Raw genomic sequence first — 230686 nt, 5'->3', positions numbered from 1 at the left:
AGGGGTAATGCTGAATTCAGAAGTATAATGGCTTCCTTCACTATAACCGGCAGATTGTCCGTTCACCCAGAGCTCAAAAGCCGTATCGACTCCCTCGAATACAATATAAATTTCGCGTTCCTTCCACTCGTCCCGCAGCTGAAACTCCGTCCGGTAGCAGCCTGTCGGATTCAGCTTCGGCACATGCGGCGGATCCACAGGAAAAGGATAAGGACAGCTGCTGTATTGGGGCCGGCCAAAGCCATGGAGCTGCCAATTCGATGGAACCGGAATGGAGTGCCAGTCTTCCGATAAGGCATAGCCCTGCTGCTGATAGCCCTCAGGTGCAGCCGAGGGCGATTCCGCATAATAGAAATCCCATATGCCGTTTAACATCTGCACGTAAGAAGAGCCTGCCCGATCCCCCAGGTAAGCGCTCTCAATTGAGTCGAACAATCCCATATCCGCTCTAGGACTTTCTCGATTCTGCTCAAGGATGGATAAGTCCTCCCATATGGCAGGGGGCCTGTTTTCCCTCACCTTCATCATCCCAATCACCTCATTTCAGCTTGTGCTCGATAAAGAGAAAGATGCCCTGCAATCGTTTCAGCTAAGGCATCTTAGAGGTCGTTGTTATGTCCGTTGTGCAGCTCTGCCAATACAAGATTTGCGTTCTACAAATGTCGTATCCACTTTGATCTTCGTCTTGACGCTTAATTCCTGTTCCATCCAATCGGACAGCATATCCACGGCAAGGAATGCCATACGCTCCTTATCTACGTGAATCGTCGTTAATTCCGGCGAAACGATGACCGATTCCTTAATATTGTCGAAGCCGATGATCGACGTATCCTCCGGGACGCGGATGCCGAGCTCCGACATCGTCTTGATGGCACTGATGGCGATATAATCGCATTCACAGAACCAGGCGGTGGGCAAGGATTTACCGTTATCTAGAATACTTGACAGCTGCTGCTTCAAAGCTTCCTGCGACGTCAGAATCGTCGGCGCGACGGATAACCGGTGCTCAGGGGCAACTTGAATATCGAATTCGGCAAGCGCGCTGAGAAAACCGCGCTCCCGTTCTTCGAAATTATGAATTCGCACACTCGAGGCGATATAGCCGATCGACGTATGCCCTGATTCGCACAAAAAGGTTCCCGCTTGATAGGCGCCCATCATATTGTTAATGCCTACGAATTGAACCGGCATTTCTTCATAGCATGTATCCAGCACCACAACGTTCGTAAAATGCTGGTGAATGTAGTGAATCTGCTTGCGGGACAGATTCGTTCCGAGCACGATGACGCCCTGATGACGGCTGGCCCCTCCGTCTCCATGTATCTCTTCTTCAAAAGATTCCATATCCACTTTGGAGAAAAACAGCCTGTAGCCCTTCTGTCTGCACCGTTCTTCAATGCATTGGATCAGCTCCTGGAAAAAGGGCTGCTGATAATACTCCTCCAGAACGATTCCGGAATTCGTCACGACGAGGAAAACGAGAGAAGAGCTTGGCCCCGCTGCGCCGAATCCGATAATCGTTCCTTCTCCTTGCTCCTCTTCTTCTTTCCTGGCGCCTGCTGCTCTGATCTTCGGCGTATATCCCGCTTCTGCGGCGATTTGCAGAATACGGTCGCGCGTCTCCTGTCCAATGCCAGGCTTTCCGTTAAACGCTAATGAAACGGCTGCCTTGGAAACATTGGCCATTCTGGCAATGTCCTCCATTTTCATACAAGGTTGCTCTCCATTTCTTGGATATCTGTTAAGTTAACTGAAGTGTACTACGATTTTAAATTCACTTCAATAGTTAACTAAAATTTTTACTAAATTTATTTTATGTTTAGTTCTTTATAGCTAAATAATGTCATATTATGGATTGACCGGCCCTAATACCGGTGTTATTATGGCTGTAAGCGGTTTATTTTAACATATATCATTCACTAAACTAACTAAACTTTTTTGACTTAACTAAACTACACAAGAAACGATTTATAAAGGAGAATCGGCAATGAAAAAATTAAAACTCGGTTATGCGCCCACCCGGCGGTTTACCTTCAGCGCAGAAGACGCCTTTAAGTATAAAGTGCAGATCCGGAAGCAAATTGAAAGCTTCGGCATGGATATCGATATCGTCGATTTAGAGGGATTGAACCCTGAAGGCTTGCTGTATGACGATCACATCAACGCCGATCTCATTACGCAGCGTTTTAAGCAGGAAGAGGTCGATGCCGTCTTCTTCCCCCACTGCAACTTCGGAACGGAAGATACCGTGGCGCGCGTCGGCAAGGGGCTCGGCAAACCCGTCCTCCTCTGGGGTCCCCGCGACGAAGCACCGCTGGAGGACGGGATGCGCCTGCGCGATACGCAATGCGGCATTTTTGCCACCGGCAAGGTGCTCCGTCGTTTCGGCGTTCCCTTTACCTATGTCACAAACAGTTGGGTAAACGATCCCGTATTCGAGCGTGGATTTACCAACTTCATCGCGGCTGCAAATGTTGTGCGCCAGTTTAAGAGCCTCCGCATTCTTCAAATTGGTCCCCGCCCCGCTTCCTTTTGGACGATGATCTGTAATGAAGGCGAGCTTCTGGAGCGCTTCGGCATCGAAATCCACCCGATCACCCTCGTCGACATCCAGTCGAGGTCGAAGAAAATCGAGTCCAGCGGCAGCAGCGAGCTGCTGGAAGTGATCGAATACATTAAGGAAAAGCTCGATGTCAGTGAAGTCACCGAAGGGGATATCCGCAGAATCGCCGCACTTAAGGTCGCCATGAAATCTTACGCCCAAGAAACCCATAGCAGCGCCATCGCGATTCAATGCTGGTCCTCATTGCAGGAAGCGATGTCGATCATGCCGTGTCTCGCCAATGCGATTCTGACGGACGAACAAATTCCAGTTACGTGCGAGACCGATATCCATGGGGCGATTACCTCGATTATGGTGCAGGCCGCCGCGATGAATGAGCATCCGACCTTCTTCGCCGATATTACCGTCAGGCACCCCGAGAACGACAACGGCGAGCTGCTGTTCCATTGCGGTAATTTCCCGGTCTCGTTAAGCGTGGAGCAGAAGCCTAGGCTGCGTAAGCACTTCCTGTTCGATGACCATGCTCCCGGAACCCACGAAGGCGAAATCCGCGGCGGCAGCATGAGCATCGCCCGATTTGACGGAGACCACGGGGACTATTCGATTTTTTTAGGCCGCGCCAAAGGAATTCAAGGTCCATTTACGCGGGGTTCCTACGTCTGGGTCGAGGTGAATGACTGGCCGCTATGGGAAGAAAAGCTCGTGAAAGGTCCTTATGTGCATCATTCGGTTGGCATACATGCGAATGTCATCCCTGCCATCTATGAAGCCTGCAATTATATTCCTGGTCTTACGGCCGATCCCGTGGATCCGACAGAGCAGGAAATTCAGAGCTGGCTGCGCGGTTCGGATCTAGCCCGAAAGACATCGGCAAGCACCCACGCATAAGGAGGATTCGTTCATGGACACGAGAGCGTTAAAGATCAAGGCGGCCCAGATTCGCATGGATCTCCTCACCATCATCCACCGTGCCAAAACCGGACATACCGGGGGTTCGCTCAGCAATACCGACATTTTAACGGCATTATATTACGACGTCATGAAGCTTGATCCGGCGAACCCGAAATGGGAGCTGCGGGACCGGTTTATCGCAAGTAAAGGCCATTCCGTTGAATCGCTGTGGTGCATCCTTGCGGACAAAGGCTTTTTTCCGAAAGAAGAACTGAAAACGTACAGCCAGTTCGGTACGCGTCTCATCGGGCATCCCAACAACAAGGTGCCGGGAATTGAGATGAACACCGGAGCACTGGGCCATGGCCTCCCGATCTCCGCAGGCATGGCGCTGGCCGCGAAGCGCGACGGTCTGCCGTACCGCGTGTTCTGTCTGATGGGTGACGGCGAGCAGGCGGAAGGCTCCAACTGGGAAGCCGCGATGGCCGGCGCTCATTATAAGCTGGATAACTTGATCGGGATCGTCGATCGTAATCGCCTCCAGATCAGTGGCACCACCGAGGAAGTGATGGGACTGGATCCGCTCGATGAGAAATGGCGGGCATTCGGCTGGCATGTCGTCTCCATCGACGGCAACGACATGGACGCATTGGTTGAGGCGTTTCGCGCTGCTCCAAGCGTCATTGGGAAACCCACCTTGGTCATAGCGAACACCGTCAAGGGCAAAGGGGTTTCCTTTGCCGAAAACGTCGCTGCCTGGCACCATCATGTCCCCGATGATGAGCAGCTGAAGCTCGCGCTCTTTGAGCTGGAAGCCCAGATCGCGGAACTTTCTCGTGAAGGACAGGTGATCTAGCATGAATTCGATTCCAAACCGGCAGGTCATTTGCGAAACGCTGCTGGAACTGGCCAAAACAGACCGGGACATTATGGTGCTGGCAAGCGATTCGCGCGGGTCCGCGGCGATGGCACCCTTCGCTAACGCCTATCCCGAGCAATTCGTCGAGGTGGGCATTGCGGAGCAGAATATCGTAGGCATGTCGGCAGGACTTGCCCACAGCGGGAAAAAGCCTTTTGTCACTTCCCCTGCCTGCTTTTTAAGCATGCGCAGCATCGAACAGATCAAAGTCGACGTCGCTTACTCCAATACGAACGTAAAGCTTATTGGGATTAGCGGCGGTGTAAGCTATGGGGCGCTCGGCATGTCGCATCACTCCGTGCAGGATCTCGCCGTTGCCCGGGCCATCCCGGGGCTCACCGTCATGATGCCGGCCGACCGGCACGAAACGAAAAAAATGACCGAAGCGCTCGTTCAATATGAAGGCGGCGTTTATGTCCGCATCGGCAGGAACCCGGTCGAAGACGTCTACCCGTCCGATGATTATCCTTTTGAAATCGGTAAAGCCGTTACGATGCGGGAGGGGACGGATGTGACGATCATAGCGGCCGGCGAGACCGTTCGCGTCGCCCTGGATGCTGCAGACCGCCTCGCCGAAGACGGCGTATCCACTCGGGTCCTGAACATGCATACGATCAAGCCGCTGGACGAAGCGGCCATTGTGAAAGCCGCCCGGGAAACCGGACGTATGATCACGGTTGAAGAACACAGCATCTTCGGCGGCCTGGGCGCAGCCGTCGCAGAGGTTGTCGTGCAGCATCACCCCGTTCCGGTGAACATTGTGGGCATCCCCGACGAGCCTGCCATTGCCGGGAAGCCAGCGGAGGTATTCCGTCATTACGGGATAAGTGCCGCACATCTCCAAGAATTGGCTCATGATCTAATGCACAAGCAAAGGGCAAGAACATGATGCATAAGCAGCGCTACATTTTGGCCATCGATCAGAGCACCTCGGGGACAAAGGCGCTCCTCGTCGACCGTCAAGGGAACACCGTTGCCCGCAGCTCGAAAGAACACAAGCAGTATTACCCGCAGCCCGGTTGGGTCGAGCATGATCCGCTTGAAATCTACGGCAATGTCATTGCCGCAGCCCTTTCCTGCATGGAGGCGGCCGGCGTTGAACCGGCAGAATTGGCGGTGCTGACGCTGACCAATCAACGCGAAACGGCGTTGATCTGGGACAAAACCACCGGCCTTCCCGTCTATCCGGCCATCGTCTGGCAGTGCCAACGGACCGCCGACGTCTGCATGCAATTGCATGAAGGCGGAAATGAGCAGATCGTCGCAGACAAAACCGGCTTGATGTTGGACCCCTATTTCTCGGCAACGAAGCTGCAGTGGATCCTGGATCATGTGGACGGAGCGCGCAGGCTGTCATCCGAAGGCCGCCTGCTCGCCGGAACGATCGATAGCTGGCTGGTCTGGAAGCTGACGGGCGGCTCCGTCCACGCGACGGACTACACGAATGCCAGCCGGACTTCGCTCTTCAACATTCATACCCTGCAGTGGGACGAAGACCTGTGTTCCCTGTTTCGGGTCCCCGCTTCCCTGCTGCCGGCTGTCAAGCCGTCGGACACCTTCTTCGGGTTTACGAAGGAGCCCTTATTATTCCGAGAAGAAATTCCGATTTCAGGCGTGATCGGCGACTCCCAGGGGGCTTTATTCGGACAGTTCTGTCACGAGCCCGGCATGGCCAAAGCTACTTACGGTACAGGAACATCGGTGATGATGAATGTTGGAGAACGATCACTCCCCTGTGAAGAAGGGCTTGTCACGACTATCGCCTGGGGAGCCGGAGGCACGGTAATCTATGCGCTGGAATCGGTCCTGCGTACGACAGGAGACAGTATCCAGTGGATTCGCGACAATTTGGGATTGTTCTCCACTTATGAGGAAATGCAGGAGCTACTGGATAGCGTCACCTCAACGGAGGGCGTGTATTTAGTCCCTGCATTTGTCGGATTGGGTGCCCCTTATTGGGAGCCTTACGCACGGGCGGCCATTCTCGGGATGAGCCGCTCAACCGGACGCGGGCATCTTATTCGTGCGGCGCTGGAGAGCATTGCCTACCAGGTCAAAGATTCCGTGGCCATCCTGGAAGAGAAGTCCGGCATATCCCTCCGGGAGCTCCGGGCGGATGGCGGCGCTTCGGCAAACGATTGGCTCATGCAATTCCAGAGCGATCTGCTGAACCGGCCGCTGACCCGATCCGCATGCGCCGAATTGTCGGCCATGGGTTCGGTATACTTGGGCGGACTATGCGTTGGCTTCTGGTCCAGCCTAAATGACTTGCCGCGAAACTCCCTTTTATACGAAACCTTCACGCCTCAAATGGATGAAGAAGCCCGGCATCATTTATATGCGGGTTGGAAAAGCGCTGTCCGCACCATCATCGATGCAGACAAGAAAACTAAGATTCACGCCGAATCATGATGGTTTTCAACCATATCCCTAAGCAGGCATACCTCAGACTCCGTTTATTCGGAGTCTTTGTTTATTTTCGCCAACCCTTGCTTGGTATTTTGATGGGTCCAAGCATGAAAAAAGGAGTACCTCCCCAAATCTCGAAGTGCGCAACAAAACACCGAGATCAAGGAAGAACTCCAGATGAATATTTTTCAAAAAAATGGCTCTGATTTCTTTGATTGTTGATTTTCAACCAAAAGGAAACATTGAGATGCTGAGAATTAAAACTTACGTTTATGATAGGGGAGACCTTCCCCCTCTTCACAGTAGGATTTGAGACTCTAAAGGAAAATAGCCCAGTTGTAGTTACAAGAACGAAAGAATGGCGTTACTTCTCTCCAGTTCATGTGACGCAAAGTAACAAAAGACTTCCCGTTCTTTTCTTCAATTTCAAAGGAAATCATCGTACCCATCCACTCTGGATCTGAATCTATACACTTCCAAATGACTTTTTTATTCGTGATCAATTCCTCAATTCTCATCTTAGTGATATCATTGCTGCCGAATCGAAATTCATTAATACAGCCAATTTGATTATTGATCATGAGTTCATTGGTCCAAATTTCCGACAGTCCCTCAGCGGTGGTTAAAGCTTCATACACCTCCGACGCTGGAACATGTACGGTTTGCAGGTGCTCGATATTTGCCATGCCTTACCCCTTCCTATACCTTGGATACTGAAATTAGCAGTTGATATTTACCTGTCTGCAATCATTCATGTTTCGTGCTTATGATAACATGCAGTGAATATCATCGTTTCTTTTGGATTGCGATATCGGTATTCCTCATAAAAAACTCGGGAGAACGCCACTTGGAATCAAGTGACCGCCTCCCGGGTTTTGGTTATGCCTTATTGTTGGTTATGCCTTATTTTTGTGATTCCTCATCGGTCAAGTAAAGCGAAAACTCCTGCAAAATATGATCTACACGAACCGGCTGGCCCGTCTCCATGCTGCGTTCCATCGCGGCCATGACCGCCAGCGTCCGGATACCTTCGCGAAGGTCCGGCTTTGGGATCTCTCCCTGATCAAGGCATTCGGCAAAATATTCGATGTAGTTCTGGTACTCGCCCGCATGGTGGCTCTCCCCTTCGAAGCGGAAGTAATACGGCCGCTTTTCCTCAAAGGAGTGAACTACCGTCTTCTCCTTATGGAAGTGGGTGTAGTACTCCAGCTTGGAGTATACTGCGCGGCTCGTACCGTTTGTTCCGCGCAGCGTACAGCTGATTCCCGGGTCGACGCCGCGGAGCGCCGGGGTCGTATAGGAGCCGCTCACTTGAGCGATGCGCCCTTCACGGTCTCTCATCAGGAATCTCATCGTATCCGGTACGGAGAGACCATGCCCGCTATTGGTACTGCTTGAACGCCCGTATCCGAACACTTCCTCGATATCGGGCAAATACCAGACGGCCAGATCAACGGCATGAATCATGAAATTGTACATCCAGCTGAAGCCGGATTGCTTGCTCCAGGTACGCTCCAAAAACCATCTGGCGTCCGAAATGTAATATGCTTCAACGGCTTCCAGATTACCGTGCCGTCCGGCAACATAATCTTTCCGCTGATGAATCATCGGTTCAAAAAAGCGGCTGCTTTGTCCAACGAACAAATGCTTGCCGGAAGACTTCGCTGCTTGAAGCACATCATGAACGCCCTCCAGCGAATTCAGCATCGGCTTCGTGACGATGACATGCTTACCTGCCTCGAAAGCTTGCTTGATATGTCTCCCATGCCATTGATCCGGCGTATATATCGCAATCACGTCAATGGCGGGATCGTGGAGCAGCTCATCGTATTGAAGCGTGTAGCGGGTCAATCCGAATTCAAGCGCCCGTTCCTTGCAGATGTCTTCATTGATATCGCACATATTAACGATCTCCCAGCGTCCGCTGGCCTGTGCCGCCGAGAGAATACTCCTTCCTTCCCCCAAGCCGATCACGCCAAGCCTGTACGTGCTCTTTTCCATGTACAATTCAACTCCATTTCGTTGTTACTGGCTTAACGCTCAGCTATACAGCCAATCCAACGAGCGGGAGCTTTCACTGAACGGTGCTACGTCCCGCTCCATCATCTGCTGGTCGGCAGCAATGACGCCGAGCACGGCATAAGCTCCCTTGCCAAGGTTCAGCACATGCCGCCCAGGTTCATACAGGAACGCATGCACGTTAACGCTCGGGAAGAACGAAGTCTTGATCCCTTTCCGCAAAATAGGCGATAGCCCTCCCCGATCATCCGCATGCGTATTCTCATCCAAGGTCGGTACTTGAAGCCATTGCTGATCGGATGAATTGAAGTAGCCGACAAGCAGGCGCACCGGCGTATCCGTTTCGAACTCGATCGCCATGCCCCGGTTTGCGGCATCCCTGCGGCTGAACCGGATTCCGGTTAAGCCTTCCAGCTCTTCCGCGCAGCTCTGGATGTACACCTCGCCATCCGTGAACAGACTGCTGTCCTTCGTTACCTCATAAAGTTCTGCTCCTTGGGTCATTAACCGAAATTCCGCCTGACGGTATGGCTCAAATCTCTGTTCGTGGCCAACGTGGTCTGGAAGCTTACCAGACTGCAGCTGCTTTACGTTGGATTCGAAGCATCTAAGCTCCTCCTGGTAAACAGGGAGGCAGTCTTTCCAATGCTTGTATTGCTTGCCGTCAGGAATTGGTATTTTGCGATGAGGGGTTTGCATGCTGTTGGCATACAGGTAGGTGCGTTCCGTCAACGCTGTCAGCTTCCGGTACCAATCCAGGCTTTCGCGAAGATCGGAAACCGCCTCCGCTAATACGTCCGTATGATCCAGATAGCTGCCGTTCACCTTATGCTTGTATTGAAGCACCTTGACGGCTGCGCGCACCTTGGCACCATAAAACTTCATTAAATAGCGTATCGCTTCCACGTCTGTGACAATCCGTTCGTATTCTTCCCTGTTGCTCGTGACGTGGGAGCCGGCCTGCTGCACGGAGGCCCAGGCCTGATCGGCAAACATCTCGGCTGATTCGATGACATCGATCGGTGTCTCACCGACATGAGGTTCTCCGGCTGCTTCTCTCGCAGCAAATGTTTCCAGCCTCTCGCCTTGCGGCGCGTGATCTTCCCAAAGGGCTTTGTAAGGGGAATAGCGGTCGGGATTCGTCAGCTGACTCATTTTCATGCCGAGCGATAAGGTCTGCCTGTTTCCCTCCGTAATCCCGAAGCGGCGGAGAATCCGCGGCGCGCACTCCCCGAAAGCATCGTAAGCTTCAAGGAGCAGGGCGCCCGCTTCGCGCGATCCGAACCTTGCCGCAAACTGCTCTATCCAGTAGTACGTTTCCGTTTCCGGGTCTCGGTCTGGATTCCAGGCGTAACGGGCCCAGGCGGCATACCATATCCAATCGCGCTCGGCCTGCTTCAGCCTAGGCTCCGCCTTGTCACCGCTATAAGGCCAATCCCAGTAAAACAACGGATACACATGCAGGCCATTCGCCTTCTGCCGATGCTTTGCCGCCTGCATGCTCTTTTGTATAAAAGCAGGCGCCCCGTAACGGAAGGGCTCCAGGTTCGCCAGGATGTGAATGTTTACGATATGAACCGACTGCATGCTGCTTAAGTTCCGATGGGTCTGTACCCAGCCGCCCCTTGGCGTCCAGGTCGTCAGCGACTCGCCGTTGTACTTGGCTTCGGTATACAAATTCGGATACAGCGGGGCCGCCTTTTCGATGATCGGCTCCGCCTTCAGCGCGTGGGCACGCAGGATGATGGGCGGATAATCCTTCATGTTCAGATCGCGGAGCCCTTCGTTCACGCCGGCAAGAATGGTGTCAATAAACCATTCCGCTCCATAGACGCTCCCTTGCAGCGCTTCGCCGAGGCATAGCATCAGCCCGACGCTTGGATAGGATCGAACAAAGGCCGCGATCGATTTCCGGGTATAGTCTGCGGTAATCGGTAGCGGTTTCGGCTGATGAAGCTCCAGCCCGTGTTTCTCGGCAAACGGCAGCGGGATATGAATATTGTAAAAATTCAGCACAACCCAAATGCCGCGTTTGTCCGCCTCTTTCGTCAGCCAGCTGAACGTCTCGTAGTTGAGCTGGTACTCTTCTTCCGTCACTTCGAGCGCTTCGGGATAATCTTCGACTTTGACCAGGGATGCGAATGGGTGTCCCGTCCAGATATATACGACATTGCTGCGCTGCCGGCACAGCATATCCAGATAGTCGATCCACATCGATCGATCATAAAACCAAGGGAACCGCTCGGGCGTGATCGGATACTCGTATGTACGCCGGGGCGGCTCGATCTCCGTCTTCTGCAGTCCAAGCACAGGGCCGCGCAAAACAAAATCCGGGGTTTCCCCATGCGCGAGGAGATTCGGCACTTTGCCCGCCGAGCGGATCCTGCTGGCGAGCTCCATCGCCCCGTATAAGGCGCCCGTATCATTTCCTCCGGATATGACGATCAAATTCCCTGGCAGTGTGGCTAAATAAAAACCTTCCTTGCCCGGCTCCTGCGAATGGTAAATAAGCACCTCTTGCTGCTCCAAAGTCCGGATCAATTCCGACTCTTCGCGGTGACCGATGTAAATTTTCAAGTCCGGGGATTTTGCAGAAGAAAGCGCACTCCATTCTTCATCCGCCACCTTCGGTTCATAACCGCAGTCCTCCAGCGCGCCAATCAGCTGCTCTAATCCATGCTGCATTCGCGGTGTTGCTTCACGTTGAATACTGAGCCATACGCTTGGGTTCATTATTTGTAGCACCTCCGATTGCATCTTTCAATTTCTTGTCAGGCCGTACGCCAATTTTTCACTGTACGGCCGACTTGTTGCCGCGCCATGTCGAGAGAAGCCATGGATATGCAGCGCGTCCGCTCACTTCGTGCACACCCGGGAATATATCGTACTGAAGCACGGACGCCGCGTTTTCCTCAAGATAGACGTTTTGAACAATCTCAACCGCCTCCCGGACAGAAGCGGCTGGAAAGATCGGGTCGTTTTCTCCCGATTCGATGAATAGAGGACGCGGGGCGATGAGGCCAATAAGGTCGGGTAGCTCGGCATAATCGAGTACGCCGGGGATGAAGTTATCAATGCAGTGATTGATCGATAGAATGCTGCCTTTAAACGTATTTGTAAAAGCGCACAGCACCGCTGCCCGTATCCGCTCATCCAGCGCCGAAGCATAGGCTGCGACCAAACCGCCGCCGGAGAAGCCCATACAGCCGATTTGCCCAGGATTGACTTCAGGCCGGGTTGCCAAATAATCCAGCGCCCTTAGCGCTTCGAATACGCGAAGCCCCGCAAGGGACATGCCGAACATCATCAACTGGCCGGTCAGGGAAACGCAGGAGCTCCTTTCCTTGCCCGGTTTCGTGTCACGGATGAGCCTGCGGTCGCCCAAGCCGATCATTTCCGGCGCAGCGACAATATGACCCTGCTTCATGAGCTCGAGCGCGAAGCTGTTATGCCCGCCTTTCTTCTCTTGGATCGTGCCGTCTTCGGCCAGGCCCACGACCTCTCGGCTCCCATAGCCATGCCCGTGCAGCGCCAGCATGCCTGGAAGCTTGCCGGACGCTGCCGGCTTTTTCGGAATCAGGATATAGACCGGCATCCGCAGTCCGGTGACCGTTCCGATGTCGACGCGCTCCCGGATATAATCTTCATATTCGACGCGTTCCAGAATAACCGGCTCAAGCGGTGAGCGCATGTCATCGAACGATCCCAGCGTCAGCGAAGACCGGAGCCGCTCTTTCAACAGTTCTTTGCTGCCTGGGCGGCTTAGCTGGGAGTTTTCCTTTCGGGCCGGATCTGAATTTGCATACAGCATCTCCATAAAAGAATCAGGATTCCACAACGCTCTTCACTCCTCTCTCCGTAAGAATGCTCAATGAAAATTTGTACTCAACTTATCGTACATTCACCTTGACACATGCGGCCTCGAAGCTTCGAGGCTTTAATAATTTCAACATCAAGAACACAGATCAAAGACAAAGATAAGTGAAGCAAAAACAAACTATTCCGTCGGAAGGCTGATCTCCTCCGGGTTCCATCCATCCTCCCCTGCCAGCACCCTGCTGACGCTTAACGTGGACGCCGATTGTTCCGTCAGCACCTTGGCCCAACCGACCCGATCCGCCTGCTCAGCGCCCGGTCCCGTGCTTCCATATTCCGCATACCGCGACGTAATCTCTTTGCTCGGATCACGCCAGTTATCCCAACCTGCCGGGCGGATATGGCGATCCATCCACGTATTGACAAAAATCGTGCTTCCGTATGGCTTCCATGGCCGGCCCAGGCTTACCGTCTCCGCGGTGGTGGATGACGTCAGCCTGCACTGAAGCAGCACGTAACCGTAAGGTTGGTCGATACCCGTCGAAGCTGCCGTCACATAGCCGTTATGACGGTTCAAATTGTGCAGCTCGCATTCCTTGAACACGGCTGTCGCCGACCCGAACACAAAATCCACCGTTCCCTCAATGTAACAACGGTCGTACAATTGTCTGCCATTTCCAGGCGTGTACAAGGTATCCTGGTGCCCAAGGATTGCAACGTTCCGGAAGATGGCGCGGTCCCCTGCCGCTTCCAGGGCGACGGCCTGACCAGCACGCTCAAGCCTGCTGGCTGAATTCGCAAAGGTCAAATTTTCCGCGTAAAAATCGTTAGCCCGTACGGTAAAAGTAGCCGTTTCGTATGTCGTCATTTTCTCGCCGTTCGGTTTTAACTTCGACACCGAATCGTCATACACAATAACGGCGCCGTCCCTGCTTTCGCCTCTCATGCAGAGATTCGTTTTGCTTGCCGGGACGGTTATTTTTTCACAGTACTCCCCGTTCTTCAACATGATCAGCGTTCGTTCGGCGGCATGATCCGGCACAGCTGCAATCGCTTCCGCCACCGTAAGAACATCTCCGTTCCCGCTTTGATCCACCACAATGGTCCGCATATGGGCACCTCCTATTTCACTTTCGTCGTCGGCAGCAGTTTTCGATAGATCGTCTCCAGGTCTTCGAGAGAGAACCGCTTCGGATTGTTATCCATGAGGCGGGTCACCTGCGATGCCCCGAGAGCCATCCCCGGAAGGTCCTGCTCCGTCACGCCGTATTCCGTCAAATTCTGCGGGATGCCAATCCGATCCGTCCATTCAGCGATCTGACCTAGGGCCCATTCGGCTTCGGCGCGGGCATGACTGTCGCTGCTTGCTGCGTGGCCCATGCCCTGCCGCATCGCTGCTGCTGCCTGCGCAAGGCGGCCGGCAATCGCGTCTAGCTGCATCTCCATGACATGGGGCAGGAGCATTGCATTCGCAGTGCCATGCGGAATGCCAAACCGGCCGCCTAACGGATAAGCCATCGCGTGTACGGCAGCGGTTCCTGAGGAGGACAGAGCCGCTCCGCCGTACGCCGAGCCGTACAGCATCGCTGAGCGGGCGCGAATGGAGCTTCCGTCTTCGCATGCTTCCACGATGCTTCCGCTGATCAGCCGGATTGATTCAAGCGCAAACAAATCGCTGATCGGATTTGCCTTTTGTCCTATGAACGATTCAAGCGCATGGGTAAAAGCGTCCATGCCCGTCGACGCTGTCACTGCCTTCGGAAGCGTGAGTGTCAGCTCGGGATCCAGCACCGCCAACCTGGGATATAAGCGGCGGCTTACGACTCCGATTTTCAATTGGCGCTCAGGCAGCGTCACGATCGCATTTGGCGTAACCTCCGCCCCTGTTCCCGATGTCGTTGGAATAAGCACGGTCGGAATGCCTTCATGTTCGATGTTGTCCGTGCCAAGCATGTCTTCGATTGGCTTGTTGTTCGTCGCCAATACCGCGAGCAGCTTGGTCGCGTCTAGCACGCTGCCACCGCCGATTCCGATATAAGCCTCGTACGCTTCGCCCTGGATTGCCTCATGAATGGCTTCTATTGCCGCAGCCGTCGGTTCTGGAAAAATGTCTTCCCCGAGAATGTCAGCGGCGATGTCCGAATGGTACAGCTGTTCCCGGAGCTGATCCGTAGTCCTATTCTTTCGGAGGCTTTGCGTCGTGATGATCAGGACGCGCTGGATCGGACCGAGCTGCTTCCGGATTTGCTCTGCGACGGTATGAAACGTTCCGGCTCCGGCCAGAATGGATCCGGCCGTTTGAAAAAGAACCGCCATCACTTTACCTCCTCTTCACGAGGCCTGCCTCGCCCAACACTTGAGCAATGGTACTCCGCACCTCTGCGCTAACCCGCTGCACTGGCAGACGAGGCGTTCCCACCTCGATTCCGAGCTGGTTCATCACTTCCTTCAGGCCCGCTGGGATCGTCCCGTACTGCATCAGCTTGCGGACGACCGCGATATCGGCCTGGGCTTTTGCAGCCTCGGTATGCCACCCAGCCTGCCAATGGCTGTAGATGGAGACGACTTTTTCCGGCGCAATGTTCGCGGATGCGGCGATGGCGCCGGATCCGCCCGCCATCAGAACCGATAAAATGAAGGAGTCCGTGCCTGCAAGAACGGAAAAGTCGCGATCCGTCTGTTGAATAAGCTGAAGCATATGCTCGAAGTTGCCGCTCGAATCCTTCACCCCGACGATATTGGGGATTTGCGACAGCGATGCAACCGTACCCGCTTCCAGCATGACACCCGTTCGTGCCGGAATGTTATAGAGAACGATCGGCAGGTCCGTGGATCCCGCCGCCGCCTTAAAATGCTCTTGGATCTCCGATTGATTCACCGGAACAAAGTAAGGCGTGATCACGGATAATACGTCCGCACCCGCCTCCTCCAATTTGCGTGACAACGAGACGGTCTCCGCTGTCGTCACCGCGCCTGAACCGGCATAGAGCGGAACCTGGCCTGCAATTTCATCCGCCGCAATACGTATCAGTTCAACCTTCTCATCATCGTTCATCGCAAAAAACTCGCCATTGGTCCCAAGCACAAATATTCCGTGGACCCCTGCCTGCAGCAAACGGCGAATCATTTGACGAACAACCTTTTCATGAAGGCGCCCATTGTCATCGAATGGCGTCACCATGGCAGGAATAATCCCTTGCGGTTTAATCATTGGCATTTCACTCCCCTAAACACCGCCGATCCCGGCTTCTCCGAAATCGTCAGCGATAATTGACCCTTCCTTGAAGCGCTTCATCCTCCTGTGCCAGGGCCGCCCGAAAACGAAGGGCATGATGAAGCACCTCCGAAATGACCCATGACGGATTCCAAGTATTAGAGCGTCCCCGCCCCTGAAAATTGGATTGAAAAAATCCTTCGGCCTGTTCTCCAACGACGGTAAATCCCCACTCTCCCGGCTTGGTGCAAATACCTTGGCCAAGGGCGTCAAAGACCATCCGGCCTAGCTTTACGTACATTTCGTTGCCGGTGAGGAGTCCGAAACGCCACAGCTCATACGTCGGGAAGAAGACGTCGAGATGATGGTTCTGCACACTCACCCCGGGCCAGCCCACGGCATTGAATCCCCGCTCCCTGAACGGCGTCCCTTGGTCATAGGCCGGATTCCACATATACACATAAGTAAGAATCCAGTCTGCCGCCACTTCCGCCCATGTCCTGTATTCCTCTGCCTCGGTCAGACGAAACAGCTCGTAAGCCGCGATGAAGAAAAACATCCCCGCTTCCTTGTCCTCGCATCTTGCATCCAGAGTAGACCGCGCGAACGGCCGATCGAAGGTTTTGGCATGCAGCTCGTAATAGCGTTCCATGGAGGATCTGGAGACATTGAGGTAGCCTTCTTCGCCCAATACCTGGTAAGCCTTCAGTAATGCGATGACACACGGAATGCCGGCAGCCGTAATTTCCGTCTCTGCCGCATGCCCATCCAAGCGCCAGCTCGCTGGAAAAATGCCTGAGGGCATGGCTGCGCTGAGCAGGAAATCCGCGGATCGTTTAAGTTCATCCGTCCACTCCTCCGGCACCGCTTCGCCCCTGCTGCGGAATAACAGAATAATGTCCGCCAAGTCGCTCACCGTTTCTCCAAAGGCACGGCTAGAGACGACCGCCTCCTGCTGCCGATGGAAATGGTCCCACCTGCCGTCTGACAGATGGTATGCGCTGCTGCGAAGCCCGGGTACCGCGGTACCGCTGCCTTTCAGGTAAAAGTTCACCGCTTTTTTGCAGCGAAGAATGCGATCGGAATCCCGGCCTCCGAATCCGATAAAAGCGTCGCACCACGCCAGCTTCAAGCCCTGCCCTGTCCAGCCGTACATATAATGCAGCCCATGCTTTGAAACGAGGCCGAATGCATTCCGGTCATTGAACTTCACATAACCGGCAGCATGCTCCGTCTCCCGCCACCGGTCATCCATCGCCAGCGTCTTTAATCGGATCATCTCATCAATCGAATGCGGGGCTTCGCCTCTCGGATCATACAGCCGGACGGCGCGATGAACGACTTGTGAGAAGGCCCAACCCGGCACCTGCTGCGCCCCCCATTCCAATACATAATGTTTGGTTAGGGAGAACCCCGGGGGAAAATCGGTATAGCCGCCGTCATAAGGTCCCGTCAAGCTTTTGCTCACACAGACGATATCCTTTTCGCCGTTAAACATCAGCACGCCGCTCATGGCCGCCAGCGAAATATTTCCGTTTCGTCTGTAAGCACCGAGTGAGCCGTAATGGACCGTGCCGTCTTCCAATTCGAGATAAGAGGGCAGTGAGAACAAGGTGAATGACCTTTGATGTCCCATATCCTCTTCCCATTCCACGTTGATGCAAGGAATGGGCAGCCGGTGCTCTTCACAGATGAACCCCTGGAACTCGCCGACGCCAAGACGCGGCACAAGCCTTGAGGGATCGGCAGACGGATTGTTATTGTAGATCATATGCGGAATGGTCACGTTCTCTTTGCCGCGGGTGACAAGCTCCCATTCCAAGCCTACTGCAGCGTCTTTCCAAGTGACGTCTCCCGTGTTTTCCCATGTCGCATTCACGCGGAGCAGTTCTTCCGCATCGAAGCTCAGCTCGATCCCAAGGTGGAGCTCACCGCAATCTGCGGTCACGCGCAGTGTATCGTCATCGCACTTGATCCGCGAAGTTTTAAGCCTGATCCGATCGGCGCGCCATGGACGTCCCTGGGAGCTTACCGCCATACGGCTTAACGAATCGCTAAAATAAGGTTTGGCGTCTCCCCCGCAGGACAGCTGCCACTCAATATCGTTGTCCGACTGCCGCAGCTCAACGATTCGATTGCCGGCACGACTAACCAGCCGGTATGTCGTCATTCCGCCACGCTCCTTCCCTATCGTTTCTACATCCGAACGGGATCAATCCCCGTCTCCCACGGCCAGCAGCGGCTCTGTATCCTCCTCTGCGATCGTGCCGGTTACCAGACCACCGCTAACCTTTTGCAGACGAAGTGCATAATACAGCTTGCCCGGCAGCTTGATCACAAACCGTTCCTGAAAGGTCTGGTCCAGCCTCTCAAGCTTCATATTCCAGGTATCGATCAGATCCGCCGCGAATTCGCCGCCCGGCATTGCGAATAAGCGTGACGTGCAGCGATGCGCTCCGAAATACGACAGAGCGTATTCGCCTTGCCGCTCTATCGTTGATACGTCATGACGCATTCTGTTGTACGACAAGAAGTCCGGTGCATCGGAGAGCAGTTTGCGCAAATAAGCGATGCGCGGCCAGCTCTCCCCTTGCAGCTCTCCGCCATGAATGGACCAGCATGTTCCCCCGGAGCCGACGAGCGATTCTCCATGGGTTACATACCCGCCGCGGGCCATGCCTTCCCATATCCGGCAGACCAGTTCTTCCGGCGTCAAGGCGTTTTCCTTTCCCGGTCCGGTTCCTTCATAACCGCAGTGGTCAATCATGACCGGCTTCTCATACTGAAGTGTAAAGGTTGAGGCAATCGTCACCTCCTCATGCCGGAGACTGATATGGGTCAGCCAAGGAGCCCCCCAATCATAAGCTGCAGGCGCACCATGAACCGTAAGTAAATGCTGACCGTAATCGCATTCACGAACAGTTCGGCAGGCGCAGCGCCAATATTTATCCCGCCGCAGTGTGCCGTCTCCCAAATCGGCTATCGTCCACCAAACGTTGCGATATGCGGCCAAACGCGACACGACATAGCGGATGTATCGTTCTTCCTGCACCGGCGTCAGCTGAACATCCGCTTCATTTGCCGGTAAGAGCGTAAGCTCGGCCTCGATCCCATGCTGAGCCAGCACCTGCAGACATTCCTCCAACCTGGCGAAATAAGCGGGGTTATAGCGATCAAAGTCCAGCTTGCCGCCTTCACCGAACGCGAACGGCGAAAAGTTCGATTCGCCCGATCCAGTGTATTCCACATTCGGCATCAAGCTCATACGGGCTTTATTGAAAGCTGACGCTTGCAGCGTACGGATCGTCTTGGCACGGCTTGCACCGTTCTGGATATGCCATGCTGACAGTTCTGTACCAAACGGCGTATAAGCCGTTCCATCCGCATAGGCAAAATGCGTTGCGTCTGCCACGCGTACAGGCCCATGCACGCCGGGATCCGCCGGCAAGCACAAAAACTCACCCTTCATTCCGTCGACAGGGAGCGACGGACCATCCGCATGGAACGACCACTCCCCTTCTTCGTCAGGCATGAAGCGGACGATCAACGATCCGTTCCCGTCGTAAAAGCCGTCCGCATGAAGCTGCCGCATTCCCCTCTCAAATACAGCGCGGAGTCCCGCATCCGCGTACAATGCGTCATCCGGAGCAATTGGCAGCCGCAGTTCAAAAACGTCCCAACACTTTACCGTGTCTTCGAATTGCAACAATCGTTTTCCTCTCCTCTCTCATAATGCTCCTCTCATACGGCATGTAAGCGAAGGGCTGTATAAGGCTGCGCCGGCAGCATCACCTCGCTCTGTCCCGCATAGGTGCCTGTTACTTTTGATACCGACATGTTCCAAATATCAATGAGCTCGATACGGTATTGCCGGTCGGAAGGCATCGGCAGTTTATAGGAAGAGAAGCGATATTTGCCCAAATAAATCAGCGCATAGGAGCCTTCCTCACGCGCACCCATCCAGTCCTCAGGTCCTTCCTCCATCAGCCGGCGCAGGAAACGGATGCGTTCGGGACTGTCCCCGTACAGCCGCCCTCCGCGCGAAATCCAGGCACCGGTCGGCTGATTCTCGAAGCACTCGCCGTGCGCAACGAAACCGCCTCTCGTCATACCTTCCCAATACCGGTCCATCAGTTCGAGGCCCGTAATATTCCCCCAGCGTTTAGCGACATTGCCTTCATAGGATATCTCGTCAATGACGACCGGTTTATGCGCCTTGGCCAGCAGCTCTGTCGTCGCGCCCGCATCCCAATGCTGAATGCTTTGATGCGTAAGCCACGATTTGGTGAAGTCATACACGGTAGCATGCTCATACATCTTGGTTCCGTTATGAATCGAACGAAGATGCTGGTAAGGATCTCTGCGCTGCACATATTGGAGCAGCCGGTCCCAATCCTCCACCGTCTTCATCCGGTTAAAATCGTATTCGTTCGATAACGACCACCATACATTGCGAAACGCACCAAGCCGGGCAATCACATAGCGCAAATAATAGAAATCCTGCTCTATCGATAAGCTGTTAAAGCCCCATCCTCCCTGCTTATCGTAAGGATGGAACAGAATGAGGTCCGCTTCGACGCCGATCTGCATCAGCTCATATATGCATTTTTCCAAGTGGGCGAAGAAAGCCGGGTTAAACCGGGTTGTGTCCGCATCTTCTGGACAAGTACCCTCATATGCTACCGCGCCCGGACGCATATCCCGCGTGGGAAGCAGGCACATCCGCACCTTGTTGAACGGGGATTTCCGCAGCTCCTCAATCGTTAACCGCTCATGCTCCTCGTCCCCCGTATGGGTCCAGTGGTAGCATGTCGTACCGAATGGCAGGAAGGATGTTCCGTCCTCGTATTCGAATAAATAGCCTTTGCGTACGCGAACCGGTCCATGATTTTCAGATGAAGCTTCCGTGCATACAAAACCGCCCGATCGACCGTCAAGCTCCTTGGCGCTGCTCTTCGTGATAAAACGCCAAGCCCCCTCTCGGTCAGGCATGAACCGGATGCGGTATATCCCCGCTCCATCGTAGAAGCCGTCTACGGCAATCCGGTCGTTCCGGTATTGAAATTCCGCCGACAGTTCCACATCCTGAAACGGATTTCCTTCCGCAGGCCCCTCTAATGCGATTTCAAACATTCCCAAGCGTTCGACTTCTTGCATCTCCATGAATTTATAAGCTCCTCCATTCCATTGCTATTCGACCAGACCGGTCCGCTCAACGCCTTCAACGAACCAGCGCTGCGTGAAAATATACAAGACGAGCGGCGGCATCACGGATAAAAACGACTTTGCCATTTCGATCGACTGCGCGAATATTTTGCCTTCATTGGTGCCCGCGGCGGCGGTCGCTTTTGCCAGCGCGATGGACAGCGGCACATCCTGCATTTTGAACAGGAACATCATCGGAAAATAGCTGTCATTCCAGCTCCATACGAAGGAGAACAAGAACACGACGACAATCGCGGGCGTCGCGATCGGCAGCATCACCTTGAAGAAAACGCGGTATATGCTCGCACCGTCGATCTTCGCCGCTTCTTCCAGCTCCTTCGGGAGGACGGAGAAAAATTGACGGTAAATGATGACATACAGCGCGCCCTTCAGTCCATGCCCAAACAGCGTGGGGATGATCATCGGGAAATACGTGTCAACCCACCCTACTTCCCGGTACATCAAAATCAATGGAAGCACGGTGACCTGCGGCGGAATAATGAACGTGAAGATCAGGCATGCGAACCAAAATTTCTTGAACGGAAATTTTAATCTCGCGAAAGCATACCCCGCCATAGCGCAGGAGATCAGCTGAATGAGCGAAGATGCGAGCGACAGGCTGGCGCTGACGCCGAACGAAACCGGGTAATTCAGCGACGTCCATGCTTCTTTGAGATGCCCCCAATAGATCGACTTCGGTATCCAATTCACAGTTGGATCCAGCAAGTCGCTCAGTCCCTTGACCATGGTGGAGATCATATAAAATATAGGATTTAAATACAGGTACGCTGTTTCGATCAGCACAACGTAAATGAACAGCCGGAAGATCAGCCCCTTATCGGCTTCCCGCCCGAACAGCAGGACCCGAAGGCGCTCGCCAAGCCCGTATAAACCGGAGCGCATATGCTGCTTCCGCAGAACGTTTATCACTTTCTCCATCGTGGTTTCCCCCTACCTCGTAAATGTCGTGCCCCGAGCCGCTCTTCCCAGCACTAGGAATACAAGCCCCAGGAACAGCAGGATGATGATGAAATATACCCATATCAGCGCGCTCGTAGGGCCGTACTGCGTCGGGTTGACACTCGCGATGATCGGATTTCCGGGGAACGTAAACAAGTCTACGACCGTGTATACCGTATTCAGCAGCACAAACGGCATCATCGCTGGCAGTGTGATCTTCCAGAACACCTCCCATGGATTGGCTCCGTCAATGCGGGCGGCCTCGTACACCGATGACGAGATCGTCTGCCGTCCCGCGAGAAACAGTAAAATTTGAACGCCGGAATACCATAAAATCAGGATGAAGGAATTCAGGACGGTGACGATCGGTGTTGACCAAGAGGCAGGCAAGTATTGCGTAAGCGCCGTAGAAATGGAATATTTCTCAAGGAACCCAAGCTCCCCTCTGCCCTGGCTTAGAAAACGCTGGATGACGTTGCCCGATGAAAAGATGACCGGAAGAAAGAAGACCGCCCGGAATAAGCCCCTCCCGAAAAACTTTTGGTTCAGCATGATCGCAATCATAAACGAGAAGATGACGATGATTGGAATCATAAACAACACCTGCCGCAGAAACGGGAGCAACTGATCGTAAAAGACCCCGCCGTCCTGGAACAAAATATTCGAGTAATACTTCCAGCCGACGAATTCGGTAAAAATACCGTTCCCGGTAATGCGCACGCTGTGAAAGCTCATATACAGCGAGTAGAAGAGGGGAAACGAAACGAATAACAGGAACCCGACGATCCAGGGCAAGATGAGCAGTATCCCCTCATACCTCTGGGTAAAAACGTTCTTTATCCGTATCCAGCCGTTCATAACCCCTCTCCTCCTTTCAAGACGATAAAATCATTTCCTGGAATCTGCCGCCCTGCCACCGTGACTTGCGCATCGTTGTAGTTCACGATGATCTTCTTCCCATTCGCATAGACGGTCTCCTTCACATTGGGAGCGACCGTCCGGTTACTCGTGATGAACTGGTCCTGGACATCTCCGAGCGCTTCGCTAAATCGCTTGTACTCCTCCAGGATGGATGGCTCCCACTCGTCAAAGTTCAAACTGTACTGCCAAACCGAGTACGCCCGCTTCATTTCCTCTGTCTTTGCCTGCATTACGCCGAAGGCCGGAGCCGCCCCATATTCGATGCTGCGCAGGAAGTCTTTTTGATACTCGTCTCTTGCATTCCCCCAGTTCATCGTATAAGGGACCAGGCCATGCAGCACCATTTGCGCAAACGGCACGGCTTCGTCCAGAAACAAATCGTAAGAGTAATCTCCCGGAATGGACCGGACGGCATTGGTGTTCTGAAGAGCATAGGCGTTGCCGCCAATCGTGCTCACGGTGGAAAACTTGGACTTGACCGTATCAATAAATTCCTGCTGCAGTTTCGCGGCCTCGCTGCGGTTTGCAGCATATTTTCGATTGTAGTCGCTGTCGAGGCTCGAGCCCGTGCCGGCAAGCGCCAATCCATCGACTCCCAGCGCCTTAAACGAATCGATCCGGCTCTTGATCCTGCCCAGGGACACCGCCGCACTGACCAAAGCAATCTGATCGTTCGCCTCGCGGCGGTTAAACTTCAGAATTCCTCCCGCCTGATCCTGCATCGCTTCCCTTTTCGAGTTAAAATCGCCGCCATCTGTATTTATGGTGTAATTCGTCTCAAGTAAAAGCGTGTCTCCTTTGGACTTTGTGTACGCAGCCAGGCTTTTCATACCTGTATTGCCGCCCAAATGCTTATCAACCTGCGTTCCAAACCCGAAGCGGCTGACTCCTCCGGTCTGCCAACCTTGATAGGTGGCCACGATTTGCGGGATGCCCTTAGAATGCAGGCGATCCAGGATCGATTTAGCCTCATCCGTCGTCGTCCCGGTAATGAACTTGTTCTGGAGGAAACCTTTCTGCGAATCGCCGCCCACGATATCAAGAAATAATGGAAGGGGCGAACCGGCTGTCTCCAATCGCTTCATGTTCTGCTCTTCGGTTAAATATTGGCGGTACCTTGCAGCCATGCCGGAGTAGTCGCTCCTTGTTCCGGGAAGAACGTAATATCGGACCGCGCGGTCCTCACCGAACCTTGCTTTGCTGTACGTATTAAAACCCGTCTTTTGGTCGACCGAAGTTGGCTGGAAATACTGCATGCGGTATTCCTGTTCGATTGTAGCCCAGGCATACTTGCTGTATACGCCAGCTTGCGCCGCATAAATAGCGCCGTACTCCGCCCCTTGATCCGCTACGGCCAGAAAAGCGCTGCCCCCTGACTTGATGCCGTAGATCGGCATCGTAACCGGCTTACGATTCGTAAATATCGGGGCGTACGCGCTGTCCGTGCCGTAAATCGGCTCTCGGTACACGCTGCGGTCATTTGTGATGTTCTCCTTCAGGTTATAGATCGCGCCCGAACCGTCCGGCAGCAGAATGTAGCCCTCTTGCCCGCGGGGCTGCGCGGCGCCGAGAAACGGATAGGCTTTTAAGCTGAGCAGCTGGTCCTTCCCTTCGGTAATGCCCGAATCGATGACCTTGGTTTCCACGTAGTCGTCCTTAATCGTAACCTCGACCGGAATGATTAATTGAAGCGAAGGAAGCGCGAAAGTGACCGCGAATCCGTTCTCGACCGGTTTCCAGCTCATGATGCCGCCTTTTTGTGACAGCAAGCTGCTTACCAAGACTTCGGTTTGTTTTGCCGTGTCGACGGTCTCCATCATAATCGGGGAGAGCAGATTGCTGCGCCAGTTGCCGCTGATGGTCTCATATGGCCAATCTTCCGGATTTGGATACGACAGCAGCTCATGGCCATCCCTTTTGTCACGGACTTTGAAATGTCCGGTGTGCTTATCCGCATACAGGACCAGCGTGTCGGTTTCTGCTACCTGCTCAAAGTCGGCATCATTCGGTAAATCGCCGCTTGTGCTGACAGCCGGTTTCAAATCTGCAGGAATGGCAGCTTGTGCTGCCTGTGCCTGCTCGGTAACATTTGATGTGCCGCTGGCGGAATGCGTCCATATGTAGATGCCGGCCGCCGCTGCGACCAGGACGCAAACGGCTCCGGGAAGCAGCTTCGTCAGCTTGAAGTCTAGCTTTTTTGCTCTGGTCAACGCACCGACACCTCCTGAACGATCGAGTAGATGAAGCTGCGCAGCTCGGTGGACAGACCGAACAGGATGAAGCACAGCACTCCGATAATGACCATCGTACCGATGGTATACAGTAAATTAACTGCCGTCTCGCCAACGGTATAATTTTGAATCGACATCACCTTCCAGATGAGCAGCAGAAACACCCACACGTACATGCCTTGATGAAGAAATTGATAGATGGACTCCTCACTTAGCGACATGCCGTTCGATATGAGCGTTAATGGCAAACCTATGACGATGAACGGCGTAAGCGCATAGGAGCTGCCGATGAATACGTCCTTAAACCGGCCTTCACCGCGCATAATACTGCTGACCAGGTAGTTGGATATCACCCATCCGACCCATACCAGGAAAAACTGCAGAAATACGGTCGTGGCGCTCAGCGCCTTGATCGCCTCGGCGTTAAAGGAAAAGCTCGTATACGATCGAATGACGGCATAGGAGATATAGGCAAGCGCGAGAACGACGCACGCGCTTAGGTAACTGCCTTTATGCTCATACCGGAGCGCATAGAAACCGTCAACCGGATGCCGCAGAACATAGAAGGTGTGCCTTAATTGCCCTATAAAACGCGAGGTCAGCTGAATACGCGACGGCCTTAACCGGCTCACTGCGGGATAGCGTTTAGCAGCGATCCTGTACAGAATGTACAGGACAATGACGCTAATCAGGATGTTCATAAAGAGGCCGAATCGATCCTGCAGCCACTCGAGACGGATTTGCCAAAACGCATTGGAGTACCCTTTTTGGATGCCGGCCTGAAGGTACAGCTTCTTCGCTTCCGGGTAGTCTCCACGGGAATAAGCCGCTTGGGCAAGCCCGATGACAGCCGGCGTATAATACGCGTTCAGATGCAGCACTTCGCGCCAAACGGGCTCCGCTTCTTTATACCTTCCGTCGATGGTCAAATTGTTCGCTTTATAGACGAGTGCACCGAATTCTGTTTGACGGAACTTCTGAATCAGGTTTGCATTGTTGTCCAGAATGTAAATTTCGTTCCGGGAATTGATGTCGATGGCCGCCGGGCTCTTCACGATGCCGAGCTGCGTAGTGTTCGGGCTTGCGTCCCCCGACCAGAAAAACAGCAGGTTGCCGAACGTGTCATATTGGCTGACCACCTTCGAATCGCTGTCGATGACGGAGAAATTCCCGAGCCGGTCAACGGCGATATCGGTTAAGTTCGGGATTTGATTCGCAGCTGCAAACCGGATTTCGCCGAATGTATCGTTGCTCGTTCCCATCGAATTATCGGAAGCGAGAAAATCCTTACCTGCGTAATTCAGCTTCTTCACTTGCGAGCTCTTCAGCTGTTCACCAAACGAAACGGTGTATACAAAACCGCGCTCGTCAATGTTTACATTGTTGATCGCCGGAGGCAGCTTGCTGATCTGCTTCTCGTACATCGCTCTCGTATAAATTTTCCGCTTAATGGAATCCAGCAGCGTGAACGGCGCCTTGTTCGCGGCAAAGAATCGGACGAAATCGCCGTCAGGTTCAAGCTGTAGGAGCCCGTTATAGCTGCCCCGCGAGACGATGTATACATATCCCCGTTTATCCACCGCAACCTTGATCGGTTCAAAACGGTATCCTTCGGGAATGAACCGCGATTCCGGAAGCGTATATTCCTTCAGCAGCTTCCCATCCGGACCCAGCATCACGATCCGTGCATTGCCGGTATCGGCCACATAAATATTTCCTTTCCCGTCAACGTACAGACCCTGCGGACTCGACAGCGGCTTATCAGGGAGCGCCGGGAGCACCCGATCAAACGTCCCGTCCCGCTTAAAGACGACGATCCGGTTGTTACCCGTATCGGCGACGTAGATGACATCCTGCGTATCGACGAACAGGTCGCTGGGCTGCGCAAGCGGAGACAGCACCTGCTTGTGGGGATCCTCCGGATCCGGGATGAATACATCCCGGCCCAGCACCTGCTCAGGTGCGAAAGCAGCCTGCGTCCATACGAGCGAATCCGTATCACTTCTATAATTCGTTGCATAAGGATAATCGGCGGATGCAACCGCCGGATAACCGACCCATACGAGGCACACGGCCAACAAGCCCCACAGGAGACGGATTATTTTCAACTTTGCCGGCTTCATAAGTTCTCCTCCCGTGATTCATTTAATGCCGGAATGGGCCATCGTTGCGATCACCTTGCTTTGGAAAACAAGGAATATAATCAAGTTCGGTATAAACATGAACAGCGCCGCCGCCGCGACAGCCCCCTGTCTTGCCACGCTGTTGGCCATATTCGCCGTCAGCGTCGATACGAAATACGGGAATGTCTTCATCTCTTCGTTCTGCATAAATAACGTGGATGATTCGGTGTTGCCCCAGGCGGTTTGGAACGAAATAATGCCGATGGTGGCGACAGCCGGCATGATGACAGGCACAACGATACGCAGAAACACCGTAAACTCGCGGGCACCGTCCATCCGTGCCGACTCGAGCAAGTCGTCCGGAATTTGGTCGACGAACTGCTTCATGAGAAAGACGGCGACCGGTACGGCGACCATGGGCAGGACGTGACCCAAATACGTGTTCATAATGCCTAAATGGCTGACGACGAGATACCGCGGAATCGTTACCGTCTCCGGTGCGAACAGCATGGTAAGCATGATCGTCGCGAACACGAGCTGGGAACCGGGAAACTTATGCTTCGACAACGGGTATGCACATAATGCGCTGACCAGTGTGACCACAACCACGCTCAGTACGGCGACAACCAGGCTGTTGAAGATATAGCGTGTAACCGGCACCACTTGTTCCGATGTAATATTGAACAGCTCGATAAAGTTTTGCAGCGACGGTTGGCGAGCCCATATGGTCGGCGGATAAATGAATAATTCATCGTACGGCTTGAACGCGTGATTGAAAATATAAACGAGCGGCAGCAGCATGAAGGCACTCAGCAGTACCAGCAGCAAGGTAATCAGTACCTCAAACCGGCTCATCCTGAACAGCTTGGATCGCCTTTTGAAACGGAACCGCTTTCGAGCGAAAGGAATCGTCATGGTTATTCATCCCCCTTCGAACCGAACAGCCGCCAGCAGAACTTATTGGATAAGTACATCAGCAGCAGCAGGAATACGGACAATGCGCTTGCATAACCAAGCTCGAAGCGGATAAAGCCGTAATCGTCAATTTGGTTCATAATGAGGTGGCCTGAGTACTGCGGCGTCGGATTCATGCCGGACAGCTGCGTCCCGATTCCGCCGGCCTTGAACGTGCCGACAATCGCCATAACGGCGCCGAACAGCATCTGCGGCTTCATCGACGGAATCGTAATGTACCAGATTTCTTCCAATCTGGATTTAATGCCGTCCAGCTTTCCGGCTTCATACAGTTCCGGATTCACGTTTAATATCCCTGCCAGCATCGCTAGAAAGCCGATTCCCATACTGGACCACAGCGTCACCACAATCATGGATGTCATGAGATGGTCCTTGCTCGTGACCCACAAGACCGGCTCTTTAATGAATCCCCATTCCAGCAGGAAACTGTTTAAATAACCGATGCGGTCCCCGCTTAATAAAGGGAGCCAGACAATCGTCATCGCGATCCCGCCCATGAGTGAGGGCGAATACATCGCCAGCGCAAACCATTTGCGCCAGACGCCGGGAAGAATGGAAATGAGCCATGCCAGCAGGAAAGAAGCAATGTAACCGAGCGGGCCGGCAATAACGGCAAATTTGAATGTATTAGGCAATGCGTACTGCAAGAACAGCAAATCGCCCGAAATCATATACCGGAAATTCGCCCAGCCGATGAAGCGCGGCGGTTCGAGCGAATTATAGGACGTAAAGCTGAGCAGCAGCGCGCACACAACCGGGACTAGGATAAATAGGATAAAGCAAATCATAAACGGCGCAATGAATACGTATGACAGCCGATAGCGCCAAATCTCTTTCATCAGGAAAGCCAGCTTCCCCTTCGTGCGAACGGTGGCACCTGGGGCGTAACCGCGGTTCATCACCTGAGTATCACTTCTGGACATATGGATCCACCCCTTCCCACGGTTTGTTCACTTCAGGCAGCTCCTGCTTGCGAAGAATCTTTCCTTGGCTGTCCGTAATGCCGAATTCCTGCATCTTTCTCTGCATTTCCCTCTCGATTTCTCCGATAGCCGTTTCGAGCGAACTCCGGTAGTTCATTCCGTCGACGACGGTGCGGTTCCATGCGTTCTGCAGTTCCCGCTCCAGGAAATAACTGCCCGGTACGTTCGGAATTTCCTTATACCAACGCCACTGCTCGAGAATCGCGTTCAAGTCGTCCTGCCTCCATGGAAGGTGGACAAAAGCTTCGATATTGGATGTGTTCCAACGGAAAGTCAGGCCGTTCAGCGTTTCAAGATCGGAGCCGTACGCTTCCTGCGTATCGGCCGAGGTCCACCATTTAAGAAACTCCCAGCTTTCGCTGGCCTTCTTCGTACGTTTGAAAATGACGGCGGCCTGTTCCGTTCCGCCCATCCATCTGGCGACTTCTCCATCCTGCTGCGGAACGCCCGGAACCGGGGCAATTCCCCAATATCCGTTCAACTCGGGCGCAGCCACCATTAATTGAATGTACATGCTGAAATCGGCGATCCCGATCGGCACCGTGCCGCTGCGGAACGACTGGTAGAAGCTGGCGACCTGCTGCGGAACGGCGTACACGTTGTAGAGATCGGTCCACTCTTTAAATGCCTTGTAGCCGGCCTCCGTGCCTATGCCCGTATGCATGCCGTCCTTCGTGAAATATTCCGCTCCGTTCTGGTAAAAGAACGGCGTATGCGGGACCGTCATCATATTCAAATTGTTCTGCTGCAAAATCGGCAGCATGTTATAGACATCCTCCCACGTGTTTGGAACCTCAAGCCCCAGATTGGCGAGTATGTCCTTGCGGTAATACAGCATGGAGAAACTTTGGGTCTCGGGCACTCCATAATACCCATTGTCGTAGTAGAAAGGCAGCCATGTCCCCGGCGCAAAGCGCTGATACATCGTATTGAAATCAGGGAACTTCGAGAGATCGTACAATCCGTTGCGAATGGCGTAATCGTAGGGAAGCGTCTGCGGCAATCCGAGTGCGATATCCGGGGAGATGTCCGCCGCGTTCATCAGAACCAGCAGGTTCGTATCCGGCAGCAAGTTGATTTTTACCTTGATTCCCGTCTTCGGCGTGAAATCCGCATCCGCAAGCTCCTGCAATGCGTTGATGTAATCGCGCCCGCGCAGCACCCACACGTTCAGCACATCTTCATCCATATCGCCAAGCTTATCCTTGGATTGAAAGGAGTAGAAGAAATTGACGAACGAGCCTTCCACCTTTTCGAAGAACGTCGATTCCATCCGCGGGTACGGCTGGTCCGCCGGTACGATATAAAGGCGATCCAGTCCTAGCGGCTGGCTTTTTAACTGCTGCAGCAGGTCGGCTACTTTGCCCTGGATCGTAATGAAATTGTCGATTTGATAGGGGATTTGGTTCGGATCGGACAGCATAGACCGGATATCCTTCAGTGAAGTGAACAGCCCTTGCGTGACATCGCTCTTCCTGCCATTCACTTCAACCAGGCTTTGCTGGACGCGTTCCAACGTATCTGCGGTTTGATCCAAGTCTGCCGTGAAGCCCGGCAAGTCCTGATCCATTTTCCAGGTCCGGTTCTCATCATCCGATCCCCCGGTCAGCGCCTTGAGATCTTCCCCAAGTGCCATCAGCTTGCTTACGATGCTCTCGAGCTCATCGATCATCGGCTTGACGGGTGCCTGGGTCACCTGCATGGAAATCGTGTTGGTCCCTTTATTCAAATAAAATAAATAAGGCTGCTCCCGATCATCCGCCAGCTTCATCCCCTGCCAACCGGACGCGTACGGAAACCGGTACGTCTCCATTTCGGCGAACGGGATTTGGCCGTTGATACGAATCGTTCGGAAGGAGGAACGGTTGGACGAGAAATTTTGCTTGGCGCGAAGGCCGATTTTATAGTATCCGCTTTCAGGAACCTCGAATGTCCAGCTGAGTTCACCGTTGCCGGAGGACCAGCGGGCGCCGTCGATGGTGTTATAACGGATCTTGCCTCGTTTATAGGGCGTACTCTCGATCTCGCTGTCGTATTTAAAAGAAATCGAGGAATCGCTTTTCCAGTCGGCCTTCTCCGCCTCGATCACAATTGGCTTGGCCTTTGCGCTGCCAGCGTTTGGTTCGGCATAGGACTTGCTTACTGCTGCATAATCCTGGATTTGGTCGGGTGCACCCAGCTCAATCCCCGAAATGGACAACGGCTCATTGCTCGTCAAGCGAAGCGTATGCTTGCCGGGCTGCAGGTACCATTCCAACGGTTCGACGTAGGCACCGCCTGAATCGCGGAGCGATGTCGTCATCCAGCCGCTGATATCCTCAGCTACCGGCCGAATCTGGTCGCCGTGCGCATCCAGGGACAGCTTGTCGGGATCTTTCCATCTCCGGTCCAGCGAGATCGATTTGGATTCAATGAAATCGTTCTTGCCGTCCAGGGTGACATTTAGCAGAATCGGCCTTTTCCGGTTGTCATCCGTAACAGGTCGATAGGTCATATGAATTTCGTACAACCCGGCTTGCGTCACGTTCAGCTCGTATTCGATCCATTCGCTGCTTTGCACGCGCCAATCCAGAACGCCCGCTTTGCCGTCTACAGTGCCGATCTGAACATGGGCTTGCTCCGAGGTGCGCGCAACATTGGCAACCGGCACAATGATGCTTCCGTCATGATCGATGGACGCACCGGACTGCTTCCATTCCGCAAGTTTTTCATGAAAATAGGGTTCATCGGTATTGTCAGCGTTTACAGAAACCGGTTCCTGATTACCCGCTGCATATGAACTCTGCTCTTGGTCGGAGGGCTGCCCCCCGCCGCCATTCTCCGCAAGCCCCGCCGAGGCCGGCAGCAAGGCGAGAATCATGGCCAGACCGATCACTGAAAACCGTTTCTTAAATGCCCTTAACATGAACCGTCTCTCCCTTTCGCCAATATCATACGTACATCAGGTTTTCCGACGTATCCTTATCGAAGTAAAGCGCTTTCGACATATCCAGCGAGACGGTAACAGGCTCGTCGTCTTTATAATCCGATCCGGTCAGCGTTCGAACGATAAAGGAAGAATCGCTGCCGATATCAAGGTATAGATATGTATCTGCGCCCATGAGCTCCGAAAGCTTCACGGTACCCGGGATTTGGGATTGCGGATGACGGCCGATCCTCTCCGGATCCGCGTAAGTGTTCTCACAACGGATGCCAAGAACGACCTTGCGGTTCACTTTGCCATGCTTCCGCAGCATCTCGGCGTGATGGTCCGCGATCGTTAAATAGGTCCGTTTCGTCTTCAGCTGGAGCTTCTCGCCCTGTTCCTCAACGGTTCCTTCGATAAAGTTGATCGGCGGCGTCCCGATAAAACCCGCTACAAACATATTTTTCGGGTTGCTGTAAATCACGCGCGGGCTATCAACCTGCTGAATGACGCCATCCTTCATCACGACAATCCGGTTTCCCATCGTCATGGCTTCCACCTGATCGTGCGTCACATATACCGTTGTGACCCCGAGCTGCTTATGCAGCCGGATAATTTCCGTGCGCATCTGCACTCTAAGCTTGGCGTCCAGGTTGGATAACGGTTCATCCATCAGGAAAACGCTCGGTTTCCTCACGATTGCCCTGCCCAGGGCAACCCGCTGGCGCTGGCCGCCCGATAACGCCTTCGGCTTGCGTTCCAGATACTGCTCGATCTCCAGCGTGCGGGAAGCCGACTTTACGGACTGGTCGATCTCATGTTTCGGCTCCTTGCGCAGACGCAGACCGAACGCAATATTTTCATACACGTTCATGTTCGGGTACAGCGCGTAGTTCTGGAATACCATGGCGATATCCCGATCCTTCGGCGGCAGGTGATTTACGAGCTTATCCCCGATATACAGCTCTCCTGAAGTAATGTCCTCAAGCCCGGCGATCATGCGCAGCGTCGTTGATTTACCGCAGCCGGACTGGCCGACCATCACCAGAAATTCGCCGTCCTCAATCTCCAGGTTAAAATCCTTCACAGCGTACTGCTTTTCTTTGCCAAACCGTTTATCCACATTTTTGAGTACAATGCGCCCCATGACGGCACCTCCGAACCATAGTGTAAAGATCCCGCTCTATTGCCCATTCATTGCCTCAGGATCCAGCAAGCGTATCCGTAACGCCAAATACGGCTTAGCGGGAAGCGGAATGCTGCAAGCGCCGGAATACGTTCCTTCCAGCCGCTCGATCGTCATTTTCTGCGTGTCGATGACTTCTGCCGTGAACTCTTTCCCTTCTGGCAGTTCCAACGGAAAAATAGCAGGACGGTGAACACCAAAGTAGAGTAAGTAATAGTCACCCTCCATGCCTATTGCCGGCACGTCTTTCACCGTGTCCAGGACAACCGGCTTCCCCGGCGCGTCCTCAAGGATCTGACGAAGAAACCGGATGCGCTCCGGACTCGTCCCGCGCAGCTGCCCGCCATGCGACCACCAGATGATATTGTCCTGATGCAAGTAGGTTTCGCCGTGTCCGACATAGCCTCCGCGAGCCATGCCTTCCCAGAAGCGGTGCGTCATTTCTTCACCGGTAATGTTGCCCCATCGGCGGGGGATGTCCCCTTCATAACAGCATTCGTCGATGACGACCGGCTTGTTGTATTTGCGGCGGATCGCATCCGTGACGGTAAGATCCCAATGCTGCAGACTCACATGATCGACCCATGGCTTCGCATGATCGTACAGGTTAAGCGAGGACGGATCGTACATTTTCGTTCCGTTATGAATCGAGCGAAGATGCTGATAGGGATCAAGCTGTTGAACGATTTGAAAGAACCTGTCCCAGTCCTCCGTCCGCTTCTCCCGCATGAAGTCATATTCGTTCGCGAGGGACCACCATACGTTGCGGTAGGCCGACAGCCGGGCGATGACGTACCGGAGATAAGCTTCGTCATGTTCAGCGCTCATCCGGTCGAATCCCCAATGCCCCTTGTCGTACGGGTGAAACAGGATGATATCCGCCTCGATCCCCATATCCCCCAGCTGTTTGATTCTGCGCTCAAGCTTCCGGAAGAAGCGCGGCTCAAACCGCTCAAAATCAAAGCCCCGCTCTTTCGTGAACTGGAACGGGAACAGCTCCGGTTCGGCGGTATTAAACGCATACCTCTTTGGAAATACGCACATACGAATTTTATTAAAAGGTGACGCTTTGAGCACGGCAAGCGTTTCATCCTGTACCGGTTCGCTCTGGTGAATCCAGGCGTAACAAGTCGTGCCGAAGGGTATATACGGCGTGCCATCTTCATACTCGAAATGGTCCTGGGATACGGTCCGAACCATCCCGTGGTTGCCGCTGCCGGGATCCATGCACTCGAATTCCCCGGTTACACCGTCCATCGACGGCATGTTGCTTTTTGTCGAGAATACCCATCTTCCGACGGAATCCGGCATAAATCTGATTTTGTATACGCCGTCTCCGTCATAAAAACCATCTGTCTTAACGACCCGGTCGCCGTTCCGGAATACCGCCAGCAGCCAGACGTCGCGATATGGATTTCCGACTGCTTCGCTGGAGTGAATTGCGGTTTCATATACAGCCCAGCGTTCCACCGCATGATCTGTTGTCATGCTTCTCTCCTCCCAGATGACCGGCTGACCACGTCAAGAGAACTGCCGGAAGTAAATTTTCCTCATTATACAATGTGAATTTCACAGGTTTATAGGGGATTAAAGTCGATTCTATAGGGGGATGCACGCGCTAACATAGGGGATATCTCTTTTCAGGTCTCCTGAGCCGCAAAACAAAAAAAGATCGTCCCCTCGTTAAACATCAGGGAGGACGATCTTTCTTACGATCCTAATCAAATGACTCTTTGTTCCGAGTCTCCAAATGGATGCTCTTCGTTATCTTGTGAGCTTTTTCGGTACTGTCTCGGTGTCACGCCGGTTTTCCTGCGAAATAGTGCGTGGAAAAATTTCATATCCTGGTAACCCACTTGATTGGCGGCTTCCTGAATGGACAGCTCGGTCGATTTGAGCAGCTCGCAGCAGCGCTGTATCCGGATATTTTGCAGATACTGCATGAATGTTACGCCTGACGTTTTTTTGAATAACCGTTGAAAATGACTCGGACTCATAAACGATCGCTCTGCGACTTGCTGTACCGTGATGTTCATCGCAAAGTGATCATGAATATACAGCATGGCATCATCCATATTATTGGACGGTGTCGAAACAAGGCTGCCATCGCACTCATAACGCTGCAGCATCGCAAGCACCTGAATAAGCTGCCCCATCATGAGGTATTCGTAACAGGGACTCTTGTTAATAAACTCCCTGTACATGTTAAGGACGATGTTGAGAAACTTGTCAAACTTGTCTTGGTAATGAAGCCACTTGTCCGAAGGGGGCGGCGCTTCATATAAAAATCTGTACAGCATCGAGGCCTCGCTAATCACGGAGCGCAGTTGCTCCAATAATTCGACCTTAAAGATGCAGTTGTAAATGACAAGCTGCTTATCCCGGGAAGAAGGCCGAAACACATGCGACGTTCCTATGGGAATCACGAACAGATCGCCGCGTTTAATCGGAATCATCTGATCCTCGATATAATGAAACCCGCTCCCTTCTTCGACGAAACTAATTTCGATGAAATCGTGGGTATGCTGCGAGAGAGAAAAAGATTCAATTTCACGGTTGATAAAAATATCGAATTCAGGTTGAAAAAATTTGTCACCGCTCAGTTCGGTTACGCGCCAGTCCATATCATCACCCCGGTTAAGTGTGTAAATGGATTTGAGAAATTCCCCGTGTCACGCCGCATCCTGGGAATAAAGCGTTTACAATTTCTGTGGGACACCGACTAATCATCCATGATGGAATAGTCTAAGAGCGCCCTGCCGTTCTCCTTCACCCAATCTTCTGTAAAGCGAACGTACTTGATGGCCTTCCGCAGGTACGAATACGCCGCATGGATTGATCCGTCCTTGGTTTGTATGATGCTGGGGTACGAATAACCGATTTGCGATTCCCGATACTCAAGATCGGAAACCTGTATATTTTTCACATGAGGCCAAGTGGCTCCGCCGTCTTCCGAAACCGCGACGGTCAGCGGCGTCCGCAGCGGCTTCTTCCGCCATTCGCCCTTGCTTTGTACAAAGCGGCATTGGTCTCTCTCCATGGTAGAATCGTTGAATATGAGCGCTAGATGCCCGTTGGACAGCTTCGTCATCTGCACGGACGAATTATTGTTGGGCAGCGTCGTACGGGCGGCCGGGCTCCAGGTTCTGCCGAAATCGGACGAAACCGTGCTGTAGATCCGGTCGGCCTCGCGGCTGCGGTAAACGGCGAACAACGTTCCGTCTAGACGCTCAACGACGCTCATCTGAACGCGGTGCAGGCTGCCGTCGATTTCGTATTCCTGCCAAGTCGCTCCCTGATCACTGGAGATCAGAACGACGCTGTAATGCCCCCCTGCTTTGCAGTAATAGCACGGCAGCAGCCATTCCCCGTTGCTCATGGCCAGAATCGGATGGCGAAGGAACAGGCCTGGGCCTTCATGCAGAATATACGGGTTGCCCCAGGTATACCCCCGATCATCCGAAATCCGCACGACGACTCGGGAGGTGCGCTGATTATGCGGCTCGGTCGACGTATGCATGAGCCAGATTCTCCCATCGGGTGCCTGGAAAACCAGCGGATTCTGCTCGGAACGCTCTGGGTCTGAAGCGACTTCAATTGGTTCCTCCCAACGGTTTCCCCCGGCAGGAAGCCTCGACAGCAGCACATTCGTATCCGGATTCCCCTCGCCGCTTCCCGAGAACCAGACGCACAGCAAATCGCCGCCATTGTCCAGCTCGAGCAAATTGGCCGAATGGCTATCCGGCTCATACCGAATCGGCAGAAACGCTTCCGTGATCTGCGGATCCTGCGCAGACGGTGTCAGCATGCCGTTAAATCTTTCCGTTGCATTCATGAGACCTCTCCCCTTTTTTTATCATTTCTTATGGAATAGAAATGGTTTGGACAAATGCCAACCGATCCTGCTTACAGACAAGTTTGCCATTCACGTACAATCGGTAACCCTCTTCGATGCCGTCAGGGTACCTGCCGAGTCCCGGCTTACCATATGTAATCCGGATGTCTTGACCCGCTGCCTTCACCCGGTCCAGCTCGAAATAATCCAACCCGATATCAAGCGGCTCAAGGCTCAAGCTGTCAGCCGAAAGGGATAGCCCCGCAACATGGCTGATGATGAGGTCAATATAAAAAGAATGATTGTATTCCTGCTCATCGCTAAGCGGTTCGCCCGTCTGGCTGTTATAATGCTCAACAAGGCATGGCCGCGACAAATCACGGTTCTGGAAATGCAGGAAGGAATACTCCCTGAGCCCCTTCGCGAATTCGCCGTCGTACGCATGACCGCTACGCTTGCTCTCGCGGGCCAGCGCATCCAGGGCAATGGAGTTGGTATAGGGCCAGGTGGGCCCGTTCCACATGCACCCGTTGCGCCCTTTGACGAAACGGCCGAACCAGCCGCCTTCCTTGGCATAAGCAGTGCTGTCGGCCGACACGCTTGGATACCGGCATGCTGTAGCAAATTCACTCGGGTTCAGCAAATGCTTGATAAGCTGATCATGTCTGTTGTCCAGCAGCCCTGCCCACGCAGGGTAAACACCGACGATATTTTTAACGAAGGCCATCTCGTCCGTCTGATAATGCAGATCGTAGAAAAAGGCTGTAGCTTCATCCCACATTTTCGTCAGCACATCGTTCTTGACCCTCTCGGCCAGCTGCAGGTAAACGGCAGAATCTGGATCGCCTACCAGCTCACACAGCCGGGCGACGCCGATGATATTCATATAATGATAGACGGTCCGGTCCACTCGCTTCACATGGGTGTAGGTTTCCGGATCTTTCGGGTCCTGCGGATAGTTATGAAAATACCAATAGCTCGGCTGGTATTCCTTGCCCGTCCGGGTGTGGCGGTATTCTGTCATTAAGCTGTCGGTTTCATTGCCGTAAACTTCCTGCCAGCTTGACACCTGTGCCTTGAGCCCTGGAAGCGCCTCCAAAACCGCAGCTTCGTCCCGGTGCACGAGGAATAAATTGTAGGCCGCCCAGCCGATATAATTGGCAAAAGAATGCATGCGTTCATCCACCGTTAAACAGCAGTACATGCCGTTTTCCGCCGGAGTATCCTGCATATTGCGCAGTGCTCCCATGCTCGCGGCCGGATCGTGATGCCATTTGGCGTCGGTGATGTGAAGCGGGACAGACAGATTGATCAGCTTGCTGAACTCCCATCCTCCCTTTGAAAACGGGCGCTTGCTCTTCTTGTGCGACCGTCCTTCGTAAAACAGCGGATGCTGAAGCAATCCATAACGGGGGTCCGCCAGATTGTGACGGAGCAGAAACCAACGGTACGCCCAGGTTTTGTTCAGCAGCGGGTCATTGCACTTAAATCGCGGGGTGCCGTCGAACCATTTCTCAAAAACTTTTTCCTGCTCGGACGAAGCCATTGCTACGTCAGCCGTATACTTCCCGACCGCTTGGACGGCACGTTCCTCCAGGGTATCCATCGGATCCTGCGAGCGGATTCCCGCGCTTAGGGCTACAATAAATGTTTTCACTTCTCCAGGAGCTACCTTTATTCCTTCGTTTAATAGCTGAGAATCGCTCGACGCGATGCATGCATCGATATCGAAGGAGTAGAACGGAATATCAAATCCGCCCTGAAGGCATCCTGCACCGGCCGCAGCAAACCCGGATGGCGCCTCCAGATTCAGCGATATTTCTTGATCAGACCGGTTTGTCCAGGATTGGCAGGAGACGGCGCAGTCGTCCCACGTTATGAATTTCGTTTCCTCATAGGCGATCCAATCGTCGGTGTACGTCATCCGCAGCTGGCTGGGATACCAATCTGAGATGGCCGTGTCCATACTGCAGGGCCGCCCGTTGATTGAAATCCGGAACAACATCGGGATGTTAACTTTGTGAATGAAGTCGAACCGGCCGGCGAAACCTGGAGCAGGCTTCACATAATCCGCCCAGAGGCGCGCGCCCGTGGAGCCCAGCAGCAGGCCTCCGGGAACCGTACGCAGCGTCTTCATCCCCGCTCTCAGCTCATTGTCGATCATACGTAACACACCTCCTCTCATGTGCCTGCTGCCCCATGGCATTAGCATATTGCTGTAGTAAGGATTGTTCATTGGGTTTAGCGGGAGGATTTATAGGGCAATCGAATCATATTTCGATCCGTGGCCGTGATGTATTTACCGTAATCCCCTACTATCAATTCTTCCTTTCAGTAGAAAGTCCGCCCCCCGTCAACGAGGCAGGGGGAGGACTTTGGCTTTATTATTGCTTTGATATTTGTTCTTGAATTAATTTATCCGAATTCTCTTGGGCCTGCCTTAATGCTGTGTTGACATCGAGTTGATTTCTTACGATTTTTGGAATAGCATCCGTTTGAAAAGCATCCTCTATAACAAGTTCATCATATTGCGTCATAGTTCTTGAAGGAGCCGGTTTGCCATGATACAGGGCTTGAATATTTTTCGTTTTGGCAAATTCGTAATCGGTAAAGGCAGCATCACGTACCGATTGTGTAAGAAGCGGGGTAATGAATCCACGTTTTGACATGATGGTCTGATATTCCTCAGAGGTTAAATACTTCAATATTTCCGCGGCAGCATCCTGCTGTTTGGAAGTCGCCGAAATGCCGATGTAAGTAGCATATGTCTGCGTATTTAACCCGGGGTATTCCTTGAACTCTGGAACGGATGCGATATCCCAATCCGGTGGAAGCGTATCATCAGAATTCATCCAGCCGGATGTGTACACATACATGGCGATGACGGAGTCTTTCGTGAAGTCATCATGGGAATAAAATTTCTCAAGCGCACGCTGCTGTACTCCCGGGTCCCTGGAAAGTTTATAAAAGATGTTATCGAAAATGAATTTCCACTGGTCGTTATCGACCGTTGCCTTATTCGTCTCCGGATCAACAAACCCGGCAGAGTTTTGAGCAACGCGTAAATAATGCTTTGGAGATAACCATAATCCCATATATTGCTTGCCATCTTCATTCCGGGTTATTTTCTTGGAAAGATCAATCGCTTCGTCCCAAGTCATGCCGTCTTTCGGATAAGGAACACCAAATTTATCAAAGATGGCTTTGTTATAATACAAGACAAATTTACTGTCGCTGAGAGGTAATAAATACGTTTTTTGATCAATCGTCACCGGATCCAGGTAAGCCGGTTCGATCGTATCAACGGGAATATTGTGCGATTTAATCAACGGACCGAGATCAAGCGCCATATTGGCCGGAATATAATCTTCACGCAGCTCGCCTGCAGACGATAAATACATATCAATCTGTGTGCCTGACGCGATAACTTGCTCCAATCTGCGGTCATCCGTTTGATTAATGTAATTGATTTTGACGTTAGGGAATTTTTTCTTTATATATTGTCCGTAGCGGTCTTCAAAATCCTTAGACGATGCAAGACCAAACCAGGTCAGGTCGGCTGTAATATCATCCGGATTATTTGTACTGGCCGTCCCTTCGGTATTGGTATCCGTTGGTTTGGTAGTTTGCGGCTCTTTGGCATTGGAATCGGACCCTTTGCTCGTGCATGCTGCCAGAACGGATAACAGCATTACGGCGGATAGCACCGTCGTCATCATCTTACGTACCATAAGATTTATTTCCTCCCTTTGAATTGACCCTGAATTCCCTTCCTTGTAAGCGCTGTCTATTCTGATGAAAATACAGCTTTGCCCCCCTTTCCGCGTATCGTTTGAATTATCTTTGGCTGTTGCTAATTATAGTTAGGAATGAGAGAACAATCGTAGGGCGAAGCAACCTTACCTATAGGGGGATTCAGCATACTTCAAATCGTTATGGCGTGATCCGTTCCTCTGCTGCCTCGTACAGCCAATCGAGCAGAACCCGGTCATGATTTCGCGGATTAAATTCGCGATCCGACAGCTTTTGTTCGGTTTCGATAATACCCGCGATGAGGAAGGCCCCTCTGCCGAAACGGAGGGTATGCCTCCCAGCCGCATATGGCAATGCATGAATATTAACGGACGGATAGGCGAACAACCGTAAACCCTTTCGCAGTACGGGGCCTAGATCCGTCCGCTGGATTTCCTCGATTTCCCGCTCGGTTGGTTTCAGCCACGGATCGTCCTGGGAATAAAAGTATCCAAGCAGGACCAACGCGGGGCTCTCCAGCTCGATGTCCAAACTCACCTCTTCGTGCGCGGCCTGCATCTGGCTGAATCGGATTCCCGTCAAACCGGACAATTCTTCCGCGCAGTAAATAATCGGAATATTTCCATCCTTGAATACGCGGGCGCCCTTCTCGATCCGGAACAATTCGGCATGTTCACTGTGCAAAGTAAATTGGGACTGGCGATAGCGCTCATACGGAGGGGACGGATTCATCAATTCGGATGGCAGTTGTCCCGCACGCAGTTCGCTGATTCTCCGGCGGAAAACGTCCAGCTCGCGTTCATACAGCGGCAGACAATCCTTCCAGTGGTTAAAAGCTTTGCCGTCTCGGAAAGGCACTTTGCGCAGCCTCGTCTGCATGCCGCCGGCGTACCAATATTTACTTTCGGTAATTTCAGTCAGCCTTCGGTATTCCGCGACGCTCCGCTCCACCCAATCGGCCGCTTCTTCCAACAGCTCAACCTTCTGCGTATACCTTCCTCCAACCATATGCTTATACATCAAAACGAGCATGGCAGCTCTTACCTTAGAGGTGTATACGCCCGTCATCGCCCTAATCGCTTCGACATCGCTGGCGAATCGTTCGAACTCAGTTTTACTCTTCAGCACGGAATTTCTGGCCAAGTTCACAGCGTTAAACGCCTCGTCGGCAGACCGCTCCACCTCTTTAACAATATCAAGCGGAGTTTCCCCGACATGTGGAAGGCCGGCCAGTTCCTTCAAAACATATTCTTCCAAACGTTCCCCAGGCGGAGCATGCGACGTCCACAGCTCAGACCAAGGCACATACCGGTCCGGATTCGTCAGCTGGCTCATCGTCATTCCGAGACTCATCGTTTGCCGGTTGCCCTGTGTGATCCCGAAGCGCCGAAGCAGCATCGGAGCGCACTTCCCGGAGGCTTCATACGCATCAAGGATTCGTTCGCCGGCCTCCCTGCTGCCGTACTTGTGCTCCAGGCGGGCAATCCAATGCTGCCTCTCGGCTCTAGCATCCCTGTCCGGGTTCCAGGCATACCTGAGCCATGCTTCAAACCAGATCCAATCCCGCTCCATCTGCTTCAATCGGATATCCGTCCGGTCCGGCGAATACGGCCAGCCCCAATAAGACAACGGGTAAAATTGGAGCGATGACGCCTTCAGCCGGTAATGGACGGCTTGGACGCACCGCTGAATAAAGGATGGCGCTCCCCAGCGAAAAGGCTCCAGATTGGTTACCGAATGAATCGTTGCTACATGCTCGTTGTCCTGCGATCCTAGCCGCTGATGGACTTTCTGTGCGGCGCCTCGCGGCGTCCATGTCGTAAGCGATTCTCCGTTATACTTCATTTCGGAGTGCAGATTCGGATAGGTAGGAGCGGCGGCCTCCATCACCTTCTCGATCTCAATGCCGTGTGAGCGGACAATGACCGGCGGCGGTTCTGCGGCGGAAGACTGCCGCACACCGTCCATAATTCCAGGCAGAATCGTCCCGCACAGCCACTCCGCCCCGTACATTTCCCCCTTCAGTTGTTCACCGAGGCACACCATCAGCCCCACGGTCGGAAAGGCAGCCACAAATTCGGACAGCAGCCGCCGATAATATTGGCTCGTCACCGATGTGGGCTGAATCTGCTTGTAGGCGAGCCCATGCTTGTCAGCAAACTTACGGGGAATATGTATACTATAAAAAGACAAGAACACTTGAATACCGCGCTTATCGGCTTCTTCAGCCAACCAGCTCAGCATGCCGGCGTTCCGCTCCATCTGTAATCGGGTCACTTCGAGCGCCTCTAGTTCTTCCGGCAGATCGATTAACGAGGAGAACGGATTGGCGTTCCATAAAAAAAGCACATTGCCCCGATGCTCAAGCAGCAAGTCTAAGTAGTCCAGCCACATCGCTTTATCGTAGAGCCATGGAAAGCGATCCGGCGTCCACGGATATTCAAACGGCTCGCGCCCAGGCTCGACCTCCTGCTTCTGAATGCCAACCGCAGGCCCGCGCCAAACCAAGCGGGGCGCATCTCCGTATGCCAGCTCGCGCGGAAGCAAGCCTTGTTCCCTGATGATCCTCGACAGTTCCTGGCATCCGTATAGTGCGCCGCTGTCGTTTCCTCCCGACACGACCGTAAGCTGACCCGGACAGGAGAACAGATAGAACGCTTCCAAGTCCGGATCTTCTTTGTGGTACAGCAAAACTTCCTGCTCCTCAAGTCCCGCGAGCAACTCGGAGCGAGTGCGGCTCCCGACATAAATTCTGCTGCCTTCCGTTTCCCTGTAACGGTCCCACGTCCAGCCACCCGGACGTTCTACTACACTATACCCGCATGCCTCAAGCGCTGACTTCAGCATTCCCACACCGTGCCTTATGCGAGGCGATGAATCCATATCGTAGCCTATCGTGATCATTTCCAGCATGCGTTTTCCTCCCAGTCCATGTGGCGTCACAGTTATTCAGCTATGATGAACTTCTCTGCATCATCCACTGTAAATGCTTCTCCTTGCTCTGGTATGACTGTCGTGTTCCGGAACACAATATGTTCGACATTTTCGCAGGTTGCTCCCGTTTGGGCTGTCAGCAGCACATTCTCGAAAAGGACGTTTTGAACCGGCATTTCAGGCAGCCCTTTGATGAGCACAGCTCTGCCGGCGCCAATGCAGGTTGTATCGCGGATCGTAAAATCGCGGAACACGGGCGTCTCTTCCGAAACAGGGACCGCCTCTTCCGTGTTGTTCTTTCCCGAATAATACGAACTGAAAATAATCGCTTCCTTGCCAATATCCTTCATCCTGACGTTGCGAATAAAAATTTTCTCCACCGTCCCCCCGCGACCCCTGGTGCTTTTGAAGCGGAGTCCGGCATCCGTACCGATGAATACGCAATCCGTCAGGTAAACATGGCGGACGCCGCCCGACATTTCGCTGCCAATGACGAAGCCGCCATGCCCGTGGAACACTTGGCAGTTTCGGATCGTCACGTATTCCGTCGGCCTTCCGAGATCCCGGCCGTCCGCATCCTTGCCTGATTTGATGCAGATCGCATCATCCCCTACGTCGAAGACCGAATCGTAGATGCTTGCATAACGGCAGGAGTCGAGATCAAGTCCGTCGCCATTCTGTGAGTGAGTTCCACGGATTGCGGATCGAGACATTCCGAATCGTCACGTGTTCGCATAACCAAGGATGAACATTCCATGCTGCTGAATTCCGGAAGGTGGGACCGTCGAACAATACTTTCCGGCAGCGGTCCAGCTGCACGAGCGTTGGACGCAAATGATCGCGGGCGGCCTGAAAAGCCGCCGGATCCTGAATGTTCTTCGAAATCAAGCTTTTGACAAGACTTGAGGCCTTTAAAGACATCTCCGTCGGCCACCAGGTTCCCCCTTCGACATAACCTCCGGAGCTCAGCAGTTTCTGCCACTGGCCATCTGTTAATTTCATCCGTTTGACCGGACGCCAGGCTTCTCCTGATCCGTCAAAAACGCCATGTCCCGTGATCGCAACGTTTTCCAGATCGGCTCCGTAAATCGCCGGGATACAGCGCACCGTGCGCAGCCCTTCATAACTCGTAAGAATCAGCGGGTAATCATCACGGTTGCTGCTGAAGATCACGAGCGCACCGGATTCGGTATGCAGCCGTATACAGCTCTGAAGGCGAATGGGCCCGGTCTGCCAAATTCCCGCCGGAATGAGGACCGTCCCTCCCCCTTGCGATGCACAAGCTTCAATCGCTGCATGGATGGACTTCGTATTGTTAAACCGCCCGTCGCCTATCGCGCCGAAATCAACAATATTGAATTCCCTGTCCGGAATGACGGGCAATTCCACTGCAGGCATATCGAAAGGCAAATCTTTTTCTTCCGTCAGCTTTGTCGCTGCCATGGATCGGCATCTCCTTTCAACGGGTTGATATGCATTTCATTAATATAATAATGAACGGCAGGGACCGGTTCGTCCGGATGCGCAACATCCCCCGTAACCAGCGGCGTCTCAATGTTCGGTTCCCGCCGGGCCGGACCGGTTCTGAGCGTGATCCTTTCGAGCGTGTAAGCCGGCATGGAAAATGAATACGCTTTTGAAGTGTCGTCATCGTTCACTTTGACGGCGAAGCGCTGGCTGGACGTATCAAAAGAAATGAATATGTCGTACCAATTTCCGGGCTCATACGGCTGCAGTGTTGTCCATGTGCCGGCTTGAAGCATCTGCAGCAAACCGCCTGAGTCCAACCGCAAACGTATCGCTGCAGACCCTTTGGCATCACACAGTTCGATATATAACTGTCCTCGGTCAGACTGCTTCGCCATCAGTCGGATCCTCACCTCGCCCGCAGTACATTCAGGAAATACGCGCTCCGCCTTCGCATAATCGTAAGGATCCGAATCGCACAGCTCCAGGCTTCGGTTTGTTTCGGACGGAACGGGGGAAACGGAAACACTGGCCCACAGCGGGCTGTACAAATTCCAATCCGGCACCCTGTCTTCCTCCTTCAAGCCGTTAAACGTATCGTGGACAGGCTCACTAACCGTGGAACGCATCGGAACAGGAATTTCACTCACCCATATGTCCTCTTTGTTCGAGCTGTAGGTTACCCACATGCCGCCTGGAGGCGCATCCCCAGCTTCAATGCCACGGGTGTAACTCATGCCATAATTTTTGTGGTTACCGTAAAATCGCCGCGGCGGGACCTCCCCGTTGACGACAAGCATGTCATCGAAATTGAGGCCGTCATCACTCGTTACCGCCGCAAGCGGCCAGCGGTGATTTCCGACAGGCGAAGGGTTGTATAGAAGCGCGTACTTGCCGTCCGAGGTGCGTTCGCCCCATACTTTGCCGCCGGCCATGATCAGGGATTCCGCACGACTCTGCGGCGTCCATGAACGCCCTTCGTCCTCCGATATCGCATGGACCGAATGCTTCCACAGTCCCATGATACTTCCGTCAGGCAGCCTGTATGAATTAAAGGCGGTTCCGCCTTTCACGGCGTAGAAATCATCGGGACTGCGGTCTTCCTCCCACCATTGCAGCGTAGCTATACGGTCTGCGAGCAGTTCCTCGCAGGCCTCAATCAAACCTTGATCGCCGGAAGCGGTGAACAAGGGATACTGAACCTTTTGCTCCGTCCACCCGGCATGCCGGTTCAAACGGATAAAATATATCGGTCCGAAGCTGCCATCCTCCATGATCTCTCTGACCACGCGGCCAATGCCCCTGCCGTTGTTCGGACTGATGCTCGGCTGAGGACAAAATCCATAAAAGGCCAATGCCAGCAATCGTCCATTGGATGAAGCATAGAAGCCCATTCTTTGATGCATGACGCTGTACGTCCCTTCCGGAGTCCACTCTCCGTCAGGATAAACAAACTCCTCGTCCAGCCGGTAAGGCGGAAACAGGACGACGGGGGGCGACCAATGCCAGCCCTCCTTGGAAACCGACAACAGTGTTTGCCCCGGCGGCACATGCTCATGTACTGGGCAGCTTAAATATTCGAGATAAAATTGTCCCTTCCAATAAGCCAGCATCGGGGCATGGTTATACGTCCACCCCGTTCCGTCCGAAAGCTCGGGCCTTGTACGGTTGGCCCTGACAGCCTGCCTGCTGCGGACACCGACAACCGGGCGCAGCTGCCCGTGATGATAATCCGTATTCGCGGTCACACCGCCAACATATCGAATATGATTTTCCAACTGCTTCATGCCTGCTCTCCTTTGTCGTTCACCTGACAATAACTTTACACGTTCCCGCCGTTTCGTTTATAGGTTAAACCGGCTGTTTTTATAGGGGGAAAAACAGCATTCGGCAATTCATGAACGGTGAAACGCCTCGATCTCCAGCGTCCGGCCGGTGGGGTCCCCCTTATAGAAACGAACTTCATGTTCTCCAAAGCGGAGTCTCCAGCAGTCATCGGACCCCAAGTGAGGGGCGGCCGCTTCGCATGCCTCTCCGCTCAAGAAGTCGTCCGTCACGACCCAAGCTCCCCCGCTCGGGTAGAGCTTGATTTCTCGCCAGGCCTTCGGCGCAAGCCATGACATGATGACGACGACGGAGCCCTCCTCCGCCAGGCGTCTAATCGCCGCAGCCGTCTCTTCGGATAATCGCGATCCGGCCGCAAGAATCAGCTTAGGCTGTCCGAGCTGCTCGTACCGCACCGTTTCATCGAAAACGATTACGTTATTTACAGGGTTGAACAGCGTATGCATCGCCGTCTGCGGCAGATCCGGACAACCCGAAGGCAGAGGGAAGCTGCCGGCGGCGGCATGCCGCTTCAGCTTATGCCGCGGGAAGTCATAACCCGGAATATGCATGCAGCTGCCGTGCGCAGGAATGGTTCCGTGACTGAGCAAATGCCATGCCGCGAATACGCTCTTCGTCGATTCCGAAGCTTCACCGGTCCGGCTGCCGAACAGTCTTGCATTCTGGCCGTAATTGCTGTCATCCGCATGAATCAGGACCGTATCGGGAGTAATATCGGCATGCGACCAATTCAGGGGGTGTGATGGCACATATTCGTGGATGAACTGCTGCCATACCTCTCCGAATTCCGTCTGCACGAATCGGTGATCCCGGTAGTGTAGCAGCGCATCCACGTTCTCCGCAAATAAATGCGTAGGGGCCATCAAATAGCCCATCCGCAAGGCCGATGCGAATTCTTCGGGCGAGTGGCCGGGGAACCCGGAGAGTCTGGTAAACCAATGGCCGATGTCCGGTCCCCACAGATCTGCGCATATCCACATCGGCCGCTTGTACTGCTTGGCAGCCCCAAGCGCCGTGCCCAGCTGCAGCGCCTGAAACGACTCCTTCATAATCTTGGGGCACACCGCCATGCCGCCGCTTGCATGCACATGGAACATAACCGGAAACACCTGCTCGGCAATTAGAGGTATATCCGCTTGGACGGATACGCTGCTTTTCGCCAGCTCCAAGACGCGGCTGACCCGGTCTTGAACGGTATTCGCAACCGCGGCGGCCGCTTCCTTCAGCTCAAGCCCGTCGGTTGCACCCCAGTGCGGATGCCAACCGTCTTTCCGGTACTGCGCCGCATTGATTTGCAAATGCTCCGGCTCATCATACAGCAGTCCGATCAGCCTTCCGCTCCCTGCCGCCTCCGTAAAGGCCTCATCCGGCACGTCCCACCGGTTTGTTCCATCCACCCAAGGGCCGTTAATGTTGCCGTACTCGTTCCCTAGGCAGACGTCCATGCCGGACCGTTTCATTTCCTCCAGCATGTCTTTGAAGCCTTCCATGCCTGGCAGCACATGATGAACGAAGAAATCCGCACCCAGGCTTTGCAGCGCGGATACAAAAGACTCGCCGGAAGGCGTGTCGTCCTGGGAGGGGTACACCGCACCCGTTCCCGTCCGCATCACACGGTCAGACGCTTCACCCGCCCAAGGATCCTGCCAGGCCACCACAGGTCCCTGAATGCCGAATCTCGTGCTGCTTGCTGAAGATCGGTTACTCATTTACTGGTTTTCCTCCATTCTCCGCGTTTTCAAGGATAAGGGATTCGCCGCGCCGGAGCTCCAGGACAATGACGTCCTCCTCCGTCCAGGACAGCGAACCCTCCTTGCGAATAACTGCCCTTCCTCCAAAAGGATTGGCGAGCCGAAGCGTTTCGTCCCGCTCGCTGAGTACCGTAACCGTCCGCACCTTTCCGGAATACTTAACGCCCGAGAGGAGAAAGGCGCCCTCCGTCCGGATCCCCGAGAAAGACGCATCCTTGAAGCGCCCCGGCAGACCGCTGAACACGCGGACGGTCCCCCTGACGCAGCTCACATACATTTCCAGGATCGCAGCGGCCGCGGCGATCGAAGCCTCGACCTGCATGACGTCACCGCCCGTAAATTCGCTGAAGCCTCTGTAATTGGCATTATGCCTTGTCGCATAACTTGGCATCATGTACACATCCTTCAGAAGCCGAAGAGACAAGAGAGCCATGTCGGGGGATCCCAGCCGGTTGTGCAGGATCGATGCCCAAGGCATCGACCATCCCGACCAGCGTCCCATCCCTTTATCGACCCATGACCTGTAAGCATTCATTGCCGCCTCTTTCTGGGCGGGATCGGCCATATCCATCGTGTCAAAAGGAAAGATGCCGGCTAAATGCGAATGGTGCCTGTGCGATTCGGACAGCGGCTGATCTTCCCACAGGTACAGCTCGAGCCCAGGCTTGGTGCTGAACTCCTGAAATTGCCTTGGGCCGGCCGTGTAAGGCGGAAGCTTCTCATAGATATCCGCAACCATGGCTGCAGCTTCCGGATCGACGGCGTACTTCTCTTCAAGTTCGAGCAGCTTCTCGCACAAAAATCGTACATTGACGAGGAAAAAGGTCGAGTTCCGGGCGAGCCCTTTCGGCGACGAACCACCGAATTCAGGCGAAACGCTCACCGGGAGCGAATATAGATCACTATCCCGCTCCATCATCTCGCGAAACACGCGAAGCGTCTTTACCATGAAGGGATGTACTTCATCCAGCATGAAGGCCTCATCACCGGCATACCGGGCGTACTGCCACATCATCTGGGCGATCCACGAGGTGTTCGCTTGATCGATCGTTCCGGTCCACATCCCGCCGACAGGATGACCCCGGTCGTCTACCGAATGCCCCAGCATGTACCCGTCTTCTATGCCGACAAATCGCTTGGCGTTCCTGGCTAATATCGGTTTCCAGCCGTCGATCATCTTGAATAGCGGCATGAGGCAGTCCATCAAATTCGCACCGTAGGCGGGCCACAAGCACTGCTGAACGTTAATATTAAAATGATAATCGCAGCTCCACGGCGGATTCCGGAATTCTTCCACCCACGGGCCCTGCAGCGTCGGTGCGACCCGGCCGGGCATGGAGCTCCCCAGCATCCGATAGATGCCCAAATAATACATCCGCTCTATGTCGTCATCGGGGAGATGGATATCCGCAGCTTCTCTCCATAATGACCGCCAATGCTCCCGTGTCCCTTCCGCGATGCTGTCGTAACCCGCAGCAGGCCTTAAGTATGCATCCAAGACCGCGCGCGTCCTGCCTACCGCTTCTTCCGGACCGGCCCCGTATTCCGCTGCGATGGCAAACAACCCCTCCTGCTGGCGCAGCAGCACCGCGCAAGACGGATCCTCCGGCAGCTCCTGCACCCATCCGTCTTCCACGGAGGATGGCGCAGCGATTCCGAAGTCATCGAAGTAAGCTTTCGTCCGGGCAAACGAATAGGACGGTACGGGCTTCACGGCTGTCACGAGGCTGTCCGGGTCCGAGAGCAGCAGGACGGGCTCATCGATCGCTATGGTTAGGCGTATCAGATGCTCCCTTCCCTCATCATGACAGAGCAGCCGGGCTTCCCCTTCATTTAACAGCAGGGAGGCGGATTGAATCCGGGCTCCCGGTTTCAGCTTCACTTCAAAACGGCCCATCGCAAGCCGCGTCGGCCGTTTCTCCTTGCCATTCATGATCGAAGTCGGAAACAGTCCGCGCGCGCTTTCGAAGTCGCCGCTCGTCAGCAGTTCTTTTAAATGATCGTAAGTACAATCTTCCCGCCATACGGTGCCACCGCGGTGGTCCCAGTAATCGGCACGGTTGACCGTCAGCATCAACGTCTGGTCTTGAAACCAGACCAGCGCCCCGAACACGCCGTTCGAGAGCGGAATTCCATCATGGCAATATGCGGTGTCCAATGTCCACGGCACTTCGTAGGATATGTTGACCTTACCGGCTTTCACAGGACCTCCCCCTTTCTTCGCGGGATATTAAGCAAAAGCTCCCGGTTTCATAAACAGCTCGATGACCGGGACGGCCGCATTCGGCTTCTTCACCGGGATGCTCAGCGTTACAGTGTCCGCATCCCTACCTTCGCTTAACGCTCCGGCAGCCATCGAGCTTGCCTTCGCACCCTGCTTCATCTTGATCTCCGATGCGTCGTTCAGCAGCTGTGCGTATTCGATCTTCCCTGCTAATCCGCTCACGTGGATCGACTTGAACGGCCAGCTGAATATGTGCAAATACAGGCGATTCGTCTTCGGATTGTACGTAAAACGGCAGTCGTCCGGTGCCTTCACACCTTCAGGTGCGGCGGTGCAGCCATAGATCGAACGGTCATGCCGCTTCATCCATTCGCCAATGCCCTGCAGGCGCTCCAGCGCGCGTTCATCAATCTCTCCGCGTCCCGTCGGTCCAACGTTCAGCAGCAAATTGCCGCCTTTGCTTACGCTGTCGATCAGCATTTTAATCAGCATGTCGACGCTCTTCCAAGATTCCTCGTCGCGGTAATATCCCCACGAGCCGCTGAATGTATGGCAAGCCTCCCAGACCACGGGGCGGCCGCCGACCTTGACCCACTCTTTCGGCATATACTGCTCCGGCGTCGTAATATCCCCGGCGACTTCCAGCCGGTCGTTTAGCAGGATATTCGGCTGCAGCTCGCGGACCATGTTCACGAATTTTTCGCTCTGCCATTCGTTTTTCCCTTTGCCGGGGAATCCTTCTTCCGGTGGAATGGAAAAGTCCAGGAACATCAGGTCGATTGGTCCATAACCCGTAAGCAGCTCTCTCGTTTGTCCAAACATGTAATCGACATAACGCTGAAACTGGCGGTTGCGGTCCTGCTGGATAAATTCCGGATGGTAGCGCAGCGGATGCTTCACATCGACGGTGTAATCCGGATGATGCCAATCGAGCAGCGAATAATACAGGCCTGTTTTCATATCACGCTTCCGGAACGCATCCACCATGGGCCGGAGCAAATCACGCCCTGCCGGGGAGTGAACCGCCGTATAGTCCGTCAGCTTGGAGTCCCATAAGCAGAAGCCTTCATGATGCTTCGTCGTAATGACGAAATACTTCATTCCGGCATTGGAAGCTGCCTCCGCCCACAATTCAGGATCGTACAGATCCGGATCGAACCGTTTGAAATATTTATCGTACTGCTCGGTTGTCATAAATTCGCGGGATTTCAGCCACTCGTGGCGGGCACCCAGCGAATACAATCCCCAGTGAATAAACAGGCCGAACCGGTCATGCGTAAACCATTCTGTTCGCTCGTTCTGATGCATCAACGGATTAGTCAATTTCATTTCCTCCTAATACAGCTCTTTGATTGGACTCGGCAGCGCTTATCGATTGTGGCTGTCATTCGTACTTTTTGCACGGACTGCCCCCTACCCAAGGACAAGATCCTGCATGAGTAAATCCAGCGGCGGATTGAAGCCGATTCTCCCTTCCAGCCGCAATCCCAGCATGATGTACTCTCCGGCGCCGAGACGTACGGAGCCTACGACGGGCACCCGCCTTTTGCGCGTTCCCTCAGAATCCGAGCCCTGCTTCGGCTTCTCGTAGGTATACAGAAGCGGCACGACCGATTCCGACTGCCATGCGCAGCGTGTAAGCGCGTCCATCCGATCCGACGTTTGGTTATAGAAATATTGAAAATCGCTCAGTCTGTACGACTTGAGCCGCTGTTCATTTTTATCAAAAGCGAGCGTGTATAAGCTGCTCACCTTCGTCTGCTGCACCACATCTCCGCCAATGGGCCAGTCCGTCCCCCCCTCTTCATCCGGAAGAATGACTGCTCTTGCTCCAGCACGAATCAAACTTGCGATTTGCGGTTCATATTGAAGGTAGTTTTCGAGAGATGACATCACAATGACATCAAACGGGCGTCCGGCCTCGTATTTTTTGCACTCTGCCCCCATGGCCGTGATCAAAGCTTCCGCGTTCTGCCCAAGGGTGACAATCGTGGAAGAGGCCGCTGCTTTCACTGCCTGCTCGTTCCTTGCAAATACCTCCATACTGAAGCGTTCGCAGTTCAGATGCTCACCGCTTCGGTTATACATCGAAATATCGGCATGGATCTTTCTTCGTCCTTCATTTTTCGGGATGCGGAGCTGCACAGTTCCGACACAAGCGGATGCGGCGCTCCCGATTTCCGCATTCAGCTCATAAGAAGCAAAGTCACGGTCGTCATCCCGAAGGGTCACAACGAGCCGCAGCCCTTCGTAGTCGCAAGGCGTATCGTTAAGCAGCCAAGCTTCCAGCTCAATGAGCTCGCCGGCATATGCGCGCCAGCGGTCTCCCCGCAGGTGGGCACGCAGCGGCGTGAGGCTGTCGCGGTAAGCGAAGTAGCCGGGCTTGGGCACCCTGTCTGCTCCTACGAGAGATTTCATCCACCCCGACGGCCAGGCATCGATAAGAAGGTGAATGGCGGACTGCACAATGAGATCTGAGCGCCTGCGGATCGCGTCCGTCATCAAGGTGGTGACAAAGGCTTGATATTTTTGACTGTTCTCAATCCAATCTTCAATCCGTTCTGATTCCGGATACCAATCCCCATGCAGCGAGTAGGTCTGGCTGTCCACAATCGCATCCGGCATCCAAACTTCATCCAGCCGCTTTGGCAGCCATTCCTTAGGATAACGCTGCTGCATCAGGGCAAGATGATCCAGCCCTTCCGAGCCATACTCACCGAACCCGGTCTTCCAGCCTTTCTTGATCGGCGGGAGTCCGCCCTTGTACAGCTCTCCGAACGAAATCATATGATTCGTGTACCACATCGTATAGCAGTGAACATCGGACAAACCGGCTTCGGTCGGCGGATCGTAGTCCCCCTCGGCATTTTTCACGACACGGTCAGGGTTTTCAAGAGATATGGCATTCCTTGCGGAGACGAAAAAAGCTTCAAGCTCATCCCGGTACAAATGCCGGTGCCCTTTCCCACGTTTGGCCGGGCGGGACGGCTCATTGATCAGCGATACCATAATGACGCTCGGATGGCTTCTGACCATACGTTCCATTTCACCGGCTTGACGCACCGCCTCACTGAATTTGCTTCTGCGTATGTAGCTGAACGCCGGCAAATCGCACTGGTTCATCATGCCGAGCCGATCCATGGCCTCATAGATTTCCTCCTGCACGGGGCGCTGCGTGATCCGGTAGAAGTTCATATTCGCAAGCTTGGCGATCAGAATGTCGTCGATCAGCTGTTCTTCGTTTCCCTGCATGACACACTGCTGCAGATGCCCCATTTCATTCGCTCCGCGCAGCATCACCTTCCGGCCGTTCAGCCACAGTGACCCTTTAAGCTCTTCCGTTTCATCCATCCGGAAGGATCTCATGCCAAAACAGCGGTCCTTTACGTCCAGCAGCTCTCCTCCGCGCCTCAGACTTACCCGGATCCGGTACAAGCAGGGGTCATCCGGCTCCCATAAACGGGCTGACTCGAAGTCAATCTTGTACCGGTAATTGTTGCTGCCTGGACCTGCGTAATGAATCGGAAAGCAAATGTCCGAGAGTCCCTTGCCTTCAAAATTATCCGCATAAACGTCAATGGACAGCTCTGCCCCTTCAATCAATCCGGCCGTTGTATTCGTTACATCGATCCAAGCCTCGAAAGAGCCGTTTTCGGGGTCCGGCCTGACAAAAATATCATCGACAAACAGCCCGGACCGTTCCTCCAAATAGACGCGGTTGTAAATTCCCGCACCCGGCGGGCAGTGATGCCAGCCGTACACCGGGTCGTCCCAGCCGGGACCCGTGGCGGCATACATTTTGTCACCGTCCAGGCGCGTACCGTTCACACCCATCATCGGGTAATCATTTTTCACTTCAACCACAAGCACGTTTGTCTCTTCGAGCAAGGAAGTAATATCGAACTCAAACGGCGCAAACAGCCCCTCATGCATCCCGACGCATTTGCCGTTCACGTAAACGGTCGCCTCATAGTCAACGCCCTTAAACACAAGGAATACCCTGTGTCCGGCTTGCGGCTTCGGATCGTTGAACGTTGTGCGGTAGTAGCCGGTCCACCTTCCCTTTTCCTTGGTCGGTCCGCGAAAATCAGGAATAGATACATGCTCCCATTCTCCCTCCCCCAGCAGCACCTGCGAAAATTCGCCGCGCCGTTCATCGGCGTACCGAAAGTCAAAGCGGGTCAGCTCCTGGCTGGGTCGTATATAGACAGAGGACGGCGACAGGCTTCGTAAATAAGGGCGATATTGCATACGAAGCCTGTTCAGCTCCTCTTCAAACCATTTCAAATGCTCGTCAAAGCCCTTCACCACATAGGGCTCAGCAGCCGACTCACTGCTGCGGAACAACTTCCGTTCCCACACTCTCGGCTTTATTTCTTCCATGCCCTCTTTGGCCAAAGGATGCTCGCGGAAGGCAATTTCTGCAAAAGGGTTCATGGCCTGCAGCCTGCCCGTTTCCGTTTCTGTAGAAGACAATCGGGAATCCTCCTTTTTTCCATAATGCAACTTTTTTTGATAATCGTAGCACCCCCAATATGGGTGCACAATCCGGCAACCCTGCATATTCATAGGTCATTTCAACCATACGGCGACCGAATGGATATGGAATACAAAAAAACCCACAAAAGGAACACTTTTCATCAAAGTGTCTCTCTTGTGGGTTTCTGTACGTTCCGAAAGGGAGGGTATGTGTCCCTATCAAAAAGGCGTCAATTTCACGCGAGTTCCTTCTACTCCTCCTGGTCCGGCCCGGCATCCTCCTCAGGTGCCGTCGTTCCGAGCCAGCTGCGGATCATCGACAACAGCTGCGCGCTGTTCACCGGCTTGGTAATGTAGTCGGATGCTCCGGCTTCCAGGCATTCCTCCCGGTCGCCTTTCATCGCCTTGGCGGTCAGAGCAATGATCGGGAGATCTTTGAACTGCGGCTTGCTGCGGATCGCCCGCGTCGTTTCGTAGCCGTCCATTACCGGCATCATGATGTCCATCAGCACGATCTCGATATCCGGCGTCTGCTCCAGGATTTGAATGGCCTCATGTCCGTTTTCGGCAGGAACGACCATCATCTGATGACGCTCCAGGATGGTAGTCAAGGCAAAAATGTTGCGGATGTCGTCGTCCACTACCAGAACCTTTTTATACTGAATCATCTCGTCGGATTGATACAGCTTGCGCACAAGCTCTCCCGCCTGGTCTGGCAGGTCATCCGGCTTGCGGTGCAGGAACAGGGTCGTCTCGTCGATCATCTGGGCCGGCGTCTTGACCTCTTTGATGACCGCGGATTTGGTCAGCTCTTCCAGTTCCTCCTCCTGGTCATGGTTCCATTTGACGCTCCGGTTCAAGACCAATGGCATGTGCTTGTTCTTTGGATTTTTCTGCATTTCCCGGACGAACTGCAGAACGTTCATATCCTCCAAATCGTTATCCGCGAGCACGCAGTCAAAATGCTCATTCTTCAAGGTCTCGAGCGCTTCCCGGGCGGTATGCGCCATGACGATCCGCACATCCTCGCTGCCCAGAAGAGCCGCCCATTCCTGGCAGCGCTCATCTTCCGTTGCGGCCAGCAGCAGGCTGCGGCTATGTTCAGCGGCAAACCGGCTCAGCTGATCCAGCGCCTTCTCGAGGTCTTCGTTGGTGACCGGCTTGCAGACATACTCATAGACTCCCTTGCGGAGCAGTTCAACTTCATCCTCTTCGACGGTGATGACGCAGACCGGAATATGCCGGGTTGCCAAGTCGTTCTTCAAGTGCTCAATGACCATCCAGCCGTCCATATCGCCGAGGCGCAGATCGAGCGTAATCGCCTCAGGCTGGTATTTTCTCGCCAGCTCGAGTGCGCCGGATCCTTTTGTCGTGATGACCGCCTTGATATTCTTCCGGTGCAGCAGCTCCAGCAGGATTTCGTTAAACTTGACGTCGTCTTCAATGATGAGAAAGACGCGATCTCCCGGCTCGATCCGTTCGCGGTCGTCGTTCACGTCATCCGCCTTACGGCTGAAGGTCAGCTTCTGCTCCGGCGGCGTGACGTCGATGATTTCCGGCACGTATTTCGGCGTTTCCTCCAGCGGCCCCATTTCCGTGTCGACCGGCAGGTAGAGGTTGAAAATGCTGCCTTTGTCGACGACGCTGTAAAGCGTCAATTCCCCACCAAGCAATTGGGCGATCTCGCGGGAAATGGCCAATCCGAGCCCCGTGCCGCCATACACCCGGTTCGTGCTGCCGTCCGCCTGCTGGAATGCCTCGAAAATGATCTGCTGCTTGTCCTCCGGAATACCGATTCCGGTGTCGCTGACCGAGAAGCACAGCACGTTCGGCGCTTGGTTCAGCGATTCGTTATCCTTGCTCCATCCTTCGCTGGCCTGCCGCAGGGCCAAAGTAACCTGACCCTTCTCCGTAAACTTAAAAGCGTTCGACAGGAGGTTTTTGAGCACCTGCTGCAGCCGCTTCTGATCGGTAACCACCGTATCCGGAACGTTCGGATCCACCTTGATGCTGAACTCAAGCAGGCTGTTATCCACCATTGGGCGGAACGACCGTTCAAGGCTGTCCGTCAGCGCTTTGAGGGACACTTCGCTGAAGTCCGGCGTTACGGTGCCCGATTCAATTTTGGACAGATCCAAAATTTCATTGATCAGGTTCAGCAGCTCCAGACCAGAATCCTGGATCGTTTTGGCGAATTTGACCTGATGTTCGCTCAAGTTCTCATCCGGGTTATCCGCAAGCTGTTCGGCAAGAAGGAGGAGGGAATTGAGCGGCGTTCTTAATTCATGCGACATATTGGCCAAAAACTCCGATTTGTAGCGTGAGGTCAGCGCAAGCTGCTCCGCCTTCTCCTCGAGGAACTGCTTCGCAACCTCGACCTCCTGGTTTTTGCTCTCGACCTCGGCCTTTTGCAGGACGAGCAGCTTCGCCTTGTCCTCCAGCTCCTCATTCGTATGCTGAAGCTCCATCTGCTGCTTCTGCAGCTCCTCCGTCAGGGACTGCGACTGCATGAGCAGCTCCTCCGTCCGGCGGTTGGCCTGCATCGTGTTCACGACGATGCCGATCGATTCGGTCAGCTGATCCAGGAAAGCCAGATCGATCTCGGTAAACGCCCGGAAGGACGCCAGCTCCAGCACGCCAAGCACATGCTCCTCGAATATAATCGGCAGCAGCACGATATTGAGCGGCACGGCTTCGCCGAGTCCCGAAGATATCATGACATAATCATGCGGCACATTCGTCAGCAGGATACGCTGCTTCTCCACGAGGCACTGGCCGACCAGCCCTTCGCCGGCACGGAAGCGGTTCGACAGATGCTTCCGGTTCTGGTAGGCGTAGCTGGCAAACAGCGTCAGCACCGGTTCGTCGTTCTCCGGCTCGTTGATATAGAAGACGCCGTGCTGAATCGACACGAGCGGCGCCAGCTCCGACAGGATCATGCGGCTGATGGCATACAGGTCGCGCTGTCCCTGCAGCAATCTCGAAAACTTGGCGAGATTGGTCTTCAGCCAGTCCTGCTCGGTATTGATGCGGGTCGTCTCTTTCAAGTTCCGGATCATTTCGTTCACATTGTCCTTCAGCGCGGCAACCTCGCCGGCCGCAGCGACATCGATCGTCCGGGACAGATCCCCTTTGGCTACCGCCGTGGCCACATTGGTGATTGCACGGACCTGCGTGGTCAACGTGCTCGCCATATAGTTGACATTGTCAGTCAAATCCCGCCAGGTGCCTGCGGCTCCCGGAACGCTGGCCTGACCGCCCAGCTTTCCTTCTGCGCCGACCTCACGGGCGACGGTAATGACCTGATCGGCGAACGTATCCAGCGTCTCGGTCATATTGTTGATCGTATCGGCCAATTCGGCAATTTCGCCCTTCGCATCCACGTTCAGCTTCTGCTTCAGGTTCCCGTTCGCCACGGCGGTCACGACCTTGGCGATGCCGCGGACCTGATCCGTCAGATTGTTCGCCATAATGTTAACGTTGTCGGTCAAATCCTTCCAGATGCCGCCGACCCCGCTCACCTGTGCCTGTCCGCCCAGCTTGCCGTCCGTACCGACTTCGCGGGCGACGCGCGTGACCTCGGAAGCAAACGAATTCAGCTGGTCGACCATCGTATTGACTGTATTTTTCAGCTCCAGCAGCTCGCCGCTGACGTCGACCGTAATTTTCTTGGACAGATCTCCGTTGGCGACCGCTGTGGTCACACCAGCAATGTTCCGCATCTGGATCGTCAGGTTGCGCGTCATGTTGTTCACCGTATCGGTCAGGTCCTTCCAGGTACCCGACACATCCTTGACGTTCGCCTGGGCGCCGAGCTTGCCTTCTGTTCCGACCTCGCTGGCCACCCGCGTTACTTCCGACGCGAAATTGCTGAGCTGGTCCACCATCGTGTTCATCGTGTTTTTCAGCTCGAGCAGTTCGCCCTTGACGTCGACCGTAATCTTCTTGGACAAATCGCCCTTCGCTACCGCCGTCGTCACTTCGGCGATGTTACGCACCTGGTTCGTCAGGTTGCGGGCCATGTTGTTGACGCCTTCGGTCAAATCCTTCCACGTGCCGCCGACGCCCCGGACCTCGGCCTGTCCGCCGAGCTTCCCTTCGGTGCCGACCTCGCGGGCGACGCGGGTGACCTCGGACGCAAACGTGCTGAGCTGATCCACCATCGTATTGATCGTGTTTTTCAGCTCAAGGATTTCGCCCTGCACGTCCGCGGTGATCTTCTTCGACAAGTCCCCGTTCGCTACCGCCGTCGTCACGACGGCGATATTGCGCACCTGGTTCGTCAGGTTCGAGGCCATATAATTGACGTTCTCGGTCAAATCGCGCCACGTGCCGGCCACGCCCTTCACCTGCGCCTGACCGCCAAGCATGCCGAGCGTTCCGACCTCGCGGGCCACGCGGGTCACTTCGGACGCAAACGTGCTGAGCTGATCCACCATCGTGTTGATCGTATTTTTCAGCTCGAGAATTTCACCCTTGGCGTTAACCGTAATGTGCTTGGACAGGTCGCCCTTCGCCACCGCCGTCGTCACTTCGGCGATGTTGCGTACCTGGTTGGTCAGATTGCTGGCCATGGAGTTGACGCTTTCGGTCAAATCACGCCATGTTCCCGCAACGCCGCTGACCTCCGCCTGTCCGCCCAGTATGCCCTCGGTGCCGACTTCGCGGGCGATCTTCGTCACTTCGGAAGCGAACATGGACAGCTGGTCCACCATCGTGTTGATCGTATTTTTAAGTTCCAGGATTTCACCCTGAACGTTGGCAGTAATTTTTTTCGATAAATCCCCGTTGGCAACAGCCGTCGTAACGACCGCAATATTGCGGACCTGATCCGTCAAATTCGTGGCCATGTCGTTGACGCTCTCCGTCAAATCTCTCCACGTGCCGGACACACCCTTGACGTTCGCCTGCCCGCCGAGCTTTCCTTCCGTGCCGACCTCGCGGGCCATTCGGGTGACCTCGGACGCAAAGGTCGACAGCTGTTCCACCATCGTATTAATCGTATTTTTCAATTCCAAAATTTCGCCGCTGGCATTGACCGTGATCTGCTTGGTGAGATCGCCCTTGGCCACTGCCGTCGTCACTTCGGCGATGCTGCGGACCTGGCTCGTCAGATTAGCCGCCATGCCGTTCACGCTGTCGGTCAGATCCTTCCATGTCCCCGAGACGCCTTCAACATCGGCTTGACCGCCCAAAATGCCTTCGGTCCCCACCTCTTTGGCTACGCGGGTCACTTCGGAAGCAAACTTGCTCAGCTGGTTGACCATCTTGTTGATGTTGTTGGCGGATTTTTTGAATTCGCCGGTCAGCGGCCGCCCTTCAAACTCCAGATCCACCTTTTGCCGCAAATCGCCCTGGGCAACCGCGTTGATCACGCGCACCATCTCGCTGGTCGGCTGGATCAGGTCACTGACAAGACCGTTTAACGATTCTACGGCCGCCTCCCAAGACCCTCCGGTATTTTTATGGGAAAACCTGCGCGACAGCTTGCCCTCTTTACCGACAACCCTGGCAACGGTATCGATTTCGGACACAAGGCTCTCCTGCATTTCCATGATCTCATTAAAGGTGTCTGCGATTTTTCCGGCGATGCCTGTCTGATCGTATGGCATGCGGTATGTAAAATCTCCCTTTTTAAAAGCCATCAGCGCATCGAGCAGTTCCTTGGACTGAACCTGGCTCTCTTGCGAATCCGGTTTCAAATGCTGATCCGACATGGTCAAATCCCTCTCTCGACATAATTTTACACCGTTCATTACTGATAAACATGATTTCTCTATTATTCTACTATGCCGATTAAAATCTGTCATTTTTCTGCCAGTTAAAAGTTAAAAATTACACTTTAGCGAAAGCACAAAAAACCGTCCAAATAGCTGGACGGCCGTGAAGGTATCAAGTTACTTTTGCATAGGACACTTGTTCTCCGCAACTAACTCGAGAAAGAAATCTACATCCACCCCAATAAACTTGAAATCGGGAGACTAGCAGTTTTTAAACTTTATACTCTTCGAGAGCACGGACCAGCTTTGTTCTGACAGCTTCTCTTAGCTCTTCCGGTTGGAGCACGACCGCTTCAGCACCGAACGAAAAAAAATAATCAGCAAAGAATGGTATTTCGGACGGGAAGATACCCATTTCTAGTGTGCCTGTGCCGTCCTTGGAACGATGTACTTCTCCCCAAGGGAAAATCCAGCTCTTTTCTCGGAATAACTCAATCCCTTTTGCCGTTAGTTTCACTTTAACATCTACGCTTTCCCGTGTGCTGTAGAAATGAGGCCCCCAGTTCGTTAAATCCACCTCTGAAACATCCACTGTAGGTGTTGACGCTTCGGCATCCGCTAAGACGGCTGACCCTATCCGATCTACCCGGAATAATCGGAAAGCTTTTCGAAAATAGCAGTAAGCTGGGCAAAACCAATATCCCTCATGGGCATATATACCGATGGGTTGAATCGTTCTTTCATTGGTACCATTCTTTCGAATTCCATAATTGATTGTTACGGGCAACCTTCTAATGGACGCTTGGAGCAATAACTCAAGGTAGTCAGCACGCTCCGAGCGTGTATGCGTAAAGAAGTCAATTCGGTTTCGCATCTCGTCGATCTGACTTTTCACATCTTCCGGTAAATACCTGTAAAATTTTCGAAGTGCGGATTTTGCAGATGCCTCGAATGGCAGCGAGCTGAAGTGTCGAAGGGCATGGGAAGCAAAAAACATGGAGAATGCCTCATTTTCCGTAAATGAGATCGGTGGGAGGCTTCGCTCCGTCAGAACATGGTATCCGCCTCCTGCACCAACTTGAGAGTATAAAGGCACTCCCATACCACTCAGCTCCTGCAAATCGCGCAGCATGGTTCGGGTAGACACACCAAATTCTTCGGCAAGCTCTTTGACGGTGAATTTCCGCTTTCGATTTACCGCCATCATCAATTCAATCAGCCGCCTCGACTTCCCCATAATATTTACCCCCAAAAGATTATAGTGACAAGTTCTGTCACATTCATATTATACACTATGAATACGCCGGACCGTTGGGAGAGATTTACGGTAGAAAGCGATATAAAAAAAGAGAAGGAGATTATTTCATATGTCTAGAGAACAACGTAAGAAATTGGATGAAATGCTGCGGCGTCCTAAGCCCGCCAAGCAGCAAACCGTCGAGGAGATGCGCGCGAACTTCGCTGCCATGATGGCAGCTATGTTAGTACCTGCGGGCGTGCGGACCACGCCGACGACCATTGGTAATCGACCCGGTGTGATCGTTGACCCTGCACAGGATACCCGCCCAGGAATCATTCTTTATTTCCATGGCGGCTCGTATATTATGGGCTCCCCCTACACGGCTATGTCCCTTACCGCGAACCTGGTCGACAAGACCGGTATCCGGTCCGTCTCACTCGATTATCGCCTCGCCCCGGAGCATCCGTTCCCTGCGGCTCTTGAGGATGCTCTCGCAGCCTATCGTGAGCTTCTGGACAATGGAGCCCAGGCGTCGTCTATTGCGTTTGCCGGCGACTCCGCCGGCGGCGGTATTGCTGTCTCGACTTGCCTGATGGCACGGGACGCAGGCCTGCCGATGCCAGCAGCGGTAGTGACGTTCTCGCCGGGGCTCGATAAGACGCATTCCGGGGCAAGTATGGATAGCAAAATGGGGCTCGATCCGTTCTTCACCCGTAAGGGCTTTGCATGGACGGATGAGATGTACCTCGCAGGACAGGATCCGAATCATGAACTCGTAAGCCCCGCCAGGTTCGCCGATCTTACCGGATTCCCCCCAATCCTGCTGCAGGTCGGAACCAACGAGCTGCTTCTTGACGATTCCACGCAGTTAGCCGATCGTGCACGTGCAGCAGGCGTTGATGTCATCCTCGACGTTACCGCCGACGTCCCGCATGTGTTCCAGGCGTTCACAGGTATGCTTGATGAAGCCGATCAAGCCCTAGACCGTGCTGCACTGTTCATCACACAGCATCTCAGATGTTGAATACAATTGTTTAAAGATTCGCTAATAAAAATGCTCCCTTATACGATAAGGAGAGCATTTTTTTCGTTATTGCATTTCTTTTGTTGGACCGCTTGCAGCGGTCCAGGTCGGCCGAAATCAGGTAATTAACGATTACGCATCAGCCCGAATGGTGGGTTCTAGCCAAAGTCAACCCGGCAAGGACGATGCTGACCAGCCCCACTACAATGGCAATGATGGCTCCGGCTCGCCCGCTGCCGGTTCCGAAATCTCCGGTAAAAATGGTCAAATGCAGCAGGGCGTAGGCTATAACAATCAGCCCCACCACCGCGGACACGATGGCCCCTCGCCTTCCACTGCCCTTACCGAATCGGCCTGCGGAGCGAGCCAAAGAAAGCCCGCCGAGGATCGCGCCGATCAAGCCCAACACCGCATCTAACGAAGCCCAGATTCGCCCAGGGGTAGCTTCTCCGTATCCGACATTACCATTGGCCGCTGCAGCGGAAGCAAATGACGGAACAAGTAGAAAAACACAAAATATAGCGAACATCACCATCTTTATTTTCATGCCAAAGCTCCTTTTTGTTTTTGATTCGTTCCTCACCACTGCCTTGTACACGACACGCGTTCTAACTGCGAGCGGTGACAGATCGGCTGCTTCCACCGTACGATCCAGGGCTTCAGGTTCACTGCGGTTTACGGGTAGATTGCTCATCTTTGAATCCTCGCCTTCGTTAATCTAAGATTTTTGGTTTATGCGACTATCGCTCTCATTGCACAGTCAGTGTAAACAATAAATGTCGAGAACTTATGCAGATTCGCCTCCTTTTGTATGGATTTATTCATGATCATGTTAAAACACAGTATAATTTGGGGTAAGTGATGGAGCTCCCGCACTGGAAGCCGACTAAACTGGAAAGATGGGATTCGAATGGAACCGAAGTTGTTGCTTGTGGAGGACGAACCGGGCATGCTTGAGGAGATGCAGACCTATTTGCATCGTGAGGGGTTTCGAGTATTGGCCGCCCGTACCGGGAAAGAAGCGCTCATGATTGCCCGGTCTGAACGGCCAGATCTCATTGTACTTGATTGGATGCTTCCGGAGAAAAGCGGCATCGACGTGTGCCGTGAAATCAGACAAACCTCGAATTGCGGCATTATTATGGTCACAGCCCGTTCGGATGAAACGGATAAAATCGTCGGTCTTGAAATCGGTGCGGACGATTATTTGACGAAACCGTTCAGCTTGCGCGAGCTGTCTTCACGTATCCGGGCATTGCTTCGCCGCTTGCGTGGACCTGAAGACAAGCCAATACTGCTTGAAAGAGACAACCTGACCATTTCCGAGACCAAATGTCAGGTATTCAAGGATGGCCAGGAGATCCAACTGACACCGACCGAATTCAAAATTTTGCTCACATTGGCTGCGCGTCCCGGAATGGTTTTCAGCCGCCTGCAATTGTTAAAAGCCGCCCTCGCGGATGAATATATGGGATACGAGCGAACGATGGATTCCCACATCCGGAATCTTCGCCGCAAGCTGGGAGACGATTCGGCCAATCCTCGTTATATTCAAACGGTCTACGGTTTCGGTTACCGATTCGGTGAACAATCATGAGGCTCACGGTTCGCCAAAAAATATTTGTATGCATGGGACTGCTCGTTTTTATTATCGGAGGTGTTCATGCCGTTACCAAGCAGGCTTATATGGAGTCGTTGTTCGATCAATATCGCAAGGAAGAAATCAGTACAGCTTATTTGAACCAATCAGCCGGGGAACAAATTGAGCACTTGAAGACTTACGTTTCAGGAAAAATGCGGAAATTCGAGCTTGGGAATTGGTTCTTTTTCATCGCAACCGGGCTGTTCGCCAGTTTATGGATTTCGGGGTTGCTCACGATCCCGCTTCGAAAGCTTGTTACTGCTATCGAACGCGTTGCGCAGGGAGATCTGGACGTGAACGTTCCTGTAAAATCAAAGGACGAATACGGCAAAGTCATCCGGACATTCAATGACATGACGCTCCGTCTCCGGGAAGCCGAGGACGCCCGCAGGCGGTTAGTAGCGGATGTCGCTCATGAGCTGCGGACCCCGCTGTCGATCATGCAGCTCAAACTAGAAAACGCTCAGCAGGCCGGTCAATCCGTCCCCCTGGAAATGCTGCTTAGACTCCATGACGAAGTGATCCGCTTAGGACTGCTTGTGGAAGATCTTCATGTCTTGTCGCTGGCTGAGGCGGGCCGATTGGCGCTGGACTGCAAACCGCTCGATCTCTCGGCAAGACTTGAACAAATCGTGGACGATATGAACGTGGAGGCTGAGGAGAACGGGCTGGAAATGTGCTTCTCTTCAAACACAAGGCCGGTAACGGTGATGGCAGACGCGAGACGAATGACGCAGGTGTTCATCAATTTGTTGACGAATGCAGTTCGTTACACATCGGAAGGCGGAAAGGTTTCGGTTGTCATTGAAGATCAAGTTTGGGATCAGAATGCACTTCATGTATGCGTCTCGGTGATAGACTCCGGTATCGGTATTCCAGCCGATGAATTGGCTCACCTGTTCGATCGTTTTTATCGTGTGGAAAAGGCCCGTTCGCGGCACACAGGCGGAACGGGCCTCGGATTATCGATTGCTCATCATTTAGTCCGGGCCCACGGCGGTTTTATCCGCGTTGTGAGTGAACCCGGTCAAGGTACGACATTTAGCGTTTTTTTGCCTGTGCATACTAGATAAATATATCGCGCTTGTCCAATTTAAAAATAGTGTCCACATTCGTGTTGTTATTAAAAAGTTTGCCTTCAATCAGCAAGGGCTGCCCGTGGGAACGGGCAGCCCTTGCATTTTTCAACCGGTTTATACCGTCTTCTGCTGTTTTGCCGAAGCGGCCTTTTGTTCCTTGCCGACGGTGACTCTGGCATTTCCCATGCTGGCCACCACGACCGCGGCGATAGCGATCGGAATCAGCGCAAACAGAAATACGCGGGAAATGGAATGGGACATGGCGTCCACGATGTTGTTGAGCACTTCAGCCGGAATTTTGGCGCGGTTGGCCGATTGGAAAATTTCCTGCGGACTGCCGACGTTGGCCATGGCCGAATTGGCCCCGCCGCCCATGCCCTTGAAATTTTCAGCAAGCCGGTTCGTGAACAAATTGTTCTGGATGGTGCCGAAAATCGTGATCCCCATCGTCATGCCGAGCGACCGCAAAAACTGGTTGGTCGAGTTTGCGGTACCGCGGAAGCGAGGCTCCAGGTTATGCTGGGATGCCGTCGGCAGCAGCGAGAACGAGAAGCCCATGCCGAAGCCGACGATGATCATGAAGATCGTCAGATAAATCCGGGCGGTATCGGGGGTCAGCGTGCTGAGCAGATACATGCCTCCCAAATAGAAAATGACCGACATGATCATAAGGTTCCGGTAGCTTGTCTTGGTGGAGAATATCCCGCCGATGGCGCTCCCGGCCACCGATCCCAGCATCATCGGCGTCAGGATCAATCCGGCGTTCGTAGCCGAGCCGCCATACACCGCCTGCACAAAGATCGGGATATATACCGTCATGATGATAAAGGTTCCGCCGTACAAAAACGCGAGTAGCTGCGATGTCGCAAACAGCCGGCGTTTAAACAGGAAAAACGGCAATATCGGCTCCTTCGCTTTCAGCTCCACGAAGAAGAAGATGATGAAGAATACCGCAAAGCTGGCAAACAGAGCAATAATCGGTGCGGAGTCCCACGCGTACTCCTTGCCGCCAAGCTCCAGTGCGAACATCAGGCTGATGACGGCGATAACGAGCGTCGATGCGCCCCACCAGTCGATTTTTTGCTTGTTATGGGATGGGGACTCTTTGTAACTGCGCAAAATGAAAATCAGAGACACGATGCCGATAGGCACGTTGATGTAGAATACCCACTCCCAGCCGGCATATTCGGTGATATACGCGCCGAGCAGCGGTCCCACCACGCTGGCCGATCCGAACACCGCTCCGAGAAGACCGGTCATTTTGCCCCGGTTCTCCGGCGGAAAAATGTCGAAAATAATCGTAAACGCAATCGGCAGGAGCGCTCCTCCCCCGATCCCCTGAATCGCCCGGTACAAGCTCAGCTGTTCAATCGTCTGAGCCAGACCGCACAGCGCGGACCCCAGCAAAAACACAGTTAAGCCGAAAATGAAAAAACGCTTCCTCCCGTACATGTCCGACAGTTTACCGAAGATCGGCATGCCGGCCATCGTCGTCACCATGTATGCCGAGGTGACCCAGACGAATTTGTCCAGTCCCCCAAGATCGGATACGATCGTACCCATGGCCGTGGCGACAATGGTATTGTCAATGGCAGACATAAAAATGGCCAGCAGCAGCCCTGCTACGACCATTTTAATGTTGCTTTTCGTCGCTTCCATTGGTTATCTCCTTTACAATGTATTGTCCCTTCCGATAAAATGAAACCAAGTCATTATCTCGGAATTCAAGTATCTCGATCATCAAGATATTCAGATTCTAAGAGGAGGTCTTGCTTTTGTCAAGTCAAAATGCTGAGGGCAACACATCACCTGAAGAACGGTTGGCTTCGCAAATGAGAAAGCTGGGAACCAGGACCGTCCTGTACCAACAGCATGTCGCCAGTTCCCTCGGTTTATCCAACACCGATTTGAAATCCGTAGATATATTGTGGGAAACCGGTCCGATTACGGCCGGCGAGCTCTCCAAAATTACCGGTCTCTCCACCGGCACCGTCACCGCCCTGATCGACCGTCTGGAGAAAGCGGGTTTCGTGCGGAGAGAGCAGGACCCGTCCGACAGACGCCGGGTCATAATCGTCCCCGACTATTTTGCCAGGGACGAAGTTCGCGAGACCTTCAAGCCGCTGCACGATTCCGTGGTCCGGCTCGGCTCGTCCTATACGGCGGAGCAGATCGAGCTGCTCATTGACTTTGCAGCCAAGGTCAGCGGCATTATGGAGGAGCAGATTCGCACGCTTGGCGGCGGACGCTCCAAATCGGCTGCAGAATAGCATGGCACGCAAAAAAGCACCCCGCGCATAATACGTGAGGTGCTTCTCTTTGATTAAGTATAAAAATTCCGTACTGCTTATTTGAATACTTTAACGCGGTCTTCAAGCGGCTTGAATTCTTTCTCGCCTGGCTGAACTGTCGGTTTGCCGAAAGGCATTTGGGCGATCAGTTTCCAGCTCGCAGGAATGTTCCACTCTGCGGCAACCTTCTGGTCGATCAGCGGGTTGTAGTGCTGCAGGCTGGCGCCAAGGCCTTCGGCTTCAAGCGCGGTCCAGATGACCAATTGGTGCATCGCCGAAGTATGGTGGGACCATACTGGGAAGTTGTCTGCATAAGAAGGGAAGCTTGCTTGCAGTCCTTCAATGACTTCATAATCTTCGAAGAACAGGATCGTGCCGTATCCGGCGCGGAAAGCAGCCATTTTCTCAGCAGTCGGTGCAAAGCTGTCAGCCGGAACAACGGCTTTCAGCACGTTCTCCGTTACATTCCACAGCTTGTCATGCTGCTCGCCAAGCAGAACGACAACGCGTGTGCTTTGCGAGTTGAAAGAAGACGGCGTGTATTTCACCGCGTCGTTGACGATCTCCTGAATTTTCTCGTCGGAGATCACCTGCTCCTTGCTGATTCCATATATGGAACGTCTGTTCTTGAGTGCATCAATAAACTGTTTAGACATTTTTATATCTTCCTCCTTTTTGTTACTTACTTACTTTTTTAGTATACATACACGCTCGTCCAATTACAATACCTTAATTTAAAGATTTTTAACTTGATTGTCACCCCGGTCACGAACGTGATACAAATAACCCGCCAATCGCGGGTGAAGGCGGGTTACGGTCACATAATGTTCACATATTCGGATTTGAAACAGACTACTCCACGACGACGACCTCGGGTTCAGGAACGAAGCCGAATGCCTTGTCGACACCCTCCATAATCACATCCATCAAATATTTAATGTGCTCGGCGGTCGCATGGTCCGTGTTGATGATCATGTTCCCGTGGAAAGGGGAAATCATGGCGCCGCCGTATGCCTTCCCTTTCAATTCAAGCCGGTCGACCAAAGCACCGACGGGAACGCCGTAATCGTAATTGTTTTTAAAGACGGATCCGCAGGAAGGATACTCGAAATGGCGCTTGCCGTTCCGGTATTCCTCAATCTGGGTCATCGGGGCGGGCAGATGGATTCCCCGGCTTTGGAGCGCCTTCGCCTCTTCAGCCATATACGAATAGAACGAAGACAGGGACGACATCCCCTCTTTGTCCTTCCAGCGGCTCAGCAGGCGGTTTGCCTGCTGCGGATCCAATTGCTCCGGTACGGCCAGCATATCCGCACCCAAAATGAGCCACGGATTCATCTGGAATATGGACTGCTTATAGCCATATTTGCACTGGCTGACATCAATCGATTGAACGGACAGGGATTGATCCTCCAAGTCCACATAATACACCGTTTTGATAATGTCGCTGATCTGCCGGTGGTTGTACTTGGCGTTCATGTAAATGCCGGCCCCTAGGCCGCCCGGCAGCAAGTAGGTAAACTCGTAACCCGGGATGTTATACATCAAGCCTGCGATCGACAGCATGGACATCGGCGTCCCCGAGGAAATAAACCATTTGGTTGGCGTGATGTCCCAATAAACGAATCTTTTCAGGGAAATGTACAGCGTATCTTTGCGCGGAGTGTCGGGAAACAGCAAATTGGACCCCATCCCGCAGAAAAAATAGTCCAGCCCGTGGGTTCTGCATCCCTGCAGCAGCGTGATCAGCTCCTCAGCCGTTTCGGGCATGGCGAAGAAATTTGCTTCCCCGCCGATCTGATAAGACGAGTGGTTCGCAAGCGGTTCATTCCGCAAGCATAAGTTTTCAAATGTCATCCGGTTATTAATCATCATGGCAAATTCTCGCTTTCAACTTTCTTGTCTTCGCACGTTCCCTGTGCATCGGGAAATAAAGCGCCTCAAAGGAAACCTTCCTAAAAGATACAGACCTATCTATTCTAATATATCGTCACCCTTCGCGCCACGTGTCATTTTACGGAAGAAAGTATTGGCGGGAAGAACCCGGTTAATAATGGATCTAGAATGAAGCCATAAACCGGAGGTAACTGTATGAAAGTACTTAAAGCCCGCTTGTCGCAAGGCTTCATGATGATCCTGCTGTCCATCGGGATGATGAACCATGTGTTTATCATTCCGTTTCTGCTGCAAAGCTCAGGCCGGGATGCGTGGATTTCGGTCGCCTTGTCCACCCTGCCGCTGTTAGCAGTGACTGGAATGACTTATTTTGTGGCCAAACGAATGGGGGACCGCTCCATTCACGAATGGCTGAGCCAGGAGTATGGCCTGGGTTCCGCTGTTCTTCTGCGCATCGTTATGACCTTATTTTTATACATGCTTTGCTTCTACACGTTGTTTGATACGACCACTTGGGCCAAAATCACCTTTTTGACCGAAACGCCGGTATCCGTAACCACCATTGTCCTGCTGCTTCTATGCCTATATGCGGCAATCAAGGGATTTAAGCCCATTGCCGTTTCCGCCGGCCTTCTCCTGCCGTTCGTCGTTCTTCTGGGATTTTTTATCATGACGGTCAATTTTCAAACCAAGGATTACAGCCAGCTTCTGCCTATGCTGTCCCATGGCTGGGAGCCCGTATTTCACGGTTTGCCCAATTCATGTGCGGGCCCCTTTGAAATCATCATGTACCTGTTCATCCAGCCCAAATTGGCGAAGCCTGCAAAGGCCTGGCAGTTATACGTTCTGGCCCTGGCCCTGATCGGGCTGACCATGGGGCCGCTGATCGGAGCCATCACGATTTTTGATCCGTATGAGGCGTCCAGGCAAATGTATCCGGCGTATGAGGAGTGGCGCGTGGCCACGATCGGGAGATATATCGCTCAAACGGATTTCTTCTCTATATATCAATGGCTGTCGGGGGCCTTTATTCGAATTGCTCTCGCCCTGTATTTTATGGTTGATATTTGGAATATTAAGCAAAAGATACTGCGAATTGTATCGTACGTTGCGGCTTCTGGCCTGATTCTGCTCATCTGCCTATTCGGGCCAAACGATATTAATTTCATAAGATTTCTAAAAAACTTGTATTTCCCGATTTCTGCCGTCTTTTTGGGAGCCTTGGCCCTCGTCTTGTTTGGTTTGGCTCTCATATCCTCCCGAAAGAAAGGACGAGAACACCATGACATCTAGCACAGAGCAGCCTCAGGCCAGACGGGAAGACATCGATATCCCGTTCCTTCAAAAGTATTACGAACAATGCGGCGACGTCGTCCTTCATCCCTTTGTGGTGGGGGAAGGGGATTTGAAGCAGTCCATTCTCCTGATCTATTGTGAAGGAATGACGGACGCGATGCAAATCAACCAGTTTGTCCTTCCAAGGCTGGAACAGATGTACAAAGAAACGGGATTCGTTAGCAAAGACGCCATCCAAGCTTATCAAACGCTGCCTCTACAGGAAATGAAAACCCAAAATATACTGTACGAGCTCGATACCCAGGTGTTTCAGGGAATGCTGATCCTGTACTTCCAGCACATGAACGCCTTTTACCAGTTGAATGTCAGCAGCAAGCCATCGCGGTCACCGGAGGAGTCATCCACGGAGTCTTCCATCAAGGGGCCCCAGGACGGATTTACCGAGAACTTAAGCATGAACCTGGCGCTCGTTCGCAATCGGCTTCGGACGCAGTCGTTTTGCGTGGAAAAATTCGTGCTCTCCGAGCGGGGCCACACCCAAATCGCGCTGATGTACATCCGGGATATCATTAACCCGGAAATCGTTGACGAAATCAAGAAGAAGATCCAAAATTTCAACGGGGACGCGATCATAGGCACCACACAAATCGAAGACCTCGTTCAAGGGCCTCTTAAAAGCATATTTCCGCTTACCGATTATGTCGGCCGGCCCGATTATGTCGCTTCCAGCCTCCTGGCCGGCCGGTTCGTGATTATGTTCGACGGGTCCCCGATGGGAATTATCGCACCCATCACACTCTTCAGCCTGATCAAATCGCCGGAAGACTCCAACATGCCCTTTCACATCGTCTCGGTGCAAAGGTTTTTGCGGATTTCGGGCCTCTTCATCGCTCTGTTCCTGCCTGGGTTTTACGTGGCGCTGACCACCTTCAACCTCGAGCAGGTTCCGACTCCACTGCTGGCAACCATTATGAATTCCCGAATCGGACTTCCGTTCTCGATTCCGCTGGAAGCCTTTCTGATCCTGTTCCTGTTCCAGGTATTTCATGAAGCGGGCACTCGCCTCCCCAAGCCAGTCGGCCAGACCGTTACAGTTGTCGGAGGACTCATTGTCGGTGATGCCGCGATCCGGGCAGGAATTACGTCTCCCACGATGGTTGTGTCGGTGGCCGTGACAATTATCGCCACCTATACGCTGGTCAATCAAATTCTATCGGGAACGACGGCAATTATTAGGCTGTACGTGCTTCTCCTATCTTCTTCCCTCGGCATGTTCGGGTTTTTTATCGCGATGTTCTCCGTCCTGCTTCACCTGGCCACGCTGGAAAGCTACGGGGTCTCCTATCTGGCTCCCGCTTCCCCCTATATCGCCAGGGATTTCTGGGAAGGGCTGTTCCGAAAGCCGGTCAAGCTGTTCAAATACCGTCCGCGGGCACTGCGGACGCAGGACGATACCCGCAAGGGAGATTAACGGATGAAAGCCATCATCGTTATTCTGTTCTGTTCCCTGCTGTTGACCGGCTGCTGGGACTTGAAGGCGGTACAAGATATGAATATCGTGACGGCGCTCGGCATCGATTACGAGAAGGACCATTATGTCGTATACGTCAAGCTAACCGATTTCTCCGCCGTTGGTACCAAAGAAGGCAGCGGGGAAACCAAGCCTGCATCCACCTGGATCGGGATCGGCAAAGGTCCCACCGTGTTATTGGCCATCAACGATATCTACAGGTCCGCCCAGCATCATACGCTATGGACGCACGTTAAAGCGATCGTCATCACAAAATCCGCGCTAGGGAAGCTGGAAGATATTTTCGACAGCCTGCTGCGTTCCAGAGAGCTGCGGTATACATCCTGGGTGTACGGAACCGAAAAACCGATCACGTCGATATTCATGGCGGATACGACGCTGAATCAGTCTCCTTTGCTGCTGGAAATGTTCGAGCCGAAGGAGACCTATAAGCAGCGATCCTCGGTGATGCCGATTCAGCTGAAAAAATTAGTCAACAGCATCCGGGAGCCCGCAACCAGCGTGCTGCTGCCCGTGCTGTCTGTAACGGACCGGAAATGGGTGGCCAACCAAAAGGACAAAACCCCATCCATGATGGAGCTCACCGGCGTGTACGTCATCAACAAAGGAGCAAACGAGGGATGGGTCGCGGAGGAGGACATGATGGGCGCCAGACTGATCCAGTACAGCTATATGCCGAGGTATCCACTCAGCCTGCCTGAGAAGAATGGCCGGAACAACACGTTGAATTTGACGTCGCCAACTACGAAAATCTCGTTAAATCCGGATACGTCAGACAGCATAAACTTGAATATCAACCTTACGGTTTATGCCACGGTATTAGAGACGCATACCGACGCGACGGATCATATGATGGAACAACAGGCCCAGTCGATCCTGAAAAAGGACATCATGAAGGAATTTAACGACGCAAAGAGTAATCATATCGACTTGTTCGGGTTCGAGGAATGGTTATACCGTCATCACCATGACCTTTGGAAACAAACCGTCTCCCGGGGTCCGGTCCTGTCCAGAATAAAGATTGATGATGTGAAGGTTAAAGTCAGCATTAAGCATGCCAACACCTATAACATCGAATGAAAATATGGTATATCATACCCCTGCGGCCAAAATTGGCCCAGGGGTATTCTTCGTTATCAACACACGGCGATCCGTCTTCACGACCGCCTGCACTTTACACACGGCTCCGATCAGGATAAGGTTATATATTGAAGCTGCATATACGGCCTTTAAACTATACGATAAGAAGGTACGCACATGAATTTACCAACAACCAATCACTCCCGGGTGCTGATTATGACGGCCGTCGAGGCCGAGCGGGAGGCGGTTCTTCGCGGACTCGGCAGCCCGGATTTTATCGACGTCGAGCTGGCCGGCGTCGGACCGGCCTCCGCCGCCGCCCGTACGGCTCGCGTTCTGGCCGGTAACGAATATGGCCTGGTCATCAGCGCCGGCATCGGCGGCGGATTTACGGATCGGGCCGGCATCGGCTCGATCGTCATTGCCGATCAGCTGATCGCGGCTGATCTTGGCGCGGAGACGCCGGACGGCTTTCTCAGCGTGGACGAGCTTGGGTTTGGCTCATCCCGCCTCGAGCCGGATCTTCCGCTCGTACGCCGCCTCGAGGAAGCCATGGCTACCGCCGGACTGGCGGTTCGCAGCGATGCCGTCCTGACGGTCACGACCGGGACCGGCTCGGCGCAAACCGCCGCCGCGTTAAGGCAGCGGTACGAGGACGCTGCCGCGGAAGCGATGGAAGGCTTCGGCGTGGCTGAAGCAGCCCGTCTGTTCGGACTCCCCTGCCTGGAAATCCGTACGATATCGAATGCCATCGGTCCCCGGGACCGTTCCGCCTGGCGGATGAAAGAAGCTTTCGAAGCACTTGAAGCAGCAAGCTCAATCTTAGTGGAGGTATTAAAACGATGAAAATTGCATTTTCCCCTTGTCCCAACGACACTTTTGTCTTCCATGCTGCGGCGCACGGCCTCATTCCCGCCGCACCGGAGCTGGAAGTCACCTATGCGGATATTGATATTACGAATAACCTGGCATCGAACCCGGGCAGCGACCTGGACGTGCTTAAAATTTCTTATGCCGCCCTGCCATGGGTTCTGGACGAATACGCCCTCATTCCATGCGGCGGAGCCTTGGGCCGCGGATGCGGACCGCTTGTACTGACCAAAGGCGGCCAAGCCGACCCTTCGGAACTTAGCGGACGCCGGGTTGCCGTCCCGAGCGAAAAATCGACGGCCTACCTGCTCTTCCGCCTGTGGGCCGCCCAGAACGTACCCGGCGGGATTGGCGAAATCGTGGTCATGCCGTTCGACCAAATCATGCCTGCCGTCCGCGACGGCTTGATTGACGCAGGACTGGTCATTCACGAAGCTAGATTCACGTATCCGTCCTACGGATTATCCTTGATGACGGATCTTGGAAGCTGGTGGGAAAGCGATACCGGCCTGCCGATTCCGCTCGGCGCGATCATTGCCAAGCGGTCCCTCGACTTGGACGCGATCGAAGACTGGATCCGTCAGTCCGTCGAATACGCCTGGGCCCATCCCGAAGCTTCCCGCGAATACGTGCTGAGCCATGCCCAGGAGCTGGATCCTGACGTTGCCCAGCAGCATATTGACCTGTATGTCAACGACTTTACTCGTAACCTCGGGGACGACGGATACGCCGCGATCACTTCGCTGCTGACCCGGGCGGCCGGCGAAGGCCTCGTCCCACCGATCGATCCGGAAGCGCTGCGTAAATAAGCGGATCTGAGATGGTACGTATCCAATCAATACAGCATAAAAACCCGCCTCCTGGAAGGCGGGTTTTATCTATGTCAGTCATTTTGAAAACAACGAATTGGTTTTTTAAGGAACGATCAATAATTCCGTTCCGGCTGTATCCACGGAACTTCCCCCAACCATGATCCGCACCCGGCAGGACTGTGCCTTAAACTGCATGTCCTGATTCCAAAAAGCCAGCTCCTCGTGGCCAAGTTTGAAGACAACGCTCTGCTGTTCCCCTGACGCCAATTCGATCTTCCGGAATCCCTTAAGTTCGGCGATCCTCCGGCTAATTCCAGATTCCCGCACCCGAATATATAATTGGACCGTTTCGGCGCCGCTGAGCGGACCGGCATTAACAATCCCGACCGTTACGGTCACCTGTTCTCCAGCTTCCAACTCGCTCACTTTGATCCGATCAGTTGAAAGGGAAACATCCCCGTATTCAAAATTCGTGTAGCTAAGCCCATAACCGAAAGGATATAGAGGAGATGAAGGCATATCAACGTAATGACGAGGTCTTCCCGGGTCCTTCTGATTATAGTAAACGGGCAGCTGTGCCGCGGAACGGGGCATCGAAACCGGCAGTTTTCCGCTTGGATTCACCTTCCCGAACAGATTCTCCGCAATAGCCTGTCCCCCTTCCGTTCCAGGATACCACCCGCATAATATCGCATCGCAGTGCGCCTCAATACCGGTTAATGCATGAGGGCGGCCTTGAATCATGACGGCAACGATCGGTACGCCCGTGGCGGCGATACGCTCAACCAACTGTTCCTGAACACCACCAAGAGAAAGACTGGCCAAATCAACGCCTTCGCCGCAGTCCATTTCGGAGGGACTTCCTTCTCCCACGATGGCTTCACCATTGCTGTCAAAGGCCCCGTTAAACTGACGGGCGCTGCTTCCACCGAGCACCAACACGGCCACATCCGCCTCCCGGGCGGCGGTGACAGCTTCCTTAAAGCCTGCTGTTGACCCGTCCCGGATTCCACAGCCAAGCGCAAAGACCACTTCGGTCCCTTCCGGTGCGCACGTTCGAATGCCTTGTAGAACGGTCGTCCCTTTCCCTTCCCGCTGCACGCTCGTATAATCGCCCAATTGGTTGTACAAGCGATCGGCGTTTGGACCGATGACTGCGATTTTCCGCTTCTCCCCTTTCGGAATGTCCAGCGGCAGCAGCTGATTCGTATTTTTAAGCAGGACGATGGACTCCCTTGCCAGCTGAAGATTGGTTTCCCGCGCTGCCGGCGCGCCTACAGCCGAAATGGCCCGGGTCTCATCTGCATATGGGCGGTCAAACAGTCCGAGCCGGAACTTGAGGCGAAGTACCCGGCTAACTGCACGATCGATGATTTGCTCAGAGATCAACCCCTGGCTCACCGCCTTTTCCAGAGTGGAAAACGCAGTGTCCCATAAGCTCAGATCAACGCCTGCAGACAATGCGAGGGCGGCAGCGGACTCATGGCTCCCCGTCAGCGCTATAAGCCTGTCTACGGCGACGCCGTCGGCCATGACGATCCCTTCGAATCCCCATTCCTCCCGGATGATGCCTGTTAATAGGGCATGATTGGCATGACAGGGAATTCCGTCGATTTCATTATAGGCAGCCATAAAGCCCGCTGCTCCCGCCTTTGCCCCAGCACTGGCGCCAGGCAGATGAATCTCTCTCAGCTCCCGTTCGCCGATCGCCGCAGGCCCGGCGTTCCGCCCGCCTTGCGCAGTCCCTTGGGCACAGAGATGCTTGAGCACAACAGCCACTTTGTCTGAACCCGCCAGCATTTCGGGCGTAGTCCCCTGCATTCCCCGTACGGCCGCTTCCGTAAACCGCGCAGCCAGAAAAGGATCTTCACTGAAGCATTCTTCGGAACGCCCCCAGCGCGGGTCATGCAATATATCAAGAGCCGATACAAGTCCAATATGGGCTCCCCTGCTCCGGATCTCCGCCGCGATGTATGAACTGGCGCGCTGCATCAGATCCGGATTCCAGGTGGCGCCTACGCCCAGGTTGACCGGAAACAGCGTTCCGTCCAACGCCTGGTGCCCATGAGGGCACTCCTCTGTCAGCAGTACCGGTATCCCGAGGCGCGTATTTTCGACGACATAACGCTGAACCTTGTTGGCAGCTTCCGCGCTTTTCTCTGTCGGGATTCCGTTACCATAATGAACGCCGGACCAAGGATCGCTGCGGAACAATCCGTACAGCGCACCCATTCCTCCGCCGCGGGCGACCTCCTCTTTAAAGGCTTCGGTCAGCGTGATCTCTTCGCCTGTCCGGACATAAGCGTCCCATCCATACATCCGCTGATTCAACTGCCCTACTTTTTCCTGCAGCGTCATCCGCTCGATTAAATCTTGGACCCTTTCCTCGATTGAATAACCGGGCTGCCTATATTTCTCCATCCTTAAGTCTCCTTCCGATATCTCCTTCGCTACTCTCCCTCAGCCTTTTTACCGGCCATCAACCCGCGGTATTCCTTCGGAGTCATTCCCGTATACGTCTTGAAAACCGACACAAAATATTTATACTCCTTGTACCCCGCCTGGTCTGCAATCTCGAATACTTTATCATGGGTCGTCGCAAGGAGCTTCTTGGCATGGTTAATCCGTTTCTCGTTCATATATTCGGTGAAGCCCTTGCCCGTACTCTGCTTAAATATATAACTGAAATGGCTTGGCGTGATTTTCAGCCAGGAGGCAACCTCCGAAGCCTTTAAATCCATCCTGAATTGATCATCCATGTACCTCTTTGCTTTCTCGATAATCCAGTAAGACTTATCAAGTCCGCTTACGTTGACTTGGTGCTGCAGTTCCAGCATCTCGTCCAGCACCAGCGTTTGAAGGGAATGATAAGAATTGTAAATGCTCAAGTCGGCAGCCGCCTTGAATCCTGCATCCATATCCGGCATCCCGCTTCGGCGCAGCTGCTGGCGCAGCAGTACCCATAATTCTTCATAAATATGAAGGATATCCTCCAGTAAAAGTCCATTTTCCCGAAAAACGGCAAACATATCGGCGATAAATGCACCCAGTTCTTCAGGAACCTGTTTAAAAAGCCTGCTGACCAGCTCCCGGACAGCCGTCACCGTGTCATAGTTTGGAGTCACCCTCTGCATCTCCATGGCTTCCCGGTATTCAGGAAGCAGCAATTGCTGTCCTTCCAGAACATAATACGGCAGCAGGCTGACCGCTTCCGTGCATGCGGATGCAGCAAGCTCAAGCGTATTGAAAGGTGCCGATACGCCGAGGTAAACGGTACCTATGTCTTCAAGGCGTGCAATCATTCCGCTTAGCAGTTCATCCCAGACCGGACGCTCCTGAGGGGGTTTCACCACGATCAACGAAATCATCAGATTTTTGTTCTTCAGGACGGAAACCGATTCCAGGCAATGATTGTCGTTAAACAGATGGTTAATCGCCTTACTCCATCGATTTTGGAGCGCTTCCAATTCATCTGACGCCGTTCCGCCAAACCAGGTATGATAATCGGCGATCTGCGAAGCCACAATACGGTACTCCGTCCCCAGCAGGCAGGCGGGAACTTTGCCGGATGCAAAACCGCTTCTGACAAGACCTGCAAACCAAAGTCTCGCTTCCTGCAGTCCCACATGCTCCTGTCGGTCGACCCGGCTGACAACTCCCTTCACGACGGCTGTCAGTTCATCGACGTCCACCGGCTTAAGCAAGTAATCCGTCACACCAAGCCGCATTGCCTGGCGCGCGTAATCAAAATCCTCATAGCCGCTGACCAGAATCATGCACACCTCCGGAAAGAGGACCTTCAACCGCTCAGCAAGCTGAAGCCCATCCATGCCGTCCATGCGGATATCTGAGAGAACGAGATCTACTCCGCCCAATTCGGCGATTCGCTGCAGCGCCTCTCTGCCATCTTCCGCTTCTCCGACAACTTCGACGCCATAATCTGCCCAATCGATCGTATGATGAAGTCCTTTGCGGATCACGGCTTCATCATCAACGATGAGCATCCTGATTTTTCTGGACTGTTCCGGGTTAACCGTCATTTTCATCCACCGCCAGGCTAAGCTGTATGTCAGCATCGGGAATCCGCAGCCGCACCCAAGTCCCGTCCGTAGAAGTCTGAACGACTTGCAGCCCGAACCCTTCACCGAAATAGATCGAAAGTCTATCGTGTATGTTCATCATGGCGCCCTCCCTGTTGACGTCCGCCCCCGCATGTTCCAGCGCGGCCTGAACTTCTTCTTTACGCTCCGGCTCCATTCCCGACCCATTGTCAACCACATCGATCCAGATTTCGCCGGTGTTTTTGTAGCATTTCACATGTACGATATACCGCGGCTTATTTTTGTCCAAACCGTGTTTGATAAAGTTCTCCACCAAGGGCTGAATGGTCGCTTTCAGAATCGGCACCTGCTCGATCCCAGCCTCCATGAACAGCGCATACTGAAGCTTGTCACCAAGGCGATTCTGCTGCAAAAACAAATACGACCGCACGAACTCCATTTCTTTGTACAGAGTCGTCTCGTAGTTCCCGTTGTCGATGCTGCTGCGGAAAAACTTCGAGAGCATCTCAATCAGCTGACTCGATTTGGACGCTTTCTCCAGCCTAGCCGTCCAGCGGATCATATCAAGCGTATTATACAAAAAATGGGGATCCATCTGGTTCTGCATTAGCTTTAGTTCCGATTCCCGCTGACGAAGCTCGAGCTTATATTTATGCTCAATCAATTCCTTAATCGTGACCACCATTTCATTAAATTTACGGTTGAGCTCGGCAATTTCGTCATGGGAATTGACCGGAACCCGAGCGTTATAATCGCCGTAGGTCACGCGGTTCGTCTCCTTTTTCAGCCGGAGAATCGGGCGGATAATCGTATAATGGAACCCGATGAGCGCCGTGAGTCCGAGAAGCTGTATCACGGCGATAATGAAGATCATCAATATTTTGACGCTCCGGAATTCCTGATTAACCTTCACTTCCGGAATCATCGAGATGATCGTCCAGTCCGTATTTTCGATCCGGTTATAAAGCGTCAGATACCGCTTGTCCTCTATTTTCGCCGTAATAAAGCCATCTTTGCTGTTCTCAAGCTCATTCATCAGCGCGTTGTCCGGCACATATGCCTCCGGCAAATGATGCTTCGATTCCATAATCATCTGCCCCTGATCCCCAACGATGAACACGCTCCCGCTGCCCTCCTCGAAAATCCCTTTTTCCAGAAGCTCCACGATGCTCGCTTCATCCAGACGAATGATCAAGCTGCCCAGAGGTTTAGTAATTTCGCTGTACGAATTAAGCAAACGAAACAAGGACAGCACGCGGACACGTCCGTTCCATCCGCTGTTCAGCTCATACCCTTCCGTCCAGACGATCCCCCCCTTCCGCTGCCTTGCCAGCTCCATCCACCGTGACTCGTCCCCGTAGAACGGTTCTCCCATCCCGATAAAACTTCCGTTCAATCCGGAAATTTCAATCGAACGGATGTAACTCTTCGACATCAGCTGGAACGTCAGAAAGTCTTCGATCTTCCGCTTGAGATCCGTCTTTTGATCGTTCGTGAGCGGAGGGCTGCTTCTTAGAAAAGTTCTCATATCCGGGCTGAGAATCAAATAATTGGCAATGTCCTTCACCATCGCGGTCTGTTCTTCCAGTTGGTTCGTTACATTGTCCAAATTGCGTTTGGTCGAGTTGATAAAGCGCTCTTCCAGGATCTGATTAAATTTATGCTGAACAACGACGCCAACGCCGAGAGTCGGCAAAAGGACGAACAGCAAAAATATGACAAGCGCCTTCTTTTTCAAGCTGAAATTGCCTAGATGCCTTCTGAAGCTTGTCTTCATGCGATCTTCTCCTTCAGGCTGCCCTGCGCATCACCCTTTGACCGCTCCTGCCGTCATACCGCTTACCAGCTGCTTCTGCAGCAGCAGATAGAAGATAATAATCGGAATCAGGGCAATCGTAAGCGCGGCCATCTGTAGTGTCATACTGGCCGTTTCGATGCCGGCAAAGTTAGAAAGGCCCAGAGGCAGCGTCTTTAGGGAACCCGAAGTAATGAGTACAAGGGCGAACAAATATTCATTCCAGTTATAAATGAAATTTAGTATAACGACCGTAGCCAGGGCTGGTCTTGTGATCGGCAGGAGGATCGACCAGAAAATACGATAAATTCCTGCACCGTCCATGACCCCCGATTCTTCCAGATCCTTCGGAAATCCCCGCATGAAGCCTTCCAGGATAAACACGGTCAAGGAAAGATGGAACGCCGTATAGGGCAGAATCAATGCTAACCGCGTATCCAGCAAATGTACCTTTTGCATGATCAGGAAGATCGGAATGAGTGTCGCGTGAATAGGCACCAGCATGCCTAACAGAAACAACCCATACACGGTACCCCGCAGCTTAAACGTAAACCGCGACAAAAAATAGGCGGCAAGCGAACCGAGCAGTACCGTGACGGCCAACGACACGAATGTAATGATGATGCTGTTCAAAAAGTACGTGTTCATATTGGCAACTTTCCAGGCACCGGCATAGTTGGAAAACTGCAAATGCGACGGGAGCGAAAACGGACTTCTGGAATATTCCTGCTCTTCCTTAAACGAATTGACGACCATCCAAAATAACGGAACTATATTTATAATAGCGAACAGGCTCAAAAAAGTGTATGCAATTATATGGAACAGTTTGGACTTTCTGACCAAGGGATAACCTCCTTCCTTTAAGCGTTCTTTTCTCTTCCGAGTCGGTTTAACAGACTTATGACAATCAAACTGAATAGTAGAATCAGTATCGATACCGCACTCCCATATCCGTAGCGCATATTCATAAAGGCGCTATTGTACATGTAAATCGTCATGACCTCGGTCTGATGGGCAGGGCCGCCTCCGGTCATGATCTGAATAAGATCAAATACACGGAAAGAGTTGCTGATGCTGTAAACAACGCCCACCATAATCGTCCCGCGGATCATCGGAATCGTTATGCGCAGCGTACGCTTTAGACCGGTCGCCCCGTCCAGTGCGGCCGCTTCGTTAACCTCGTCCGGAATGTTCTGCAATGCAGCCAGAAAGATAACCATATAGAGTCCGCAGTTTTGCCAAATGTAGGCGATGCTGATGGACAGCATAGACCATTTGGAATCGCCCAGCCAATTCTGCTTCCAGCTCTCTGCGCCGAATAAACCAAGTACATTGTTCAGCATTCCATATTCCGTGTTGTACACCATACCCCAGATCATGGACACCATGACCGAAGAAATGACCACGGGCATGAAACCTATTGTCCGGAAGAATCCGGATCCTTTCATCTTGCGGTTAAGCAAAAGGGCGAGCACAAGCCCGAGCGGGATCTGGCCTGCCAGCCCTGTTACCATAATGATGAGATTGTTTTTGACCGACAGCCAAAAAATGTCGTCTTTCAAAATATCCAAGTAGTTATCCAAGCCGACAAAGCTCATGGAGCCGATGCCGTTCCAATCCATTAGCGAGTAGTACAGCGACAGTCCGATCGGAACGATGGCGATTCCCAGGTAGATGAGAAGCGCAGGAAATAAGCCAAGAAAGATGGCTAGCTTCGTCCCTTTTAAGGTGTGCATATATGGTCCCTCCTTTTCTTCACCCCACTCATGCGATCTGATAAAAGGAAGAAAACCCGGTAGCCCAGGTTTCCTTCACGTTTTTCATTTCAGACACGAACAGGCTCGCAGTGCCATTCTATTTCATGTTATCGAAAGCTTCCTGAACATCCTTGGCTACCTGCTCCGGAGTCCCATGGCCAACAGTTAGCGCCTGCAGGCCGTTTTGCATGACGTCAACCACCTGTGTCGGAATCACGCTGTCGAATACCGGAGCGGTTCCCTTACTGGTGAGTTCCATCATTTCTTTCAAATACTTGCTTGCATCTGCGGGAATGTCCACCTTTGCAGGAACAACGACCCCGCTGCTAATCAGTTGTTTATACAAATCCTCGTTCACAAAAAACTTCAGAAACTCCTCGGCGGCCTGCTGCTTTTTCTCGTCCAGTCCGCTCTTAATCCCGATGCCGTATTGTACGACTCCGGCGCTCTTGGCAGGATCACCTTTTCCGCCATCCACTTTCGGGAACAGCGCGATTCCGAACTTGTCCCCTTCATCGTTTTGGATACGAATGCGGCCGTCAACGGTCGAAGAGGAAATATGCATTGCCGCTTTTCCCTGGATAAAGTAATCCTGGGCCTGCACCGTATCCATATTGTTAGCGTCGGTATTAAACGCCTTCAGTTTGCTGAGCTCATCAATGACGGAGATCGCCTTGACGAAATCCGGGTCGGTAAATTTGGCTTCCTTGTTCATCACTTTCGTCAAGAAGTCGCTGCCCGTAAACCGGTCACCGACGATGGACAGGTAGGAGGATTGCAGCGGCCACTGCTCTTTATTTCCTAAAGAAATCGGCGTCATTCCCGCGTCCTTCAGCTTTTTCACTGCATCGATGAATTTCTCATAGGTATCCGGGAATTGGTCGTAGCCCACTTTGGCCAACATCTCTTTGTTATAGTAGATAATATCCACGAATGTCTGCTTGGTAGGGATGGCGTATTGCTGGTCGCCGACTTTAAAGCCGGCCAGCGCGCTTTCTGGAAGAATGCTGTTCCACTGGTCCATCATGTCATTAATCGGTGCAAGCAGTTTACCGTCTACAAGCGGGGCCAGATCCGCTCCCGGCCATAACACGTCGATGTCGGCCAAATTGTTGCCTGCAGCGAGGGTACGCAGCTTGGTCTTGTATTGGGCAGAAGGCACGCCGTCCTGCTTAATGATGATATCCGGATGCTGTTTTTCGAACTCTTCGATCCGTTTCTTATACACATCATTGTCCACGTTTGGCGATGTCCAAGGATGCATCATGGTCAGCGTCACTTTCCCGTTCTTGGCATCAGCTCCTCCGTCCGCCTGATTACTGCCGCATGCGGCAGTAATCACCATAATGACGGCAACCAATCCTGTCATCAGCCATTTCAATCGATTCTGTGATTTTTTCATACCTTTCCCCTTCTTTTCATATAAAGTAGTATTCTCGAATACCGGAGCTGTCCTACACCAAAGATTCGTTCAAAATATGCTGGACCAGGTCATCCAGCGGAACGGTAGCCAGCGCAATCGCCGTATCCGTCACGCCGTAATAAATATAGAGAAGTCCGTCTTTTACCACGTTGCCCGTCGGGAAAATGACATTTGGTATTTGGTAGCCAAATTTCTCGTAATAAGTTTCCGGCTCCATAATAAAATTTTTCGTCCGGGCGATGACTTTCTCCGGTTGTTCCAAATCCAGCAGCATCGCTCCAACGCGGTACACCGTGTCCTCGTCCACTCCATGGTAAAGGACCAGCCAGCCGTGATCCGTTCGTACCGGAGGAGTGGAACCGCCGATTTTTTTAGATTCCCACTCCGGATTTTCGGCTTTGGCGAGAAGCACAGGCTCGTCCCAGTGGATGAGGTCTTCCGAGCTTGTGATCCACATCGCGGCTTTCTCCGTGCCGTAAGCTTCCCCGACATATTCTTCAGGACGCCGAAGAAGGTAGTATTTCCCGTTTATTTTTTCGGGGAATAGAATATTGTCGCGATCATTGATATCCAGCGGCGTCGTGTCCGATACAAACTCCCAGTCCAAGAGATTGTCCGACTTGAGTATAGAGGAACGGGTTAGCCAGTGTCCCTCCTCTTCGCCCCATCCGTCCGGATAGGAAGGTATGGAACGCTCAGGTACACCCGAACCGGTCGGATAGTAGCTCATTGCGCATGGGCGCAGCGCGTAATTCAAATAGTACGTGCCCTCAATCTTGACAATCCGCGGGTCCTGAACACTTCCGTAAGGAAAACCGAGCATGTCCGGTGTGATAATCGGTTCATCCTTGACATGGGTGAAATGGACGCCGTCCTCACTTTCGAGAAGCCCCAGCACGTTTTTGCACGGAGTCAGTGATTCCGCCGTCCGCTCAATCATGTAGAATTTGCCGTTATCCATGATTACCGCCGGATTGAATACGGTTACTTTTCTCCAACTATATATGCCCGGAACGACGATCGGATTTTCCGGATGTCTTGTGATCTTCATGGGGAAAGCCTCCTTGTAAGCCCTTTATTTTCTCGTCACGGTTATTATAGCTCCCTACCAAAACACAAAATATCCCATAAACTTTCGAAAACATCCGAATAATGCAGATCGTTTTACTAATGTCAGTTATAAATAACGAAGAGCAAACAAAAACCGCCCCCTGCTGCGATGTCCGGGAGACATCGCTTTACAAGGGACGGTTTTGCTATTGTTGTATGCACTGAGAACAAGTCAGCTGCTCTAATCCGGGAAACTCCCCGTTTTATCTGAAGTCCTTCGGAATTCTGCGCGCCACCCCGGTCAGGATCGCCGCCTGGACTACGGCTTTGCGGATTTCGATCACAACCTGCTCGTTAAAAATACTCGGGATGATGTACAGCTCGTTCAGCTCCCCGCCCGAGACGACCGAAGCGATCGCCCGCGCCGCCGCCAGCTTCATCGGTTCGTTGATGCAGCGGGCCCGGCAGTCAAGCGCTCCGCGGAACAGGCCTGGAAAGACGAGCACGTTGTTGATCTGGTTCGGATAATCGCTGCGCCCGGTCGCGTAGACCCGGGAATGCGGAATCGCCTCTTCCGGCGACACCTCCGGCTCTGGATTCGCCATCGCAAAGACGATCGGATCCGGCCCCATGCTGCGGATATCCTCCCCGTTCAGCAGATTGCCGCGCGATACGCCGATGAAGACGTCGGCCCCTTTAATGACCTCTTTAAGCGAGCCTTCGTTCGCTTCGACCTGCGGCTGGTCTGCCAGCCACTGCCACATCGGATGGCTGTATGTACCTCCCCTGACGATTGCGCCTTCCCGGTCAACCGGAACCAGCTTCGTTACGCCGGCGCTGAGGAGCATTTTGCAAATGGATACGCCCGCCGCACCGATGCCGTTCACGACGACCCGGATATTCTCCATCCGTTTGTTGACCACCTTCAGGGCGTTCAAGAGACCGGCGATGACGACCACGGCCGTACCATGCTGGTCATCATGGAATATCGGCATATCCAGCTCCTGGGCCAGCCGCGTCTCGATTTCGAAGCAGCGCGGAGAACTGATGTCCTCCAGGTTGATGCCGCCGAAAATCGGGCTGATCGCCTTGATCGTCCGGATAATTTCCTCCGTGTCCGTCGTGTCCAGGCAGATCGGAAACGCATCGACGCCGGCAAGCTGCTTGAACAGCATCGCCTTGCCTTCCATCACGGGAGCCGCCGCATGCGGACCGATATCCCCAAGTCCGAGAACGGCTGTACCGTCGGTAATAACCGCTACCGTATTGCGTTTAATCGTGAGCGAATAAGCCTTATCCTGGTCTTCGTGGATCGCAGTGCACACCTTGGCCACGCCCGGCGTATACACACGCGACAAGTCGTCCCGGTTTTTGATCGGCAGCGTCGGCTGAACCTTGATTTTGCCGCCCAAGTGAACGAGAAAGGTCCGGTCGGACACGTTGATCAGCTTGATACCGTCATGCCGCTTCAGCGATTCTACGACGCGGTCCTCCTGTGTGTCGGCCACCTCAACCGTAATATCCCGCACAGAAGAATCCTTCCCGGGGCGGATGACGTCGATGGAGGTGATGTCCCCTCCCGATTTACTGATCGCGGCTGCGACATCCCCAAAAGTCACCTTCCCGTGATCCAGCTCAACCCTAAGAATAATACTCGTATTCGCCATGATGCATCCTCCTGATTCAAGGTTTAAAAATAGCCACCCGTACTTTTAAAGCCATTTGTCATTTGTCCGAAGTCTGACGACCCGGCTTTGTAACCGATTGCAATTCTATCATAAGCTGATCCATATTCAGGCCACAAGCTCGTCCGGTTTTGACTTTTCGGATCGAAACCGCCCGCAACATATCTTAACAATAACCGCGAAACTGCACAAGCGTCAGTCGTATTCATGAGGATCGGGAGTAACTCAGCGCTCCCACCGGCAGCTTCGGCCCGTGTATAGTTTATAAACGCTTGGGCCGTTACACGCCGCGTTTCATATGTACCTGGCTGACCGATATGCCAAAACCGGCTTCCTTCAGCACGCCCGTCAGCATCGTTTCGGACCCGGGAATATTGACGGTACGCAGGGTCAGTCCTAGGCTGGACTGCCCAAACACTTCGCTTAGGAGGCCCTTCATCAGCGCCAAAGCGTCTTCGCTTTGCCCGCCCAGAACCTTGCATTGAAACAGTGACGTGGAGGTATGCGTCCCCTGATCATCGAAGCCCCTTTTATACAGTGCGTAACCGGCAGGCTGACCTTCCGGATCGAACGCGATCAGCGATTCGCCGTTCACGACGCTCTCCCATTGCGTCTGCCAAGGCTGGTTATTGACCGGCACGTGCAGCCTTTGGATATCCTGCGGAATGCCCCTGCGGAATTCGTACTTCCCGGAACCGCCGCCGGTCAGCGCTTCATCTTTCAGGCTTTTGCATTCATAGAAGAAGAGATCGTCAATGACCTCATATCCCATCCGCTCGTACAGCGATATCGCCGGCTTGTTATCGCTCAGCGCTTCGAGCAGGGCGACATCCGCACCCTCCGCTTTGTACAGCTCAAGGCTGGCCTTGATCAGCAGCTTGCCGATGCCTTTGCCCCGATACGCCGGGATGATCCCCGTTCCCCCGTTCCATGCTGTCTTCACGCCGTCGTTATTCCGCAGACCGTTCATGACAAAACCGACGGGAATACCGTCCACACAGCCGACGATCGATTTGGCGAGCGACAATCCTTGATCTGCACTTCTCTTGAGGAGCATGTCCATACTCATCGTGATGGGGACCGAATACCCCTTAAACCCTTCGTTCCAAAGATCCGTAAGCTCGGCAGGCGAAAATTCACTCATCCTTCTCATGATTACATTCATTTTCATTCATTCCCCACTTTCTGCAGATCTAACGGAAGTTCATCAAAGCTTTAGTTCAATCTATATACATAATGAATAAAATGTGAAATGAACGCAATCATTTTGTAACTTTCCCTCCGGTGCCCTATGATAAAGTATGACATGGTAAACTTATGTTTCACCGATCATCAATGTCTGGAGGCAGCTAAAGAATGCGCACATACATCCCGAGAGGCTTATACATAACCGTTGACAACAGCGCCGCTCACCTGCCTGGAAAGCCAGGTAAGCCGCTATGATTCATCTCTCGCCGAATGAAAAAAGATATATGCCGGGACTGGACGGACTCCGGACCCTGGCTGTTTTCGCTGTCATTTTGTACCATCTGAACGTCGGCTGGGCGCCGGGGGGACTGCTTGGTGTCAGCATATTTTTCGTCCTGTCCGGATATTTGATCACCGATCTTCTTACCGCCGAGTGGCGAAGGAGCGGAACACTTGATCTGAAGCAGTTTTGGATCAGACGGTGCCGTAGGCTGCTTCCCGCCATGATCGTCATGCTCGCTGCCGTGACCGCCTGGGTGACATTAGCGCGGCCGTCTACGATGCCGGTTTTAAAGGGCGACGCGATCTCGTCCCTCTTTTATGTCAACAATTGGTATCTGATCTACCACCAGGTTTCGTACTTTGAAAAATTCGGGCCCGTCTCGCCGCTCGGACATCTGTGGTCGTTATCGGTTGAGGAGCAGTTTTACGTGCTGTGGCCGCTGCTTATGCTGATCGGTCTGAAGCTCGCCCCGCGGCGGGGAAAAATGTTTCTGTTCATGCTCTCGTCCGCGGCGGTGTCCGCCCTGGCGATGCTGGTCATCTACGATCCGGGGACGGATCCCAGCCGGGTTTATTACGGGACGGATACACGGGCGTTTTCGCTCCTGATCGGTGCCGCGCTCAGCATCATTTGGCCTAGCCGCAAGCTGTCTCCCCGGATCGACCGGTCCTCCAGGCGCTTGCTGGACGGCATCGGCATACTCAGCTTAGCAGCAATTCTGGTCATGATCTGGACCACCAACGAATACGACGCATTCCTGTATCCCGGCGGCTTGGTCCTTCTGTCGCTGGCCGCAGCCGCCGCCGTGGCCGTGCTCGCCCATCCGGCAAGCCGGATCGGCCGATGGATTGGCTGCAAGCCGCTGCGATGGCTCGGCGTTCGCTCCTACGGCATATACATATGGCATTATCCAGTAATCATTTTATCCACAACAAACGGAGCCGAAGACGTGAGCGTCTTGAAAGCCGTATTTCAGGTGGCTGCCAGCATTGCGCTGGCTGCGCTGTCGTATACATTGATCGAAGAACCGATCCGCAAAGGGTTATTGGGAAAAGGGTGGAAGAAGCTGCGTTCAGGCAAACTGGGCGTAGATCAGATTCCGCTGAAGGGCTGGATTACCGGGGCTACCTTACTGCTGCTGGTCATTATCTCCTTCACAGGCATCGCCCGGACACCGGCGGTGGCATCCACCGTCCAGGCGCTCGGCCCCGGCGCTTCCGGAGCTGACGGCTCCAGCCCGGTGTCACAGGAGGTTTCCGCTGCCGGGGACGGCACAGGAAATGCGGATGCCCCTGCTTCCGGCCAGCAAACCGCAAAAGGCGGCGATCATCACGACGCCGGCCCGGCGGAAACCTCTGCCGGCAGTCCAGCCGAGGCGCAAACGCCTCCTGCAGCCCAGGGCCAGCAGGCTGCGGATGATGCAGCTTCGGGCACTACAGGCCAGGCCGAAGACCCGCCTTCCACCGGCGGCAAAGCAACATCGTCCGCGAATCCCGTAGGCGTGGCTGGCACGCCTCCCGCCAAATCCGGCGAGCCGGGAGGGAGTTCGGGCAAGGCGTCCGGGCAAGGGGCCGGCGCAGCGGGAACGAACGCCCCTCCATCGGTCAAGCGGAATCTGGCGGTGAGCGCCATCGGCGATTCCATCCTGCTGGACGCCGCCCCATATTTGCAGCAGTACCTTCCCGGCATCGTCGTCGATGCCGAGATCGGCCGGCAAATGTCGGAAGCGCCGGACATCGTGGAGCGGCTCCGGACGGAAGGCAAGCTCGGCGACTACGTGGTGATCGAGCTCGGAACCAACGGCGCCTTCAGCTCCAAGCAGCTTTCCCGGCTTCTCGACTCGCTGGAGGACGTCCGGCAGGTCGTGCTCGTGAACACCCGGGTGCCGAGAAACTGGGAAAGCACGGTCAATACGGCGCTCCGAAAGGCAGCCGATACCCATGACAATGCGACGCTGCTCGATTGGTACGAAGCGAGCAGCGGACAGTCCTTCTTTACACCCGACGGGGTCCATCTCAAGAAGGATGGAGCCAAACTGCTGGCATCGCTGATCACAAATGCCGTCGGAACCAAGAAATGACCAGGCTCACGAAACGTTTGTGTTTAAAGCCTTTGAGATATACACGTGTTGGAACTCATACATGACGGTTATCCTTTTAGTGGTTCGACAGGCACTGCCGCACAGCCGGGCATGGAAATTATCCGTGCCCGGTTTTTTTCGATTCATTTTCAGTGGAGCCGTCTCTCTCACGTCCCCCGCCTAACTGTACATATTGTATAAACAGTTCGCAATCTGATATGATAATTAAGGATTACCATCAATGAATGTAGAGAAGGAGAGATCACCATGGCTACGATTCGTTTAGGCAAAAGCGATCTGCACATTAATCCGATTGGGCTCGGTGCCAATGCTGTCGGCGGGCATAATCTGTATCCGAATCTGAATGAAGAGACAGGCAGGGACGTGGTCCGGACCGCCCTCGACCTCGGGGTGAATTTCCTGGATACCGCGTTCATCTACGGTCCCGGCCGCTCCGAAGAGCTGATCGGCGAGGTGCTGAAGGAGAAAGGCAGAGCGAAAGCCGTCCTCGCGACCAAAGGCGCGCACAAGTTTGTGGATGGCAAAGTCGTGATGGACAATTCGCCCGCCTTTTTGCAGCAGTCGGTCGAAGACAGTCTAAGACGACTGCAGACGGATTACATCGACCTGTTCTACATCCATTTTCCCGATGAGCAGACGCCAAAGGCTGAAGCCGTCGGAGCGCTGCAGAGGCTGAAGGAACAGGGAAAAATCCGGGCCATCGGCGTATCGAATTTCAGCATCGACCAGCTGAAAGAGGCAAACGTGAACGGCTATGTGGATGTGCTCCAATCGGAATACAACCTTTTTGCCCGGGACGCGGAAAAGGAGCTACTTCCATACTGCGAAGCCAATGGCATCTCGTTTGTCCCTTATTTCCCGCTGGCTTCCGGCCTGCTAGGCGGCAAATATACGAAGGACACCACGTTCAGCGATTTCCGCGCGAACAATCCGCGCTTTCAAGGCGAAGCCTTCGCCCGGAACTTGGACAAGGTGGATCGACTGCGGCCGATCGCTTCGCAAAAGAACGTCGAAGTGGCCCATGTGGTGCTGGCCTGGTACCTGAAGCAGCCGGCCATTGACGCCCTGATTCCGGGAGCGAAAAAACCGGAGCAGGTGAAGGAAAACCTGAAGACGCTGGACGTTCAATTAACGGATGCTGAAGTCGAAGAGATCAGCGGCATCTTTAAATAATCCGCGGGGACCATCGGCGGATGAGCCGGTTCTGCGAGAAAGATGCGGCTTATCTGGCCTCGGATGTTTATATTTTTTGATATCTTCAACAAAAGGAGCTGCTTTCAGGGTGATCCGCCCTAAAAGCAGCTCCTTTGCTGTCAACCATCAATTACACAACGAGCCCGTATTCCCGCCGCCGTTCAGCCAATGACCCCTCGATGATCCGGTCCAGCAGGGCGGAGAAGGACAGCCCAGCGGCCTGCGCGCTCTTGGGCAGCAGACTGGTCCGGGTCATACCAGGCAGCGTGTTGACCTCCATCACGTAAGGAATGCCCTGGTGGAGCATAACATCCACCCTCGCGTACACGCTGCATTTGAGCACGCGGCAGCTGAGCTCGGCGGCCCGGCGGACCCGTTCGGCGGTATCCGTATCCAGGCTCGCGACGACTTCTTCGCACTCCCCTTCTTCGTATTTGGAAGTGTAATCGAAAAACTCCCCGTTCGGCTTGATCGCCAGAACCGGAAGGTATTCGCCGTTCAGCAGGCTGCACGTGATTTCCTCACCCGCGATGTACTGCTCGAGAATCACTTCATCGTCCCAGTGAAAAGCTCGCTCCACCGCTTCCCGCAAGTTCTGCTCATCCCGCGCCAGCGTAACGCCGACGCTGGAACCGCCGCTGTTCGGTTTGACGACAAGCGGATAGAGCGGTTCCGAGGCGAGCACTTTCTCCAGCTCATCCGGACTCGTCAGCAGCGTCCAGTCGGGTGTCTCTACACCCTCGTAACGGAGCAGCTTCTTTGCCGTATTTTTGTCCATGCACAGACTGCTCGCCAAAACGCCGCTGCCGGTGTATGGAACACCGAGCGTCTCGAGCGTACCCTGAATCGTTCCGTCTTCCCCGTATTTGCCGTGCAGGGCGATCACGGCCATGTCGATACCGGCCAGCTGCTGCGGCAAATCCCGTTTCCTCGTGATTTCGATCGGCCGGACTTCGTATTTGGCGGGATCCAAATGCGAGATGATCTCCCGTCCCGTCATCAGCGACACCTCCCGTTCGGAGGAATCTCCGCCCATAATTACGCCTACTCTTAACATCCGTTCTCCTCCATTCGTCTTTGGACCGCCTTTCCGATCACCTGGATGCCGTGCACAAGGTCTTCATCGCTCACCCGTGAAAAACCGATCCGCAGCGTTCCCTCGCCCCGGCCGTCCGTATAGAACACATCTCCTGCAGTAAACACCACGCCTTGTTCGTAACAATCCCGCAGAATATCCCTTGAGCGGATGCCGTCCTGCAGCTCCAGGAACAGATGGAGCCCGCCGGTTCCGGTTAACCTTTCGTGCGGTATATACTTGCGGCAGCACTCTACCGCCAGCTCGTGCTTATGCTTATATTCAGATTTCGCCCGCTTCAAATACTTTTCAAAATTGCCGTTATGAAAATATTGATACAGCACCGCCTGATCTAACGTGGAGGTGTGAATGTTTCTCGCCCGCTTGACGCTGACCAGCGCATCGATCAGCTCCCTGTCCGCCGCGATCCAGCCGATGCGGATGCCTGGGAACAATATTTTGGAAAAGCTCCCGAGGTAAATGACGCTGTTTCCATCCCCGCCGAAAGCCGCCAGCGGGGCCATATGCGAGCCCGAATAGCGCAGCTCCTCATTGAAACCGTCCTCGATCAATGGAATGTGGTGCTTTGCCAGCAGGCGCAGCACTTCGACCCGCTTCTCGGCCGACATCACGATCCCGGTTGGATTGTGATACGACGGGGTGAGGAACGCCAGACCGAAGGAGTTTTCGGTCAGCGCCCGCTCCATCTCGCCGATATCGATCCCGTCCTGCTCCATCCCGATCCCGGTAATGTCATATCCTTGAAGCCGGGAAATCTTGATGGCTGTATGATGAGTCGGGTTTTCGCACAAAATATGCTTTTCTTTCACGTTCAGCGAGGACAGGATGATATCATAAGCTTCCGTGAACCCGTTCGTGATCAGAATATCTTTACCGTCCATGTCGACGCCTTTCGTTTCCATATAACCCGTCAAATACTCGATCAACGGTTTGTATCCTTTGGCGTAGCCGTAGTTGAGCAAAATCTCCCCTTCGATCGCCATCCGGTCCAGAAAAGCGCGCTTCACGTTGGCCAGGTCGAAGAGCTTCTCGTCGGGGGCGATGCTCGCGAAGTTAATCATCCCCTTCTCCCCGCGCAGGTCGCGCTTCATCAGATCCAGATCCGTGGCCGCTTGTGCCACCGGGCTCAAATGCTGCTGCCAATCCACATGCCAGGAAGGTACCGAAGCGATGCCCACTTTGGAGACGAAGGTTCCTTTGGAGCGGACGGTATAAATGTACCCTTCCTCCTCGAGCTCGGTGTACACCGCCACCAGTGTGTTGCGGCTGATATTCAGCATCGTGCTGAGCTCCCGCGTCGACGGCAGCTTCTGGTCCACCCTTCCCTTGCCCTTGGTGATCCACTGCTTCAAGTATTCTTTGACCTGCACCGTCAGCGGCCGGCCTTCTGTAATTTTAAAATCCGTAAACATAACGTTATTCCCCCCGTACCTATCTTCACACAATCCGCTGCCTGATAAAAGATCCACCGGACGGCGTTTTCCGGCCCGGCGTGGTTTAGTTTGTCCGCAGGCCATGATACCGGCTCTCGCCGAACCGCTTCGGCTGTCCTCCTTCTCAGGATGCCCGAAAGCCGGAGGCCGACTCACCCGCTTTCATTCATTTGTGATCTGGGCGCTTTCCTGAGTTTGTCCAAGCAAACAGAAAGACCGCCGGGCAGCCTGCCCAAGCGGTCTGTTCATACATTCAGCGGTTTGGCGCACGCCTCTCACCAAGGCTTTAACGCCGCTATTCCGTAACGGTTTCGATCTTCGGCACGGTCGCGAGGGCGACATTCCCGGATACCGCCCGGGAAATCATGCAGGAGCCTTCCGCTTTATGCGCCAGCCTGTCCGCCGTCTCCACATCTTTGGCTGTTGCTTCACGGGCCAGCACGATATGCGGCTTGTGCGTAATGCTGACGTACGTAAAAATGTTGTCCGTCACGTCCACGATGCCTTCGGACTCCAGCGAAAGCTCGTGAACCGGAAGGTGCGAACGCTCCATCATGGCCGCCAGTGTGATCAAGTAGCAGGTAGCGGCGGCGCCGAGCAGCATTTCGTCGGGATTCGTCCCGACGCCCGGACCTCCCATCTCTTTCGGGATGGAAATTTGCGTACGGAGATTGCCTGCTTCGATCTGACCATCGCTGTTGCGTCCGCCGTTCCAGCCGGCCTTTAACACAAATGAATGTTTCACAGTCCAGTCGCCTCCTGTAATTCAGAGCGGGCAGGCTGCGGTTCGTCAGAAGCGATGCCGTTCGCTTTATAGTTAAAGCGCTGGCGGTAGCCGCATTTTCTGCACAGCTCCTCCACGACCTCGCGCCGGGAAAAACCGTCGACGATCCGGTTTGCCCGCTCGCTTTCGATAATTTCGGAAAATGGGGTCTTGTGGATGTTGCCGAGATTAATGACACCTTCCCCGTCAAGGCAGCAGGGGATCACCGTTCCATCCACCAGGACGCCCGCCTGATTGCGGAGTCCATGGCAGAAGCCCCGGCTGAGGTCCTCCTCCTCAGTCAGGTCCGGCCATTTAAATTCATGGTCCATATTGATGTAGATCCGGTCCGCAATTTTGATGCCTTTGCCGGGAACGATTTTTTCCTCGATTTTGTAATCCAGGTTAAACTCCTTCTCAATGTACTCCAGCATCTCCCGATTTCGGCTCCGCTCCAAGTTCGTTGCGTTGTCCGGGTCGAGATTCCACAGCCGCAGCGATACGATCATGCCCGATTGGGACACCGCCTCTTTGACAAAGGAGAGCACTTTGGAGATATAACCGTTCTTGTCCTGGGAACCGACATGCCCGTCAAAGCTGTGCAGGGAGAAATTCATCTGCCGCAGCGCCGGCTTGTTCAGCAGCTTCCGTCCTGCTTTATGCAGCAGCGTGCCGTTGGACGTGATGTTCACTTTAAACCCTTTCTCATTGGCGATATCCAGCAGCTGGTCGATATGCGGATGAAGCAGCGGTTCGCCTTTGACGTGAAAATAAATATATTCCGTGTGGGGTTTGATCTCATCCAGAATATGCGTAAATTGCTCGGTCGTAATATAGTTGGTCGCCCGGTGCGTCGGCGGACAAAACGTACAGGCCAGATTGCATTTGCTCGTCAGTTCGACGTAAAACTTTTTGAATTTTTTCATGATGGAAGCTCCAGTCTGATCCTTAAAAGTTACCTTCTCAACCTATTATATTAGAACATCCTTCCGAAGCAAACGTAAACCGTATTTTTGACAAAGGACAGCCTTAATCGCTTGGATCTGACAATCGGGGTTATTTCCGGGCCCGGCCTGCTCATATGCTGATATATGCCGCGGGCTTTTTCGATCATCAATAAACGGTAAGGAGGGATGAACGGGGTGATTACGATTGGAAGCGGCGGGGAAACGGTGAACCCGTCAGGATGGCCGGATTTGTGGAGGGAAATTTACGACAGGAAGATGAGGAGCACGACCGCATATCATTACGAATCGCCGGCCCACTTGGTCTTTGAGCTTAGGCTCCGTGAAGCGATCGTCAGAGCGGCAGCCGACTTAAACCGGAGCGGGGTGCAGTTTGAAACCTTCAAAAATTCTCACTGCAACGAAGCGTACTGGTACTTGAACCGGCGCGGCGGCTTCGAGCTCAAGCCCCATGTTACGCCTGCCCAAGGAATCCAGGACATCTTCGTGAACGGCTGGGCGTATGGCTTCGAATGCGCGACGGGGATCGTGATCGTGTTGTACAAGGGTGTGCTCGATTGTATTCGGGAAGACGACTTCAACCGTCTGTTCGCGAATCTGCTCCTGTACGACTGGCATTACGACAGCGACCTGGGGTTGATTGAAAAAACAGGTTCCCGGGATTCCTATCCGGGCGACGTCCGGTATTTTAAAAATCCGGATGTCAACCCCCATCGGATCGAATGGCAGGGTGAAAATACGATCCAAATGGACGACGACCTGTACTACGGTCACGGAGTCGGTATTGTCACTTCAGGCGAAATCATCAGTACGCTCAACCGGTACCGGATTCCAGGCAGCAGCCGTTCCGCCTATTTGACCGACCAGATCATCCATCCGGATTTTCTGTATTTGTCGGGATTCGCCGCCGGCGGGCCACCGGCCCCCACCAACTGGCAGCAGCAGCCCTACAGGGAGAACGGCATCACCGCTTCCCGGATCGGCAGCCGGGTCTATCTTCGCTATTAAGTCTGCAGCGCAACGGCTCTTGGATTATACTGGGGCAGAATCAAGTCTAGACATTTACATGATGATTTAAGGTTAGTATGGGTAACCGCCTTCCGTAGAAGGCGGTTTTTTCACTTTCACAATCATTCGCTTTTTAGTATAGACTAATCATTTTTCAGCGCATATAATAACAAAAGTATCTCTAAATAACGAACATTAAGGCGGTAACTATGAGTAAATATAAGCAATTATTCCGAGGAACGGCATTTTCCAGTAAATCATCCAAAGAAATTGAGATCCTAAAAGACCATCTCTTTTGTATCCATGATGACGGGAAAATCGAAAAAATCGTGGCTCCTGAGGATGCCGAGTATCAGGTTCTGCTGGACGCTTATCAAGGAAAAGACAACTTTTATTCGTTAGCCGAAGGCCAGTACATTCTGCCCGGATTCGTCGATCTGCATGTTCACGCTCCGCAATGGGCCCAATCCGGAACGGCATTGGACATTCCGCTCTATGATTGGCTCAATACCTATACATTCCCGCTGGAGTCCAAGTTCTCGGATCTCGATTTTGCCCAGGAGGTCTACGACGATTTGGTCCGCACCCTGCTCGCCAACGGCACGACGACGGCTCTATATTTTGCCACCATACATAAGGATTCCAGTTTATTGCTAGCCCGGATTTGCGCCGAAAGGGGTCAGCGCGGACTCGTCGGAAAAGTCGTCATGGATGACCCGGAGCAAAATCCGGAAAATTACCGCGACGCGGACACCAAGGCGGCACTTGCTGACACGGAAGAGTTTATTCTCGCCGTCAAAGCATTGTCCAACTCTGTGAAACAAGGCGTATTTCCCGTCGTGACGCCAAGGTTTATTCCAAGCTGCACGGATGAGGCGCTGCAAGGCTTGGGAGAGCTGGCGGAAAAATACGACGCGTACGTGCAATCGCACTGCAGCGAAAGCGACTGGGCGCATGGCTACGTCCGGGATCGGTTCCGGAAAAATGATGCCTTCGCCCTGCATGAGTTTGGGCTGCTGCGAGACAAATCTGTCATGGCTCACTGCAATTTCCTGAGCGACGATGATGCGGACTTATTTGCCGAAACCGGAACGGCTGTCGCCCACTGCCCGATATCTAACGCCTATTTTGCCAACAGCGTTATCCCCGTCGCACATCTCCACGAAAAAGGGGTAGAGATCGGCCTCGGGACCGACATTTCGGGAGGTTTTTCTCCAAGCCTGTTCGATAATATCAGACAAGCCGTCATGTCCTCCAGAATGCTGGAAGATGGCGTGAACCCCGCCCTTCCTGCCGAAGACCGCGGTGTGCCGGGATCGCGCATTACGGTCAACGAGGCGTTTTACCTCGCTACAGCCGGGGGAGGCGAAAGCTTAAGCTTGCCGGTCGGCCGCATCCAGGAAAACTATGCCTGGGATGTGCAGATCATCGATACGAAGCTGCCATCCGCCAAACTGCCGATCTTTGATCCTAATGAAGATTTGAACGACGTGTTCCAAAAAATGTTGTACCTGACCCGGCCCGAAAACATCCGCGAAGTTTGGGTGCAGGGCGAAAAAGTCCATTCGCGTTAAAAGTAGACGCCCAGTGCAATGATTGGCATTCTTTTTCTATTTTAAATAATTCGATATTCCTAGAAAAAATCCAAAAAAATTCGAGGTGTACTCCTGAGTGAACACACAAACAGCGGCACAAACAGCTATGCATTCCGAGATTCAAGAACAAGCTCCACAATTGACTGTTTCACCTGACGATAAAATTCCGGTCTACAAATCGATCATTCTGGGCTTACAGCACGTCATCGCCATGGACGTCTACGTCGTGCCATTTCTGATCGCGATGCTGATCGGCTTATCGTCCGGCCAGTCCAGCGCTTTGATTCAAGCGACCTTTATTGCGGCCGGTTTGGCTACGATCGTACAAACGTATTTTTGCATGAAGCTGCCTGTCGCCCAAGGCCCTTCCTACGTTCCGCTTGGCGCCATCGTCAGCATTTATGCCGCCAGCGGCGGCGGGCAGTTAGGCTGGAACTCCGTTTTAGGCGCGGGCTTGATTGGCGCGGTTTTGGTCATTGTTTTGGGCTTTACCGGCATTTTCAATAAAATCGTAAAATCGTTTATTCCGCCGATCGTTGGCGGCACGATCATTTTCATCGTCGGTCTTTCTTTACTGCCTGTGGCCATCCGGGATAATATCTACGGTGCGACAGATGCGACCATCAACCAAAACGTGCTGCTTGCCCTCATATCGGGCGCTGTACTCATCATTTTTGTCATCCTGGGTTCCTTGTTCCGCGGTAAAGGCTCCATCTTCCGCATCGTTTCGGTCATGGTCGCGTTGGTCGTCGGGTGTATTTCGGCGAATTTTATGGGTGTGCTTCATTTCTCTGCGGTGAACGATGCCAAATGGTTCAGTATGCCGCAGCTCCCGTTTGCCGATTTCGGCTTTTCGTTCAACATTTCGGCGATCATTACCATGGTCATTATTTATTTCGTCCTGTTGGCCGAAACGACAGGCACATGGTTTGCCGTCAGCAACGTCATCGATAAACCGTTAACCGATAAAAACTTAAACCGGGGTGTCATCGGGGAAGGCATCAGCTGTCTTATCGCTTCTTTGCTCGGTTCGACGCCGGTTACGGGTTATTCCACCAATGCAGGCATCATTTCCATCACGGGCATCGCGAGCCGCCGCGTCTTCCTGGCCGTAGGTGTATGGTTTGTCATCTTCGGCTGCTCGGGTAAACTGGCCGCGTTGATCTCTTCCATCCCCACGGCTGTCATCGGCGGCGTTTTCACCATCGTCTGCGGCATCATCGCCATTAACGGCGTGCAGGTGATGAAAAATGTCAGCATCGCCGAAAAAGAAATGTACATCATCGCAATCCCGATGATCCTGACTTTGGCATTAGTCATGATCCCGCAGGATTTCCTGCACTCGCTGCCTACGTTCGTGCAATATTTGCTGGGGTCGCCGATTTTGGCTGCCTCGATAGCAGCGATCGTATTAAATAAGGTGCTGCCCGGCAGAAAATAAAGTAAGTGGATGCGGGTTGCAATAAAATAAATAATGCAAGGAATCCGTGACAGGGCTGACCCGGAAGGACGCAAATAGCGTACCTTTCAGTCAGCCCTGTTCCTTTACCGGATGCTGCTGAACAGGCTGCGCCCTGACCTGCGTACGTAAAACCAGCCGGACTCGTCAAAGACAAGCCGAATATAGATAATGTTGACAGCGGACGATGGTGAAGCTATTATTTATTTATCAATAAATAAGGGAGCAACGAAGATGGTCATCCGGCAGGATCGCAAAGAACAGATTTTAGCCAAAGCAGTCGACGTATTTGCCGAACTCGGGTATTACAAAGCAACAACGGCGCGGGTAGCCAAGGAAGCTGGCGTTACGCAGCCGTATGTGTTTCATTTTTTCAGCAACAAGGAAGAGTTGTTTATCGCTGTCATCGATCGGGCTATCGGGCGGATCGCCGATGCCTTTTCACGAGTAGAAGCGCCCGCCGATCAGCTTATGGAAACGATGGGGCAAGTATTTGATGACGTTATGAGCAGCTACCGGGCAGAAACGCTGCTCGTCATGCAGGCGCATACGATCCCGGAACCGGCGATTCGTGAGCATGTGCGCGGGCTTTTTTCCAATATATTCAGTTCGGTGCTAGAGAAATATACCGCCGCCGGTTTGCCGGAGCCTGAAGCCGCGGCAAGCCAGTTTATGGGCATGGGGTACCTGATCACGGTGGCTGAAGTGCTGGATTTACCGCAGATGCTCTGCTTCAAGGATTGTTAGAGTGGACTTATTTGAGCATGGAGACTAAAAGCTAGACGCTTCTAGATAGTTCAAATTCCAGCCGGTATGGAGCAAAACAGAGAATACAAAAAGGCAGTTACAGACTGCCTTTTTTGTAGCCTATAAATTTATTTATCAATAAATAAAAAACAGGAGGTTTGAGGATTGATGGAAAACTATATTCGTTTGGCTTTGCGGGGCGCCGGACGCCTCTTTGCGGAGGAGAAGCTGCTTGCTTGGCTCGGTGTTGTGGGGTTTGTCCTTGCCGCGGGCATCGCTGCATATATCGGCATGTTCGGCCCGGTTGTACCGCCGGAGGGCAATGTCGCCAGTGCCTTTTCGTTCAATGCGGCGATCGGCGTATTTATGTTGTCGATTGCCATGCTGCTGCCGCTGTCCGGCTTTAAGGCAAGGGCGCGGACGGCTATCCGCCGGGTGTTTGTTCCGATCGTCGTCTATGCATACGCCGTGGAGACGATCCAGCATTTTCGGGGCGTGAACCCGCGGTTCTCGCAATCCGGTTCAATCATCGATACGATCGCCGGAACTGCTTTTGGCCTTGCGTCCTTCATCCTTATTATCGTGACGACGGTTGTTGCCGTTGCCTTTTTCCGCCGCAAGCTCTTGGCCGCACGGCCGCTTCTGATCCTAGGCATCCGCTATTCATTTGTGTCGGTGACGCTTAGCTTTGCGGCCGGCTTGTGGATGATCGCCCTGAACGGGCGCTTTACAGGAGCAGGCGGCAATATCATCGTCCTGCACGGCCTTGGTTTTCATGCGCTGCAGGTTCTGCCGCTGCTCGGCTGGTTGTTGGAGCGCTCACGGGCCGAAGCCCGGCGCGCACAGCTGCTTCTGCATACAGGCAGCGCCGCTTGGATCATATCCGTTGCCGCAGTCGCTATTCAGACCGCTGCGGGCCGCACCATTTTCGAGTGGTCAGCGCTGCCCGTCGTGGCGGCCGCCGGATTGCTTCTATGCCTGGCGTCCATTGCAGCCGCGGCGGGCACCGAGTTGTTAAAGCCGCGCTTCGCCCCTGCTGTTCCGTCCTTCACTGATCTGGAGTGGTAAATAATGAGTTTTAATGGACCGTGCCTTGGTGTTTCACCGCTTCCATGGCATGGTATACCGTATGACTGAGGGAGGCGAGGTCTCCTTCCGCCTGAAAATGAAGGTACAGCACCTCCGGCTCCTGCTGCATCCAATGGTTATGCACAGCCGAGATGTTGATCCTGCCTTTGCGGAGCGCATCAATGACCGGATTGACTTCGTCCTCCAGCAGCGCGAATTCACCGGTCACCGCTCCCTTTGCCCCTTGGGGGTCTGTGTGCTCGAAAGTGAGTGGCACCCAGGGCAAGATCCATCAGCTCCGGCGACAGGGGACGACCCATGAGCGACACGTTCAGGTCGCTTCGTTTGATATGAACGTTGCAGACGTTTCCTTCCTGCTGGACGTTTGATTTAAACAGACTCTTCTCGATTTTGCAAACATCGGCTGGCTTTGCTGATACAGCTCCTGCCGGAGCAGCCGCTGCCGCCAGAACCATCATCCAAATCATCAACACTATACGCATCGGGTAACACCCTCCTGACAACTCACTTTTTTGGTTTATTATGGCTTTATGGAATCACTTTCATGTAGTGAATCGACAAAAATATTCATATATAGACCTTTTGCTCATATCGATGTTATAATATGGTAAAATTTGCTCAATTGAAGGAGGTCTATTTTCCTATGTCTTGGCTGAAGAATCTTCCTCTGTCCCAGCGGGTCATGGCCGGATGTTACTTGGTGGCCGCATTGTTCGCACTCCCAGCCCTGATTATTTTCATTCTGATCGGGGAAATCCTGATCGGGGCGGCGTTCGTCATCATCTTTGCCGCACTGACTTACCCTTTAGCCCGCTACATCGAGAAAACGCTTACATCCTCGTTTGACAGCATCGCTAACGCTACCGCCAGCATTGCCAAAGGCGATTTTACGAACCGTGTCGATGAATCGGGTTCCATGGGCGACGTAAGCCGATCATTTAACAGCATGGTGGACAAGCTGAAGAAAATTTTGAATGACGCGTCAAGCATCACCCGCCAGGTGATGGATTCGAGCCGCGGTATCGCGGATAAAAATCAGGAGCTTAAAACCGTCATGGCGACAGTCGCCACCTCGGCCAACGAGCTGGCCGTCGGTGCCAACGAAATTTCCTCGGATGTCGCCGGCATGACCGAATCCATCCAGGCCATCGAGCTCAAAGTCGGCAACTATGCGGCCTCTACCAAGGAAATGAAGCAGCAGTCCGAAATTACCTTCAGCCTCGTAGAGAAAGGACGCCAGTCCGTGGAGAAGCAGGCGGAAGGGATGCGACAGAACGTCGAAGCAACGGAGAATGTGGCCAAGACCATTGACACGCTGTCCAAAAATGCCCAAGGCATCACGAAGATCACCAAGACGATTTCCGAACTTGCCGAACAGACCAACCTCTTGTCCTTAAACGCTTCGATCGAGGCGGCGCGGGCAGGCGAGCATGGGCTTGGCTTTGCCGTAGTTGCCCAGGAAGTCCGCAAGCTTGCGGAGGAATCAACCGCGTCTACGCAGGAAGTATTCAGCCTAGTTAAAAGCATTGAGCAGAGCATTCACCAGGCGATTGACAACATCAAGATCAACGAGGATGTGGTGCAGCAGCAAAATGAACGGATCCGCGAGGCCGAGCAGATCTTTGCCCACATCGTCGAAAGCGTACAATACATAACCGAGCAAATCACTTCGTTCTCAAATGAAAGTGACCTGATGCTGGACAGTGCACGTAAAATATCGGCGGCCATCCAGAATATTTCGGCCATCACCGAGCAGTCCTCTGCCGGAACGGAGCAGGTGTCCGCCGCCATGAATGAGCAGATGAAGTCGATCGAGGCGGTCGTCGATGAGACCGAAGCGATGAGACAGGCCGTGTTCCAGCTGCAGAAGACGATCCAGATTTTTAAATTCTAATCGGTATATATGAATAAAGCAGGCATACAGTGGGGTTCATCCCGCGGCATGCCTGCTTTTATTATTAAGCAACAGATTATGTCCTACGCATCACCAACGTTTCATACTTGAGCACGAGCTTCGCTTTTGCAGTCTTTCGTCATGCCTGTTCCAGCCATACATCCTTAAAGTCAATCCACCCGAGGGGGTTCAGGCTGACACCACGTACCGACGGATGTAAAAAGGTGCTAAGCCTCCGGTGGTGCAGAAAAATGACCGTCGCCTCATCGCGGAGATGTTCCTCGATCTCCTTCAGGAACATCCGCCGCTGGTCCGTGGATTCGGCCGCCACGGCCGCATCGATCCGGCCGGTAATCCATTCCTTCCGTTCACGGTCAAAATAAGCCTGCATGACGCAATCCCGGTGTTCATAAGCTTCAATTTCGCATACCTCGTCTTCGGGAAATACCAGGCCGGAGATGACGAAATCCGATTCCGGCCACTGGTCATAATCCAGGGTCTCGATTTGGATTCCCCAGGCAGCCAGCCGGTTTACGACCCACATGCCGTCTTCCCCATATTTTTGGTGGCATGCAAAGCGGAGGACCTCTCCGTTATAACCCGATTCTTCCAGCGCCCTCCGGACGCGATCGGGACGCGTCGGTTCCACCGCGTGGGAACGGCTCGCGTCAGGACGGAACCCAAAAGCCGGCAGCGCCCGCTCGCCGCCCAGCTCCGCCACCATATCACCGGGATGCAGGATCATCCGCACGGCCCGCCGGAACGCCTCCGACTGCTGAACACCTTCACGTGACACGTTCCAGGTAAGCAGCGTACAGCCCTGGCACAGTTTCTCGATCTCCTGCCAGGTTTCCTCCGGCGTACTCCGGTCCATACGCATCGTATCCAGGCTGTGGTGAACCTTGGCGATTCCGTCCATTTCCGTGCTGCAGTCTTCCGGCATGATCACGATGTCTACGCCGTCCAGATACGGCCTCCCCTGAAAATAGGCGTCAAACGCCGACATCCCGATCCGGCCGCTGGTCCAAGTGACCAGACGGAACGGCCCCGTTCCAAGCGGATGGCTCCAATAGCTGTCCTCTTCCATGCCTGCGAAGCCGAAGGGCAGAATCGAAGCCGCCGCCGAGCACATGAACCGGTCAAACATCCAGTTAGGCCGGTTCAGCTTGACCCGCAGAACCCGGGGTCCGATCGTCTCAACACGCTCCACGCCTCGCATCAGCCACCCGTTGGCCGTCCCGTCCTTAAGGCGTTCGAGCGTAAACTGCACATCGCGTGAGGTCAGCTCCTGTCCGTTATGGAAGCGAACCCCCTTGCGCAAATAAAACGTCCATTCCGTGGCGCTGTCGTTCGATGACCAGGTATGAGCGATCATCGGCGCAATCGTGCCGGTCTGTTCATCAAACCTCAGCAGCCGGTCAAAAATTTGCCGAATCAAATGCGAATCGAACGAGTACAGCAAATCAGCGGGATCCAGCGTATGCGGAGATTTCAGCACGGGAAAGATCAGCGTATCATCGGGGCCGCCTTCTTCCCCTTTTTTGTAGCCGAAGTGGTTATCCAGCCAATCGAGAAATTTCGGCTTGGCGTACGTTCCGTTTCCAAATCCCCCGATCAGGTCGAAGGCGCGTTTGTAATCGCCGTTCTCCACGAGATGCTGGGAATACTCGATCAAATAGGTTTCCTTGTCAGCTTTGAACACGATCCTCGACCGGTTCCCCCGGCCCAGCCCGGGCAGCCACTCGATCAAATGCTCGCTTTCAAGTTTTCTTAAAATCAGCTTGGCGTTACGGCTGGTGCAATACAGCGCATCGGCCAGCTCATCCAGCGTCACTTCAATAGGTATCCCCAGCTCCGTGCCGCCGCCAAAGCGCTCATGCAGCAGCAAATACCTTTCATCCAACAGCATTCTCAGCCCTCCTTGCTTGACGTCCCAAATAAAAGAGGAAATCCTTTTGCGCAAGTATACACTTTTTATCCCCTTTTGAATAGATCATAATGGCATTAGACAGAGAAAAGACAGATTCATCCAATACCGGAACATTTATTCGAGGAGGAGAACACATGCTGGAACATCATTATGTACAAGAAAAGTTGATGGAATACCGCCAAGCTGAGCATCACCGCAAGCATGCCGGCGTATCAGAAACTACGGAATCGGCCGATCGTTATAAGTCCGTCAAATCCCAAAAAAACACGCGTTGGATGCTCGCCATTACTTCAAGCCTGTTAAGACGAAAAAAGGGGAAGCATCCTTTCGCATAAACATCGTTTAGGGGATCTCATTCACCGTTTGGTTGTGAGACCCGCCGCCAACAAAACAAAAGACAGGATGAACGCATCCTGTCTTTGCCGGTGCCTTATGGACGCTTTCCGTTCATTGCCCCGATTCACGCTTATGCATGTCCGTCCGAACCGTAAACGTAATGCAGGCCCCGCCCTCCGGCCGGTTGGAAGCCTGAATGCCTCCCCCATGCTTATCGCAAATGACGCGGGCAGTATACAGGCCAAGCCCGGTTTGTCCCTTGTCGCCTTTGTAAAATTTTCGGAACAGATTCGGAATGTCCGCTTCGTTGAAACCGGGCCCCGTATCACAGATTTCGTACCGGATGTCCTTCTCGCGAATGGTGAGGGATACGCTGAGCCTCCCCTTCTCCGGAACATACCGGAGGCTGTTCGTGATGACGTTATCCAGAACCTGCCCGACCCGCTGAACGTCCATATAGACGGGATACGGCTCCGGCCGCTCATCGGTCACCGTATATTCCAGCCGGATCTGCTTGCCCGCACACAGATAGCGGATCTCCCGTTCTTTGGCGCCAGCAAACTCCGCGACATCCGTTTCCTTCACATACAGCGGAAAATACTCCATGTCCTTCTCGGAAGCCACCTGAATATCCTGAATCAGCCGGTTGACCCGTTGAATGTTGCCCTCCACCACGCGCAGGCGTTCTTCCAGCTTGTCACGCGGAATCACTCCCGCGGTATCCGTCAGCATTTCTACGTTGCCCTGAATAATCGTCATCGGTGTCCGGAGGTCGTGGGCGATGGCGTCCATCATATCCCGGCGCTCCTGCTCAAGCTTCCATTCCCGAAGCAGGGAGTCTTTTAGAGCAGCCCGCATCTTTTCAAAAGAATCGGTGAGCAGCCCCAGCTCATTGTCCGCCTCGTAAGTGATCGTAAAATCAAGATCCTGCCTGCGGATTCGCTCGGATGCATCGATGAGTTCGTGAACGGGACGGCTGATCCGCCTTCCGAACCGGGCTGCAAATATATAAGTAAAGAGCGCAATGTAAATAAAAGGGGACGCAAGAAAACAAATATTCATGGCGAACTTGAGAATATCCGCTGACCCTGGTCCGCCGTTGGAAGTCACCTCAAGCTTATACTCCAGCGCGATGGCGCCGCGCAGCTCTCCTGAGGAAGACGTCACCGGGACGATCTTCGTAATGACGCCGCCGAACCCGATGCTGGGCTGCCGCGAAAAAGAGGTATTTAAGCGTTGGACCAAATCCCCTTTTTGCTTAAAAACCGGTCCGGTCAGCGTTCCGTATAACGCCTTGCCCCCGGCGTCCATCACTTGATACTTGATCCCTTCTCCGGGAATCTTCTCCTCCAGTTTCGGCCGGCAGGCCGGATCCAGCACCGCTTCTCCCAAGCTGCGAGAGTATGCGGCAATCGCCGGAATCTTCTGTTCGTAATGATTGGCCGGATTGAACCAGCTGCTGCTCGTGAGCCACCAGAAGCCAACAATATAAGTTACCGCCGTCAGCACCAGACTGAGCAGCATGATCAGGATGAACGTAGAGATCAGCTGCTTTTTAATGGAAAGCCGCTCTATAAAGCCGATTTTTCCCATTTATAGCCGACCCCCCAAACCGTCGAGATGTAGGGGGTAACCGGATCCGTACCGGTCAGCTTCGCACGGATTTTCTTCACATGCTCCGTTACCGTGCTGGCATCGCCCATCGCCTCAAGCCCCCACACTTTGTCATAGATCTGCTCCTTGGAAAAAACCTGGCCGGGATGCAGCGCCAGCAGCTCGATAATGTCGAATTCCTTCGCAGTCAGCGGAATCTCGGTCTGCTTGTAGGCGACGCTCCGCCCCTTCAGATCGATGTGGAGCAGCCCGTACCGCAAGGTGGACCTTTCCGCCTGCTGGCCGGCAGCCCGCCGGCTCCCCCGGAGATGGGCCGCGACGCGGGCCTTCAGCTCCCGAATGCTGAACGGCTTCGTAATATAGTCATCGCCGCCGATGGACAGCCCCTGGATCCGGTCTGCTTCGGCCTGCCTCGCGCTTACGAACAATATCGGGCAGCCTACTTCCTCGCGGATCATTTGGCACAGCTCAAAGCCGTTGACGTGCGGCATCATGACGTCCAGAATAATCAAATCCGGCCGGTCGTGGATCCGTTCCAGCGCCTCACGCCCGTCTCCGGCGGTAATCACTTCGTAACCCTCCATCGTCAGCGCCTGCTCCAGCAGGGCGGCAATTTCGGCTTCGTCATCCACGATCAGTATTTTGTCGCTCATTCCATGTACCTCTTTCTTCTCTCTCTATTTGGTCCAGCCTCTCCGCTGCCATAATCCCATTGTAACGGCAAAACCGAATCCAAGACACACCAGAAGCGGCAAATAAAAAGGATGATGATATAATCCCGCCGTCAATTTAAAGATCGTACTCATTCCCATCAGAAGAAACCCGAGTGAATCAGAGACATACAAGGACCCGGCTGCGACCGCAATCCACCCCAAATAACTGAGCACAACGCCCGGCAGCAGCGTGCAGATCAGGCTGGTCAGACTCAGCTGCGCCAGCAGGATCAGATAAAAAAGGCCATAAGACTTCAAGCAGTAGATGAACGCCCCGGCCGGGCCGTATTGCTGTTCCGGATTCAAAAACACCACGGTATCCGCGCCGGGCAGAAAAGCATAGCCGAAGGCTTCGCCGACGGCAAACGTTACAGCCGTGAACAGCAGCAGCATTCCCGCCAGGTTCATCCATTTAGCCAGGAACAGCTTGGCGAAGGATACCGGGCGAATCAGCACCATCCGCAGCTGTCCTGATGTGTACTCCCCGTTCATGCTGTCGATGATCAGCATCGGTCCGATAATGAGCACGAGGAAGAACGACACCTCTTTCAACAAAAACAAAGCGAAATTTTCCGACACAAGCGGAACGGTCGATACGTTATCGAACGCCCCCAACTTCTGCAGGTTCAAAAACAAGCAGTCAAATCCCACGATGAAAACAAAGATCAGCAGACTGACGAACGTCTTTTTCCGTTTCCACATCCGTTCCCAGTCGCTTAACATCATAGCAAGCATCACTTATCCCCCTTACATCCACCGGTCCATTTTTGAAAATACAAGCAGCGATCCCACGCCGAAAACCGCGGCATATCCTAAGCCCACAAGCAGCGCGGTCAGGGCTGCGGCTTCCGAACTCACCGCCTGGGCTTGACCCAGCATAACCGCGATTCCGCTGTACTGGATTTCGGTCAACGACAAATACTTGAGCATCCCCGGCAGACCCAGGCCGCCAACCCGGTTGGCCAGCTCATAAATCAGTGGAAACCCGAGTGAGCACAGCAGAAATCCGAGCCCCAAACCGACGGCGCCCGTCGTCGTTCGCGAAATGACGGCCGCCGCCATGAAGACGCTCCCGATCGCCAGCACGCTCAAAAACGCAAGTCCATAATACAACAAAGTGTAGCCGATCATCCCTTCTAAGGGAACGGTATGGTCATGGTAAAACAGCTGAATGTGTTCATGAGGCTCGAAGAACAGCAGGCCGGCTGCCACCGACAACAGCAGGTATACGGTAAAATACAGCGCCATAACCGCCATATGGGCCAGCCATTTGGCGCGCAGCAGCTGCCCTGCCGTAAACGAACGGAGCATGACCATCCGGATCTGCCCGCTGCGGTATTCCTCCGTGACGGAAAGCGTGAGCAGGATCAGAGACATCACATTGAACACAACGATCAGCTGCTCGATCAAGGCCATCACCGGAAAATTTCCCGCCCAGGTATACTCCGCACTCGCGGGTGAAATTCCCTGATTGTGGCTGGCATAATATTTGGCGGTAGCCGCGACGACGGCAGGCATGGCGATCAGGAACAGCCAGGTGATTTTCCGCTTCCACATCCGTTCCCACTCGCTTAGAAATAAGGATTTGTTCATGAGGTCATCATCTCCACAAAGTGCTCTTCGATCCCCTTCGCCCCAGCCGCTTCCTGCCACTCGCGGCTTGTGCCCTCCCAGACCAGCTTGCCTTCCTTGATGATGACAAAGCGGCTGCAAATCCGCTGCAGCTCATCCAGCAGGTGGCTCGAAACCAGAAACGTAATTCCCCGCTCCTGGTTCAGCCGCTGGATCAGCTGGCGCAGCTCGCGGATGCCCATCGGGTCAAGGCCGTTCGCCGGTTCGTCCAGAATGATCAGCCGCGGATCCCCAAGCAAAGCCTGGGCGATGCCGAGCCGCTGCTTCATGCCGAGCGAGTAGGTTTTTACTTTGTCCGAGCCCCGTTCGCTCAGCCCAACAATCGACAGAGCCTCCTCCACACGTGCTTTCCTCTCTGTCCCCGGCACATTCGGATGCAGCCTTGCCAGGTTCAGCAGGTTGTCCCTGCCTGACATATAAGGAAAAAAGATCGGCGATTCCACAATCGCCCCGACCCGGGACAGCGCCTTGACCCGCTCGCGCCCCACATCGGTTCCGTCAATACGGATGCTCCCGCCCCCCGGCTTGATCAGTCCTGTCATCATACGGATCAGCGTCGTTTTCCCCGCTCCGTTCGGACCGACAAAACCGCATACATCCCCCGCCTGTATGGAAAAGGACACGTGGTCCACCAAGGTACGCGCCCCCGCTTTTTTCGATACGTTCAATACTTCCAGTACGTTAGTCTCGTTCATTTCGTTCATATGATCTCCTCCTGCCAAGAAGTATAGGAGGCAATTCTAAAGAATTTATAACGTCGGCAAAAAAACTTGAAAGTAGGGGTGTTTCCTCACTGCAAGAGCCAGAAGCTGTACAGGATACGAAAAAAAGGAGGGCGGCAGGATCATTCCTGCACACCGCTCCTTTTTGGACGCGTGATTCGATGATTCGCTTATATCGCGGCATGTGCTTCTGAACCCGCTTGATATCTTCCTAGGGCTTCAGCACGACCTTGATGCAGCTCTCATCCTTGTTATCGAAAATTTCGTAAGCACGCGGCGCATCGCTAATATGCAGCCGATGCGTAATAATGTCGGTCGGGTCGGTTTTCCCGGTTTGGATCTGCCGGAACAGCTCAGGCATGTAATGAATGACGGGGGCCTGTCCCATTTTCACCTGTACGTTGCGCTCGAACAGATGACCGAATGGAAACATGTTGTATTTCAGGCCGTACACCCCGATCACCTGAATCGTTCCGAACTTGCGGACGACATTGGCGGCCGTATTAAAGGCACCAAGCGATCCTCCCTGCAGCATCAGGGCCGTTTCCACCTTCTCCATGGCCGTACGTTTGGCATCCAGCCCCACGCAGTCGATGACAACGTCCGCTCCGCCCTTTGTCGCCTCCAGCAGCGTTTGGTCGATGTCATGAGTCTTCTCGAAGTTGTACGTCTCCACGTTGTTTGTTCTTTTGGCATGCTCCAGCCGATAGTCCACATGGTCGACCGCGATGACGCGCTTAGCCCCTTTTTGCCAGGCGAATTTCTGCGCCAGCAGACCGACCGGGCCGCAGCCGAGAATAATGACCGTGTCGCCGGGCTTCACGCCGGCATTGTCCACGCCCCAATAGGCAGTCGGAAGAATATCGGAGAGGAACAGAATTTTCTCGTCCTCCACCTCCGCATCCTCCGGTACCTTGAACGGTACAAAATTGCCGAAGGGGACCCGGAGCAGCTCCGCCTGCCCGCCCATGTAACCGCCGTACGTCTCCGAGTAGCCGAAATAACCGCCCGTATCCTTGGCGTCATTGGCGTTGTCGCACTGGCTTTCCATCTGGTTTTGGCAAAAAAAGCACTCTCCGCACGCAACATTGAACGGAATGATGACCCTGTCGCCTTTTTTGACGCGGGTAACATCCGGTCCGGTCTCTTCGACGATCCCCATCGGCTCATGACCGATCACATAATCGTCGTACATCCCCGGAATCAGCCCGTGGTAAATGTGAAGATCCGAACCGCAGATCGCGGTGCTCGTCACCCGGACGAGAATGTCATCCCGCTTGACAAGCTTCGCGTCGCCGACCTCCTTCACTTCCACCTTCTTTTTGCCCTGATAGGTTACAGCTTTCATGCCAGCATCGTCCCTCCTTGGATTTGACCGTAGTGTCTCCCCGAACCTGCGTTTTCACGCATGGGCGGCGGGTGAAGTCCCTTATCTTTACACGCAATCCGGCAAATTCAAACGCGAGACGGGCATGTGATGCTCCATAGAGCCTCGGAAGGCGTAACTTGGCGATTTACGAAAAAAAGCCGCCCGAATGAACCCTTTTTCGGACGGCCAAGCTCTCTATGGAACGTATGTTACTGGATTTCGATCCAAGGCAGCGGATTACGAAACTCCGCCCAGTTCATTTCCATCTCTCCGCTGGTCAGCAGGCACTTATCAAGGCGGCGGGTAATGCCTTCCCGGTCCATACCGATCCCGATCAGCACAATCTCGTTCATCCGGTCACCCCAGGTTTCGTCCCATCGGCGCCGGAGATCAGGCTCCTGTGCCAGCCATTCGCGCTGCTCCGCCTCCGGAAGCGAAGCGACCCAATAGCCTGCCGGGCCGAATTGGATCGACGGCCCGGCCTGGCTGATGCTCGCCGCCATGTCGCCGCGGACAGCAAGCCAGACCAATCCCTTGGCGCGGACGATCTCCTCCGGCCAGTCCGACAGCAGCGCGGCAAGCCGCTCCGGATGAAACGGGACCCGCCGGCGGTACACGAAGGAGCCGATGCCGTATTCCTCCGTTTCGGGCGTATGATGTTCGCGCTGCAGCTCCTGAATCCAGCCGGAAGACTGGCTCGCCGCATCAAAATTGAACAGGCCCGTGTTCATGATTTCACCCGGTGCGACCTCCCCGTTCACGGTCCGGATGATTTTGGCTGATGGCTGCAGCTTCCGGATCAATCCCTCCAGCTGGTTTAACGCCTCTTCTTCCACCAGGTCGCATTTGTTCAGGAGCAGCACGTCACAGGTTTCGATCTGATCGATGAGCAGATCGGCCACATCGCGGTCATCCTCCTCCCCGGCGCCTTCCTTCCGGTCGAGCAGCGTCTCCCCGGAGGCGAAATCATGCCAGAAGCGGTACGCATCGACTACGGTAACCATGCAGTCCAGCCGGGCGTATTGCGTCAGGTCGATCCCGGAGGCCTCGTCCTGGTAATGAAACGTTTGCGCGACGGGGATCGGCTCGGAGATGCCTGTCGATTCGATCAGAATGTAGTCAAATCTCCGCTCCTCCGCCAGCTTGCGGACTTCCTGCAGCAGGTCGTCCCGCAGCGTGCAGCAGATGCAGCCGTTGGACATTTCGACCAGCTTCTCGTCTGTGCGCGACAAGGAAGTCTCCGATTGGACGAGCCGCGCGTCCACGTTAATTTCGCTCATATCGTTCACGATGACGGCGACCTTGACGCCTTCGCGGTTGTTCAGCACATGGTTTAAAACCGTCGTTTTGCCAGATCCGAGATAACCGCTCAAGACGGTGACCGGAATGACGGATGATTGGTTCATAAGAGCAAGTCCTCCTGTAATGGGATTATTCATTCAGCGCCTTCACCAGCGCCGTTAAGTTTGCCTGCATAATCTGGAGATAGTCGAGGTTATTGGCTTCGTCTTCGGCGGTCAGTCCCTCGATCGGATTCAGCACGGCCGACTTCGCCCCGACCTCTTTGGCGATCGTATCCGCTACACTGGAGGATACCAGCGTCTCGAAGAAAATCGTCTTCACCTGATGAGCCTTGGCGAACTTCACGACCTCCGCCATCGCCTGCGCCGACGGTTCCTGTTCGGGAGAGAGACCGGCAATCGGTACCTGCGTCAGTCCATACGTGTGAGCCAGGTATCCGAAAGCTGCATGCTGCGTAATAAAATCTTTGCGCTTCGTGCCCGACAGCTCTTTCGTGTACTGCTCGTCCAGCTGCTGCAGCTTGGCTATGTAGGCAGCGGCATTTTTTTCAAACTGTGCCTTGTGCTCCGGCGCCTTTGCGGACAGCGCTGCTTCGATCGTACGGACTTCTCCGATGGCAAGCTTCGGAGACAGCCAAACATGGGGATCGAAAGCGCCGTGATCGTGCTCGTGTTCATGTTCATGCTCAAGGGCAGGCTCCTCTTCGTGCCCGGTTTCCGCTTCAGTCGCATGCGCGTCTCCATCTGCAGCGTCATGGTCATGGTCATGATCGTGGTCTTCTTCTTCCGTTCCCGGGATCAGTTCAAGGCCCTTGCTCGCTTCTACCGCCGTCGTCCCCTTGCTGTCCGAGCCGGAGACCACCTGATCCACCCAGCTTTCCAAGCCGGCTCCGTTATAGACCAGCATGTCCGCCTGCTCGATCGCGGCCATATCCTTCGGAGTCGGTTCCCAGTCGTGGGGCTCGGTGCCTGCAGGAACGAGCAGATGTACGTCCGCCAAATCGCCGGCAACTTGGCGGGTAAATTCATACATCGGGTAGAAGCTCGTTTCGATTTTGAGTTTGTCCTTGCCGGCCACGGTCGCAGCAGCCGGCTCCGCGCTATCATTCTTCGCTGCCGATCCGCATCCGGCCAGGACCAGGATCATCGAACTTACGATAAGTGCAGATAGAAAGGGTGTTCTTTTATTCATGATACGTTTGTCTCCTCTTCTTGATATGATGTGCTCATTACCTGCCGGGATGCGGACGGAACGGTCCTGACCGCTTCTCCCAAGTGGCGCTGTCTGCGGCGCTGGCCGACCTTCTGGACGGCAATACCCGCAAGTAGGATCAGCAGCAACGTTAGCGCAATCGTGCCGCCTGGCGGAGTATCCGTGTAATAGGAAGCCGTCAGGCCGCCGAACACGCCGGTCAGGCCGGCACAAACCGCCAGGATGCACGCCTGCAGAAAGCCGCCGGCAAAGCGCAGCGCAAATGCGGAAGGCAGCACGATCAGTGCCGAAACCAGCAGGACGCCGACGATAGGCATCGCCGCAGCCACGATCAGTCCCGACATGACCGCGAATGCGAACGTCAGCAGCTTGACCTGTACGCCGCCCACGGCAGCCGTCTCCTCATCGAATGTCAGCGTATAGAGGTGGCGCCGAAGGATGGCGAAGAAGATCAGTCCACCCGCTGTCACCGCGGCGATGATCATCAGCTGCAGCGGATTCACGGCCACGATGGAGCCGAACAGGTAGCTGCTGAAGCTTTTGCTCAGGCTGCTCTTCATGCTCATCAGCACCATCGCCAGCGCCAGCCCGGACGTCATAATGATCGCAACAGGAACCTCGCTGTATGCACGGTAGGACCTCCTGAGCTGTTCAATCGCAATCCCGCCGATCACCGCGAACAGGAATCCCGCCAGTACAGGGCTCATATGCAGGACGCTCCCAAGCGCCACGCCCGCCATAGATACATGCGACAGGGTGTCCGCCATCAGCGACTGCCGCCGCAGGACGAGAAACACGCCGAGGATCGGGGCGATTAATGCAATAAGACCTCCTGCCCAAAAGGCGCGCTGCATGAATTCGAAGTGAAGCATTGGCAGTCCTCCTCCTTTCCTTCCAACCGGATGACCCGGTCTAAATAGGGGCGGGCTTCATCCAGTCCATGCGTCACCATGAGCACGGTGCGTCTGGCATCCGCGGATACATAGTCCCTCATCCATTGGTAAAATTGCAGCCTGCTGCCTGCATCCATGCCAGTTACCGGCTCGTCCAGGACGACCAGATCGGGCTGCTGGGCCATGACGCGGGCGATGCATGCCTTCTGCTTCTGGCCGCCGGATAACCCGCCGATTTTTCTGCTGCGGTATTCCCACATTCCCGCCCGCCGGAGGCTCCATTCCACGAGTGCATGCTGCTCGGCGCCGAAGCGGCGGAACAATCCAAGCTTCGGATAGCAGCCGGAACGGACCAGTTCAATCACTTTGCTCGGAAATCCGCTGTTGAACGAGGCTGCCTGCTGCGGCAAATATCCGATGGCCTTCCGGTTAAAATCCGGGGCGTAGCTGACCTCGCCGCTCCACGGCTTCACCAAGCCCAGCAGCAGTCTCAGCAGCGTCGACTTGGCTGCACCATTCGGCCCGCTGACTGCGATAAACTCGCCGGATTCAATCCGAAGCGAGACGTTATGTATAACGGGGACCCCATCATAACCGTATACAACGTTGTTCATTGCTGCGATATTCATCCCGTTTTCTCCCTCCTCATCGTCAAGGGATGAATCATTCCCTCTCGGATTTATTCGTAATTATTACGATTAATTTCAGACAAAAAATTTTTGCCCTTTCTGCAGCTTATGGAGTTTCAAAGCGACTGCCGTTCCTGTGACTTGCTTATCATCTTGTTTATCATCCATTCAGTCCGATCTTTTCGGGGAATAGGATGGCAAATATTCAAATCGGTACATTATATGGGTTATTAATCGTAATTATTACGCTTTACCGATTAAACCATAAAACATCCAAGCTGGCAAGTAAATCGTAATAATTACTATTAATTTTTCTCTGCATAAAGTGTTTTCATCGCAAAAAAAGCCGCTCCAACCATAGGTCGGAGCCGCTTCGCTGTTGGTCAAGTCATGGGGCCGGATGGGCCGGCTCGGCGGGAATATCGCTTTTCGGCCGGGTTTTGAACTTTCCGGCGTTCAGAAATACGATCAGGCCGGCAATCGCCAGCAGTCCCCCCGCCAGCTGAAACAGCGTGATCGCTTCACCAAGGATCAGGAACGCGAGCAGGCTCGCACCAACCGGCTCTCCCAGGATGCTCATCGAAATCGTCGATGCGGGCACGTACTGCAGCAGCCAGTTAAACAGCAGATGGCCGAACACCGTCGGCACGACGGCCAGCAGCAGGAATATTCCCCAGTCCTGTCCCGGATATGCCGTAAAAGACACCCCGGCTGCCGCGTTATATACGGCAAACACGACCGCAGCCGAAAGAAACACGACAAAGCTGTACACAAAGGAAGGCACGCGGGCGACCATTTTTTGTCCGATCAGCATGTGCACGGACACCGCGAGCGTGCCGAGGACGGACAACAGATCGCCAAGCAGATTGTCGCGGGAAACGCCGATATCGCCGAGTCCGATCAGAACGGCTCCGGCAATGGCGACCACCATGCCCGAAATGGCGGCAGCCGACGTTTTTTCCTTATAAAAGAAGAACGCCCCGATGACGATAAAAACTGGTTCCAGCGCTAATATAATCGTTGAGCTGGAGACGCTCGTCAGCTTGAGTGACCCCATCCAGAGCAGGAAGTGAAGCGCGAGGAAAAAGCCGGACGTCCCGAGGAGAAGCCAATTTTTTATAGAAAGCGCGCGTAGTTCCTTCCAATGAGACTTCAGGAAGGGAAGCATCAAAATCGCGGTGAACAACAGACGGTACATGCCCTGAATCGATGCAGGCGCGGACGACCATTTTACGAAGATGGAAGAGAACGATATCGCCGTAATGCCGATCAGTAATGGAATGAATGTAGGTAGGGGTGCGGATGTTTTTCTCATGAATGTTCCTTTCAACTGACATTGGGTGCGTTACAACATGTTATTGTAGCACGCCTTCTCCGCCCCGTCATGCCGAAAGTTTAGTACGGACGTCTGGATACGACCCACCATCCGCATAGCATGGCCGCCGATACACAAAATAACAAAATATGGGCATTGTAATAGAGCGAATTATTATACGGATTTAGAGCGCCAAGGAAAAGCGGCGAGCCGGCATTCTCGGTCATCTGGCGGTAGGTATCCAGCCACTGCATGATTTTGCGGTACTGGAAATAAACGGAGAGGAGCAGGGCTAGCAGGGAAAAAAGCGGTAACCAGATCCGGTAAGCCTTCTTTACGATGTGGTCGCTGAGATCGTCAAAATATTTGACGGCCATAATAAAGGTCGCGATCATCAGCATCAGCGCGGCCGTCCAGGCCGGAAACAAAAACAGCAGTCCGGGATTGCCGTTGCCGGATATCGTCCTCCCGTTGTAACGAAAGGTCGTCAGGTCGACGAGATACACGAGGAGTACGCACAGCAGCACAAGCACGGCATACCATTTCACCGATTTTACGGACAAGAGTGCGGTTCACTTCCTTTCTTCAAACGTCATATTTTGATAAAAAAAGCCGTATTCCAGGAGTATGGCCCCCGTTGTACGGCTGATCGTTCTAAGCTGCGATTAATGTTCGTACCGTTTCACGTAGATCCCGTGATCTGGAATGGCCAGGCTGTCGAATTGTTCCGCCAGTCTCTTCAATCCCGCCGCCAGCTCCTCGCCGGTTACGGGCTCCCCGTGCCCTGTGACGGCTGCATCCGGGTGCAGAGCCTCCAGCCGTTTGACCGACTGCCAGGCCGCCAACCAATCCGGCGTAAAATACCGCGGCGGTCCGCTAATTTCCACCTTCTGGGTCAGCACTTTGTAGAGCTCATCCTGCCGGACGGTCGTAAAGGCGTCCCCAGCAATCAATGTCCGGTCCCTTTCGCGGAACAGGGATACATGCCCGGGCGAATGTCCCGGCGTAGGAATCCACCTGTATTCCGGCATGCCCGGTACGCTTCCGTTATCCGGCAGCGGCTTGACCCATGGTCCTACGTTGACCGGTTCGTTCGGAAACGCAAAGGACAGCTTCGCGAGCATTCCGCCCTCCACGGTCGGGTCGGGCTTCGGATAGCTCTCCTGTCCCGTCAGGTATGGCATCTCCAGTTTATGGGCATATACCGGGACTTCCCAGTGCTTCACCAAATCGATCAGTGCGCCCACGTGGTCAAAATGGGCATGGGTCAATATAATCGCTTCCGGACGGCGGCCGGACCCGAAGCGCTCTTCCACCGTCCGGATGATGTCATCCGCCGAACCCGGCATCCCTGCATCGATCAATACGAACGATCCAGCCTGCGGCGCACCGGCCAGCACGATATTGACGATTTGCACTGTGTAGCAGTATACGTCCGGGCGAACCTCCACGCCCTCACCGCTGGCCGCCGAGGTGGCAGGAATATAATGATAGTCTGATCCGTAAGACAGCTCTTGATCGGTACCTTTCTCCATAGTCAACCTCTTTTCCTTCATGTGGTATGTAAAACGGTTGTTTTCCTATGGATATTTTCTCAAATCACCCGCCGGATTATGTCTGAAAATCATCGTCCAGGCCACACCGGTTCCCGTCACAGCCATAATCAGCAGTCCGACCGTCAGGAACAGCCGGGGAATTCCGTACGCCGCGGCGCAAAAAGTACCGTAGAGGATACCAAGCGGCCCAGCAGATTTGACGAGCAGCAGTCGCATCGATAAAACCTGCCCAAGGACCTGCTCGGGGACCAGCCTGTAGAAAACATTACTGCTGAAGACATTCCAGAACGGCATCGCGATCCCCGCGGCCAGCTCGATCACCAAGGCAGCAGGCAGGCTCCGAACGAGCGACAGCCCAACGTAAGTCGCCCCGCCGGTCAGGAGAGCGGCGAGCATGGTGCCAAGCATCGGAGAAGTTCCCCTTATTCTGCCGGCTGCCCAGCTGCCTAGCACATACCCGCAGGGAAATGCGGCCGTAAACCAGCCATATTCCGCCGCTCCGCCGCCAAGCACCTCCGAGACGTACGGGATATACATCGCCTGCGTAGCCGCTTCACCAAAGCTGGTAACGGAGACGAACAAAGCGAGTGCCAGCAGCAGGCGGCTGCCCGAAAATACCCTCCATCCGGCCCGGATCTGACCGAACCAAGCCGCTCCCGCGCCTGATCGGCCTTGTCTAGGAGAAGCAGCGTAGGCAGGTGGCCCCTCCCGAATGCAGCAGATGCACAGGAAGGAGCCGGCAAACAGCAAGGAAAGGATCAGAAGGAGTGTTCCCGATTCAAGGACCTGCACGCCAAGACCCGCCAGCGGGAAGGCTAAGGTCCGCATCAGCTGCACGCTTCCCGACATCCATGCATTTTTGCGGGTCAATTCTTCCGGCCTTACCAGCTTCGGAAGCAGGGCACCGGAAGCAAGGTCGTACATGACAAACGAGCTGAGCCAAGATGCCGTATACAATATATATGACTGTCTTTCCCCGGCTATCCACATCAGACCCGCGGCAAGATATACCGCAGCCCGGACGGCTTCCGACAGCTTCATGACCGCCGTTCTTTTCCACCGGTCGATCAGGGGACCGGCAAGCAGCTGAACGCCCCATTGAGAAGCGAAGCTGATCAGCCACAGCTCTCCCATCGCCACTTTGGAGCCTGTCACTTCATACAGCAGCCAGGAGAGGATAAACGTACCGCAGGTGCCGGCGAACATGGACAGCAGCTGGTCCGCATACAGCCATGCGAAATTTTGCGGCCACCGCCTCGGCTGTGCGTAATCTCCCTCCGCTTGTTCCGGGCTCTGCCTATTGATCATGGCTGCCGGTCAGAAATTCGTTCAGCTCCCGTTCATGATGGTGAAGTGACTGCGGGTTCCAGGCATAGCTTCCGCCCTTCACCCGGATGAGCCCGGCTGCGCGCAGAACGGCCAGATGATGATGCACCGTCGTTTTCCCCAGCCCCAAGGCGTCGGTCAGCTCCTTCAGCGTCCGGTCCTTCCCGGCGATCAGCTTCAAGGCGCGGAGCCTTTTGTCATCTCCCAGCGCCTTATAGATCTGCACCAGCCTGGCTGGCGGCTCGTAAGGATCCTGGAGACCCGGCAGGCTGGTCTCGCTGACAGGATAATAGAATACCTTCGTTTGCGGCAGCGAAGCCTCGACCGTAAACGGCCTATAAATGATATGAGGAATGAGCAGCACCTGCTGAACCCCCGGCTCGGGGGCATACTCCACACCGGTTGCCCTCAGGACAGCCTCCTCAGGTGAAAGCGTCCGAAGCCAGGCGTCCTTCTCCTCCGCATCCCGCTTCAGCACGGCCGCTGTTATCTCCCGCTCGCGTTCCATAAATTCCACGTCCCACAGCTGCAGCAGAGCAATCAGATGGTCCCTTAGCGTATCGGCATCCGTCGTCATCACATCATGAATCAATTGTGGAAAAAAACGGTGTCCGCGGCAGGCATCCATCATCTCTTCCGCACCAGCCGCGTCTCCTTCCGCCGCCCGTCTGCGTGCTGGCTCCAAAGCTGTCTCCAGGTACGGGAGCACAAGATAGCGGAACTCCTCCCTGCTTAGAGCATGAGCCTCCATTGCAAAGCTTTCAATCGTCTCGCAGCTCAAGGAATGCAGCAGCTGGAGCAGCATTTTCCAGGTGTTATGCTCCTGGCAAAACTGAAGCTCGGCTTCGAGCCGGCTGCTGGCTCTTTGGCGCAGCTGGGCATAATATTCGCCGGGCTTGTCCAGCGACCCGTGAAGCTTCGGATAGGTCAGCACGGCTGCACCCAGTGCGCACTCATACCAGATGGAGGTCTGCACTTTGGCCTCATAGCTCGTTCTTTTAAAGGAAAGATCCAGCAAGTTCATCCCTATTCTCCTTCCAAAATTCCATGGTATCGATACCGGTAGATTCCAAAATCTGGACTAATATGTTTTATTCTAATCGATCAGCTTCATAAATTCAATAATTATAGAACAATAAATTCTATTTTTATTGAATAAAACTATAAAAATAGAGCCTGATCTATCCCAAGATCAGACTCCACCTATAATCTTACGAGTTATGATTAGTAGGAAGCATACCTTTCCGCATTGGACATCGCCGTCCATACGTCAGGCGTCTCCGCCCCCATATACCAGAAAGCGTAACCGGCTACTCCCCGGTCGGCTGCCATGACATATTTTTTCGTGATGGACCTGCTGTCCTCAATCCATATTTTATGGGTATATCCCTGTTTTTGATATTTGAAAACGTACTGCCCTAGGCTCTCGTCCCAGCTGCGGTTATAGGCCACGGAACGCGTGCGGACACCCTGCTGTGCCAGGTTCAATTCTTCCGAAGTGGCTCCTCCTTCTTTCAGCGTCCAGTCCCGGGTATAGAATGGCAGGGCCAGGATCGTCTTGGACGATGGCACGGAGCGAAGAAGCTTGTCCAGCGCGCTTTCCACCCAAGGGTATGAAGATACGGACCCGGCGATCGGGTCGCCGCCCCAATGCTCATCGTAACCCATCAGAATGATATAATCCGCCGCCTGTCCCAGCGCCTTGTAATCAAAGGCTTCCGTCCAGTCGGTTCCGAGGTCCGGCGACACGTCGATCGATACGACGCCGCCCACGGTACGCAGGCTTTGGTCCAACTCCGTCACGAACGCCGTCAGCGCTTCGCGGTCCTGAGGGCTGACATTTTCAAAATCGACGTTGACGCCGCTCAGCCCGTACGATTTGACATAAGCGGTCAGCTGCTTGATTACGCTGCTTTTTTTCGCAGGATCGGTCAAAATATCGTCCGTCAGCTCGGGATCCGAGTGATTGCCGAGGAGCGCCCACACTTTTTTATGATTCTGCTTCGCCCAGTTCAGCAGGCTGGCGTCCACGTGGTTGGACAAGGAGCCGGTCCCCTCCTCCAGAAAAAACCAGCGGGGTACGATCGTATTCACGTTGGATGCCTTCACCTTGGCGATAAACTGGGAGATCGTCAATCCGTTCTGCCATCCGACCTGCAGAGAGGACGCCGGCGTGGAATGGATCGCCTGATCCCATGACGAAATTTGCAGCACGCGGTCAAGCACCGCCGCGGTTTCTTCGCGGGTCATGTTGGCTTTGGGGCGGAATTTTCCGTCCGCTCCTTCCATCAGGCCTAGTGAAGCCGCGACTTTGACATAAGGTCGGGCCCATGCGGAAATGCTCGCGGCATCCTGATAAGGCAGCTGCCCAGCGCTGACCGCTGCGGGTTCCTTTTTCAGCGCGCGAACGATCAGGACTGCGGCTTCCTCCCGGGTAATATTCGCCTTCGGCTCAAAGGTGCTGGCGCTTTTCCCCTGAACGATGCCAAGGTTCAGTCCGGCCTGCACCCAGCCGTAATACCAGGATGTACGCGGAACATCGCTAAAAGCCGGGATGTCCCCGTCCACTTCCTTCAATTTAAGCAATCGGTCCGTCATGGCGGTAAACTCGGCACGCGTCACCGTTTTGCGCGGCTCAAACGCTCCCCCTCCCGTTCCTTCAACAACGCCCTCGTGAACGAGGTCGACGATTTCATCCCGGGCGAAGCTCCCCGAAATGTCATGAAAAGGCAGACTCGAGCTGCCGGATGCGGCATATACCGGTTCAGTACTTGCGGCCAGCATGAATGCTGCAAATAAGGTTACTAACTTTTGCGGTTTAATCAAGGGAGGGTGCCTCACTTTTCATAGAATAGATTTTCTTTCATAGAATGCTTACTCTTATCCTATCAAAAAGATGCGGACGATTTGATCGCTAAATATTGGTAGATATGGTATAAAAAATATCAAAACAAGCGGGATGAAAACGGGAAAAAAACGACAGCATTTGCCATGGACAGGCCTGGAAATTAGACTTATATTACTGTAAGCAGGCATCCAGACTGCCGATATGAAGCGGCCGGAAATATAGTTGGAATGCCATCGACCGATATTATATTTAAGGAGGGATTGTAATGCTGCTGGATCATCACGAGGCCATTTATTTAAGAGAGCTGGTGGAAGAGGATGCAGAGGCGCTTTTTACGCTGCGCCGAAATAACCGCGACTTTCTTCAGCCCTTCGAACCGATTCGTCCCGAGTCGTTCTGGACGCTGGAAGGACAGGTCAAGGACGTGTGGAACGGCATCACGGGCGCTGAGCTGGACCAGGCTTGTATACTGGGCATCTTTTTAAAGGAATCGGATCAGCTGATCGGCCGGGTTGCCTTGACGGCATTTGCACGGGGGGTATTTCAAAACGCCAACATCGGCTACTTTATGGCCCAGGATCAGAACGGAAAAGGTTATATGACCGCGGCCGTCCGCATGAGCGTGGATCATGCGTTCCGAAGCCTCGGGCTGCACCGGGTGCAGGCCGGCGTCATGCCGCGAAACCTGCGGTCGCTGCGCGTGCTGGAAAAAGCAGGCTTCCGCCGGGAAGGCCTTGCGGAGCGGTATTTGCAAATCAACGGCGTGTGGGAGGATCATGTTCTGCTTGCCGTGACGGCGGAAGAATGGCCGGGACTCGAGCAGGCGGCGGAATAGCGGAGAGCTATCTTAAAAGGAAGGTTTGCGATTTGCCGGACGATCTTGAGTCCTTAGGAAGGCTCTAAATAAGGTTATCCTGAGAGTTTTGCAAGGTATTTGTGAGGCATTTATGAGGCATTTATGAGGCATTTATGAGGCATTTATGAGGCATTTATGAGGGATTCGTGAAGCTCTCGGGGGCTTTCGTGAGGCTTTTTCGCGCTTCTTTTGTGTGGCTGTTTGGGCGGAGACCCTTCCCGTGCTACAATGTTACCAGTTATATAGAATAACTACTATACTTTCTGATCTCATAAAAAACGCAAGCACACCAACGGCTGAAAGGTAAACGATATGGAATACTTGTATGAAACAAAAGCGGGCAGCTACGAGGACTACGCCAGCGGCAGGGTACTCTATAATGCCCCCGGCGTGACCTCCTTCCCAGTGCGGCTCGGAAGCGAAATCGTCCAGCGGTGCTTCGGCATCCTGGAGGAGCGGGGAATTTCCGGCCCTTATACCCTTTACGATCCCTGCTGCGGCGGAGCCTACCTGCTGACCATAACCGGTCTTCTTCACGGATCTAGGGTCCGGCGGATGTATGCCTCGGATGTCGATCCGAACGCCCTGTCCGTCGCGGGCAAAAATTTGGCGCTCCTGACGAAGCAGGGGCTCAGCGAGCGGGAGCTCCAGCTGCGGGAGCTGTACGAAAACTACGGCAAACCTTCGCATAAGGAAGCGCTGGAGAGCTTGGCCCGGCTTGAATCTGCAGTCTCGGGCCTGACTTTGGACACAAGCGTCGTTTTTCAGGACAATATTACGGAGCCGCATCACCTGGATCACGTCGATCAGCCGATTCATCTGGTGCTGACCGACCTTCCATACGGGGATCTCGTCAGCTGGGAAAGCGGCGACGCCGACCCGGTGTCCGCTTTATTCGAGCATATCTATCCGCTGCTCAGCAGCGAAAGTGCGGTCGTCGCGATGATCGCGGACAAAAGCCAGAAGCTAGGGCATGCCCGTTATAAGCGGCTTCAGCATTTCAAGGTCGGCAAGCGGCAGGTGGCGATTTTTGAACCGATCCGGGAGACGAAGGCTTGATGTGCTGGAAATGATCGCTGCCAGTATATAAATGCAGCAAAGGACAGCCCGCCGGCTGTCCTTTTTCTGTTCATTTTTCGCGGGCTGCCTTCAGCCCAAATGCTTGACCATATGATAATACACATGGCCGTTAATCATAATGTTTTTGTCGGTTTGGTATCCGAGCTTCAGGTACAGCGAATGGGCCTTCGTGTTATCCGTTACAACCGCCATGGCGATTTTAGCGTATCCGTATGCACTTGCCCGTTCCTCGGCTGCCCGAATCAGGGACGTGCCGATCCCCCGTCCGCCATACTCCGGCGAGACCGAAAGCGTGTCGATGTAATATTCGTCCAGGTCCGCTTCCTTATCCAGCTGCAAATCCGCGTTCTGCTTCATGGTACGCAGCCTCGCAAGGATGGGCCGGTCCAGCTCCGCTGCCTGGTCGCCTCCATATGCCACCACAAGGCCTACCGGGCGTTCATCCAGTTCCTTCACCAGCGTCTGCTTATAGCTAAGGCGGCCTTCCTCGGCGGCAAAATAGGCTTCAAGCGCGGCCAGCACGGCCTCCTCGCTGTCCTCTCCGGTTAATTGATGCGCAACATCGTGCAGCGCATCGTACAGCAGCCGGGCGGTATGATGCGCGTCTTCTCGTTTTGCGGGTCTGATTGTCATAGCTTCCTCCATCATAGCATTACATAGGGTTAATCTGCCCAGGAAATTCCATTCCCGTGTGCAGGCACAATCCCTTCTATTATAGAGTTTCCCACGACGCGGAACAAATTTCCGCAGCCAGCCGGGCAGCCTCCTGCCACGCTACCTCAGTCCGTCCACCGGCCCTGCGGTCTGTCCACTCAACGATGCCCTCCCCGGCCCGTTTGCCTACTACAATGCGAAGCGGCAGGCCGATCAAGTCGGCATCCTTGAACTTCACGCCCGGTCGCTCCTCCCGGTCATCGACGAGGCATTCCACGCCCTGCCGTGCAAGCTCCTTGGCAATCTGGTCCACAACCGCAGCCTGATCCGGATCCTGGGCGGAGACGGGAATCAGATGCACGGGATACGGAGCAATGCCGAGCGGCCAGCACATCCCTTGTTCCGCGGGCGATTGCTCGGCCACTGCCGAAAGCAGACGGGAAATGCCGATGCCATAACAGCCCATGATCATCGTCTGCTCCCGGCCAGCTTCGTCCGTATAACTGGCATCAAGAACGCTGCTGTATTTGGTGCCCAGTTTGAAGACGTGGCCTATTTCAATGCCTTTGGCAAAATGCAGCGTCTCCCCGCAGTTCGGACAGCGGTCCCCCTCCTGCACGCTGCGGTAATCGCCGATATGCGCCGGCTGAAAATCCCGGAACGGCACCACGTTCCGCAGATGCATATGTTCCTCTCCCGCTCCGGTTACCGCGCCGCCGTGCAGCACGGCATCGCGGTCCAAATATACAGGGATATCAAGGCCGACAGGTCCAGCATAACCGTGAGGCGCTCCCGTCACCTTCAGCACCTCCTGCGGGTCGGCGAGTTCAAGCGTCACACACCCAATCGCCACAGCCAGCTTATTCTCGTTGACTTCATGATCTCCCCGTACGACGGCAGCGACTGGCTTATCGTCAGCCATATAAATCATTGTCTTCAAAATATGTGATGCCGGCACCCCGAGGAAGGCGCTCACTTCTTCGATCGTCCTTGTGTTCGGCGTGGCGACTTTTTCGATGGCGGGAGCTTGGCGTTCCGCTTCATCCGCCGAACGTTCTCCGGCAGCAGCAGCAGTGGCCTTCTCCAGATTGGCCGCATACCCGCAGGCCAGGCAGCTGACGATCGTATCCTCGCCGATTTCCGCGGGCGCCATGAACTCATGCGTTTCCCCTTCACCGCCGATGGCTCCCGCCTCCGCTTCCACCATGCTGAACTTCAGGCCGCAGCGGGTGAAGATGCGGCGGTAAGCATCCCGGACCGCCTGATAGGTCCGGTCCAGCTCCTCCCAGCTGCGGTCAAACGAATACGCATCCTTCATCAGGAACTCGCGCCCCCGGAGCAATCCGAAGCGCGGACGCCGCTCATCCCGGAACTTCGTCTGGATTTGGTACAGGTGAAGCGGGAGCTTGCGGTACGTATTCACCTCGCTCGCGGCAAGCGCCGTGATGACCTCCTCATGCGTCGGTCCGAGCACAAACTCGCGCTCATGCCTGTCTTGCAGGCGGATCAGCTCCGCCCCGTAGGCCCCGTACCGTCCGGAGCGCTCCCACAGCTCGGCCGGCTGCATGGCCGGCAGGTGCAGCTCCTGGAACCCGGCCTGGTCCATTTCTTCGCGGACGATTGTCTGAATCCGGCGCAGCACGCGCCAGCCAAGCGGCAGATAGCTGTAAATCCCTGCAGCCAGCTGCCGGATAAAGCCCGCCCGGAGCAGCAGCTGGTGGCTTCGCGCTTCCGCTTCGGCAGGAGCCTCGCGCAGCGTTGGGATCAGCAGGGACGTTTGCTTGATAATATAACGGCTCATCGCCGATCAGCCTCCTCGTATCTTTTAATGCAGCACATATTCGCGACAAACACAAACTCAATCTCAAACAACAAAAAACACATCCGTCCTGAAGGGACGAATGTGTTCGTGGTACCACCCTGTATTCAACCGCCGCATGTATGGCAGTCCTTAATTGGCAATATAACGGGATCACCCGGCCATGAATACTCGAACCTGCAGATTCTTTCATCACGGCAGCTACAAGACGGGAAGCTCATGTCCGTGCGCGGAAACCTTTCAGCCAGGGGTTTCTTCTCTGGAAAACGCCGGTCCTCATGAACTGTTACTCTTGATCATCGCTTTGGAAATTTGACAAACCATGGTTTGTTTTTTCCATACTTTACAGGATGATCAAGACCTATGTCAAGAGCCGGATATCACTTCATTTTCTGCAGGAGCTGCACCCGGTAGGCTTCGCTTTCGAGCGATTGAATCTCTTTGTACTCGGCGTCGGTCAGCACTTTCGGCTCGCCCACCGCCTTGGCGGCGAGGTATACCTTCGCGCTTTCCTCCACCACCTCGGTCCGGTAGTACGCTTCGCGCAGATTTTTCCCGGTCGTCACGAGTCCATGATTTTCAAGCAAAATCGAGTTGTGATCCCCGACTTTCTCCGCGACCGCATTAGCCAGCAGATCGGTCGTCGGCAGCACGTAGGGCACAAAGGCGATGTCGCCGACGAGCGCGGCCTGGTCCGGGAACAGCATCGGCAGCTCCTTCGAGACCAGCGTCAACGCGATGCAGTGGGCCGGATGGGTATGCACGATCGCCTGGATATCCGGATTCACCCGGTAGGCAAACAGATGCATCAGTACCTCTGATGACGGCCGCACCTCTTGATCCAGCACTTTGCCGGAGTCGATCTCCACCCGGATCCACTGCTCCGGCTCAATGTCTTCGAGTGCAAACCCGCTCGGAGACAGCAGCATGATGTTACCCGCTTTCGCGCTAATGTTCCCGCCCGGTCCCACTACCAGCCCTTTGGCTACCGTTTTCCGGGCATACCGGGTCAACTCTTCCCTGACTTGCTGTTCAAGCTGCACAGTCATTTCTCTCCACTCTCCTTTATAGAGGTTGTTCAAAAAGTCCGCTTTTGATCACGAAGTAAATCGGGAAGCTGATTCGGCATCGAATCTTGAATTCAGCCGGGCCTTCCGGTGCTCACGTACCCACACGTACGCTCTGCTCCTCAGTCCCTAGCTTCATCCAATCTTCTCGGTGCTGAAAACCGACCTTTTTGAACACGTACTTTATACCGTCTCTTGACGTTTAAAAAGCTTCACGTACTGCTGATAGCGTTCCTCCCACATCGCCGCCTCCTCCGGCAGGTAGGTTTCCGGCGGAAAGGACTCAAGAACGACCTGCCGGATCTCGGCAAGGTTCTTTACTTCGCCGTGGGCCAGCGCCTGCATCATCAGATTGCCGATGGCCGTGGCTTCCACCGGCCCGGCAATCACCGGACGGCCGGTAACGTTGGCCGTCAGCTGGCACAGCAGCCGGTTCTGGATGCCGCCGCCGACGATATGAATATGCTCCATCCGCTCTCCGGCGAGCTTCTCGATTTCGTCCAGCGTCTGGCGGTATTGAAGCGCCAGGCTTTCGACAATGCAGCGGACGATGGCCGCGCGGGATTCCGGAACCTTCTGCCCGCTGTCCCGGCAGTATTCGTGGATCCGCTGCGGCATGCCGCCCGGCGGCAGGAAGACGGCGTCGGCAGCGTCGATATAGCTGCCGTTCTCCGGCGCCGACAGCGCCAGCTCGGTCAGCTCGTCGTACGTGAGCGGAGTACCTTCCAGCGCCCACGTGCGCCGGCACTCCTGCAGCAGCCACAGCCCCATGATGTTCTTGAGCAGCCGGATTTTGCCGCCCGCTCCCCCTTCATTGCTGAAGAGGCTGTCCCGGCTGTAACCGCTGAGCGCCGGCTGATCGAGCTCGATGCCCATCAGCGACCAGGTCCCGGAGCTGATGAAGGCATACGGGGCAGCCCCCGCCGGAACGGACGCCACCGCGGCCGCCGTGTCGTGGCCCGCCGCGGCGATTACCGCCATGTCCGGCACCTGCAGCTCCTCGCGGATGTCCTGCCGCAGCTGTCCCAGCATCGTTCCCGGCATCACGATCTCCGAGAACAGCGATTCCGGAATGGACAGCGTGTTCAGAATGCCGCTATGCCATGAACGGCTGCGCGGATCGAGCAGTCCGCTCGTGCTGGCGATCGTATATTCATTGGCCATGACGCCAGACAAATAGTAATGAAACAGATCCGGCATCATCAGCATTTTTAGCCCGCCCGCTCCATAGCCGGAGCGGACCTTCTCCTCGGCATACAGCTGATAAATCGTGTTGATCGAGGAGGAGCGGATGCCGGTCATCCGGAACAATTCATTTTCCGGAATCGCTGAGAACACTTCCGGCATGACCTGCTCTGTCCGCAGGTCCCGATAATGATAAGGGTTGCCGGCCAGTCTCCCCTTGGCATCCACCAAGCCGTAATCAACGCCCCAGGTGTCCACCGCCACCGATACCGGGGCACCGCCCGCCATCCGCCGGGAAGCGTGAATGCCCTGCCTCAGCTCATGGAACAGCCGCAGAAAATCCCAGTGGAAATGGTTCCCGAGACGAACCGGTTCGTTACTGAAACGATGCACCTCATTTACGGTCAGCGTTCGGCCATTGAATGCACCCGTCACGGCGCGTCCGCTGCTTGCCCCGAAATCCACCGCCAGCATGTGTAAGGATTGCGAACCCATTAGCCTCACCTCGCCCGTAGAAAATGCTTACTTGTACAGCGGTCCGAAGTTTTGGCAGGCCCGGAAGTCCGCTCCCTCCGGATCGCTTGTTCCGAACAGCCCCCAGGCTCTCGGACGGAAAACCTGCTCCTCTGCAACGTTGTGCATGCTCACCGGAATGCGGAGGATCGAAGCCAGTGTGATCAGGTCCGCGCCGATATGGCCGTAGCTGATTGCACCGTGGTTGGCTCCCCAGTGATCCATCACGGAATACACGTCCTTGAACGCTCCCTCGCCCGTCAGGTTCGGGGCAAACCAGGTGGTCGGCCACGTCGGGTCGGTCCGCTGATCCAGCTTGTCATGCACTTCCTCAGGCAGGTCGACCGTATATCCTTCGGCAATTTGCAGGACAGGACCAAGCCCTTTGACCAGGTTCAGCCTGGACATCGTCACCGGCATGCCGCCGCGCGTCAGGAAGTCGGACGAGAACCCGCCGCCGCGGAAATATTCCACTGCTGCCGGGCGCCAGGACGTGGCTTTGAGGCAGTTGTCCGCGTCCTCCTGCGTAATTTCCCAGAACGGCTTCAAGGCAGGCTCGCCGTCCTTCATCTGCTCCCCGGTACCATCCAGCGCCGCCGGTCCGGAGTTAATCAAATGCAAGAGGCCGTTCGCCGCGGCTCCGCCGAGCTCATGACCGGTCACCCGCTTCACCGCGTCGGGACTCCAGTATGTACGGACGTCGGCAAAGATTTGGGCGGTATTCGTCAGCAGGTATCCGAAGAGCATCGATACGCCGTTCAGGCTGTCATTTTCGGTGGCCACCAAATAAGGCGCCCGGATGCCGTTCCAGTCGAACGAGGAATTCAGAATCGCTTCATGGAAGTCACCGTTCGGGAAGTGGTCCGTCCACTGCCGCTGTCCCTGGAAGCCGGACACGATCGCGTGATGGCCCATGGCCTCTTCTTCAAAGCCAAGCTCCGCCAGACGCGGATTGCCCACCATCAGGTCGCGTACGATCTGCGTCATTTTGACAACCGTCTCCCAGTCCTTATCCTTCTTCTCGCGCGAAGTTCGGATCGCTTCAGGATTGTTGTCCGGCCCCTCATTGCAGTTCTCCTTCACCCAAGTCATGGCCAGCTTGAACTCTTCCGGATCGTAAATCTCCTCTTCGATCCGCCGCGTAATTTCCGACATGTCCACATACTCGTTGCGCATGCCCAAATATTCCTGGAAGAAGTCCGGATCGATCATCGAGCCGGCGATGCCCATCGACACCGAGCCGATGGCCAGGTAGGATTTGCCCTTCATCGTTGCAGCGGCCAGACCGGCTCTGGCAAAACGCAGCAGCTTCTCCTGCACGTCGGCAGGAATCGAAGGATCGTTCAGATCCTGCACGTCACGCCCGTAGATGCCGAACGCCGGAAGTCCCTTCTGCGCATGGGCAGACAATACGGCGGCCAAATAGACCGCTCCCGGTCTTTCCGTACCGTTGAATCCCCATACCGCCTTCGGAATCGAAGGATCCATGTCCATCGTTTCAGTACCGTAGCACCAGCACGGCGTCACGGTGATGGATACGCCTACGCCGGCTTTGGCAAATTTGTCGGCGCAAGCCGCCGCTTCCGCCACGCCTCCGATGCAGGTGTCGGCAATGACGCATTCTACCGGGGAACCGTCAGGGTAGCGAAGCTGTTCGCCCAGAAAAGCAGCCACCGACTTCGCCAGATTCATGGTCATATCCTCCAGGGACTCCCGAACCCCCTTCCGTCTGCCGTCGATCGTCGGCCGGATGCCGATCTTGGGGAACCCGTGCTTCCATCTTTCGTTCTGGTTGGACATCGTTTGTTTCCTCCTCAGCTCTTCTTATGATTTTTCATTGCTTACGTTTGGGGTTACCGGTAACCCTAAAATAAAAAAATATACAGCCTTCCAATCCGTCGTTCCTATGAAAAACGTCAATCGGCATGCAATACATGCCGGTCCCGCTGCCTCGTCCGCTCTTTAGATCGTTCTAAGCTCCAGGTACAAAACGCCTTGCATGATTGCTTGAATTGGATCTGCTGCATTGATGCTGGGTCAAATGCTCAAAAAAATGTATAATGAGTTATCGGTAACTTTAAAATAACAATGAAAGCGATTACTGTCAATCCGTATTTTCTTTTATCCGGGCGGTTCTGATAGAATATACAGCAAAGAGGGGTTTACATTGGTAACGATTTACGATATAGCGCAAAAGGCCAACGTCTCGGCCATGACGGTCTCCAAGGTCATCAACAACACCGGGCGGATCAGTGAGGAGACACGCCGCAAAGTCAAAAAAGTGATGGAAGAGCTTAATTACATACCGAATTCAAATGCCCGGAGCCTTGTCCTGCAGCAGACCCAAATTCTGTCCCTGCTCATCACGGACATCACCAACCCGTTCTATACGAGCCTGGCCCGCGGTGCCGAAGACGGTGCCAAACAGTACGGCTACCGCCTTCTGTTCGGCAACAGCGACGAGGATTACGCGAAGGAAAAGGATTATGTGGACATGATCCTGTCCACGCGGGTCGACGGCGTGCTGTTTGCTCCGGCCGGGGACCTGTCGCTGAAAAATCTCGAGAAGTTGCGGGCTCACAACATCCCGTTCGTCATTATGGACCGGGCGGTGCCCGGAATCGAGTCGGATATGATCTGCGGGGACAGCAAGGAAGGCGCCCGGAAGCTTGTCGATTACCTGATCGGGCTGGGCCATCGCCGCATCGCGCTTGTCAACGGCTCCCTCGACGTCTCCACGGCCCGGCTCCGTTATGAGGGATACGCGGAGGCGTTGGCCCTTCATGGCATCCCGTTGGATGAGACGCTCATCATCCACCAGAACTACCGCGATTACCATGCGGATGATCATCTGGAGCAGCTGCTCGAGCAGCCTTCCCCTCCGACCGCGATTTTTGCGGCCAACAACGTATTGGCGGTCGGTGTCATCCGGGATCTGCGCGAGCGCGGCATCCGGGTGCCGGAGGACATCTCCGTCGTTTGCTTCGACGACCTCGATCTCTCGTCGGCGCTGGACCCGTTTCTGACGGTTGCGGCACAGCCGGCTTACCAGTTTGGCGCCATGGGCATCCAGCTGCTGGTGGAGCGGATTCGGGGCAGCTCGGTTCCGGAGTCCCGCAAGGTGATCCTGCCGTCGGAGCTGGTAATCCGCTCGTCTGCCAAACCTATCTAAGTCACAGCAAGAGGTGAGTTTCATTTTACAAAAAAGCATGACCCGGGGGCATTGGTCCAAACGGCTGCTCACGCCCCCTAAAATTCTGGTGTTCGGGTTTCTGATAATGATCGCTGCCGGGACCCTGCTTCTGACGCTGCCGGCAGCCTCGGCTACCGGCATCTCGATCGGGCCCCTGAACGCGCTGTTCACGGCAACTTCAGCCGCCTGCGTGACCGGCCTTACGGTCGTCGATACGGGAACGGCTTTTTCTGTGTTCGGACAAACCGTCATTCTGCTATTGGTCCAAGTCGGCGGCATCGGCTTCATGACGATGGCAACGCTGATCGCGCTCGTGCTGAATAAACGGATTTCGCTGAGAGAGCGGCTTGTTTTGCAGGAAGCGCTGAACCACGGCACCATCGATGGCGTAATCCGTCTGGTCAAGAAGGTTATTCTGTATTCCCTGCTGATCGAAGTAGCGGGGGCACTGCTGCTTGCGGTCCATTACGTCTTCTCCCTTTCTCTGCCGCTGGGCAAGGCCGTCTATTTCGGTGTCTATCACAGCATCTCGCTGTTTAACAACGCCGGATTCGATTTGATGGGAAGCGTGCAGGGACCGTTCAGCGGTATGGCCTCCTTCGTGAGCGACCCGTATATGAATATCGTCCTGATGGCGCTTATTTTTCTGGGCGGGATCGGCTTTATCGTGCTGTCAGACCTGCTGGAATACCCGAAGGTCCGCAAGATCTCACTGCACAGCAAGGTTGTGCTCAGCGCGACCGCGGTGCTCGTCTTCGTCGGCGGCCTCGTCATTTTCCTGATGGAGGTCAACAATCCGCATACGTTGGGTCCGCTTAGTACAGGCGGCAAGATTTGGGCTTCGCTGTTCCAATCGGTGACGACCCGCTCCGGCGGTGTCAATACGGTCGATATCGGCAGCCTTCACCAGTCAACGCAGTTCTTCATGATCCTGTTGATGTTCATCGGCGCGGCTCCCGGCTCGACCGGTGGCGGTATCAAGATTACGACGTTTGTGCTGCTCCTCGGTGCCGTGCATGCGATGATCCGCGGCCGGGAGGATGTCGTCCTGTTCCGCAAACGGATCGCCAAGGATGTGGTGTACAAAGCCATCACGCTGACGCTCCTTTCCATTCTGCTGATCATCCTGTTTGCCATGCTGCTGTCGGTGACGGAAGACCATGATTTTATGTCAATCCTGTTTGAATCGGCTTCGGCCTTCGGCACGACAGGCATCTCCATGGGACTGACAACCGAGCTCAGCCCCTTCGGCAAGGTATGGGTGATCTGCCTGATGTACCTGGGCCGATTGGGTCCGCTTACCCTTGCGTACGCGCTGACCCGGGACAACAAGAAGGAGCCGTACAATCATCCGGAAGGGAAAATCATTATCGGTTAAACCCGTTGTGGGTCTCAACTTATGCGGGGATCGCAATTTTTTGAAATGAGGCTGTCGATATGAGCATTGAGCAACAAATGTATGATGAAGTTATTGAACTGATCAGGAAAAGGTATCCGACAGGCTGGGGCGGCGCTGCAGCCGTCCGGCTTATAGACGGAACGATCCTCACCAGCGTGGCTCCTGAAGTCATCAACGACTCTACTCATCTATGTATGGAGACGGGGGCTATATTGGAGGCCCACAAGCTGAACAAGAAGGTAACGCATTCCATCTGCTTGGCACGGGATGATGAGATGTCGCCGTACAAGGTGCTCTCTCCTTGCGGGGTGTGCCAGGAACGTTTATTTTATTGGGGTCCAGACGTGAATTGCGCCGTCACGGTTCCGGGCGGCGAGCTCGTTTTCAAAACGTTGGCGGAAATTCAGCCGTATCACTGGAGCACTGCTTATGACGATCTGAAAGAAAAATGGACGACGTCCTGATGCACTGCCGAATGCCAAAAGAGGCTCCCCTTCATGGGGAGCCTCTTTGTCATACCGCCGGCGTCATTACATCAGCTTCTGGATTTCATCCTTCAGCACCTCGGACTGCGGTCCGAACACCACCTGGACGGCGCCTTTGCCGAGCCGCATGACGCCGGAAGCGCCGAGCTGCTTCAGTCCTTGATCGTTGACGACCGACTCGTCTTTGACGACAAGACGCAGACGGGTAATGCATGCATCGATACTCTCGATGTTGTCCGTGCCCCCGATATTTGCGAGCACTCTGGCTGCCTTGCTGTCCGATGCCGCAACGCCCGCATCTGCTGCGCCGCCTTCTATTGCTTCGTCCGCCACCTGAACATCATCCTCCCGACCCGGCGTTTTCAGGTTGAGCTTCACGATCAGCACCCGGAACAGGACGTAGTACACGACCGCGAAGACCAGACCTACCGGAATGAGCAGCAGTGGCTTGGTGGACAGCGGATAGTTCAGCGCATAGTCGATAAAACCGGCCGAGAATCCGAAGCCGAGCTTCACGCCCAGCGCATACATCACGTAACCGGCCACCCCCGCCAGCACTGCATGTATACCATATAGTACAGGAGCGACGAACATGAATGCAAATTCAAGCGGTTCCGTGATCCCTGTCAGGAATGAAGCGACTGCGGCACCGATAAAGATCGAGGCCACCGCCTTGCGCTTCTCCTTCTTGGCGGTATGGATAATAGCTAGTGCCGCTGCCGGCAGGCCAAACATCATAATCGGGAAGAAACCGGTCATGAACATGCCCGCGGATTTATCTCCCGCAAAGAACCGGTACAGGTCGCCGTGAACGACCTTACCTGCCGCGTCGGTATAATCACCGATCTGGAACCAGACGATCGAGTTAATAATATGGTGCAGGCCGAACGGAACGAGCAGTCGGTTTGCGATCAAGTATACCGCACTGCCGATTCCTCCGAGGCTGACGATCCAGCGGCCGAACGTATCCAGCACATCCTGGACAGGCCCCCAGATGAGGCCGAGAACGATGCCGACGAATACCATCGTGACGGACGTAATAATCGGCACAAAGCGTTTGCCGCCGAAAAATCCGAGCCAGTCCGGCAGCTTGATTTTATGAAAACGGTTGTATAAAAAGGCGGAAATCAGACCGACGATGATGCCTCCGAGAACCCCTGTGTTAAGCTCCGCGCCTTTATCCATAACGGTCGTAAACGCAAGCGGCACCTTAACCAGCACCTTTAAGAGAATAATGTGACCGATGACGGCAGAGAGCGCGGCGACGGCGTCTCCCGTCAGACCGATAGCCACCCCGACGGCGAAGATGAGCGGCAGGTTATCGAAGATCGTCGACCCGCCGGCATCCAGAAACGGTGCAATGTAGTGGTTCAGGAACCATCCCACCTGGTTGCCCAGGTGGAAGTCCTTAATATAGTCGATGTTGCCAAAACGCATCAGAATCGCCGCCGCCGGCAGCGTTGCTACCGGAAGCATCAGCGACTTCCCGATTTTTTGCAGAAATGCTAGCATGTTCTGTCATCCCTTTCTCGTCGAAAGTAGCTTTAGGATTTAAGCGTAACGCTCAGGATTTCGGTCTGTCCGGCGGTTACGGCCCCCAGCTTCGTTTCCATCTGCTCCACTTTGTCTTCGCTGTTCGTGATAATGACTGGCGTGACGGTCGGCAGACCTGCCGTGCGAATCGCCTCGATGTCGAATTCGATCAGCGTTTGTCCCGCCTTCACCTTGTCTCCCGTGTTGACATGGCTTGTAAATCCGCTGCCTTTCAGCCCTACTGTGTTAATGCCGATATGAAACAGGAACTGCAGGCCGTTCTCATGCTCTACAATGACCGCATGCTTGGACTTGATCACGTGAGCCACGACGCCGTCAAATGGAGCGATCAGCTTGCCGTCGGCAGGCTCAATGGCGAGTCCTTTGCCCATATGTCCGCCTGCAAAAGCTTCATCCGGGACCTGATCAAGCGGTACAGCCGTACCTGTAAGCGGGGACGTAATCTCTAGCGTTTGCTGTTTTTTGGATTTCCATTTTGAAAACATGAATATTCCTCCTTGACGAAATCTGCGTGAATCTCCGATCGGTTGTCATCATCCGGGCTATGAAAAAAGGATCTTTTCCATTATGTCCAGGAACAGATGAACTATGTGGGAACCTGGTATATGCTTGCGGTTGGAAGCTGCCTGAGAACACAACCTTTGAAACGGAAGCGATTTCAAAACGTTGGGAGCTCCCTTCAATGCCACACACTCCTCCCCAAAAGACCAACAAAAAAAGCCAAGAATAGACTCCACGCAGGAATCGATTCTTGGCTCATGCCCAATGTTAAGGTAACACGCCAATTTCAAGTATTCACTTATGTGCCTATATTAAAATAAGATACAGCGATACGTCAATAGCCAATCTATTCAATTTTGTATCCTGGTCGATAAGCTCTTACTCTGGAATGTTACTCAGGCTGTGATTGTGGTTGTAAATGCGGCTGTGACTGCGGCTGCGAAGGCGGCTGTGGCTGTGGCTGCGTCTCCGAAGCTTGCTTATTACGGCTGCGAAAATTCCCTACGATCAGCAGCACTGCCGGTATAACGAACCCCGGGAACACCGCCATCATCGGGTAGACGATTCCGGACCATTCCAGCTCCGCCGTGTTGCGAAGAACCCAAAGGGACAATGGCAGCAGCAAAAAGGAAAAGGGAATCACCAAGTTCTTGTAGCTAATCACATCAAAGCACTGCACGGTTGCAATCACGGTACCGTAGAAGCAGATCAGAAGCTTCATGAACGATGTAATCAGCCAAATAATACCCACAATGACCTCTGCACGTTCAAGCACCCGCTCAACCCGGATCTCACGTGCCACGTCATAGACAGCATAAGGGGATCGGGCCGTCATGTCCACGCCAAGCACCATGATCGTGATCAAGCTGAGCAGTGTACCTGAAACCAGGGTACCCACGCTGGTGATATAAAAATATTTTTTTATTTTTTGCTGGTTTTGTACAAACGGGATCAGCATGAGACAGATAACGATTTCTAGCGAGGGAAACCCCAGCAGTGGGTAACCTGCCTTAATCGACGGCATTATCCCTTCAGGAAACATCGGAAACAACTCTCCAGGATGCATTTTAGGAATCAAGAGCAGCGCTGTAATAATAAAAACAGACATCGCCCACGGAAACAAAATTTCCCCTGTTCTTCCAATAACTTCAATCCCTAAAAAGCAGCCGTAAATCGCGGGGATCAAGATCACTACCATATTAACAATCAATGGCGTTTGGGGGAGCACAACAGAGCCGATAAAATTACCGATGTTCCGTATCACATATGCAGTCAAAATCAAAAAATAGAACATGTATACAACGGCTATAGCTGATCCGAACCACTTTCCCGTCAGTAAGCGGCCGTACTGGATAATCGTCTGCTGCGGATACCGAAAGCCAAGTTTCATATAGAGCGTGATGAGACCAAGCTGAATGATTCCGACGATAATGACGCTGAACCAGGCGTCTTGTCCAGCAATGGACACAAGCGTATGCGGCTGAACGAGCGCGGCCGTGCCGATAATATACAAATACATCATCAAAGCAAACTGTTGAGCCGAAATTTTACCCTTATCCATGGATCACCCTGCCCTCCGTCACCCAATTCATGACTGGCTTGGCGAGAGGCCCGAAAACATGGCTCATCACGATCACGAAAGACGGCAGGGGGATGTCTGTGACCAGCAACATATACAGAAACCCTCCGAACAGCAAGATTGTCGTCGAACTCCATAGATCCTTTTTGGACGCCTGCCGGCGGAGCGCAATAAAATTCAGGATCACAGCCACAAAGATTGCTGCAGTAATGATATAATCGGGACCCACGAAAAACACCTCACTTCATATTTTGCAGATAGGATTGATTGCGTACTCCCGTCGAATAGATCTCCACGTCGCTACTTACGACCGTTCGGATTTCAGGGAATAGCGTTTCCCATTCTTTCTTATGAGCCTTCCAGTATGAAGGACTGGCCTTATATACCAGGTTCCCGTAACCCAGCGCATCGCTGTCCAGTTCATGCTGAAGGGTCGAAATGGTGCCGTTCACCATCTTGATGACCTGCTGCTCGGCTTCTTTTTCCAGCCAGCTGATCGTTTCCTTTTTGTCTACCCTGATTTTGCGGCTGTCCACGTCAAACACGTTCGCCCTTTGTTTGATCCGAACAACGACTTCCGGCTTTCCATGGCTGAACCGGGCTTTCACCGAAGCCTTACTGTGCAGGACCGCGATATGTACCTCTCCTTTCTCAACGGGAATCGGCACGACAAGCCGCTGCACTTTATTTTTGATGATGGCAAGCCCCTTGGAATCGAATTGGTTTAAATAACCCGTTAGCTTCCCATTTTTGAACACGGCCATATTTCCGATTCGCAAATAGCCGTCAGGCGAAATCTTCTCGACATTTTCCTTAGTTCCCGCCTTTTCCGAATCACCGATGAATTCAACGCTCCCGGTAACGGCCATTTCCCCGGGGTCATTCAATTTAAGAATAAAATCCTTCATACTAACGGGATAGGCTGCGCTCGCCCGCTTGTTGTAGCTTTCTAGCGTTTTGTACATCTGTTTGACCGGTAATTTTTCCATATTGGTCAAGGTTTCCAATACTTGGGCCGCTGTTCCGTGTTTCGCGACAAGCAAAGAAAAATCGATCCGGATCTCCGGGTCCCGGTCAATTAAATCGAATAAGCCATCAACCCCTTTCTTCGCCAAATCCTCACCAATAATCATCATTTGGTTGTGGGCGAAGTAAAAGCGGCGCGGCGCGACATTGTCCATATTCTGCAATGCGTCCAGTATAGTCTTGCCCCTTCCGATATATTTCGTCACCGGAATTCCGCTGGTGCCCCCTCCGCCTCCCGGACTGCTCTCCGAAGCCTGGCTTGGCACCACAACCTGCAGAGACACGAGAATGTTATCCGGATTGTCCGGATCTACGTCCAGCCCCATGCCCAAAACGATGGAGAGCTGGTCCAAAAACTTGATATCCCAGCAGCCTGACAGGGGCAGCAAGAGCATCAGACATAAAGTGATATGACAGATTCGTTGAAACATATCATCGCTCTCTCCCTTCATGACTGAATCTCGAATACAGTTTTTTGAATCTCACATGACATCCGGTTATACTTCGTTCGGATCCTGCGTTTGATGCGGCTCATTCTCGTCCCTGTCCGCCTGTTGATTGCCCATTGTGCCTTCCCGGAACCGGACCGGATCATTTCTGCTGATCAGCTTTGGCCGTTTCTTCATATGATCCAGAGGCGCCCGGATCATTGAATCCTTCAGCTCAGAAAGAATAATCGGCGAATAGGGCGTCATATAAGGCACGTTTAGGGACTTTAGGCTGCACAAATGCAGTACCATCATAAGCAGCGTACAGGCAATCCCGTAAATGCCGAATAGCGATGCCGCGATCAGCATAATAAAACGGAGAATCCGTGCGGCAATTCCGATGTTATAAGCCGGGGACACGAAACTCGCAATGGCCGTCAGCGACACGACGATGACGACGACAGGGGATACGATCCCCGCTTCGACCGCAGCCTGCCCCAGAACCAGACCACCGACGATCGAAATGGTGTTCCCGACCGACCGGGGCATCCGCACGCCGGCTTCCCGCAAAACTTCAAATACCGTTTCCATAATAAAGGCCTCGACAAAGGCGGGAAAAGGAACTCCCTCCCGCTGTACCGCCAGCTTCAGCAGCCAAGAGGTCGGAATCATTTCCTGGTGAAATCCGATGATCGCCACATAAAAAGAAGGAAGCAGCAGGCCAATAAGGAACGAGGAGAAGCGCAGGACCCGGATCAAACTGCCGACATCAAACCGGTTGTAGTAATCCTCCGAGGCCTGGAAAAACATGTTGAAGGTGGTCGGAAGGATCAGCACAAATGGGGTTCCATCCACCAAGATAGCAATGCGGCCTTCCAGAAGGCTGGCGGCGATCACATCAGGACGTTCACTGTGATAGATGGTAGGAAAAATCGTCTTGTTCGTATTTTCGATGAGCTCCTCAATATACCCTGACTCCAGGACACCGTCGATATCAATGACCGAGAGACGCTTCCGGACCTCATCCACATTTTTTTCGTCAACGATGCCGTGAATATACATGATGCCTACGTCGGTCTGCGTGACTCTTCCCAGCTGCATTTCTTCCAGCCACAGATTCGGACTTTTGATCTTCCTTCTGAGCAGCGCCGTGTTGGTGCGAATCGATTCCGTAAAGCCTTCCCGCGGGCCGCGGATGACCGTCTGGGACTCCGGCTCGCTGACGCTCCGCCGTTCTCCCCCTTTGGTGCTGGCGATAACCGCAATGCCAATCCGGTCAATAAAAAGAATCGTATCCCCGGACATCAGATGAATATACAGCTTACTCCACTCGGAGATTTCGTAGATTTCGCCGATGGCTAGCGCCTTTTCCTTGAACAGACGCAAAAATCTCTCGTCCTCTTCCGGCGCTGCACCCGGCTCATCCTCATTGATATCTTCTCTGAACCTGCCCTTTTCCGGGTCTTCGCCTTCTATTCCTTCCCCGGCATTCTGTTCCCGTTCCATCGACTCTTCAAGCTCCGCTTCCGAAGCGAACTGCTTGATCTCATTTAAGACGGATTGGATCGCAAACTCCGAGACCGATGTCGTGTCTACGAGTCCGCCGATATAAACAAAGGCGACTTTCCGGCCTAAATTCCGGGCAACAATTTCGCGGATGACCAGGTCGCTGCTGCCGCCCATGTCCTTGTTTAGCCGGTCCAGATTACTTTTCAAATCGCGGTACAGCCTGTCCGGGTGCAGCTCTGCCGGATCTGTCCCCACGGATTCCTGATACGGTGAGCCGTTCTTCCCAGCCCGGTTTGAAGGCTGCTGTTGTGTTGAAGCATTGCGGGATTTCTTTTTGCCAACCATCCGGGTCTCCACCTTGTCTATTTATGATGCTTATACTTTCCAAGTCAGGGTAATTTCATCCAAGTCGGTCTCCATGCAAGCACAAAAAAACGCAGGGTTTACACCCTGCGCTGCTTAAAAACGGTAACTACTCTTTTTTCAATTTCTGGAACAAACCCTGCCGCCGGCTTACTAAGCCTTTCTCCAAGGCATAACGCGTCAGCTGGACCCGGTTCTCCAAATGAAGCTTCTGCAATATGTTTTTCAGGTGGTTTTTAACCGTCTGGTCAGAAATCTTGAGCTCGGCGGCAATTTCCTTATTGGTAAGCCCCGAAGCCACCCAATTTAAAATTTCGCGCTCCCGCGCGGTCAACGTCTCATGATGTTCCGGACTCTTGGGGGCAAGCGGAAATTCCCTTAAAATTTGCGTGGCAAGTTCCCGGCTGAGCGGCGCTTCGTCGCTCATGATGCCCCGTAAATACTCAAGCCATGTCGACGGGGATAAATTTTTGAGCAGATAGCCCTGCGCTCCCTGCTTTAACGCCTCGAACAAATGCGTCACATCGTCCGACACCGTGATCATAACGATTTTGACGTAAGGATACTGCAGCTTGATCTGCCTTGTAGCCTCCAACCCGCCAATGCCCTGCATTTGGATGTCCATCAGGATCAGGTCGGGCATCAATAACTCGGTCATACTTACGGCTTCCTCGCCGCTGTGGGCCATGCCGACCACTTCAAACGCCGGGTCAGCTGACAGGATTTCGGTCACCGCTTCGCGCGCATGAGCGGAGTCATCGGCAACCAGCACTCTGAACGTATTCAATGGTTATGGGCCTCCTTTCTGATCTCCACCCGGCTGCCCCGCTGCATCGGCAGAATCAGCATTTTCCAGCCAAGCTCCTCGGCGCGCTCCTTCATGATCCGAAGGCCGTACCGGTCCTTCAAATGAAATGGATCCGTATGAATCCCCCGCCCGTTGTCATCGACGAAAACCGTCCAGCCCCGGCCGTCCAGCGTGCCTTTGATCGTCACCTTGGTGGCATGGGCATGCTTGTGAATGTTCAGCAGCGCTTCCCGGATGCAGGCCAGAAGCTCCACTTTTTCCTTGGCGCTCAAGGCCGCATCCGGAATGGACCATTCGATCCAGGGCTGGATCAGCGTTTCCTTGGCTGTATGTTCGATCCTTGAACGCATCGAAGCCTGATATTCCCGCTCCTCCGGCGATTCCGGATAGCGAAGATTGGCGATCGCCTGCCGCACGTACCGGTTCACCTCATGAACCGATTTGCGCAGCTCCTGGAAGTCCGCCGATTCCCGGGCTCCCCGGCCGCGCGACTCCGCCCGGTCCATCTTGACCGACAGCAGAAACAGGGACTGCGCGATGCCGTCGTGCAGTTCCCTGGCAAGCAGATCCCGTTCTTCCAGGGCTGCTTTTTCCGCCCGCTCCCGGTTCAGCTCCTCCTGCACCTGTTCCAGCCTCCGGAACAGCATGCTGAGCAGGGTCATGCTGATAAAGAACAGAAACACCGGCGTAAGAAAATTACCCACCTTCATCGATATATAAGGCATCAGAAACGCATGCCTCGCATATTCCCATATCCCTACGGCCAGTGTAGGAATAATCAATATCATCCATTTGATTTGTTTATAGGACATGCCTTGATCCGCACCTTCCCCGGGCACTCCCGGCATATTCAGACTTGTCTCTATTGTATCACGGCCCGCCCGGCGTATGTTAGAACGGTTCGTGTCACATACTACGAAGCGAACTTGTCTTTGTTTGGACGTTTGGATGGAAGCATCGACAACGAACAACCGGGAGGACCTTATGCGCACAAGGCTTTATGCAACGCTATCCATGCTGCTTTTGACGATTTCGGTGACGGCTGCTCCGGCGGCGGGGGCTTCTCCCGTAAACCAAGGCAGAGAGTACTATGAACAAAGGGGAGACGTCATCTGGGAGATTCCGAACCGGGAAAAGATTATAGCACTGACCTTTGATGACGGGCCGGATCCTGAGGATACGCCGCAGATTCTCGACCTGCTGAAGCAGTATCACGCAAAGGCAACGTTTTTTGTCGTCGGCAAACAGGTTCAGGAGCACCCGGAGCTGGCCAAGCGGCAGGTGGCCGAAGGCCATGAGCTTGCCAACCACACCTTCGACCATATGTATTTTAACCGCCGGAGCTCACCGGAGGTCATCGTGCGGGAGCTGCGGGAAACCCAGGAAGCCATATACCAGGTTACCGGTAAAAAAACCTACCTGTTTCGCCCACCCGGAGGATATTATAACGACCGTATGATCCAAATTTGCAAGAAGGAGGGTTATCTCGTCGTCATGTGGTCCTGGCATCAGGACACCTGGGACTGGAACCGGCCGGGCGTCGCCAAGATCGTGAACAAGGTGCTGAACAACGCGCGCAACGGCGACATCGTCTTGATGCACGACCACGTGGAGGGCAAGTCCCAAACGGTCGACGCGTTAAAACAAATCCTGCCTGAACTGCAGAAGCGCGGATATCGCTTCGTTACCGTATCGGAGCTGGTAGAGTACAACATTCCTTGAGGGGCGTTTAATCGCGCCCCTTTTTTGGCGCTTCCTCCCCGTGCCATTCACGTTGGAATTGCGCAAGAAACTGCTCCATAAATGCGTGTCGGGCAGCAGCCTCCCGCTGGGCCGCCGGCGTATTCATCAGATCTTTCAGTTTCAGCAGCTTCTCGTAAAAATGGTTCACCGTCGTCCCCTGCCGGCTGCGGTACTCCTCCTGGGTCATATTGTTCCGCGGCGGCTCGGCGGGGTCATACATGAGTCTTCCCCGTGACCCGCCAAAGGCAAACGTGCGGGCAATACCGATCGCTCCGATGGCGTCCAGACGGTCTGCGTCCTGCACGACCCGCCCCTCCAAAGTCGTCATGGGCCTGCCGCCTCCGCCGCCATAAGACATTGTCCCGATGATCTCCAGCACATGATCCACGAGCGCAGCATCCGTCCCATGTTCCGTGAGCCAATAGGAAATAGCTGCCATGCCCTCCTCTTTCGAAGCTACGATTTTCTCGTCGGCCAGGTCATGAAAAAGGGCAGCCAGCTCGCAGACGACCGGGTCGGCCCCTTCCTGCTCCGCCAGCCTCTTCGCCCACTCCGCCACCCGGTAAATATGCCACCAGTCGTGGCCGGACGGCTCAGACTTTAAACGATCCTTCACGTATTCCCTTGCTTCCATAATCATTCGGTCGGTCTCCATATGCTTTCCTCCAAACAGCTTTATTTTTCTGAACAATCGCGGTTGAATCCGAACATATATTCGCCTATAATACAATGCATAGCTCTTTTAATAAATGAGGTGAAATGATGATCAACCGAACCTGTGAACCGTCGGCGAGTTTCAATTCTACCATGAAAGAGGCTGCTTGGACACAGACCAGCCACTTGCTGGAGGAATCCCTCCGCCGTCACCTGAAAGTAACCCTGCACCTTGCCGGTGCCGGACCTGAACAAGAAATCCGGGGCTTCGTCACCGTGATTAACACCTATCTGGAAGAGATCAAGTTTAGAGCTGAAGACGAATGGCTGTGGATCAAATTCAGCGAGATCATTTCCGCGCATACATAAAGCCGGCTTGGAGGAAGACAAGGAACCCTTAACGAAAATGTTACAAGGGAAACCGGCTTATATCATATTGGAATGCAACGGTTTCCCGTACACATATTACTGAGCAAACGGAGGAGTTAGCTATGACCGATGATTTGAAATATCCTATCGGACTTTGCGTAACGAAAAAAGAACTGAGCGGAGATGAGCGGACAGCATTGATCGGCGAAATCCGCAGCCTGCCTTCGAAGCTGCGGCAAGCCGTCAGCGGATTGTCCAAAGAGCAGCTGGACACGCCTTATCGGCCGGGCGGCTGGACCGTCCGCCAAGTCGTGCACCATGTCGGAGACAGCCACATGAACAGCCTGATTCGGCTTAAACTTGCTTTAACCGAGGATAATCCGGTGATAAAACCTTATGAGGAGCAATTATGGGCTGAACTTGCGGATTCCACGCTGCCTGTTCCGGAGCTTTCCCTGGACCTGCTGGAGGCGCTGCATGTACGGTTTGTGCTTGTTCTGGAAAGCTTGAACAGCGACCAGTGGCTCAGAACATACATCCATCCGGCGAACGGAGAAACCAATTTGAACGAGCATCTATGCACTTATGCTTGGCATGGCAACCACCATCTTGCGCACATCACGACCCTCAAAGAACGAATGGGCTGGTAAGGCGGGATTCAGGTTCTTCGGTATGACGCCCTTCCTCAAATGAAATACTAACCAAAATGGTATGATTGAGGCAGGTGTTCTCATGAGTAAAATCTTGTCCATCTACGGCAGAGATGTGAAAAACATTGTCACGAACTGGGCCGCGCTCGTCATCATCGCCGGTCTTGTTATGCTTCCTTCCCTGTACGCCTGGTTCAACATCAAGGCATCCTGGGATCCCTACGGAAATACCGGTGATATTGCGATTGCCGTCGCGAACAACGACAAAGGGACGACGATGAAGGGACAGTCGCTGAATCTCGGCAAGGAGGTCGTCGCCTCGCTGAAGGACAATCATAAGCTGGGCTGGAGGTTCGTCTCCGAGGCGGACGCCATGAGAGGCGTCCGGCACGGGGATTACTATGCGAGCATCATCATCCCGGACAATTTTTCGGCCTCGATTGCCACGGTGCTGTCGGACAACCCGACCCACGCCGAAATTTTGTATTATGTGAACGAAAAGATCAATGCGGTATCCCCGAAGATTACGTCTTCCGGAGCCAGCGGCATCATCCAGGAAGTCAGCAAAAATTTCGTCAAAACCGCCAACGGTACGATTTTTAAAATTTTCAACGAGCTTGGTATCGAGCTGCAAAATCAGCTGCCGACCATTGAGAAGGTCCGCTCGCTGGTGTTTGAGCTGGAGAAAAATTTCCCGGAAATCAACCAAGCCGTAAACACGGCGGCGCAGGACATCCATACGACCAACGAGCTGGTATCCAAAGCTCAAGGGGCGCTGCCCATAGTGACCGACCTGGCCAAGAACGGGCAGCAGTTGGCGGCTGGTCTGGACGATTTTATGGGCAAGGCTTCCACGGCTGCCAAGGATATCGCGCCGAACGTAAAGCAGGATCTGCTGCTTCTGCAGCAGACTTCCATGGCTACGGAGCAGCTGACCGCGCTGCTGAAGGATCCCGACGTCGATCCGAAGACTGCGCTTGATGCGCTGGACCGGATATCCTCCAGGTTAACTACCGGCCTGGAAGTGCAGGAAGCGCTGATCAGCTGGTTCGACCGGCTGAACCAGACCGCAGGCGGCCGACTGGATTTCGTCAGCTCCAAACTGAAGCAGGTCCGGGACAAAATGCAGTCTCAGCTGACGCTTGTCAATCAAATCCGCAGCGGGGTAAAGAAAGGCGAGAAACCGGCCATGGATCTGGTGAATAAGCTGAACACAATCTCCAGCGACGTATCCGATCTATTAGGGGACATCCTCGGACGGTATGACAGCGAAATTCAGCCGGCGATCGCAAGCGGCCTGCAGAAGGCGGTCAAGTCCGCCGCCGAAGCGAAGAAGGTGATGGATTCTGCGGTTCAGAGCCTGCCGGACGTCAAGAAGGTGCTGTCCGACGCTTCCAAGGGATTGGCGATCGGCACGCAGGGCATTTCCGTCATCCAGAAGGAGCTTCCGGGCGTGGAAGCCAAAGTCAAGGAGCTGGCGGACCGGATGCGCAAATTCGAATCGGAGGGCAACCTGCAGGAAGTCATCGACCTGCTGAAAAACAACTTCCAGCAGGAAGGCCAGTTTTTCGCCGAGCCTGTCGTGCTGAAGGAGAATCAGCTGTTTCCGATACCGAATTACGGATCCGCCATGTCCCCCTTCTTCTCAACGCTGGCCCTCTGGGTCGGAGCGACGCTGCTCGTATCCCTGGTGACGACGGAAGTGCATTCGCCTGCAGCTGGAACGGATTATAACAGCGTCCAGATTTATTTCGGCCGGTTCCTGACCTTCCTGACGCTGGCGCTGCTGCAATCGGTCCTCGTCACAGCTGGTGATATCTTCCTATTGGGAACCTATGTGGTGGACAAAGGCTGGTTCATCCTATTCGGATTGGTCAACAGCGCTGTCTTTATGCTGATCGTCTACACGCTCGTTTCCGTGTTCGGCAATGTCGGCAAGGCGCTTGCCATCGTTCTGCTGGTGCTGCAGCTGGCCGGATCGGGCGGAACCTTTCCGATCCAGACGACCCCGCCTTTCTTCCGGGCGATCCATCCGTTCCTTCCGTTCACCTACGGCATCAGCATGATGCGCGAAGCGGTGGGAGGCATGATCTGGAGCGTCGTCCGCAGCGATCTGCTCATCATGTGCGTGTATGTCGTGATCACGCTCGTGATCGGTCTTGCGCTGAAAGGGATCATCAACCAGCTTGCCGCTGGCCTCGTTAAGAAGGCTAAGGAAAGCAAGCTTATCCATTGATCATGGTATAAACCAAACAAGCCTCCCCAGCAGTCCAGGCTGCTGACGGGAGGCTTTATGATTCATGCCTATTTCATTATTGATCCAATGTATAAGGTGCAAGGCCGGTAGGCATCGGTGCAGGAGGCGTGCAGGTGCTTTGCATCTCGTAATGCTTTTTCTCATCCGAAGCATCATGGAACGCCCACATCGCTTCCAGCACATGGTACGCCAGCTCACCGGAAGCCCGGTGAGGACGACCGCTCTGCAGCGCGTAAGCCATGTCAGCTGCGGCGATGCCGCGTGTGTTCTCCGCGTAGCCGAACAGCAGCGGCTGTTCCTTCCACTCGGCTTCGCCGGCAAGCCGGTACTGCACCTTGCCGCCAAAGTTGTTCGGATCGGGTACGCGCAGCGTTCCTTTCGTGCCGTAAATTTCGATGTTCGGCAGATTGCTGCCGCCGAATACGTCAAAGCTGGTGATGATCGTTCCAATCGCGCCTTCGGCGAACTGGATCAGCCCGGCGACGTGGGTAGGGATTTCCACCGGGATCTTTTGGCCGTATTTTTTGGAACTGGTGATCGTTCTTTCTTCCAGCGCCTTGCCGGTCATACCCGTGATGGTCTTGATCGGACCGAGCAGCTGCACGAGTGCGGTTAGGTAGTACGGCCCCATGTCGAACATCGGTCCGCCACCGGCCTGATAATAAAATTCGGGATCCGGATGCCAGGTCTCGTGTCCGCCGCCGAGCATGAATGCCGTCGCAGCGACTGGTCGGCCGATCAGCCCATCCTGGATCACTTTGAGGCAGGTCTGAATTCCGGCACCGTAGAACGTTTCGGGCGCACAGCCCACGCGCAGGCCTTTTTCCTTGGCGAGCTGGAGTACCTTCTGCCCATCTTCACGGGTGACGGCCAGCGGCTTTTCAACGTATACATGCTTGCCGGCCTCTAGAGCCTGCAGGCAGACCGACGCGTGCGCAGCCGGGATCGTCAGGTTGATCACGATTTGAATTTCGGGATCCGCGAGCAGTTCTTCAGGGGAATACACTCTGGGTATGCCGAATTCGGCTGCTTTTTCTGCGGCACGCTCCTTATCGATGTCTGCGCAAGCTACCAAATCCAGCACATCGAATTTTTTGCAGTTTTCCATATAAATGCTGCTGATTTTCCCGCAGCCGATAATGCCTACTTTGATCTGCTCCAAGAATAACCCTCCCCTTAATATTGGCTGTCTGCCATGCCGTTATATGCTGTCTCCGGCTTCCAGTCGGAGCCGGCTTCTTTGCCTTCGGCGGCCCATACGAAGCCGCGTCTCATCATTTCCTTCACCTGTGGCATGTCGACGATATCCGCATGGTGCCCGAGCGAATTGTAGAAGACGCGTCCGCCGCCCCAGTACTTCGTCCAGACTACCGGCATGTCAACCGGTTTGTTGGCCGAATGCGGGCCATGAACGACCGGGAAGCGGGTCGTGGCGTGAACCTCCACCGCTGGATCCACATGCAGGTAATACTGCTCGCTCGCGACCTCGAAGTCCGCGATCCCCTGCAGCAGAGAGCCTTCCTCTTCGTCTATCACGTTAACCATGTATCGAACCCCGTCATTCCCCGGGTGGGCGACCCACTGTCCGCCAGTCATGAACTGCCAATCGACCTGCGTCCGGAAGGAGTCGCACATGCCGCCGTGGCAGCCGGCAAGGCCCACGCCGCTCTGCACGGCCTCCGACACGTTGCTCACCAGCTCATTCCGGATTTCTCCCATCGTCCAGCAAGGGACGATCAGATCAAGACCGAGGAGCTTCTCCTTGTCGGCAAACGCTTCCAGCGTATCCGATACTTCTACTTCAAACTGCTCGGCTTCCAGCACGTTTTTGAAAATCTCTGCCACCTGCTTGGGCTCATGGCCATCCCATCCGCCCCATACGATCAGTGCTTTTTTCATGCGGCACGCTCCTTGTCTATGCTTGATATGCTCGCTACTCGTTACTCAATACCTTCGCCTGATTGGCCTACATTTCCGAAATTTCCACCCAGCGCCGCTCCTCGACGGAACGCTCCACCGCCTCAAGCACAGCTTGGCATTTCACACCGTCGTGGAAGTTCGGGGAAGGCTGTCTGTCCTCGTGAATCGCTTCCATCAGCTCCAGCATTTCATGAGTAAACGTGTGTTCGAAGCCGATGGTGTGACCAGCCGGCCACCAGGCATGCGAATACGCATGAGCGGCGTCGGTCGCAAGCACCCGGCGGAAGCCCTGCACATCCTCCTGGTCGTCGGTAAAGTACACTTCCAGCTCGTTCATCCGCTCAAAATCAAACTTGACACTGCCTTTGCTGCCGTTGATCTCGAACGAGTTCGTGCTGCGGTGTCCCGCCGCAAACCGGGTCGCCTCAAAGCTACCGAGCGCGCCTCCTGTGAACCGGGCCATAAACAGGGTTGCATCATCGACGGTCACTTTGCCCATCGGTCCGCCCAGACTGCCTTTGGCGCTAAGTCCGGTCATATTTTCTGCGAGCGGTCTCTCCTTGATAAACGTTTCGCTCATGCCGATGACTTCCTGGATATCGCCGACGAGGTAGTGGGCCAAGTCGATCAGATGGGCCCCAAGATCGCCGTGAGAACCCGAACCCGCGATATCTTTCTGCAGCCGCCATACTAACGGGAAGGCAGGGTCCAGAATCCAGTCTTGTAGAAACCAGGCGCGGAAATGATAGATCTGTCCCAGCCGGCCGCTCTCGATCAGATTTTTGGCCAGCCGGACCGCAGGCGAGAACCGGTAGTTAAAGCCGACCATGTGCTTCACTCCCGCCTCCTCTGCAGCCTTCAGCATTTCACGCGAGTCAGCAAGCGTCAGGGCCAGCGGCTTCTCGCAGAAAATATGCTTCCCTGCCTTGGCCGCAGCCAGCGCGATGTCCTTATGCGCATCACTCGGCGCGTTGATGTCGATCAGGTCGATGTCATCCCGCGCCACCAGGTTTCGCCAATCCGTCTCCGTTTCGGCCCAGCCGTACTGCCCGGCCGCCTGCTGAACCGCATCGGCATCACGGCCGCAAATCGCCGCCATCTGCGGCTGAATCGGCGCCTCCGGGAAAAACATGGGCAGCGCCCGGTACGCATTGCTGTGGGCCTTCCCCATAAATTTGTAGCCTACCATGCCAATTCGCAGCGCTTTCATTTCCATCCGAATTCCTCCATCTCTTTGGTATATTGGACTTTCAGGCTCATCAGAGCCGCAGATTCTGGGACGATGCCCGGATGACCAGCTCCGTCGGAAGCATGATCCGAAAGGGTTGACCAGGAGCCGATGCTCCCTCCAGCCGCTTCAGCACTTCAGCGACCGCAATTTCCCCCATTTCGTAAAAAGGAACCTTTACGCTGCTCAGCTCAGGGGTCGTTACCTGTGAAGCATCCGAATTATCGTAGCCGAACATGGCCGGAAAACGCTCTTCAGACAGCCCAAGATCCCGGAGACCCTGCATCAAGCCGATGGCCATCCGGTCGTTTGCGGCAAAGACGGCATCCACCTGATCGATGACCTTCATTAATTCGGAAGCAGCGGTGATGCCGCTGCTGCGGCTGAAGTTTCCGCGGAAGATCAGTTCCTCCTCCAGCACCAAACCCGCCTCGGCCAGCGCTTTCTCGCAGCCTTGAACGCGATCCCGGCTGTTGGAGTAGGTCAGCGGCCCGTTCATGAACGCGATCCGGCGATATCCCTGTTCGATCAGATGGCGGACCGCCATATAGCTGCCCTGTACATGGTCCGCATCGACCTCACTGAAGGGCTCGCCTTCAAAGTGCTGATTGATCAGGCAGAAAGGCAGTCCTTCCTCTGCGAGACGGCGAAGGGCCAGCAGTTCTTCCGGATCATCCTTCGCCCCCAGGATGATGCATGTATCGATTTTATGCGCATGAAACCAGCGGACATAATCCATGGACTCGCCGGGCGTCTGAAACAGCAGCAGGATATCATGACCCAGCTCTCGGGCTTTGCTGCCGATTCCGCTTAAAATTTCCGAGAAGAAAAAGCTCGAAAACATATGCACCTTCGGCACATATGGAAGAACGACACCAATGTTGCCGCTGCGGCTGGTTGCAAAATTACGGGCCAGTGCACTGGGCACGTAATTCAGCTTCTTGGCAGCTTCCATGACGCGTTGTCTCGTTTCTTCTTTCATGGGGCCGACTCCGTTGAGCACCCGCGACACCGTCGCTTCCGATACCCCGGCTAGTTCGGCCACCTCTTTGCGGGATGCGATGGCAACTCCCCCTTTTCCGAATGATGTACGCGCGTACATTTTCTCACCTAACCATCCTATTGTCAAGGCAAGTTTTTCAAAAAACGCTCCGATGTCGACGGTTCAACCAAATAAAAAGCGACCGAACCGGATACTTCCCGATGGGTCGCATTTTATTTAATCGATTTCTATATCATATTTCCGATCTCGTCAGCCAAATTTTAATTCTGGCAATCACTTCATTGATGTTCAGCGGTTTGCTCAAATAGTCGGACGCGCCGGCCGCCAAGCACTTATCCCGATCCTCTTTCATCGCCTTGGCGGTCAACGCAACAATCGGCAGATCGGTCATCTCCAGCGTCTGGCGGATATTCCGCATCGTCTGGTAACCGTCCATTTCCGGCATCATAATGTCCATAAGAATCATATCGATATCCGGTTCGGCCTGAAGCAAATCCAGGCACTCGTATCCGTTCTGTGCGGTGAGCACCTGCATATTATATCTCTCCAAAGCATTGGCCAGCGCATATACGTTTCGAATGTCGTCGTCAACAACGAGGATTTTCTTCCCATCGAACAAGGCCGAGTCTTTCAGGAACATATCCTCTGCGGCCGGCGGATCGGCGGCAGGCTCCTCCGCATGAATCCGAATCCCCAAAGGACGCTCAGCCTGCGCCGAAGCCGTACTTAACGGACCGGAGATGGCTGCCGCTGCCTCGGCTTGCATCACAAGCATCGGTGACTCATCGACATACTCGGTCTGGTAAGGGAGGTAAAGGGTGAACGTGCTTCCTTTGCCGGGTTCGCTCTCCACGACCAGCTCTCCTCCCAGCAGTTTGGCGAATTGAAGCGAGATGGACAGTCCGAGTCCTGTGCCGCCATATTTCCGCGCCGTTGCTCCATCCGCCTGTTTAAAGGCCTCGAAGATCACCTGCTGCTGCTCCTCGGTAATTCCGATTCCGGTATCGCGAACAGCGAAGGCCAATGTCTCATAAGGCATGGAAAACTGCGGGGTCGAAACCGAGTCAAGCTTGTATATGCTTAAAGACACTTCCCCGCGTTCGGTAAACTTGAACGCATTGGACAACAGGTTCCGCAATATTTGATGGAGTCTTAACTCGTCGCTGAAAAAGACGTCGCCTACGTTCGGCGCGATTTCCACTTTGAAGTCCAGCGACTTGGCCTCGGCCGTTTTGGCAAAGTAGCGGTACATGATCTCCGGCAGCTCACTCGCGTTGATCGAGCTGATATCCAGCTGGATCTGTCCCGATTCCACCTTGGATAAATCCAAAATATCATTGATCAGCCGCAATAGGTCCGTACCGGAGGAATGGATGACGTTGGCGTAATTAACCTCTTCCTCCTGCAGCGTTCCGTTCTTGTTCTCCGACAAAATTTGGGACAGAATAAGCATGCTGTTCAGTGGAGTGCGTAACTCGTGCGACATATTAGCCAAAAACTCGGATTTATAATTGGAACTGAGCTTCGCCTGTTCCGCGTATTTTTCCATCTCGGCCGCCGCTTCCTCCGCCTGAGCCTTCTGATATTCAAGTTTGTCATTCAAGCTTTGGAGCTCGTCGGTTTGCATCTGCAGCTCTTCGGACTGAACCTGCAGTTCTTCCGTCTGCACCTGCAGTTCCTCAGACTGGGCCTGAAGCTCTTCATTCATCGTCTGGGCTTCCATATACAAGCGCTGGATTTGCGCTCGGTTGATCACGCTGTGCATCGTGACGCCAACCGTATCCAAGAGCTGCCGCAGCATGTCCAATTGGTGCTTGCTGAACGTCACCAGCGCGGCAATTTCGATCACAGCCAGCGTCCTGCCCTCGAACACGATCGGAGCAACAGCAATATAGGTCGGAACGGCGCTCCCCAATCCCGAGGATATGTGTATGTAGTTGTTCGGTACCCGGTCCAGCGTGATCATGCTCTGATCGGCGGCACACTGGCCGACAAGTCCCTGACCCCAGGCGATGACCGATTTGCCTGCCTCACCCTCGTGTTCTCCTGCATAGGAAGCGAGCCGCACCAGCTCCTCCTCCTCCTTGGCTTCGTACAATACGATATAAGGCACCTGGAAAATGGAAGCGAGCCGATTGACAAACACGCGGCTTAGACTGGCCAGGCCCGCTTCGTTCTGAAGCAGTGTAGCGGTGGCGGCAATCTGTTCCTTCATTTCATTTTGCTGCTGAACTTCCCGAAGCAGGTCGTTCGTTGCACTGCCGAGTTCCGCGATTTCATCGCGGGTTCGGGTATGGATGCGCTTGTTCAAATTGCCGCCTGAGGCGATGTCACGAATTGTGCCCGTAACTTCCTTGATTGTCGTAACGATATTTCTGGAGATCAGCACGGCTGCTGAGATGGATACGGCCGCGAGCACAACCCAAAGAAGATAGATGATCGTGATCAGTCTGCGGTTATTGTCCTCAAGCGTCTGCACCCGCTCGCTCGTCAGCCCTTTCTCCGTGTCCAAAAACGCCGTTAATTTTTCCCGCATGGCGTCCATTTCCGGCTTGCCCGGGTCACGTTGGAAAAATGTCCGAACTTCAGCATCCTGACCGCTGCGCTTCATCTCAATGGACGGCTTGCCTGCGATCTCAATCCATCGGTCGATATTGGCCTTGATGTCCTCCAGATTTTTCTGCTGCTCAGGGTTGTCCGCCAGCAAACGATACAGCTGGTTGTACTCGCTCTCCCATTTCGAGCTGGCCGCAGTGTACGGCTCCAGATAGCTCGAGTCTCCCGTGATCATATATCCGCGCTGGCCTGTCTCCATGTCCAGCAAGGACTTTTCAATGCTGTGGGCTAGGTCATGGACCTCGATGTCATGCTGGCTGATAAAATCGGTTTCCCGCTGCAGCGAAGCAACCCGGCTCGAAATCACTCCCAGGAACACCACAACGCACACGAGCACAAAAATATATCCAAGAATAATCTTGGACCGAATGCTGAGCCTCATCTTTCCTAACAAAATCGAAACCTCCATCCAACGGGTGTTCTCTTTCTTCTAATGACTATAGAGTGACCAGTTCATTCAATTAAGTATTTTAGAACTTGTTGGAACGAATTTCAATAACTAGAGTTATCTTCGAGGCAGGATGAACCGTTGACGGGCCGCATCACTTAAGCCCCTGCAGGTGGTTTCCAGTGGATAAGCCCAAGCAGTTCTCTTGCTCGGATTCAATAGATTCCCCACGTTGCTGCAGCAAAAAAGAGGGCCTCCGCCGGCTTTAACCGCGAAGGCCCTCTTCCCTTCATTCTTCAAGATATTATCCCAAGACAACCCGGTCGTCGGCAAGCTTGTGTCCGCTGATCTGTTCGAATTCAGCCAGAAGCTCTTCGACGGTCAGCGTTTTTTTTCGCTGTTCATTGATGTCCAGAATGATTCTGCCCTTGTCCATCATGATCAAACGATTGCCGAGCCGGATCGCCTGCTCCATATTGTGCGTGACCATCAGGGTCGTCAGGTTCAGCTCCCGGACAATCCGGTCGGTGAGCCGCGTGATCAACTCCGCCCTTGCAGGGTCCAGCGCCGCGGTATGCTCATCCAGCAGCAAAATTTGCGGCTTGGTGAATGTGGCCATCAACAAGCTGAGTGCCTGACGCTCTCCTCCGGACAGCAAACCGACCTTCGCCCGCAGCCGCCCTTCCAGGCCGATGCCGAGCTTGGACAGCTCTTCCTTGAACATCGCCCGCCGGCCGGACTTGATGCTCAGCCCCAATCCTCTCTGCTTGCCTCTCGTATAAGCCATTGCCAGGTTTTCCTCGATCGTCATGTGGGGAGCAGTGCCAGCCATCGGATCCTGGAATACGCGACCGATCCAGCGGCTCCGGCGGAATTCCGGAAGCTGGCTGATCACCGCACCCTCGATCCGCACATCCCCTGCATCGGGCTTCATGACGCCGGAAATGATGTTCATCAGCGTGGACTTGCCCGCCCCGTTACTTCCGATCACCGTGACGAAGTCGCCGGGATTCAGCTTCAACGAAATGTCGTGCAGCGCAATTTTTTCATCCGGCGTGCCCGGGTTAAACAGCTTCGATACTCTGCTCAGCTCCAGCATCAGAAATCACCTCCGACCGTCCGGCTTGTTCTGCTGCCCAGCTGGCTGGACAGCTCTTCGGTTCGGCGCTTGGCCAGCTGCTTCTGCCGAAGGGCGCGCCTTGCGGTTGGAAGCACCAAAGCGATGATCACGATGATGGCCGTGATGAGCTTCAGGTCGGACGTATCGAGCCATTCCACCCGGAGCGCGAGCGCCACGACGATCCGGTACACGATCGCTCCGAGCACGACGGAAATGGTCGTATGGATCACATTCGTCGCTCCGAATATCGCCTCACCGATAATGACGGAAGCCAGCCCGATGACGATCATGCCGATCCCCATGGAAATATCCGCGAATCCTGACTCCTGAGCAACCAGTGCGCCGGAGAGGGCGACCAGTCCATTGGCCAGGCTGACGCCGAGAACCGTTGTCGTGTCTGTATTGGCGCCGAAACTGCGGATCATCCGTGCGTTATCTCCCGTCGCGCGTAATGCAAGCCCCAAATCGGTCCGTAGGAACAGATTCAGCAGAAGCAAAATCAGAATCACCGCGATCGGCATCGTAATGAAAGCGTTCACTGATGAAAAAACGGTGCTTTCCCCAAGCAGGGACGTGTTCGGTTTTCCCATAATCCGCATGTTGATCGAATACAGCGCAATCATCATGATAATACCGGATAACAGGGCATTGATTTTCCCCTTGGTATGAAGAAGTCCGGTACAAATTCCCGCGAGAAGCCCGCCGCCGAACGCCGCCAGGCTTGCCAGCCACGGGTTGTAGCCGTGGGTAATCATCACGGCGGCAATCCCGCCGCCGGTGGTGAAGCTGCCATCCACCGTCAGATCCGGAAAATCAAGAATACGATACGTGATATATACGCCGAGCGCCATCAGCGAGTACAGCAGCCCGAGCTCAAGTGCTCCCAGTAGTGAATCCAGCATGGTGTCAGCCTCCCTTATGACGAAGGGAGTGGACGAAGATTCCGGCCACTCCCCATCGCTCGATTACTGAATAATATCGTTTTCTTTGTCCGTTACTTTGTCTTTCATGGCGTCGGTTACTGTGATTCCCTGCGCTTCAGCCGCCTTCAGGTTCAGAATCAGGTCCAGCTTCTCCTGCACCGATACCTTCATGTCGCCCGGCTTCTTGCCGTTCTTCAAAATATCGACCGCCATCTGGCCTACCTGGTAGCCATGGTCGTAGTATTTAAAACCGACCGTAGCGAAGGCGCCCTTCTCGACCGTATCCCGGTCGCTGGAGAAGAACGGAATGTGCTTCTCGTTCGCCAGCTGGATAATGGAATCGACGCCGTCAACAACGGTATTGTCCAGCGTAATGAACAGCGCATCCACCCGTCCCACCAAGGACTCGGCGGCCTGTTTCACTTCCGATGTGTTGGTTACCGCCGCGCGCACCAGCTTGATGTTATGCTTTTTCAGCGTTTCCTCGGCATTTTTAGCCATCACGATCGCGTTAGGCTCGCCTTCGTTAATGACAATGCCGACGTTCTTCACGTTCGGGAAGCTCTCAGCAATGAAGTCCATCAGACGTTGAACCGCTACCGGATTCGTGTCCGAGCCCCCGGTTACGTTGCCCCCTGGTTGATCCAGGTTTGAGACGATCTTGGCATCCACCGGATCGGTAACCGCCGCGAACAGCACCGGCGTATCTTTCACCTGCTGAACGAGCGCTTGCGCCGAGCCGGTAGAAATGCCGAGCACGAGATCATTTTTACCGGAGGCGATCTTTTGGGCAATAGAAAGGTTGTTAGCCGGATCTCCCTGCGCGTTGTTGAAATCGATCTTCAGGTTATCGCCTTCCGTAATCCCCGCATCCTTCAATGCGGCGATGAAGCCCTCGCGCGTGGCATCCAGGGAAGGATGCTCGACGATTTGCGAAATGGCTACGGTGTAGGTTTTTTTGTCTGTGCTACCTGCATCGGTCCCGGTTCCGCTACCTGACCCGGCTTCACTGGACTTGGTGCCCGAGTTTCCGCAGCCGGCCGCCATGGTTACGAGGAGTGCGGACATCACGACGGATAATAGCAAATTTCTCTTTTTCATGTTCATAACCCCTTCCGATTCTCTTCTTTAACGCTGTCATATACGAAAGCATTAAAGTAAATAAGTGCGAAAAATACCGTATCAAGCGGAGCACACGGGTACATGAACTACCCGCCCGGATATTTTTCATAGAATTAAATAACCACTGGATTATTCATTATCATAAGGGGCACTGCCAATATACGTCAATCAATAAGTTGCAAAAAAGTACAGGTTTTTCCGGGCTTTTGCAGCCTTACGCTTCCAGCTCCCGGACAAGATCCTGCAGCTTCATCTCCGACATGCTGGAAATCATCATATCATAGCCTTCAAAAGGGAAGGTCTGGGTCATCGAATTAGGCACGATCACCGTATGTACGCCTGCTCCTTTGGCTGCAATAAAGCCGTTAAGCGAATCCTCAAAAGACACCGCCTGATCCGGATTTACCTCCAGCTTCTGCAATGCCAGCAGGTACAGCTCGGGATCCGGTTTGACCTTGGACACGAGGTCCGCAGTACAAATAACGTCGAAGTAAGATTCCAGTTCGAATTTGTTGAAATATGGCTCAATCCAGTTGTAATAAGAGCTTGATGCCAGCGCGATCTTCAGCCCGAGCCGCTTGGCCTCAGTTAAATAGTCCTCAACCCCCGGTCTGACTTCAACATCCTTAAGCAGCTCCCGGTAGATGACATTGACCTGTTCCTTGACAAGGGCCGGATCCACTTCCCTGCCCAGGCACTCGGACAAATACGTATACGGATTAAATACGTCGAAATTGGTGCCGACGCACTTCGCGTACGTCTCCAGCGGTAGCTCGGTGCCATGCTCCCGGTAAATCTCACAGAAAGCGTGATAGGCCGGCGTTTCGGTATCGACGATGAGACCGTCAAAATCAAAAATCAATGCTTGAATCAAGCCGTTCACCCCTTCTTTATCTTGTCAATGGGCTGTAAAGCCGCATTAATAGATTCGCCTTGCGGCAGGGCTATTCCTCCCTGATATCACCATGTAGTCAAACAGGCCGCGATTCAGGAACCGCAGCCTGTGCACAAATATAATGCTGTCATTCGGATCTTAAATTCTGCTGATCTCCACTTGGTCAAGCAGTCGGCGGAAGGTGTCCGGATCTACGCTGCCGGCCATGGCCGATAAGGCGTTCGCCGTTCCCGCGGCAGCGGCCATAGCGATGCCTTCCTCGGCGGGGAGCTGCTTCAGCAGCGACACGGCCATGCCCGCCACAAAGGAATCGCCGCAGCCTACCGTATTGACCACCTGAATCGGAGGGGTTACGGCGCGATAACGTCCCTGCGATGTGACGGTCAGCGATCCGGCACCCCCGAGCGACACGCAGACGCGCTCCATCCTGTACTCGCGGAGCAAGTCTTCCATCGCCCGGAGCAGCTCCTGCTCATCCCGGATGCCCGTGCCAAGCAGAGCAGCAACCTCTTCTTCGTTGGGCTTGATCATATCCGGATTCGCCTGCAGTCCGAAGCGGAGCGCGTCACCGCTGGCGTCAAGAATCACAAATGCCCCTTCCTTCTTAGCCGCGCCGACAAGACGGATGTAATAATCGGCCGGGGCCCCGGCCGGCAGGCTGCCGCTGATGCAGACGACTTTCGATGTGCGTGCCAGAGCGGCTATCGTCTGCTCCATCGCGTCAAGTGCCCGGTTATCCACCACCGGACCGGGCTCCAGAAGCTCTGTCGACGACCCGGTCTCTTCATCGATGATGTTGAGGCATAGTCTCGACTCCCCTTCCACGGCGACAAATTGATGCGCAATGCTCATACCATCCAGCTGCTTCTTGATGATTTCCCCGTTCATGCCGCCGACGATGCCCGATGCGGTAACCTCCGCCCCGAGCTGTGCGGCGACTTTCGCCACATTAATGCCTTTCCCCCCGGGGGCCGCCAGATATTGTCTGACTCGGGATACCTTCCCGTGCGGAAATGCCGGCAAGTAGTATGTTTTGTCAATGGCTGCGTTCATCGTTACGGTCGTTATCATAAGATCCCATCCCATCTATGGCTTGATTTCGCAAGGCAGCTCCGATGCCTGTTTCTCCGCCGTGTGGTACCATCTGCCTTCATGTTGCAATGTTTGGAAAGCTTTGTCCCAGCTTGGGGTTGACGAATACAGGCTTCCGGACAAGCCCGAAACCACGAGCACGATTCCACTATGTAGCACGACCCTGCCGATTTCATTGCGGATAAACCATGGCTGCATTCCTCATAGACCTGCAAAACATGGGAATTCTATGTATGCCGGCACTTCTCGCATCACGTGAACGGTCAGATTTATATTCAGGAGGCTATAGAGCTATGAAGTGGATGTCCGCCGTATTCGTCAAATCCGTCGCCTTGTCCCTCGCGCTGTCTCTCTCGCTGCTCGTTGCCGAGCCGGACCCTTCCGTTGATCCTCCCTACGCCAAGTGGGGCCTGATCGCCGTGAAGGAAGCCCAGAAAAAATACAACTCGGAAATTACGGATTACCTGCATATCGGACGCATCAATCTGTCGCCGACGGAAGCGGAGGAAACGTTCAAGCTGCTGCTGAGCCGGCAGGGTATGCCGGCAGCTGTGCTGGCTACCGTCCGGTTTAACACGGTGACCGAAAGACTGATATCCATTAAGTTCAGAGACACACAGCCTTAAAATACAAGCCTTAACAGCAAACTTGTTCAGATCGTCACAGCAGGCTCGTTCAGATCGCCAGCTGCTCCAAATGCTTGACGCAGTTGAAAAGCCCGCATTCCCAGCTCTCCTCGATCTTTCGGATGACGGTGATGGATGTGTTATGCAGATGCTCGGACGTGTCCGTGTGCGGAATCAGAACAGGAAGCAGCGTGCCGATCAGCGCCCCGTGGCTCACCACGAGGACGCGATCTTCAGGATGGCTGGCGCAAATGTCCATGACCGCCTCCATTCCTCTGGCAATCATCGAGTCGTCGGTCTCGATCCCGAGATCCAGCGAAGCCCAATCATAACCCCATCGAAGCACCCGGTCTTCCTCGACCGTTCCTTCGATCTGACCGCAGTGGATTTCCCGCAGCCGCGGATCGACCCGGACGGTGAGCCCCAGCGCGACTGCAATCGTTTCGGCGGTTTCCCGCGCCCGCGACAAATCGCTGGCATAGACGGCGTCCCACTGCTCTTTCTTCAGCCGTGCAGCCAAGGCTCTTGCCTGGGCCCGCCCGGTTTCGTTCAAAGGGATATCCGTCTGGCCTTGCGCCCTGCGCTCAATGTTCCAATCCGTGATGCCGTGCCTTACAAATCCGATCGTAGTCATTTGCCAACATCCTCCTTGTCGTAAAACTTCATATGGCCCTTCGTCTCCCGATAATAGGCGAGCCGATCCGCAAGCGTGCCGGTATGAAGCTCAAACCGGTGCCCGTCCGGGTCCAGGAAATATACCGAGAACTTGTCCCGCTCATCCCGCAGCCTGCCCTCAAGTACGCGAACGCCGTAACTCTGTAGTCGGGACAGCCAGGCTTCGAAATCCTGATCTTTCACCGTAAATGCGATATGAGTATAAGTCGATGGTGTATCCCCCCGCTCCGCATCCTCCTGATTCAGTGCAATCCAGAGTCCGGCAAGATCAAAGTAAGCCAGCTTCCGGCCCTGCACAAGCAGCTGGGCGCCCAGAACGTCTCTGTAAAAAGCGATGGACCGATCCAGATCCGAAACGGAAAAACAAAAATGATTCACACCCTGTATGTTCATGATTCCTCCTGCATTCAGCCTTTTCGTACCCCACCGCTGGCCGTTAACAAGGCTAATCCCACACCTGATCCAGCTTATCGGCATAAAAGGCAATCGCCTTCCGGTACGCTTGGATCCCGCTGTCCGCGCTGGTTTCCGCAAGCTGTCCGAGGAGCTCCTCCATTGCAGCGGCATGCTCCCCCAAATTGTACAGAGCCATGGCGTAAAAAACAGAAAACTCCCTGCGTTCGGGAAACTTCTCCATCGCCTGCTTCAACAGCGACTTTGCGTCCTCATATCGTCCCAGCGTACGGTATGTACTGCCGAGCCCAAGCATCGCCCCTGCCAGCTCATCGTCCTGCAGTCCGAGCGAAATCGCCTTTTCATAATAAGGCACGGCTTCCTTCTCCAAGCCTAGTACGTCGTGGGTCCATGCGGTCTGATACAAGATCACTGGATGCTCAGGATGTTCCGCCAGCAGGGAAAGCCAAATTCCCTTGGACTGCTCGGCATTCCCTGACTGCCGGAGCGTTACGGCGTTCCTGAAGGTGCGGCGCCCGGAAAAATCCTCTCTTCCGGCCCTGAAAACGATCAAATGGCCGTCCCGCAGGTGGTTTTCCCGAAAACCGAGCCTTCTCAGAACCTTTTGCGATCGAGGATGATCCCGCTCCACATGGGCCTCGATCTCATCCAGCTTCATCACTTCAAAGCCGACCTTCATCAATTCTTCGAGCGCCTCAGGCATATAACCGCTGCCCCAATACTCCGGACACAGATCATAGCCCATTTCCGCCCTTTCCCTTTCGCCGTCCTTGACCCAGCAGTGGAATCCGCAGGTGCCCATAAACGTATCGTTGTCACGGTCAAATATGGCATACCTGCAGCCGGAACTGCGGGTAAGCGCAATAATTTCGTCCGCTTCCTCCAGGCTCACCAAAGGCTCGATATCCATGAACCGGGTTACTTCCGGGTTGGAGAACAGCCGAAAGACGTCTTCCCGGTCCTCCGGCTCAAGCGGCCTCAACCTCAGCCTCTCCGTATGCAGGACAGGGTACTGTACATCGCGCATCGCTGGGCCCCCTTCATGTTGAAATTTTTGCAAAAAACGCCGGATTACCATATTGCATATAGTACCAAAAATAAATATTGACAAGATAACAGTTTTGTGGTATAATAAAATATTTATTTTGACATCCGACTTTCCTGTCCGTAATATAGACTCTGTCTTAAAATCCATGAGTTGGAATTAGGGAGGAATCGAAGGATGAGTACGAACCAAACTGCCGCAAACGTGTTTATGCTGGACGTATCCGCCGTCATGATGGGCAGCGTTAACACCGTTCACCCTGCGGTCATTACGGACGGAAACGATACGCTCCTGATTGACACCGGCTACCCCGGTCAGTATCCCCTCTTGCGGGAAGCGATGAAGTCCCATGGCCTATCGATCGATTCGATTACCCATGTCATCATTACGCATCAGGATCTGGATCATATCGGCAGCCTGCCAGCCATACGCCAGCACGCCCCTCGTCCGGTCGAAGTCATGTCCAGTCAAGAAGAAAGGCCCTATATTCAGGGTGAAAAGCGTTTGATCAAGGTAACCCCGGAGGCGATCGAACGGGCCAAAGCGTCTCTGCCTCCGGAAGTACCTGCAGAATGGCGTAATGCCTTTATTTCTACGCTGGAGAATCCACCCCGGTCGCCTGTCGATACAATCATCCATGAAGGGGAAGAGCTCCCCATCTGTGGCGGCATCGTCGTGATTGGCACACCGGGGCACACTCCCGGGCATATAAGTTTATACCATCGGCCGACCCGGACTCTGATTGCGGCCGACGCCCTCCGGGTCGTTGACGGAGAGCTGCATGGGCCGGATCCCGACACGACCGTCGATATGCCGCTTGCGACGCAGTCCATCGCCCAACTGGCCGCCTACGACATATCATTCGTTATTTGCTACCACGGCGGAAAACTTGAAGGATCCGTTGTACAGCGGCTACTAGAGCTAAGCGGAACGCAGCGTTCCCTTTAGAAAGAAGGATCAACGGCCCGTTCGCAGCCCGCAACCTGAGTGCTGTAGTAGTCGTAAGCTCTATGCATTTTTGCCATATATTCCGGATCCCCGCTGGAACAGGCAAAGCGGATATCTCCTCCGCGCTGCGTTCCGGACGTTGCCGTTTTCTTAAGAATATAGTCCAGCCTCCGCACCGTCCCGGCGCTCCCGTCAATAATCTCAATATGCGGCGGCAGAATTTGCCTCAAGATCCGGGTATAGAAGGGATAATGCGTGCATCCGAGCACCAGGGTTCCGTATTCTTCCAGCCGGTAATCGGCAAATTTATCCAGAAAATACCGTGTCATCCGGTCCGGGTCGAACTCCAGCGATTCGCAGTATCCGACCAGCTCGGGGAGCGGCAGGGAGTCTACGATGCTGTGGTCATCCACCCTGGAAACGAGCTGGGTGTATTTAGACTGGTGCAGGGTCAGCGGGGTTGCCGCCACCAGCACCCTTTTCCCGGTCAGCCGGTTCATTTCAACTGCGGGCTTAACCGCAGGCTCCATCCCGATGATCGGAATGTCGTATTCCCGGCGAAGCTCCTCCGCCGCGGCGCTTGTCGCCGTATTGCAGGCAATGACAAGCGCTTTGATCTCGTCCTGCAGAATCATGTCCACGGACTGGCGGACATAATCCAGAACCTGATCCTTTGTCTTGGTTCCGTAAGGAACGTGAAGCGTGTCTGCAAAAAATAAAAAGTCTTCGTTGGGCAGCTGCTTTACGGCTTCAGACAGCACGGTCAGTCCGCCGAGGCCTGAATCAAAAAGCGCAATTCGCATGTTGTTCACCTGATTTTTCTTAATAATTGCTCCGGGCGCATATGAATGGCTGCCCGGCGATGTTCCATCCGGGGCCGTCAGCCCCGGAGTTATTATATCATGTTGTCCGGGCATCTTCGGGAAATCTGTAAACCATGCCGATAAAGAGCACGTTCCGCCCCCCTACCATCGAGGAGAACTCGCAGGTCTCCCTGAATCCTGCCCTGCTGTATACCTTTGCGGCACGCTGATTGAATTTGGCCACCGCTAGGCGGATTCCCTTCCCGGGAAACTTATCGGAAACATAAGCCATGCCTGCTTTTACAAAATCCAGGCCGGCGCCCCGCCCCGTCAGCTCGGGATTCATGCCCAATCCGTAATCAACGCAGGTATCATCTTCGTATAGACCGGCCCCATAACCTCCGGCAACACGGGCTGAATTGCCCGTGCAGTAAAAACCGACCAAATTTCCGGCGGAGTCCGACGCTGCTGCATAATCCCCGTTCATCAGCTCCAATATATCTTCTTCATCTGCTGCCATACTATAGAAGTCGTACGGCGCCGGATAGCGCCATGTCGATATCCGGGCGGCAGCTTCCCGGGTCATCGGTTGAATCTGTATTTCCATGCCTAATGGTTACCTTCCTTCAAGTTTTACTGCTCACCAAGTCCACGGCCGATAAAATTGGCCGAAACCCTTGGCACATGAAGCTCTTTGGCCCAAACGGACAGCTGACCCATATGATGAATTTCATGGGCGATGACGTGCTTTGCGACCTCCCCGTAACGCAAGGGTCCGGCATGCCAGGCGGCCTTGACGATTTCCCCGTCCCGCTCAGGACTTCGGCTCAGAATCAGCGGACGAAGCTCTGTCACGTAGCTGTCGGACAAGGCTCTGACTTTGCTCAGGGTCGCGAAATCCTCGAATTTTGGTTCTGCAGCCTCCTTGCCTTCGGCAGCCAGCATCCAACTGTACTCGACGTCAGCGATGTGGAACAAGGTTTTCAGGATGGAGCCAACTCCGCCCGTTCGCTCCTTCAGTAATTCTTCATGACTTAACTGTGCGCAGACATCAAACCATTCATCGCGTACCTGCCAATTATATAGAAAAAGGGATTTCATCATTTCCTCCTGGCGCAGTGTTCCTGCGCTCATTGTTCATGTTATGAACCCGACGCTTGCCCCGACCGGGCGGGCCCCCGGGAAAATTGTTCGGCAGTTTCAATTTCCTTAAATTATTTTTCCTGCGGTACGGTCTTCAAGGGCTCGGCAACCATCCAGACATGGCCGAACGGATCCTTGATCTTCCCAACCAAGTCCCCGTGTGGCTGTGCGGCAACCTTCCTAAGTATGGCCGCTCCAGCCGCAACGGCGTTGTTCACTGTTTCCAATGCATCCTCAACGGTGATATACAAAATCACCGGCGTCCCACCGAGTGTTTCCGCTGCGGTATTATGCTCCGGAAATTCGTCCGCGACCATGAACCGCGCATCACCGACCCGGATTTCAGCATGCGATGTTTTCCCGTCTTCCGTAACCATCCGGTTCGCTTCCGTCGCGCCAAACACCGATTGGTAAAAAGAAATTGCAGCGGCAGCATCATGAACGGCCAACATCGGAATGATACTCAAAGCCAGCGCCCCCTATTAAAGATCATATCAGTTCTATTAATATAATCGCTTTTCGTAGCTTTCCGCCAGCGACCGTGCGACCTGCTCCTCCGTAACCTTTAATCCGCGCACATGATCCGCAATGATGGCGGCAGGATTTGGCAGGTTCTCCCGCTTCGGCCATTGTTCCGGATCCCACAGCTTGGAGCGCTTGAAGGCTTTGGCACAGTGAATATAGCACTCCTCGACCTCCACGCCGATGCCTATTTGCGGGATTTTCCCCTGGGCGGATAGTTTCTCCATCAGCTCAGGATCCGCAGTAATGCAGGCCTTTCCGTTAATCCGGAGCGTCTCCTCCAGACCTGGAATGATAAAGATCAGCCCGGCACTCGGGTTCTGCAAAATATTTAGCAGCGAATCATACCTCCGATTACCTGGTCTTTCCGGAATGACCAGCCGCGTATCATCCAATATGTATACAAAGCCCGGTGCATCCCCGCGGGGTGATACGTCGCAGCTGCCCTCCGCGTCACTCGTGGAAAGGAGCAGCAGCGGAGACTTGGAAATAAATTCGCGGCAGTGGGAATCCAAACGCGTAATAACCTTGTTCCTGACCAGTTCGCTGGGAGGACTGCTCAGTAATCGAAGCTCCTCCTCCGATTGAATGATTGCCTTAAAAGGACTTGCCGTCATCGCTCATCCCCCTGTTTCTCATTCATTTTGTATATAATATAATCCAGCTTCTCCTCAACTCTCCTCAAGGCGGCATCAGAATTTCTGACATGCCTGCTGCCGTTGGATACGTATTTGAACAAGCCGAAGAAAAACAAAAGGATCAAGCCGATCACGACAAGCGAAAATACAAGGCTGAACACGTTAACCGACACTTCCAACGCACCTCCATGAACCTATTATAATCGTTTTGGACAGGGAAGACAGCCGGACGGGCGCTTATCACTTCGGCTTTTCGGATCAAGCTTGTGAATTTGCCCCTTGCCCATGATATCATATCAAGTAGTACACCATTTACATAAAGGGAGATGAAGGATGTTGAAACAGGAACTCACGGAACGGTTAATCACTTACGCCAGGGTGGAGACCCAATCGAATGAAGAAAGCAGCACCACACCTTCGACCCCGGGACAGCTTACACTCGCGCGCATGCTGGTGGAAGAGCTGAATTCCATCGGCATGAAGGACGTCACGATGGATGAGAACGGCTATGTCATGGCCACGCTTCCTTCCAATACGGACAAGGATGGCGTGCCGACGATCGGCTTCCTAGCCCATGTGGATACCGCAACGGATTTTACCGGCAAAGGCGTCAATCCGCAAATCGTCGACAACTATGACGGAGGCGATATCGTTCTGAACGCAGGACTAGGCGTCGTCCTTTCCCAAAAGCTGTTTCCTGAGCTGCCTCAGTACAAAGGGCACACGCTGATCACGACGGACGGAACGACCCTGCTTGGCGCAGATAACAAAGCCGGCATTGCCGAAATCATGACGGCGATGGCTTACCTGATCGGCCATCCGGAAATCAAGCACGGGACGGTAAGAGTCGCGTTTACTCCCGACGAGGAAATCGGCCGCGGCCCCGAGAAATTCGATGTTGCGGCTTTCAACGCCGATTTTGCCTACACCGTGGACGGCGGTCCTCTTGGCGAGCTGGAATACGAGAGCTTTAATGCAGCCAAGGCAAGCATCACGATCCAAGGCACCAACGTTCATCCGGGCACGGCGAAGAACAAGATGGTAAACTCGATCAAAATCGCCATGGAGCTCAATTCCATGCTTCCACCGGAGCAGGCGCCCGAGCATACGGAAGGCTATGAAGGATTCTATCATCTGCTCTCGCAGAACGGAGATACCGAACGCACAAAAATGGAGTACATCATCCGCGATTTTGACCGGACGGAATTTGCCGCCAAGAAGGAGCATCTGACCCAGGTCGTGAAGCAGCTTCAGGCAAAATACGGCGAGGAGCGCGTCATCCTGGAAATGCGCGATCAGTACTACAACATGAGGGAAAAAATCGAGCCGGTAAAAGAGATCGTCGACGTAGCCTACGAAGCGATGGAAAGCCTGGGCATCACGCCGATTGTCAAGCCGATCCGCGGCGGAACGGACGGTTCCCAGCTCTCCTATATGGGGCTGCCGACGCCGAATATTTTTACGGGTGGTGAAAACTTCCACGGCAAGTTCGAATACATTTCCGTCGACAATATGCTGAAGTCGGTACAGGTCATCATCGAAATTCTGAAGCGCTTTGAAGCAAGAGGCGTATGAGCGTCGTTCCGGAGGGAAACAACCAGCGCAATATCGAACGTTTCTCCGGATACGGGGATACCTACGACCGCTACCGGCCCGCAGCGCCTCCTCTGGTGACGTCCCTCCTGACTGGGTACCTTCAGCGCAAGCCGGAACTGGTGCTCGATCTGGGCTGCGGCACCGGGCTGTCCACGCTTGCCTGGAAAAAGCACGCGGACCAGGTTATCGGCATCGAGCCGAATGACGACATGCGCAGCGTCGCGGAGTCCAAGCTGGAGCAGATGACGGATGCAGCCCACATCCGCTTTATGGCAGGCTACTCCAACCAGCTTGCCGTCAGCAGCGAAACCGCCGATATTATTACGTGCTCGCAGTCTTTTCACTGGATGGAGCCGGCAAGCACGCTGCTGGAGGCTGCCCGGGTGCTGAAGCCCGACGGCATCTTCGCCGTCTACGATTGCGACTGGCCGCCGACGCTGCATTGGCAGGTGGAGCAAGCCTACGAAGAAGTGATCAACCGGGCCGACGGCATCATCCGCGAACAGCTCAGCCAAGAGAAGCAGGCTGTCAAAAGGGATAAGGAAAAGCATCTCGCGGCCATTAAGGACAGCGGCCATTTCAGGTTCGCCAAGGAAATTGTGTTCCATCATGCGGAGGATTGCGATGCTGACAGGTATTTCGGCATCGCAATGAGCCAGGGCGGAGTTCAAACGGTCCTCCGGCTAAACCCGAAGGAGCTGGATGAAGACATTAAGCGTTTCAAACAGGTCGTCGTTGACTTCTTCCAGGAAAGGACGCTGCAGGTTTTGTTCAGCTACCGGATGAGGCTCGGCGTAAGAAAAACTTGAAGATGACAAAAAAATCAGGCCAAGCAGCCGGTTCGACATTCCTCCTCAGTGAAGGAGAAGCAAATCGAATTGCTGACGCCTGATTTTTTTGCCTGCTTCTTCAGCCCTGATCCCCTTAAAAGTAAATCTTCATCGCTAAATATCCCCCACTTGATTCACTTTGGCAATTGACAAGTAGACACTGACCAAGCCAATCAGGCCCAGCACTACGTATAACATGTTCGTGTTCAACGGAATATGAAGCAGTCCTGCGAAATTCGGGAACTGCATGAGAAAAACGGAGCAAATCACGGTCGGAATGACCGCCCTCTTCCAGATCCCGAACAAAAACAGCGGAACAAAGCTGATCACCGAGACAACCGCGGAATGAACGATCGACTTGACCGTAAACGAAATGATGTCCGCGAGGGTTGGCAGTCCGTGAATGACGTCGATGAACAAATCGAACACATAGGTGGTAATTCCGGATAGAACAAAAGATATAAGCGTACACAGGAAAACCGCCAGGAAGATAAACCAAACTTTGGCCATAACCAGTTTCTTGCGGCTAATGGGATATCCGAATGAAAGGGACATCGTTTTATTCTTATATTCCTCGATAAATACGTGATTAATCATGGAGGCGCCGAACAGAACAAACCCCATTTGGATCGCCGACATCAGCTCCATCGCGCTTGAATAACTCTCCTCAAAATCCGTGAACACTAAATCAGCCATGACCACTTTTAAAAAGAAAACGGGAAGAAACATAAGGATCACCCAATAGATCATCACTTCACCGATAACCTTTTTCTGCTCTAATTTTCTCCACTCGAGCTCAATCAGTTTATTCAAACTTATCGCCCCCCTGGATTTGGTGGTAAAAATAGTCTTCCAGCGTACTCGTATGCTTCTGAATTTCCTCAATTTCAATATCGTTCGATATCAATGTTTTCGAAATATCACTTGTGGATCGGGCCGTGTCGTATACACGAATCCTTGTGTCCTTCACAATTTTGATGTTGGAAATTTGGAGCTTATGTTCAAGCAAATAGACCGTTTTCTGCACATTCGAAGTGACCAGTTCGATATAATCGGTCCGCAACTTCTGAATGTCGGCCAGTGCGACTTCATTCACCAGTTTCCCGTGCTGAATCATCCCGATTCGGTCAGCCATCTGCTCGATTTCACCCAGGATGTGACTAGACAGGAGAAACGTTATGCCATATTCCTTGTTTAACATCCGGATTAATTCCCGCATATCTTTAATCCCGATGGGATCCAGCCCATTGGTGGGTTCATCCAGGACAATCAGCTCAGGCTTCGTAATCATGGCACGGACGATTCCCAGACGCTGTTTCATGCCAAGCGAGAAGTCCTTCACTTTCTTGTCATCAATCCCATGCAAATTGACCATATCCAGCGCTTGGGTGATGGCCTTTCCGTCATAAAAGCCCAGATATTCACAGTGAATCCGCAAGTTCTCCATGGCTGTTAGATGTTCGAAAAATATCGGATATTCAATGATGCTCCCGACTCGCTTTAACCCGTCTTTTGCAGATTCCGTAAACTTCTTGCCAAATAGCATGATTTCTCCCGATGTGGGGATGATGAGTCCCGTGAGCATTTTCATGATCGTCGTTTTACCGGCACCGTTCGGTCCAAGCAAGCCGTAAGTTTCTCCTTTTTTTACCGTGAGATTAACATTCGAAGTAATCGTTTTTCCCTTTACCGTTTTGGTAAGCTCATAGGTTCGAATGACGTCGCTCATTTGAGTTATGATCCTCCCGTCTATATTCATCCTTTGAATTACTTCTATCGTAAAGCAAGGAATGGATCATTTTTCTTACTCAATCCTTACAAGTTTCTTAAGTTCGTAAAAAGAGGCGTTCAGACAGAACACCTCTTACGGGAGATCTAATATGGCACCTGTTTAAAAATGCATGTAAACGTCGTTTTCTCAAACGGTGTGCTCGTAAGCCGAATCGATCCTTTCATCGCCTCCGTTAAACGTTTCGAAATGCTAAGGCCTAGTCCGCTACCCTGAAATTGCGGGTTTCGGGCGTCATCTAATGTGTAAAGTCTTTCAAACACGCGGTCCTGGTGAACTTCTGTAATGCCTTTTCCGCGATCCCAGACGTCGACAGCAACCGATTCGCCTTCTTCCCGAAGCGTTAAACCAAACACGCCTCCGTCGCTTCCATACCGGATTGAATTTGATATTAAATTGTTTAATATTCGTTGCAGCGCATGCTCATTAGCGAGTATGTAAAGGGGACGCTCCGGAATTTCAAGCTCCACCCGAAGACCTCGGGATGTCAGAAGCTCATAAAATTCAAGCACGCTTTGGCGGCAAATCTCATTGAGGGAAATTTTGCTGAGCGGGATTTCGTAGTCTTCCGACTCGATTTTAACGAGATCAAAAAACTGGTTAAGCAATGCGACCAGACTGTTCACTTTATCGTTTAGCCGCAGAATCACCTGCTTCCTTTCTTCTTCGGTAATCGATTCTTCCTGGTTCAGCTTTTCGGCATATCCCAGAATGACCGTCAGGGGCGTTTTCAAATCGTGGGACATGTTGGATATCATTTTCTTCAGACTATCCTTGGTTCTGGCATAATCCGCAATCACTCTTTGGTTATAATCCAGCAGACGGTTGATTTGGATCAGCAACTGCTGCACGGCTTGCTGGTCGGTTTGGAAAAGCACCTTCTCGGCGGTTTGATGTTCGATGATCTCCATGATTTTATTCGATATTTCCTGTACATTCCGATTCCATGTTCTGCGGGAAACAAACTGCCAAATATTCATTAGGAGCAAAACAGCAATGGCCGCGCTTAGAAAAATAACCATGGCTACCCTCCCAGTTTATATCCGATGCCCCAAACGGTACGAATAAACTGGGGATTTGAAGGATCTTCCTCGATTTTTTCTCGAAGCCTGCGGATATGAACGTTAATCACGTTTTCATTCCCATAATAATCGTCTTGCCAGACGAATTGATAGATTTGCTCCTTGGTGAACACCCTGCTCTGATAAGTTAAGAATAATTTCAGAATATGAAACTCCTTGGAGGTAAGCGTAACACTCTGGCCTCGGACCTGCACAGAAAACGTGCTTAAATCAAGAGTGAGGTCCTTATAATGAATCCGATCCTCTGTCGGCTGATTATCCGTCCGGATATATTGCGTTGCCCTGCGTATGGCAGCTTGCACTCTGGCGGTTAGTTCAATCATGGAGAACGGCTTGCTTAGATAATCATCTGCGCCAAAACCAAGTCCTAGAGCCTTGTCAAGGTCGCTGCCTTTTGCGGAAATAATAACGACGGGAACGACGCTTCTTTCCCTGATCTGCTTGAGCACATCCATGCCATTTACTTTAGGAAGCATTAAATCCAGCAAAACCAGATCAAACTCCTGCTTATCAATAAATGATTCCGCTTCTTCCCCATCCAGCGCGACTAACACTTCATAGTTTTCCTGTTTTAAATGACTCTCAATCAGCTGGCTGATTTCCTTATCGTCTTCGATTAGCAGAATGCGCTTTGGCACGCAGATCCCCCCGAGCTCCTCGTATTTTGACCGGTGAAATTTCCAACACCTACACTCTCCACTTCCGGATGAGCTGATTGGTCACTTCCGACAACAGCAGGCCAAGGGCGATCGCGCCCGAAATCATAAACGCTTCGGCTCCCAGCTGGACTGCCTGGTCATATTGATTCTCGACCGCGTTGCGCATCGCGTCATAAGCCGTTCCGCCCGGGACCAGCGGAATGATGCCCGATACGCTGAACACAATGATCGGCGTGCGGTACCTTTTGGCGAACAAATGGCTGATCATCGTGACGCAGTAACTGGCGACAACGGTGGCTGTAATCCGCAGCACGTGCATATCCTGAAGCCATATATACAGCAGCCAGCCGACCATCCCGGCAAATCCGCACTGCAACAGCGCCTTTTTCGGGGTGTTGAAGAGCATGCCAAACGCAGCCGATGCGACGAAGCTCGTGACGAGTTGTTCAATGTACATACGGCATCCTCCTCATTGAAATGACAGCATAAACGCGATGCCCGCCCCGATCGCAAAAGAGGTGATGAACGCCTCGGCCCCCTTCGACAAGCCGGAAACCAGGTGGCCTGCCATCAAATCGCGGATCGCGTTAGTAATCAGCAGCCCCGGTACGAGCGGCATGACCGAGCTGATGACGATAATGTCCAGGTCCCGCCCGAAGCCGAATTTGACGAACAGGATCGAGCAGAGGCCGATCGCCAGCGCTCCCGAAAACTCGGCGAAGAACTTGACCGGAATCATCCGCTGCAGCATTAGCGTGCCGTAATATCCGAGTCCTCCGGCCACAGCCGCGGGCAGGAAATCGGGCCAAATGCCGCGGAACATGATCAAGAAACAGCCACTGGCCAGCGCCGCCATCAGCAAGCGCAGCCACAGCGGGTAAATATCACCTGTCCGCTGGATGTTTTCCAGCTCCCGGCGCGCTTCAGCGATGGTCAGCTCCCCTTTGCTGATGCGGCGGGATATGCTGTTCACGCGGTCGATTTTATGCAAATTCGTCGTCCGGTCCGAAATTCGGTTCAGCCTCGTGATCGGCTGCGGATCCTCCATAGAAAAAATGAGTCCCGTAGGGGTCATGTAGCTATGCGTTTTATCCACGCCAAAAGAAGCGGCAATCCGTACCATGGTATCTTCCACCCGGTACGTCTCCGCTCCGCTCTGCAGCATGATTTGCCCGGCCAGCAGGCATACCTTCATGATTTCGTGCTCCCTCTGCACCAAGTCTTCCAAAGCTCTTCCTCCCGTATGCGCAAAGCCCTATGTTAGTTACAGTATAATCGGTTTGCCGGACAAAAACACGGACAAGCGTCACTTCCTCGTAATAGTGCAGTATCCTCCGGAGTAAGAAGTACCCTTCTGTTATTGTGGCTTAACTCCGATATACAGCAGATGAGAGGAAGCACCTAGGATATATGGGTCTTCTGCAGCCTCCATGACACGGTTCAGAAACCGCTGATATTGCTCTGGACCGCGGCCCCGCCAGTATGCCCACTGTTCCTCGTTCATAGACTGCACCACGCTGCCGGATGCGATTAACTTCACGCTGTCGAAGCCATGCTGCTCCATGAAGGGACGAATTTCATCAATCGGAAAATAATAAGCTCCCGTAAACCGGCCATCATCGCTGTGGTTGAATACACCCGATCTCATAAACTCATCAATGCCGTCCATCGTATCATTCGGCTTCCAGGACTGCGGATGCAGCAGCGAATTTATTAAATGCTTCGTCCGGGACATAAAGGCGACAAATACATGTCCGCCGGGTTTGACCACCCGGAAGAGTTCCCGGGCCGCCTGGTTCCGGTCTTCCTCCTGCTGAAGATGGTACAGCGGCCCAAGCATCAAAACAGCGTCAAACCGCCCGTCTTCAAATCTTCCAAGATCTCTTGCATCGGCCACGTGGATCCCCTGGAACCGTTCCTCCAGCTTGCATTCCTTCACCTTGCCGGCCGCGAGGCCGACGAGGCGCGGAGACAGGTCGGTCAAGGTTACGTCATAGCCTTCCTGCGCCAACGCAACCGCATATTTGCCCGGCCCCGCCCCGTTGTCGAGGACATGTGTTCCCGGCTTCAAATACCGTTTAATGAAATGGAGGTTGACCATAAATTCGACCGGCTCCCGTTCCAGTCTCCCCCATTCATCAAACTGATTATAGTAATCGATTATGCTGCCCATCTTTCCGCTTCCTTTCCATAGACGGATTCCCGTCCTTCAGATTTCAGAGCTTATCCCAAGCCAAACCGGTTTCCAGAACCGACTGGCCGGCGATATCCAGCGTTTTTTCAGAGACAGGACTTCCGCCCATTTTTATATAAAATTGACGCGCTGGATTATCCTTGAGCACCCACACGTACAATGAACCGAAGCCGTTCTCACGGAAGGCTTGGATCAGCGTGTTCACCAGCAATCTCCCCTGTCCCTTTCCCTGATGTTCCTGAAGCAAATACAAGGCGTAGATTTCCGCATCATACCCGGCCACTTCCTCCCGGCATTTTCCCCCTTGTATAAACCCGGCCACCCGTCCGGCTTCATCCTCGGAAACGAATGTCCACAAGTCCTTATCCCCCCGGCTTAGAAGCTGCTTCCACCGCTCCATCCGGCTCTCCACCGTCAGCTGGTCCAGATAGGCGTCTGCGATCATGCCTCTGTAGGTCGTTTTCCAGCTTTCCACGTGGACCTTGGCCAGCACCGGGTAATCATCATAAGCAGCCTGTCTGATGCTCATACGGAAAATCTCCTTTCGGATAGTACACATTCCAATGCATTCATTCTCACTAGCGTTGATCAGCCTCGAAAAAACTTGATCACCGTCTGACATGCCATTATAATAAAAAAAGAACAAATGTTCTCGTTCGAGATACGTCGATCTTAACTATGTAAATACATACCTGTAAAGATGGAGGAGATAAAAACATGAATCCCTGCTGCCAAAGCGCCCTGCATCATATAGACGTGGCAATCCGTTCCGTTCTCGAGATCATGGACGGTCTGGATGAATGCGATCTGCCGAAGCGGCCGACCCCCGGCAAATTTTCCGTAGGCGAGCTGCTGGAGCATCTCGCCATGCTGCCGCTCGCCGATTCGATCATTTCGGACGGTGCCTCTCAGGAAGAGATGGCTACATTTTACAGCAGGACATCGTATTCGACGAGCGCGCGCATCCGCCAAGCCTTTCAAGATAACTATGAATCCCTTGTTCAAAAATACGGCTCGCTGACGGAAGCCCAGCTTCAGGAAGAGGTTTCCTCCTACTGGGGGGCATCATATACTCGGTTCGGCTGGCTGCTGGAAATTTTGGCGCATGTATATCATCACCGGGGTCAGCTTCATTCCATGCTCGTGCATGATTTGGGACTTGACTCACGCGTTTCTTTATTTGAGTAGTACATAACTTTTCATTCGGCTGCCGCGTTGGAACAAGGGCCTCCTCCCTTTACGTTCAAGGACGGTCCCTTCAAGATATGCCCGGTAAGGTTACTTTCTCAAAATGTTCAACGACCGGGAAAGGGTCGTAATAGTGATGCAGCAGCCCTTTCCACCGAGCATAAGATTCGGACTGCCTGAATCCATCCGTATGGTCCTCAAGGGTTTCCCACTTCACGAGGAGGAGGTATTTGTTTGGAACCTCCATACAGCGCTGAAGCTCGTGTCCGATGTAGCCTTTCATGGAAGATATAATACCCGAAGCCTCCCGGAAGGCTTGCTCAAATGCTTCGCCCTGCCCCGGCTTCACCTGCAGCATCGCGGCTTCCAAAATCATATCATTTTCCTCCTGACTCTTTGCCAACTTCACCACGCGTCCTGAGCCGCGCCTATACTTCGAGGTCAAGCACAAGCTCCCCATTTATGAATTGACCGGTCTCTTTAAAACCCAGCCCTTTGTACAGTCGGTTTGCGGCTGTATTGTCGGGAACATGCGAGATTCTGATAACAGTACAGGCCGGATGCTCTTTTTGCTTGCGAAGGACGGCGGATAATCCCGCTTTGCCGTAACCTCTGCCTTGATAATTCCGGTCGATCATGAACCTGACGATCCAGAAGCAGCCGTCTTCCGGATACGGCTCCTCATCGAACAGCGCAAATCCTACCATAATATCATCTGCATAAATCGCGTAGGGATAGCAGGTTTTCTCCTCGGCCGCCTTTTGCAATGAATTTAGATTTGAAGCCACAAATCTCAACTGGTCATCCCTGGGGCGAAGCTCGATGCACTGCTGGCGGATATCGTCGGTAACGGGTTTTAAATATACAGGATCCATACAGCCACCTCCTATCTACAGCTTCTTGACGGATTCCGCGATCGTAATCTGTTTTTCCTGATCCCACACATCATGGATTTCAAAGGTTCCCTCCTCGAAGAAGAGCGGAAATCTCTTGCGGAACCATGGCTGCATTGGCAGCTCCAGCGCATCTTCAATCGTTACCCAACGGAGCTCGCCTTCCGGCGGATCGGCGAGGAGTTCTCCCTCGTAATCGTTGGCAACGTAATTGAACACCATGTAGCGGTAATTTTTGGCCGGATCGGCAAATTCGTCAATTCCTTTAAACTCCAGATCCTTTACCCGAAGCCCGGTCTCCTCCCATACCTCGCGGATCGCCCCGTCCGAAAGACTCTCGGGGAATTCCACCTTGCCGCCGGGGCCGATATATCCGGGAAAACCGCGGTCATCCGGACGATTCAGAAGCAGGACACGGTCGCCGTCCCGCACCAGGCACATCGTATACAGCGCGACCTCCACGGCTGCGGTTTTGGTAGTCTCCATTCCTTGCACTCCCTTTTTTCTATGTTCTCTTCCTCATTTATTCCGGAATATAACATCCTGCGTGATTTCCGGGGCCATGTCGTAGGCTGCACTCAATCCCTTTTCCTCTATAGCTTGTTTCGATACCCTCTTTAGCGTAATCGACCCGGTAAACTCCGATCGGAACAAGGGCAGGCTGACCGCCGCGCAGCCTTCGTCCACCCATCGGGCCTGCAAATGCTTGAGCCCGGCGATCTCCGTCTCGATCCCTTCACGGTACCATGGATGCTCCTCATCTTTGGACACCCCTGGCTCATTGAGACATACGTACAGCGACAGGCTGTCGCACAGCTTCAGCAGGTTAAAATGGCGCTCCACCCGGCTGGCGTCCAATCCGCTGAGCTGACTTTGAATCCGTTCCTGCCGAAGGAGCTCTTCCTTGTAAAACCGGGCGGCTTCCGGTTCTTCCGCATAACGGATCTGCTGGAACGATGCATAATGCTTGCTGCAGAGCAGACCTGCATACGGATCCATCGCTTCCGCCTCATCCAGGCCGGCTCGGTACGAAGAAAGCTTGGGCTCAAGCGGATAGTTGATAAAGGAAAACGGGCTGCTGCTTTCTGAATCCCATAACGGATTCTCGTCCAAATATCTCCAGCCGCGATCATGCTGGGTAATGGCCAGCACCGCAGCTTCACGGTCTGATCCTGTCGGCATCCACTCCGGCAACAAATGCTCTGCGATCTGTCCCGATAACTTGGCATGATCATGCTGGCGAATCAGGACGAAGCCTTCCGGTTGTTCTCGGACAATCATCACATTCACCCTCCATCGGTTGATGTTTTTACTAATATTAACTTTTCGAAGCCTATTTTCCCAGCAAAAATTTACTTGTGGATCGCCAACCTTCCCTCGCCTTGCACCATCAGCAGAAAAAAACCTCCAACCGGAACATTCCGGCTGGAGGCTCAATATCACATGGGGAAGGGGAAGAGCTGGTGCAGATGTTGGTATTGCCAATTAGAAATCTGAGGTAGCGATTTGAATCGTACCGAACACCGGACCGGCAGCTGAAGCCAGCAGAGCGGCGACAAGCAGACGTTCCACTGACAGCGTCAAGCTGTTTGCCGCCGGGATCGTATAAGTGACAACAGGGGCGTTGACGCGGGTGATGACAAGGTCAACCGGAAAAGCCGACGTATTATTCACCGTGACCGCAGCATTGATTCCGCCGGCAAGATTCTCATAGAACGACTTGCCGACACCAGCGGCTAGCGAGTAGAACTGCTCTGGTAACAAAATAGCCATGTGACATGACCTCCTTTACCATTTGATAGATTATCCTATGCTTGAAATCTATCAATGCAACGATACTTGCCGCTAGATTGAAACACATTTTAATAGACGCCCAGCCCTGCAGTGACGATTCTGACCGCTTCCTGCAGGTCTATTCTTTATATCAAATCCAGACGGAGCCGGACCATATCCTGCACTTGGATTCCGTCTTCATAGAATACTTCCTCGTAGTGTCGTATAAAAAAGCCCGGGTCCACTCCAACAATCCGGAAACCGCAGCGTTGATAAAGTTTCATTTGAGGAAAGCTGGAGTTGGCTGTGCCGATTTCCACCGCATGCGCTCCCTGCCTCCTGGCTTCTTCGACGGCGTTTTCGATCAGCATTTTGCCGATCCCTTTGCCCTGCAGGTCTTCCCGTACCGCGATATTGACGATTTCAACCGTTTTCGGATGCGTATCGATCAGCACATACTCTCCCGCCAATTCGCCGTTGAGGTAAGCTCCATACCCCCTGCCCCTGGCGACGTAATCCTCAACCATCTCTTTGGATGGATCAGCAAGCAGCAGCAGGTCATAGGGGATATCCTCGCCGATTCCCCACGGTTGAATGGTTATTTCCATCTTGCAAATCACCTCTTTCGATCTCATGAGCCAAGCTTCTGATTTGGCATATGCCATATGTAAAGTTTTCCTTTCCACCCTGGGGGCCGCTTGCTACAATAGAGAAGCTAATGCATCAGGACGGAGGATTAATCAAACCATGCGGTTACTGCATCAGGTCTCGTCAGAATGGAATCGCCTCAACCGGAATATCCGGCTCTTTTTTCTTGCCAATTTGCTGTATCAGATCGGGACAGGCATGTTCTCGGTGCTTTACAATCTTTACGTGCAAACGCTGGGTTACCCCGATACGATGAACGGCACCTTGGTGAGCGTCCAGTCGTTTGCGACGGCGCTTATTTTCATACCGATCGGACTGCTGGGGGACCGCACCAGCCATAAGCTGCTCTTAATGACCGGCGCATTGTTTACAGGTCTGAGCTTCATGGGCAGGTCGCTGGCCAGCGGTGAATCCGCCCTGATCGTCCTGTCCGCTGCAGCCGGCCTGTTTGCGGCCTTCTTCCAGGTGATCGCCGTCCCGTTTCTGGCCGGGAATTCGGACAAGAAGCAGCGGCTGAAACTGTTCAGCTACCACTTCTCCCTCGTGCTGGCCGCCCAGGTCATCGGCAGCAGCGGCGGCGGTTACCTGGCCGATGTGCTCCAGTCCGCCGGCTGGAGCAAAATTCAGAGCCTGCAGGCTGTGCTGTTTACAGGGGGAGCCGCCAGTGTGCTTGCCTTTTTGCCCTTGCTGCTGGTCCGGCAGAAGCCGGCTGTCCAAAAAGACGCTTCGGCCGCTTCGGCCGCTTCGGCCGGGCCTGCCCTGTCCCATCCGCTCCCATCTTCAGCGCGGGAGGACTGGAGCGCCATCGCCAAATTTACGCTGGCCCAGCTGATTGTCGGCCTTGGCTCGGGACTGGTTGTGCCTTATCTCAATCTGTACTTTACGAACCGCTTTGCCGTATCCCTTACGGCCGTCGGCATCCTGATTTCACTCGGCCAGGTCATGACGATCGTGTCGATGCTGATCGGCCCGTCGCTGGCAAGCCGCGTCGGACCGGTCAAGGCCGTGGTGCTGTTTCAGATGATGTCCCTGCCTTTTTTGCTGCTGACCGGTTTCACCAACCTGTTCGCAGTCGCTTGCTTCAGCTTCCTTTTCAGGCAGGCACTGATGAATGCGGCCAATCCCATCCAGTCCTCGATCACGGTTGACCGGGTATCCGATGCCCGCAGAGGGATCGCCAACTCGATGACGCAAACCGCATTCATGCTCGGCTGGGCTACAATGGGACCTGTCCAATCCCATTTGCTTACCGCTTACGGGACGTACTGGGGCTATGCGCTGACTTTCAGCATGACCGGCATCCTATACATCAGCGCATCGGCCATCTATTACTTTATGTTTAACGAGCGCAAGCAGAAGTCCGCTTCTCCGCAGGCGGCTAACCAGAACGCTCCAGCCTGAATGCTGTACACCACTTCCTGCAGGAACCTTCCAGCTAATCACCGTCCCCTCAAAACCGCAAGAATGGGCCGGTGCATAGCGGAAGGAGCTCCTGCAGTTTGTTTATAGTCAGCGTCCCTTCCGGCAGGAGCGGACCCGATTCAGCAGGCGTAGTGAGCAGCAGTACGGGGCGCAGACCTGCCGCAGCGGCTCCCTGCGCGTCCTTTTCGGGATGGTCACCCACAAACCAGCAATTCTCCGGACGGGCCTGCAGCCTGCTCAGCGCCATTTCGTAAATTCGCCGGTCCGGCTTCTTGACCCCCGCCTCTTCCGAAACGATAACCGCATCGAAATAGCCTCTGAACTGCACCTGGTCAAGCTTGGCATACTGGGTTCTGGCCGAGCCGTTCGTGACGCACCCGATCCGGACTCCCCTGCTTTTCAGTTCCTGCAGCACCAGTTCCGCTCCGTCCATCGCTACGGTGCAGGAGGGAAATTCAGCGAACCAATAAGCGAGCAGGTCTTCTGCGGTCGTCGCCTCCTCCCTCATTGGCAGTGTCCGCCTCATTTCCTCATACAGCTCCCTTTTTTCCCGATAGCCATTCCGGTCTGCGGCACGCAGCTGTTCCACCAGCCTCAGGCGATGCTCAGGGTTGTGCGCGGCGGCAAACCTGTCGATAAATTTTCGCGAAAACTGCTCAAACGCCTGTTTACGGTTCACCAGCGTATTATCCAAATCAAATAGAACAGCTTCCATAACCTCTACTCCCCCTAGTTAAAAAAACGGAAATGATCCAACTGGGTTTTGATTTGGTCGAATTTCTTCCGCACCGCACCCCTGTGATCGGGCAGCAGGGGAATATGGGCCATGTCCGCAATCCGCTCCGCTACCTGGCTTACCGACAGCTCAACGGTATCGATATGCTCCCGGAATATGTCTTGGGATAGACCTTCAATACAGCGTCCGGCCTGCTGAGCGCCCCATGAGTTTGATCGTTCCCCCCGGCTTTTCAAGCGCTGCAGGATGACTTCGCGCGGAGCGCATAACGCAAAATGCTTCACGATCATGCCGTCCGTGCGCAGCCTGCCGACGATTTCTTCAAAATATACCGGATCGACCACGGTCATTGGAGCGATGATGACTCCGTCGTATTCACAAGCGATGTGCTTCAGCATGGCATAGTTGAATTCCCGCCATAACGGATATTCCTGAAAATCGGGCCTCTTGATGCTGGGCGGAATATTTTTGCGGATAAAATACCCTGCATTCTCTGGATCGTACACGAAAGAATTCGGTATGCGGCGGTGAAGCTCGAAGGCAGTCTGCGTTTTTCCTGCGCCAAACGCGCCGTTTATCCATAGGATCATCCATCATCCCTCAACTTTGACGATATTTTGGAGATTTGCTTCTCACATCCGTTCCATTATACACCAAAAAAACCGGCGGAGCGCCCCGCCGGTTTTTCCCATACCCTATGCCGCAGCATCCCCGGATCATCCAGAAGAGGCTATGGTGCACTATGCTGCTCTTCCGCTGATCATCCTGTAAATTCCTGCACCCACTCGTTATTGTAAAAGGCGATCCCGATATGGGTGTAGCTTTTGTTTAGGATGTTGGCTTTGTGTCCCGGGCTGTTCATCCAGTCCTGCATCACCTGCTGAGGGGATGTCTGCCCGTTGGCGATATTCTCTCCAGCCGAGTTGTACGTAATCCCGTATTCCTTCATCATGTCGAAGGGAGATCCGTGGGTCGGGGAGTTATGGTCAAAATACTTGTTGTCATACATGTCTTTGGCTTTGGCCATCGCCATGTTGGACAGTTTGGAATCCATGCTGAGCGCATCCATACCTGCTTTGGAGCGTTCCTGATTCACCAGATCGAGCACTTGTTGAGCGTATGCCGAAGCATCGCCGCTCGCAGGGGTCTGTTGGTTGTTCGTACCAGAAGGAGCCTGGTTTTTCGGGGTTCCCGCAGGAACCTGAGTGGCTGGCGTACCTGTTGGCGTTCCCGTTGGCGTACCTGTTGGCGTTCCCGTTGGCGTACCTGTTGGCGTTCCGTTTGGCGTTCCGGCTGGTGTTGTTGGTGCTCCGGTCCGCGCACCGGAAGGCGTTCCCGCCGGCTGCTGCGGCGAAGTTCCTGGTACCGCCCCTGGCTGCTGAATCAGATTAAGCAAATCCGAAGTCAGGTCTTTTTGATTGACTTGTTTGACGGTCAAATGGGATTTACCCGCTCTGTCCGTAGACGTCGATGAGGCTGAAGTGACGATTCGGGTCGGAGCCGCTTGACGGATATGGCTTGCACGGTTCGTCTGCTTGGTGGTCACCTGCTGGCGCGCTGTTGAAGCGCCGTGATCCGCGCAGCCTGTAATTAAGATCAGAACGGCGATCATAACAATTTTTTTCATATGACGAGTGCTGCCTCCCTAATACGGTTGAATGTAAGATACCGACTTAATTTTTCCGCAACAAGGAGGATTTATACCGCCAAAGTATGCTTATCGGGTGTTTGGGTATAGTATCTAAAAATTAGTGATTATCCCAGCGGAGAAGAACATGTCATGAATACAACCAGCCAGAGATCAACCAGCATCGATCCGAATATGCGGCTCAGCCCCCATTTGGTCAACAATGAACACACGCTAAAAACAATGTTCGAGCACTGCTCGGACGTCATATTCCGTGATGTTACCCTGCAGGGAGATACCAAGCTGCTGTTTATTTACGTAGACGGCATGATTGACAAGGATATCATCCAGTCCGTCATCCTGAAGCCGTTAATATACGAAGGAATCCCCCAGGGGGTCGGCCCCATTGACAGCATTGCGCAAATGTGTGATCAACAGCTGTTCGCGGTACTGCAAACGAAGAAGGTCAACACGTTCCGTGATGCGGCAGATGATATTTTAAAGGGTCATTTGGCCATTCTGGCGGATGGGGAGCCCACAGTCCTTCTTACGGATGTCTCAGATTATGAAACAAGATCGATTGAAGAGCCTTCGACAGAAGCGGCCCTGCGCGGAACCCGGGAGAGCTTCACCGAATCGCTGCGGACGAACACGACGATGCTGCGCAGAATCATCGTTACGCCAAACCTAAAGATGGAATCCTTTCACATCGGTAAACTGACCCAAACCGAGGTTGTACTTGCCTATATTGAAGGAATTGTGTCCGCTTCGATGCTGGATGAAATTCGCTCAAGGGTTCAGCAGATCGATCTTCAAGGCGTGCTGGAATCAGGCTACATCGAAGAATCCATTGAGGACACCAACTTCTCTCCTTTTCCGCAAATGCTGAGCAGCGAACGGCCGGATGTCGTATCCTCTGGACTGATGGAAGGACGGGTGGGGATCTTGGTGAGCGGGTCGCCAATCGCTTTGATCGTGCCGATGACGTTCTGGGACGGACTGCAAGCCCCTGACGATTATTACGAACGGTTTATGTATGTCACTATGAATCGGTGGATCCGATATTTGTTTGCCCTGTTTGCCATCCTGTTTCCGTCGGTTTATATTGCACTGACCACCTTTCATCCGGAAATGGTCCCGCCCAAGCTGATGCTAAGCATTACGGGACTGAGGGAACAGGCTCCATTTCCAACCGTCATCGAAGTATTTATTATGGAATTTATGTTTGAAGGGCTACGGGAGGCCGGGATTCGGTTACCCCAGCAAATCGGCCCGCTCGTCAGCATCGTCGGTGCCCTGGTTATTGGACAGGCTGCGGTACAGGCCGGGATTATCTCGGCGCCGATCGTCATCGTCGTATCCGCTGCCGGCATATCATCGTTTGTGATCCCCCGTTACCGGTTCGGCTACCCGATGCGGATGCTGCGCTTCCCGCTGCTCGTATTATCCGGAATTTTTGGGCTTTTCGGCACGGCGATTGGCATGATCGCCATCTTGTCCCATCTGATTCACCTCAGTCCGTTAGGGACGCCGTATCTTCAGCCCGTTGCTCCAACCAGGAAAAGCCGGGTAAAAAATGTATTTTTACGTTGGCCGAGACAACGTGCAGATAAATCTTGAACTTGATGGATAAGGCGGAAGGAACTATGAAAAAAAAAATGTGGATCATTTTCTGCTTATTGTTCCTCACAGCTACAACCACGGGCTGTTGGAACCTGAGGGAACCCAACCAGCGCGCTTTTATAATCGGCGTCGGAATGGACATGACCGAAGACAAGGAGCTGGAGATCAGTTCCGAAATCGCTGTACCCGCGGGTTTGGGCAGCAGCCAGGTGACGGGTGCGGGCAAGAAAAACACATTTACGGTCGTGAGTGCGAAGGGAACGGATTTTATGGATGCCGGGCAGCATATGCAGGCTGAGCTGTCGCGCTCCTTGTTTTATGCTCATCGACAAACCATTCTGATCGGTCAGCATATGGCCGAAAAGGGGGTGGATAAGTATCTCGACATGGTCGTCCGCAACCCAAAATCGGAAATACGTTCCGTCGTACTCGTTGTTAAGGATGGAACCGCGAAAGAAGTGATCAAAGCCGAACCTACATTTGATCCATTCATCAGTACGACACTTGGCAGTCAGCAAAATGCCCTTGGCATGAAGCCCTACTACTTCCGGATGTTATTATGCGATGCCTTCAGCGAAGGAACCCAGCCGATTGTGCCTGCCATCACAGCGGATCCTGCTAGAGGTTACGTATACACTGGCTCGGCTATCCTGAATAAAGATCATGGTCTTAAGCTCGTCGGTTTCCTCGATCCGGAGGAATCGATGTACGATAACTGGATAATGGGTAGGCAAAAAAACCTCACGTTCACCACCCTCATCGGAAAGGAGAACAAGACGATCAGTATAGCAGTTCAATCCCTAAAGCACCGCACACGAATAAAAATGGTTAAAAACAAGCCGCAGATTTACATATCGCTGCACGGCACCGGCAGCATTGTCGAAAACAATTCGTCACTTGATCCTTCCAAGGATAATGACCTCAAAACGATTCAGACCAGGTTGAGCCAGGAAGCGGAGGAGAAAGTTCGCAAACTGGTGGATAAAGCGCAGCACCAATATAAGATCGATATATTTGGAATCGGGGAACATGTGCACAGGCAGCATCCAGAGGTATGGAAAACCCTCAAGCCTCATTGGCACGAAACGTTCCCCGAACTGCCAATCACTGTATCGGTTCATCTCCGGTACAGGGATCCGGGGCAAACCAATTCTTCGCTGTAGATCATCAATAATCAGGGGAATTCCGTCGGAAAGGAGGAGAAACTATGAAGTTGACCGGATCGCAAATCTTTTGGACCTTAAGCACGGTGGAAGTCGTTATGGCCGTCTGGTTAAGAGTGTCGCCTGCCATTGAAATAGCCAAGCAGGACGCGTGGATGTCCATGATTATTGCGGGAGCGATCGGGCTGGCTATCACGCATCTGGTCATGCATGTCAGCCTACTTCATCCTGGAGAAACCCTAACGCAGTTCAGCCGTAAGCTGCTTGGCGGCTGGATCGGAAGAATCGTGATCCTTCCCTATTTCGCTGCCTGGCTCCTGTTATCCGGGGATGTGCTCCGCTCCTTCACGGATTTTATCCATCTGACGATTCTGGACCGGACTCCCATCTGGATTCTCATGGTCCTGATAATGGCTTTGGCCGTTTATCTGACCGGCATCAGCGGGATTACCGGCATTGGCCGATTTTGCGAACTGGCCGGACCCGTGACGTTCATTGCGCTGGTCCTCACCTTTTTGCTGAACATCACGAACACAAAGCTTCATCACATCCTGCCGATCGCCGGCGATACAAGCTGGCAAGAGGTGTTCAAGGCGTCGCTGTCGCCCGCTTCTTTTTTTGGAGAATCGTTTATGCTGCTGGTCCTTCTCGCGTTTATATCCAGCAACAAAAAAATAATCGTCAAAGCACTGTCGAGCATCGCGTTCACCGCCATCATGGTCACGTTGGCCACGGTAATGGTGCTGCTCGTGTTCGGCCCCTACGTTGGAATGGAGCTGAGGTTCTCTTACTTTATGCTGGTACGCAGCATCAACATCCTGAACTTTATTCAAAATGTCGATGTGCTCGTGATTTTCATTTGGATTTTTGGCGTCTTCGCCAAGATCTCCCTTTACTTGTTTATCACGAGCTATGAGATGGCCCAGTGGCTTCAAGTGAAAAATTGGAAAAAACTCATATGGTTTTGTGCACCAGCCATCTTCATCATTGCGCTACTGATTCCGAATGAAGCTGCCATTATCATGATTCAGAAGCTGTGGGAGCGGATAATCATTCCGGTGTGCGCAATCGCCATTCCGCTGATTCTGTGGATGATGACCGTCATGAAGAGAAAATTAGCGAAACACTGAAATCAACCCGCTCTATTTAGATTTTGGCTGCCGTTACGATTGGCTGATAAAAACCGGACTTCTCGGGCATGACCCACTCCACACGCTGGAATCCAGCCTGCTGCAAAAAGTTGCTCAGCTCGCTTCGCTGAACTGCCCGGTACACGGCTGCATAGCTATCCGTCTTCCAAGACTCTAACTGATCCTGCAGTATAAACTGCCGGGTGGTATATGTCGATCCGTCTTCCGACCAATCCCACACCTGGAACACGATTCTCTTTCCATCATCAAAAATTCTGGGCTGAGTAGCGCGGGGACGCTCTTGGACCAGGTTGTCGTAATCGCGTATCGTGATAATGACCATCCCGCCAGGAGCGCATTTGTTGTAAAACTGCCGGCAGGCGTTCAGCAGGTCTTCGTCCGTAAGCAAATGCGGCACCGCATTGTCGGCGGAGAAGACGACATCAAAGGTACCGGCGACATCCTGATCGAGCGTCCTGAAGTCCGCTGTTCCGAATTGGATCGACAGTCCCATAGCCTCCGCTTCCCTTTTCGCTCGCGCCACGGAGTCCGGACTAAGGTCGGTTGCCGTCACATCGAATCCGTGCCGTGCTAACCCTAAACTTTGGGTTCCGATGCCGCATGAGGCGTCCAGCAGCCGAATCTTGCTGCTTCCCGGACGATTCAGCCGGGAGCGGATCCACCGGTCCCAAAATTGTCCCTGACTGGACACCGTACGTGTCCAATCCTCGTAAATCAAATGGTATGATTCAGACATACCGTCATAGAAATGCTGCGTAGACGACTCCATTCATGATCCCTCCTTATTGTCCCGTGATTTATCCTAATCCAGCGTTGTTAAATCATAATGGATAAACTGTTCGTCCCGAACGTATCCGCTTTGTTCGTACAGCTGCTGGGCACGTACATTCGTTACCGCTGTGGACAAGGACAGCCCCTTCGCCCTGGCCAGCTTGGCGTACTGCTTGACCGCTTCAAGCAGCAGACGGGCGATTCCCTGCTTGCGGTATTGCTCCCGTACATACAAATCGTTCAAAATATAGGACCGCTTCATGGAGATGGAGGAAAACGCCGGATACAGCTGGGTAAACCCAGCGATCCGGCCCTGCTCCACGTCTTCGGCGATCAGGATGACCGATTCCCGGTGCTCCATTCGTTCGAACAAGAAGGCGGCCGCCCCTTCAACGTCCGTCTCCTGACCATAAAATATCCGGTATAAGTCAAAAATGGCGGCAAGCTCGTGCAGATCCTCGAGTCCCGCCTCCCGGATCGTAATGCTTCTTTGGGACATCGTATGCTTCCTCCTCATCGTGTATTACTTGTCAATGATATGGCCGTTCCATTCGTAATCCTAAGCAAGCGTCCGGTCCCCCCGTGAATTAGGCTGGGAATAAACCATAAATTCGACCGGCTCCGCCGATCGGTTCATGACCTGGTGCACCGCTCCCGGCTGCACCCTCATTCCCTGATGGGCAGATAACGTATGCACCGTACCTTCGATTTCAATATCGAGTGTGCCAAACAACACGAAGAAAAACTGCCCCGCTCTGGCGTGATAATGCCTTTGCTCACTTGTCCCCGGCGGCATCCGCTCGTGAATGATGCTAACCGTCTCTTCATCAACCAGCCGCCATCCGTCACAATCGTTCCCCCATACGTAATGCTCCGCGTTGTCTTTGCTGATCATACCGTGTTCACTCCCCACTTGTTTGCTCATGATGTACCAGCCATCCGTTCGTTCAGGATATTCATGCTCCTCAGCGATTTCATAGCCCAGCTTCCGGTAGAACCGGAGGTTTTCTGGAAGCGACAACCTGACCCCCAGCCGGATCTCGGAATAACGAAGCTGTGCAGCGAGTTTCTCGAAATGCTTCATGATGGCCTTGCCCAATCCCCGGCCGCGGGCTTCAGGAATGACAGATAGCCTCCCGACGTACAAAAAGGATTCTCGGAAGAAATACTGCGCCGAGCCTACAGGCTTGTCACCGGACCAAATAAGAAGGGCCCCGCCCCCATGTTCGCTGATTTTGTTCAGGATCGTTTCGGTATTCTCCGACAAGGCACCTGAGGGCGGATGGAGCCGGCCCCGATATTCTTCAAAAGCCAGCATCATCGTCTGGTGAACGAGCTCCATTTCATCCGTGCTCGCGATTCTGATTTCATAGTTCACCTGGTTTGCCCCTTCCTGATCGTCCTTACCTTCGCTTTCATCATATATTTGCGGACAGCAAGGAAGCAATCAGTAAAATGAAGCCTGCCCTGAAATCCGACCGCCGGGAGTTCAACCTGCCCATACGTCCTTCACATAGTTTCCTGCCGATTCGAGCCCGGCAAGCCACCCGGCTGCTTCTTCTGGGCTCGCCCCGTGTTTGTCCCGATAGGAGCCTATCAGCGTCTCCTCTACTTGGGGTGCCATCCGGGAGCCGTCGCCGCAAATGTACAGCTTAGCCCCGGCCTCGAGCAGCTTCAGCAGCAGCTCGCCGTCCTGTTTCATCAGATGCTGGACATAGCATTTATCCGTGCCCTCCACTCTGGAGAAAGCCGTATGAAGCGTCACCACGCCGTCCTTTTCCGCCTGTTCAAACTCCCCGCGGTATAAGTAATCATGCTCCGGATGTCTGCAGCCAAAGTACAGATGAGCCTCGCCCAGCGCCTTTCCTTCCGCTTGCAGGACCCGTCTCGCCTGGATAAATCCTCTGAACGGAGCCACGCCTGTGCCCGGCCCTACCATGATCATCGGTGTAGCGGGATCTTCCGGCAGCACAAAGCCGGATTCAGGAGATCGGACGAACATCAGCACTTCGGCCCCAGGGTCCTGTACGGCCAGGTAGTTGGAGGCGATACCGCAGTACTCTCCCTTACCGCTCCATGCCTCACCCCGAACGACACCGACTGTAATGCTGGCTGTGCCTGGGCTGACTTTGGGCGAGCTGGAGATGGAGTAATATCTCGGCTTGAGCGCCGGCAGCAGCTCCAGAAAACGCGCAAACGGCAGCTCGCAGGCTTCATACTGCTCAAGCAGGTCAAGCATCGTAACCCGCTTCGCCCGAATGTTGGTTTGGAACGCGCCTTCCTCAAGCATGGCCTCCAGTTCCTTAGCATGCGGCGGACATACCGTGTACGATGCCAGCTCCCGAATTTGGGCACGGGTGGCCGGCTCCTGCAGCTCGACGCTGCGTGCCAGAAGTTCGTCCAGCCGGATCGGCACTCCTGTCTTCAGGTGAGCGCTGTGTTTTCCGTCTGCCGTCAGAATCAGGTGCGCCGAGCCGTCCAGCTGGAATCGGCGGAGCACCCGCCGCACCAATGGCTCAGGATTGACCGGGAGCACGCCCAGATGATCCCCTTCGCGATAAGCCGTACCCTCCGGCAGCGCAATTTCGATGTGCTGCGTGACCCTTCCGCTGTCTGCTTGCTGAAGATTGCAGCTGCGCACGATCCGCCCGGATACGGCGTGGTAGGTCTCCGCAAGCGGCACAGCAGCCACGCCCTGGACAAAGCGGAGCGTCAGCTTGCTCCGTTTGGTTTCGCGGCCGGCAGCGACCGGGAGTCCCAGCGCCGGCATCAAATCCGGCCATAAGCGCTCCGTCCAGTCGTCCACTTCCCGTTCAAAATCGCCGCTGGCATCGCTCTCCCCGCGCGGAAGGAGACGCTTTCCGCCTTTGGCGGCCAGCTGCTCATCAATGAGGCGCGGGATTCGCTGATACGTGCTGGCCCAGTTGTGATCCCCGCAGCCGAATACCGCGTAGCGGACGTCCCGGATGGCGGAAGGATCGGCGGTTTCCAGCCATTCCATAAACGCCTTGGCGTTGGAAGGGGGCTGGCCGTTATAGGACGCCGTTACGATAATCACCGCCCCCTCCTTCGGAAGCGCGCCGGCATAGTCGTCCAGGGGACCGACCTGGCTGTCGAATCCCTGGTACCTCGCGCGGTCAGCCACCTCCCTTGCGATGCCTTCAGCGGTGCCTAAATTGGAGCCGTACAGGACAAGCAGCGGCGTATGATGTTCATTTGCAGCCAGGGAAGCCGGCTTGGTGGATTCGCTGACAGCGGCTTCCACGGTTTCGGCGCTGCCGTAACCCACCGGGATCAATGCCCCTTTTCGGCTGCGGACACGGATCCTGAATCCTTCCGGTTTTAGCGTAAGCGTCTCTTTAACCTTGAGTTCGTAGTGGCCGGCGTCCGCCAGGTCAAAATACTTCAGCACCAACCCCAGCACCAGCGTGGCTTCCTGCAGGGCGAACTGCTGGCCGATGCACGCCCGCTGGCCGTTGCCAAACGGCTTATACGCATCATGCGGAACCTTGCTAGGATCCTCGAACCGCTCGGGTTTGAATACCTCCACGTCATCGCCCCAGACGCGCACGTCCCGGTGAAGTCCCGGAATGAGCACCGTCACGCTGTTGCCCTGCTGGATCGGATAAGTTCCCCCAATCATCGTATCTTCTTTAGCGTACAGCGAAAAAGCCGGTGCTGTCGGCCATAACCGCAGGGACTCGCTAAGAACCATCCGGACATATTTCAGATCCCTTACCTGTTGATACGTCGGTACGGGATCTTTCAAAACCCGGTCCACTTCTTCCACGGCCTTGCGCAGCTTATCGGGGTTTTTCATCAGAAAATAGATCGCAAAGGAGAGCAAACCGCTGGTCGTTTCATGCCCCGCGATCAGGAACGTGATCATCTGATAGCGGATATTTTCATGATCCAGCCGCTCCCCCGTATTTGCATCAACACCGTCCAGCATATGTGCAAGCAGGTCATCCTCATCCCCGCCATGCGCCTTACGTTCCCGGATCAGTTCATCGACGAGTGAAAACATCGTCTGAATATCCTCTTGAAACTGCCGCTTCTTCCGGATCATAAACATATCCTGTATGCCCAGCCGGTGAAGCTGGTTCATCCCTTCGTCCAGCGCCCGTACCATTGCATCGATAAAGGGGTGATTGTTTTCCCGGTAAAAGCTGTTAAAACGGTAACTAAACCCGCACAGCCCGATCGTGTCGAGCGTCAGACGGGTCATATCGGCAGGAACGTCCACCGTTTCGTCCGGGTTCAGCCTTCCCCATTTTTGAATCAACTGCATGGCGATATCCAGCATTTTCGTATGATAACCCTGCATGGCCCGCTGGCTGAAGCTGGACAGCAAAATGTTATGGGCTTTTTTCCAATTGGGTTCCTGGGTTGCGCTCGTAAAGAGGCCGTCACCGGCAAATGCGCGCACGTTCTGCAGCGGAGCCCATATCCTTTTGTCAAAACGCTTTTCGTCGCAGGCGTCCTTCACATATTCATGGCCGGACACATACAGCTCCCTGCGGCCGCCGGGATATTGGAACTGAAAGATCGGCCCGAGCTCCGCGGCGACCTTTACCAACGATTGCACCGGTGCGGCGGAATCCAGCAAAGGCAGATTGCCTAAAGGTCCGTAGGTTTTAGGTTGAGGCACCTGAATGGTTTGCGTCATGGTTATTCCCTCCATCATCCTTGTTTTTTCTCTTTAATTCAGCCCTAGCAGCGGACCGGTAACCGTTCTAAAAATACCAACTGACCAAAATAGTAATTCGGTCATTTTATAAGAAAAAAGGAGGATTTGACGGCTGCTGGCTGCTTACGCCTGACAACGCTGTCCTATCCTACCTTTTACCCTATCATGATATGATTGTCCCGCACATCAGCCAGAGGTCCGGAATTCACCGGCAAGGCGGCGTGCTTCCTGTTACTTTTCAGCCAGAACATTGTTCAGTCATATACGACTTCCGTCCCGGCAATAAAGTCATGAATCGACCGTTTGTCTTCACGCAGCCCCACCATAAAAGCACTGATGATCGCGCAGATGCCTAAGCTTAGACCATACACGAGGCCGGCAACGACGTTCCGCAGCAGCATGGTCCCGATTCCGGGGGGCTGGTGATCGCTCACCTTGCGGATCCGGATGTTGCATATCCTTTTGCCCACTGTATAACCGTTCCAGAATACAGGCACGAGCAGTGAATACAAACCGCTGATCGTATCGGAAATCCAATCCTCGTTTCCCCATTTTCCCGTAATCATCCACACCACAATCATGATCGGCAAGCCAACGAGCAGCCCATCCACCAGCGATGCCCCAAGCCTGATCCAAAAACCCGCATTCCGATTCATTCCGCCTCCTCCTTCTCGTACCCCAAGTTTTATTCATAGTACTTCGGCGCTTTGGCGGTACATTCATTTCTTATGCGACGGCATGACCATTGTTTCTTCCATGCGCCCTCCCAGCAATATGCTGCTTATATTTAAAGAACGTCACGGAGAGAGAAAAGTTACTGGATTGCAGCAGCTTGCGGCCGTAGTGAACAACTATAGCCCGAATTCATGCTTAATCTGGCGCGCCACTTCTTCTGCGCTCAAATCCGTATTGTTGATTCTCAAATAGTTCTCCCGCTTGATCTCGCCATCATATGAATTTAGCCGGTATTTTTCCATCGATGTCTTCAGCTCATTTTCAGACCACTCCGTGTTCCGTTTCGTTGGCTTATGCTGCAGCCGGTTTGGGCTAAGATTGCGGGAGAGCCGCTCGTCTAGATCAGCCTCCAGCTCCACGAGAAAAACTTCCGCGCCCCTGGATTCGAATATCCCGCAGACCTCCTCCACATAATCCCAATCCGCCTTCATGTCCAGCGCCCATACAAACGTGAAAATAAGGCCGGCAAGGTCGCTCTTGGCAACCTCTTCAAAGATCTCCCTCCGGAACAATCCAACCAGCCGTTTCCCGGCTTCCGAACTGTAGCTGAAAAACGGCGATACCAGCTCAATCGTCATATGGTTGTGAAAAAGCTTCAGCTCCGTTATTTTTTCGAGTTCCTGTCCTACGGTCATTTTGCCTACGGCCTGCGGGCCAAAAATAAGGATGAATTTCATACGGTCCCTCTCCTTTACATTTCGCGTGGTTGGATGAATTCAACAGGGACGGCTTATTTTCCTTGACTATCTGAGTATAGATCCAAAAATACACTTCCCGTTTTGGGCGCAAACATAAAAAGCCCTCCGAACCAGGATTTCTGTCCATGATATTCGGAAGGGCTCTCGCAGTATGTCTGTATGTAATGGATTAATCGACGAAAAAGTCAGGATCCGGCCTGATTTTGCTTTTGAGCTGTCTAAGGTTGTACTCCATTTTCAATACGATATCCTCTATCACCTTCGGATCGATGGCAAAACGGTCCGGTTCCGGCCGTGAGCCTGCCTTCAAGTCGCGCAGCGTGATTTGCTGCTCCTGCCATTTATCCATCAGATCGGAAATGATCGCATAAAACCGCTCGTAATCGCTTATGACTTCATCCAGGTAGGCATCCACCTCTTCCGGATCGTAACCCCGAAGCTTGTTGCTGAACACCTTTTCATGGATGGAAAGTGCATCCAGATGAATGCCCAGCTGCTTGAACAGCTTCTTCTGTTTATCCAATCGGCGCTGCATATGTTCATCCATTTGACGAATACCTCCAAATCTCTAGCCCCGCAAAGGGAGGATGTCCTGTATTACTCCCACACCCTATATTTTTTATATCACATCCTTGCCTGGGATGAAAACCGTTCCCCGCTTTTTTGGAGAATGTTCCAAAGAAAAATGGCCATCCTAAAGGATGGCACAAATTGACACGAGCGTGAAATATGTTATTATATGAACAGATGCTCATATATTAATATCAATCAAAGATATGGATAATTTCGCTTTGTATTCAAAAGGAGGAGCCGCTTATGACACACGGTCATCATCACCATCATTCCCATTCATCCACTCACGAACATTCAGACTTGCATTCGCATTCGCATGCACACGGACCGGCAGATTATAACCGCGCCTTTCTGATCGGCATCGTGCTCAACACGGCCTTCGTCATTTTGGAAGCGGCTTATGGCCTGATCAGCCATTCCCTTTCGCTCGTAGCCGATGCCGGACATAATTTAAGCGACGTCCTCGCTCTCGTCCTAGCCTGGGCCGCCAGCCTCCTCGGCAGGAAGAAAGCGACGGAGCTGCGTACATACGGTTACCGCCGTTCCTCCATCCTCGCCGCCCTCTTCAATGCCCTGTTCCTGCTCGCGGCGATCGCGCTCATCGCTTGGGGCGCGATCAGCCGCCTTATCCACCCGCAGCCGGTCGACGGAGTGGACGTCATCTGGGTGGCGGCTGTCGGCATCCTCATCAACGCCTTGACGGCGCTGCTGTTCGTTTCCGGACGCCGGGGCGATCTGAACGTCCGGGGGGCGTTTCTGCATATGGCTGCGGACGCCGGCGTATCGCTCGGCGTAGTCATCGCAGGGATCGTCATTTCCGCAACGGGCTGGCTGTGGGTTGACCCGGTCGTCAGTCTGCTGATTGTGCTTGTTATCGGCATCAGCACCTGGGGGCTGCTGAAGGATTCGCTTAACATGGCTCTCGACAGCGTGCCTCCGGGCACAGACATTGCGGCCATCCGAAATTACTTGACTTCCCTGCCCTGGGTCAAAAGCATGCATGATCTGCACATTTGGGGCATGAGCACCACGGAAACGGCGCTCACGGCACATCTCGTGGTGACGGAGCCCTGCAATGGCGATGAACTTCTGCAGCAGGCAGCCGCCGAGCTGCGCGAGCAATTCGGAATCGGCCATACCACCTTACAGCTCGAGATCGGTGATCTGCCCTGCGCCCTGGACGGAACGGATACCGTCTAGACTGTTCAGCTGGAACTGACGGACACGGCATGATTGCTCCCCGCGCCTTTAGGGTAAGGAAAGAGTACAGATACCTTATTCTACTGTCAGAAGGGAGTCTTATCCATGAGTCATTTAACCCATGATCAGCAGCAGGAGCTCAAATCAGCACTGCTGGAACGCAAAAAGGAGCTGGAACACCACTTTCACGCGAATGGTGAAGACAATGCCCTGCTGGGCGACTCGCTCGCCGATTCCACAGGCGAGCTGTCCTCTTACGATAATCACCCCGCCGATGTCGGCACGGAGGTGTTCGAACGCGGCCGGGACCTGGCCGTCAACGACACGCTGCAGGATGAGCTTGACCAGGTCGACAGCGCCCTTGGGCGCATGGAACGCGGGGAGTACGGCCAATGCGTCGAATGCGGCCGGGACATTCCGTTCGAGCGTCTGCAGGCGATCCCGTACACCGCTTATTGCGTGGAGCATACGCCGAATCGGGACGTCAGCAGCGACCGGCCGGTCGAAGAAGAGGTAATCACCCCGCCGCCATCCGGCGCAGGCGAGAACCGGCAGCGCTATGACGGCCGTTTTGATGATGCGGACGCATGGGAGTCCGTCGAAGAGTACGGCACGTCTAACACGCCGGCCATGGCAGCCAAGCGTGACGTCACCGATTATGATGAAGGCATGTAAAGCCGGTACACACGAACCGAAGCCCCGGGGATCTCCACCAGAGAACCCGGGGCTTTCATTGTCCTGTGACTTGTGTCTCGCCTCCCGAAGTGCTTGCAGATGAACGCTTACTGCAGGAAGACCTTCTGTTTCGTCTCGGCTGACTTCAAGCACGCTTCCACAACCTTCATGTTCCGTACCGCATCTTCCGGAGGATAAGGGAGCGGCGTTCCGTCCAATACTGCTGCGGCAAAGGCGTCGGCCTCCAGCATGAAATGGCTCAGTACACCGAAACGTTCCTCCCGCCGCTGATCCCCAACATGGACGATAATCTGGGCAGGCTCCTCGCTCTGCTCCCAGCCAAATGCAACCGGCAGCTCGATCCGTCCTTGCGACCCAACGATCTCCAGCGTGCACCGGGGCGCGGCCCACATGCCGCAGTCAAAGGTCAGCCCGACGTCGTTCGGAAACTCCACCAGACCGGTTGCCATGACGTCCACATGATCGTGTTCCTCCGAAAACAGCGCCTGAACCGACACGGCCAGCGGCTCCTCGCCAAGGATCATACGAGCCGCCGAAATCGGGTAGCCGCCAACATCATAGATGGCCCCGCCGCCCATCGTTTTTTTGTACCGCACGTTCTCCTTATTTTCGATGTGGTTGTACGTGAAGCACCCGTGAATGGCCCGGATCTGGCCGATCTCGCCTTCCTCGATGATTTCCCGGACCCTGCGATGCTTCGGATGATACCGGTACATAAACGCTTCGGAGAAAATCACCCCCGCTTCCCTGCATGCTTCGACCATTTCGGAAACTTCTTCGGGGCTGAGCGCAGATGGCTTCTCGCACAGCACGTGCTTGCCGGCTTTTGCCGCCTTGATCGTCCACTCTTTATGCAAATGGTTGGGAAGTGGAATATAGACCGCATCAATATCGGGATCGTTCAGCAGTTCTTCGTAGGTTCCATATGCCTTCGGTATATCAAACTGTTCCGCCGTATCTTTGGCTTTGGCGTAATCCCGGCTGGCCACCGCCGCAATCTCGGCGCGTCTGGCGTTCTGGACGCCGGGAATAAAAGCGCTTCTCGCGATACTGGCCGTGCTTAAAACCCCAAAACGCAGCTTTTCCTGCATCCCCTACGCCTCCTTCCCTTCCGGGTCTTATTGGTAATTGTCGTTAACCGCCTTGTGCAGAATGCCAAGACAGCGGTCCAGATCGGTTTTGACCTGTTTCTTATACAGCTTGGCCTTCTCGGCCCCATCGTCTGTAAAGTGGTACAATACGATTTCCTGAAAATCCACCCGCGGATCGCTGCCCTTCAGCTGCTTGGTCCGGTAGAAAATGCCTTCCTGCACCAGTTCGTGCAGGGCACGGTAAATTTCGCTCTGCGGGGGAGAATAGCCGTAGCTCTTAAACTCCTGTCTCAGCTCCTCCAGCATCTGATAACCATATCCGCGGTGCTGCTCCACCATCGTAATCAGGTAAGCTTTAATAAATGCCCGCTGGGCAATCATAAAGGCCATGCCAGCTTCCTCACTTTCTTCCCTATTTCCTTCATTAACCAATTTACCTCCATTATAAACGACTATTTTCCAAATCGCATAGCATGAAGGTTTCACTTTGGGAGAAACTGCGGCAAATTAAATACAAGGGGCTTACTGAGAATACCGTGAAATGAATACCGTGAAACGGGATTGAACCGTTTTCCGGGTCCGTTTTGGATCAGAGTAGATCGGTCTGGAACGGTCTAAGTCGGTTTGGCGCCTTCCTTTTTACCTGGACCTGGATGAGTTAAGTACGCCGGGCATGGCAGAATGGCTCCAAAGGTGCAAGATTCGGTACGTATTGGGTTTATTCTATTGTGAATTTTTCATATATTGAAATTGTATCATCATGAGGTTGGCAAATAAATAAGCCTTGGATCCGCCGAGGCAGAACTCAAGGCTTTTTGAGAATTCAAAGCTTTTTAATGATACAAGGTGTTTAAGCTATTGGGTCGTAAGGTGCGATTTATCGCTGGCGATGCCGGGCTGTTGGGATGCTTGTCCACTCGCGTTGGTGGATCGCCGGATCAGCTTAGTGGAATCAGGCTGCTTTGGGCGGGCTTGTTTTTTTTCTCAAGGAAGAGACCCCAGCCGTCCACTTGCCGAATGGCAGGTAAGATAAAACCACAATGAGGAGATAAGACAGCAGCACGCAAATGATGAAAGATATCAGCATCCTCACTGCCACGTTCCATCCGGCAAACCACCAGGCATCAAAAGAATACGTATAGCGCAGCATGAGGGCATGAGCCAGATAAGTGCCGTACGAATATTTACCGAGCAGGGACATCGCCCGCTGCGCATGCGGACCTGCCTGACGAGTCCATTGGAGCGCGTATCTGTAAATGACGAAAACCGAGCTTACCAGAAACACGGCGATCAACGGACGCAGCAGCGAAACCGAATTAAAATTTATGTTCAGCCCGTCCGCCGTTTGGAAGCTGGCCACCAGCATATAAGTAAAATATCCGAACAAGATCCAAAAGACAGCCGTATAAATTACTCCGCCTTTCTCTACCGCCCATCTCCACCGTTCGGGGTACAGACCCGCTGCCGCCCCAAGTATGAAATAAAACATGAAGTAGACGAAGTTACGATCGGCGTAAGCCGTAAAAAACGGTGTCAGAAACGGGATATCCGCTTTTGTCAGCAGAGCGCTGATATCCGGCCGGAAGTACAGCAGCACCAGATAAGCCAAACCGCAGAGCACCAGCAGGGCCGTCCACAATCGATACGGAGCAGCCTGCATGATCCGGCGGATCAGCATCCGAAAGACAGGGAACAGCAAATAAAACTGCATGATCATGACCACATACCATAAATGATAACTGTTCTTACCGGTGAACAGCATCATCGCCCATTTCCCCCATTGTTCGGGTGACCCGAAGTTCCATTGCTGACTGATGCCAAAATAAACAGCCGACCACAAGATGTAGGGAACCAGTACATCGCTGAACCTTTTTCGCATAAAAACGCCGTACTGCAGCGGTCCGTCATAATTATAGAACAGCACCATCCCGGTAATAAAAATGAAAACGGGCACCGCAAACTTAGCCGCCATCAGCAGCAGCGTCATGATAACCCCGTCCTCCATTGCCACCCCGCCGACGATGGAGTAGTGGGCGATCGCATGCTGCATGGCCACAGCCAAGAAGGCCAACCCCCGCAGCAGTTCTATTTCCTGTATTCTCGCTTTCTTTGACATACCTTCCTCCTGGTGCAAAAAAGATCACTTTCCTGACCACAGCTCATTTTCTTTACTTTACCCTTTTCCATCCTAAACGAAAAAAAGAACGCCTGCCAGAAAGAATTGGCAAAGCGTTCTTTGGAACTTACAGCCTGGCTGATAATACGTACCGAGGCCGCATCGTTAATAGCGTTTAGGGAGCAGCGAGTAATCCACGCGTTCCGGAATTTCAATCAGCAGCATCCGAAGCGGGCCATCCTGGGCCTGAACCGTGATTTCTTCGTCATGATCTGTGCTCAGCAGCATAAAGTCGCGTGGATCAAACATTTCGTCATGTACGCCCGGAAGCTCACCGCTCCAGCGGCCGCCGCCCCGAAGTGCGAGCGCGGTCAGCGCCCGGCCCTTGCGAAGGGGGTGGCTGTAGGTGCCGCCGGCTTCCAGCTGAACGTCCCACATTCCGGCATCCACGCTGAGCTTAAGCGGAGCGTCTCCCCCTACAATCTGCTTCACGGTGCCGCCGGCGGTTTCCGTTACCGGAAACTGTTCGTGCTCCCATTGCTCGTAAGACGGTTCCCGCTTGTTCGATACTTTCAGATCCGGCTCAAACCAAATTTGAAAGCTCTCCATGTCCGGACCGATCAGACGCTCTTCATGGCTGACTCCGGACCCCGCCCGGATGAGCTGGGCTCCGCCGGAACCAACCGTGCTGCGGGTACCGAGGGAATCCCCGTGTTCAGCCTTTCCTTGGATGACGTACGTCATAATTTCAAATCCAAAATGGGGATGAAGAGGAATATGTCCTTCTTCCGGAGTGTGGGCCCATGCCCAATAAAACAGCGGGCCGATCCGGTTTATGACCGATCCCTCCCCGGGGAAACCGATCGGCTTCTGCTCTGTGATCTTTCCTCCGTCAAATTCTCCGCGTCCCTGCATCGAGGGCAAATAGCGCCGTACATGCATGCTCATCCCATCCTTTCAATCCTTGTGTTAAATTTACATCAATCACGATTCATCTAAATGATTGACTTGCGTATCCGTTACTAGCGAAACACCCAATTTAATGGAGTATACACACCCGACCTTATATATTTTACGATAGCTGTCCTTACTGGAACAGGCTGTATGCACCCGGACCGGTCAATGCCACGCCGACGACCGCGGCGATCAGGATCAGATTATACTCAAATCCGTTCGAGGTCGCCCAAAATCCGTTTTTGCCATGGACGGTGACGATGGCGCCGATCATCGTTACAGCAATCATGATCGCCGCAAGCGGAGTCCAGATCCCCGCAGCAAACAGCAATCCACCTGCAAATTCAAAGATCCCCGTAACCAGCGCCAGCAGGAAAGCCGGCTTCAAGTTCATCGATGCAAGCCACCCGGCCGTCCCTTTCAAGCCGCCTCCGCCAAACCAGCCGAACAGCTTCTGCGCGCCATGCCCGGCAAACGTAAGTCCAATCACCAAACGAATAATCAACAATCCCCATGCAATCATTTTTAACATCCTCCATTTTTTAAATTTAATTTTCTTAATATTGAGACAATAAGCTAAAAAAAAGCATCATCCTTATCCAAACTGCCAACCATCCGCTGTAACTTCTAACAAACTTCCTTCATTCAACCCGCTAATACCGGCATAACCGCTGCATTAGATCAGCCTCATTTCTGTTTGGTGAATATCTTAAATTTAAGATAATTCATAATTCGTTTTTTGTCAACACCCGATTTACAAGTTTCTTGGCGTCCTTAGGAGCATAAACAAAGTGAACCCATTCGGTGCATATCTTTTTACGATCCAGACAACAATATTCCAAAAAAGAGGGGGGCTAATGATGGACGGCAGCCATAGGATGACGGAAAGTCCTATTCCAAACGCCTCCTGGCAAAAACTGATCAGGCATGAGACGCTGGGCATCATCAAGTCCGAGACCTTGGCGCAGCTCGTTTCCGACCCTGCTCTCATCGATCTGCTGAAAATCAGCGCCCAAATGCGCAAATCGCTGCTCGAACAGCTCCACGATGTTTTTTACCGGCAAAACCAAGCGATTTCATCCTCATTCCAAGCAGGTGACGACCATGAATCCCCTCCTGGAGAGCCTGACCGGCCTAAAGGCGCTCAATGACCAGTATATTGCAGCCGATCTGATGCAGGATACGCAAGTCCGGATTTCTATCCTCGCCCAGTGCCTGCTGGAAAATCCACCGCATATCCAGGACAGCATAGCCAGAGAGCTGCGGACGGCTTTTGAATTTTTACAGCAGCTTACCGAGTACTGCGTCAGTAAAGCCTGGATTTTGCCTGACGCTTCGGCACAGTGGGAGCAGGACCTGAAATGGGCTTATAAGGCCGTAAAAATGGTCTAAACGCAAAAAAACGGCCCCCTGAAGGAGCCGTCTTTTTATGCCATTACGGGCGAACGTGATCGTCATCGGTCAAGGAAGCGGTATCGTCGGTCACCAGCCCGAGATCCCTGTTATAGCGCTCGGCATTCAGCGAACGGTTTCGGTTGAACACGTCGTAGATGTCACGGTCGCGTCCTTTGGCATCGACGATGACCAAAATTTTACCCTTATCCACATAAGTTTCGTACTCTTTAGCCTCGTCCTCCGGAATGCCCAGGCCGATCAAGCCGCCGACGAGTCCGCCGGCACCGGCACCTACCGCAGCACCGGCAAGCGTCGCGGCAATCGGGCCTGCCGCAAGAATCGGCCCGATTCCCGGGATGGCCAGTGCGCCGATCCCCGCCAGCAGTCCGGCCACGCCGCCGAGCATACCGCCCGTGGCTGCACCGGCGGCCACGCCTTCCGGCGCCTTCGTACCGGTATCTTCCGTAATCGTCTGCAAATCTTCCCGGTCCCTCGTTACGACGGAAATATCCTCAGGCGGGAATCCGAAATCCTGCAGCTCGGTGATCGCCCGGGACGCTTCCTGCTCACTCTCAAAAACGCCAACAATTTTTTTGCCATGATCCATCATGTTCACCCTCCATTCATTGTTGTTATGCCTTCTATTACCCCTGCCCAGAGGTTTGCAAACAACAATAAACCGAATGTGAGGCCATAAATTTATTGGGGCCTGGTTCTCCTTGTCGGAACAGCCTCGAGCGGGTCGTCCGGCCAGTAATGCTTGGGATAGCGGCCTTTGAGATCCTTTTTGACGTCAAAATACCCCTGCTTCCAAAAGCTGGCCAGGTCCGAAGTCACCTGCACCGGCCGCTGAGCCGGGGACAACAGGTGCAGGGTTAGCGGCACCTTCCCCCTGCCGATGCGCGGCGTTTCATGCCATCCGAACATTTCTTGAAGCTTCACGGCAAGCACCGGCTTGGCCGGGTCGCTATAGTCCACCGGGATTCGCGAACCGCTCGGTACGATGATGTGCGTCGGCGCCTCCTCATCCAGCTGCTTCCGCTGCTCCCACGTCAGGCTCTGTTCCAGGACGGTGGACATATGCAGCCGCTGCAGATCGCTCTTTTTCTTCATCCCGTGCAGGTATGGCTGAAGCCACTCCCGCAGAGTCCCAGAGAGGGTCTCTCCGGAAAAATCCGGCCAGTCGGCATGCATCAGATGCATGAATTGCAGACGCTGCCGAAGCTGTGTTGACGACTTGTTCCACGGCAGGATATCCAGACCCTCGACGGCAATGCCGTCCAGCAGTGCTTCGGCTACGGCCTCTGACGGCGGCGCGGGGTCCGGTGATTCACGGAGGATGACTGCTCCCAGTCTCGTCACCTGCCTTGCTTTAACCCCCTGGATTTGCCGGTCCCAGGCGATCGCTCCTTCCCGGATGATGCCGTCCTGATGAAGAGTGAACAGCTCCTCCTCCGGAAGAGGTGCGGCCAGAAGCACCCGGCCCTCCGCCCCTTTGGCGTCATCCACGCTGGCTGCCACGATATACGGCGCACGGCTCAGCAGCTGAACCTGTCCGATTTCTACCCCCCTGCCCGAAGTCAGCAGAAACCTGCCGTTACCCCGGTTCTGTCCGATCCGGTCGGGATAGGCCAAGGAGAGCAGCGGACCCGCGTATTCCTCGTTGATCGCCGCACCGGCATCCAAATCCATTGAAGCGCGGATACCGCGGATTTCCTGCTCAATACGGCGGATTCGCCCTTCGTCCGCAAGGCCGGACAGCGCCCCCCGGCCGCCGCGCATCCATGCAGCTACGGCTTCGGCCCGCTTCCGGATATCGACGTCCCGGTCCATACTTTGTCCCTGGAACAGATCCCGTTCCTGCAAAAGGGCTGCCAATATGGCCGCCAGCATCCCATGTCCCTGCGCGGCACCCAGCAGCACCATCCGCGACAGACGGGGATGCATCCCGGCTGCGGACATCTTTTTCCCCAGTCCGGTGATCCCGCCTCCGCTATCAAGGGCTCCCAGGCGCTTCAACAGCTCTACCGCCTGCCCATACGCCGCTGCGGGCGGCGGATCAAGCCACTGCAGGCTGAGCGGGTCTTTCACTCCCCAGGCTGCAAGCTCAAGCGCCAGCGGGGCCAGATCGGTCTGCAGAATCTCCGGCGTGCTCCGCTCCGGCAGAAAGTCCTGCTCTTCCCGGCTCCACAGCCGGTAGGCGGTCCCCCGCATCGTACGCCCGGCACGGCCTCTGCGCTGATCTGCCGACGCCTTGGACACCTTGACCGTTGTGAGTCCGGACATGCCGGTCCGCGGAGAAAACATCTGCGTCCGCATCAACCCGGCGTCGACCACGATCGTAACCCCTTTGATCGTCAAACTCGTTTCCGCGATCGAGGTGCTGAGGATGATCTTCCGGCGCCCCTGCCTGTCCGGAGCTACGGCTTCATCCTGCTCCTGCTGCGGGAGCTGGCCGTGCAGCGGACGGATCACACAGCCCGCGGGCAGCCCCCTCTGCTCGAGTTCCCGGCGAACCTGGCCGATCTCCCTTGCGCCGGGAAGGAACACGAGCATGTCCCCGTCATGGGCGGACAAGGCCCTCGTAACGACCGCAGCCACGGCCTGATGAAGCGGGGTTCCCGCCGCCGGCGGGGCATAGACCGTCTCGACTGGATACTGCCTGCCCGCGCAGTGAACGACCGGCGCTCCGCCCAGCAGCGTGGCTACCGGCTCTGCTTCCAGCGTGGCCGACATGATCAGCAGGCGCAGGTCCTCCCGCAGGACCGCCTGGGATTCCAGCGCAAGCGCCAGCCCCAGGTCGCCATGAATGTTGCGCTCATGAAACTCGTCAAAGATGATCATCCCGACGCCGCCAAGCTCCGGATCGCGCTGCAGCATGCGCGTCAATATTCCTTCCGTCACGACTTCGATCCGTGTGGACGCGCTGGTCTTGCTGTCCATCCGGACCCGGTAGCCGACGGTTTGGCCGACCTTCTCGCCCAGCTGCGAGGCCATATAAGCAGCGGCCGACCGGGCCGCAAGCCTGCGCGGCTCCAGCATGACGATTTTTTGGCCGTCCAGCCAGCTTTCATGGAGGAAGGCGAGCGGGGTTTGGGTCGTTTTGCCTGCCCCCGGCTCGGCAATAAGCAGCGCCGACGTGCGACGGTTCAATATTTCTTTCAGCTCCGGCATGACCTGAAGTACCGGCAGCTCCAATTCTGTCATAATTCCACCCGTTTTCTCTTTATGTAAGGTAAGGATCGGGCCCAGACGATCACCCGACTACGCTGTATCCCTCTATTATAAAGCCTGCATGCGCTGGATATCTATTCAGGTTTGCTATAAAATGTATCCATTCGGATTGACCGACCTGACTGATGATTGGGGAAAGGAGACAGCATCATGAACCCAACCAACCCGAAGCTGCGCGGACGGTTTGCCCCGACCCCCTCCGGGGAAATGCATATCGGCAACGCCTGGGCAGCCCTGCTGGCCTGGCTGCAAATCCGCTCCGGGCACGGAAGCTTCATCCTCCGCATGGAAGACATCGACAAGCCCCGGTCCAAGCCGCATTTGGCCCGGCAGATCCTGGACGATCTGCGCTGGCTTGGCATCGACTGGGACGAGGGCCCCGACGTCGGCGGCCCCTATGCTCCCTATACGCAAAGCGAACGGCTCCTGCATTACGAAGACGCCTTGAACAAGCTGCAGAAGCAGGGCGCCTTGTACACCTGCTTCTGCAGCCGGGCCGATCTCCTGTCCGCGGCCAGCGCACCGCACGGCCTCGCCGCGGAAGGGCCGGCCTATCCCGGCACCTGCCGGAATCTCAGCCCGGAAGAAAGGGCAGCCAAGGCCAAGCTGAAGCAGCCGTCCATCCGGTACCGGGTCGGGGAGGAGCCGGTGGCATTCATCGACGGCGTCAGCGGACGGCACAGCTTTGACCCGGCAGCCACCGGCGACTTTATCGTCAAGCGGGCGGACGGCATGTTTTCCTACCAGCTGGCTGTCGTCGTGGACGACGCCATGATGCAGGTCACGCACGTCCTGCGGGGCGCCGACCTGCTGGATTCAACGCCGCGGCAGATCCAGCTCTACCAGGCGCTGGGCTGGGAGATTCCTGCCTTTGCCCACGTTCCCCTGTTTATGGGAACGGACGGTAAACGCCTGGCGAAGCGGCACGGGAACACGAGCCTGGCGGCGCTTCGGGAGCAAGGGGTATCCCCGGCCAAGCTCACTGGCTGGCTGGCCTGGATCGGCGGACTCGTGCCCACGCCGGGCCCGGCCGCTCCCCAGGAGCTGATCGGCCGGTTTGATTTGAGCCTCATTCCAGCCGAGCCGATCATCATTACGGAAGACCTCCTTGCCCGGTTGTACGAATGATAAAGGGTTCCACGATACGGGCGCAACAAAAACGGCAGCTCAAGGGCATTCACCGCTTGAGCTGCCGTTTTATATATACCGAAAAGCTGTTAAACCAACAGCGATTCCGCACCATCAATAATGATCTGCGCTCCCGTAATATGCTTAGACTCGTCCGAAGCCAGGAAGGCCACCAGATCCGCCACGTCTTCCGGCTGACCCGGACCGTCGGCGAGCGGCTGGCTTCCTTCCGGAAACTTGACCGGAATGACGATTTCCTTCAGCTCTTCCGTTTTCTCCGTGCTTTGATCGATGTTGGTCGAGATCGCACCGGGGCAAATGACGTTGACGCGGATTTTGAACTTGGCCAGCTCCAGCGCCGCCATTTTGGCGAAAGCGACCTGCCCGGCCTTGGACGTGCTGTAAGCCGACATGCCGAAGTTGGAGAAGGTGCGGTTGCCGTTAATCGAGCTGGTGATAATGACGCTTCCGCCATTTTTTTTCAGATGCGGAATCGCGTATTTCACCGTCAAAAACGTACCGTTCAGATTGACGCTCAGCGTCTGCTGCCAGTCTTCCAGCTGCATTTCCTCAATCGGGGCCAGCACGCCGTTGATGCCTGCATTTGCGAACACCACATCCACGGAGCCGAACAGCTCGGCGGTTTCCAACACCGCCTTCTCCACGCGGGCCGCATCGGAAGTATCCACGTCAAAAGCGCGGGCCGCTCCTTCGCGGATCGCGTTGATTTCCGCTTCCGTCTTGGAAGTCCGTTCATTAATCAGATCAAATAAGGCCACGTTAGCGCCTTCCTGCGCCAGTTTGATCGCCGCCGCTTTCCCGATGCCGGAGCCTGCGCCGGTAACAATCGCCGTTTTCCCTTCAAATCGCTGTCTGTTGTATTGCTGCTGACTCATCGCTATCTCTCCTTTTTCATCCTCATCAAATATAGTTATCTGTCTCAAGATTACCCATAAAGGAGGTCAGCTTAATCATCGCGCAGCAAACAAATTTTATACCCGCAAAGGGTCAACCAGCAGCAAGCCGTTCATTACGACCATTGCAATTCAAGAAAAGCGGCATCATCCTGAAGCCCTTCGGTGTGGGGCGCATCGAGCAAAATCTGGATCAGCTCGTCCGGCAGCACCTGATGGATCGGATCCAGATCGGCGAGCCCGTCGGTATACAGCTGCAGGCGCATCGGCATGCCGTAATCCAGCCGGGTCTGGTACACATGCGGTTTGCCGCCGACCGGACCGGTTAGCGTGGACCACCGCTCATTGGTCCGAAAGGTGTCATCAAAGTGCTCGCTGACTTCCAGACCGTCCTTCCAAAAGCGCAGCCGCGAGTCTCCCTGCCACGCCATCCACAGTCTCCCCTGCTTCTTTCTGCTTATAGGCAGCTCAATCCGCCCGCAAATATACATGGATTGGCTGCCCATACGCTGCTTGTCCTCCAGCACTTCCCGAAGTAAGGAGGGGACCCCGCCAGGCGGAGCTAACCGCCGAAGCTGCGCCGAAGCCGATTCGGTGATGGACGTCATGAAGTCCGTAAATCCGGCCGAAGACCAGTCCCGCGTATGGTCCAGCCAATCCAGCAGCGTGTTGCCGAGAAAACGGGCGGCAAAATCACCTTGATAGCTCATACTGACGCCGTCACACAGCACAAAGTTGCACACGTCACCATACGTCTGCACACCGACGAAATCCTGTCCGTTCTCTCCCTGCAGCAGCGTCTCCATCGCCCGTCCGTAGGCGTACCTGCACAGTACCCGTCCCGAATGGGAAGCGAGCGGCTGCTCCTGGGCCTGGGAGCTGATAAACGTAAACATGTCACCGGTTGCTGCCGAATTTATTTTCACAGGCGGATCCCTCCTAAGCTCTTACCGGCGTGGCCGCCGACATTTGAAAACCGATGGATACCAGCTCCGCACAACTTCCCGGAAGCATCATCAGCGCCCCCGGGGCAAGCAGATAATCGGCTTCGACCAGCATGTCCCGATAGCTCTCCGGAAGCGGAGATGACATGTTTCTCAGCTTCACCGCATGCTCATCATGAAGGAGGGTATCCGGCAGGATGCCTCTCCAGCGGCGCGGCTGGGCAATCGGCTGATCGAGCATGTGATCAGAAATGAAGATGTTCTCCACAAGCACGTTCCCGTCAGGCACGCTCATGCTCATGATGCGCCTTGCGATCGGCTCGGGATCCTCTCCGGTCGTCACCCCGTCCGTCATGTGGCAGACGAGGGGAGCGGGACAGTCCTGCATGCGCGGCAGCTCGGCCTGCAATATTTTCTCTGCCTGCTGAAAAGCTTTGGCCGAATCCGAAAACCGCTTCGGGGTCAAGTCCGGCAGGGAGCCGACCGCTGCAATTTCGTCGATCCCTTTGATCCCGTTCAGCAGATCGTACACGTCGTCACTGTAAGCCAGGATGGCAATCCGGTACCGGGGCGTCAGCCGGTTCCCTTTCGTGGATCGGTACACCATTTGGCGGATTGCAAGCGACAGTGCTTCGTACACCACGTCGATGCGCCGTTTGCCGTCCATGAGCATATTCATGGATGCGCTGATGTCGATCAGATAGATGATCAGCGCCGGAGTCCGCTGGGAAGCCTGGATCGTATAGTTCATCAGTAAACAACTCCCCTTTGTAGATAATCCTTGGTCATTTTCTATGTCTAAACGTCAGGCAGCGAGTAAGAGCCATTGGACAGAAATTTGTAGATAGCCGACGCCCGGGTTCCCACCTTGCCGACGGACTTGAAATACGCCGCATCCTGTTCATACAGGCTGGCGAAATCCTTAGCGTAGGAGCGCGCTCGTTCAATGTTGCCGCCCCGCTGGGCGTTAAAGGCCTGATTGTAGTAAGCGATCAGCTGGACGACCTGGCCGGAGCGCTTCTGCTTCAGCTGCTGCGCCTTCGCCTCGGCTGCTTTACGGGCCGCTTCCGCTTCCGCCCTCGCCTTCGCTTCCTTCTGCTGTTGAAAAGCAAGATAGGCTTCGTACTGCGCCTGCTTCTGGTACATTTCCTGCAGCTTTTTCCGCTCGGCAGCCTTTTTCTTTGCTTTTTCCTGCTGATGCAAATAGGCGTCATATTTCGCTTGGACCGCGTACTGATCCTGCAGTTTCTTGCGCTCTTCGGCTTTGCGCGCCTCCTCAAGCTTTTTCTGCTCGGCCTCGGCCTGCAGGCGCTGTGCTTCCGCCTGTTTCCGGGCTTCTTCCTGTTTTCGGGCTTCTTCCTCTTTCCGCGCGGCTTCCTGCTTCTGCAGCTCGGCCTGCCGGTCCGCTTCCTCCTGCTTTTGATCCGTTTGCGCTGTATCCGGGACCGCAGGAGCTTTCTCGCCGCCTGGCTTCGTGCCGGCTCCCGCCTCCATGTGCTTCCCTGGCGAATGGTCGGCAACGATTTGGTTGACGGCAAACGCCGTCCCGGCGAGAAGCAGGATGACAACCACCGCCGAAGTCAGCCATTTACGCGACTGGTAAAAAGGGACCTTGGCTTGTTTCCGATCGGGGCCTGGCGGATTCAGCTCGGATTCCAGTCCGCGTATCGCAGCTTCCAGCTCGATCTCCATCGGTGAGCCTTCGCTGACAAAATGGTGGGCGGACTTGTACACCTCCAGAGCACCGCTTAGATTTCCACTCGATTCGAGCTCTCTGGCCTGGTGAAACAGCCTGTTGACGACATCCTGATCACCGGACGCGGCTTCTTCCCCCTTCGTCAGGGCAGCCGCCCGCTCAGCGGCCGCTGCCACGAAACTTCTGGCAGTGGGCACCGCCGGCGGCCGCAAAGCTGGGGAGGAAGCGGAAACCAACGGCTCCGGAGACTCCGCCGGTTGAACCGCATCCTGTTTCTCCGTAACGCTTTCATCCGCGTTTTCGCTGTTCACCGTCATCGTCGACAGCAGCACCAGCCACTCGCCGAACGTCGGGCAGCTGCTCAAATCCTGGCTTTCCCAGGCCCGCGCAAACAGCTCCGCCGTCTTCGCTCCCCAGTTCCGTTCCAGGGAATTTTTCAGAATAAAGTACCGCTCGCACGGATTTTGCAGTTCAGGCTGATCAAAATAACTTTCCCCCCAGGCCTTCTCCACGACTTGGGGATCGCACCAACCCAGCATTTCCGCAATGATGACCGCACCGGCGAACCGGTCGGCATAACCGCTCCACAACCCGCTTTGCACCGTCCGGTGCGCGGCATACCCCGGTGAACCCGCCAGCAGCACATCAGGCCTGTCCAGCTTCGGGCTGTACATCTGCTCAATGTCCACCAGTTCGACCACACTTCGCGGTTCCGGCAATTCCACTTCAGAAAAAAACGGAAGCATGACATTGGGTGCCGACAAATCGCAGTGCGCCAAGCCGCGCTGCTCCATCCCCGATCCGATGGCCGCCAGCCCTTTGGCCAGCGCGAGGCTCTCCCCGCGAAGCAGCCGCCGCTGGTCGGTCATAATATCGAACCAGGTATGCCCGTATATCCAGGGCATGAGCACCGCATACAGCAGGTCCGGATGCTCGGCAATCAGGCTTTCGTTTCTTTCGGGAGTGAGCACGTCTCGTCTGCAGACCTGCAAACCCGGACTTTCGCTGTACATTTCCATCATTTCGGACTGGTACACCATCGCAGGAATACGATACTTCGGAAAAAACACTTTTAGTGCTTTGGCTTCATGAAGCTGCCCGCAGGCAGGAATCAGCTGATAGACGATTCCCTGCCTTCCTGCCTGCGCATAAGCTAACCCGGGAGCGGCAGGATGCTGGCCAACGCGGTACAGCACCCCGTTAATAACCATCTCATCTCCCGCATTCGGTTGAAAAGACATGGACACCCCCCTTTCACTTAAACTTTGTGGACTGCAAGAAAACCGGGAGTAAATACACCCGGTTGATGATTCCTACGATCTCATTCTACTGTAAACGAACCGTAACTTGAATGGCTAAAATTATCTCGTTTCATCGATAGAGCGGAATTTCTGGGCAATGGCCCCAAGCTCATGGCTGATGCTGTTCAGAATCTGGACAAATGACTGCATCTGTCTGCCGGCTTCTTGAAACTCCTGGAAAAACCGCTGCTTCGTCAGGCCTTCCCATTGCCCCTCCATCCCCTGGATCGCTTGGGACAAGCTCGCTACGAGCTGCTGGCTCTGCTCTCCGCTCTGCTTAAATTGATTGGCGACCGCCTCCACCTGTTCCGGTGAAATCAAAATACGTCCTGACATGATGGTCCCTCCTCTTTTATCGGTTTCCTATGCTTTCCTCGGGTATCTTAAACTCTGGCTGCACATCACAAATGCCATTTGGCTTAGCTTGTCGCGGATACCTCCGACAGTATTTTTTGAAATTTTTCCTCTTCGCTGTTAAAAAAGCCTTTGAATTCAATACTGTCGATATCTTCATGATTAAACAAAAATGTATAATTCGGATCAATATATCCTTCCGGATATACGACCCCCAAATAATCATACATCTGATTGTTTTCCTGATGAATCTGCTTACGTCCATAAATCATCAGCTTCTTCTGTGCTCCTCTGAGAAGAACCACAGATCCGAGCGGAAGCAAAGCTTGTGAAGGAGTCCCATTATCCATCGCTTGTCCGTCCTCTCATTTAAGTATGTATTCTTCATGGGTAAGCAGCCGGTAATCACGGCGGTGATAGAATCAGATGCAGATAGAAATAACAGGGTACTTCACGTCTACTGCTGGATCCGGTTTCAGGCAAAACGCATGCCCAGCGATTTCAGCTTGTCCTTCACCTGGTCCGCAAGTATGCTCGCCCCATGGGTAACCGCCTTGACGGAGTCGGACACCAAGTCCATCCCGCCTGAGGCACGCGTTCTCAGCGTTTTACCGGCGATTTCGATGTCGGTTACAGCCGAAATGACGAGACTCGAGGCCAGACCGACAAATGCCCCTACAGCGGTTCCGGCTGCCGGAACGACGGATCCGACCGCAGCCCCGATGGCCGTACTTCCAGCTATCGCACCCAGACCTATACCGTTATTGATCATGAGATGGCCGGGAGCCCTGTCCTCTTCCCCGCTCTCCTGCTGAAGCTCACGCTTTGTTCCGGTTCCCGGAGGGCCTTCATTTCCCGAATGGCCACCCGGTCCTTGTCCCATGGTTCGGATTTTGCCCGCTGCCTTGGGGTCGATGAACCTCCAGGCTGTAGGATTGTTAGCGGCCCGCTCCAGCAAAAACTTGGCACTTCCGGCATGCTCATTTTTGTTTAAACCCAAGCGCGCGTCTTTAGCAGCAGGAAGTACAACTCCAGCCATCAAAGTCACTAACCCAGCCGCCGCTCCGGCGGCAGCCGTCCCGTGGCTGTTCCAACCCGAGTAACTGCCCCCCGCTTCGGCATGGACGGCCTGTACAGCGGATAACGGATTGGAAACCGTCCCGTCTGTCAGCCCATATCCAGGCAGAATCGGTTCTCTCCCGGAGACGGCCGCCGACTGGAACATGAGTGCGGGCCTTGAGTACATCAAGGTATCGTTCAGAATGGAATGATGCTGCTCGTCTGCGGTTTGAAATTCGGATGCCTTGGATTCGATCCATTTGCCGATATCCTTCAGCATGGCATAGATCTGTTCCCCTTGCCGGTGTGCGGACTGCCATTCGTCCATTACGGATTGCGGGAAAGCCGCTTCTCCCCTAAAGTTCCCAAGCGCCTGATTCAAGGCGAGCGTCATTTCCCGAATTTGTTCACTGCCTCTATCTAACTGACGGCTTAAAGACCGGAGTGACTCCGGTTCAACAGAAATACGCACGGACTCTCACCTTCCATTTAATTCTGAGGCTGCTTCAGCCACTGAAGCAGCATTTCCTCAAATTGCTCCCTGCTCGCCGGAATGGCCGTCAGCCAGTCCTGATCCCCTTTGATGCTCATACGTACGAGCCAGTTCATCGTGTCATTGACCATAAACGCCGCATTTTGCGACTCCCAGCCGCTGCCGGTCCAAGTCGACAATTGCAGCTCACCTTCACCCGTGCGGTATTTCATGCATTTGGCAAGCGCGATAGAACCTTCCACATCGTTTGTTGCCTTTACCAGCTGGTCGCCGAGCTCTTCGAACGGAATTTCCGAGGTATGGCTGAAGAGATGGGCAAACTTCTTTTTAGAGAGAAGCAAAGCCGGCGCCTCCATCGGCGCGAAGTTTTTCAAGTCCATTTCCTCCACCAGCGTGCGGCAGGCCTCCTCGACGGTCCCGAGCTCATCCAGTTTGTACTGGCAGTCCTCTGCGGATTTGCATACTTGAACGACACGCTCGTTGGTCACATGAAGATAGCCTTCGAACGTTTCATCGTTTTGAACATATTTTAGCCAGCAGGACCGCTGCGCCAAGCCGGCAATCGCCACTCTGGAAAAGATTTTGGGCGGCATAGACAATTCTATGCCGTTCTCTTCCTCAATGAGGTAACCCTTTTCCAGCAAAGAGGCTTTCACAATATCCCATTCTTCCGAGATCTCTTCGGCCAGATATCCTTGAAATGGGTCTTCCACGCCGAGAAGCCGGTCCGAACCGAGAATCCCGGCAAGAAAAAAGAATTCTTTATTATCAAGTGTAATGGTGTCCTGTCTGGAAGCATGAATCGTCAACATTATGAGCCACCTCCCCTCAAACGACAACATGCCATCGGTCGCGAATTTCGGCAACCCAGCGATGGCTGTTCCAATAGTCATCAAACGGAATTGCGGCCTTAACCCTGAAATATTTCCGTTTAATATAGTACCCCTGTCCCGGCGGAAGGATTTTCAAGCTCCCCTGGGTATGACTCGCTTCCGAAAACGGAATACGAAAGAACGATAAATCGTTAGGGTCTAAAGTCCCGAACAAAAATCCGCTTTGGCAGGATTTAATATCGTTAAACCAGTCTGCGCCGAACGTCGGTAAATCAGCTGGCACGCCTGAAACGATCACATGCACATTTCGGTCGCGGCCCTGGCGGACGATCGCCGTCAACTGCTCTTTCACTGTAAAATCCTGGAGCTGTTTCGCCAACAGGTCCGCATCATCGATCACAAGCACGGCAGCTGGCGCTTCCTGGCCTGGACTCCGGGCTTGGACCTGTTCATACAACCGCTGAATCAGCGGTCCAAGCTCTTCCTCGCGGCTGGCGCTAGCCTGAATATGCGGAAGTTCCGCCAATTGGCTCAGCCCGCGGTTCCCATAACGCGTATCGATGGTATACATCTGTAGCATTTCCGGCGGATAGCGGTGTGCGAGAGACAGCATCCAGCTCAGCAGGAAGGAGGTTTTTCCTCCTTCCATTGGACTTGCTACGATAAAATGCGGACCTTCCTGCAAGTCGACCCCGAAAGGGTCCAGGTCATCGGTTGCCAGCCCGAGCGGCACCTTAAGGCTGCCGCCGTTCAATATATCCCGGTCGTAACCGGCTGCCGGCGGGAGCAGCTCCCTGAGCGTGACACGGTCAGGCAGCTTCCCGATCTCCGGAGCCTGCTGATCGGGGTACAGGGAGCGGATCAGCTGGATCCGGTTTCGGAGCGCTTCCGTACGCTGCACCTCATCTTTTCCAATGGCCGGTAAAGCCGCCTGAAATTCCAGCGGCGGCTGGTACCCCTTCACCAAACCTCTTCCCGGCGGCAAACTGCCCGGTATCCGTCCCGGTCTGCCGACAGCATAATAATAATCGGCGGAGTCGGCCAGCTCGAAGGTCAATGCGTTCGTCAGACTGCTCCGCACTTTCTCGAATATATCAGAAATCCGGTTGGCCGTAACGACAAATGTCATGCCTAGAGCCGCTCCTTCACGGAGGAGAAACTCCAGCGTTTCGTTTTCCTCAGGGTAGATGTTGCGGAAGTTCAAATAGCCGTCAATGACGATGACCAGTTGAGGCAGCAAACCAGGACGGAACGGTCTGTAAGCGGCTGCCGTCTTTACGCCTGCTTCGGCGAACAATTCTTTCCTGTGGGCTGCCGTCTTCATCAGAAACCGGAAGAGCCTCTTGATCCGGTCCTCCTCTTCGGCCGTCATGACCGCCCCGATGTGGGGAAGCCCCGCAAAATCGCGCATGACCCGGCCCATGTCCACAACGTAACCGTTCCAATCCGCCGGCGAGTACAATCTTGCCAGCGACATCAGAAGGGACTGGACAAAGGTCGATTTGCCGAGACCCGGCATCCCGTACACTGCCCAATGTCCTTGCTGCATCGGGATGGTCAGAAGCCTCTGGCTTTGGTTCGGTAGATCGTCCATCAGGCCGGCTATGCCGGCGATGTCATCCATTTTGTCCGCATCCGTCCCTTGTATGACGGCATCCAGCTCCAAATGCTCCGGAAGCGGCGGAAGCCACGGGCCCTGCAGGCGGATAATTCCCTCTTCTTCCGCAGTCCGGGCGAGCTGATCTATAAATACCTGCAGCTGTCGCTTCGGCTGCTGCATCAGCATTTCGGCCGCGTTCATGCCTCCGGACAACAGGCATTCACGCTTGCCATTAAGCCCGACTTCGCTTACCGCCCGTTTCTCATGGGAGGCCTCAGGGTCCAAATAAGGCGCCCCGCTCCATGCAAACTGCATTTCCTCGAACACTTCGTCACTGCCAACCTGAAGGTAGCCCCTGCCCGGTTTGGTGATCCAGGCGGCATTTGGAATTTTCAGCATATCCCGGCTGTCACTTTCATCCTGAACGCGGAGGCAGATGCGGAACCTCGCATTGCTCCATATTTTCTCGTCAACGACTCCCGCCGGCTTCTGGGTGGCCAGAATCAGGTGAACGCCCAGCGTGCGGCCGATTGCCGCTATGCTGATCAATTCATCCATAAACTCGGGCTGGTCCCGCTTCAGCTCGGCAAATTCATCTATAATAATGACCAGATGCGGAAGGGGTTGTCCCTGCCGCTGTCTAAGCAGCTTATAATATTCATCGATATGCTGCAGATTGCCCGATTCGTTAAGTATTTTCTGGCGTCTGACCAGCTCGGCCTTCAGCGAGACCTTGGCTCTTTCGATCAGGCTGCTGTTCAAATTCGTGATCGTTCCGACAACGTGCGGAAGATGATTAAACGTGTTGGACATGCCGCCGCCCTTATAATCGATCAGCATGAATGCAAGGTCATGCGGGTGGTATTCCGCAGCCAGGGAAGCGACGATCGATTGAATCACTTCGCTTTTGCCGGATCCCGTCGTGCCTGCAATCAGGCCGTGAGGGCCGTGACCGTTCCGTTCGATCTTATCGTGAATGTTGAGCATGACTTTTTTGCCCCCGGCCCGGACGCCGATCGGAACGGGAAAGCTCTCCGGATAACGGTTGTGCCTCCACCTGCTGCGTACATCCCACGCCCGGATGTCTTCCAGGCCAAGCATGTCGAACAAGGACAGCAGGGATGGAATCTCCGAAGCCGACGAACGCTTAAGCCGGATCGGGGCCATATAGCGGGCGAGCGCGTCCGCCTTTTCCAGCGTAATCGTATCGGCTTCAAAGCTTTGCAATTCAAAAGAACCGTCTTCCCGTTTCAGCGAATACTGGCCGCTCCCCTGGGACATATCAACGATCAGCTGGCACTGCATCGGCAGCTTCTCCTTGCGGTCCGATATAATGATCGTGCAGGCATCGACGTCGGCAGCGTCCTCCAGCAGCAGTGGCAGGAGCGGTTCTTCTTCGATCAGCCCGCTCCCCGCCAGAACGACAACGTAGGCCGGCAGCTGGGCTGCGGTCTTCCGGCCGGAAAAAGCACGGGACGTCTTGCGCCTTACCAGCCGCTGAAACAATTCATCTGCCAGCTGGTGGGCGCTACTGCGGCGGTCCGCCATATAACGCGATGATCTGTCCTCATCCCAGACATGGGGCAGCCATCTCATCCAATCCCAATCGAAGGCATCCTTCTCCTCATAAAACGCCGCCAGCTTCACCTCATCCGGCGAATGCCGTACGGCCAGCTGGACGGCGACCACCCGAAGCGCGTTCATGACGGACTCGCGATCGCCGACGATCCCGACGACTTTAGCCTGAAACAGCGGCAATACGATAGAGGATCCCGGCACAGTCTGAAACTCTTCTTCGAGCGACTGCGCCGCTTCGAGGAGCGGATCCTTGACGTAGCCTTCGGGCTTCGGCGCCTTTACCTTTGTATGAAACGGCAGGCTGCCGGTACCAATCCGCGTATGCAGAAAGTCGTCGTCTTCCGGTGAACGTTCCCACAAGGAACTGTTCCGGTTTTTTACGATATGAAAGCAGACATCGGGGTCTCCATGGATATCGTACAGCACGTCCACTTGTTCCTTCTGCCCTGCGGCAAGCTCCATCCTGAGCTTGTCCAGTTCCGCATAATACATGCTGATGCGTTCGTTCAGCTGTTCTTTATATTTCCTTTTGTTTCCCAGATAAGCGATGAAAGGGATCGTATATGATGTAAGCATCATGACAACAGAAACCATTTGAAACATGACGTACGTGTTGTTCGCTATATTCCCTGTAAGGTTCATGTAGATAAACAAACCGATACTGAAGATGGTCATCACTGCCGGGAGGATGATCGAAACCAAAGAAAATGATGGTTTACTCGGCTCGCCCGGCGGCCTCAGGATGTCCAGCCGCTGTTCCTTGATCGTCGGTTTGATTCTGGGCGAACGTTGATATAACACATTCATAATGCGTCAACCCCTCTTTTGGCATCCAAAATCCTTCAGGTTACCCATGCAATAAGTACTAGTGTTCAGGAATCCAAAAAAAACAAATTTTTAAGTTTCCATTACCCGATTCCATTCATATTGAAACAAATTTCTTCTGCCAAAGCTCGGCGCCTCTTCCGTCGTGGTCGAAAAGGCCCGCTGTATTCGGACCATACAGCCTTCCCTAAGTCCTGCTTCAGCTACGTCCTGGGCATCCTTTACCGGGAACCAGAGCCCCTCGGGAAATTTGCCTTCTAATATATATTGCGAGCCTTCAGGCGGAGCCTCCCCATAGATTCGAACGCCCAGCATGTCCTTTAGGTGGGCCGCCGGGCAGTCATCCGGCACTTCGACATCAAACCAGTCTCTTTCCTGGCCGCTGATTATCACGGTTAGAATCAAAGGTGTCCACTCCTTCTTGCCATAGTAGAAATAGCTTATTTATTGTAATTGAAGTAACATTCAGCAGACCCAAGCGAAAATATGAAAACTTTGTAACCTTATGATAATGTAACATCAGTGCATAATCCTGTCAATTTGTGACATTTTAACTAGTTTAATTCTCGGCCTTCTAGAGTTTTATAGTCCCAATGCACTATTTTTAGATGGATTCATCTGTATGTAACTGATTTTATATCCATTTTTAAGGAGATACTGGTCCTATTTTATCACTCCGAAAATAATACCTGATACCCAGTTTCACAGGCAGATTCAAGAAAGGCAAGTTCCCTCTTAAAAGATTTATAGACTTAGGCGTATTTTTAGGGCCGCAGATTTTGAAAAGACACAAAAAATCGGAAGCCTCTAATTATGTTCACTTCCGAAAAATTGTGTGCAATTTAACTATTTATAAGTTTTCTTTAAGGTTTTTTTAATATTTGGCAGGTAGAATACAGGTATGGAATAACACGAATGAGGTGATTTCTATGAGAATACTAATTAACTTCCAAAACAAAGTAGTACCCGTATATTTTACAACCGACTGCAAACAACCTGCTTCGAAAATATTGAAGCTGCTGAGCGGCACCTTGGAAAATAAAATTCAAAACGGAAAAAGAGCACTTCAGAAATGCTTGAATTCGCTGATCAGCATTGAAATTGAAGGTTCCGAAGCCATCCTTCACAGCAAGAGCGAAAACGACACCCTCGCACTGTCCCTCTATTAAGAGGGATGGTGTTTTTTTATATTAAGGCTGGGACTTCACCTGCTGATGGGACTCCACAAAAGCAACCGCCTCGTAGATCATGGCTGCCGCCTCGGCACGGGTTATCGTTGTCTTCGGATGGATGTTTCCCTCGGGATCCAAAGCCGCAACCTTATACACCAGAGCCCGCTCGATCGTCCCCTGATAAGCTCCGGTAATGCTCGCCTCGTCTTTGATTTGAATGTATATTTTCGGCAAAGGATATGCTCCGGTGCGCTCGATGCCCTGAACCAGATAGTGAATAAACTCTTCACGGGTCAGCGTCCGGCCGGGTTCAATGCTAGCCGGGATATCCAGTTCATTATAATGGGCGACGATAAAAGGCTGAGCGTACCAGGCGTCATTGGCGACGCGGGTGAACACGTCTTTTGCCTCCGGCTTCTTAATAAATGCGATGCCATCCAGATTCAGCTTCAGCGACTTGACGATCATCGTCACGCCTTGCGACGCGGTCAGACCGGCTTGCGGCCGGAATTCGTCACCAGTCATCCCCTGTACCAATCCACGGGCATGAAGGCTCTCAATTTTTTCTTTCTCCTGGACTCCGGTTAAATCTTTAAAGGAATCGTCCGCGTAGATTTGCGACGGTGAAGCGGCCAGGCCGATCAGCGCCGCGATCACAACGGCTCCCTGCAGCAATTTGTTCACGATGCATCCACTCCATGCGTAATATTTTCCAATCTGATCTGTTTGACGGCTTGGTGGATAGAAAGGTTGCACAGACGGGTAAAAGGGCACAAAATAACCCCACAACGTGGGGCTCCTTCATTAAAGCTATTTCGGCATTTTCGGGGGACCTTGCTAAAGGATAAAGTTCGATATCGTAAACCAGTATTCCGTGAAGGCTCCCCTGATCGTCATGAACTAGTGTCTGCCCATATGGAAACCGGTTGCTCTTTCTGCTTTCTGGATGCGGATTTTGAACAGCTGCACTAGATTGGCGCGCGTATGTTCTTCTTGGCAGGAGTCCAATTTTTTTAAAATAAAGCGGTCAATGGACATGCCCATCCTCTCCTTGTCATTGAATTTTCCTTATAAATCCAGGAAGTTTCTTCCTGTTTTGAATATATACCCAGCCGTTTCCGCATTTAATCAGCGCCTAGCGGCGCAGGTGATGCTCGGCTTCCCTCATCAGCAGCATCATTAGAACATTTATGACAAAAGACGCCACAATCAGCACGAGCCCGAGAATGAGCGCCGCAGCTGGCAGCAGGGCAGCGATGAGCAGGACGACGAACATCGCGGGCACGAGCAGCAAATACCACCGCCAGCGCTGGAGAGCCATGCTTTGAAACTGATACAGACCTCTCCTTCCAGCCAGAGCGCCGATTCCCTGACAAATATGAAACACCATGTACAAATTCAGAAGGAGGATGACCAGGCCCAGCGGAATTCCGATCGCTGAGGAAGCCCGGGGCAAGACCGACAAAACAAGGGCAAGAGCGGACACACCAAGCAGGACAGCCGCCGTGTTCCCGGCTTTGCGAAAATGCTCGGAGCGCCGGTTCAGCTTGGCCAGCCCCACATAGAACAGCAGATAGCCGATCACGTCGGGTAAAATGTCAAAACCGTTGATTTGGAAATCAAACATAAACAAAAATCCCCAAAACAGATGATAAAAGCCCATCCTTCCCCCACCTCCCTATTCCTTACTATTATAATATTGGAATGACTAGTCCCATTATGACCAGGAAAGAAAGCGCTTTTACAATAAAAATATTTTCGTCATCATTCGACATCTGTTTCTGCCCAAAAAAAATATTTTTTTGACTTTTTAAACATTTTATTTTACTATATTTATCATAGTTAGTGACTATTTTATACTTAAAGGAGTTTACACCATGTCTACTGTACTTTTTATCAAAGCAAACAACCGTCCCATTGACCAGGCGATCAGCGTGAAGCTGTATCATGCTTTCAAGGATTCCTACACGGCAGCTCATCCGGAGGACGAAATTGTGGAGCTGGACCTGTTCGCCGAGCAGCCGCGCTATTACGACCATACGACGATTACCGGCCTGTATAAAACCGCTAACGGCATCGAAACGACACCTGAGGAACGTGAAGCGGCAGCGATCGCCGACCGCTACCTCGATCAGTTCCTGGCCGCCGACAAAATCGTCTTCGGCTTCCCGCTGTGGAACATGACCGTTCCGGCCGTGCTTCATTCGTACCTGGACTACCTGAACCGTGCAGGCAAAACCTTTAAATATACACCGGAGGGCCCTGTCGGTCTTGCTGGCGATAAGAAGGTCGCTATCCTCAATGCGAGAGGCGGCATCTATTCCGAAGGCCCTGCCGCTGCCAGCGAAATGGCCGTCAACTTCGTTTCGCGCAGCATGGGTCTGTTCGGGATCAAAGATGTAACGACCATTATCGTTGAAGGCCATAACCAGCTTCCGGATCAGGCTGCCGCATTGGTTGAAGCCGGTGTAGCCAAAGCTGCCGAAGCCGCCAAGAACTTCTAATCCTGTTATCTGCTTATAAAATGATTTGCACGGAAGCTGGACAACGATCTCCAGCCCAAAAAACCACGATGGATACCATCGTGGTTTTTGTTGCTTTATTCATCCATCAGCTGTTTCGTCCAATAGGATGAGGATTTGCGCGGGGCCCCACTTTTGGATCCCCGCCCCTTCGGATCAGCCTTGCGCCTGCTTCGTGCTTCTTTTACCGCTTGAAACTTCAGCTCCCGCTGCGTCTTATGGTAATTGGACAGCCGCCGCTCCTCCAGTACGCCTGCTTCCACTGCTTCCCGGACGGCGCATCCCGCCTCGCCTTCATGCTTGCAGTCCGCAAAGCGGCACCGGCCGCCGATCTCCTCGATGTCGGAAAACGCTTGGGCTAGGCCTCCTTCGTCTTCGAACAGCCGCAGTTCCCGCATGCCGGGCGTATCGGCCATGATGCCCCCTTGGGGCAGCAGGAACAGCTGGCGGTGCGTCGTCGTATGGCGCCCGCGGCTGTCATCTTCGCGGATCCCTTGAGTCTTCTGCACGCCGGCCTCGGACAACCAGTTGACGATGGTCGATTTGCCGCAGCCGGATGAGCCGGTCAGCGCCACGGTGATCCCTTCTCCCAGGTAAGCGGAGACGATGTCGCGTCCCATATCTTCCAGCGCGCTGATAGCGTGAACCGGCACCCCCGGAGCCGCCCCTTCCATCTCAGCGACCTTTAGCTCCGCGTCCGGGCATAGATCGGCCTTGCTGAGCAGTATAACCGGAGTCACGCCGCTGTTCCAGGCCATGATCAAATACCTTTCCATGCGCCTGACGTTAAAATCGTCATTGAGTGAGCTGACCAGGAACAGCGTATCGACGTTCGAGGCGATGATCTGCTCATTAACGGTGGCGACTCCTGCGGCCTGCCGGGAGATACAGGTTTTACGTTCCAAGACGCCGTGAATGATCACCCGCTCCTCCTGCTCCAGCACCTGAACTTCCACCCAGTCGCCCACAGCCGGCAGCTCGCTCCGGTCCTGATGCTCATGCTTCAGCCTGCCCGATATTTCTCCCCATACTTCCCCGGCTGAGGTCCAGACCCGGTACATTTGACCGAAGTCGCTGACGATGCGGCCGGGAACGTGCTGTTTGCGATCTCGCTGCAGCCATTTCTGCTGCCAATCCGTATTCCATCCATAATGCTCTAAATTCAAGTAAAAATCCCTCCAATTAGTGAATGAATGACAAAAAGCCCCCGAAGCTTAGGCTCCGGGGGCATGACTTCTGAATCAATCAGAGAGCATTTCCCTTTTATGCGCAAACCGAAACGTCCGGAGAAGACACACCAAAGCTGTGATGCCATACCGAAACGTTACCGAACGCAAAAAAGCCGCGGCAACCCATGTAGGTCTCCGCGGCTTATTCGGCAAACATGAAACCATGCCTGCTGATGAAATGCCGTATGATCAGACGTGAGTCCTCAAATCCGATCGATTATCCAGCCGTCAAAGGAGACCATATATAAAATGTTAAAGGGGTCAAGTTCCATACAATGCTCTTCATCATTTTATATCGTCTCCTTTCCTGTCATTTGCTGCCATCATATACGGAATGCTTGTTTCATGTCAAGCCTTAATTTCCAGACGGGCTCAAACCTGCTCCCACTTCGTCCATTGGTCCCGGGGGTTCATTTCATAAATGTCGTTATCCCGAGACATGTACCGATGAATGATAAACTCGCGACGGATCGTTGCGTAATCATCATGAAACTGCTGTATAAACGCGTTGATTTCTTTCTCAGTGTAACGGCGCCCCGGCTCAAGCTTCTCCACCAGATGCTGCATGGCGATCAATTTCTTCTTGTACTGGGCTGGAATTTGCGCCAGCCTCCCATCCGCCGTAAAAAAGTTCCTCAACACCGCCGCCTTCATGGCCTCGTTCACCGGATCGGAGATTCCCTTCTGCATTTCGTCTGCTTTACTCATATACATTTCAGCTCCCTTCATTGCTCATTCGATGTCGGCCGGACCTCCTTTGATAAATCCCGTGAAAGGTTGGGTAAAATATACCGAGCGCTTTCCGGAAAGAACAGGGCTGCAAATAATCTCCTGCCATCAAGCCGGATAGCCCGCCGAAATACCGAAATAATAATTTTAATAATCATCTAATTTGATATGTATCTAATATTATGTCGATCAAACGAATTTGTCAACGGCACATGTAAAAATCACCGTATATGCAGCATGTTCACCTAAAAAGGTCAGCAAGCGAGCCGCCATGTGCGGATCTCTATTGGCTGTCCATGGTGGTTTTTACCGGAAATTTGCGATACGATAAAACGTGAGTGGTTTATAGACAGAGGAGGAGAAATTCATGCAAGACGTCATTATCATCGGAGCCGGTCCATGCGGACTATCGGCCGCCATCGAATGCGGACGCCGCGGACTATCGACACATATTATTGAAAAGCACTGCTTGGTCCACTCCATTTACCTGTATCCGACCCACATGCAGTTTTTCAGTACGGCGGAGCTGCTGGAGATCGGTGATGTGCCGTTCCCTTCCCCGAACGAGAAGCCTTTTCGGTACGAAGCCCTGTCCTACTACCGCAAGGTAGCGGATCATTACGACTTGTCCATCTCCCAGTACGAAGAAGCGCTGTCCGTGGAGCGGCAGCCGGATCATTCCTTTGTGGTACATACTGTTGACCGCAGCGGACAAAAACATCAATATGAAGCAAGAAACGTCGTGATTTCCACCGGTTATTTCGACCACCCGAATTATATTGGCATACCGGGGGAAGATCTGGATAAAGTTACGCATTATTTCCGTGAAGCCCATCCCTATACGGGGATGAACGTGGCGATCATCGGCGGCAGCAACTCGGCGGTTGACGCAGCCATGGAACTGATTCGTGTTGGGGCGAACATCCATATGGTCTACCGGGGCGAGGAGGTTTCCGAGAACATCAAGCCGTGGGTGCGCCCGGTGTTTGAAGCGATGGTGAAAAAGGGAAAAATAGAGGTCCACGTGCAATCCAAGGTCACCGAAATTCGGGAGTCCTCCATCACCATCCAGGATAAAGACGGGCATACGACCGAAATCGATAACGATTTTGTGCTTGCCTTAACCGGATTCCGGCCGGACCGGAAGCTGCTTGCTTCCTGCGGTGTCGAGCTGGATGGGGATATGGAGAAGCCGCTGTTTAACCCGGAAACGATGGAGAGCAATGTGCCCGGACTCTACGTGGCAGGCGTCATCGCGTCCGGCCGCAATGCGAACGAGGTCTTTATCGAAACCGGCCGCAAGCACGGCGGGCTGATTGCCGAGCATATCGCCGCCATTCGGGCTTCGCAGCAATAACCATTTCACGGAAGACAGTCCGCGTCGACATACACATCAAAATGTGGCGGTACTTTCGGCTGCCAATGAAAGGAGATGTTCCGTACGGATTTTACATCACTGATCCTGCTGATTCTCGCCGCCCTCGGCATTATTAGCAGCAACACGACCATTACCGTGGCGATGACCATCCTGCTGCTGCTGCGGGTGCTGCATTTACAGCAGGCGTTTCCCTGGCTGGAGAAGTACGGGCTGACACTGGGCATCATTATCCTGACTATCGGCGTCATGACACCGGTGGCCAGCGGAAAAATGAGCCTGCAAATGCTCGGAAGCTCCTTTCTGAACTGGAAGTCCCTGCTGGCGATCGCCATCGGGATGCTGGTCGCTTATCTTGGCGGCCGCGGTGCCTCCCTGATGTCGGCCAATCCGACCATCGTCGCCGGACTGCTCGTCGGAACGGTACTTGGCGTCGCCTTGTTCAAGGGCGTTCCGGTAGGGCCTTTGATTGCGGCCGGGCTGTTGTCCCTGCTGATCGGCAAAAGTTAAAAAAGAGGCGCCCGCTAAGGACACCTCTTCCGAATGTTAAGAGACCCGGTCTTTTGAAGACGCGGGTTTCTTCTTTTTTTGTTTAAACCTCCAGGTGCTGCACATTATACAGCCGTGCATAACTTCCGTCCAAAGCCATCAGTTCGGCATGCGTTCCCTGTTCCGTAATCATCCCGTGCTCCATCACGACAATTTGGTCAGCGTGGGTGATCGTGGATAGCCGATGGGCGACGATCAGCGTCGTCCGGTTTGAAGCCAGCGATTGCAGTGCCTGCTGAATGAGATGCTCGGACTCCAGGTCCAGTGCGGAGGTTGCCTCGTCCAGCACTAGAATTTCCGGATTTTTCAAAAAAACGCGGGCGATGGCCAGGCGCTGCTTCTGCCCCCCGGACAGCTTGACGCCCCGTTCCCCGACTTCCGTCTCATACCCGTCCGGCAGATTCATGATAAAGTCATGGGCGTTGGCCGAAACCGCAGCCGCTTGAATCTCGTCCATGCTCGCCTCGGGGTTGCCGATCAGAATGTTGTCCTTCACCGACCCGCTGAACAGGAAGTTATCCTGCAGCACCATACCGATGGAACCCCGCAGGCTTTCAAGGGTCAGCTTTCGGATATCCTGCCCGTTAATGGACACGCTGCCCTGCTGAATGTCATAAAATCTCGGGATCAGCGAAATGAGGCTCGATTTGCCGCCTCCGCTCATACCGACGAAAGCGACGGTCTGCCCGTGCTTGATATCGAGGCTGATATCCTTGAGCACCCAGTCGCTGCCCTCATTGTATTTAAACCACACCTCGTCAAACGAAATATGCTGAACCGGCCATTGAAGGGTTTTGGCGTCCGGCGCATCGACAATATCGTACGGCTCCTTCAGCAATTCCATCACTCTTTCCAGCGAGGCGGAGGCCTGCGTCAGCACCGAGGAGGAGTTGATCAAACGCTTGAGGGGCGCATACAGCCTGTCCAGATAGCCGAAAAAGGCGACAAACGTGCCCAGGGTCAAATCATGATGGATCACCCGGTAGCCGCCGTACCCGATCACAAGCAGCGGGGCGATATCCGTCAGTGTGTTGATGATCGAGAACGTCAGCGCGTTCCATCTCGTCTGCGCCAGCGCTTTGTTCAGGAAATTCTGGTTGATGCCCGTAAACTGCTTATGATCGAAGCGCTCGAGGGTAAAGCTACGGATCACGGAAATCCCCTGAATCCGTTCATGCAAATACGCCTGAATGCCGGCGAGCGCCTGAGAACGGTCTTTGGTGAGCTTCTTGAGACGCTTATACAGCACATTGACCGCGATTCCGTAAAGCGGAAGAATGGCGATGGACACCAGGGTCAGCACCGGGTTCAGATACAGCATCACCCCCAGCACAATCAGCAGTGTAAACATGTCCAGCCAAATGTTCATCATGCCGACCTCAACGATATTTTTCGTCTGCTCCACGTCGTTGATAAAACGAGAGATGGCCTCGCCTACCTTCGTATTCTGGTAGTAGCGGAGCGACAGGCGCTGCAGGTGAGCATACAGGCGATTCCGCATGTCGAACAAAATCCGGCTCGTGATCAGTTGGGCAAAATACTGCCGTAAATATTCGACCGGCCCCCGCACGATAATAAACAGGACGAGCGCGCCCCCTAAAATGAGAAACAGCCGGGTAACCTGCTCCGATACCGTCATTTTCGGGTTAAGCAGCAGGTCATCCACTACATATTTGAGAATCATCGGCAGCGTCAAAGGGATGCCGAATTTGATCATGCCGATGATCAGCGTACAAATAATCCATTTCGTATAAGGTTTAACAAACCGGTAATAAGCTTTCCAATATTCCAAAAAACATTCCCTCTCCTTTCTGGCTGTCAATCAGGCTAATGGCGTGGGTAGAGGCGAATATGCGCCGGCAATCCGGACGCCTCTTATATCATACCTTGTTCAGGTCTGCCGCATCCGCTGCTTGGCACCAGGACCCCATCCGCCCGGCCGCGGCATGCGGCAAACCGAAGCGCTCCTCCCCCTCCGGCGGGAAAGCAGCGGCCAAAATCGGTCCGATCCGGGCTGAATTGCCTTTTCCTAACGCTCATGAGTTGACATTTCCCCCCTTCAATGATTAGATATCCTTAAATGTAAGATCGGACTTTGTTCCTGTATCGATCATTATACATTATCCCGGCAAGGTCAGCTTGGGTTAGATACTTAGGATTCAGGAGGTTCTTGATGTCTAGACAATTCGTTACAGAAGCGGTCATGGTGGCGATCTATGGAGAATTGCTCCAGACGAGCGTCCCGGTTGAATATATCGTGCCTTATACCAGCCTGCTGGAGCTGTATGAGCTTCAGGACAGCGACGAGCCGCTGATGAGCTCTGCGGAGGATGACAGGTACGTGAAGGCCAGAATCAAGGAGCTGACCGCCTATTTCGAGGAACCGCTGAACAAGAAAAAAATTCAGAAAGCGCTCCATATGCCTTGGGCCAAGAGTCCTTCGATCCTCCTTGGCGAATCGGCGCGGATTACGGTCATCAACGCGATGGACACCGCTCCCTATGGCGAGCTGTTCGACCCGGTTGAGACGGAGCTGCTGCTGTCCTCGCAGCGGGAGGAAGCCCCGGTGCTCACCGATCAGATCGAGCTGATCCAGCGGATCGTCGAGGCTGCTGTGCCTGTGCATGTTTTTGATATCGAGGATTTTCAGTTTGCGGTGGAAACCGATAACTATACGCAGCACATTTAATAAAGTCTCGATCAGCATCAAAAACTCCTTTCCAGGCGGAAAGGAGTTTTTGTTTTGTCTGGATTTGCGCCGCCCCAATTTTTACGGACAGCCCTCCACAAAGCCGAATCCATAAGCATCCAGCGGCCTGATCTATCAGGATGCGCCGGTTAAGGATCGCTTTTGGCATATACGGTTAAATCGGCATACTCTGCAATCAGCGGCGCCATCTGGCGGAAGCCAAGCTTGCCGCCTCCAAGCGGCGGTCCGTAGGATACTCCGTCGTCTTCCCACACAAACAAGGG

General features: G+C 53.8%; 204 protein-coding genes (2 of these 204 only partly in view). 50 read left to right on the top strand and 154 right to left on the bottom strand.

What is annotated here, in order from left to right:
• A protein-coding gene (locus ABIE48_RS10460) for a glycoside hydrolase family 2 TIM barrel-domain containing protein (protein WP_192714613.1) crosses the window boundary here: on the bottom strand, positions 1-435 show its 5' end (the start). Its footprint begins 2613 nt before the window's first position; 435 of the gene's 3048 nt are visible here — the first part of the coding sequence; it begins with the start codon at positions 433-435; its stop codon lies beyond the left edge, outside the window.
• Between the two features lie 177 nt (positions 436-612).
• The gene (locus ABIE48_RS10455; RefSeq protein ID WP_192714614.1) at positions 613-1710 is read right to left on the bottom strand and encodes a LacI family DNA-binding transcriptional regulator; all 1098 of its coding nucleotides are present in this window, start codon (positions 1708-1710) and stop codon (positions 613-615) included.
• Between the two features lie 277 nt (positions 1711-1987).
• Here ABIE48_RS10455 and ABIE48_RS10450 point away from each other — a divergent pair, with 277 nt between their 5' ends.
• The 4 genes from ABIE48_RS10450 to glpK are packed head-to-tail and all read left to right on the top strand — an operon-like array spanning position 1988 to position 6785.
• The gene (locus ABIE48_RS10450) at positions 1988-3451 is read left to right on the top strand and encodes an L-fucose/L-arabinose isomerase family protein (RefSeq protein WP_145021340.1); all 1464 of its coding nucleotides are present in this window, start codon (positions 1988-1990) and stop codon (positions 3449-3451) included.
• A gap of 13 nt (positions 3452-3464) precedes the next feature.
• A complete protein-coding gene (locus ABIE48_RS10445; protein ID WP_145021343.1) occupies positions 3465-4310 on the top strand; it encodes a transketolase in 846 nt (281 codons plus the stop codon).
• A gap of 1 nt (position 4311) precedes the next feature.
• Positions 4312-5262: a transketolase family protein gene (locus tag ABIE48_RS10440; RefSeq protein ID WP_145021345.1), complete on the top strand. Its 951-nt coding sequence runs from the start codon at positions 4312-4314 to the stop codon at positions 5260-5262.
• On the top strand, positions 5262-6785 hold the full coding sequence (glpK, locus tag ABIE48_RS10435; RefSeq protein WP_192715320.1) for a glycerol kinase GlpK: 1524 nt from the start codon (positions 5262-5264) through the stop codon (positions 6783-6785). The genes ABIE48_RS10440 and glpK overlap by 1 nt, the downstream gene beginning before the upstream one ends.
• 314 nt (positions 6786-7099) lie before the next feature.
• Here glpK and ABIE48_RS10430 read toward each other — a convergent pair whose 3' ends face one another.
• The 33 genes from ABIE48_RS10430 to ABIE48_RS10270 form a co-directional block, all read right to left on the bottom strand.
• Complete coding sequence (locus ABIE48_RS10430; RefSeq protein WP_192714615.1) at positions 7100-7468, bottom strand: SRPBCC domain-containing protein; 369 nt, start codon at positions 7466-7468, stop codon at positions 7100-7102.
• A gap of 217 nt (positions 7469-7685) precedes the next feature.
• Positions 7686-8783 (bottom strand): Gfo/Idh/MocA family protein, encoded by a 1098-nt coding sequence (locus ABIE48_RS10425; RefSeq protein ID WP_192714616.1) that lies wholly within the window; start codon positions 8781-8783, stop codon positions 7686-7688.
• A 39-nt stretch (positions 8784-8822) separates the two neighbouring features.
• The gene (locus tag ABIE48_RS10420; protein WP_192714617.1) at positions 8823-11534 is read right to left on the bottom strand and encodes a beta-N-acetylhexosaminidase family protein; all 2712 of its coding nucleotides are present in this window, start codon (positions 11532-11534) and stop codon (positions 8823-8825) included.
• A gap of 58 nt (positions 11535-11592) precedes the next feature.
• Positions 11593-12639 (bottom strand): dienelactone hydrolase family protein, encoded by a 1047-nt coding sequence (locus tag ABIE48_RS10415; RefSeq protein WP_192714618.1) that lies wholly within the window; start codon positions 12637-12639, stop codon positions 11593-11595.
• Between the two features lie 159 nt (positions 12640-12798).
• Positions 12799-13728: a pectinesterase family protein gene (locus ABIE48_RS10410; RefSeq protein ID WP_192714619.1), complete on the bottom strand. Its 930-nt coding sequence runs from the start codon at positions 13726-13728 to the stop codon at positions 12799-12801.
• A gap of 11 nt (positions 13729-13739) precedes the next feature.
• Positions 13740-14933: an iron-containing alcohol dehydrogenase gene (locus tag ABIE48_RS10405; RefSeq protein ID WP_192714620.1), complete on the bottom strand. Its 1194-nt coding sequence runs from the start codon at positions 14931-14933 to the stop codon at positions 13740-13742.
• Positions 14934-14937: 4 nt separating this feature from the next.
• Positions 14938-15828, bottom strand: coding sequence for a 4-hydroxy-tetrahydrodipicolinate synthase (gene dapA, locus ABIE48_RS10400; protein WP_192714621.1), 891 nt, complete (start codon positions 15826-15828; stop codon positions 14938-14940).
• Between the two features lie 49 nt (positions 15829-15877).
• Complete coding sequence (locus tag ABIE48_RS10395; RefSeq protein ID WP_192714622.1) at positions 15878-18001, bottom strand: hypothetical protein; 2124 nt, start codon at positions 17999-18001, stop codon at positions 15878-15880.
• Between the two features lie 42 nt (positions 18002-18043).
• Entirely contained in the window at positions 18044-19540 is a 1497-nt protein-coding gene (locus ABIE48_RS10390; RefSeq protein WP_192714623.1) for a DUF5605 domain-containing protein, read from the bottom strand.
• A gap of 32 nt (positions 19541-19572) precedes the next feature.
• On the bottom strand, positions 19573-20994 hold the full coding sequence (locus ABIE48_RS10385; protein WP_192714624.1) for a DUF5060 domain-containing protein: 1422 nt from the start codon (positions 20992-20994) through the stop codon (positions 19573-19575).
• A gap of 27 nt (positions 20995-21021) precedes the next feature.
• The gene (locus tag ABIE48_RS10380; protein ID WP_145021379.1) at positions 21022-21975 is read right to left on the bottom strand and encodes a carbohydrate ABC transporter permease; all 954 of its coding nucleotides are present in this window, start codon (positions 21973-21975) and stop codon (positions 21022-21024) included.
• Positions 21976-21987: 12 nt separating this feature from the next.
• Positions 21988-22854 (bottom strand): carbohydrate ABC transporter permease, encoded by an 867-nt coding sequence (locus ABIE48_RS10375; protein ID WP_145021382.1) that lies wholly within the window; start codon positions 22852-22854, stop codon positions 21988-21990.
• Positions 22851-25127: a DUF5696 domain-containing protein gene (locus ABIE48_RS10370; protein ID WP_192714625.1), complete on the bottom strand. Its 2277-nt coding sequence runs from the start codon at positions 25125-25127 to the stop codon at positions 22851-22853. Before ABIE48_RS10370 ends, ABIE48_RS10375 begins: the two co-directional genes overlap by 4 nt.
• On the bottom strand, positions 25124-27271 hold the full coding sequence (locus tag ABIE48_RS10365; RefSeq protein WP_192714626.1) for a YIP1 family protein: 2148 nt from the start codon (positions 27269-27271) through the stop codon (positions 25124-25126). The genes ABIE48_RS10370 and ABIE48_RS10365 overlap by 4 nt, the downstream gene beginning before the upstream one ends.
• A gap of 18 nt (positions 27272-27289) precedes the next feature.
• A complete protein-coding gene (locus ABIE48_RS10360; protein WP_192714627.1) occupies positions 27290-28186 on the bottom strand; it encodes a carbohydrate ABC transporter permease in 897 nt (298 codons plus the stop codon).
• 2 nt (positions 28187-28188) lie between these two features.
• Positions 28189-29169 carry a carbohydrate ABC transporter permease gene (locus ABIE48_RS10355; protein ID WP_145021394.1) on the bottom strand — a complete coding sequence of 327 codons (981 nt, stop codon included), beginning with the start codon at positions 29167-29169 and terminating at the stop codon, positions 28189-28191.
• Entirely contained in the window at positions 29156-32134 is a 2979-nt protein-coding gene (locus tag ABIE48_RS10350; protein WP_192714628.1) for an extracellular solute-binding protein, read from the bottom strand. Before ABIE48_RS10350 ends, ABIE48_RS10355 begins: the two co-directional genes overlap by 14 nt.
• A 25-nt stretch (positions 32135-32159) precedes the next feature.
• On the bottom strand, positions 32160-33281 hold the full coding sequence (locus tag ABIE48_RS10345; protein ID WP_192714629.1) for an ABC transporter ATP-binding protein: 1122 nt from the start codon (positions 33279-33281) through the stop codon (positions 32160-32162).
• Positions 33282-33317: 36 nt separating this feature from the next.
• On the bottom strand, positions 33318-34808 hold the full coding sequence (locus tag ABIE48_RS10340) for a DUF5605 domain-containing protein (protein WP_145021403.1): 1491 nt from the start codon (positions 34806-34808) through the stop codon (positions 33318-33320).
• 233 nt (positions 34809-35041) lie between these two features.
• The gene (locus ABIE48_RS10335) at positions 35042-35944 is read right to left on the bottom strand and encodes a helix-turn-helix domain-containing protein (RefSeq protein WP_192714630.1); all 903 of its coding nucleotides are present in this window, start codon (positions 35942-35944) and stop codon (positions 35042-35044) included.
• Between the two features lie 98 nt (positions 35945-36042).
• Positions 36043-37155, bottom strand: a complete 1113-nt coding sequence (locus tag ABIE48_RS10330; protein WP_354518821.1) for a sialidase family protein — start codon at positions 37153-37155, stop codon at positions 36043-36045.
• 28 nt (positions 37156-37183) lie between these two features.
• Complete coding sequence (locus tag ABIE48_RS10325; protein WP_192714631.1) at positions 37184-39319, bottom strand: MGH1-like glycoside hydrolase domain-containing protein; 2136 nt, start codon at positions 39317-39319, stop codon at positions 37184-37186.
• Between the two features lie 220 nt (positions 39320-39539).
• Positions 39540-40886, bottom strand: a complete 1347-nt coding sequence (locus ABIE48_RS10320) for an ABC transporter substrate-binding protein (protein WP_145021416.1) — start codon at positions 40884-40886, stop codon at positions 39540-39542.
• A gap of 202 nt (positions 40887-41088) precedes the next feature.
• On the bottom strand, positions 41089-43821 hold the full coding sequence (locus ABIE48_RS10315; RefSeq protein ID WP_145021419.1) for a hypothetical protein: 2733 nt from the start codon (positions 43819-43821) through the stop codon (positions 41089-41091).
• Positions 43822-43853: 32 nt separating this feature from the next.
• Positions 43854-44555 carry a glycoside hydrolase family 28 protein gene (locus ABIE48_RS10310; RefSeq protein WP_354518818.1) on the bottom strand — a complete coding sequence of 234 codons (702 nt, stop codon included), beginning with the start codon at positions 44553-44555 and terminating at the stop codon, positions 43854-43856.
• Complete coding sequence (locus tag ABIE48_RS10305) at positions 44503-45285, bottom strand: glycoside hydrolase family 28 protein (RefSeq protein WP_354518816.1); 783 nt, start codon at positions 45283-45285, stop codon at positions 44503-44505. Before ABIE48_RS10305 ends, ABIE48_RS10310 begins: the two co-directional genes overlap by 53 nt.
• Positions 45267-47096: a sialidase family protein gene (locus ABIE48_RS10300; RefSeq protein ID WP_192714633.1), complete on the bottom strand. Its 1830-nt coding sequence runs from the start codon at positions 47094-47096 to the stop codon at positions 45267-45269. Before ABIE48_RS10300 ends, ABIE48_RS10305 begins: the two co-directional genes overlap by 19 nt.
• 108 nt (positions 47097-47204) lie before the next feature.
• Positions 47205-48863, bottom strand: coding sequence for a hypothetical protein (locus tag ABIE48_RS10295; RefSeq protein ID WP_145021428.1), 1659 nt, complete (start codon positions 48861-48863; stop codon positions 47205-47207).
• Positions 48856-51108 carry a glycosyl hydrolase family 95 catalytic domain-containing protein gene (locus ABIE48_RS10290; protein ID WP_192714634.1) on the bottom strand — a complete coding sequence of 751 codons (2253 nt, stop codon included), beginning with the start codon at positions 51106-51108 and terminating at the stop codon, positions 48856-48858. The genes ABIE48_RS10295 and ABIE48_RS10290 overlap by 8 nt, the downstream gene beginning before the upstream one ends.
• A gap of 27 nt (positions 51109-51135) precedes the next feature.
• Positions 51136-52452, bottom strand: coding sequence for an alpha-L-fucosidase (locus tag ABIE48_RS10285; RefSeq protein WP_354518814.1), 1317 nt, complete (start codon positions 52450-52452; stop codon positions 51136-51138).
• Between the two features lie 90 nt (positions 52453-52542).
• Positions 52543-55605, bottom strand: a complete 3063-nt coding sequence (locus tag ABIE48_RS10280; RefSeq protein WP_354518812.1) for a glycosyl hydrolase 2 galactose-binding domain-containing protein — start codon at positions 55603-55605, stop codon at positions 52543-52545.
• A 254-nt stretch (positions 55606-55859) separates the two neighbouring features.
• On the bottom strand, positions 55860-61325 hold the full coding sequence (locus ABIE48_RS10275; protein WP_192714635.1) for a HAMP domain-containing protein: 5466 nt from the start codon (positions 61323-61325) through the stop codon (positions 55860-55862).
• A 274-nt stretch (positions 61326-61599) separates the two neighbouring features.
• Positions 61600-62565 (bottom strand): helix-turn-helix transcriptional regulator, encoded by a 966-nt coding sequence (locus ABIE48_RS10270; RefSeq protein ID WP_192714636.1) that lies wholly within the window; start codon positions 62563-62565, stop codon positions 61600-61602.
• 130 nt (positions 62566-62695) lie between these two features.
• Between ABIE48_RS10270 and ABIE48_RS10265 the strand changes: the two genes are divergently transcribed.
• Positions 62696-63592: an alpha/beta hydrolase gene (locus tag ABIE48_RS10265; protein WP_192714637.1), complete on the top strand. Its 897-nt coding sequence runs from the start codon at positions 62696-62698 to the stop codon at positions 63590-63592.
• Between the two features lie 139 nt (positions 63593-63731).
• Here ABIE48_RS10265 and ABIE48_RS10260 read toward each other — a convergent pair whose 3' ends face one another.
• Positions 63732-64139 (bottom strand): DUF6223 family protein, encoded by a 408-nt coding sequence (locus ABIE48_RS10260; RefSeq protein ID WP_145023103.1) that lies wholly within the window; start codon positions 64137-64139, stop codon positions 63732-63734.
• Positions 64140-64502: 363 nt separating this feature from the next.
• Between ABIE48_RS10260 and ABIE48_RS10255 the strand changes: the two genes are divergently transcribed.
• Together ABIE48_RS10255 and ABIE48_RS10250 are read left to right on the top strand one after the other, a co-directional pair.
• A complete protein-coding gene (locus ABIE48_RS10255) occupies positions 64503-65189 on the top strand; it encodes a response regulator transcription factor (protein ID WP_145156902.1) in 687 nt (228 codons plus the stop codon).
• Positions 65186-66307, top strand: coding sequence for a sensor histidine kinase (locus tag ABIE48_RS10250; protein ID WP_145021457.1), 1122 nt, complete (start codon positions 65186-65188; stop codon positions 66305-66307). Before ABIE48_RS10255 ends, ABIE48_RS10250 begins: the two co-directional genes overlap by 4 nt.
• 120 nt (positions 66308-66427) lie before the next feature.
• Here ABIE48_RS10250 and ABIE48_RS10245 read toward each other — a convergent pair whose 3' ends face one another.
• Positions 66428-67972, bottom strand: a complete 1545-nt coding sequence (locus ABIE48_RS10245) for an MDR family MFS transporter (protein WP_145021460.1) — start codon at positions 67970-67972, stop codon at positions 66428-66430.
• A gap of 173 nt (positions 67973-68145) precedes the next feature.
• On the opposite strand from ABIE48_RS10245, the gene ABIE48_RS10240 reads away from it, so the two are divergent.
• Entirely contained in the window at positions 68146-68583 is a 438-nt protein-coding gene (locus tag ABIE48_RS10240; RefSeq protein WP_145023105.1) for a MarR family winged helix-turn-helix transcriptional regulator, read from the top strand.
• A gap of 77 nt (positions 68584-68660) precedes the next feature.
• Here ABIE48_RS10240 and ABIE48_RS10235 read toward each other — a convergent pair whose 3' ends face one another.
• Positions 68661-69260 carry a nitroreductase family protein gene (locus tag ABIE48_RS10235; protein ID WP_076167585.1) on the bottom strand — a complete coding sequence of 200 codons (600 nt, stop codon included), beginning with the start codon at positions 69258-69260 and terminating at the stop codon, positions 68661-68663.
• 196 nt (positions 69261-69456) lie between these two features.
• Positions 69457-70479 carry a UDP-N-acetylmuramate dehydrogenase gene (locus ABIE48_RS10230; protein WP_354518808.1) on the bottom strand — a complete coding sequence of 341 codons (1023 nt, stop codon included), beginning with the start codon at positions 70477-70479 and terminating at the stop codon, positions 69457-69459.
• A 216-nt stretch (positions 70480-70695) separates the two neighbouring features.
• On the opposite strand from ABIE48_RS10230, the gene ABIE48_RS10225 reads away from it, so the two are divergent.
• From ABIE48_RS10225 to ABIE48_RS10205, 5 genes are all read left to right on the top strand, one after another.
• A complete protein-coding gene (locus ABIE48_RS10225) occupies positions 70696-71793 on the top strand; it encodes a GerAB/ArcD/ProY family transporter (RefSeq protein ID WP_145021462.1) in 1098 nt (365 codons plus the stop codon).
• On the top strand, positions 71783-73267 hold the full coding sequence (locus ABIE48_RS10220; protein ID WP_192714638.1) for a spore germination protein: 1485 nt from the start codon (positions 71783-71785) through the stop codon (positions 73265-73267). The genes ABIE48_RS10225 and ABIE48_RS10220 overlap by 11 nt, the downstream gene beginning before the upstream one ends.
• Positions 73268-73270: 3 nt before the next feature.
• The gene (locus ABIE48_RS10215) at positions 73271-74407 is read left to right on the top strand and encodes a Ger(x)C family spore germination protein (RefSeq protein WP_192714639.1); all 1137 of its coding nucleotides are present in this window, start codon (positions 73271-73273) and stop codon (positions 74405-74407) included.
• Between the two features lie 177 nt (positions 74408-74584).
• Positions 74585-75253 (top strand): futalosine hydrolase, encoded by a 669-nt coding sequence (locus tag ABIE48_RS10210; RefSeq protein ID WP_192714640.1) that lies wholly within the window; start codon positions 74585-74587, stop codon positions 75251-75253.
• Positions 75250-76086: a 1,4-dihydroxy-6-naphtoate synthase gene (locus tag ABIE48_RS10205; RefSeq protein WP_089546679.1), complete on the top strand. Its 837-nt coding sequence runs from the start codon at positions 75250-75252 to the stop codon at positions 76084-76086. Before ABIE48_RS10210 ends, ABIE48_RS10205 begins: the two co-directional genes overlap by 4 nt.
• 105 nt (positions 76087-76191) lie before the next feature.
• On the opposite strand, the gene ABIE48_RS10200 is transcribed toward ABIE48_RS10205, so the two are convergent.
• The 9 genes from ABIE48_RS10200 to ABIE48_RS10160 all read right to left on the bottom strand — a co-directional run bounded on the left by ABIE48_RS10200 (position 76192) and on the right by ABIE48_RS10160 (position 89031).
• Positions 76192-78510: a glycoside hydrolase family 3 N-terminal domain-containing protein gene (locus ABIE48_RS10200; RefSeq protein WP_192714641.1), complete on the bottom strand. Its 2319-nt coding sequence runs from the start codon at positions 78508-78510 to the stop codon at positions 76192-76194.
• Positions 78511-78539: 29 nt separating this feature from the next.
• The gene (locus ABIE48_RS10195; protein WP_354518804.1) at positions 78540-80129 is read right to left on the bottom strand and encodes a response regulator transcription factor; all 1590 of its coding nucleotides are present in this window, start codon (positions 80127-80129) and stop codon (positions 78540-78542) included.
• Complete coding sequence (locus ABIE48_RS10190) at positions 80119-81927, bottom strand: cache domain-containing sensor histidine kinase (RefSeq protein ID WP_192714643.1); 1809 nt, start codon at positions 81925-81927, stop codon at positions 80119-80121. The genes ABIE48_RS10195 and ABIE48_RS10190 overlap by 11 nt, the downstream gene beginning before the upstream one ends.
• A 30-nt stretch (positions 81928-81957) precedes the next feature.
• The gene (locus ABIE48_RS10185) at positions 81958-82788 is read right to left on the bottom strand and encodes a carbohydrate ABC transporter permease (protein WP_076167609.1); all 831 of its coding nucleotides are present in this window, start codon (positions 82786-82788) and stop codon (positions 81958-81960) included.
• 17 nt (positions 82789-82805) lie between these two features.
• Positions 82806-83681: a carbohydrate ABC transporter permease gene (locus ABIE48_RS10180; protein WP_145156891.1), complete on the bottom strand. Its 876-nt coding sequence runs from the start codon at positions 83679-83681 to the stop codon at positions 82806-82808.
• 118 nt (positions 83682-83799) lie between these two features.
• Positions 83800-85104, bottom strand: a complete 1305-nt coding sequence (locus tag ABIE48_RS10175; protein ID WP_192714644.1) for an ABC transporter substrate-binding protein — start codon at positions 85102-85104, stop codon at positions 83800-83802.
• Positions 85105-85156: 52 nt separating this feature from the next.
• Entirely contained in the window at positions 85157-86176 is a 1020-nt protein-coding gene (locus ABIE48_RS10170) for a glycoside hydrolase family 130 protein (protein WP_192714645.1), read from the bottom strand.
• 262 nt (positions 86177-86438) lie between these two features.
• Positions 86439-87842, bottom strand: coding sequence for an NAD-dependent malic enzyme (locus ABIE48_RS10165; protein ID WP_076167619.1), 1404 nt, complete (start codon positions 87840-87842; stop codon positions 86439-86441).
• 298 nt (positions 87843-88140) lie between these two features.
• Positions 88141-89031, bottom strand: coding sequence for a GNAT family N-acetyltransferase (locus tag ABIE48_RS10160; RefSeq protein ID WP_354518800.1), 891 nt, complete (start codon positions 89029-89031; stop codon positions 88141-88143).
• A 268-nt stretch (positions 89032-89299) separates the two neighbouring features.
• Here ABIE48_RS10160 and ABIE48_RS10155 point away from each other — a divergent pair, with 268 nt between their 5' ends.
• On the top strand, positions 89300-91411 hold the full coding sequence (locus ABIE48_RS10155; RefSeq protein ID WP_192714647.1) for an acyltransferase family protein: 2112 nt from the start codon (positions 89300-89302) through the stop codon (positions 91409-91411).
• A gap of 267 nt (positions 91412-91678) precedes the next feature.
• Positions 91679-92605, top strand: a complete 927-nt coding sequence (locus tag ABIE48_RS10150) for an aldo/keto reductase (protein WP_089546672.1) — start codon at positions 91679-91681, stop codon at positions 92603-92605.
• A 151-nt stretch (positions 92606-92756) separates the two neighbouring features.
• Here the strand turns inward: ABIE48_RS10150 and ABIE48_RS10145 are convergent, their stop codons facing one another.
• From ABIE48_RS10145 to ABIE48_RS10130, 4 genes are all read right to left on the bottom strand, one after another.
• Positions 92757-93683: a D-alanine--D-alanine ligase gene (locus ABIE48_RS10145; protein ID WP_192714648.1), complete on the bottom strand. Its 927-nt coding sequence runs from the start codon at positions 93681-93683 to the stop codon at positions 92757-92759.
• The gene (locus tag ABIE48_RS10140; protein WP_145021499.1) at positions 93677-95134 is read right to left on the bottom strand and encodes an aminotransferase-like domain-containing protein; all 1458 of its coding nucleotides are present in this window, start codon (positions 95132-95134) and stop codon (positions 93677-93679) included. The genes ABIE48_RS10145 and ABIE48_RS10140 overlap by 7 nt, the downstream gene beginning before the upstream one ends.
• A 316-nt stretch (positions 95135-95450) precedes the next feature.
• Positions 95451-95900 (bottom strand): OsmC family protein, encoded by a 450-nt coding sequence (locus ABIE48_RS10135; RefSeq protein ID WP_192714649.1) that lies wholly within the window; start codon positions 95898-95900, stop codon positions 95451-95453.
• Positions 95897-96844 (bottom strand): radical SAM/SPASM domain-containing protein, encoded by a 948-nt coding sequence (locus ABIE48_RS10130; protein WP_192714650.1) that lies wholly within the window; start codon positions 96842-96844, stop codon positions 95897-95899. Before ABIE48_RS10130 ends, ABIE48_RS10135 begins: the two co-directional genes overlap by 4 nt.
• 216 nt (positions 96845-97060) lie before the next feature.
• On the opposite strand from ABIE48_RS10130, the gene ABIE48_RS10125 reads away from it, so the two are divergent.
• The 5 genes from ABIE48_RS10125 (at position 97061) to ABIE48_RS10105 (ending at position 102760) form a co-directional block, all read left to right on the top strand.
• The gene (locus ABIE48_RS10125) at positions 97061-97891 is read left to right on the top strand and encodes a protein-glutamine gamma-glutamyltransferase (RefSeq protein WP_244169191.1); all 831 of its coding nucleotides are present in this window, start codon (positions 97061-97063) and stop codon (positions 97889-97891) included.
• A 209-nt stretch (positions 97892-98100) separates the two neighbouring features.
• Positions 98101-99465, top strand: a complete 1365-nt coding sequence (gene guaD, locus ABIE48_RS10120) for a guanine deaminase (RefSeq protein WP_192714651.1) — start codon at positions 98101-98103, stop codon at positions 99463-99465.
• 127 nt (positions 99466-99592) lie between these two features.
• A complete protein-coding gene (locus ABIE48_RS10115; protein ID WP_192715324.1) occupies positions 99593-100927 on the top strand; it encodes a uracil-xanthine permease family protein in 1335 nt (444 codons plus the stop codon).
• Between the two features lie 252 nt (positions 100928-101179).
• On the top strand, positions 101180-101692 hold the full coding sequence (locus ABIE48_RS10110; RefSeq protein WP_192714652.1) for a TetR/AcrR family transcriptional regulator: 513 nt from the start codon (positions 101180-101182) through the stop codon (positions 101690-101692).
• 168 nt (positions 101693-101860) lie between these two features.
• Entirely contained in the window at positions 101861-102760 is a 900-nt protein-coding gene (locus ABIE48_RS10105) for a hypothetical protein (protein ID WP_192714653.1), read from the top strand.
• Positions 102761-102770: 10 nt separating this feature from the next.
• Here ABIE48_RS10105 and ABIE48_RS10100 read toward each other — a convergent pair whose 3' ends face one another.
• Both ABIE48_RS10100 and ABIE48_RS10095 read right to left on the bottom strand, forming a co-directional pair.
• Positions 102771-102989, bottom strand: a complete 219-nt coding sequence (locus tag ABIE48_RS10100) for a DUF1259 domain-containing protein (RefSeq protein ID WP_354518795.1) — start codon at positions 102987-102989, stop codon at positions 102771-102773.
• Positions 102979-103263 (bottom strand): hypothetical protein, encoded by a 285-nt coding sequence (locus ABIE48_RS10095; protein WP_354518793.1) that lies wholly within the window; start codon positions 103261-103263, stop codon positions 102979-102981. Before ABIE48_RS10095 ends, ABIE48_RS10100 begins: the two co-directional genes overlap by 11 nt.
• Positions 103264-103424: 161 nt before the next feature.
• Here ABIE48_RS10095 and ABIE48_RS10090 point away from each other — a divergent pair, with 161 nt between their 5' ends.
• Entirely contained in the window at positions 103425-104675 is a 1251-nt protein-coding gene (locus ABIE48_RS10090) for a methyl-accepting chemotaxis protein (protein WP_076167646.1), read from the top strand.
• A gap of 139 nt (positions 104676-104814) precedes the next feature.
• Here ABIE48_RS10090 and ABIE48_RS10085 read toward each other — a convergent pair whose 3' ends face one another.
• Positions 104815-106584, bottom strand: coding sequence for an SgrR family transcriptional regulator (locus ABIE48_RS10085; protein WP_145021518.1), 1770 nt, complete (start codon positions 106582-106584; stop codon positions 104815-104817).
• A 155-nt stretch (positions 106585-106739) separates the two neighbouring features.
• On the opposite strand from ABIE48_RS10085, the gene ABIE48_RS10080 reads away from it, so the two are divergent.
• Positions 106740-106940, top strand: a complete 201-nt coding sequence (locus tag ABIE48_RS10080; protein ID WP_105443499.1) for a hypothetical protein — start codon at positions 106740-106742, stop codon at positions 106938-106940.
• A gap of 112 nt (positions 106941-107052) precedes the next feature.
• Here ABIE48_RS10080 and ABIE48_RS10075 read toward each other — a convergent pair whose 3' ends face one another.
• From ABIE48_RS10075 to ABIE48_RS10000, 16 genes are all read right to left on the bottom strand, one after another.
• Positions 107053-108534 carry a sensor histidine kinase gene (locus tag ABIE48_RS10075; RefSeq protein ID WP_192714655.1) on the bottom strand — a complete coding sequence of 494 codons (1482 nt, stop codon included), beginning with the start codon at positions 108532-108534 and terminating at the stop codon, positions 107053-107055.
• On the bottom strand, positions 108513-109208 hold the full coding sequence (locus ABIE48_RS10070) for a response regulator transcription factor (RefSeq protein ID WP_145021524.1): 696 nt from the start codon (positions 109206-109208) through the stop codon (positions 108513-108515). The genes ABIE48_RS10075 and ABIE48_RS10070 overlap by 22 nt, the downstream gene beginning before the upstream one ends.
• Positions 109209-109232: 24 nt before the next feature.
• Positions 109233-110003 carry a hypothetical protein gene (locus tag ABIE48_RS10065; RefSeq protein ID WP_145021527.1) on the bottom strand — a complete coding sequence of 257 codons (771 nt, stop codon included), beginning with the start codon at positions 110001-110003 and terminating at the stop codon, positions 109233-109235.
• Positions 110004-110015: 12 nt separating this feature from the next.
• Positions 110016-110861, bottom strand: coding sequence for an ABC transporter permease (locus ABIE48_RS10060; RefSeq protein ID WP_145021530.1), 846 nt, complete (start codon positions 110859-110861; stop codon positions 110016-110018).
• Entirely contained in the window at positions 110858-111595 is a 738-nt protein-coding gene (locus ABIE48_RS10055; protein WP_089550150.1) for an ABC transporter ATP-binding protein, read from the bottom strand. The genes ABIE48_RS10060 and ABIE48_RS10055 overlap by 4 nt, the downstream gene beginning before the upstream one ends.
• A gap of 238 nt (positions 111596-111833) precedes the next feature.
• Positions 111834-112970: a zinc-dependent alcohol dehydrogenase gene (locus ABIE48_RS10050; protein WP_192714656.1), complete on the bottom strand. Its 1137-nt coding sequence runs from the start codon at positions 112968-112970 to the stop codon at positions 111834-111836.
• 230 nt (positions 112971-113200) lie between these two features.
• Positions 113201-114397 (bottom strand): GTP-binding protein, encoded by a 1197-nt coding sequence (locus tag ABIE48_RS10045; RefSeq protein WP_192714657.1) that lies wholly within the window; start codon positions 114395-114397, stop codon positions 113201-113203.
• Between the two features lie 25 nt (positions 114398-114422).
• On the bottom strand, positions 114423-115484 hold the full coding sequence (locus ABIE48_RS10040) for a metal ABC transporter solute-binding protein, Zn/Mn family (protein ID WP_192714658.1): 1062 nt from the start codon (positions 115482-115484) through the stop codon (positions 114423-114425).
• Positions 115481-116383, bottom strand: a complete 903-nt coding sequence (locus ABIE48_RS10035; RefSeq protein ID WP_354520613.1) for a metal ABC transporter permease — start codon at positions 116381-116383, stop codon at positions 115481-115483. Before ABIE48_RS10035 ends, ABIE48_RS10040 begins: the two co-directional genes overlap by 4 nt.
• Positions 116320-117027 (bottom strand): metal ABC transporter ATP-binding protein, encoded by a 708-nt coding sequence (locus ABIE48_RS10030; protein ID WP_152402511.1) that lies wholly within the window; start codon positions 117025-117027, stop codon positions 116320-116322. The genes ABIE48_RS10035 and ABIE48_RS10030 overlap by 64 nt, the downstream gene beginning before the upstream one ends.
• 388 nt (positions 117028-117415) lie before the next feature.
• Entirely contained in the window at positions 117416-118342 is a 927-nt protein-coding gene (locus ABIE48_RS10025) for a DMT family transporter (protein WP_192714660.1), read from the bottom strand.
• 80 nt (positions 118343-118422) lie between these two features.
• On the bottom strand, positions 118423-118905 hold the full coding sequence (locus tag ABIE48_RS10020; RefSeq protein WP_354518787.1) for a hypothetical protein: 483 nt from the start codon (positions 118903-118905) through the stop codon (positions 118423-118425).
• Between the two features lie 102 nt (positions 118906-119007).
• Complete coding sequence (locus ABIE48_RS10015) at positions 119008-119877, bottom strand: MBL fold metallo-hydrolase (protein ID WP_354518785.1); 870 nt, start codon at positions 119875-119877, stop codon at positions 119008-119010.
• Between the two features lie 45 nt (positions 119878-119922).
• Positions 119923-121206 carry an MFS transporter gene (locus ABIE48_RS10010; RefSeq protein WP_192714663.1) on the bottom strand — a complete coding sequence of 428 codons (1284 nt, stop codon included), beginning with the start codon at positions 121204-121206 and terminating at the stop codon, positions 119923-119925.
• Entirely contained in the window at positions 121196-122248 is a 1053-nt protein-coding gene (locus ABIE48_RS10005) for an ArsR/SmtB family transcription factor (RefSeq protein WP_192714664.1), read from the bottom strand. Before ABIE48_RS10005 ends, ABIE48_RS10010 begins: the two co-directional genes overlap by 11 nt.
• A gap of 200 nt (positions 122249-122448) precedes the next feature.
• Positions 122449-124050, bottom strand: a complete 1602-nt coding sequence (locus tag ABIE48_RS10000) for an S-layer homology domain-containing protein (RefSeq protein WP_354518782.1) — start codon at positions 124048-124050, stop codon at positions 122449-122451.
• Between the two features lie 287 nt (positions 124051-124337).
• Between ABIE48_RS10000 and ABIE48_RS09995 the strand changes: the two genes are divergently transcribed.
• Complete coding sequence (locus tag ABIE48_RS09995; RefSeq protein ID WP_192714665.1) at positions 124338-124907, top strand: GNAT family N-acetyltransferase; 570 nt, start codon at positions 124338-124340, stop codon at positions 124905-124907.
• Between the two features lie 333 nt (positions 124908-125240).
• A complete protein-coding gene (locus ABIE48_RS09990) occupies positions 125241-125987 on the top strand; it encodes a hypothetical protein (RefSeq protein ID WP_192714666.1) in 747 nt (248 codons plus the stop codon).
• A 90-nt stretch (positions 125988-126077) separates the two neighbouring features.
• Here the strand turns inward: ABIE48_RS09990 and ABIE48_RS09985 are convergent, their stop codons facing one another.
• The 5 genes from ABIE48_RS09985 to ABIE48_RS09965 all read right to left on the bottom strand — a co-directional run bounded on the left by ABIE48_RS09985 (position 126078) and on the right by ABIE48_RS09965 (position 133046).
• Positions 126078-126641, bottom strand: a complete 564-nt coding sequence (locus tag ABIE48_RS09985; protein ID WP_192714667.1) for a GNAT family N-acetyltransferase — start codon at positions 126639-126641, stop codon at positions 126078-126080.
• Positions 126642-126720: 79 nt separating this feature from the next.
• Entirely contained in the window at positions 126721-128448 is a 1728-nt protein-coding gene (locus ABIE48_RS09980) for a proline--tRNA ligase (RefSeq protein WP_192715326.1), read from the bottom strand.
• Between the two features lie 413 nt (positions 128449-128861).
• The gene (locus tag ABIE48_RS09975; protein ID WP_145021565.1) at positions 128862-129530 is read right to left on the bottom strand and encodes a class II aldolase/adducin family protein; all 669 of its coding nucleotides are present in this window, start codon (positions 129528-129530) and stop codon (positions 128862-128864) included.
• Positions 129531-129731: 201 nt separating this feature from the next.
• Positions 129732-131228 (bottom strand): rhamnulokinase, encoded by a 1497-nt coding sequence (locus ABIE48_RS09970; RefSeq protein WP_192714668.1) that lies wholly within the window; start codon positions 131226-131228, stop codon positions 129732-129734.
• Positions 131229-131255: 27 nt separating this feature from the next.
• Positions 131256-133046, bottom strand: coding sequence for an L-fucose isomerase (locus ABIE48_RS09965; RefSeq protein WP_145021569.1), 1791 nt, complete (start codon positions 133044-133046; stop codon positions 131256-131258).
• A 367-nt stretch (positions 133047-133413) separates the two neighbouring features.
• On the opposite strand from ABIE48_RS09965, the gene ABIE48_RS09960 reads away from it, so the two are divergent.
• The 3 genes from ABIE48_RS09960 to ABIE48_RS09950 are packed head-to-tail and all read left to right on the top strand — an operon-like array spanning position 133414 to position 136302.
• Positions 133414-134418 carry a LacI family DNA-binding transcriptional regulator gene (locus ABIE48_RS09960; protein WP_145021577.1) on the top strand — a complete coding sequence of 335 codons (1005 nt, stop codon included), beginning with the start codon at positions 133414-133416 and terminating at the stop codon, positions 134416-134418.
• 37 nt (positions 134419-134455) lie between these two features.
• Positions 134456-135817: a TrkH family potassium uptake protein gene (locus ABIE48_RS09955; RefSeq protein ID WP_145021579.1), complete on the top strand. Its 1362-nt coding sequence runs from the start codon at positions 134456-134458 to the stop codon at positions 135815-135817.
• Positions 135818-135876: 59 nt separating this feature from the next.
• A complete protein-coding gene (locus tag ABIE48_RS09950) occupies positions 135877-136302 on the top strand; it encodes a cytidine deaminase (RefSeq protein WP_145021581.1) in 426 nt (141 codons plus the stop codon).
• A gap of 66 nt (positions 136303-136368) precedes the next feature.
• Here ABIE48_RS09950 and nagE read toward each other — a convergent pair whose 3' ends face one another.
• From nagE to ABIE48_RS09910, 8 genes are all read right to left on the bottom strand, one after another.
• On the bottom strand, positions 136369-137835 hold the full coding sequence (nagE, locus tag ABIE48_RS09945) for an N-acetylglucosamine-specific PTS transporter subunit IIBC (RefSeq protein ID WP_145021583.1): 1467 nt from the start codon (positions 137833-137835) through the stop codon (positions 136369-136371).
• A gap of 32 nt (positions 137836-137867) precedes the next feature.
• Positions 137868-138362 carry a PTS sugar transporter subunit IIA gene (locus ABIE48_RS09940; protein WP_145021585.1) on the bottom strand — a complete coding sequence of 165 codons (495 nt, stop codon included), beginning with the start codon at positions 138360-138362 and terminating at the stop codon, positions 137868-137870.
• A 407-nt stretch (positions 138363-138769) separates the two neighbouring features.
• Positions 138770-139939: a GerAB/ArcD/ProY family transporter gene (locus ABIE48_RS09935; RefSeq protein WP_192714669.1), complete on the bottom strand. Its 1170-nt coding sequence runs from the start codon at positions 139937-139939 to the stop codon at positions 138770-138772.
• Entirely contained in the window at positions 139932-140186 is a 255-nt protein-coding gene (locus tag ABIE48_RS09930; protein WP_145021590.1) for a hypothetical protein, read from the bottom strand. Before ABIE48_RS09930 ends, ABIE48_RS09935 begins: the two co-directional genes overlap by 8 nt.
• Positions 140187-140196: 10 nt before the next feature.
• Positions 140197-141414 (bottom strand): Ger(x)C family spore germination protein, encoded by a 1218-nt coding sequence (locus tag ABIE48_RS09925; RefSeq protein ID WP_192714670.1) that lies wholly within the window; start codon positions 141412-141414, stop codon positions 140197-140199.
• A 66-nt stretch (positions 141415-141480) separates the two neighbouring features.
• On the bottom strand, positions 141481-143265 hold the full coding sequence (locus tag ABIE48_RS09920) for a spore germination protein (RefSeq protein ID WP_354518776.1): 1785 nt from the start codon (positions 143263-143265) through the stop codon (positions 141481-141483).
• A gap of 127 nt (positions 143266-143392) precedes the next feature.
• Entirely contained in the window at positions 143393-144070 is a 678-nt protein-coding gene (locus tag ABIE48_RS09915; protein ID WP_116231118.1) for a response regulator, read from the bottom strand.
• Entirely contained in the window at positions 144067-144903 is an 837-nt protein-coding gene (locus tag ABIE48_RS09910) for a sensor histidine kinase (protein ID WP_076169499.1), read from the bottom strand. The genes ABIE48_RS09915 and ABIE48_RS09910 overlap by 4 nt, the downstream gene beginning before the upstream one ends.
• A gap of 172 nt (positions 144904-145075) precedes the next feature.
• On the opposite strand from ABIE48_RS09910, the gene ABIE48_RS09905 reads away from it, so the two are divergent.
• Positions 145076-145813, top strand: a complete 738-nt coding sequence (locus ABIE48_RS09905; protein ID WP_089546638.1) for a polysaccharide deacetylase family protein — start codon at positions 145076-145078, stop codon at positions 145811-145813.
• 7 nt (positions 145814-145820) lie between these two features.
• Here ABIE48_RS09905 and ABIE48_RS09900 read toward each other — a convergent pair whose 3' ends face one another.
• On the bottom strand, positions 145821-146489 hold the full coding sequence (locus ABIE48_RS09900) for an HD domain-containing protein (RefSeq protein ID WP_145021599.1): 669 nt from the start codon (positions 146487-146489) through the stop codon (positions 145821-145823).
• Between the two features lie 107 nt (positions 146490-146596).
• Between ABIE48_RS09900 and ABIE48_RS09895 the strand changes: the two genes are divergently transcribed.
• The 3 genes from ABIE48_RS09895 to ABIE48_RS09885 all read left to right on the top strand — a co-directional run bounded on the left by ABIE48_RS09895 (position 146597) and on the right by ABIE48_RS09885 (position 149743).
• Positions 146597-146857 carry a YolD-like family protein gene (locus tag ABIE48_RS09895; protein ID WP_186325893.1) on the top strand — a complete coding sequence of 87 codons (261 nt, stop codon included), beginning with the start codon at positions 146597-146599 and terminating at the stop codon, positions 146855-146857.
• 122 nt (positions 146858-146979) lie between these two features.
• The gene (locus ABIE48_RS09890) at positions 146980-147507 is read left to right on the top strand and encodes a YfiT family bacillithiol transferase (protein WP_145021603.1); all 528 of its coding nucleotides are present in this window, start codon (positions 146980-146982) and stop codon (positions 147505-147507) included.
• Between the two features lie 82 nt (positions 147508-147589).
• Complete coding sequence (locus tag ABIE48_RS09885; protein ID WP_145021605.1) at positions 147590-149743, top strand: YhgE/Pip domain-containing protein; 2154 nt, start codon at positions 147590-147592, stop codon at positions 149741-149743.
• 76 nt (positions 149744-149819) lie between these two features.
• Here ABIE48_RS09885 and ABIE48_RS09880 read toward each other — a convergent pair whose 3' ends face one another.
• The 11 genes from ABIE48_RS09880 to ABIE48_RS09830 form a co-directional block, all read right to left on the bottom strand.
• Positions 149820-150926 carry a Gfo/Idh/MocA family protein gene (locus ABIE48_RS09880; RefSeq protein ID WP_192714671.1) on the bottom strand — a complete coding sequence of 369 codons (1107 nt, stop codon included), beginning with the start codon at positions 150924-150926 and terminating at the stop codon, positions 149820-149822.
• Positions 150927-150940: 14 nt separating this feature from the next.
• Positions 150941-151663, bottom strand: a complete 723-nt coding sequence (locus ABIE48_RS09875; protein ID WP_192714672.1) for a ThuA domain-containing protein — start codon at positions 151661-151663, stop codon at positions 150941-150943.
• A gap of 67 nt (positions 151664-151730) precedes the next feature.
• On the bottom strand, positions 151731-152894 hold the full coding sequence (locus ABIE48_RS09870) for a Gfo/Idh/MocA family protein (RefSeq protein WP_076169501.1): 1164 nt from the start codon (positions 152892-152894) through the stop codon (positions 151731-151733).
• 49 nt (positions 152895-152943) lie between these two features.
• On the bottom strand, positions 152944-154014 hold the full coding sequence (locus tag ABIE48_RS09865; protein ID WP_192715328.1) for a LacI family DNA-binding transcriptional regulator: 1071 nt from the start codon (positions 154012-154014) through the stop codon (positions 152944-152946).
• Between the two features lie 133 nt (positions 154015-154147).
• Positions 154148-156925 (bottom strand): CHASE3 domain-containing protein, encoded by a 2778-nt coding sequence (locus tag ABIE48_RS09860; RefSeq protein WP_192714673.1) that lies wholly within the window; start codon positions 156923-156925, stop codon positions 154148-154150.
• Positions 156926-157223: 298 nt separating this feature from the next.
• Positions 157224-158018, bottom strand: a complete 795-nt coding sequence (locus tag ABIE48_RS09855) for an ABC transporter ATP-binding protein (protein ID WP_145021616.1) — start codon at positions 158016-158018, stop codon at positions 157224-157226.
• Positions 158018-158941, bottom strand: coding sequence for an ABC transporter permease (locus tag ABIE48_RS09850; RefSeq protein ID WP_105443529.1), 924 nt, complete (start codon positions 158939-158941; stop codon positions 158018-158020). The genes ABIE48_RS09855 and ABIE48_RS09850 overlap by 1 nt, the downstream gene beginning before the upstream one ends.
• Before the next feature lie 63 nt (positions 158942-159004).
• Entirely contained in the window at positions 159005-160063 is a 1059-nt protein-coding gene (locus ABIE48_RS09845; RefSeq protein WP_192714674.1) for an ABC transporter substrate-binding protein, read from the bottom strand.
• Between the two features lie 235 nt (positions 160064-160298).
• On the bottom strand, positions 160299-160958 hold the full coding sequence (locus ABIE48_RS09840) for an HAD family hydrolase (RefSeq protein ID WP_192714675.1): 660 nt from the start codon (positions 160956-160958) through the stop codon (positions 160299-160301).
• A 159-nt stretch (positions 160959-161117) separates the two neighbouring features.
• Positions 161118-162050 (bottom strand): 1-phosphofructokinase, encoded by a 933-nt coding sequence (gene pfkB, locus ABIE48_RS09835; RefSeq protein ID WP_192714676.1) that lies wholly within the window; start codon positions 162048-162050, stop codon positions 161118-161120.
• Positions 162051-162065: 15 nt separating this feature from the next.
• Positions 162066-162269: a hypothetical protein gene (locus tag ABIE48_RS09830; RefSeq protein ID WP_192714677.1), complete on the bottom strand. Its 204-nt coding sequence runs from the start codon at positions 162267-162269 to the stop codon at positions 162066-162068.
• 95 nt (positions 162270-162364) lie between these two features.
• Here ABIE48_RS09830 and ABIE48_RS09825 point away from each other — a divergent pair, with 95 nt between their 5' ends.
• Positions 162365-162697, top strand: a complete 333-nt coding sequence (locus tag ABIE48_RS09825) for a DUF3889 domain-containing protein (protein WP_076167758.1) — start codon at positions 162365-162367, stop codon at positions 162695-162697.
• A gap of 49 nt (positions 162698-162746) precedes the next feature.
• On the opposite strand, the gene ABIE48_RS09820 is transcribed toward ABIE48_RS09825, so the two are convergent.
• From ABIE48_RS09820 to ABIE48_RS09810, 3 genes are read right to left on the bottom strand one after another with little or no spacing between them, the layout of a single operon-like run.
• Positions 162747-163331, bottom strand: coding sequence for a histidine phosphatase family protein (locus tag ABIE48_RS09820; protein WP_192714678.1), 585 nt, complete (start codon positions 163329-163331; stop codon positions 162747-162749).
• Complete coding sequence (gene fosB / locus ABIE48_RS09815) at positions 163328-163765, bottom strand: metallothiol transferase FosB (RefSeq protein ID WP_192714679.1); 438 nt, start codon at positions 163763-163765, stop codon at positions 163328-163330. Before fosB ends, ABIE48_RS09820 begins: the two co-directional genes overlap by 4 nt.
• Positions 163766-163817: 52 nt before the next feature.
• A complete protein-coding gene (locus ABIE48_RS09810) occupies positions 163818-164813 on the bottom strand; it encodes a tetratricopeptide repeat protein (protein WP_354518768.1) in 996 nt (331 codons plus the stop codon).
• 195 nt (positions 164814-165008) lie between these two features.
• Here ABIE48_RS09810 and ABIE48_RS09805 point away from each other — a divergent pair, with 195 nt between their 5' ends.
• The gene (locus ABIE48_RS09805; RefSeq protein ID WP_260869230.1) at positions 165009-165779 is read left to right on the top strand and encodes an MBL fold metallo-hydrolase; all 771 of its coding nucleotides are present in this window, start codon (positions 165009-165011) and stop codon (positions 165777-165779) included.
• Here ABIE48_RS09805 and murI read toward each other — a convergent pair.
• From murI to ABIE48_RS09775, 6 genes are all read right to left on the bottom strand, one after another.
• The gene (gene murI / locus ABIE48_RS09800) at positions 165776-166582 is read right to left on the bottom strand and encodes a glutamate racemase (RefSeq protein ID WP_145021631.1); all 807 of its coding nucleotides are present in this window, start codon (positions 166580-166582) and stop codon (positions 165776-165778) included. The genes ABIE48_RS09805 and murI overlap by 4 nt on opposite strands.
• A gap of 97 nt (positions 166583-166679) precedes the next feature.
• A complete protein-coding gene (locus tag ABIE48_RS09795; RefSeq protein ID WP_145021633.1) occupies positions 166680-167189 on the bottom strand; it encodes a GNAT family N-acetyltransferase in 510 nt (169 codons plus the stop codon).
• A gap of 26 nt (positions 167190-167215) precedes the next feature.
• Positions 167216-167683, bottom strand: a complete 468-nt coding sequence (locus ABIE48_RS09790; RefSeq protein ID WP_145023123.1) for a DinB family protein — start codon at positions 167681-167683, stop codon at positions 167216-167218.
• Positions 167684-167796: 113 nt separating this feature from the next.
• Complete coding sequence (locus tag ABIE48_RS09785) at positions 167797-168192, bottom strand: VOC family protein (RefSeq protein ID WP_192714680.1); 396 nt, start codon at positions 168190-168192, stop codon at positions 167797-167799.
• A gap of 36 nt (positions 168193-168228) precedes the next feature.
• Positions 168229-168864 (bottom strand): pyridoxamine 5'-phosphate oxidase family protein, encoded by a 636-nt coding sequence (locus tag ABIE48_RS09780; protein WP_192714681.1) that lies wholly within the window; start codon positions 168862-168864, stop codon positions 168229-168231.
• Positions 168861-169058 (bottom strand): hypothetical protein, encoded by a 198-nt coding sequence (locus tag ABIE48_RS09775; RefSeq protein WP_076167781.1) that lies wholly within the window; start codon positions 169056-169058, stop codon positions 168861-168863. The genes ABIE48_RS09780 and ABIE48_RS09775 overlap by 4 nt, the downstream gene beginning before the upstream one ends.
• Positions 169059-169221: 163 nt before the next feature.
• Between ABIE48_RS09775 and pepT the strand changes: the two genes are divergently transcribed.
• Positions 169222-170460 carry a peptidase T gene (gene pepT / locus ABIE48_RS09770; RefSeq protein WP_145023124.1) on the top strand — a complete coding sequence of 413 codons (1239 nt, stop codon included), beginning with the start codon at positions 169222-169224 and terminating at the stop codon, positions 170458-170460.
• Positions 170457-171290 (top strand): class I SAM-dependent methyltransferase, encoded by an 834-nt coding sequence (locus ABIE48_RS09765; RefSeq protein WP_192714682.1) that lies wholly within the window; start codon positions 170457-170459, stop codon positions 171288-171290. Before pepT ends, ABIE48_RS09765 begins: the two co-directional genes overlap by 4 nt.
• A gap of 135 nt (positions 171291-171425) precedes the next feature.
• On the opposite strand, the gene ABIE48_RS09760 is transcribed toward ABIE48_RS09765, so the two are convergent.
• The 8 genes from ABIE48_RS09760 to ABIE48_RS09725 form a co-directional block, all read right to left on the bottom strand.
• The gene (locus tag ABIE48_RS09760; protein WP_192714683.1) at positions 171426-172124 is read right to left on the bottom strand and encodes an ABC transporter permease; all 699 of its coding nucleotides are present in this window, start codon (positions 172122-172124) and stop codon (positions 171426-171428) included.
• Positions 172117-173040 (bottom strand): ABC transporter ATP-binding protein, encoded by a 924-nt coding sequence (locus ABIE48_RS09755; RefSeq protein WP_192714684.1) that lies wholly within the window; start codon positions 173038-173040, stop codon positions 172117-172119. Before ABIE48_RS09755 ends, ABIE48_RS09760 begins: the two co-directional genes overlap by 8 nt.
• 146 nt (positions 173041-173186) lie before the next feature.
• Complete coding sequence (locus ABIE48_RS09750; protein WP_116231140.1) at positions 173187-174122, bottom strand: sensor histidine kinase; 936 nt, start codon at positions 174120-174122, stop codon at positions 173187-173189.
• A gap of 2 nt (positions 174123-174124) precedes the next feature.
• Entirely contained in the window at positions 174125-174820 is a 696-nt protein-coding gene (locus ABIE48_RS09745) for a response regulator transcription factor (RefSeq protein WP_354518764.1), read from the bottom strand.
• A gap of 49 nt (positions 174821-174869) precedes the next feature.
• Entirely contained in the window at positions 174870-175298 is a 429-nt protein-coding gene (locus ABIE48_RS09740; protein WP_076167793.1) for a threonine/serine exporter family protein, read from the bottom strand.
• 12 nt (positions 175299-175310) lie between these two features.
• Complete coding sequence (locus tag ABIE48_RS09735; protein WP_145021645.1) at positions 175311-176069, bottom strand: threonine/serine exporter family protein; 759 nt, start codon at positions 176067-176069, stop codon at positions 175311-175313.
• A 129-nt stretch (positions 176070-176198) separates the two neighbouring features.
• On the bottom strand, positions 176199-177014 hold the full coding sequence (locus ABIE48_RS09730; RefSeq protein ID WP_145021648.1) for a class I SAM-dependent methyltransferase: 816 nt from the start codon (positions 177012-177014) through the stop codon (positions 176199-176201).
• A 43-nt stretch (positions 177015-177057) separates the two neighbouring features.
• Positions 177058-177564, bottom strand: a complete 507-nt coding sequence (locus tag ABIE48_RS09725; RefSeq protein ID WP_192714685.1) for a GNAT family N-acetyltransferase — start codon at positions 177562-177564, stop codon at positions 177058-177060.
• A 188-nt stretch (positions 177565-177752) separates the two neighbouring features.
• On the opposite strand from ABIE48_RS09725, the gene ABIE48_RS09720 reads away from it, so the two are divergent.
• On the top strand, positions 177753-178223 hold the full coding sequence (locus ABIE48_RS09720) for a DinB family protein (protein ID WP_145021654.1): 471 nt from the start codon (positions 177753-177755) through the stop codon (positions 178221-178223).
• Positions 178224-178293: 70 nt separating this feature from the next.
• On the opposite strand, the gene ABIE48_RS09715 is transcribed toward ABIE48_RS09720, so the two are convergent.
• The 6 genes from ABIE48_RS09715 to ABIE48_RS09690 all read right to left on the bottom strand — a co-directional run bounded on the left by ABIE48_RS09715 (position 178294) and on the right by ABIE48_RS09690 (position 181497).
• The gene (locus ABIE48_RS09715) at positions 178294-178599 is read right to left on the bottom strand and encodes an antibiotic biosynthesis monooxygenase family protein (RefSeq protein WP_145021657.1); all 306 of its coding nucleotides are present in this window, start codon (positions 178597-178599) and stop codon (positions 178294-178296) included.
• Positions 178600-178651: 52 nt separating this feature from the next.
• Positions 178652-179098 (bottom strand): GNAT family N-acetyltransferase, encoded by a 447-nt coding sequence (locus ABIE48_RS09710; protein ID WP_145021660.1) that lies wholly within the window; start codon positions 179096-179098, stop codon positions 178652-178654.
• A 15-nt stretch (positions 179099-179113) separates the two neighbouring features.
• Positions 179114-179602: an 8-oxo-dGTP diphosphatase gene (locus tag ABIE48_RS09705; RefSeq protein WP_145021663.1), complete on the bottom strand. Its 489-nt coding sequence runs from the start codon at positions 179600-179602 to the stop codon at positions 179114-179116.
• Positions 179603-179635: 33 nt separating this feature from the next.
• The gene (locus tag ABIE48_RS09700) at positions 179636-180397 is read right to left on the bottom strand and encodes a DUF3891 family protein (protein WP_145021666.1); all 762 of its coding nucleotides are present in this window, start codon (positions 180395-180397) and stop codon (positions 179636-179638) included.
• Positions 180398-180601: 204 nt separating this feature from the next.
• On the bottom strand, positions 180602-180889 hold the full coding sequence (locus ABIE48_RS09695; protein ID WP_076167812.1) for a hypothetical protein: 288 nt from the start codon (positions 180887-180889) through the stop codon (positions 180602-180604).
• Positions 180890-181035: 146 nt separating this feature from the next.
• The gene (locus ABIE48_RS09690) at positions 181036-181497 is read right to left on the bottom strand and encodes a GNAT family N-acetyltransferase (RefSeq protein WP_145021669.1); all 462 of its coding nucleotides are present in this window, start codon (positions 181495-181497) and stop codon (positions 181036-181038) included.
• Here ABIE48_RS09690 and ABIE48_RS09685 point away from each other — a divergent pair.
• Positions 181484-182938, top strand: a complete 1455-nt coding sequence (locus tag ABIE48_RS09685; protein WP_192714686.1) for an MFS transporter — start codon at positions 181484-181486, stop codon at positions 182936-182938. The two genes, ABIE48_RS09690 and ABIE48_RS09685, sit on opposite strands and share 14 nt — an antisense overlap.
• Before the next feature lie 49 nt (positions 182939-182987).
• On the opposite strand, the gene ABIE48_RS09680 is transcribed toward ABIE48_RS09685, so the two are convergent.
• The 3 genes from ABIE48_RS09680 to ABIE48_RS09670 form a co-directional block, all read right to left on the bottom strand.
• Positions 182988-183674, bottom strand: coding sequence for an HAD family hydrolase (locus tag ABIE48_RS09680; protein WP_145021671.1), 687 nt, complete (start codon positions 183672-183674; stop codon positions 182988-182990).
• A gap of 14 nt (positions 183675-183688) precedes the next feature.
• Positions 183689-184285, bottom strand: a complete 597-nt coding sequence (locus ABIE48_RS09675; protein WP_192714687.1) for an AAA family ATPase — start codon at positions 184283-184285, stop codon at positions 183689-183691.
• Between the two features lie 170 nt (positions 184286-184455).
• The gene (locus ABIE48_RS09670) at positions 184456-185322 is read right to left on the bottom strand and encodes a CAP domain-containing protein (protein WP_354518759.1); all 867 of its coding nucleotides are present in this window, start codon (positions 185320-185322) and stop codon (positions 184456-184458) included.
• A gap of 153 nt (positions 185323-185475) precedes the next feature.
• Here ABIE48_RS09670 and ABIE48_RS09665 point away from each other — a divergent pair, with 153 nt between their 5' ends.
• Genes ABIE48_RS09665 through ABIE48_RS09655 form a run of 3 tightly spaced genes read left to right on the top strand, consistent with a single transcriptional unit; the run spans position 185476 to position 189238 of the window.
• Positions 185476-186942, top strand: coding sequence for a spore germination protein (locus ABIE48_RS09665; RefSeq protein WP_192714688.1), 1467 nt, complete (start codon positions 185476-185478; stop codon positions 186940-186942).
• Between the two features lie 26 nt (positions 186943-186968).
• Positions 186969-188108: a Ger(x)C family spore germination protein gene (locus tag ABIE48_RS09660; protein WP_192714689.1), complete on the top strand. Its 1140-nt coding sequence runs from the start codon at positions 186969-186971 to the stop codon at positions 188106-188108.
• 44 nt (positions 188109-188152) lie between these two features.
• Complete coding sequence (locus ABIE48_RS09655; RefSeq protein WP_192714690.1) at positions 188153-189238, top strand: GerAB/ArcD/ProY family transporter; 1086 nt, start codon at positions 188153-188155, stop codon at positions 189236-189238.
• Between the two features lie 16 nt (positions 189239-189254).
• Here ABIE48_RS09655 and ABIE48_RS09650 read toward each other — a convergent pair whose 3' ends face one another.
• The 7 genes from ABIE48_RS09650 to ABIE48_RS09620 form a co-directional block, all read right to left on the bottom strand.
• On the bottom strand, positions 189255-190028 hold the full coding sequence (locus ABIE48_RS09650) for a class I SAM-dependent methyltransferase (protein WP_192714691.1): 774 nt from the start codon (positions 190026-190028) through the stop codon (positions 189255-189257).
• A 33-nt stretch (positions 190029-190061) separates the two neighbouring features.
• Positions 190062-190514 carry a GNAT family N-acetyltransferase gene (locus ABIE48_RS09645; protein WP_483312682.1) on the bottom strand — a complete coding sequence of 151 codons (453 nt, stop codon included), beginning with the start codon at positions 190512-190514 and terminating at the stop codon, positions 190062-190064.
• Between the two features lie 75 nt (positions 190515-190589).
• On the bottom strand, positions 190590-191408 hold the full coding sequence (locus ABIE48_RS09640) for a GNAT family N-acetyltransferase (RefSeq protein WP_145021690.1): 819 nt from the start codon (positions 191406-191408) through the stop codon (positions 190590-190592).
• Positions 191409-191519: 111 nt separating this feature from the next.
• The gene (locus ABIE48_RS09635) at positions 191520-194699 is read right to left on the bottom strand and encodes a bifunctional cytochrome P450/NADPH--P450 reductase (protein WP_192714693.1); all 3180 of its coding nucleotides are present in this window, start codon (positions 194697-194699) and stop codon (positions 191520-191522) included.
• Positions 194700-194974: 275 nt separating this feature from the next.
• Complete coding sequence (locus ABIE48_RS09630) at positions 194975-195376, bottom strand: RDD family protein (protein ID WP_145021695.1); 402 nt, start codon at positions 195374-195376, stop codon at positions 194975-194977.
• Positions 195377-195571: 195 nt separating this feature from the next.
• Positions 195572-196132: an AAA family ATPase gene (locus ABIE48_RS09625; protein ID WP_192714694.1), complete on the bottom strand. Its 561-nt coding sequence runs from the start codon at positions 196130-196132 to the stop codon at positions 195572-195574.
• A gap of 190 nt (positions 196133-196322) precedes the next feature.
• Complete coding sequence (locus ABIE48_RS09620; protein ID WP_076167836.1) at positions 196323-196700, bottom strand: DivIVA domain-containing protein; 378 nt, start codon at positions 196698-196700, stop codon at positions 196323-196325.
• Between the two features lie 269 nt (positions 196701-196969).
• Here ABIE48_RS09620 and ABIE48_RS09615 point away from each other — a divergent pair, with 269 nt between their 5' ends.
• Positions 196970-197926 carry a cation diffusion facilitator family transporter gene (locus tag ABIE48_RS09615; protein ID WP_192714695.1) on the top strand — a complete coding sequence of 319 codons (957 nt, stop codon included), beginning with the start codon at positions 196970-196972 and terminating at the stop codon, positions 197924-197926.
• Between the two features lie 105 nt (positions 197927-198031).
• Positions 198032-198601, top strand: coding sequence for a TraR/DksA C4-type zinc finger protein (locus ABIE48_RS09610; protein ID WP_192714696.1), 570 nt, complete (start codon positions 198032-198034; stop codon positions 198599-198601).
• A 107-nt stretch (positions 198602-198708) separates the two neighbouring features.
• On the opposite strand, the gene ABIE48_RS09605 is transcribed toward ABIE48_RS09610, so the two are convergent.
• The 5 genes from ABIE48_RS09605 to ABIE48_RS09585 form a co-directional block, all read right to left on the bottom strand.
• Positions 198709-199713, bottom strand: coding sequence for a Gfo/Idh/MocA family protein (locus tag ABIE48_RS09605; protein ID WP_192714697.1), 1005 nt, complete (start codon positions 199711-199713; stop codon positions 198709-198711).
• Positions 199714-199740: 27 nt separating this feature from the next.
• Entirely contained in the window at positions 199741-200103 is a 363-nt protein-coding gene (locus ABIE48_RS09600; RefSeq protein ID WP_076169519.1) for a replication termination protein, read from the bottom strand.
• Positions 200104-200665: 562 nt separating this feature from the next.
• A complete protein-coding gene (locus tag ABIE48_RS09595; protein ID WP_192714698.1) occupies positions 200666-201829 on the bottom strand; it encodes an acyltransferase in 1164 nt (387 codons plus the stop codon).
• 165 nt (positions 201830-201994) lie between these two features.
• Positions 201995-202771, bottom strand: coding sequence for a pirin family protein (locus ABIE48_RS09590; RefSeq protein WP_145021711.1), 777 nt, complete (start codon positions 202769-202771; stop codon positions 201995-201997).
• Between the two features lie 145 nt (positions 202772-202916).
• The gene (locus tag ABIE48_RS09585; RefSeq protein ID WP_192714699.1) at positions 202917-203306 is read right to left on the bottom strand and encodes a DoxX family protein; all 390 of its coding nucleotides are present in this window, start codon (positions 203304-203306) and stop codon (positions 202917-202919) included.
• 355 nt (positions 203307-203661) lie between these two features.
• Between ABIE48_RS09585 and ABIE48_RS09580 the strand changes: the two genes are divergently transcribed.
• Together ABIE48_RS09580 and ABIE48_RS09575 are read left to right on the top strand one after the other, a co-directional pair.
• On the top strand, positions 203662-203934 hold the full coding sequence (locus ABIE48_RS09580) for a hypothetical protein (protein WP_145021717.1): 273 nt from the start codon (positions 203662-203664) through the stop codon (positions 203932-203934).
• Positions 203888-204175: a hypothetical protein gene (locus ABIE48_RS09575; RefSeq protein ID WP_192714700.1), complete on the top strand. Its 288-nt coding sequence runs from the start codon at positions 203888-203890 to the stop codon at positions 204173-204175. Before ABIE48_RS09580 ends, ABIE48_RS09575 begins: the two co-directional genes overlap by 47 nt.
• Before the next feature lie 43 nt (positions 204176-204218).
• Here the strand turns inward: ABIE48_RS09575 and ABIE48_RS09570 are convergent, their stop codons facing one another.
• A complete protein-coding gene (locus tag ABIE48_RS09570; RefSeq protein WP_145021723.1) occupies positions 204219-204785 on the bottom strand; it encodes a general stress protein in 567 nt (188 codons plus the stop codon).
• Between the two features lie 92 nt (positions 204786-204877).
• Complete coding sequence (gene hrpB / locus ABIE48_RS09565) at positions 204878-207385, bottom strand: ATP-dependent helicase HrpB (RefSeq protein ID WP_192714701.1); 2508 nt, start codon at positions 207383-207385, stop codon at positions 204878-204880.
• 177 nt (positions 207386-207562) lie between these two features.
• On the opposite strand from hrpB, the gene gluQRS reads away from it, so the two are divergent.
• A complete protein-coding gene (gluQRS, locus tag ABIE48_RS09560; protein WP_192714702.1) occupies positions 207563-208540 on the top strand; it encodes a tRNA glutamyl-Q(34) synthetase GluQRS in 978 nt (325 codons plus the stop codon).
• Positions 208541-208629: 89 nt separating this feature from the next.
• Here the strand turns inward: gluQRS and ABIE48_RS09555 are convergent, their stop codons facing one another.
• The 10 genes from ABIE48_RS09555 to ABIE48_RS09510 form a co-directional block, all read right to left on the bottom strand.
• On the bottom strand, positions 208630-209436 hold the full coding sequence (locus ABIE48_RS09555) for an SDR family oxidoreductase (protein ID WP_076167858.1): 807 nt from the start codon (positions 209434-209436) through the stop codon (positions 208630-208632).
• A 134-nt stretch (positions 209437-209570) separates the two neighbouring features.
• Positions 209571-210380 (bottom strand): hypothetical protein, encoded by an 810-nt coding sequence (locus ABIE48_RS09550; RefSeq protein ID WP_240913011.1) that lies wholly within the window; start codon positions 210378-210380, stop codon positions 209571-209573.
• Between the two features lie 13 nt (positions 210381-210393).
• Positions 210394-211149 carry a vWA domain-containing protein gene (locus tag ABIE48_RS09545; protein ID WP_076167860.1) on the bottom strand — a complete coding sequence of 252 codons (756 nt, stop codon included), beginning with the start codon at positions 211147-211149 and terminating at the stop codon, positions 210394-210396.
• 47 nt (positions 211150-211196) lie between these two features.
• Entirely contained in the window at positions 211197-213335 is a 2139-nt protein-coding gene (locus tag ABIE48_RS09540) for a protein kinase family protein (protein WP_192714703.1), read from the bottom strand.
• Positions 213336-213455: 120 nt separating this feature from the next.
• Positions 213456-213731 carry a WXG100 family type VII secretion target gene (locus ABIE48_RS09535; RefSeq protein WP_076167864.1) on the bottom strand — a complete coding sequence of 92 codons (276 nt, stop codon included), beginning with the start codon at positions 213729-213731 and terminating at the stop codon, positions 213456-213458.
• A gap of 83 nt (positions 213732-213814) precedes the next feature.
• Positions 213815-214099: a DUF4176 domain-containing protein gene (locus tag ABIE48_RS09530; protein WP_076167866.1), complete on the bottom strand. Its 285-nt coding sequence runs from the start codon at positions 214097-214099 to the stop codon at positions 213815-213817.
• Between the two features lie 125 nt (positions 214100-214224).
• Positions 214225-215280, bottom strand: a complete 1056-nt coding sequence (locus tag ABIE48_RS09525) for a WXG100 family type VII secretion target (RefSeq protein WP_186325901.1) — start codon at positions 215278-215280, stop codon at positions 214225-214227.
• A gap of 17 nt (positions 215281-215297) precedes the next feature.
• Positions 215298-216113: a hypothetical protein gene (locus ABIE48_RS09520; RefSeq protein ID WP_145021738.1), complete on the bottom strand. Its 816-nt coding sequence runs from the start codon at positions 216111-216113 to the stop codon at positions 215298-215300.
• A gap of 16 nt (positions 216114-216129) precedes the next feature.
• On the bottom strand, positions 216130-220119 hold the full coding sequence (essC, locus tag ABIE48_RS09515; RefSeq protein WP_192714704.1) for a type VII secretion protein EssC: 3990 nt from the start codon (positions 220117-220119) through the stop codon (positions 216130-216132).
• Between the two features lie 90 nt (positions 220120-220209).
• The gene (locus tag ABIE48_RS09510; RefSeq protein ID WP_145021744.1) at positions 220210-220542 is read right to left on the bottom strand and encodes a hypothetical protein; all 333 of its coding nucleotides are present in this window, start codon (positions 220540-220542) and stop codon (positions 220210-220212) included.
• Between the two features lie 524 nt (positions 220543-221066).
• Between ABIE48_RS09510 and ABIE48_RS09505 the strand changes: the two genes are divergently transcribed.
• Positions 221067-221306 carry a hypothetical protein gene (locus ABIE48_RS09505; RefSeq protein ID WP_105443571.1) on the top strand — a complete coding sequence of 80 codons (240 nt, stop codon included), beginning with the start codon at positions 221067-221069 and terminating at the stop codon, positions 221304-221306.
• 21 nt (positions 221307-221327) lie between these two features.
• On the opposite strand, the gene ABIE48_RS09500 is transcribed toward ABIE48_RS09505, so the two are convergent.
• The 3 genes from ABIE48_RS09500 to ABIE48_RS09490 form a co-directional block, all read right to left on the bottom strand.
• Positions 221328-221993 carry an S-layer homology domain-containing protein gene (locus ABIE48_RS09500; protein WP_251674645.1) on the bottom strand — a complete coding sequence of 222 codons (666 nt, stop codon included), beginning with the start codon at positions 221991-221993 and terminating at the stop codon, positions 221328-221330.
• 216 nt (positions 221994-222209) lie between these two features.
• Positions 222210-222347 carry a hypothetical protein gene (locus ABIE48_RS09495; protein ID WP_163872756.1) on the bottom strand — a complete coding sequence of 46 codons (138 nt, stop codon included), beginning with the start codon at positions 222345-222347 and terminating at the stop codon, positions 222210-222212.
• Positions 222348-222444: 97 nt separating this feature from the next.
• Positions 222445-222972, bottom strand: coding sequence for a hypothetical protein (locus ABIE48_RS09490; RefSeq protein WP_354518749.1), 528 nt, complete (start codon positions 222970-222972; stop codon positions 222445-222447).
• A gap of 214 nt (positions 222973-223186) precedes the next feature.
• Between ABIE48_RS09490 and ABIE48_RS09485 the strand changes: the two genes are divergently transcribed.
• Complete coding sequence (locus ABIE48_RS09485) at positions 223187-223813, top strand: FMN-dependent NADH-azoreductase (RefSeq protein WP_145021750.1); 627 nt, start codon at positions 223187-223189, stop codon at positions 223811-223813.
• 95 nt (positions 223814-223908) lie between these two features.
• Here the strand turns inward: ABIE48_RS09485 and rsgA are convergent, their stop codons facing one another.
• Entirely contained in the window at positions 223909-224997 is a 1089-nt protein-coding gene (gene rsgA, locus ABIE48_RS09480) for a ribosome small subunit-dependent GTPase A (RefSeq protein ID WP_260869264.1), read from the bottom strand.
• Positions 224998-225432: 435 nt separating this feature from the next.
• On the bottom strand, positions 225433-225768 hold the full coding sequence (locus tag ABIE48_RS09475; RefSeq protein ID WP_354518747.1) for a DUF2087 domain-containing protein: 336 nt from the start codon (positions 225766-225768) through the stop codon (positions 225433-225435).
• 388 nt (positions 225769-226156) lie between these two features.
• Between ABIE48_RS09475 and ABIE48_RS09470 the strand changes: the two genes are divergently transcribed.
• Both ABIE48_RS09470 and ABIE48_RS09465 read left to right on the top strand, forming a co-directional pair.
• Complete coding sequence (locus ABIE48_RS09470; protein WP_192714707.1) at positions 226157-227146, top strand: YpdA family putative bacillithiol disulfide reductase; 990 nt, start codon at positions 226157-226159, stop codon at positions 227144-227146.
• A 75-nt stretch (positions 227147-227221) separates the two neighbouring features.
• Positions 227222-227674, top strand: coding sequence for a DUF441 domain-containing protein (locus tag ABIE48_RS09465; protein WP_076167888.1), 453 nt, complete (start codon positions 227222-227224; stop codon positions 227672-227674).
• 82 nt (positions 227675-227756) lie between these two features.
• Here the strand turns inward: ABIE48_RS09465 and ABIE48_RS09460 are convergent, their stop codons facing one another.
• Together ABIE48_RS09460 and ABIE48_RS09455 are read right to left on the bottom strand one after the other, a co-directional pair.
• The gene (locus tag ABIE48_RS09460) at positions 227757-229505 is read right to left on the bottom strand and encodes an ABC transporter ATP-binding protein (RefSeq protein WP_192714708.1); all 1749 of its coding nucleotides are present in this window, start codon (positions 229503-229505) and stop codon (positions 227757-227759) included.
• A gap of 83 nt (positions 229506-229588) precedes the next feature.
• A complete protein-coding gene (locus ABIE48_RS09455; protein ID WP_354518744.1) occupies positions 229589-229753 on the bottom strand; it encodes a hypothetical protein in 165 nt (54 codons plus the stop codon).
• Between the two features lie 133 nt (positions 229754-229886).
• On the opposite strand from ABIE48_RS09455, the gene ABIE48_RS09450 reads away from it, so the two are divergent.
• Positions 229887-230402, top strand: coding sequence for an ADP-heptose synthase (locus tag ABIE48_RS09450; RefSeq protein WP_076167894.1), 516 nt, complete (start codon positions 229887-229889; stop codon positions 230400-230402).
• Positions 230403-230551: 149 nt separating this feature from the next.
• Here ABIE48_RS09450 and ABIE48_RS09445 read toward each other — a convergent pair whose 3' ends face one another.
• Positions 230552-230686 carry the 3' end of a DUF1961 family protein gene (locus ABIE48_RS09445; RefSeq protein WP_145021759.1) on the bottom strand. It continues 600 nt past the right edge of the window, so 135 of the gene's 735 nt are visible here — the last part of the coding sequence; the start codon falls outside the window, past its right edge — the gene reads right to left on this strand; it ends in the stop codon at positions 230552-230554.

This window comes from Paenibacillus sp. OAE614, assembly GCF_040546645.1.
GTDB lineage: Bacteria > Bacillota > Bacilli > Paenibacillales > Paenibacillaceae > Paenibacillus_AQ > Paenibacillus_AQ favisporus.
Note: the sequence above shows the minus strand (reverse complement) of the source record. Positions and strands in the feature narration are given on the sequence as shown.

Bases quoted from the DNA above. Each gene is read 5' to 3' on its own strand.
- ABIE48_RS10305 (WP_354518816.1), bottom strand. From the start codon at position 45,285: ATGGCAGCGACAAAGCTGACGGAAGAAAAAGATTTGCCTTTCGATATG.
- ABIE48_RS10265 (WP_192714637.1), top strand. From the start codon at position 62,696: ATGTCTAGAGAACAACGTAAGAAATTGGATGAAATGCTGCGGCGTCCT.
- ABIE48_RS09585 (WP_192714699.1), bottom strand. From the start codon at position 203,306: ATGATTGCATGGGGATTGTTGATTATTCGTTTGGTGATTGGACTTACG.
- ABIE48_RS09925 (WP_192714670.1), bottom strand. From the start codon at position 141,414: ATGTTTCAACGAATCTGTCATATCACTTTATGTCTGATGCTCTTGCTG.
- ABIE48_RS10355 (WP_145021394.1), bottom strand. From the start codon at position 29,169: ATGTCCAGAAGTGATACTCAGGTGATGAACCGCGGTTACGCCCCAGGT.
- ABIE48_RS10340 (WP_145021403.1), bottom strand. From the start codon at position 34,808: ATGACAACAGATCATGCGGTGGAACGCTGGGCTGTATATGAAACCGCA.
- ABIE48_RS09795 (WP_145021633.1), bottom strand. From the start codon at position 167,189: ATGGAAATACAGATTCAACCGATGACCCGGGAAGCTGCCGCCCGGATA.
- ABIE48_RS09490 (WP_354518749.1), bottom strand. From the start codon at position 222,972: ATGGGCTTTTATCATCTGTTTTGGGGATTTTTGTTTATGTTTGATTTC.
- ABIE48_RS09985 (WP_192714667.1), bottom strand. From the start codon at position 126,641: ATGACAATCAGACCCGCAAAACGAGAAGACGCGCATCATACCGCCCGG.
- ABIE48_RS09825 (WP_076167758.1), top strand. From the start codon at position 162,365: ATGAAGTGGATGTCCGCCGTATTCGTCAAATCCGTCGCCTTGTCCCTC.
- ABIE48_RS10275 (WP_192714635.1), bottom strand. From the start codon at position 61,325: ATGTCGGATCAGCATTTGAAACCGGATTCGCAAGAGAGCCAGGTTCAG.
- ABIE48_RS09740 (WP_076167793.1), bottom strand. From the start codon at position 175,298: ATGTACATTGAACAACTCGTCACGAGCTTCGTCGCATCGGCTGCGTTT.
- ABIE48_RS09715 (WP_145021657.1), bottom strand. From the start codon at position 178,599: ATGATTTTGGAAGCCGCGATGCTGCAGGTGAAGCCGGGGCAGGGCGAA.
- ABIE48_RS10030 (WP_152402511.1), bottom strand. From the start codon at position 117,027: ATGAATATCGCAGCAATGAACAACGTTGTATACGGTTATGATGGGGTC.
- ABIE48_RS10335 (WP_192714630.1), bottom strand. From the start codon at position 35,944: ATGGACTGGCGCGTAACCGAACTGAGCGGTGACAAATTTTTTCAACCT.
- ABIE48_RS10065 (WP_145021527.1), bottom strand. From the start codon at position 110,003: ATGCTTGCTATGATGTTAAGCGACTGGGAACGGATGTGGAAACGGAAA.
- ABIE48_RS09615 (WP_192714695.1), top strand. From the start codon at position 196,970: ATGACACACGGTCATCATCACCATCATTCCCATTCATCCACTCACGAA.
- ABIE48_RS09505 (WP_105443571.1), top strand. From the start codon at position 221,067: ATGAGAATACTAATTAACTTCCAAAACAAAGTAGTACCCGTATATTTT.
- ABIE48_RS09680 (WP_145021671.1), bottom strand. From the start codon at position 183,674: ATGGAAGCTGTTCTATTTGATTTGGATAATACGCTGGTGAACCGTAAA.
- ABIE48_RS09570 (WP_145021723.1), bottom strand. From the start codon at position 204,785: ATGGATCATGGCAAAAAAATTGTTGGCGTTTTTGAGAGTGAGCAGGAA.
- ABIE48_RS09685 (WP_192714686.1), top strand. From the start codon at position 181,484: ATGGTTATTTCCATCTTGCAAATCACCTCTTTCGATCTCATGAGCCAA.
- nagE (WP_145021583.1), bottom strand. From the start codon at position 137,835: ATGCTAGCATTTCTGCAAAAAATCGGGAAGTCGCTGATGCTTCCGGTA.
- ABIE48_RS10170 (WP_192714645.1), bottom strand. From the start codon at position 86,176: ATGAAGATCACAAGACATCCGGAAAATCCGATCGTCGTTCCGGGCATA.
- ABIE48_RS10410 (WP_192714619.1), bottom strand. From the start codon at position 13,728: ATGCGGACCATTGTGGTGGATCAAAGCGGGAACGGAGATGTTCTTACG.
- ABIE48_RS09955 (WP_145021579.1), top strand. From the start codon at position 134,456: ATGACCCGGGGGCATTGGTCCAAACGGCTGCTCACGCCCCCTAAAATT.
- ABIE48_RS10070 (WP_145021524.1), bottom strand. From the start codon at position 109,208: ATGAGCGACAAAATACTGATCGTGGATGACGAAGCCGAAATTGCCGCC.
- ABIE48_RS10010 (WP_192714663.1), bottom strand. From the start codon at position 121,206: ATGATCAATAGGCAGAGCCCGGAACAAGCGGAGGGAGATTACGCACAG.
- ABIE48_RS09530 (WP_076167866.1), bottom strand. From the start codon at position 214,099: ATGGATAATGGGACTCCTTCACAAGCTTTGCTTCCGCTCGGATCTGTG.
- hrpB (WP_192714701.1), bottom strand. From the start codon at position 207,385: ATGACAGAATTGGAGCTGCCGGTACTTCAGGTCATGCCGGAGCTGAAA.
- ABIE48_RS10225 (WP_145021462.1), top strand. From the start codon at position 70,696: ATGAAAGTACTTAAAGCCCGCTTGTCGCAAGGCTTCATGATGATCCTG.
- ABIE48_RS09765 (WP_192714682.1), top strand. From the start codon at position 170,457: ATGAGCGTCGTTCCGGAGGGAAACAACCAGCGCAATATCGAACGTTTC.
- ABIE48_RS10270 (WP_192714636.1), bottom strand. From the start codon at position 62,565: ATGGGGAAGTCGAGGCGGCTGATTGAATTGATGATGGCGGTAAATCGA.
- ABIE48_RS10365 (WP_192714626.1), bottom strand. From the start codon at position 27,271: ATGAAGCCGGCAAAGTTGAAAATAATCCGTCTCCTGTGGGGCTTGTTG.
- ABIE48_RS10110 (WP_192714652.1), top strand. From the start codon at position 101,180: ATGGTCATCCGGCAGGATCGCAAAGAACAGATTTTAGCCAAAGCAGTC.
- ABIE48_RS10440 (WP_145021345.1), top strand. From the start codon at position 4,312: ATGAATTCGATTCCAAACCGGCAGGTCATTTGCGAAACGCTGCTGGAA.
- ABIE48_RS10215 (WP_192714639.1), top strand. From the start codon at position 73,271: ATGAAAGCCATCATCGTTATTCTGTTCTGTTCCCTGCTGTTGACCGGC.
- ABIE48_RS09905 (WP_089546638.1), top strand. From the start codon at position 145,076: ATGCGCACAAGGCTTTATGCAACGCTATCCATGCTGCTTTTGACGATT.
- ABIE48_RS09935 (WP_192714669.1), bottom strand. From the start codon at position 139,939: ATGGATAAGGGTAAAATTTCGGCTCAACAGTTTGCTTTGATGATGTAT.
- ABIE48_RS09630 (WP_145021695.1), bottom strand. From the start codon at position 195,376: ATGAATCGGAATGCGGGTTTTTGGATCAGGCTTGGGGCATCGCTGGTG.
- ABIE48_RS10095 (WP_354518793.1), bottom strand. From the start codon at position 103,263: ATGCGTATAGTGTTGATGATTTGGATGATGGTTCTGGCGGCAGCGGCT.
- ABIE48_RS09555 (WP_076167858.1), bottom strand. From the start codon at position 209,436: ATGAGTCAGCAGCAATACAACAGACAGCGATTTGAAGGGAAAACGGCG.
- ABIE48_RS09920 (WP_354518776.1), bottom strand. From the start codon at position 143,265: ATGGTTGGCAAAAAGAAATCCCGCAATGCTTCAACACAACAGCAGCCT.
- ABIE48_RS09690 (WP_145021669.1), bottom strand. From the start codon at position 181,497: ATGGAAATAACCATTCAACCGTGGGGAATCGGCGAGGATATCCCCTAT.
- ABIE48_RS09790 (WP_145023123.1), bottom strand. From the start codon at position 167,683: ATGAAATCCCTTTTTCTATATAATTGGCAGGTACGCGATGAATGGTTT.
- ABIE48_RS09655 (WP_192714690.1), top strand. From the start codon at position 188,153: ATGAAGTTGACCGGATCGCAAATCTTTTGGACCTTAAGCACGGTGGAA.
- ABIE48_RS09580 (WP_145021717.1), top strand. From the start codon at position 203,662: ATGACGGAAAGTCCTATTCCAAACGCCTCCTGGCAAAAACTGATCAGG.
- ABIE48_RS09495 (WP_163872756.1), bottom strand. From the start codon at position 222,347: ATGTCCATTGACCGCTTTATTTTAAAAAAATTGGACTCCTGCCAAGAA.
- ABIE48_RS09455 (WP_354518744.1), bottom strand. From the start codon at position 229,753: ATGAGCGTTAGGAAAAGGCAATTCAGCCCGGATCGGACCGATTTTGGC.
- ABIE48_RS10325 (WP_192714631.1), bottom strand. From the start codon at position 39,319: ATGATCGACAATGAGCTGAGAGCGGGGATGAAGACGCTGCGTACGGTT.
- ABIE48_RS09855 (WP_145021616.1), bottom strand. From the start codon at position 158,018: ATGCTGGAGCTGAGCAGAGTATCGAAGCTGTTTAACCCGGGCACGCCG.
- ABIE48_RS09750 (WP_116231140.1), bottom strand. From the start codon at position 174,122: ATGGTTATTTTTCTAAGCGCGGCCATTGCTGTTTTGCTCCTAATGAAT.
- ABIE48_RS10345 (WP_192714629.1), bottom strand. From the start codon at position 33,281: ATGGGGCGCATTGTACTCAAAAATGTGGATAAACGGTTTGGCAAAGAA.
- ABIE48_RS10075 (WP_192714655.1), bottom strand. From the start codon at position 108,534: ATGGGAAAAATCGGCTTTATAGAGCGGCTTTCCATTAAAAAGCAGCTG.
- ABIE48_RS10395 (WP_192714622.1), bottom strand. From the start codon at position 18,001: ATGACGACATACCGGCTGGTTAGTCGTGCCGGCAATCGAATCGTTGAG.
- ABIE48_RS09670 (WP_354518759.1), bottom strand. From the start codon at position 185,322: ATGAAAAAAATTGTTATGATCGCCGTTCTGATCTTAATTACAGGCTGC.
- ABIE48_RS10130 (WP_192714650.1), bottom strand. From the start codon at position 96,844: ATGAAAAAATTCAAAAAGTTTTACGTCGAACTGACGAGCAAATGCAAT.
- dapA (WP_192714621.1), bottom strand. From the start codon at position 15,828: ATGATTAAACCGCAAGGGATTATTCCTGCCATGGTGACGCCATTCGAT.
- ABIE48_RS10310 (WP_354518818.1), bottom strand. From the start codon at position 44,555: ATGTCTCGATCCGCAATCCGTGGAACTCACTCACAGAATGGCGACGGA.
- ABIE48_RS10220 (WP_192714638.1), top strand. From the start codon at position 71,783: ATGACATCTAGCACAGAGCAGCCTCAGGCCAGACGGGAAGACATCGAT.
- ABIE48_RS10165 (WP_076167619.1), bottom strand. From the start codon at position 87,842: ATGGCGAATACGAGTATTATTCTTAGGGTTGAGCTGGATCACGGGAAG.
- ABIE48_RS10240 (WP_145023105.1), top strand. From the start codon at position 68,146: ATGAGAAAGCTGGGAACCAGGACCGTCCTGTACCAACAGCATGTCGCC.
- ABIE48_RS09890 (WP_145021603.1), top strand. From the start codon at position 146,980: ATGACCGATGATTTGAAATATCCTATCGGACTTTGCGTAACGAAAAAA.
- ABIE48_RS10145 (WP_192714648.1), bottom strand. From the start codon at position 93,683: ATGTTAAGAGTAGGCGTAATTATGGGCGGAGATTCCTCCGAACGGGAG.
- ABIE48_RS09465 (WP_076167888.1), top strand. From the start codon at position 227,222: ATGTTCCGTACGGATTTTACATCACTGATCCTGCTGATTCTCGCCGCC.
- murI (WP_145021631.1), bottom strand. From the start codon at position 166,582: ATGCGAATTGCGCTTTTTGATTCAGGCCTCGGCGGACTGACCGTGCTG.
- ABIE48_RS09900 (WP_145021599.1), bottom strand. From the start codon at position 146,489: ATGGAGACCGACCGAATGATTATGGAAGCAAGGGAATACGTGAAGGAT.
- ABIE48_RS10045 (WP_192714657.1), bottom strand. From the start codon at position 114,397: ATGAACCAATCATCCGTCATTCCGGTCACCGTCTTGAGCGGTTATCTC.
- ABIE48_RS10050 (WP_192714656.1), bottom strand. From the start codon at position 112,970: ATGAAAGCTGTAACCTATCAGGGCAAAAAGAAGGTGGAAGTGAAGGAG.
- pfkB (WP_192714676.1), bottom strand. From the start codon at position 162,050: ATGATAACGACCGTAACGATGAACGCAGCCATTGACAAAACATACTAC.
- ABIE48_RS09540 (WP_192714703.1), bottom strand. From the start codon at position 213,335: ATGTCTTTTCAACCGAATGCGGGAGATGAGATGGTTATTAACGGGGTG.
- ABIE48_RS09850 (WP_105443529.1), bottom strand. From the start codon at position 158,941: ATGCTGGATTCACTACTGGGAGCACTTGAGCTCGGGCTGCTGTACTCG.
- ABIE48_RS10295 (WP_145021428.1), bottom strand. From the start codon at position 48,863: ATGAGTAACCGATCTTCAGCAAGCAGCACGAGATTCGGCATTCAGGGA.
- ABIE48_RS09535 (WP_076167864.1), bottom strand. From the start codon at position 213,731: ATGTCAGGACGTATTTTGATTTCACCGGAACAGGTGGAGGCGGTCGCC.
- ABIE48_RS10425 (WP_192714616.1), bottom strand. From the start codon at position 8,783: ATGGAAAAGAGCACGTACAGGCTTGGCGTGATCGGCTTGGGGGAAGGA.
- fosB (WP_192714679.1), bottom strand. From the start codon at position 163,765: ATGAACATACAGGGTGTGAATCATTTTTGTTTTTCCGTTTCGGATCTG.
- ABIE48_RS10230 (WP_354518808.1), bottom strand. From the start codon at position 70,479: ATGATGATTAATAACCGGATGACATTTGAAAACTTATGCTTGCGGAAT.
- ABIE48_RS09470 (WP_192714707.1), top strand. From the start codon at position 226,157: ATGCAAGACGTCATTATCATCGGAGCCGGTCCATGCGGACTATCGGCC.
- ABIE48_RS09665 (WP_192714688.1), top strand. From the start codon at position 185,476: ATGAATACAACCAGCCAGAGATCAACCAGCATCGATCCGAATATGCGG.
- ABIE48_RS10055 (WP_089550150.1), bottom strand. From the start codon at position 111,595: ATGAACGAGACTAACGTACTGGAAGTATTGAACGTATCGAAAAAAGCG.
- ABIE48_RS10405 (WP_192714620.1), bottom strand. From the start codon at position 14,933: ATGGCGGTTCTTTTTCAAACGGCCGGATCCATTCTGGCCGGAGCCGGA.
- ABIE48_RS09600 (WP_076169519.1), bottom strand. From the start codon at position 200,103: ATGGCCTTTATGATTGCCCAGCGGGCATTTATTAAAGCTTACCTGATT.
- ABIE48_RS10350 (WP_192714628.1), bottom strand. From the start codon at position 32,134: ATGTTAAGGGCATTTAAGAAACGGTTTTCAGTGATCGGTCTGGCCATG.
- ABIE48_RS10195 (WP_354518804.1), bottom strand. From the start codon at position 80,129: ATGACGGTTAACCCGGAACAGTCCAGAAAAATCAGGATGCTCATCGTT.
- ABIE48_RS10175 (WP_192714644.1), bottom strand. From the start codon at position 85,104: ATGAAAAAATCACAGAATCGATTGAAATGGCTGATGACAGGATTGGTT.
- ABIE48_RS09610 (WP_192714696.1), top strand. From the start codon at position 198,032: ATGAGTCATTTAACCCATGATCAGCAGCAGGAGCTCAAATCAGCACTG.
- ABIE48_RS09635 (WP_192714693.1), bottom strand. From the start codon at position 194,699: ATGACGCAAACCATTCAGGTGCCTCAACCTAAAACCTACGGACCTTTA.
- ABIE48_RS09545 (WP_076167860.1), bottom strand. From the start codon at position 211,149: ATGAACTATACGATCCAGGCTTCCCAGCGGACTCCGGCGCTGATCATC.
- ABIE48_RS10430 (WP_192714615.1), bottom strand. From the start codon at position 7,468: ATGGCAAATATCGAGCACCTGCAAACCGTACATGTTCCAGCGTCGGAG.
- ABIE48_RS10160 (WP_354518800.1), bottom strand. From the start codon at position 89,031: ATGAAAATGAATGTAATCATGAGAAGGATGAGTGAATTTTCGCCTGCC.
- ABIE48_RS09995 (WP_192714665.1), top strand. From the start codon at position 124,338: ATGCTGCTGGATCATCACGAGGCCATTTATTTAAGAGAGCTGGTGGAA.
- ABIE48_RS09885 (WP_145021605.1), top strand. From the start codon at position 147,590: ATGAGTAAAATCTTGTCCATCTACGGCAGAGATGTGAAAAACATTGTC.
- ABIE48_RS09965 (WP_145021569.1), bottom strand. From the start codon at position 133,046: ATGTCCAACCAGAACGAAAGATGGAAGCACGGGTTCCCCAAGATCGGC.
- ABIE48_RS10015 (WP_354518785.1), bottom strand. From the start codon at position 119,877: ATGGAGAAAGGTACCGATCAAGAGCTGTCTTACGGATCAGACTATCAT.
- ABIE48_RS09820 (WP_192714678.1), bottom strand. From the start codon at position 163,331: ATGACTACGATCGGATTTGTAAGGCACGGCATCACGGATTGGAACATT.
- ABIE48_RS10200 (WP_192714641.1), bottom strand. From the start codon at position 78,510: ATGGAGAAATATAGGCAGCCCGGTTATTCAATCGAGGAAAGGGTCCAA.
- ABIE48_RS10085 (WP_145021518.1), bottom strand. From the start codon at position 106,584: ATGCTGTTGGATGAAAGGTATTTGCTGCTGCATGAGCGCTTTGGCGGC.
- ABIE48_RS10455 (WP_192714614.1), bottom strand. From the start codon at position 1,710: ATGAAAATGGAGGACATTGCCAGAATGGCCAATGTTTCCAAGGCAGCC.
- ABIE48_RS09675 (WP_192714687.1), bottom strand. From the start codon at position 184,285: ATGATCCTATGGATAAACGGCGCGTTTGGCGCAGGAAAAACGCAGACT.
- ABIE48_RS10005 (WP_192714664.1), bottom strand. From the start codon at position 122,248: ATGAACTTGCTGGATCTTTCCTTTAAAAGAACGAGCTATGAGGCCAAA.
- ABIE48_RS09975 (WP_145021565.1), bottom strand. From the start codon at position 129,530: ATGACTGTGCAGCTTGAACAGCAAGTCAGGGAAGAGTTGACCCGGTAT.
- ABIE48_RS09590 (WP_145021711.1), bottom strand. From the start codon at position 202,771: ATGCATGTACGGCGCTATTTGCCCTCGATGCAGGGACGCGGAGAATTT.
- ABIE48_RS09845 (WP_192714674.1), bottom strand. From the start codon at position 160,063: ATGAAAAAGAGAAATTTGCTATTATCCGTCGTGATGTCCGCACTCCTC.
- ABIE48_RS09940 (WP_145021585.1), bottom strand. From the start codon at position 138,362: ATGTTTTCAAAATGGAAATCCAAAAAACAGCAAACGCTAGAGATTACG.
- ABIE48_RS09720 (WP_145021654.1), top strand. From the start codon at position 177,753: ATGAATCCCTGCTGCCAAAGCGCCCTGCATCATATAGACGTGGCAATC.
- ABIE48_RS09475 (WP_354518747.1), bottom strand. From the start codon at position 225,768: ATGAGTAAAGCAGACGAAATGCAGAAGGGAATCTCCGATCCGGTGAAC.
- ABIE48_RS10210 (WP_192714640.1), top strand. From the start codon at position 74,585: ATGAATTTACCAACAACCAATCACTCCCGGGTGCTGATTATGACGGCC.
- ABIE48_RS10300 (WP_192714633.1), bottom strand. From the start codon at position 47,096: ATGAAGCAGTTGGAAAATCATATTCGATATGTTGGCGGTGTGACCGCG.
- ABIE48_RS09595 (WP_192714698.1), bottom strand. From the start codon at position 201,829: ATGTCAAAGAAAGCGAGAATACAGGAAATAGAACTGCTGCGGGGGTTG.
- ABIE48_RS10245 (WP_145021460.1), bottom strand. From the start codon at position 67,972: ATGGAAGCGACGAAAAGCAACATTAAAATGGTCGTAGCAGGGCTGCTG.
- ABIE48_RS10080 (WP_105443499.1), top strand. From the start codon at position 106,740: ATGCTGGAACATCATTATGTACAAGAAAAGTTGATGGAATACCGCCAA.
- ABIE48_RS10235 (WP_076167585.1), bottom strand. From the start codon at position 69,260: ATGTCTAAACAGTTTATTGATGCACTCAAGAACAGACGTTCCATATAT.
- ABIE48_RS09895 (WP_186325893.1), top strand. From the start codon at position 146,597: ATGATCAACCGAACCTGTGAACCGTCGGCGAGTTTCAATTCTACCATG.
- ABIE48_RS09620 (WP_076167836.1), bottom strand. From the start codon at position 196,700: ATGGATGAACATATGCAGCGCCGATTGGATAAACAGAAGAAGCTGTTC.
- ABIE48_RS09605 (WP_192714697.1), bottom strand. From the start codon at position 199,713: ATGCAGGAAAAGCTGCGTTTTGGGGTTTTAAGCACGGCCAGTATCGCG.
- ABIE48_RS09705 (WP_145021663.1), bottom strand. From the start codon at position 179,602: ATGGAGACTACCAAAACCGCAGCCGTGGAGGTCGCGCTGTATACGATG.
- ABIE48_RS10205 (WP_089546679.1), top strand. From the start codon at position 75,250: ATGAAAATTGCATTTTCCCCTTGTCCCAACGACACTTTTGTCTTCCAT.
- ABIE48_RS09830 (WP_192714677.1), bottom strand. From the start codon at position 162,269: ATGCAGCCATGGTTTATCCGCAATGAAATCGGCAGGGTCGTGCTACAT.
- ABIE48_RS10375 (WP_145021382.1), bottom strand. From the start codon at position 22,854: ATGAACGGCTGGATACGGATAAAGAACGTTTTTACCCAGAGGTATGAG.
- ABIE48_RS10385 (WP_192714624.1), bottom strand. From the start codon at position 20,994: ATGGAGATGCAAGAAGTCGAACGCTTGGGAATGTTTGAAATCGCATTA.
- ABIE48_RS09865 (WP_192715328.1), bottom strand. From the start codon at position 154,014: ATGTACGCGCGTACATCATTCGGAAAAGGGGGAGTTGCCATCGCATCC.
- ABIE48_RS09875 (WP_192714672.1), bottom strand. From the start codon at position 151,663: ATGAAAAAAGCACTGATCGTATGGGGCGGATGGGATGGCCATGAGCCC.
- ABIE48_RS09810 (WP_354518768.1), bottom strand. From the start codon at position 164,813: ATGCGCGATGTACAGTACCCTGTCCTGCATACGGAGAGGCTGAGGTTG.
- ABIE48_RS10315 (WP_145021419.1), bottom strand. From the start codon at position 43,821: ATGCTGGAAATGATCACGATAGGCTACGATATGGATTCATCGCCTCGC.
- ABIE48_RS09730 (WP_145021648.1), bottom strand. From the start codon at position 177,014: ATGGGCAGCATAATCGATTACTATAATCAGTTTGATGAATGGGGGAGA.
- ABIE48_RS10150 (WP_089546672.1), top strand. From the start codon at position 91,679: ATGGCTACGATTCGTTTAGGCAAAAGCGATCTGCACATTAATCCGATT.
- ABIE48_RS09520 (WP_145021738.1), bottom strand. From the start codon at position 216,113: ATGTTGACGATTCATGCTTCCAGACAGGACACCATTACACTTGATAAT.
- ABIE48_RS09450 (WP_076167894.1), top strand. From the start codon at position 229,887: ATGTCTAGACAATTCGTTACAGAAGCGGTCATGGTGGCGATCTATGGA.
- ABIE48_RS09755 (WP_192714684.1), bottom strand. From the start codon at position 173,040: ATGAGCGACGTCATTCGAACCTATGAGCTTACCAAAACGGTAAAGGGA.
- ABIE48_RS10330 (WP_354518821.1), bottom strand. From the start codon at position 37,155: ATGAATGCAACGGAAAGATTTAACGGCATGCTGACACCGTCTGCGCAG.
- ABIE48_RS10140 (WP_145021499.1), bottom strand. From the start codon at position 95,134: ATGTTTACGGATTTTAAAATTACAGAAGGCCGGCCGCTGACGGTGCAG.
- ABIE48_RS10320 (WP_145021416.1), bottom strand. From the start codon at position 40,886: ATGGTACGTAAGATGATGACGACGGTGCTATCCGCCGTAATGCTGTTA.
- ABIE48_RS10445 (WP_145021343.1), top strand. From the start codon at position 3,465: ATGGACACGAGAGCGTTAAAGATCAAGGCGGCCCAGATTCGCATGGAT.
- ABIE48_RS10360 (WP_192714627.1), bottom strand. From the start codon at position 28,186: ATGACGATTCCTTTCGCTCGAAAGCGGTTCCGTTTCAAAAGGCGATCC.
- glpK (WP_192715320.1), top strand. From the start codon at position 5,262: ATGCATAAGCAGCGCTACATTTTGGCCATCGATCAGAGCACCTCGGGG.
- ABIE48_RS10115 (WP_192715324.1), top strand. From the start codon at position 99,593: ATGCATTCCGAGATTCAAGAACAAGCTCCACAATTGACTGTTTCACCT.
- ABIE48_RS09625 (WP_192714694.1), bottom strand. From the start codon at position 196,132: ATGAAATTCATCCTTATTTTTGGCCCGCAGGCCGTAGGCAAAATGACC.
- ABIE48_RS09910 (WP_076169499.1), bottom strand. From the start codon at position 144,903: ATGTCCTATAAACAAATCAAATGGATGATATTGATTATTCCTACACTG.
- ABIE48_RS09870 (WP_076169501.1), bottom strand. From the start codon at position 152,894: ATGAAAGCGCTGCGAATTGGCATGGTAGGCTACAAATTTATGGGGAAG.
- ABIE48_RS09780 (WP_192714681.1), bottom strand. From the start codon at position 168,864: ATGACGGCAAGTCCTTTTAAGGCAATCATTCAATCGGAGGAGGAGCTT.
- ABIE48_RS10250 (WP_145021457.1), top strand. From the start codon at position 65,186: ATGAGGCTCACGGTTCGCCAAAAAATATTTGTATGCATGGGACTGCTC.
- essC (WP_192714704.1), bottom strand. From the start codon at position 220,119: ATGAATGTGTTATATCAACGTTCGCCCAGAATCAAACCGACGATCAAG.
- ABIE48_RS09725 (WP_192714685.1), bottom strand. From the start codon at position 177,564: ATGAGCATCAGACAGGCTGCTTATGATGATTACCCGGTGCTGGCCAAG.
- ABIE48_RS09485 (WP_145021750.1), top strand. From the start codon at position 223,187: ATGTCTACTGTACTTTTTATCAAAGCAAACAACCGTCCCATTGACCAG.
- ABIE48_RS10180 (WP_145156891.1), bottom strand. From the start codon at position 83,681: ATGCACACCTTAAAAGGGACGAAGCTAGCCATCTTTCTTGGCTTATTT.
- ABIE48_RS10025 (WP_192714660.1), bottom strand. From the start codon at position 118,342: ATGAGAAAAACATCCGCACCCCTACCTACATTCATTCCATTACTGATC.
- ABIE48_RS10090 (WP_076167646.1), top strand. From the start codon at position 103,425: ATGTCTTGGCTGAAGAATCTTCCTCTGTCCCAGCGGGTCATGGCCGGA.
- ABIE48_RS09970 (WP_192714668.1), bottom strand. From the start codon at position 131,228: ATGGGTTCGCAATCCTTACACATGCTGGCGGTGGATTTCGGGGCAAGC.
- ABIE48_RS10190 (WP_192714643.1), bottom strand. From the start codon at position 81,927: ATGAAGACAAGCTTCAGAAGGCATCTAGGCAATTTCAGCTTGAAAAAG.
- ABIE48_RS09990 (WP_192714666.1), top strand. From the start codon at position 125,241: ATGGAATACTTGTATGAAACAAAAGCGGGCAGCTACGAGGACTACGCC.
- ABIE48_RS10380 (WP_145021379.1), bottom strand. From the start codon at position 21,975: ATGGAGAAAGTGATAAACGTTCTGCGGAAGCAGCATATGCGCTCCGGT.
- ABIE48_RS10105 (WP_192714653.1), top strand. From the start codon at position 101,861: ATGGAAAACTATATTCGTTTGGCTTTGCGGGGCGCCGGACGCCTCTTT.
- ABIE48_RS09700 (WP_145021666.1), bottom strand. From the start codon at position 180,397: ATGATTGTCCGAGAACAACCGGAAGGCTTCGTCCTGATTCGCCAGCAT.
- ABIE48_RS10040 (WP_192714658.1), bottom strand. From the start codon at position 115,484: ATGAATAAAAGAACACCCTTTCTATCTGCACTTATCGTAAGTTCGATG.
- gluQRS (WP_192714702.1), top strand. From the start codon at position 207,563: ATGAACCCAACCAACCCGAAGCTGCGCGGACGGTTTGCCCCGACCCCC.
- ABIE48_RS09710 (WP_145021660.1), bottom strand. From the start codon at position 179,098: ATGGATCCTGTATATTTAAAACCCGTTACCGACGATATCCGCCAGCAG.
- ABIE48_RS10060 (WP_145021530.1), bottom strand. From the start codon at position 110,861: ATGAACAAATCCTTATTTCTAAGCGAGTGGGAACGGATGTGGAAGCGG.
- ABIE48_RS09575 (WP_192714700.1), top strand. From the start codon at position 203,888: ATGAATCCCCTCCTGGAGAGCCTGACCGGCCTAAAGGCGCTCAATGAC.
- ABIE48_RS10420 (WP_192714617.1), bottom strand. From the start codon at position 11,534: ATGAACCCAAGCGTATGGCTCAGTATTCAACGTGAAGCAACACCGCGA.
- guaD (WP_192714651.1), top strand. From the start codon at position 98,101: ATGAGTAAATATAAGCAATTATTCCGAGGAACGGCATTTTCCAGTAAA.
- ABIE48_RS09695 (WP_076167812.1), bottom strand. From the start codon at position 180,889: ATGGCTATTTTGTTACCAGAGCAGTTCTACTCGCTAGCCGCTGGTGTC.
- ABIE48_RS10260 (WP_145023103.1), bottom strand. From the start codon at position 64,139: ATGAAAATAAAGATGGTGATGTTCGCTATATTTTGTGTTTTTCTACTT.
- ABIE48_RS09650 (WP_192714691.1), bottom strand. From the start codon at position 190,028: ATGGAGTCGTCTACGCAGCATTTCTATGACGGTATGTCTGAATCATAC.
- ABIE48_RS09660 (WP_192714689.1), top strand. From the start codon at position 186,969: ATGAAAAAAAAAATGTGGATCATTTTCTGCTTATTGTTCCTCACAGCT.
- ABIE48_RS09950 (WP_145021581.1), top strand. From the start codon at position 135,877: ATGAGCATTGAGCAACAAATGTATGATGAAGTTATTGAACTGATCAGG.
- ABIE48_RS09805 (WP_260869230.1), top strand. From the start codon at position 165,009: ATGAGTACGAACCAAACTGCCGCAAACGTGTTTATGCTGGACGTATCC.
- ABIE48_RS10450 (WP_145021340.1), top strand. From the start codon at position 1,988: ATGAAAAAATTAAAACTCGGTTATGCGCCCACCCGGCGGTTTACCTTC.
- ABIE48_RS10255 (WP_145156902.1), top strand. From the start codon at position 64,503: ATGGAACCGAAGTTGTTGCTTGTGGAGGACGAACCGGGCATGCTTGAG.
- ABIE48_RS10155 (WP_192714647.1), top strand. From the start codon at position 89,300: ATGATTCATCTCTCGCCGAATGAAAAAAGATATATGCCGGGACTGGAC.